General features: G+C 68.9%; 178 protein-coding genes and 1 tRNA gene (2 of these 179 running past the window's edge). 71 read left to right on the top strand and 108 right to left on the bottom strand.

Annotated elements, in window-relative coordinates:
* The 6 genes from E4T13_RS00760 to E4T13_RS00785 form a co-directional block, all read right to left on the bottom strand.
* Positions 1-188, bottom strand: partial view of a PaaI family thioesterase gene (locus tag E4T13_RS00760; protein ID WP_137176355.1) — the 5' portion only. It extends 229 nt beyond the left edge of the window; only the first 188 of its 417 coding nucleotides appear in the window; it begins with the start codon at positions 186-188; its stop codon lies beyond the left edge, outside the window.
* A complete protein-coding gene (locus E4T13_RS00765; protein ID WP_137176356.1) occupies positions 185-1135 on the bottom strand; it encodes a tripartite tricarboxylate transporter substrate binding protein in 951 nt (316 codons plus the stop codon). Before E4T13_RS00765 ends, E4T13_RS00760 begins: the two co-directional genes overlap by 4 nt.
* Before the next feature lie 23 nt (positions 1136-1158).
* A complete protein-coding gene (locus tag E4T13_RS00770) occupies positions 1159-1983 on the bottom strand; it encodes an amidohydrolase (protein WP_137176357.1) in 825 nt (274 codons plus the stop codon).
* A 12-nt stretch (positions 1984-1995) separates the two neighbouring features.
* Positions 1996-2847 (bottom strand): amidohydrolase, encoded by an 852-nt coding sequence (locus tag E4T13_RS00775; protein ID WP_137176358.1) that lies wholly within the window; start codon positions 2845-2847, stop codon positions 1996-1998.
* Between the two features lie 98 nt (positions 2848-2945).
* The gene (locus E4T13_RS00780; RefSeq protein WP_137176359.1) at positions 2946-3716 is read right to left on the bottom strand and encodes a helix-turn-helix domain-containing protein; all 771 of its coding nucleotides are present in this window, start codon (positions 3714-3716) and stop codon (positions 2946-2948) included.
* A gap of 20 nt (positions 3717-3736) precedes the next feature.
* The gene (locus tag E4T13_RS00785) at positions 3737-4741 is read right to left on the bottom strand and encodes an NAD(P)H-quinone oxidoreductase (RefSeq protein WP_137176360.1); all 1005 of its coding nucleotides are present in this window, start codon (positions 4739-4741) and stop codon (positions 3737-3739) included.
* 172 nt (positions 4742-4913) lie between these two features.
* On the opposite strand from E4T13_RS00785, the gene E4T13_RS00790 reads away from it, so the two are divergent.
* From E4T13_RS00790 to E4T13_RS00810, 5 genes are read left to right on the top strand one after another with little or no spacing between them, the layout of a single operon-like run.
* Positions 4914-5906 (top strand): tripartite tricarboxylate transporter substrate binding protein, encoded by a 993-nt coding sequence (locus E4T13_RS00790; RefSeq protein ID WP_170984726.1) that lies wholly within the window; start codon positions 4914-4916, stop codon positions 5904-5906.
* Positions 5903-6724: an amidohydrolase gene (locus E4T13_RS00795; RefSeq protein WP_137176362.1), complete on the top strand. Its 822-nt coding sequence runs from the start codon at positions 5903-5905 to the stop codon at positions 6722-6724. The genes E4T13_RS00790 and E4T13_RS00795 overlap by 4 nt, the downstream gene beginning before the upstream one ends.
* A 30-nt stretch (positions 6725-6754) precedes the next feature.
* Entirely contained in the window at positions 6755-7738 is a 984-nt protein-coding gene (locus tag E4T13_RS00800) for a tripartite tricarboxylate transporter substrate binding protein (RefSeq protein WP_137176363.1), read from the top strand.
* An 18-nt stretch (positions 7739-7756) separates the two neighbouring features.
* On the top strand, positions 7757-8716 hold the full coding sequence (locus E4T13_RS00805) for an NAD(P)-dependent oxidoreductase (RefSeq protein WP_137176364.1): 960 nt from the start codon (positions 7757-7759) through the stop codon (positions 8714-8716).
* A 17-nt stretch (positions 8717-8733) separates the two neighbouring features.
* On the top strand, positions 8734-9171 hold the full coding sequence (locus E4T13_RS00810; protein ID WP_137176365.1) for a nuclear transport factor 2 family protein: 438 nt from the start codon (positions 8734-8736) through the stop codon (positions 9169-9171).
* 3 nt (positions 9172-9174) lie between these two features.
* Here the strand turns inward: E4T13_RS00810 and E4T13_RS00815 are convergent, their stop codons facing one another.
* The 6 genes from E4T13_RS00815 to E4T13_RS30155 all read right to left on the bottom strand — a co-directional run bounded on the left by E4T13_RS00815 (position 9175) and on the right by E4T13_RS30155 (position 52269).
* Complete coding sequence (locus E4T13_RS00815) at positions 9175-9948, bottom strand: SDR family NAD(P)-dependent oxidoreductase (protein ID WP_137176366.1); 774 nt, start codon at positions 9946-9948, stop codon at positions 9175-9177.
* A gap of 110 nt (positions 9949-10058) precedes the next feature.
* Positions 10059-19298: an Ig-like domain-containing protein gene (locus E4T13_RS00820; RefSeq protein ID WP_137176367.1), complete on the bottom strand. Its 9240-nt coding sequence runs from the start codon at positions 19296-19298 to the stop codon at positions 10059-10061.
* Between the two features lie 6 nt (positions 19299-19304).
* Positions 19305-20633, bottom strand: a complete 1329-nt coding sequence (locus E4T13_RS00825) for an HlyD family type I secretion periplasmic adaptor subunit (protein WP_137176368.1) — start codon at positions 20631-20633, stop codon at positions 19305-19307.
* Positions 20630-22816, bottom strand: coding sequence for a peptidase domain-containing ABC transporter (locus E4T13_RS29595; protein ID WP_170984727.1), 2187 nt, complete (start codon positions 22814-22816; stop codon positions 20630-20632). Before E4T13_RS29595 ends, E4T13_RS00825 begins: the two co-directional genes overlap by 4 nt.
* Complete coding sequence (locus E4T13_RS00840; RefSeq protein WP_137176369.1) at positions 22813-24498, bottom strand: ATP-binding cassette domain-containing protein; 1686 nt, start codon at positions 24496-24498, stop codon at positions 22813-22815. Before E4T13_RS00840 ends, E4T13_RS29595 begins: the two co-directional genes overlap by 4 nt.
* A 186-nt stretch (positions 24499-24684) precedes the next feature.
* Positions 24685-52269 carry a tandem-95 repeat protein gene (locus tag E4T13_RS30155; RefSeq protein ID WP_206030050.1) on the bottom strand — a complete coding sequence of 9195 codons (27585 nt, stop codon included), beginning with the start codon at positions 52267-52269 and terminating at the stop codon, positions 24685-24687.
* A gap of 300 nt (positions 52270-52569) precedes the next feature.
* Here E4T13_RS30155 and E4T13_RS00950 point away from each other — a divergent pair, with 300 nt between their 5' ends.
* Entirely contained in the window at positions 52570-53148 is a 579-nt protein-coding gene (locus tag E4T13_RS00950; RefSeq protein WP_137176370.1) for a toxin-activating lysine-acyltransferase, read from the top strand.
* An 83-nt stretch (positions 53149-53231) separates the two neighbouring features.
* On the opposite strand, the gene E4T13_RS00955 is transcribed toward E4T13_RS00950, so the two are convergent.
* Entirely contained in the window at positions 53232-54863 is a 1632-nt protein-coding gene (locus E4T13_RS00955) for a tryptophan halogenase family protein (RefSeq protein WP_240790937.1), read from the bottom strand.
* Here E4T13_RS00955 and E4T13_RS00960 point away from each other — a divergent pair.
* Together E4T13_RS00960 and E4T13_RS30365 are read left to right on the top strand one after the other, a co-directional pair.
* Positions 54862-55569, top strand: a complete 708-nt coding sequence (locus tag E4T13_RS00960) for a DUF6445 family protein (RefSeq protein WP_137176371.1) — start codon at positions 54862-54864, stop codon at positions 55567-55569. The genes E4T13_RS00955 and E4T13_RS00960 overlap by 2 nt on opposite strands.
* Before the next feature lie 164 nt (positions 55570-55733).
* The gene (locus E4T13_RS30365; RefSeq protein ID WP_240791022.1) at positions 55734-56000 is read left to right on the top strand and encodes a hypothetical protein; all 267 of its coding nucleotides are present in this window, start codon (positions 55734-55736) and stop codon (positions 55998-56000) included.
* Here the strand turns inward: E4T13_RS30365 and E4T13_RS00970 are convergent.
* Genes E4T13_RS00970 through E4T13_RS00980 form a run of 3 tightly spaced genes read right to left on the bottom strand, consistent with a single transcriptional unit; the run spans position 55986 to position 60369 of the window.
* Entirely contained in the window at positions 55986-57689 is a 1704-nt protein-coding gene (locus E4T13_RS00970) for a hypothetical protein (protein ID WP_137176373.1), read from the bottom strand. The genes E4T13_RS30365 and E4T13_RS00970 overlap by 15 nt on opposite strands.
* On the bottom strand, positions 57686-59341 hold the full coding sequence (locus E4T13_RS00975; protein ID WP_137176374.1) for a hypothetical protein: 1656 nt from the start codon (positions 59339-59341) through the stop codon (positions 57686-57688). Before E4T13_RS00975 ends, E4T13_RS00970 begins: the two co-directional genes overlap by 4 nt.
* A gap of 32 nt (positions 59342-59373) precedes the next feature.
* On the bottom strand, positions 59374-60369 hold the full coding sequence (locus tag E4T13_RS00980) for a tripartite tricarboxylate transporter substrate binding protein (RefSeq protein WP_137176375.1): 996 nt from the start codon (positions 60367-60369) through the stop codon (positions 59374-59376).
* Positions 60370-60554: 185 nt separating this feature from the next.
* Between E4T13_RS00980 and E4T13_RS00985 the strand changes: the two genes are divergently transcribed.
* Positions 60555-61586 (top strand): LacI family DNA-binding transcriptional regulator, encoded by a 1032-nt coding sequence (locus E4T13_RS00985; RefSeq protein ID WP_170984728.1) that lies wholly within the window; start codon positions 60555-60557, stop codon positions 61584-61586.
* Positions 61576-63228: a hypothetical protein gene (locus E4T13_RS00990; RefSeq protein ID WP_137176377.1), complete on the top strand. Its 1653-nt coding sequence runs from the start codon at positions 61576-61578 to the stop codon at positions 63226-63228. Before E4T13_RS00985 ends, E4T13_RS00990 begins: the two co-directional genes overlap by 11 nt.
* 525 nt (positions 63229-63753) lie before the next feature.
* Here the strand turns inward: E4T13_RS00990 and E4T13_RS01000 are convergent.
* Both E4T13_RS01000 and E4T13_RS01005 read right to left on the bottom strand, forming a co-directional pair.
* A tRNA-Glu gene (locus E4T13_RS01000) sits at positions 63754-63829 on the bottom strand.
* Positions 63830-64037: 208 nt separating this feature from the next.
* Entirely contained in the window at positions 64038-64475 is a 438-nt protein-coding gene (locus E4T13_RS01005; protein ID WP_137176379.1) for a hypothetical protein, read from the bottom strand.
* A gap of 57 nt (positions 64476-64532) precedes the next feature.
* Between E4T13_RS01005 and E4T13_RS01010 the strand changes: the two genes are divergently transcribed.
* From E4T13_RS01010 to E4T13_RS01030, 5 genes are all read left to right on the top strand, one after another.
* Positions 64533-65936 carry a glycoside hydrolase family 71/99-like protein gene (locus tag E4T13_RS01010; protein WP_137176380.1) on the top strand — a complete coding sequence of 468 codons (1404 nt, stop codon included), beginning with the start codon at positions 64533-64535 and terminating at the stop codon, positions 65934-65936.
* Between the two features lie 95 nt (positions 65937-66031).
* Positions 66032-67012, top strand: coding sequence for a class I SAM-dependent methyltransferase (locus E4T13_RS01015; RefSeq protein WP_137176381.1), 981 nt, complete (start codon positions 66032-66034; stop codon positions 67010-67012).
* A 90-nt stretch (positions 67013-67102) separates the two neighbouring features.
* On the top strand, positions 67103-68251 hold the full coding sequence (locus E4T13_RS01020) for a hypothetical protein (protein WP_137176382.1): 1149 nt from the start codon (positions 67103-67105) through the stop codon (positions 68249-68251).
* Positions 68252-68300: 49 nt separating this feature from the next.
* Positions 68301-68756, top strand: a complete 456-nt coding sequence (locus E4T13_RS01025; protein WP_137176383.1) for a hypothetical protein — start codon at positions 68301-68303, stop codon at positions 68754-68756.
* Positions 68753-73372: a glycosyltransferase gene (locus E4T13_RS01030; RefSeq protein ID WP_137176384.1), complete on the top strand. Its 4620-nt coding sequence runs from the start codon at positions 68753-68755 to the stop codon at positions 73370-73372. Before E4T13_RS01025 ends, E4T13_RS01030 begins: the two co-directional genes overlap by 4 nt.
* Here E4T13_RS01030 and E4T13_RS01035 read toward each other — a convergent pair.
* The 6 genes from E4T13_RS01035 to E4T13_RS01060 are packed head-to-tail and all read right to left on the bottom strand — an operon-like array spanning position 73363 to position 78847.
* On the bottom strand, positions 73363-74082 hold the full coding sequence (locus E4T13_RS01035; RefSeq protein WP_137176385.1) for an ABC transporter ATP-binding protein: 720 nt from the start codon (positions 74080-74082) through the stop codon (positions 73363-73365). The two genes, E4T13_RS01030 and E4T13_RS01035, sit on opposite strands and share 10 nt — an antisense overlap.
* Entirely contained in the window at positions 74076-74846 is a 771-nt protein-coding gene (locus tag E4T13_RS01040; protein WP_137176386.1) for an ABC transporter ATP-binding protein, read from the bottom strand. The genes E4T13_RS01035 and E4T13_RS01040 overlap by 7 nt, the downstream gene beginning before the upstream one ends.
* Entirely contained in the window at positions 74843-75790 is a 948-nt protein-coding gene (locus tag E4T13_RS01045; RefSeq protein WP_137176387.1) for a branched-chain amino acid ABC transporter permease, read from the bottom strand. Before E4T13_RS01045 ends, E4T13_RS01040 begins: the two co-directional genes overlap by 4 nt.
* Entirely contained in the window at positions 75790-76713 is a 924-nt protein-coding gene (locus E4T13_RS01050) for a branched-chain amino acid ABC transporter permease (RefSeq protein WP_137176388.1), read from the bottom strand. Before E4T13_RS01050 ends, E4T13_RS01045 begins: the two co-directional genes overlap by 1 nt.
* A 53-nt stretch (positions 76714-76766) precedes the next feature.
* Positions 76767-77999 carry an ABC transporter substrate-binding protein gene (locus E4T13_RS01055; protein WP_137176389.1) on the bottom strand — a complete coding sequence of 411 codons (1233 nt, stop codon included), beginning with the start codon at positions 77997-77999 and terminating at the stop codon, positions 76767-76769.
* A gap of 44 nt (positions 78000-78043) precedes the next feature.
* Positions 78044-78847 carry an alpha/beta hydrolase gene (locus E4T13_RS01060; protein ID WP_137176390.1) on the bottom strand — a complete coding sequence of 268 codons (804 nt, stop codon included), beginning with the start codon at positions 78845-78847 and terminating at the stop codon, positions 78044-78046.
* 122 nt (positions 78848-78969) lie between these two features.
* On the opposite strand from E4T13_RS01060, the gene E4T13_RS01065 reads away from it, so the two are divergent.
* From E4T13_RS01065 to E4T13_RS01080, 4 genes are all read left to right on the top strand, one after another.
* Positions 78970-79536, top strand: a complete 567-nt coding sequence (locus E4T13_RS01065) for a nucleoside 2-deoxyribosyltransferase (RefSeq protein WP_137176391.1) — start codon at positions 78970-78972, stop codon at positions 79534-79536.
* A gap of 153 nt (positions 79537-79689) precedes the next feature.
* The gene (locus E4T13_RS01070; protein WP_240790938.1) at positions 79690-80319 is read left to right on the top strand and encodes a DUF1194 domain-containing protein; all 630 of its coding nucleotides are present in this window, start codon (positions 79690-79692) and stop codon (positions 80317-80319) included.
* 188 nt (positions 80320-80507) lie between these two features.
* A complete protein-coding gene (locus E4T13_RS01075) occupies positions 80508-81986 on the top strand; it encodes a circularly permuted type 2 ATP-grasp protein (RefSeq protein ID WP_137177646.1) in 1479 nt (492 codons plus the stop codon).
* Positions 81987-81991: 5 nt separating this feature from the next.
* Positions 81992-82933: an alpha-E domain-containing protein gene (locus E4T13_RS01080; RefSeq protein WP_137176392.1), complete on the top strand. Its 942-nt coding sequence runs from the start codon at positions 81992-81994 to the stop codon at positions 82931-82933.
* 29 nt (positions 82934-82962) lie between these two features.
* Here the strand turns inward: E4T13_RS01080 and E4T13_RS01085 are convergent, their stop codons facing one another.
* The 3 genes from E4T13_RS01085 to E4T13_RS01095 are packed head-to-tail and all read right to left on the bottom strand — an operon-like array spanning position 82963 to position 86535.
* Entirely contained in the window at positions 82963-84369 is a 1407-nt protein-coding gene (locus E4T13_RS01085; RefSeq protein ID WP_137176393.1) for an FAD-binding oxidoreductase, read from the bottom strand.
* The gene (locus E4T13_RS01090) at positions 84366-85724 is read right to left on the bottom strand and encodes an FAD-binding oxidoreductase (protein ID WP_137176394.1); all 1359 of its coding nucleotides are present in this window, start codon (positions 85722-85724) and stop codon (positions 84366-84368) included. Before E4T13_RS01090 ends, E4T13_RS01085 begins: the two co-directional genes overlap by 4 nt.
* A complete protein-coding gene (locus tag E4T13_RS01095) occupies positions 85717-86535 on the bottom strand; it encodes a creatininase family protein (RefSeq protein ID WP_137176395.1) in 819 nt (272 codons plus the stop codon). Before E4T13_RS01095 ends, E4T13_RS01090 begins: the two co-directional genes overlap by 8 nt.
* Before the next feature lie 251 nt (positions 86536-86786).
* Here E4T13_RS01095 and E4T13_RS01100 point away from each other — a divergent pair, with 251 nt between their 5' ends.
* On the top strand, positions 86787-87803 hold the full coding sequence (locus E4T13_RS01100) for an aromatic ring-hydroxylating dioxygenase subunit alpha (protein ID WP_137176396.1): 1017 nt from the start codon (positions 86787-86789) through the stop codon (positions 87801-87803).
* Between the two features lie 55 nt (positions 87804-87858).
* On the opposite strand, the gene E4T13_RS01105 is transcribed toward E4T13_RS01100, so the two are convergent.
* Together E4T13_RS01105 and E4T13_RS01110 are read right to left on the bottom strand one after the other, a co-directional pair.
* Entirely contained in the window at positions 87859-89292 is a 1434-nt protein-coding gene (locus tag E4T13_RS01105) for an NAD-dependent succinate-semialdehyde dehydrogenase (RefSeq protein ID WP_137176397.1), read from the bottom strand.
* Between the two features lie 65 nt (positions 89293-89357).
* Positions 89358-90401 (bottom strand): C-terminal binding protein, encoded by a 1044-nt coding sequence (locus tag E4T13_RS01110; protein ID WP_137176398.1) that lies wholly within the window; start codon positions 90399-90401, stop codon positions 89358-89360.
* Between the two features lie 76 nt (positions 90402-90477).
* Here E4T13_RS01110 and E4T13_RS01115 point away from each other — a divergent pair, with 76 nt between their 5' ends.
* Entirely contained in the window at positions 90478-91239 is a 762-nt protein-coding gene (locus tag E4T13_RS01115; protein WP_137176399.1) for an SDR family oxidoreductase, read from the top strand.
* Positions 91240-91281: 42 nt separating this feature from the next.
* On the opposite strand, the gene E4T13_RS01120 is transcribed toward E4T13_RS01115, so the two are convergent.
* The 6 genes from E4T13_RS01120 to E4T13_RS01145 all read right to left on the bottom strand — a co-directional run bounded on the left by E4T13_RS01120 (position 91282) and on the right by E4T13_RS01145 (position 97831).
* On the bottom strand, positions 91282-92184 hold the full coding sequence (locus E4T13_RS01120) for a carbohydrate ABC transporter permease (protein ID WP_137176400.1): 903 nt from the start codon (positions 92182-92184) through the stop codon (positions 91282-91284).
* A complete protein-coding gene (locus E4T13_RS01125) occupies positions 92184-93140 on the bottom strand; it encodes a carbohydrate ABC transporter permease (protein WP_137176401.1) in 957 nt (318 codons plus the stop codon). The genes E4T13_RS01120 and E4T13_RS01125 overlap by 1 nt, the downstream gene beginning before the upstream one ends.
* 58 nt (positions 93141-93198) lie before the next feature.
* Complete coding sequence (locus tag E4T13_RS01130; RefSeq protein ID WP_137176402.1) at positions 93199-94515, bottom strand: ABC transporter substrate-binding protein; 1317 nt, start codon at positions 94513-94515, stop codon at positions 93199-93201.
* 26 nt (positions 94516-94541) lie between these two features.
* On the bottom strand, positions 94542-95582 hold the full coding sequence (locus tag E4T13_RS01135; RefSeq protein WP_137176403.1) for an ABC transporter ATP-binding protein: 1041 nt from the start codon (positions 95580-95582) through the stop codon (positions 94542-94544).
* Between the two features lie 282 nt (positions 95583-95864).
* Positions 95865-96839: an alpha-ketoacid dehydrogenase subunit beta gene (locus tag E4T13_RS01140; protein WP_170984729.1), complete on the bottom strand. Its 975-nt coding sequence runs from the start codon at positions 96837-96839 to the stop codon at positions 95865-95867.
* Positions 96840-96841: 2 nt separating this feature from the next.
* Entirely contained in the window at positions 96842-97831 is a 990-nt protein-coding gene (locus E4T13_RS01145) for a thiamine pyrophosphate-dependent dehydrogenase E1 component subunit alpha (RefSeq protein ID WP_137176404.1), read from the bottom strand.
* Positions 97832-97926: 95 nt separating this feature from the next.
* Between E4T13_RS01145 and E4T13_RS01150 the strand changes: the two genes are divergently transcribed.
* From E4T13_RS01150 to E4T13_RS01180, 7 genes are all read left to right on the top strand, one after another.
* Positions 97927-98742: a hypothetical protein gene (locus E4T13_RS01150; RefSeq protein ID WP_137176405.1), complete on the top strand. Its 816-nt coding sequence runs from the start codon at positions 97927-97929 to the stop codon at positions 98740-98742.
* Positions 98743-98766: 24 nt separating this feature from the next.
* Positions 98767-100482, top strand: coding sequence for a thiamine pyrophosphate-binding protein (locus E4T13_RS01155; RefSeq protein WP_240790939.1), 1716 nt, complete (start codon positions 98767-98769; stop codon positions 100480-100482).
* Positions 100482-102050: an acyl-CoA synthetase gene (locus E4T13_RS01160; protein WP_137176407.1), complete on the top strand. Its 1569-nt coding sequence runs from the start codon at positions 100482-100484 to the stop codon at positions 102048-102050. Before E4T13_RS01155 ends, E4T13_RS01160 begins: the two co-directional genes overlap by 1 nt.
* 67 nt (positions 102051-102117) lie before the next feature.
* The gene (locus tag E4T13_RS01165) at positions 102118-103347 is read left to right on the top strand and encodes an amidohydrolase family protein (protein WP_137176408.1); all 1230 of its coding nucleotides are present in this window, start codon (positions 102118-102120) and stop codon (positions 103345-103347) included.
* On the top strand, positions 103316-104221 hold the full coding sequence (locus E4T13_RS01170; protein WP_137176409.1) for an FkbM family methyltransferase: 906 nt from the start codon (positions 103316-103318) through the stop codon (positions 104219-104221). The genes E4T13_RS01165 and E4T13_RS01170 overlap by 32 nt, the downstream gene beginning before the upstream one ends.
* A gap of 45 nt (positions 104222-104266) precedes the next feature.
* On the top strand, positions 104267-105169 hold the full coding sequence (locus E4T13_RS01175) for a polysaccharide deacetylase family protein (RefSeq protein ID WP_137176410.1): 903 nt from the start codon (positions 104267-104269) through the stop codon (positions 105167-105169).
* Complete coding sequence (locus tag E4T13_RS01180; protein WP_170984730.1) at positions 105166-106059, top strand: polysaccharide deacetylase family protein; 894 nt, start codon at positions 105166-105168, stop codon at positions 106057-106059. The genes E4T13_RS01175 and E4T13_RS01180 overlap by 4 nt, the downstream gene beginning before the upstream one ends.
* On the opposite strand, the gene E4T13_RS01185 is transcribed toward E4T13_RS01180, so the two are convergent.
* Positions 106047-106955 carry an oxaloacetate decarboxylase gene (locus E4T13_RS01185; protein ID WP_137176412.1) on the bottom strand — a complete coding sequence of 303 codons (909 nt, stop codon included), beginning with the start codon at positions 106953-106955 and terminating at the stop codon, positions 106047-106049. The genes E4T13_RS01180 and E4T13_RS01185 overlap by 13 nt on opposite strands.
* A gap of 176 nt (positions 106956-107131) precedes the next feature.
* Here E4T13_RS01185 and E4T13_RS01190 point away from each other — a divergent pair, with 176 nt between their 5' ends.
* The 9 genes from E4T13_RS01190 (at position 107132) to phoB (ending at position 115501) form a co-directional block, all read left to right on the top strand.
* Complete coding sequence (locus tag E4T13_RS01190) at positions 107132-109069, top strand: elongation factor G (protein WP_137176413.1); 1938 nt, start codon at positions 107132-107134, stop codon at positions 109067-109069.
* An 86-nt stretch (positions 109070-109155) separates the two neighbouring features.
* Positions 109156-109497, top strand: a complete 342-nt coding sequence (locus E4T13_RS01195; RefSeq protein WP_137176414.1) for an STAS domain-containing protein — start codon at positions 109156-109158, stop codon at positions 109495-109497.
* A gap of 12 nt (positions 109498-109509) precedes the next feature.
* Positions 109510-109914 (top strand): ATP-binding protein, encoded by a 405-nt coding sequence (locus E4T13_RS01200; RefSeq protein ID WP_170984731.1) that lies wholly within the window; start codon positions 109510-109512, stop codon positions 109912-109914.
* 225 nt (positions 109915-110139) lie between these two features.
* Complete coding sequence (gene pstS / locus E4T13_RS01205) at positions 110140-111201, top strand: phosphate ABC transporter substrate-binding protein PstS (RefSeq protein WP_240790940.1); 1062 nt, start codon at positions 110140-110142, stop codon at positions 111199-111201.
* Between the two features lie 80 nt (positions 111202-111281).
* Positions 111282-112265 (top strand): phosphate ABC transporter permease subunit PstC, encoded by a 984-nt coding sequence (pstC, locus tag E4T13_RS01210; protein WP_240790941.1) that lies wholly within the window; start codon positions 111282-111284, stop codon positions 112263-112265.
* Positions 112266-112269: 4 nt separating this feature from the next.
* Complete coding sequence (gene pstA / locus E4T13_RS01215) at positions 112270-113172, top strand: phosphate ABC transporter permease PstA (protein WP_137176417.1); 903 nt, start codon at positions 112270-112272, stop codon at positions 113170-113172.
* Between the two features lie 13 nt (positions 113173-113185).
* Positions 113186-114028, top strand: a complete 843-nt coding sequence (gene pstB / locus E4T13_RS01220; protein WP_408906387.1) for a phosphate ABC transporter ATP-binding protein PstB — start codon at positions 113186-113188, stop codon at positions 114026-114028.
* Positions 114029-114041: 13 nt separating this feature from the next.
* A complete protein-coding gene (phoU, locus tag E4T13_RS01225; protein WP_137176419.1) occupies positions 114042-114770 on the top strand; it encodes a phosphate signaling complex protein PhoU in 729 nt (242 codons plus the stop codon).
* A gap of 20 nt (positions 114771-114790) precedes the next feature.
* On the top strand, positions 114791-115501 hold the full coding sequence (gene phoB, locus E4T13_RS01230; protein ID WP_137176420.1) for a phosphate regulon transcriptional regulator PhoB: 711 nt from the start codon (positions 114791-114793) through the stop codon (positions 115499-115501).
* Between the two features lie 232 nt (positions 115502-115733).
* Here phoB and E4T13_RS01235 read toward each other — a convergent pair whose 3' ends face one another.
* Positions 115734-116135, bottom strand: a complete 402-nt coding sequence (locus E4T13_RS01235) for a hypothetical protein (protein WP_137176421.1) — start codon at positions 116133-116135, stop codon at positions 115734-115736.
* Between the two features lie 128 nt (positions 116136-116263).
* On the bottom strand, positions 116264-117151 hold the full coding sequence (locus E4T13_RS01240) for a hypothetical protein (protein WP_137176422.1): 888 nt from the start codon (positions 117149-117151) through the stop codon (positions 116264-116266).
* A gap of 267 nt (positions 117152-117418) precedes the next feature.
* On the opposite strand from E4T13_RS01240, the gene E4T13_RS01245 reads away from it, so the two are divergent.
* Both E4T13_RS01245 and recQ read left to right on the top strand, forming a co-directional pair.
* Positions 117419-117847, top strand: a complete 429-nt coding sequence (locus tag E4T13_RS01245) for an OmpA family protein (protein ID WP_137176423.1) — start codon at positions 117419-117421, stop codon at positions 117845-117847.
* Between the two features lie 62 nt (positions 117848-117909).
* Complete coding sequence (recQ, locus tag E4T13_RS01250; RefSeq protein ID WP_240790942.1) at positions 117910-119757, top strand: DNA helicase RecQ; 1848 nt, start codon at positions 117910-117912, stop codon at positions 119755-119757.
* Positions 119758-119850: 93 nt separating this feature from the next.
* On the opposite strand, the gene E4T13_RS01255 is transcribed toward recQ, so the two are convergent.
* The 15 genes from E4T13_RS01255 to E4T13_RS01325 form a co-directional block, all read right to left on the bottom strand.
* Positions 119851-121581 carry an ABC transporter ATP-binding protein/permease gene (locus tag E4T13_RS01255; protein ID WP_137176424.1) on the bottom strand — a complete coding sequence of 577 codons (1731 nt, stop codon included), beginning with the start codon at positions 121579-121581 and terminating at the stop codon, positions 119851-119853.
* 27 nt (positions 121582-121608) lie between these two features.
* Positions 121609-122052 carry a DUF1499 domain-containing protein gene (locus tag E4T13_RS01260; RefSeq protein WP_137176425.1) on the bottom strand — a complete coding sequence of 148 codons (444 nt, stop codon included), beginning with the start codon at positions 122050-122052 and terminating at the stop codon, positions 121609-121611.
* 2 nt (positions 122053-122054) lie between these two features.
* Positions 122055-122327: a DUF3253 domain-containing protein gene (locus E4T13_RS01265; protein WP_137176426.1), complete on the bottom strand. Its 273-nt coding sequence runs from the start codon at positions 122325-122327 to the stop codon at positions 122055-122057.
* Between the two features lie 22 nt (positions 122328-122349).
* Positions 122350-122922: a pyridoxamine 5'-phosphate oxidase family protein gene (locus E4T13_RS01270; RefSeq protein WP_137176427.1), complete on the bottom strand. Its 573-nt coding sequence runs from the start codon at positions 122920-122922 to the stop codon at positions 122350-122352.
* Positions 122919-123911 (bottom strand): NAD(P)/FAD-dependent oxidoreductase, encoded by a 993-nt coding sequence (locus tag E4T13_RS01275; protein ID WP_137176428.1) that lies wholly within the window; start codon positions 123909-123911, stop codon positions 122919-122921. The genes E4T13_RS01270 and E4T13_RS01275 overlap by 4 nt, the downstream gene beginning before the upstream one ends.
* 39 nt (positions 123912-123950) lie before the next feature.
* On the bottom strand, positions 123951-124538 hold the full coding sequence (locus tag E4T13_RS01280; RefSeq protein WP_137176429.1) for an amino acid synthesis family protein: 588 nt from the start codon (positions 124536-124538) through the stop codon (positions 123951-123953).
* Positions 124535-125395 (bottom strand): UPF0280 family protein, encoded by an 861-nt coding sequence (locus E4T13_RS01285; protein WP_137176430.1) that lies wholly within the window; start codon positions 125393-125395, stop codon positions 124535-124537. The genes E4T13_RS01280 and E4T13_RS01285 overlap by 4 nt, the downstream gene beginning before the upstream one ends.
* Entirely contained in the window at positions 125392-126732 is a 1341-nt protein-coding gene (locus E4T13_RS01290) for a 6-hydroxynicotinate reductase (protein WP_240791024.1), read from the bottom strand. The genes E4T13_RS01285 and E4T13_RS01290 overlap by 4 nt, the downstream gene beginning before the upstream one ends.
* Positions 126733-126880: 148 nt before the next feature.
* Positions 126881-128584, bottom strand: coding sequence for a hydantoinase B/oxoprolinase family protein (locus E4T13_RS01295; RefSeq protein ID WP_137176432.1), 1704 nt, complete (start codon positions 128582-128584; stop codon positions 126881-126883).
* The gene (locus tag E4T13_RS01300; protein WP_137176433.1) at positions 128581-130599 is read right to left on the bottom strand and encodes a hydantoinase/oxoprolinase family protein; all 2019 of its coding nucleotides are present in this window, start codon (positions 130597-130599) and stop codon (positions 128581-128583) included. Before E4T13_RS01300 ends, E4T13_RS01295 begins: the two co-directional genes overlap by 4 nt.
* Positions 130596-131309, bottom strand: a complete 714-nt coding sequence (locus E4T13_RS01305) for an ABC transporter ATP-binding protein (protein WP_137176434.1) — start codon at positions 131307-131309, stop codon at positions 130596-130598. Before E4T13_RS01305 ends, E4T13_RS01300 begins: the two co-directional genes overlap by 4 nt.
* Positions 131302-132084, bottom strand: a complete 783-nt coding sequence (locus E4T13_RS01310) for an ABC transporter ATP-binding protein (protein ID WP_137176435.1) — start codon at positions 132082-132084, stop codon at positions 131302-131304. The genes E4T13_RS01305 and E4T13_RS01310 overlap by 8 nt, the downstream gene beginning before the upstream one ends.
* On the bottom strand, positions 132081-133967 hold the full coding sequence (locus tag E4T13_RS01315; protein ID WP_137176436.1) for an ABC transporter permease: 1887 nt from the start codon (positions 133965-133967) through the stop codon (positions 132081-132083). The genes E4T13_RS01310 and E4T13_RS01315 overlap by 4 nt, the downstream gene beginning before the upstream one ends.
* On the bottom strand, positions 133967-135145 hold the full coding sequence (locus tag E4T13_RS01320) for an ABC transporter substrate-binding protein (protein ID WP_240790943.1): 1179 nt from the start codon (positions 135143-135145) through the stop codon (positions 133967-133969). The genes E4T13_RS01315 and E4T13_RS01320 overlap by 1 nt, the downstream gene beginning before the upstream one ends.
* A 125-nt stretch (positions 135146-135270) precedes the next feature.
* On the bottom strand, positions 135271-136704 hold the full coding sequence (locus E4T13_RS01325) for an NAD(P)-binding domain-containing protein (protein WP_206030052.1): 1434 nt from the start codon (positions 136702-136704) through the stop codon (positions 135271-135273).
* 221 nt (positions 136705-136925) lie between these two features.
* Here E4T13_RS01325 and E4T13_RS01330 point away from each other — a divergent pair, with 221 nt between their 5' ends.
* Genes E4T13_RS01330 through E4T13_RS01345 form a run of 4 tightly spaced genes read left to right on the top strand, consistent with a single transcriptional unit; the run spans position 136926 to position 140747 of the window.
* Positions 136926-137873 (top strand): fatty acid desaturase, encoded by a 948-nt coding sequence (locus E4T13_RS01330; protein ID WP_137176437.1) that lies wholly within the window; start codon positions 136926-136928, stop codon positions 137871-137873.
* A gap of 29 nt (positions 137874-137902) precedes the next feature.
* Positions 137903-138940, top strand: a complete 1038-nt coding sequence (locus tag E4T13_RS01335) for a TRAP transporter substrate-binding protein (RefSeq protein WP_137176438.1) — start codon at positions 137903-137905, stop codon at positions 138938-138940.
* Positions 138937-139434: a TRAP transporter small permease gene (locus E4T13_RS01340; protein ID WP_137176439.1), complete on the top strand. Its 498-nt coding sequence runs from the start codon at positions 138937-138939 to the stop codon at positions 139432-139434. Before E4T13_RS01335 ends, E4T13_RS01340 begins: the two co-directional genes overlap by 4 nt.
* Complete coding sequence (locus E4T13_RS01345; protein WP_137176440.1) at positions 139431-140747, top strand: TRAP transporter large permease; 1317 nt, start codon at positions 139431-139433, stop codon at positions 140745-140747. The genes E4T13_RS01340 and E4T13_RS01345 overlap by 4 nt, the downstream gene beginning before the upstream one ends.
* Positions 140748-140769: 22 nt before the next feature.
* On the opposite strand, the gene E4T13_RS01350 is transcribed toward E4T13_RS01345, so the two are convergent.
* Positions 140770-141741 (bottom strand): tripartite tricarboxylate transporter substrate binding protein, encoded by a 972-nt coding sequence (locus E4T13_RS01350; RefSeq protein ID WP_170984732.1) that lies wholly within the window; start codon positions 141739-141741, stop codon positions 140770-140772.
* A 120-nt stretch (positions 141742-141861) separates the two neighbouring features.
* Here E4T13_RS01350 and E4T13_RS01355 point away from each other — a divergent pair, with 120 nt between their 5' ends.
* The 4 genes from E4T13_RS01355 to E4T13_RS01370 all read left to right on the top strand — a co-directional run bounded on the left by E4T13_RS01355 (position 141862) and on the right by E4T13_RS01370 (position 145812).
* Positions 141862-142824, top strand: coding sequence for an aminotransferase class IV (locus E4T13_RS01355; protein ID WP_137176442.1), 963 nt, complete (start codon positions 141862-141864; stop codon positions 142822-142824).
* Positions 142825-142835: 11 nt separating this feature from the next.
* A complete protein-coding gene (locus E4T13_RS01360) occupies positions 142836-143861 on the top strand; it encodes an extracellular solute-binding protein (protein WP_137176443.1) in 1026 nt (341 codons plus the stop codon).
* Between the two features lie 113 nt (positions 143862-143974).
* On the top strand, positions 143975-145036 hold the full coding sequence (locus E4T13_RS01365; protein WP_170984733.1) for an ABC transporter permease: 1062 nt from the start codon (positions 143975-143977) through the stop codon (positions 145034-145036).
* 35 nt (positions 145037-145071) lie between these two features.
* Entirely contained in the window at positions 145072-145812 is a 741-nt protein-coding gene (locus tag E4T13_RS01370; protein ID WP_240790944.1) for an ABC transporter permease, read from the top strand.
* A gap of 18 nt (positions 145813-145830) precedes the next feature.
* On the opposite strand, the gene E4T13_RS01375 is transcribed toward E4T13_RS01370, so the two are convergent.
* From E4T13_RS01375 to E4T13_RS01395, 5 genes are all read right to left on the bottom strand, one after another.
* Positions 145831-146289, bottom strand: a complete 459-nt coding sequence (locus tag E4T13_RS01375) for a RidA family protein (RefSeq protein ID WP_137176446.1) — start codon at positions 146287-146289, stop codon at positions 145831-145833.
* Between the two features lie 52 nt (positions 146290-146341).
* On the bottom strand, positions 146342-147733 hold the full coding sequence (locus E4T13_RS01380) for an ABC transporter substrate-binding protein (protein WP_137176447.1): 1392 nt from the start codon (positions 147731-147733) through the stop codon (positions 146342-146344).
* Between the two features lies 1 nt (position 147734).
* Complete coding sequence (locus E4T13_RS01385) at positions 147735-148697, bottom strand: tripartite tricarboxylate transporter substrate binding protein (protein WP_170984734.1); 963 nt, start codon at positions 148695-148697, stop codon at positions 147735-147737.
* 77 nt (positions 148698-148774) lie between these two features.
* A complete protein-coding gene (locus E4T13_RS01390) occupies positions 148775-149875 on the bottom strand; it encodes a YihY/virulence factor BrkB family protein (protein WP_137176449.1) in 1101 nt (366 codons plus the stop codon).
* 58 nt (positions 149876-149933) lie between these two features.
* Entirely contained in the window at positions 149934-150371 is a 438-nt protein-coding gene (locus E4T13_RS01395) for an Lrp/AsnC family transcriptional regulator (RefSeq protein ID WP_137176450.1), read from the bottom strand.
* 130 nt (positions 150372-150501) lie between these two features.
* Here E4T13_RS01395 and E4T13_RS01400 point away from each other — a divergent pair, with 130 nt between their 5' ends.
* Positions 150502-151761, top strand: a complete 1260-nt coding sequence (locus E4T13_RS01400) for a D-amino acid dehydrogenase (RefSeq protein WP_137176451.1) — start codon at positions 150502-150504, stop codon at positions 151759-151761.
* A 136-nt stretch (positions 151762-151897) separates the two neighbouring features.
* Here the strand turns inward: E4T13_RS01400 and E4T13_RS01405 are convergent, their stop codons facing one another.
* The 3 genes from E4T13_RS01405 to E4T13_RS01415 form a co-directional block, all read right to left on the bottom strand.
* Complete coding sequence (locus tag E4T13_RS01405) at positions 151898-152875, bottom strand: VOC family protein (protein WP_137176452.1); 978 nt, start codon at positions 152873-152875, stop codon at positions 151898-151900.
* A gap of 287 nt (positions 152876-153162) precedes the next feature.
* Positions 153163-153783, bottom strand: coding sequence for a fumarate hydratase C-terminal domain-containing protein (locus E4T13_RS01410; RefSeq protein WP_137176453.1), 621 nt, complete (start codon positions 153781-153783; stop codon positions 153163-153165).
* Positions 153780-154649 carry a fumarate hydratase gene (locus tag E4T13_RS01415; RefSeq protein ID WP_137176454.1) on the bottom strand — a complete coding sequence of 290 codons (870 nt, stop codon included), beginning with the start codon at positions 154647-154649 and terminating at the stop codon, positions 153780-153782. Before E4T13_RS01415 ends, E4T13_RS01410 begins: the two co-directional genes overlap by 4 nt.
* Positions 154650-154887: 238 nt before the next feature.
* Here E4T13_RS01415 and E4T13_RS01420 point away from each other — a divergent pair, with 238 nt between their 5' ends.
* Both E4T13_RS01420 and E4T13_RS01425 read left to right on the top strand, forming a co-directional pair.
* Positions 154888-155841: a TAXI family TRAP transporter solute-binding subunit gene (locus tag E4T13_RS01420; protein WP_137176455.1), complete on the top strand. Its 954-nt coding sequence runs from the start codon at positions 154888-154890 to the stop codon at positions 155839-155841.
* 9 nt (positions 155842-155850) lie between these two features.
* Positions 155851-157764 carry a TRAP transporter fused permease subunit gene (locus tag E4T13_RS01425; RefSeq protein WP_170984735.1) on the top strand — a complete coding sequence of 638 codons (1914 nt, stop codon included), beginning with the start codon at positions 155851-155853 and terminating at the stop codon, positions 157762-157764.
* On the opposite strand, the gene E4T13_RS01430 is transcribed toward E4T13_RS01425, so the two are convergent.
* From E4T13_RS01430 to E4T13_RS01500, 15 genes are all read right to left on the bottom strand, one after another.
* Entirely contained in the window at positions 157744-158793 is a 1050-nt protein-coding gene (locus E4T13_RS01430; RefSeq protein WP_137176457.1) for a CaiB/BaiF CoA-transferase family protein, read from the bottom strand. The genes E4T13_RS01425 and E4T13_RS01430 overlap by 21 nt on opposite strands.
* Positions 158790-159701, bottom strand: coding sequence for a CoA ester lyase (locus tag E4T13_RS01435; protein ID WP_137176458.1), 912 nt, complete (start codon positions 159699-159701; stop codon positions 158790-158792). The genes E4T13_RS01430 and E4T13_RS01435 overlap by 4 nt, the downstream gene beginning before the upstream one ends.
* Complete coding sequence (locus E4T13_RS01440; protein ID WP_170984736.1) at positions 159698-160885, bottom strand: CaiB/BaiF CoA-transferase family protein; 1188 nt, start codon at positions 160883-160885, stop codon at positions 159698-159700. The genes E4T13_RS01435 and E4T13_RS01440 overlap by 4 nt, the downstream gene beginning before the upstream one ends.
* A 288-nt stretch (positions 160886-161173) precedes the next feature.
* The gene (locus tag E4T13_RS01445) at positions 161174-161791 is read right to left on the bottom strand and encodes an NIPSNAP family protein (protein WP_137176460.1); all 618 of its coding nucleotides are present in this window, start codon (positions 161789-161791) and stop codon (positions 161174-161176) included.
* A gap of 76 nt (positions 161792-161867) precedes the next feature.
* Positions 161868-163763 (bottom strand): hydantoinase B/oxoprolinase family protein, encoded by a 1896-nt coding sequence (locus E4T13_RS01450; RefSeq protein ID WP_137176461.1) that lies wholly within the window; start codon positions 163761-163763, stop codon positions 161868-161870.
* A 3-nt stretch (positions 163764-163766) separates the two neighbouring features.
* Entirely contained in the window at positions 163767-165809 is a 2043-nt protein-coding gene (locus E4T13_RS01455; RefSeq protein ID WP_137176462.1) for a hydantoinase/oxoprolinase family protein, read from the bottom strand.
* Between the two features lie 176 nt (positions 165810-165985).
* Positions 165986-167494, bottom strand: coding sequence for an ABC transporter substrate-binding protein (locus E4T13_RS01460; protein ID WP_137176463.1), 1509 nt, complete (start codon positions 167492-167494; stop codon positions 165986-165988).
* 13 nt (positions 167495-167507) lie between these two features.
* Positions 167508-168338: an alpha/beta fold hydrolase gene (locus E4T13_RS01465; protein WP_137176464.1), complete on the bottom strand. Its 831-nt coding sequence runs from the start codon at positions 168336-168338 to the stop codon at positions 167508-167510.
* Positions 168335-169312 (bottom strand): uroporphyrinogen decarboxylase family protein, encoded by a 978-nt coding sequence (locus E4T13_RS01470; RefSeq protein ID WP_137176465.1) that lies wholly within the window; start codon positions 169310-169312, stop codon positions 168335-168337. The genes E4T13_RS01465 and E4T13_RS01470 overlap by 4 nt, the downstream gene beginning before the upstream one ends.
* Entirely contained in the window at positions 169309-170220 is a 912-nt protein-coding gene (locus tag E4T13_RS01475) for an ABC transporter ATP-binding protein (RefSeq protein ID WP_137176466.1), read from the bottom strand. The genes E4T13_RS01470 and E4T13_RS01475 overlap by 4 nt, the downstream gene beginning before the upstream one ends.
* Complete coding sequence (locus E4T13_RS01480) at positions 170217-171209, bottom strand: ABC transporter ATP-binding protein (RefSeq protein ID WP_137176467.1); 993 nt, start codon at positions 171207-171209, stop codon at positions 170217-170219. The genes E4T13_RS01475 and E4T13_RS01480 overlap by 4 nt, the downstream gene beginning before the upstream one ends.
* Complete coding sequence (locus tag E4T13_RS01485; RefSeq protein WP_137176468.1) at positions 171209-172066, bottom strand: ABC transporter permease; 858 nt, start codon at positions 172064-172066, stop codon at positions 171209-171211. Before E4T13_RS01485 ends, E4T13_RS01480 begins: the two co-directional genes overlap by 1 nt.
* Positions 172063-172983: an ABC transporter permease gene (locus E4T13_RS01490; RefSeq protein WP_137176469.1), complete on the bottom strand. Its 921-nt coding sequence runs from the start codon at positions 172981-172983 to the stop codon at positions 172063-172065. The genes E4T13_RS01485 and E4T13_RS01490 overlap by 4 nt, the downstream gene beginning before the upstream one ends.
* Positions 172984-172987: 4 nt before the next feature.
* Positions 172988-174622 carry a hydantoinase B/oxoprolinase family protein gene (locus E4T13_RS01495; protein WP_137176470.1) on the bottom strand — a complete coding sequence of 545 codons (1635 nt, stop codon included), beginning with the start codon at positions 174620-174622 and terminating at the stop codon, positions 172988-172990.
* Positions 174619-176700, bottom strand: a complete 2082-nt coding sequence (locus E4T13_RS01500; protein WP_137176471.1) for a hydantoinase/oxoprolinase family protein — start codon at positions 176698-176700, stop codon at positions 174619-174621. Before E4T13_RS01500 ends, E4T13_RS01495 begins: the two co-directional genes overlap by 4 nt.
* Positions 176701-176827: 127 nt before the next feature.
* Here E4T13_RS01500 and E4T13_RS01505 point away from each other — a divergent pair, with 127 nt between their 5' ends.
* Positions 176828-177481, top strand: a complete 654-nt coding sequence (locus E4T13_RS01505; RefSeq protein ID WP_170984737.1) for a GntR family transcriptional regulator — start codon at positions 176828-176830, stop codon at positions 177479-177481.
* Here the strand turns inward: E4T13_RS01505 and E4T13_RS01510 are convergent, their stop codons facing one another.
* The 7 genes from E4T13_RS01510 to E4T13_RS01540 all read right to left on the bottom strand — a co-directional run bounded on the left by E4T13_RS01510 (position 177482) and on the right by E4T13_RS01540 (position 182798).
* Positions 177482-177928, bottom strand: a complete 447-nt coding sequence (locus E4T13_RS01510) for a DUF6691 family protein (protein WP_137176473.1) — start codon at positions 177926-177928, stop codon at positions 177482-177484.
* A gap of 4 nt (positions 177929-177932) precedes the next feature.
* Entirely contained in the window at positions 177933-178355 is a 423-nt protein-coding gene (locus tag E4T13_RS01515) for a YeeE/YedE family protein (RefSeq protein ID WP_137176474.1), read from the bottom strand.
* A gap of 135 nt (positions 178356-178490) precedes the next feature.
* Complete coding sequence (locus E4T13_RS01520) at positions 178491-178952, bottom strand: MaoC family dehydratase (RefSeq protein ID WP_137176475.1); 462 nt, start codon at positions 178950-178952, stop codon at positions 178491-178493.
* Positions 178949-179344, bottom strand: coding sequence for a Rid family hydrolase (locus tag E4T13_RS01525; RefSeq protein ID WP_137176476.1), 396 nt, complete (start codon positions 179342-179344; stop codon positions 178949-178951). The genes E4T13_RS01520 and E4T13_RS01525 overlap by 4 nt, the downstream gene beginning before the upstream one ends.
* A 9-nt stretch (positions 179345-179353) precedes the next feature.
* Entirely contained in the window at positions 179354-180697 is a 1344-nt protein-coding gene (locus E4T13_RS01530) for a phenylacetate--CoA ligase family protein (protein ID WP_137176477.1), read from the bottom strand.
* 9 nt (positions 180698-180706) lie between these two features.
* A complete protein-coding gene (locus tag E4T13_RS01535; RefSeq protein WP_170984738.1) occupies positions 180707-181669 on the bottom strand; it encodes a tripartite tricarboxylate transporter substrate binding protein in 963 nt (320 codons plus the stop codon).
* A gap of 22 nt (positions 181670-181691) precedes the next feature.
* Positions 181692-182798 carry a nitronate monooxygenase family protein gene (locus tag E4T13_RS01540; protein WP_137176479.1) on the bottom strand — a complete coding sequence of 369 codons (1107 nt, stop codon included), beginning with the start codon at positions 182796-182798 and terminating at the stop codon, positions 181692-181694.
* 113 nt (positions 182799-182911) lie between these two features.
* Here E4T13_RS01540 and E4T13_RS01545 point away from each other — a divergent pair, with 113 nt between their 5' ends.
* Positions 182912-183694: an SDR family oxidoreductase gene (locus E4T13_RS01545; RefSeq protein ID WP_137176480.1), complete on the top strand. Its 783-nt coding sequence runs from the start codon at positions 182912-182914 to the stop codon at positions 183692-183694.
* Between the two features lie 11 nt (positions 183695-183705).
* On the opposite strand, the gene E4T13_RS01550 is transcribed toward E4T13_RS01545, so the two are convergent.
* The 3 genes from E4T13_RS01550 to E4T13_RS01560 form a co-directional block, all read right to left on the bottom strand.
* Entirely contained in the window at positions 183706-183987 is a 282-nt protein-coding gene (locus E4T13_RS01550; protein WP_137176481.1) for an acyl carrier protein, read from the bottom strand.
* 188 nt (positions 183988-184175) lie between these two features.
* The gene (locus tag E4T13_RS01555) at positions 184176-185474 is read right to left on the bottom strand and encodes a RidA family protein (RefSeq protein WP_137176482.1); all 1299 of its coding nucleotides are present in this window, start codon (positions 185472-185474) and stop codon (positions 184176-184178) included.
* Complete coding sequence (locus E4T13_RS01560) at positions 185471-186163, bottom strand: FCD domain-containing protein (RefSeq protein ID WP_170984739.1); 693 nt, start codon at positions 186161-186163, stop codon at positions 185471-185473. The genes E4T13_RS01555 and E4T13_RS01560 overlap by 4 nt, the downstream gene beginning before the upstream one ends.
* A gap of 154 nt (positions 186164-186317) precedes the next feature.
* Between E4T13_RS01560 and E4T13_RS01565 the strand changes: the two genes are divergently transcribed.
* The 4 genes from E4T13_RS01565 to E4T13_RS01580 all read left to right on the top strand — a co-directional run bounded on the left by E4T13_RS01565 (position 186318) and on the right by E4T13_RS01580 (position 189613).
* Complete coding sequence (locus E4T13_RS01565; protein ID WP_137176484.1) at positions 186318-187148, top strand: ABC transporter ATP-binding protein; 831 nt, start codon at positions 186318-186320, stop codon at positions 187146-187148.
* Positions 187148-188038, top strand: coding sequence for an ABC transporter permease (locus E4T13_RS01570; RefSeq protein WP_170984740.1), 891 nt, complete (start codon positions 187148-187150; stop codon positions 188036-188038). Before E4T13_RS01565 ends, E4T13_RS01570 begins: the two co-directional genes overlap by 1 nt.
* A gap of 62 nt (positions 188039-188100) precedes the next feature.
* On the top strand, positions 188101-189129 hold the full coding sequence (locus E4T13_RS01575; RefSeq protein WP_170984741.1) for an ABC transporter substrate-binding protein: 1029 nt from the start codon (positions 188101-188103) through the stop codon (positions 189127-189129).
* 7 nt (positions 189130-189136) lie between these two features.
* A complete protein-coding gene (locus tag E4T13_RS01580; protein WP_137176487.1) occupies positions 189137-189613 on the top strand; it encodes a RidA family protein in 477 nt (158 codons plus the stop codon).
* 2 nt (positions 189614-189615) lie between these two features.
* Here the strand turns inward: E4T13_RS01580 and E4T13_RS01585 are convergent, their stop codons facing one another.
* Together E4T13_RS01585 and E4T13_RS01590 are read right to left on the bottom strand one after the other, a co-directional pair.
* Entirely contained in the window at positions 189616-190662 is a 1047-nt protein-coding gene (locus E4T13_RS01585) for a GntG family PLP-dependent aldolase (RefSeq protein WP_137176488.1), read from the bottom strand.
* A 12-nt stretch (positions 190663-190674) separates the two neighbouring features.
* On the bottom strand, positions 190675-191907 hold the full coding sequence (locus E4T13_RS01590) for an aminotransferase class V-fold PLP-dependent enzyme (protein WP_170984742.1): 1233 nt from the start codon (positions 191905-191907) through the stop codon (positions 190675-190677).
* A gap of 187 nt (positions 191908-192094) precedes the next feature.
* On the opposite strand from E4T13_RS01590, the gene E4T13_RS01595 reads away from it, so the two are divergent.
* The 6 genes from E4T13_RS01595 to E4T13_RS01620 are packed head-to-tail and all read left to right on the top strand — an operon-like array spanning position 192095 to position 198980.
* Positions 192095-193201 carry an ABC transporter substrate-binding protein gene (locus E4T13_RS01595; protein WP_170984743.1) on the top strand — a complete coding sequence of 369 codons (1107 nt, stop codon included), beginning with the start codon at positions 192095-192097 and terminating at the stop codon, positions 193199-193201.
* On the top strand, positions 193191-194087 hold the full coding sequence (locus tag E4T13_RS01600) for an ABC transporter permease (protein WP_137176491.1): 897 nt from the start codon (positions 193191-193193) through the stop codon (positions 194085-194087). The genes E4T13_RS01595 and E4T13_RS01600 overlap by 11 nt, the downstream gene beginning before the upstream one ends.
* Complete coding sequence (locus E4T13_RS01605) at positions 194084-194857, top strand: ABC transporter ATP-binding protein (protein ID WP_137176492.1); 774 nt, start codon at positions 194084-194086, stop codon at positions 194855-194857. Before E4T13_RS01600 ends, E4T13_RS01605 begins: the two co-directional genes overlap by 4 nt.
* A 20-nt stretch (positions 194858-194877) precedes the next feature.
* Positions 194878-196614 carry a hydantoinase B/oxoprolinase family protein gene (locus tag E4T13_RS01610; protein WP_137176493.1) on the top strand — a complete coding sequence of 579 codons (1737 nt, stop codon included), beginning with the start codon at positions 194878-194880 and terminating at the stop codon, positions 196612-196614.
* Positions 196611-198665 (top strand): hydantoinase/oxoprolinase family protein, encoded by a 2055-nt coding sequence (locus tag E4T13_RS01615; RefSeq protein ID WP_137176494.1) that lies wholly within the window; start codon positions 196611-196613, stop codon positions 198663-198665. Before E4T13_RS01610 ends, E4T13_RS01615 begins: the two co-directional genes overlap by 4 nt.
* 54 nt (positions 198666-198719) lie before the next feature.
* Positions 198720-198980: a hypothetical protein gene (locus E4T13_RS01620; protein WP_137176495.1), complete on the top strand. Its 261-nt coding sequence runs from the start codon at positions 198720-198722 to the stop codon at positions 198978-198980.
* A gap of 22 nt (positions 198981-199002) precedes the next feature.
* Here E4T13_RS01620 and E4T13_RS01625 read toward each other — a convergent pair whose 3' ends face one another.
* The 14 genes from E4T13_RS01625 to E4T13_RS01690 all read right to left on the bottom strand — a co-directional run bounded on the left by E4T13_RS01625 (position 199003) and on the right by E4T13_RS01690 (position 214124).
* Complete coding sequence (locus E4T13_RS01625) at positions 199003-200526, bottom strand: sulfatase (RefSeq protein ID WP_137176496.1); 1524 nt, start codon at positions 200524-200526, stop codon at positions 199003-199005.
* A gap of 125 nt (positions 200527-200651) precedes the next feature.
* On the bottom strand, positions 200652-201476 hold the full coding sequence (locus E4T13_RS01630) for a carbohydrate ABC transporter permease (protein ID WP_137176497.1): 825 nt from the start codon (positions 201474-201476) through the stop codon (positions 200652-200654).
* A complete protein-coding gene (locus E4T13_RS01635) occupies positions 201476-202291 on the bottom strand; it encodes a carbohydrate ABC transporter permease (protein ID WP_137176498.1) in 816 nt (271 codons plus the stop codon). The genes E4T13_RS01630 and E4T13_RS01635 overlap by 1 nt, the downstream gene beginning before the upstream one ends.
* Positions 202292-202395: 104 nt before the next feature.
* The gene (locus E4T13_RS01640) at positions 202396-203754 is read right to left on the bottom strand and encodes an extracellular solute-binding protein (protein ID WP_170984744.1); all 1359 of its coding nucleotides are present in this window, start codon (positions 203752-203754) and stop codon (positions 202396-202398) included.
* A gap of 67 nt (positions 203755-203821) precedes the next feature.
* Positions 203822-204748: a LysR family transcriptional regulator gene (locus E4T13_RS01645; RefSeq protein WP_137176500.1), complete on the bottom strand. Its 927-nt coding sequence runs from the start codon at positions 204746-204748 to the stop codon at positions 203822-203824.
* A 32-nt stretch (positions 204749-204780) separates the two neighbouring features.
* Positions 204781-206256 (bottom strand): mannitol dehydrogenase family protein, encoded by a 1476-nt coding sequence (locus E4T13_RS01650; protein ID WP_137176501.1) that lies wholly within the window; start codon positions 206254-206256, stop codon positions 204781-204783.
* The gene (uxuA, locus tag E4T13_RS01655) at positions 206243-207406 is read right to left on the bottom strand and encodes a mannonate dehydratase (protein ID WP_137176502.1); all 1164 of its coding nucleotides are present in this window, start codon (positions 207404-207406) and stop codon (positions 206243-206245) included. Before uxuA ends, E4T13_RS01650 begins: the two co-directional genes overlap by 14 nt.
* Before the next feature lie 11 nt (positions 207407-207417).
* Positions 207418-208458, bottom strand: coding sequence for an L-idonate 5-dehydrogenase (locus tag E4T13_RS01660; RefSeq protein ID WP_137176503.1), 1041 nt, complete (start codon positions 208456-208458; stop codon positions 207418-207420).
* A gap of 11 nt (positions 208459-208469) precedes the next feature.
* Positions 208470-209750, bottom strand: coding sequence for a TRAP transporter large permease (locus tag E4T13_RS01665; protein ID WP_137176504.1), 1281 nt, complete (start codon positions 209748-209750; stop codon positions 208470-208472).
* Between the two features lies 1 nt (position 209751).
* Positions 209752-210234, bottom strand: a complete 483-nt coding sequence (locus tag E4T13_RS01670; RefSeq protein ID WP_170984745.1) for a TRAP transporter small permease — start codon at positions 210232-210234, stop codon at positions 209752-209754.
* Between the two features lie 55 nt (positions 210235-210289).
* Positions 210290-211276, bottom strand: a complete 987-nt coding sequence (locus E4T13_RS01675) for a TRAP transporter substrate-binding protein (RefSeq protein WP_137176506.1) — start codon at positions 211274-211276, stop codon at positions 210290-210292.
* A complete protein-coding gene (locus tag E4T13_RS01680; RefSeq protein WP_137176507.1) occupies positions 211273-212013 on the bottom strand; it encodes a GntR family transcriptional regulator in 741 nt (246 codons plus the stop codon). The genes E4T13_RS01675 and E4T13_RS01680 overlap by 4 nt, the downstream gene beginning before the upstream one ends.
* Positions 212014-212148: 135 nt before the next feature.
* Positions 212149-213342, bottom strand: coding sequence for an MFS transporter (locus E4T13_RS01685; RefSeq protein ID WP_137176508.1), 1194 nt, complete (start codon positions 213340-213342; stop codon positions 212149-212151).
* Positions 213339-214124, bottom strand: a complete 786-nt coding sequence (locus E4T13_RS01690) for an IclR family transcriptional regulator (protein ID WP_240790945.1) — start codon at positions 214122-214124, stop codon at positions 213339-213341. The genes E4T13_RS01685 and E4T13_RS01690 overlap by 4 nt, the downstream gene beginning before the upstream one ends.
* Before the next feature lie 94 nt (positions 214125-214218).
* On the opposite strand from E4T13_RS01690, the gene E4T13_RS01695 reads away from it, so the two are divergent.
* The 4 genes from E4T13_RS01695 (at position 214219) to E4T13_RS01710 (ending at position 220242) form a co-directional block, all read left to right on the top strand.
* Positions 214219-215781 carry an acyl-CoA synthetase gene (locus E4T13_RS01695; protein ID WP_137176509.1) on the top strand — a complete coding sequence of 521 codons (1563 nt, stop codon included), beginning with the start codon at positions 214219-214221 and terminating at the stop codon, positions 215779-215781.
* A 20-nt stretch (positions 215782-215801) separates the two neighbouring features.
* Entirely contained in the window at positions 215802-216956 is a 1155-nt protein-coding gene (locus E4T13_RS01700) for a MaoC family dehydratase N-terminal domain-containing protein (protein ID WP_206030054.1), read from the top strand.
* 34 nt (positions 216957-216990) lie between these two features.
* Positions 216991-217944, top strand: coding sequence for a tripartite tricarboxylate transporter substrate binding protein (locus E4T13_RS01705; RefSeq protein ID WP_137176510.1), 954 nt, complete (start codon positions 216991-216993; stop codon positions 217942-217944).
* A 96-nt stretch (positions 217945-218040) separates the two neighbouring features.
* On the top strand, positions 218041-220242 hold the full coding sequence (locus E4T13_RS01710; RefSeq protein ID WP_137176511.1) for a DUF3141 domain-containing protein: 2202 nt from the start codon (positions 218041-218043) through the stop codon (positions 220240-220242).
* On the opposite strand, the gene E4T13_RS01715 is transcribed toward E4T13_RS01710, so the two are convergent.
* Genes E4T13_RS01715 through E4T13_RS01730 form a run of 4 tightly spaced genes read right to left on the bottom strand, consistent with a single transcriptional unit; the run spans position 220214 to position 223842 of the window.
* Positions 220214-221446, bottom strand: coding sequence for an HlyD family secretion protein (locus tag E4T13_RS01715; RefSeq protein ID WP_137176512.1), 1233 nt, complete (start codon positions 221444-221446; stop codon positions 220214-220216). The genes E4T13_RS01710 and E4T13_RS01715 overlap by 29 nt on opposite strands.
* Positions 221447-221449: 3 nt before the next feature.
* Positions 221450-221887 carry a hypothetical protein gene (locus tag E4T13_RS01720; protein WP_137176513.1) on the bottom strand — a complete coding sequence of 146 codons (438 nt, stop codon included), beginning with the start codon at positions 221885-221887 and terminating at the stop codon, positions 221450-221452.
* A gap of 26 nt (positions 221888-221913) precedes the next feature.
* Positions 221914-222855 carry a dihydrodipicolinate synthase family protein gene (locus E4T13_RS01725; protein ID WP_137176514.1) on the bottom strand — a complete coding sequence of 314 codons (942 nt, stop codon included), beginning with the start codon at positions 222853-222855 and terminating at the stop codon, positions 221914-221916.
* Between the two features lie 33 nt (positions 222856-222888).
* Positions 222889-223842, bottom strand: a complete 954-nt coding sequence (locus tag E4T13_RS01730) for a LysR family transcriptional regulator (protein WP_137176515.1) — start codon at positions 223840-223842, stop codon at positions 222889-222891.
* 89 nt (positions 223843-223931) lie between these two features.
* Here E4T13_RS01730 and E4T13_RS01735 point away from each other — a divergent pair, with 89 nt between their 5' ends.
* From E4T13_RS01735 to E4T13_RS01755, 5 genes are all read left to right on the top strand, one after another.
* Positions 223932-224816 (top strand): MaoC family dehydratase N-terminal domain-containing protein, encoded by an 885-nt coding sequence (locus tag E4T13_RS01735; RefSeq protein WP_137176516.1) that lies wholly within the window; start codon positions 223932-223934, stop codon positions 224814-224816.
* Entirely contained in the window at positions 224813-226006 is a 1194-nt protein-coding gene (locus tag E4T13_RS01740) for a CaiB/BaiF CoA-transferase family protein (RefSeq protein WP_137176517.1), read from the top strand. The genes E4T13_RS01735 and E4T13_RS01740 overlap by 4 nt, the downstream gene beginning before the upstream one ends.
* The gene (locus E4T13_RS01745) at positions 226003-226971 is read left to right on the top strand and encodes a tripartite tricarboxylate transporter substrate binding protein (RefSeq protein WP_137176518.1); all 969 of its coding nucleotides are present in this window, start codon (positions 226003-226005) and stop codon (positions 226969-226971) included. Before E4T13_RS01740 ends, E4T13_RS01745 begins: the two co-directional genes overlap by 4 nt.
* A gap of 2 nt (positions 226972-226973) precedes the next feature.
* Positions 226974-227831: a CoA ester lyase gene (locus tag E4T13_RS01750; protein ID WP_137176519.1), complete on the top strand. Its 858-nt coding sequence runs from the start codon at positions 226974-226976 to the stop codon at positions 227829-227831.
* A gap of 119 nt (positions 227832-227950) precedes the next feature.
* Complete coding sequence (locus E4T13_RS01755; RefSeq protein WP_137176520.1) at positions 227951-229084, top strand: OpgC family protein; 1134 nt, start codon at positions 227951-227953, stop codon at positions 229082-229084.
* Positions 229085-229090: 6 nt separating this feature from the next.
* Here E4T13_RS01755 and E4T13_RS01760 read toward each other — a convergent pair whose 3' ends face one another.
* A protein-coding gene (locus tag E4T13_RS01760) for an adenine deaminase C-terminal domain-containing protein (RefSeq protein ID WP_137176521.1) crosses the window boundary here: on the bottom strand, positions 229091-230686 show its 3' portion. Its footprint extends 168 nt past the window's final position; the window shows 1596 of its 1764 coding nt (coding positions 169-1764); its start codon lies beyond the right edge, outside the window; it ends in the stop codon at positions 229091-229093.

Below are 230686 nucleotides of genomic sequence, written 5' to 3' on the forward strand. Positions count from 1 at the left end.
ATGTCCGCCAGGAAGGAGAGCATGCCGCCGTGGCAGGTTCCGCCGGGATTGCAGTGCCGCGGCAGCACGCGGAAGCCGAGCGTGAAGCCGCCATCGAGCCGCCGATAGAGCGGCCCGTTCCGCGCCATGAATCCGTCGCCGTCGCGCGACGGCCAGGGTGCGAAGCCGGCAGGAACCTCTTCCGTCATCCCCGCAGGTTGAGCTCCCGCAGCATGCGCTCCGTCGCCGCGTCCTCCTCTGTCAGGAAGGCGGCGAAGCGGGCGCGGTCGAGCAGTTCGACCTCGTTGTAGTTGCGCTGCATCGCCTGGACGTATCCGGGGTCGGCGCCGCCTTCCAGTATCAGGCTGCTCCAGCGATCCAGGATGGCCGTGTCCGTACCGTTCGGAGCGACGAAGCCGAAGCGCGTGACCATCTCCAGGTCCACGCCGCTTTCGCGGAAGGTGGGCACTGCGGAAATCGCGGTCATGCGGCGCGCGCCGGTCTGTACCAGCGGCACGACGCCGCGATCCAGCAGCGGCATGATGAAGCTCGGCGCGCCCATCACCAGGTCGATGTCGCCGGCGAGCAGGGCGACCGACGCCGTCGCCACGCCGGAATAGGGCACGTGCAGCATCTTGATGCCCGCGACCTTGGACAACTGCTCCATGATCAGGTGCGGCGTGCCGCCGACGCCGGTGGAGCCGTAGCTCAACCCCTCCGGCTTGGCGCGCGCGGCGGCCAGGAAGCCCGTGAAGTCATTGAAGCTCGCGCCGCGCCGGGCTGCCAGGACGAAGGGGATCGAGACGAGGTTGGCAATCGGGGCGAAATCGGCGGCCGTATAGCCGAGGTTCTGCAAGCGTGGCGCCGCGGTCAGCGCGCCGGTGCCGGCGAAGAGCAGCGTGTAGCCGTCCGGCGGCGAGGTACGCACGCGGTTGGCGCCGACCGCGCCGCCGCCGCCCACGACGGTGTCCACGACGACGGATTGCCCGAGTGCCCGTGAGATCGGGCCCATCAGGGGGCGGATATAGGTGTCCGCGCCGCCCGGGGCATAGGGCACGATCACGCGGACCGCCCGGTTCGGATAGGCCTGCGCCCGCACCTCACCGGTACCGAGCAGAAGCCCCGCGCCCGCCAGGGCACCGCGTCGCGTGATCATGTCATTCCTCCCTCGCCGGCCAGTCACGCCGTCATGCGGAACAGGCGCGCCGGATTGGTCCACAGAATCTTCTCGCGATCCGCCGTATCGGGCACGACGCGATGCAGCGCCGCGAGCAGCGGGCCGAAATCGGTGCGCGCCTTGGCGCGCAGGAACGGCCAGTCGGACGCCCAGACGCAGCGGTCGATGCCGAAAGCCTCGATCAGCGCGCGCACATAGGGATCGGTGTCCTCATACGGGGAGCCGGTCGCGCTGAAGCGGAAGATGCCGGAGAGCTTGACATAGGCGTCGGCGCTGCGGCCGAGCTCAAGCAGCGCCTGGAAACCCGGCTGCTGCAGCCCGTCCTCGAGCACCGGTCGTCCGCAATGGTCGATCACGACCGGCAGCTTCGCGCCGCGTAGCGCCGGCAACGCCGCGATGATCGACGGGCCGTGATGGTAATGCACCTGCGCGAACCACCCGACCTCCCGGGCGCGGGCCAGCGCGCGCTCGCCGGCGGGGCCGAGCAGCGGGGGGCTCACCGCGTATTCCAGGTTGAAGCGGATGCCGACGATGCCGCCTTCCACCATGCGGCGGATCTCCGGCTCCGGCGTCGCGTCCGGCAGCAGCGCGACGCCTTTCAGCCGCCCCTTCGCCTCGGCAATCGCCTCCAGCATGTAGGTGTTGTTGGCGCCGTATCCGCCGAGGGGATTGATCAGCAGGCCATGCGTGAACCCGTGGCAGTCCAGCATGTGCAGGAATTGCGAGGCCGTGCCGAGCTCGTTCGCCTGGATGTCGAAGCCGCGGTCGCCGCCCCATCCCTGGCGGGTCAGGTCGAAGGCGTGGGCATGGGAGTCGACGGCGGGCATCCTGGGTCCTGTTCAGAAGCCGTAGAGCGCGGCGGGGTTGTCGACGAGAAGGCGCTGGCGATCCGCTTCATCCGGCGCGAAGGCCGGGATGAGGTTCAGCAACTCCATCTCGTCCACCGGGGTTGTCAGGTTGGGGTGCGGGAAGTCGGTGCCCCACAGCACGCGATGCGGTGCGGCGCGGAGCAGGGCACGGGCGAAGGGCAGGGCGGCGCTGAAGGGGGAGGTGGTCATCCGTTCCGCGCCGCTCAGCTTCACCCAGATACGCTCGTCCTTGAGCAGGTCGAGCAGGGTGCGGAAGGTGGGGCCCTCCACGCCGAGCGCGGGGTCCACGCGGCCCATGTGGTCGATGACCACGGGCATGTTCAGGCCACGGATGCTGGCCTCCATCTCCCGCACGCCGTCGCCCTGCAACTGCATCACCATGTGCCAGCCGAGCGGCCTGGCGCGGTCCGCGGCGCGATGGAACACCGCCATGTCCGGCCCGCCGCCGAGCGCCTTGATGAAGTTGAAGCGGATGCCACGGACCCCCGCCTCGTGCATCGCGGCGATCTCGGCCTCGGTCGTGTCATCGTCGATCATGGCGACGCCGCGGTAGTGGTCGGGCCGCCAGCGAAGCGCGTCGACCATCGCGCGGTTGTCGGTGCCGTGGCAGCTCGCCTGCACGATCACGGCTCGCCCGAGGCCGAGGCGGGCATGCAGCGCCGCCAGCACCTCCTTCGGCTTGTCCTCGGGCGTGTAGCGGCGGCTTGCGGCATAGGGGAAGCGGTCGGCGGGGCCGAAGACATGGCAATGCGCATCGCAGGCCGATGGCGGCACGGCGAAGCATGCCCGGCTTGGCGCCGCGTCCTGGACGGCTGCGGTCATGTCGTTTCCTCACCCCTTGCGCCAGCCTAGGTCCACGCGACGCCCAGCCTGAAGAGGGAAGTGACGGCATTCCGCGTGGCGGAATGGAGCCGTCCGGATCAGGCACGCGCGGCGGGATCGCCGGTGCGCAGCCGCTCCATGGAGGCGGTGATCTCGCGGCTGGCCTGCTTCAGCGACGGGACCAGTTCCTCGGTCAGTGCGCGGTGGCCGACGGCGGAGCGGAAGAAGCTCAGCCCGATGGTGCCGGCCACCGCCTCGTCGAGCATGATCGGCACGGCGACGGTGTTGGAGGAGCGTGGCTCCACCTTCGGGTCGCGCAGCGCGTAGCCCTGCCGCCGCACGGTGGCGACCATCGCGCGCACCACGCGTTCCAGGTTGGGCGGCCGGTCCTCCGGGTCGGCGGAGGCGGCGAGCATGCGCAGCAGGATCCGCCGCTCCTCCTCCGGACACCAGGCGAGATAGGCGCGGCCAAGGGCGCGCGTCACAAGGCTGTGGCGCACGCCGATGGTGCCGTGGAAGGGAGAGACGGCGCTGTCGGCCGCGGTGCTCACGCTGATCACGATGCGCCCGCCTTCCTGCACCGCGATCGCGGCGGGCCAGCGCAACCGGCGCGTGAGATCCGCGGCCCAGGGCCGCCCGGCCTCCGCCACCAAGGGGCCGCCATGGAAGCCGGAACTCAGCGCGAGCACGTCCGAGGTCACGTGGTAGCCGATGCCGCGCGTGCCCTTCGCCACCAGCCCCGCGGCGGAAAGCGTGCCGAGCAGGCGCATCACGGTTGGCTTGGGCAGCGCCGTCGCGCGGTGGAGCTGGTCCACGGTGGTGTTCTGCTGGCGGTTCAGCTCGCGCAGGAGGGCCAGCGCGCGCAGCACGGATTGGACGGGCAGCGCGCTCAGGGCACGGTCTCCGCCAGGTCGGACACGGTCAGCACCAGCTTGCCGATCTGCGCATTCGCGTCCAGCACGGATTGCGCTGCGGCCGCCTGCTCCAGGGGGAAGATGCCGCAGATATGCGTGCGTATGCGCCCCGCTTCCAACAGCGGCCAGGCCTGCTCCACCAATTCGCGCGCGATGCGGCCCTTGTAGCCGGGCGGCCGCGCGCGCAGGGTGGAGCCGGTCAGCGTCAGACCGCGGATGTAGATGTCGCGCGTGCTGATCGTGGCGGTCGGCGCGCGGTGGCTGGTGATCAGCACCAGGCGCCCGTCGCGCGCGAGCAGGCCGAGTTCGAGCGGCACGTAGTCGCCGCCCTGGCTGTCCAGGATCACGTCGACGCCGCGCTCACCGGCGAGGGCGTGGACCTGCTCTGGCCACTGGGCGTCGCGATAGTCCACCACATGCTGTGCGCCGTGATCGAGGCACACCGAGCGCTTCTCCGCGGAACTGCAGGTGGCGATCACTGTCGCATCGCGCAGGCCGCGCGCCATCTGGATTGCGGCGAGGCCGACGCCGGAGGTGCCGCCCTGCACCAGCAGCGTCTCCCCCGGCGCGATGCGGCCCAGCCAGAAGACGTTGTTCCAGGCGGTGAAGAAGGCCTCCGGCAGGGTCGCGGCCTGGGCGAAGCTGAAGCCGCGCGGGAGGGGCATGCATTGCTGCGCGGGCACCTTGCAGAACTCGGCATAGCCACCGCCGGCGACGAGGGCACAGACCGCGTCGCCCGCGCGCGGCCAGGTCACGTCCGCCGCACTGCGTTCCACGACACCGGCGATGTCGAGGCCAGGGATGTCGGTGACGCCGGGCGGCGGCGGATAGAGGCCCTTGCGTTGCTGCACGTCGGGCCGGTTCACGCCGGCGGCGGCGACCCGCACCAGGACCTCGCCCGGTCCGATGTCTGGTGTGGGGCGATCCGCAAGCGCCAGGACCTCTGGCCCACCCTTTCCCCTGATCTCGATCGCGCGCATCCGCTGCCCCCAATCCGCTGGCGCGGGCCGCGTAGCACGCCGGGCGTGCCCGGACCCGTCGCCTTGGACAGCATTCCGCCATGCGAAATCCGCCTCGGCAATGCTGGATGGCCCGGCACGGGCTGCTAGGCTGTCCTCAAGGATGCGCGATGCTGCGCCACGGAGGAAACCCATGCCGTCCGGCGACGCTCCGGCTGCTTTTCGACCTGCGCTGTCGCGCCGTGCCGTGTTCGCGGCGGGGATCATGCTGGCCGGGCGCGCATCGGCGCAGGAGGCTTGGCCGAGCCGCAACGTGCGGATCGTCGTGCCCTTCGCGCCCGGCGGCACGACCGACATCCCCGCGCGGATCATCGCGGACCACCTCGCCAAGCGGCTCGGCAAGCCCTTCGTGGTGGAGAACCGGTCGGGCGCGGGTGGCGCTCTCGGCATCCGCATGGTGGCGCAGGCGGCGGATGGGCATACGCTGCTGCACAGCACCTCGGCCGTGGCGGTGCTGCCGGCGCTGCAGCGCGATCCCGGCTTCGACCCGATGACGGACCTGGTGCCGATCACCATGACCGCGGCCTCGCCCATCCTGATGGTGGTGCGCGCCGATTCGCCCTTCCGCGACCTGCCGGGCCTGCTGGCACGGGCGCGCGCCGAACCGGGCAAGGTCAGCTTCTCCTCCTCCGGCATCGGCACCACGGTGCACCTGGCGGGCGAGTTGCTGCGTGCGCGGGCCGGCGTGGATCTGCTGCATGTGCCCTATCGCGGCTCTGCGCCCTCCGGAACGGCGGTGCTGGCGGGCGAGGTGGATTCCGGCTTTCTCAGCCCGATCGAGGTGCTGCCGCACATCCGCGCCGGCCGCATGCGCGCGCTGGCGAATTGCGCGCGCACGCGCACCCTGTTGCCGGACACGCCGACCATCACGGAAGTCGTGCCGAGCTATGATGGCGTGCAGCTCTGGTTCGGGCTGTTCGGCCCGAAGGATCTTTCGCCGGCGACGGTTGCGCTGCTGATGGCGGAACTGGCGCCGATGCGCAGCGGCTCCGTGCTTAGCGAGCGCATGGGCGAGGTTGGGGCGGACACGCTGCTGGATGGGCCGGAGGTGCTTGCGGCACGACTGCGGTCGGAAGTGCCGCTCTGGAAATCGGTGGCCCAACAGGCGGGGATACGCAGCGAATGAGCGGCATCGTGGCGGCCGGCGATGCGCCGCTCGTGGACACGCATTTCCACCTCTACACCCGCGACATGCCCATCGAGCCCTGGGCCTGGCACCACCCGCCGGAGGACGCCTCCGCGGAGCAGTTCATCGAGGTGATGGACCGGCACGGCGTCGGCTTCGGCGTGGTGGCAGCAGCGAGCCTGTACGGCCAATACAATGACTACGTCATCCGATCGCTGCGCCGCCATCCGCGGCTGCGCGGCACGGTCTTCCTGCGACCCGAGACCGACATGTACACGCTGGAGCGGATGAAGGCGGATGGCGTGGTCGGCATCCGCCTGTTCTTCCGACGCGTGCCGAACCCGCCCGACCTGTCCACCCCGGAATACCGCACGCTGCTGCGGCGGATGCGGGACCTGGACTGGCATGTCCATACGCTGGCGAGTGGCGGCATGCTGCCCGAGGTGATCCAGGCGATCGAAGGCGCCGGCGTCAAGCTGGTGATCGACCATTTCGGCATGCCCGATCCGGCGCTCGGCGTGAACTGCCCCGGCTTCAAGGCGCTGCTGGCCGCGGTGGAGCGGGGCCGCACCTGGGTGAAGATCTCGGCCGGCTATCGCATGCCGTCGCCGGAGGCGGCGCGCAGCTATGCGCAGGCGCTGCTGCGGGTCTCGGGCGGCGAGCGGTTGATGTGGGCGAGCGACTGGCCCTTCGCCGCATTCGAGGACAAGGTCACCTATGCCCGGACGATCGCCGACCTGCAGGACTGGGTGCCGGATCCTGCGCAACGACGCCTGATTGCGGGCGAGACGCCGATGCGCCTCTATTTCGGCGCGTGACGACAGGGTGACGGAACAGGGAGGAAAACCATGACCGATTTCTCGAGGCGCCGCATCGGCGCGCTGGCTTTTGGCGCGGGGCTTGCTGCCGCGACGCGCCCGGCGGCCGCGCAGGCCTGGCCGAGCCGCCCGGTGACCGTCGTCGTGCCGTGGCCGGCTGGCGGTTCGACCGATGTGCTGGGCCGCGCGGTTTCCGCCTGGTTCGGCGAGCGTCTCGGCCAGCCTTTCGTGGTGGACAACCGCTCCGGCGCGAACGGCAATATCGGCGCGGGCAGCGTCGCGCGCGCGGCGCCGGATGGGCAGACGCTGATGGTGACGACGAACGGGCCGATCACCAACAACACGCTGCTCTACAAGTCGATGCCCTTCGATCCCTTCAAGGACCTGTCGCCGATCGCGCTGCTGGCGGAGCTTCCCGTGGTGATCGCGGCGCGCAGCCAGATGCCCTATCGCACCGTGCAGGAGCTGGTCGCCTATGCGAAGGCCAATCCGGGCAAGGTGAATTGCGGCACGCCGCCGCTCGGCTCGGTGGCCTATCTTGCGGCGCAGTTGCTGCAGCATCGCGCGGGCATCCAGCTCAACCTGGTTCCCTATCGCGGCTCCGCGCCGCTGACGAACGACCTGCTCGCCGGCACGGTGGACATGGCGCTCGACCTCGTCACCACCTACCTGCCGCATATCCAGGCGGGCACGCTGCGCGCGCTCGGCGTCACCACGGCGGAACCGATCCCGCAACTGCCGCAGACGCAGACGGTGCAGGCGCAGGGCATCGCCGACTATCGGGCAACCGGCTGGATCGCGCTGCTCGGGCCGGCCGGGCTGCCGGAGCCGATCGTCGGCCGACTCAATGCGGAGAGCAACGCGTATCTGCAGGTCGAACAGAACCGTGCGCGGATGTCGGGGCTCGGTCTCACGCCACTCGGTGGGACGCCGGCGGATGTGTCGCGGCGCATGCAGGCCGAGGTGGCGCTGTGGCGGCCAATCATCCAGGCCGCCGGCATCTCATTCGACTGACGCCGCTGCCGAACCGCCATGTTGCATCGTCCAGGCGTCACCAATGGCGCGATCGGCAGCGTCCCCTATCTGCGGGAGCTGATCCTCTCCGCCTATCCGGATGCGAAATTCAACGAGAACATCCGGCATCGCATGACGGCCGAGGAGATCATCGCCTTCCTTGCCGACTGCGACTGCGCGATCATGGGCGGCGACGTGGTGAACGACCGCGTGCTGGCCGCGCTGCCGAACATCCGCACCATCGGCATCTTCGGTGTCGGGCTGAACACCGTGGACCTGGCGGCCTGCCAGCGGCACGGGGTGCGGCTCGGCTTCACGCCGGGCGTCAACCGCCTCGCCGTCGCCGAGCTCGCGCTGTGCTTCATGATCGCGGGGCTGCGGTGGGTGGCGCCACTGAGCCTCGCGATGCGCAGCGGCGAGCGGCCGCGCACGCGGGTGGGGCGCAGCCTCACCGGGCGCGTCGTCGGCCTGCATGGCTGCGGCCATATCGGCAAGGAAGTGGTGCGGCTGCTCAAGCCGTTCGGCTGCACCATCATCACCCACGACATCCGCAACTACCCCGATTTCTACGCTGCGCATGGCGTCACGCCGGTCTCGTTCGACACGCTGCTCGAGCGGTCGGAGGTGCTGTCGCTGCATATCCCGCGCAGCCGCGCGACGGAGAACCTTTACGATGCGGCGACGCTGGCGCGGCTGCGCCCAGACTGCGTTCTGGTGAACACCTGCCGCGGGGGCATCGTGAACGAGGACGCGCTGCTGGCCCGGCTGGAGAGCGGCGCGCTGGTCGCGGCCTGCCTCGATGTCTTCGCGCAGGAGCCGCCGACCAACGACAGGCTGCTGCGTCAGCCGAACCTGTTGTCCACCCCGCATGCCGGCGCCAGCACGAAGGAGGCGCGCATCGCCATGGTGCAGGCGGCGCTGCGCGGCCTGCGTGAGGGCCGGCTGGTGGATCCCGTCGACTACACCGACTACCTCTAGCCGCAAGGGCCAGGATCATGACCGCTGACGAGCTGCGCATCCGGCAGGAGCTGGAGGCGCTGAACATCGCCTTTTGGCGCGACGTGGACTCCAACTGGGGCCGCAGCGCGCACGAATTCTTCACCGAGGATGGCGTCTACACCACCAGCCACCGCCCGCGGCAGGGCAGGGAGGCCATCCGTGGCTTCTACAGCGAGCGCGAATCGCGCGGCCCGCGCGTGGCCCGGCACCTGATCCACAACTTCCATGTCACGGTGCATGACGCAAACCGTGCGACCTGCGAATGGACCATGTGCCTCTATGCCGAGGATGGCGAGCCGCCGCTGATGTCGGAGCCGCCGATCCTGATCGGCGCAGTGACCGACGAATGCGTGCGCGGCGCGGACGGGACATGGCGCTATGCCGCGCGCACGACCCGCCCGCTGTTCAAGGGCAGCCGCCCGACTTCCGGCTGAACCTCAGAGGTGCTTGCCGCCATCCACCAGCAGGATGCTGCCGGTGGTCAGGCGGAGATGCGTGACGGCGGCGACCACGGCCAGCGCCACGTCGTCCGGCTGGCAGACGGTGCGCAGCGGCGAACTCGCCGCCTGCCGCACCACGGCGTCCCGGCTGCGGCCGGGCACGAAGTCGGTGTCCACGCCCGCCGGCGAGACGCCCATGATGCGGATCTCCGGCCCCAGCACGCGGGCCAGGGACATCGCCATCGTGTCCAGTGCCGCCTTGGAGGCGGCATAGGCGATGCTGCTGCCGATGCCGTTCAGCGCGGCCAGCGAGGAGATGTTGATGATCACCGCGTCGCCGGTCCTCTTCAGCAGCGGCGCGAAGGCGCGGATGGTGGAGAAGGGGCCGCGCACGTTCGTGACCAGGATGCGGTCGAAGGTCTCGTCGTCCAGTGCCTCGAGATCGGCATGCGGCACGGCACGCGTGGTGCCGGCGGAATTCACCAGCACGTCGCAGCGGCCGAGCTTCGCTTCCACCGTGGCCGCGGCGGCGCGGATGGCGGCGCTGTCGGTCATCGGGATATGCAACGGCAGGTGGCCCTTGCCGGGCAACGCGGCCGCAAGCGCCTCGGCGCGGTCGCGGCCGCTGTTGTAGCCGATGGCGATCGTCGCGCCGCGTTCCGCCAGGCGACGCGCCGAGGCGGCGCCGATGCCGCTGCTGCCGCCGGTGATCACGGCGACGCGGCCGCCGAGATCGTACGGGCCGAGGTTGCCGTTCCTTGTCTCGCTCATCCCGTCTCTCCCCGTTTCTGGGCGCATGCTGACTGAGCGCCTTCATGGCGCCCATTCTCCGCGCGCTGCAAGACGGAACAAGGATCGACGCGTGGCTTTCGCGCCGGCTGTCACCAGGTGATGCGCTCGATCTGCGCGAGTTCCACCTGCCCGCCGTCGGCGAAATGGATGGTGCCGCTGGCCGGCTCGGCGAAGTCGAAGGCGCGGTCGCCCTGCGTCACCGAAACCCCCGCATCGAGCACGAGGGTCCACCCGCCTTCGCCGGGCGCACCGACGCCCTCCACATGCACCCGATCCAGCCAACTGCCGTCGCCGCCCTCGATGCGGTCATGCCCGCCCCCGGCGGAGACGATGAAGAGGTCCGCGCCGGCGCCACCGGCCATCGTCTCGTTCCCGACGCCACCATGGAAGCTGTCATGCCCCGCGGTGCCGGAGAGATGGGCATCCGTGTCGCCGCCATGGATGACCGAGGGGGCGATGTCGAGCGCGACGCTGCGCGTGCCGGCTGCGGCGCCATCCTCGTCGCGCAGCGTCACCGCGATGCCGCGGGTGCCGGCGGACAGGCCCGCGGGATTCTCGATGGCGAGCGATTCCAGCACGCGCTCATAAGTCCCGGCTGCCGCCGGGCCCGACAGGGTCACGGTGCCATCCGGCGCGCGGGTCATGGCGATCCCCGTGTCGCCGAGCAGGCTGCGGCCGTCCTCCTCGCGGATGTCGTAGCCCTCGAAGACGAGACCGTCGCCTTCCTCCGCGCCGGCAAGCGTGACGGTGGCGCTCCCCATGCGCGGGCTGTCCACATCCGTGATGGCCGCATCGGCGAGGATGACCGCGCGCTGCTGGCCGGTCGCCGCCTCCGTCGCTGCGGCAAGGGTGAGGACCGGCGCATCATTCTCGGGTGTGATGGTGACGGCGAAGCTGCGCGCGGCGCTGGCCGTGGAGGAGCCGTCATGCGCCGTCGCGTTCAGCGAGAGCGCCAGCGTGCCATGCCAGTCTGCCGGCGCCGCCAGGCGAAGACCATCCAGATCCGGCGGCTGCAGCCGCCACAGGCCAGCGCCGAGCGCCGTGCCGGCAGACAGCGCGAATCCCGCGGGCAGGCCGCTGATCGTGACGGCGGCGATGCTTTCGGAACCGTCCGTGTCGGCCAGCATCGCCGAGAGGTCCAGTGAAACGGCATGATCCTCGGCGCCGCTCGCGTCTGCGGCGGAGAGAAGCGGCACATCGGCGACCGCGTTGACGGTCACGGGCAGGATGGCGCTGCGGCTGGCCTCCTCGCCGGTGGCGTTCTCGCGCGCGACGGCCGTGATGGTGAGTTCGAAGCGGCCCGACCAGTCGGCGGGCGGTATCACGCCGACGATCGCCGCTTCGGCGGGTGTGAGTGTCCACTGCCCATCCTCGCCGCGCGTGCCGGCGGACAGCGCGAAGCCATCGGGCACACCCGCGACGACGAAGCGCGCCAGGCTTTCCGATCCGTCGGTGTCGGCGAGCGTGGCGGCGATTGGCAGGCGAATGGCGCTGTCCTCGGCGCCCGTGGCGGGGATGAGCGCGAGGTTCGGCGCGTCAGCGACCGGCGTCACGACCACGTCGAGCGGCACGGTCACCTGCGCCTGGTCGCCATTCGCCGCTTCCTGCGACACGGCGGTGACGGAGAGAGAAAGGCTGCCGGAAAAATTCGGTGGCGGCGTCAGCGTCACGGTCGCCGCCTGTTCCGCCGTCAGCGTCCACACGCCATCCGAGCCGCGCGTGCCGGCGGAGAGGGTGGCGCCCGTCGGCATGCCGGCGACGAGGAAGCGCGCGATGCTCTCCGATCCGTCTGCATCGGCGAGCGTCGCCGCGAGGTGGAGCGGGATCGCGGTGTCCTCCGCCCCCGCCACGGCGGCAAGCGAGAGCAGCGGTGCATCCGCTACCGGGTCCACGGTGACGGCAAGCTGGAATCGCGTAGCGACCGCATCGCCATCGGCTTCCGAGGCGGTGGCGGCAAAGTCGAGCCGCAAGGTGCCGGCGAAATGCGGTGGTGGCGTGAAGGCGAGGCCGGCAAGCGCGTCGCCGGGGATTGTCCAGCTGCCATCGGGATTGGCGTAACCAGCCGAGAATTGTGCGCCGGCCGGCACGCCGGTGGCGATCAGGGCCAGCGTCTCCGACCCGTCCCTATCGGTGAGGCGCGCCACGATGTCGAGGCTGATTGCCGTGTCCTCCTCGCCGGTGGCGGTCGCCGCCGCATCGACCAGCGGTGCATCCGCCGAGCCGAGGACCGAGACGCGGAAGGGCACGGAGGTGGTGGCCACCTGGCCCGTGCTGCGCTCCATCGCATGGGCATGCAGCGTCAGCGCCATGCTGCCGGACCAGTCGCCCGGTGGCGTGACGCTCAGCCCGGCAAGCTGCGCCGGCGTCAGCGTCCAGCTGCCGTCGCCGTTGTTGATGCCGGCGGAAAGCCGCGCGCCTTCCGGCAGCCCCGCGATCACCACGGACATCGCCTCCGACCCGTCGCGATCCACGAGCGCCGCCGCCAGGCCGAGTGCGATCGGCTGGTCCTCGGTGCCGGTCACGTCCGCGGCGCTGGCGGTGGGCGCGTCGGGCATCGGCGAGACGCTGACGCTGACGCTGCGCGAACTGGTGGCGGTGGCGCCGTTGGACTCCTCGCGAACCGTTGCGGTCACCGTCAGTCCGAAGGTCCCATGCGCGTTCTCTGGCGGGATCAGGCGCACCGCCGCGATTGCGCTGGGGTCCACCGTCCAGGTGCCGTCGCCATTCGCGGTGATGCCTGCCGCGGGCGCGATGCGCGCACCGGCAGACAGGCCGGAGAGGGTGACGGCGACGACGCCTTCGCTGCCATCTGCGTCGCGCCCGGCGATCGCGAGGTTGAGGGGAACGCTTGCATCCTCGGCGCTCGCGGGCGGCGCGGCGGAAATAGCCGGCCCGTCAGCGACGGCTTCGACGTGCAGCGAGGCGCTGTCCGTGGTGCTCGTCGTGCGACCCGTCCCGTCCATGGCGAAGGCGGTCACCTTCGGCGTGATCTCGCCGGCGAAGTCGCGCGGCGGAATGACCAGCAGCCTGTCGAGTTCCTCAGGCCGCAGCACCCAGACGTCGCGTTCGGGGTCGTGGAAGCCGGTGGAGAGCCGCGCGCCGGCAGGCAGGCCGGAGACGATGACCGACAGCGTCGTGCCCGGTTCCGCGGCGACCAGCACGATGCCAAGCGGCACCGTCGTGTCCTCAGATCCCTCCGCCGCGGCGACCTGCAGCTTCGGGGCGGCGGGCGGGACCGGATCGCCTCCGCCACCCGGCTCGTCCTTGCCGTCGCCGATGTCTTCGCCCTCGGCCGCCTTCACCGTCAGCTCGAGCTTGCTGACATGCGTGGTCGTGTGACCTTCGCGTTCGACCGCGACGGCTTGCACGCGCAGGGTCGCACTGCCTTCGTAGCCCGCCGGCGGGCGGATCTGCAGGCCGGGCAGATCGGCTTCCCGCAGCAGCCAGACGCCATCACCAGCCGCAACGCCGGCCGAGAGGAGGAAGCCAGCGGGGACGTCGCGCACCCAGAGATGCAGCGCCTCCGATCCATCCGTATCCGTCAGGGCGGCGCGGATCGGCAGGCCCGCCCAGCCGCTGGACGGATCGCTGCTTCCGTGCCCGGACATGCCGACGCTTTCGACCTTCAGTTCCGGCGTGTCCGCAATGCCCGATGGATCGACGGTGACGATCCCGCGCAGACTCGCGCTTGTTCCATCCTCGTCCTGCACGGTCACGCGCACCGTCAGCTGCGCCGCGAGGTCGCTGTCGCGCGGCATGGTCATCGTCGTGCCGGCCAGGCGGTCAACCGCAATGCGTGCGACGCCGTCGGTCGTGGCCACCACACTGCCATCTGCCAGGCGGAGCACGGCCCCCGCCGGGATGCCCTCCACCACCGCTTCGCCGACCATGCGCTCCGATCCGTCTCGGTCGCGCAGCGGGGCAGCGAGGTTCAATGGGATCGGCGTGTCTTCCGCTCCCCGCGCCGTCGCCGACCAGTTGGTGCTGTCGAGCAAGGCGGCGACGCGCACCGGAAAGCTGACGCTCGACACGGCCTGCGCGCCGCCATTGCCTTCCTGCGCCACCGCCGCGGCGGTGAGCGTGATCGTGCCGCTGAAGTCGGCGGGCGGTGTCAGCGTGACATCGGCGGCCTCGTCCGCCGTCAAGGACCAGCTTCCCGGCCCACGCCAGCGTCCGGCGGAGAGGATGGCGCCGTCGGGTACGCCGGATATGACGTAGTAGAGACGCTCCGATCCGTCCGCATCGCCCAGCCGGGCGGACAGGTCCAGCGGGATCGCGCTGTCCTCCGCGCCTTCGGCGCCAACGCGCAGCCAGATCGGCGTGTCCGCAACGGCATCCACACGCACCGGCAACTCGCGCGGCGCGCTCTCGGCGCGGCTGCCATTCGGCTCCTCTGCTATGGCCGTGATGCGGAGGGTGAAGTCGGCGTCGCTGTCCGGCGGCGGCGTGACGGTGAGGCTGGGCGCGGCGCCGGAATCCACGAGGACGCTGCCGTCCGGCTCGCGCGCCAGTACCGCCCCCCCGGCCCGCAGCACGGCGCCGTCGGGAACGTCCAGGATGCGGAACGCAGCGATGCGCTCCGAGCCGTCGCTGTCGGTGGCTGCGGCGGAGATGCGCAGCGCGATGTCACTGTCTTCGAGGCCGATGGCCGGGCCGGTGCGCAGCGTCGGCGTATCCGCGACGGCGTCCACCGTGACGACGAAGCTGCGCTCGACCGTGGCGCTTGTGCCATCCCTCGCCTCGGTCGTCGTGGCGCGCAAGGTGAGCGCGATGCTGCCCGAAAAGTCGCGCGGCGGCGTCATGGTCAGGCCATCGAGGGCATCCGCGTCGACGCTCCAGCTTCCATCCGCATTGCGCGCGCCGGCCGAGAGCGTCGCGCCGCCCGGCACGCCCAGGATCCGCAGGGCGAGGGCTTCCGATCCATCGGTGTCGATGAGCGCGGCCGAGAGATCGAGGGCGATGGCGGTATCCTCCGCCCCTGCGCTGTCGGCGGCGGCGGCAAGCGGTGCATCGGCCACCGCGCGCACGGTCACGCCGTAGCTGCCGGTGATCTCGCGCGTCACGACCAGGCCGTTGCCTGCATCGGACAGCGTGGCGCGCAGCGTGACGCTGAAATCGGCATCGCTGTCGGCTGGTGGCCTGATGCTGACCAGGCCGGCCTTCAGATCGGCGGTTGGCACCGCCCATTCGCCAGGTGCGGTCCGAGTCCCGCGGTTCAGCATGGCGCCGGCCGGCACGCCGGAGACATGCGTCGTTGCCGACCAGCTTTCCGAACCGTCCGCATCGGGCGTGCTGTAGCTCGGCTTGAGCTGGATCCAGCCATCCTCGTTGCCGGCCTTGCTGCCGGTGATCCGGCCGGCATCCGCCACCGGGTCCACCGTGACGGTGAAGGGCGCCGTGGTGCGTGCAGCCGGGGCGCCGTCGCGCGCTTCCGTCGCCACGGCGGTCAGGGAGAGATCCATCCGGCCTGAGAAGTTCGCCGGCGGCAACAGCGACACGGTGGAGAGCTGCGCGGCTGTCAGGCTCCAGGACCCGTCGGCGCCTCGTGTGCCAGCGGTGAGACGCGCTGTCGAAGGTACACCGACGACGATGAAGCTCAGCGTCTCGGACCCGTCCGTATCGGTCAGCGCACCGCCGAGCCCGGCGAGCCGGATTGGCGTGTCCTCCCTCCCGGCGGCGTCCGCCACCTGCACGGTGGGGGAATCGGCCACGGCGCGCACGACGATGGTCGCGCTCGCCTCGGTGACCTTGCTGTCGGCGCCGTCGTTCACGGCCAGGCTGATCCGCAGCGTGATGTCCGCATCCGAGTTGGCCGGCGGATGGATCGCGAGCTCTCCGGCTTCGAAAGCCGCGCGCGGCACCGTCCAGATGCCCGGCGCGGTCTCGCTGCCATGGCTGAGTGTGGCGCCGTCCGGCACACCGCCGATGGTGAGCGTGGGGCCGAGCGTCTCCGATCCGTCACGGTCGGTGGTCGCGAGCATGCCCCGGATCGCAATCCAGCCATCCTCCGCGCCGGTGCCGCCAGCGGTGATCGTCGCGGCATCGGCGACGGGCGCGACGTGAACCGTGAAATCGCGGTCCGCCGTGGCGGCATCGCCATTCGCCGCCTCGGTGCTGGTGGTGCGCAAGGTGAGTGCGATCTCGCCGGCGAAGTCGCGCGGCGGCGTGAGCGTCAGCCCTGCCAGATCGGCGGGGTCCAGGCTCCAGCTTCCGTCGGCATTGCGCAGGCCGGCCGACAGCGTCGCGCCATCGGGCACGCCGAGGATCCGCAGCGCCAGGCTCTCCGATCCGTCCGCATCGGTCAGCGCCGCGGCGAGATCCAGCGCGATCGCTGCGTCTTCCGCGCCGAAGGCATCGACCGCGCCGACGATAGGCGCATCGGCGACCGCGGCGACCTGCACCGTGAGGGCGATGGTGACGGTGCTTGCCGCGCCATCGCCTTCGGTGTCGCGCAGGACGGCCTCGATGGTGAGCGGGATCGGTGCATCGCTGTCGGCGGGCGGCGAGATGGCGATGGCGCCCGCGACCAGCGCGGCCCGGTCCACCCGCCACACGCCGTCCCCCAGATCCTCGCCGCGGTTCAGCTGCGCGCCCGTGGGGACACCACGGACCAGGGCGATGTCGTCCCATCGCTCGGATGCATCGGATGAAGCACCGAAATGCGCCAGGATCGGGATGGCGCTGTCCTCGGCGCCGGACGCGGTGGCGGAAAGGTCGGCACCGTCCATCACGGCTGCGACCTTGACCGTGAACCGGTGTTCGACGCTGGTCGTGTCGCCGTTCGCGGCTTCTCGGGTGGTGGCGCGCAGCGTCAGCGGGATATCGCCGGCGAAGTCGCGCGGCGGGGTGAACGACAGGCCCGCGAGATCCGCCGCCGGCACGCTCCAGCTGCCATCGGCATTGCGCGTCCCGGCGGAGAGCGTCGCGCCTTCGGGCAGGCCAAGGATCACGATCGCCAGGCTTTCCGATCCGTCCGCATCGGCCAGCCCGGCGGAGAGGGCGAGGGGGATCGCGCGATCCTCGTCCCCCGCGGCATCCTCCGCGGCGGCAAGCGGCGCGTCCGCAACGGCGGCGATGCGGATCTCGGCCCGGGCCGTCAGCTGCCGCGTGTCCACCCCGTCGGCAGAGGTGTCGCGCAGCGTCGCGGTAAGCGTCAGCGCGAAGCCCGTGTCGGAATCGGCGGGAGGACGCAGCGCGACATGGCCTGCGAGGAGTTCCGCGCGTGAGACCGACCACTGCCCCGGCGCGACTTCGACGCCCTGGTTGAGCGTGCCACCGCTGGGCAGGCCGGCGATCAGGACCGTGTCCGCGAGACCTTCCGAGCCGTCAGCATCCGCGGTGACGAAGGCCGCGGCAATCGGGATCCAGGAATCCTCCGCGCCGCTGCCGCCGGCCGTCAGCGCGGCATCCGCTTCGGCCCGCGGCGCGACTGTCACGGTGAAGGGGAGCTCCCGCAGGGCGGCATCGCCATTCGCGGCTTCCGTCGCGGTGGCACGAAGGGTCAGCGCCAGCGTGCCGGAAAAGTGCGGCGGCGGCGCCAGGGTGAGCCCCGGCAGGTCGTCGGCATCCAGGCGCCATCCCCCATCGCTGCCGCGCGTGCCGGCGGAGAGCGTCGCCCTCTCCGGCACGCCAAGCAGGACGAGCGACAGCCGCTCCGAGCCATCGGCGTCGGACAGCGCGGCGGCGAGGTCGAGCGGGATCACGCCATCCTCCGCTCCCGCGGTCTCGGCGACGCTCACCAGCGGTGCGTCGGCCACCGCGGTGACGGCGACGATCAGCGGTGCGGCCATGGTGGCTGCGGCGCCATCCGCTTCCAGGACCTGCGCCTCGATGCGGAGCGCGATGGCCGCATCGCTGTCCGGGGGCGGCGTCAGGGCAATTCGGCCCGCCTCGAAATCGCTGCGGGCCACGCGCCAGCTTCCCGCGCCGAGCGGCGTTCCGCCGTCCAGGCCCGCATCGGGCGGTACGCCGTGGATCAGCACCGTGTCGGCCCAACGCTCCGACGCGTCGGAGAGCGGGCCGAAGCCGACCGAGAGAGTGATCGGCCGGTCCTCCTCGCCCGCGGCGCTGCCGTGGATGGCGCCGCCATCCACCACGGCATCGACCCGCACCGTGAAGCGGCGCTCGATCACGGCGGCGTCGCCATTCGCCGCCTCTGTGCTCGTCGCGCGCAGCGTCAGCGCGATCATGCCGGCGAAGTCTGGCGGCGGCGTGAGCCTCAGGCCTGGCAGATCCGCGGGGGCGACGCTCCAGCTGCCATCCGCGTCGCGCATGCCGGCGGAGAGCGCCGCTCCCTCCGGCACGCCGAGGATCGCGAGTGTCAAACGCTCCGAGCCGTCCGTGTCGGTCAGCGCCGCGGAAAGGTCGAGCGGGATGGCCCGGTCCTCGGCGCCGGAGATATCCTCGGCCGTCGCCACAGGTGCGTCCGCGACTGCTGCAATGCGGATCTCCGCCAGGCCGGTCAGTTCGCGCGTGTCGCGCCCGCCCTCGTCCACATCCTCCGCGATGGCGCGCAGGGTCAGGCGGATCGTCGCGTCGCTGTCCGCGGGCGGCCGGATGGCGATGCGGCCGGCGAGCAGGTCGGCGGTCGCGACCTCCCAGATGCCGGGCGCAACCTCGCTGCCCCGGGACAGTTGCGCGCCGGGCGGGACACCCTCGATCCGCACCGTGTCGAGCAGACGTTCGGAGCCGTCGTCGTCGGGCGTGGCGAAGCCGGCCGCGATGGTGATCCATTCGTCTTCCGCGCCGCTGCCCGACCCTGTGACGGCCGCCTGGGCATGGACGCCGGGCGCGTCGGGCTGTGCCTTCGGCAACTCGGGTGCGCTGGAGCCGCCGACGGCGACCTCGCCGGCCGTCGCGACGGTCTCGGGTACCGGTTCGACGATGGGCAGCATCAGCGGCGCCGCCTGCGAGAGCGCCGCCGCGGAACCGAGGGCGGTCATGGCCGCGGGCAGCGGCAGCCCGGCGCTTTGCCCCTCATTGCCCGGAGCGGGGGCACTCGCGGGCCTGGGCGCTGGCGCAACCGGATCGGGCGTCGCCGCCACGGCCCCGATGGCCGGTGTCGCGGGGACGGTTGCAGCGTCCTGCTGCCCTGCGCGTGGACCCGTCGTCCTGGCCGCGCCATCCCCGGCGGGCGCCGTTGCCGCCGGCGTGGCGGCGGCATCGCTTGACAGGCCAACGCCGACCGCGGCGCTGCTTGCCCCGACCAGGATGGCCGGGGCGGGCGGCGCCTCGTTCTGCAGGCCGCGGACCGTGGCGCGCAACTGGCGCACGGCACCGTCGGAGAGCAGGCTGCCTTCCGTGGGCTGCTGCTGCGTTTCCGCACTCATGGCTGGTCAGCGCTCCCGGAAGGCGGTGGAAACGGCGGCGTAGAGCGGCTTCAGCAGATACTGCAGCACCGTCTTCCGTCCCGTGGTGATCTCGGCCGACACGATCATTCCCGGCACGAGCCGTGCGAGTTCAGGGTTGCGGCCGACATGGTCCTGCGACAGCGCGATGCGGGCGCGCCAATGCGGCTGCTTCTGCTCGTCGAGGAAGCTGCCCGCGGAGATGCGCTGCACGACGCCGTCCACCGTGCCGAAGCGCGAGAAGTCGAAGGCCTGCACCTTCACCGTCACCGGCTGCCCGGGCTCTATGAAGCCGATGTCGCGCGGCGTGATGCGCGCATCCACCACCAAGGTCGCGTCGGCGGGCAGGATCTCCGCGACAAGCGCGCCGGGCGCGAGCACGGTTCCGGGGCGCGTGACTGCCAGTCCGCGCACCACGCCTGCGCTCGGCGCGCGCAGCAGCACGCGCTCGGCCCGGTCCTCGAGACGGATGATGGCGGATTCTGTCTCTGCGATGTCCTGCGCGATCCGTGCCGCTTCCGTGCGTGCCTCGTCGAGCGCGGTGGAGCCGGCTTCCGCCAGGCGCGCTTCTGCCTCCGCTAGCCCGCGCGCGGCGGTTGCGGCCTGGCCGGTGACACGCTCCTGCTCGGCTTCGGCACCCAGCAGCAGGCGATTGGCTTCCAGCACGGCGATGCGGGTCGTGAGTCCATCGCGTGACAAGGCCTGGCGGGTCGCCAATTCGTCGCGGAACATCGCCACCTGCCGGTCCAGCGCCCCGGCCTGCGCCATCAGCATGGCGACCTCGCTGCGGCGCTGCGCCACCTGCTCGGCGAGTGTCACGCGCCGCGCCGCCTGTGCGGCGAGTCGTGCCTCCAGCGCGGCGCGCTGCGGACCGAGCAGCCCCTGCGTCGCGGCGCCTGCCGTTGGCAGCGCGGCGCCCGCCGCCAGCGCTTCCAGCCGCTCGGCCTGCAGCCGCAGCGCATCCAGGCGCACCTGCATCTGGCCGAGCTCCGCGCGCGGCGCCGCATCGTGCAGGCGCAGGACCGGTTGGCCCTGCGAAACCAGCTCGCCCTCGCGCACCAGTACCGCCGCGACGATCCCGCCTTCGAGGTGCTGCACGGGGGCTGCGGCGAGCGAGGTCTCCACCTGGCCAGGTGCGACCGCGATCTCCGGCAGTCGCGTCAGGGCCGCCCAGCCGAGGAAGGCGGCAACCAGCGCGGCGGCGCCCAGGATGGTGGCGCGCTCCACGCCCTTCAGCCGCACTTCCTCCAGCGCGAGCACATGGCGATCGGGCCGGGGCGTGCGGCTGGGCTCCGGCAGTGCGAGGATGCGGCTCATGTCGGGCGTCCCGCGGGCTTGAAGACAGGCAGGCGAAGCGGCGCGGCGGGCGAGGGGCCCGCACCGGGCACCGGCACTTCCTCGACGGTTGCGTCGGCAATGCGCAGCACGCGGTCAGCCAGGCGCATATGGCTCGGCCGGTGCGTCGCCATCAGGATCGTCGCGCGGCCGCGGCGCGCACCGACCACCGCGGCGAAGGCGGTCGCTGTCGCCTCGTCGAGGCCTGCCACCGGCTCGTCCAGCAGCAGAACCGGGGCGTCGCGCAGAAGCGCGCGCGCCAATGCAATGCGCACCAGCAGGCTGCGCGGCAGGCTGCCGGTCGCGTTGTCGCCTACGCGCGTCCGGAAGCCCCCCGGCAGCGCCTCGATCGCCGTCAGGACATGCGCTTCGGCGCAGGCGCGGCGCAGCGCGTCGTCGGTCGCCTCCGGTGCGGCGAGGCGCAGGTTCTGCGCGATGGTGCCGTAGAGGAGATGCGGCGATTGCGGCACATAGGCCACCGCGCGGCGCAGCACGGCCGGGTCATAGGCGCGGACGTCATGCCCGCCCACGCGCACCACGCCGCCCTGCGGACGATAGAGGCCCGCGACGAGCTTCAGCAGCGACGACTTGCCTGCGCCGTCCCCGCCGGTGACGGCAACGACCTCGCCATGACGGATCGCGAAGCTCGCCCCCGCCAGTACAGGTTCGGCCTGGGAGAGATAGCGCAGCGCGACTCGATGGAACACGACATCCCCGCTGGCCGGCCCCGCCATCAGGGCGCGCTGCGCCACCGGCCGCTCGGTCTCCAGCGCCATCATGCCATCCACCTGGCGGATCGAGGCGCGCGTCTGCTCCCAGCGGGAGAGCATCAGGAAGGCGCCCTGCATCGGCGCGAGCACGCGCCAGATCAGCATCATGCCCGCGATCAGCGCGCCTGGCGTCATTCCACCGGCGAGCACGGCGCCGACGCCCAGCACCATCGCACAGAGGCCGGAGAGCGTGACGATCGCCTGCGCCGTGGCCGTCACGCGCCCGTTCACCGCGGCTGCGCGGGCGGACGCGAGGGCTGCCGCGGCGGACGCGGCGGCATAGCCATCGGCCCAACGGTCCGTGGCGCCGGAAAGGCGCAGCGTGCGGTGCGCCTCCAGCAACTCGATTGCCAGCACCTCGCGCGCCTGGCCGGCCTGGGATGCGCCAATGATCGCGCGCCGCGCCGCCCCGCGGGTGACCAGGAACAGCGCCGCGAAGGCGAGCGCGGCGATCACCGGCACCAATGCGATCCAGCCCCCGAGGGCCAGCAGCAGCGCCAGCACGAACAGGCTGAAGGGGAGGTCCAGCACCGCGAGGGCGAAGGCGCCCGTCAGCATTTCCCGGATACCCGCGAAGTCGCGCAGGCGGGACACCTGCGCGGCGGTTCCCGCGCGTTCGACAAGCGCCGCCGGCAGTGCCATGAGCTGCGCGAAGACGCCCTCTGGCACCAGGCGGTCGAGGCGCTCGCCGATGCGCGCCAGCGCGCGCTGGCGCAAGGCGCGGAAGCCGAGCTCGCCCAGCACCGCCAGCAGCACCCCCGGCAGCAACATGGCCAGCGCGTCGGCCTGCCGCCCGGTCACCACCAGGTCAAAGACCAGCATGGTGAAGACCGGCACCGCCAGGCCGAGCAGAGTGACCAGCGCCGACAGGCCGAGAAGAAGCGGCACCGCCGGCGTGAAGCGACGGGCAACGATGCCGATCCAGCTCTCGCGTGCGCGCGGCGGCTCGTGCGGAACCGGGACGTAGAGCGTGCCTGACAGGCGACGCCCGCGCCAGGCACCGGTCAGGCCGGTGGCGCCGTCGAACAGCAGGAGCGTCCCCGCCTCGTCGCGATACAGCACCGAAGCCGCGTGGCCGCGCCGCAGCAGCAGTGCCGGAAGCAGCCGCACATCGAGCCGCCCGCGCTTCAGGCGCAGCGCCCGCGTGGGATGGCCGAGCCGCGCCAACGCGTTGCGGATATCCGTGAGATCGGGCTGCGGCTCGGCATGCGGCAGCGCCGCGAGAATGCCTTCCGGCCCGCCTTCCCAGTGCAGGAGCCCGAGCAGGGCAGCGAGACAGCGGGTGAGGTCCGTCTCCTCGATGCCCGGGGGGTGAGCGACGCGCAACCGGCCGGGCAGCGCGCCGGTGAGCGCGGGCGTGACGTCCGCGAGCGGCTGGTGGACGAAAGCGTTCACGCCACGGCCTCGAGCTGGCCGCCGGCAATACGCAGCACGCGATCCGCCCGCGTGAGGGCAGAGGGCCGGTGACTCACCAGCAGGATGGTGACCTCTCCGCGAAGCTGCGCCAGCACCTTGCCGAGCCGCGCATCGCCCTCCGCATCGAGCTGCGAGGTCACATCGTCCAGCAGCAGGATACGCGGCTTCAGCGCGAGGGCGCGCACCAGCCCGATGCGTTGCATGACGCCGCGTGGCAGCGGCATGCCGCCGGTGCCGACCGGTGTATGCCAGCCGCCGGGCAACGCCGCCGCCACGCTGTCCAGCCCGAGCGCGGCGCCGAAGCGCATCGCACGCTCCTCCAGGATGGGTTCGCCGAGAGTGAGGTTCTCGATCAGCGTCCCGGCAACCAGCGCCGGGTCGGGTGGGACCAGCGCGATCGTGCGCCGTGCGGCGAGATGGTCGTGGCGCGCGAGGTCCTGGCCATCCACCAGCACCGCGCCGGCCTCGGGCCTCGCCTCGCCGGCGATGAGGCGCAGCAGGGCCGAGCGGCCGCTTCCATTCGGCCCGGTGATTCCGAGGAACTCCCCGGGCAGGATTTCGGCCGAGAGGTCGTCGAACAGGTGTCCGCCGCCGATCAGCCGGCCGAACCGCACCGCGCGCAGGCTGATGCGGCCCTCTGGCACGCGCAGCGGCGGCAGGCCCGGACGCGCTTCCTGCGGCAGCAGCGCCAATTCCGCCATGCGGCGGCGGGCATCGGAGAGCGTCTGCCAGCGCACCCAAAGGGCAACGCCGCCGAGCAGCGGCTGCATCGAGCGCCCGGCGAGCATAACGCAGGCGCTGAGGCCGCCGACGGTCAGCGCGCCGTCCAGCACCATCAGGCAGCCCCAGGCAGCCGTGGCGATGGTGGCGAGATGCGCGAAGAGCAGGCCGCCTTCCTGCGCCGCGGCCATGGCGCCGGAGAGGTCCCGGCGCAGTGCCGCCGTGGTGTCCTGCAGCCTTTCGTATCGCCGCTCCAGCAGAGGCTCGGCGCCAAGCAGCTTGAGCGCATGCAGTCCCTGCAGGACGTCGAAGAGGAAGTTGAAGCGGCGCTCTTCCGCTGCCGCCAGGCGCTCCGCCCGCCTTCGCACGCGTCTTCCTGCGATCCAGCCCAGCAGGAGCACGCCGGCGAGCAGCCCCGCGGGCGCCGCGGCGAGCGGTCCGGCGATGGCGGCGATGGCGAGCAGGTAGAGGCCGGCGAAGGGCAGATCGAGGATGGCCTGCAGAGCCGGTCCGGACCAGGCTTCCCGCAGCGTGCCGATGGCCGCAAGACGTTCGGAGTACCAGCCATTGCCATGCGCCTCGAAGGCGGCGGCGGGGGTGCCTGCGATGCGGCGCATCGCCTCCGCCTGAGCGCGCGCCTCCGCCACGGCGGCGAGCCGGCCGAGGACTTCCGCGCGGACGATGCGCAGCGCGAGCTCCAGCAACACGGCGAGTGCGACCGCGCCGGCCAGCAGCGTCAGCGTGCCGGTGGCGGCCTGCGGCAGGATGCGATCATAGACCTGCAGCAGCGCGACAGGGAGCGCCAGCGCCAGCAGCGTGACGAGCAGGGTTGCGAGCAGCAGCGCGGGCAGGGTGCGCGCGCCATGCAGGCGCAGTGCTTCACGCAGCGGCGCAGCAAGCCAATGCCGGCCTGCGGCGCGCCGCTGCCGCGGTGGACCCATGCCCGATGGATCGAGTGCGGTAAGGGAAGGGGGCAAGGGCAGCACCCGATCAGCCAGCCCGGCCAGGGAGCGGCGGGTCGACCGGGAGCCTAGGGGCGGAAAGCTAAGTGGCCGTTAAGCCGGCGACGCGCGCAGCGCGACCGCCAAGCCCAGGCTGCGTCAAGAGCGAGCCCTTACCGCGCAGCGTCACGCGATGACGACGATCTCGCGGCCGGTCCATCCTGAGGCGCCGGTGAGGTCGGCGATGAGCTCCGCGGAAGCATCTCCGCTGCCATCCACATCCCACCAGAGCAGCTTCGCATCGGTCTCGAACACGAACTGCCCGATGCCGGGGTCCGACGTGGCGAGGCCGGTCACGTTCGCCACGTAGCGACCCACCTCGACCAGATCGATGCCTGCCGAAAGCCCCGCGCCGAAGCCCGCCGCGGAGATCTCGATCGTATCCTCCCATCCCCTGTAGCTGGCGATGGTGTCGCCACCCTCGGAGGCCAGCGCATAGCTGAAGACGTCGAAGCCCTGGCCGCCGATCATCCAATCGCCGCCCGCGCCCCCCATCAGAACATCGTTCCCTGCGCCACCGGCCAGGCTGTCGCTGCCGTCCTCACCCGCGAGACGGTTGTCAGCTGCGTTGCCGGCGAGCGTGTTGTCGAGCGCATTGCCGGTGCCGTCGATCGCAGCGGTGCCGGTCAGCCGCAGCCCCTCGACCTCGGCGCCAAGCACGTAGCTGATGCCGGCGCTGACGCTGTCCGTGCCCTCCGCGGGCTGCTCGAGCACCAGGTCGCCGACGTCGTCGACCAGATAGGCGTCGTCGCCCTCGCCGCCCGCCATGCTGTCTGCGCCGTGGCCGCCCACCAGCACGTCATGGCCCGCGTCACCGCGCAGCGTATCGTTCCCGACGCCGCCCGAGATCGTGTCGTTGCCGCCCTCCCCGGCGAGCAGGTTGCCGGCGGCGTTGCCTGCCAGAACGTTGGCGAGCGTGTTGCCGGTGGCGTCGATCGCGGCGCTGCCGAGCAGCGTGAGCCTCTCGACCTCGAGGCTCAGCACGTAACTGACGCTGGCCCGGACCGTATCGATGCCTTGCGCGGCGTCTTCGACCACGACATCGCCGACATCATCGACGATGTAGACGTCGTCGTCGGCACCGCCCAGCAGGCTGTCGGCGCCGGCGCCACCGACAATCCGATCGCCGCCGCCGCCTCCAAGCAGCGTGTCGCTGGCTGCGCCGCCGGTGATCGTATCGTTGCCCGCCTCGCCGGCGAGCAGGTTGGCGGCGATGTTGCCGGCCAGGACGTTGTCCAGCGCGTTGCCGGTGCCGTCGATCGCACCGGTGCCGATCAGCACCAGCCTCTCGACCTCGAAACCCAGCACGTAGCTGATGCTGGTGCCTGCGGCGTCGATGCCCTCAGCGGCCTTCTCGACGATGACGTCGCCGACATCATCGATGAAGTAGGTGTCGTTGCCAGCACCGCCCAGCAGGCTGTCGGCGCCCGTGCCGCCATCAAGGCGGTCATTGCCCTCGCCACCGAGGGCGAGGTCGTTGCCAGCGCCTCCGCGCAGCAGATCATCGCCAGCCCCGCCGAGGAGAGTGTCGCCGCCCTGGATGCCGCGCAGCTCATCGGCGCCGTCGCCGCCTTCGAGCACATCGTCGTCGCCGCGGCCGATCAGGAGGTCGGCGCCATCATTTCCAACCAGCGTATCCGGCCGCGCAGTTCCCGTCTGCGTGTCCTTCCCATCAAGGACAGCGACCGCGATCGTCATCGGCGTTTCGAGGGCACCGTCCGAAGCGGCAACAATCACCTCGTACTCGTTGTCGGCGCCCTGGTCGGCAGGGGCCTCGAAGTCCGGGCGGACGAGGAAGTCCAGCGCGCCCGTCGCCGCGTCAATGGTGAACAGGTCGGCGTCCTCGCCACCGACGATGCGATAGGCAAGCGGTGCAAGCTCCACGTCACTCGCCGTCACGACGACCACCGCCGTGGTGTTCTCCACGACATCGACCTGCGCGGTCGCGCCACCGGTGGGCGACAGGATCACCGGCGCGTCGTTGACGGGCTGGATCTCCAGCGTCGACGCGGCCAGCACCTCGACAATGCCGTCGCTGGCCGAGATCTCGAGCGGCAGCGAGCCGTTGAAGTCGGCCGGTGGGGTGCCCGCCAATGTCCTCGTCGCACGGTCGTAGCTCAGCCATTCCGGCAGGGGGGCTCCGCCGGGGGAACGGAACTCGACAAGGACAGCATCCCCGTCCGGATCGGACACGAATCCTGCCGGGAACGTGACCGAGAAGGGTACGTCCTCGCTTCCGGTCAGCACCTGCGGCACGGTGATGACAGGGCGATCGTTCAATGCCTCGACCGTCACGGTGACGCGGGCAACATCCGCTATGCCGCTCGAATCCTTCAGCTCGTAGTCGAACCACGCCTCGCCGCTGAAATGCCGCGCCGGTATCAGGATGATCTGGCCATCCCCCGACAACTCCACGGACACGTTCTGGCTGCCGAGAATGCGCGTGAGGGTCACCGCCTGGCGGTCGACATCGAAGTCGTTCTCGGTCAGCGCGGTGACGAAGGTGGTGAGGACCTCGTTCTCTCGGATGGTGAATGCGTCATCCACAGCGGTCGGACCGTCGCTGACCGGGAGGACATCGATGGTGACGGTCGTCGGGACGGCGAAGCCCGTCTCGTTGGTGAGCGCGTAGCGGAGCGTCAGGGTGCCGAAGAAGTCGGCGGGCGGCGCGACGCGGTAGAGGCCGTTCTCCAGCAGCGTAACGCCAGGTCCGGTGAGGCCGAGGAAACGGACATCCGATCCGACCGGGATGTCGTCGTTCGCCATCAGCGCCGCGGGATCGATGTCGATGAAGCCGTCCTCGAGCACCTCGAAGCCGGCATCGGAGACCGCGACCGGCACTTCGAACTCCGGGAAGACCAGCACCGAGACATAGCCGGTGCTGGTCGCGCCGAGGTCGTCGGTGACGCGGTAGTGGAAGCCGCCATCCCCGAAATAGCCCGGCCGTCCCAGGAACACGGCGGTGTCGCCGTCACGAGCGACCGTGCCGTTGTCGCCGTCGAACACCTCGACGATGCGGAAGCCGTCGCCCTCCACGTCGCGGTCGTTGAACAGCATGTCGGCGAAGTCGATGACGAGCGGCGTGTCCTGGTCGCCAAAGAACAGCCCGTCCGGGTTTGCGATCGGCGCGTCGTTCACCGCCGCGATGTCGAAGCGGATCGTGCCGCTCGTGCTCAGGCGGCCGTCGGTGATGACGTAGCGGAATTCGCGCGGCCCGTTGATGTTCTCATCCGGCACGAACTGATACCGGTTGTCGGGCAGCTCCAGGATCCGCGCGTCAGGGATGGACGACTGGATGGAGACAAACCGGATCGCGTCACCGTCCATGTCGCTGTCATTGGCGAGCAGATCCGCGATGGTGAACTCGAACGGCTCGTCCTCGACGGCCGCGAAGATGTCGGTGACCGCGTTTGGCTTGCGATTGGTGCTCCGGACGACGATATCAACAAGTCCCTGGCCCACGCCGTGGCGGTCGTCCGTAACCTCGTAGCGGAAGCCGGCCCGTCCGTCGAAGTCGGGCGTCGGAACGAATGTGATCTGCCCATCCTCGAAGGCAACCGACCCGTTGAAGGGCTGCAGCACGCCGAGGAAGCGGATGGGGTCGCCGTCGACATCGCTGTCATTGGCGATCAGTCGCGCGGGATCGATCACCAGGACGCCGTCCTCGAGCATTTCGAGGGTGTCGGTGACCGCAAGCGGTGGGTCGAGGAGCGAGAGCACCTCGAGCTCCAGTATGACCTGGACCGGTCCTTCGCGGTCGTCCGTGAGGGTGTAGAGGAGCGTCTCGGTTCCTGCGAACCCCGCCTCCGGCGTGTAGGTGACGCCGGCACCGTCATTGCCATCGAGCGACACGTGACGGACCGCCTCCCGCGCGGTCGTGCCGTCGCTGCTGATGAAATGGATGGCGAACACGTCCAGCATGTCGAGCGGGACGGTCGCGGTGATCGCGCCCGTCACCTCGTCCAGCACCATCCAGCCCGGCAGGGCGGAGCCGTCCGCCAGGGTCGCCCGCCAGGCGCCTCCCGGAACCGGATCGAGACCCTCGGGCGGGACAATGACCACGGCGGCCAGTTCGATGTCGAGGACGCCATGGCTCGGCGCGCTGATCGACAATACCCGCATCGGGTCGCCGTCATCGTCCCGATCGTTGTCGACGAGCGTTGCGATGCGGAACGACGTCGAGCCGTTCTCGAACAGCTCGACGCGATCGGCGGCGCCGAGTGGAAGCTCGCGCTGCGGCGCCACATTGAAGACGATGGTCGCCGGTTGCGCCGAGCCGCCGCCCTTCTCGTCGGCGGCGTGGTAGGTGAATGCGACGGCGCCGTTGAAATCCGCCGGCGTGGTCAGGTCGATGCGCTCAGGCAGGTCAGCCACCGCGAAGCCGTCGGCCTCATCGTCAACGGTGAAGGTCTGATCGACCACTGCTTCGGTGATGATCCACATCGCCGGCAGGCCATCGCCGGCAACAGCGATGCGGACCGGCACGGCGCCGACATAGCTGGAAGGCGGCATGCCGGCGAAGCTCAGACTGTCCGGGTCGAAGCTCAGCCAGCTGTCGAGCGGTGCCCCGCTTTCGCGCGTCGCTACCAGGCTGCTCGCCCCCGCAAGGTCGATGCCGAACAGTCCCTGCGTCTCAAGCTGCGCGTCCCCCGCGAGGATGGCGTTGATCGCCGGATCGAGTGGCTCACTGGGATCGAGGAGGAACTCGATGGTGAAGCCGCGCTGGGTTGCGCGGTAGACATGTTCCGGCAGGTCCGCCGGACGATCGGGCGTGAACGTGACCTGGATGCGGACCGGGTTCGCGTCCGGGTCGGGCTCGAAGCCGGTCAGGAAGAAGCTGCGGCTGGCGGCATCGAAGCCCAGCCATTCCGGAAGCGGACGCCCGCCGACCCGCGCCGCGGCGAAGCTGCCCTGCGAGATGTCGAACGTGGCAACCCCATCCTCGTCTTCGTCGAGCGTCCAGACATAGGGCTGCCGAAGGGTGAAGCCGCCGAGCACGGCGTCGGCGACCGAAAGCCCTGCCGCAAGCTCGGGCGCATTGTCCGGGCCGAAGGCGAAGCGGAAGGGATGCACCGCACCGTTGGAAGGATCATGCAGGAAGACCGCTACATCAACCGGCTGCGCTGCGTCGTCCGGCACCGCGCCGCTGAAGGTCAAGGTCTCGGCATCGAAGCTCAGCCAATCCGGCAACGCGCGGTTGTTCCCCGCCTTCGCCTCGACCGTGTAGTCGGGCGAGAGGAAACGGGTGGTCAGGACGCCGAGCAGTTCCGTGCCTGCGAAGAAGATCACGTCGCCGTCGACGTCAAGATCGTTGCCGAAGGCCTCGGCCGGAATGACGTATTGCGGCCCGTCCTCCAGGCCGCGAACCACGTCGTTCCGCAGCACGGGTCCGCTGTTGCTCGGCAGGACCGTGAGGTGGACGATGGCCGTGTCGGTTCCGCCGCGCCCGTCGCTCACCGTGTACTCGAAGCTGGCCGCGCCGTTGTAGTTCGGCTTCGCCGCAAACTCGATCATGCCATCCGCGTTGACACGGACCTTGCCGTTGACGGCGAAGCGATAGACATCCACGAAGCTCAGCAGATCGCCGTCAGGATCGATGTCGTTGACGATCAGGTCGGCGGGATCGATGACGATCGTCTCGTCCTGCAGCATGCGCAGGCCGTAATCGTCACGTGCATCCGGCGGCAGGTTCTGCGGCCGCACGCGTATGCCGAAGGCCAGGGTGGCCTCGGCGCCGCGGGCATCGATCACATCGAAGGCGATCGAGGCATCTCCCAACGCAAGCGGTGTGAAGGCGATCGTGCCCGTCGCCGCGTCGAAAACCTCCACGCCGTTGTCGGAGGCGTTGCCGTCCGCTGCGAGGTGCAGGCCGACGAACTCGAAGGCGTCCCCTTCCACGTCGTAGACCTTCGCCATCAACTGATCGATGGTGAAGGTCGTCGTCTCCTCGAGCTTGACCACCGCACGTCCGCTCGTGATGCGGGGCGCATCGTTGACCGGGGCGAAGTAGATCTCGACATCCGCCGTGCTGGTCGCGCCGGCGGCATCGGCGAGGGTGTAGCGGAAGCCGGCGAAGCCGAAATGGTCGGGCCGCGACAGAAGCTCGATGTACTGGCCGTCAAGCTTCCAGGTCGCGTCCGTCGCCTCGCCTTCGTACTCCCGGTCCTTGTAGGGGCGAAGCGGCTCGCCCGCCGCATTCGTTAGCGGCGCGGCGCTGATGATCCGAAGGCCTTCCTGCTCGCGGTCGCCATCCACGTCGTAGTCGTTCGCAAGCAGGTTCTCGAGGCGGATCCGGAGCGGCACATCCTCGAGCCCGTAGACGAGCGGATCGTCAACCGCGACGGGTGCGTCATTGACGGGTGCGAGGTTCACCTCGACCCGTGCCGTCGACTCGCGGCCGAGGGGATCGCGCACCGTGTAGCTGAAGAAGGCATCGCCGTAGTGGTCCTGGCTGCCCTGGAAGGCGATCCTTCCATCTTCGGCGATCCAGACGGTGCCGGATCGCGGCTGCTGGACAGAGACGAGAACGAGCTCGTCAGTACCGGCCTCGGCGTCGTTGCGGATCAACTCCGCCGGATCGATCAGCGCGACCTCGTCCTCGACCCCCAGGCGGAAGATGTCGTCGAGCGCGTTGAAGCGGCCGATCCGCAGCCGATCCTCGATGTCGGCCCTGCTCCACGATGTCCCATCGGCGAAGGCGATGAACTCGATGCCGGACTCTTCGCCCAGGAAGTGGTGAGCTACCGTGACGGTGTCGATGAGGAATCCGTCGTCGCGCTCGATCTCCACGAAGAGATCGTCGCCGTTCCGCAGCAGCGACACATCCTTGGCCGCGATCCCAGCGCCCAGCACCAGGCGGTCGATGTCGGCGGCATCGCCCGTCTCCGCGATCCGGTCTTCCGCGCTGTCGAAGCCGAAGCGGTAGTCGTCGGAACCGAAGCCGCCCTGCAGAAGGTCGGCGCCGAAGCCGCCCTCGAACGTCTCATCGGCGGCGGACCCGATCAGGGTGTCGTCGAACGCCGATCCGATGAGCATCTCGATCGACGTCAGCGTATCGCCCAATGCCTCGCCGGCGAGTCCGAGCCCGAGAGCCAGGTCGACCTTCACGGCTTCCTCGGCCCGCGCATAGTCGGCGGCGTCTGTTCCGCCGCGGCCGTCCAGGATATCGGCGCCGCGGCTGCCCCGCAGACGGTTGTCGCCGTCGTCGCCAAGCAGCGTGTCCGCGTGATAGCTCGCCTGAACGATATCAATGCCGCTCAGGGTGTCGCCTTCGGCATCGCCGCCCCCGGCCGTGCCGGCCGCGATGTCGATGGCGATACCCTCGTTCGAGAGCGTGTAGTCGGCGATGTCGATGCCGTCGTCGCCGATGAGAAGATCCGCACCGCGCCCGCCCGACAGCACGTCGTCGCCCGTGCCGCCGATCAGCGTGTCGTCGCCGCGCTCGCCGGAGAGGGAATTGCCGTTGCCGTCGCCCTCGAGGCGATCGTCGAAGGCACTGCCGACGAGGTTCTCGATGCCCGAAAGCGTATCGCCTTCGCCCCAGCCGCCAGCCGAAGTGCCCGCCGCAAGCGAAATCCGCACGCCGTCGTCCGACGCGAAGAAGCTTGCCGCATCGCTGCCATCGCCACCGTCCAGCAGGTCCGCGCCGGCGCCGCCATCAAGAAGGTCGTTGCCCGACCCGCCGGCGAGCGTGTCGCCGCCGCCGCGCCCTTCGAGCGCATCGTTTCCGTCGACGCCGGTGAGGCTGTTCGCGCCATCGTCGCCGCCGAGGGTGTCGTTGAATGACGTGCCCTCCAGGGCCTCGATGCCCGCATAGACATCGCCCTGGGCGAAGCCGCCTTGGCCGACGAGCGTCTGGAGATCCGCCCGCACCCCGACATTCGATCCTGCGAAGCGGACGACGTCGAAGCCGTCGCCGCCGCGGATATCGTCGCCGCCGTCGCCGCCATCGATCGTGTCGTCGCCGTCGCCAGCCTCGATGCGGTCGTCCCCTGTGCCCGTCTCGATCAGGTCATCGCCGTCCTTGGCCACAACCCAGTCATCGCGCCGGTAACCGCGGATCGTCTCGTCACGCTGGTTGCCCTCGATGTAGTCGACGAGCGGTGTTCCTGACAGCTCGTCGCCGTAGTAATCGGCGACCGTCGCGTAGGCGAAGCCGACATCCTCAAGGCCTTCCTCGTCGGCGATGCGGTACTCGATCGTGACCGGTCCTGTGAATCCGGGCAGGAAGCGTGCGACGAGGAACTCCTCCCCACGGAAGGCAACAAGCTCGAAGGAGCCGACCTCGACGCGGTTGCCCTGCGCAAGCGCGACCGGATCGAGGATGGCATCCACGCCGACAAAGGTGGGACGTGGCCGGTCGGGGTCGTCGAGATCTGCGTCGCGCACGCCGTCGCCATCGGTGTCCGCCTGCTCGATGTCGAAATCGTTGAAGACGAGGTCGGCGACGCGGATGACCAGCGGAACGTCGAAGGGGGTGACGAAGCCCGGATCATCAACAGCAGTCGGATCATCGTTCGACGGTACGATGACGAGATCGATGAAGCCCTCGGCGGTGCCGTCGGCGCCATCGGAGATTACATAGACGAAGCCCGAGCTGAAGGTCGCGTCGATGTTTGGGGAAAACAGGAAATCGCCGTTTGCGTCGAGCTCGATCTTGCCGTTGAGCGGTCCAGCGGCGGCGCCGCCGAATGTCAGGACGTCTCCAAGACCGTTGAGGCTGCGCCAGCCGACCACCCGGAGCTGGTCGCCATCGGCGTCGGTGTCGTTTCCGAGCAACGTCGCAAGGCGCAGCGTCACCGGGATGTCCTCGGGAACCAGGAACTGGTCGGCGACGGCGACCGGCGCCTCGTTCTCATTGCCTTCGAAGAAAAGCGTGACGAGGGCGCCGTCGACGAGCCCTTCCGGGTCGGTGATCGAGTAGCCGAACGTCGCCTCGCCGGAGAAGTCCGGGTCCGGCGTGAAGATGATCCGGTCGTCCGCGATGACGATGTCGCCGTGGACCGCACCGGTCGCGTTCTCGAACGTGACGGCAAAGCCCTCGATGTCGCTGTCGTTCTTCAGCAGCTCCGCGATCGGGATCTCGATCGGAACATCCTCGGTGCTACGAAGGAAGTAGAGGTCCTCGTCGCCATAGTGATCGTTCCGGGCGATCGGGCGGTCGTTCACCGCCTGATAGACGATGGTCGCTACGGCCGTGTCGCTGCCGCCCTGGCCGTCGTCGACGCGATACTGGAAGCTCGCCGCGCCGTTGAAGTTGGCGGTCGGCTCGAAAAGCACGGTCTGGTTGTCGAGCAGCCGCACGGCACCGCCCACGGCCAGCCGCGCCTCCGTCAGCAGCAGGTCGTCACCATCGATGTCGATGTCGTTCGCGACCAGCCTTGAGAGGCTGAGGACGATCGGGTTGTCCTCCAGTATTGGTTCGCCTGCCTCGGTCAGTTCGAAACGGTCATCATTCGCCACCGGTGCATCATTGACAGGGCGCACCACGACCGTCGCGGTGGCGAAGGCGGAGGTCGCGCCCGCCTCGTCGATGACGGCGTAGCTGAAGCTGCCCTCGCCGAAGAAGTCGTCTCGCGGCGTGACGACGATGTTCCCTGCCGCATCGAGCGATACGAGGATGTGGGACGACGACTGCACCTCATGCAGCGTCAGTCGGTCACCGTCGACGTCGTCGTCGTTCGCGATGAGAATCGCGGGGTTCACCGTGATCGCCACGTTCTCGTCCGTGACCAGGCCGCGGTCATTGCGCGCTATCGGCGCGTCGTTGACCGGCGTGACGGTGAGATGGACGATCGCCTCGGCCCGCCCGCCTTCCGGTGTGTTCGCGGCATAGCTGAACCGCGCGGGGCCGACATAATTCTCATCGGGCGTGAAGCCGATGTCCCCGTCGCTCGAAAGCGAGACGCTGCCGCCGACTGCCCCGAACACCTGGCCGACGATCATGCGATCGCCGTCGATGTCGTTCGAGAGAAGCCGTTCGACGCGGATGCTCGTGAAGTCATCCTCGGCGACAAGGAAACCGACGTCGTCGCGCGCCTCGGCAACCGGCCGGACATTGACGTAGACGGACGCCTCGGCAAAGGCGTTGCGGTCGTCGGTGATGCGATAGGTGAACGCGGTGGCGCCGGTGAAGCCTTCGTTCGGCGTGAAGACGATGTTGCCCGTCGTGTCCAGCATCGCGGAGCCGTTCGGGCTGCCATCGACCGCAACGATTCGCAGGCCATCGTCGTCGGCGTCGAAGTCGTTGCGCAGCACGTCGGATGCAAGCACCGTCAGCGCGCTGCCGGTGACCACCGAGTAGTAGCCGTCGTCCCGCGCAACCGCCGGGCTGTTGTCGAGCAGCCCAAGGATGGTCGTGCGCGTCCACGCGGTGCCGTCCGCAAACTGATAGATCTCGACCGAACGCGCGTCGTCGGCGAGCGCGTCAACGACCGTCAGGCTGTCCACCTCGTTTCCGGCGAAGCGGATGACAACAGTGTCACTGCCACGGAAGAGCCGGCTGACGGTCGCATCGGCGGCGTCGAGCCCGACAAATTCGACGATGTCCGCCTCATGCACGCTGATGCCGCTGTCCTCGATGCGGTCGTGACCGTCGCCGGCGGTGAAGACGAAGCGATCGGCGCCGGCGAAGCCGGATGCGAAGTCCTTGCCACCCGACAGGTCGAACAGGTCCGCACCATCGAACCCATAGACGTTGTCGTCGCCCGGTCCCTCGATGTCCTCGATCGCCCTGGCGCGCATCGCGGTGCGGTCCCAGGATGTGCCGTCGGCGAAGCGGATGAGCAGGCGGTCCTGCGCCGATCCGGGGCCGCCAAGCGCGCCGATGAGCAGTAGTCGGTCCCCATCCTCTTCGAAGGTTATGACGAGATCGAGGCTCTCCGGACCGCCGCGTAGCGCCGAAACGACGTTCGCAACGGTGTAGTCCGAAAGCTGGACGACGCTTTGGCCGTTGCCGCGCGCGTCTATCCGGTCATCACCGTCGCCGCGGGCGTAGCGGAAGAAATCGTTGCCGCTGCCACCGACGACCAGGTCGTCGCCCGGTCCGCCGGCCAGGGTTTCAGCGGCTGTGGAACCGAAGATCACGTCGTCGCCGTCGCTCACCTGCGAATCGACGAGGAGGGCAGCGATGTCGGTCGAGCTCAGGATCGTATCGCCGAGGACGATCTCCTCGATGCCGCGACCATGGACGTCCAGCGCGTCCGCAATGATGATCTGGTCGCGGCTGCCGGCGAAGCCGATCGCGACATCCGTGCCATCGCTGCCCAGGCGCGTGAACAGAAGGTCGGCCGCGCCATAGCCCGATATCACCAGCCGGTCGAAGAGCGAGGTCGCGCCGTCGCGAATGATGTCGCGGCCGTCACCGGCGGCGAAGCGATACTCGTCGGCGCCGCCGCCCCCGAACATGCGATCGTCATCAAGCCCGCCGGCCAATGTCTGCGAGGCGTCGTCGCCGAACAGGAAGTCGTCAAGCGCCGTGGGTACGCGCAGCAGGAGATCCGGAACACTCCACTCCGTACCGTCGGCGAAGCGCAGGATCTCGATTCGGCCGCTCGTGAGCGCGTCCTCGATCCGGATCCGATCGCCGTCGCTGCCGATGTGGAGGACGATTGCGCTGCCGTCACTGCTCTGCACGACGCGCACGTCGCCGGGCACGATCCCGGGAGCCAGCAGGAGCACATCGGCGCTGCCGCCGGCGTCGAGGATGCGGTCCTGGTCGTCGCCCGGCGCGAAGCGATAGATGTCGTCGCCCAGCCCGCCTTCCAGCAGGTCAACGCCGCCACCGCCGGCCAGGTCGTCGTCGCCGCCCTTCCCGATCAGGCGGTCGTCGCCGGCCAGGCCCGTGAGCGTCTCCCGCCCGTCGGTGCCGTGGATCACGTCGTCCGTGGCGGTAGCGGCCAGCGCCATCGCGACGAGTGTCGCCGCGGTCCATACCTCGCCGCCTACGAACCGCAGCTCGCGGATCGCCATCGCCGGGTCGGCGCTCCAGCCAAGGTCAATGCGGTCGCCAGTGCCCGACAGTCCGAGCACCACCGTCTCGCGCCCGCGCACCACTTCGAGATCGGCGGGGGCGATGCCGGAACCCAGGATGATGACGTTCGCGCCCTGCGTGTCGGCGATCACATCCTGGCCGTCGCCGCGGCGGAACAGGTAGGCATCATCGCCGCCGGCACCGCGCAGCAGGTCGTCTCCGGTTCCCCCGACGATCGTGTCCGCGCCGCTGCTCCCGGTCAGCTCGTCGTTGCCGCCCAGCCCGTCGATCGTGTCGCCGGCGAGGATGGCGAGCACATCGTCGCCGTTGCCGGCGGCCATCGCCCGTTCGAGGAGCGTGACGCGGTCCCAACTGGCGCCGTCAGCAAACAGGATCGTCTCGATGCCGTCGTCCGATGCGTCCGCGGCGCCGATCAGACGAATGCGGGTGGAACCGTCCGCGACCCGAAGCTCGAGATCGGCGCCAAGCTGGATGACGGCAATGTCCTGGGCGGTGATTCCGGCCTCGAACTCGATTCGATCGCTGCCGCCGGCGTCCGAGACCACGTCGTGGCCGTCATTCGCCCCGAAGACGTAGATGTCGTTCTGGCCGCCGCCGAGCAGGAGATCGTCGCCCGCACCGCCCGAGAGGATGTCCGCGCCGGCAAACTCGGCATCGGCGTCACCACCGGTGATCGTGTCGTTGCCCGGGCCGCCGGACAGGATGTCGTTGCCGGCGCCGCCGGTGATGCTGTCATGCCCGGCCTCGCCGGCGATGCGGTCATCGCCGAAGCCGCCGGAGAGAAGGTCGTCATCGCCGCCCCCCGCCAGCGTATCGCTTCCGCCGAAGCCGTTGATCGTGTCGTCGCCGCCGTTGCCGAAGATCAGGTCGTGAAGTGGCTCACCAAATATGGCGTTGCCATCCGCGCCGTCGCGGATGGGGGAGGTGTCGAGCTCGAGTTCGACACCGCCGAAATTGGCGGGGGTAAGGGCGCTCGCATCGACGCCGACAAGGCGCACTACAGCGCGCCCCATCCCGACCTCATCATACAGCACCACATCCGTGTCGGCGCCGGACTGACGCAGCTGCAGGCGGCCGCTGACGAACGGGTTCGGCGTGCTGGCGAAGAGGCGGATGATGTCACCCGCATCGCCGGGTACGAAATCGGTGATCACATCCATCGCGATCGCATCGGAGATCGCGAAGGTCGGCAGGTAGCGGTAGGTGTCGCGCCCCATGCCGCCCGTCATGGAGTCGGTGCTGCCGTCCGCTGCGATATCCCCGAAGACGTCGTCGCCGCCGCCCCCGATCAGGGTGTCGGTGCCGTTGCCACCCGTGATGAGGTCAGCAAGATCGCTGCCGAGGATGACGTTGTCGTCGGCGTCGCCGGCCAGGACCTGGCCGTCAATGCCGATGTCGGGCTGAACCAGCGCCTGGACTTCGGCGAGCGTCAGCTTGGTGCCGCTCGCGGCGATGACGAACTGCTCGACTTTGCCAGCCTCGCCCGCGGCGAGGGCGCCGGTCAGGATGATCCGGTCTGTGCTGCCGCTGAACCGGATGGTTAGGTCGGCCCCGTCGGGGCCCGTCCTGCTGAACCGCAGTGTTTCCGGACCAACACCCTCGATACGCAGCGTGTCGACCGCGGCGTCTCCAAGGTCGCTGATCGTATCGAGGCCGTCCCCTGCAACGAATGCATAGGTGTCGGCGCCCGCGCCGCCCACGAGCATGTCGTTGCCAGTGCCGCCGCGAAGGTCGTCCGCGCCAGTCCCGCCATCGAGGCTGTCGGCATCCGCGCCGCCATCGAGGCTGTCGCTGCCGCCAAGGGCGCTGAGCGTGTCATTCCCACCGAGGCCGACAAGCCGATCGCCGCTGTCCGTGCCCGTGTACGCATCGTCGCCGGGCGTGCCGGAGGTCGAGCGGCGCAGCAACTCCGCCGCGTCCCATACCGTGCCGTCCGCAAAGGTGACGGTCTCGATCGTGCCTCCGCCGGTGACCGCGTTGGCTATGGTCAGGCGATCCTCGCTGCCATCGAAGCGCAGTTCGAGGGCAGTGCCGATCTTGCGAACGGCGACGGCATCTGGGGAAAAGCCGGTGGCGAGTTCGATCGCATCGACGCCGGCGGTGTCCTGGATCAGATCCTGTCCGCCGCCCGGCGCAAAGCGATAGGCGTCGTTGCCGGCCTCCCCGGCGAGGGTGTCGTTGCCAGCGTCGCCGGAGAGCACGTCGTCGCCCGTGCCTCCGAGCAGCGAATCATTCCCGCTCTGCCCCAGGAGGGTGTCGCTGCCCGCGAAGCCGCTGAGCGCATCGTCGCCACGCGCGCCTTCGAGTTCTTCGCCGAGACCAGTGCCGAAGATGACGTCGGGTCCATCGCTGGGAAGCTGCGAAAGGGCAACGAGATCGGCAAAGCTCATCACGCTGCCGTCGGCGAGGTGCAGCTCCTCGATCACCGTGCCCGTGTCGGTGAGCGCACGCACCAGGCGGATGCGGTCCTCGGTGCCGGCGATACGGATGACAAGGTCGAGGTCGCTCGTCTGGCTCACCCCGACATCGCCTGCAGCAATGCCGGCGCCAAGCAGGATGGCATCGGTGCCGGCGAGGTCGGTGATCGCGTCCTGGCCGTCGCCAAGGGCAAAGCGATAGGTGTCATTGCCGGACGCATCGCTGATCTGATCGGCCCCGGCTCCTCCGGTGATGTCGTCGTCGCCTGCGCCGCCGACGATCGTGTCGGCGCCGGTGCCGCCGTCCACCGTGTCGTTGCCGCCCTGCGCGTCGACCGAATCGTCGCCGGCGCCGGCAAGGATGTCGTTCGACACGGCGCTGCCGATGAGCGTCTGGTCGGCCCCGACACCCGCTGCCGCCAGCGCGACAAGGTCTGCATGGGCGAGCACGGTGCCGTCGGCAAACCGGATCTCCTCGACCGCCGCGGCGGCACCCGACAGCACGCCGGCAAGGATGATGCGATCCTCGCCCGCGCCGATGCGCAGCACGAGGTCATTGCCTCGGGCGCTGACCGCCAGGTCTCCGACGAGGATGCCGGAAGCAAGTTCGACCGCGTCCGATCCGCCGCTGTCGGAGACCACGGCGCTGCCCTGGCCTGCGGCGAAGCGGAAGATGTCGTTGGCCAGGCCGCCAGCCAGGCTGTCGGCGCCGGTGCCGCCGTCGAGCGTGTCGTTCCCCTCGCCGCCCAGGAGACTGTCTGAGCCGGCACCACCCGTCAGGCTATCGCTTCCGGCCCGGCCATCGACAGTGTCATCGCCGCCCGCCGCATCGAGGATGTCCCCGGTGTCGCTGCCGTACAGCGTCTGCGCCGCATCGGTCCCGAGATTGGCGCGCGCAAGAAGATCGGCCGAGCTCCAGGATGTGCCGTCCTCGAACAGGATCTGTTCGATCACATTCGTGGCGTTGCTCAGCGCACCGAGCACTTCAACGCGGTCTTCGCCTGCGCCGATGCGCAGGATGACGTCGCTGCCGCCCCGCAGCGTGACGGTCACATCATCTGGCACGATGCCCGCGGCAAAGACGATCCGATCGTTCCCGCCGCGATCGGTGATCCGGTCGTCGCCGTCGCCCGGTGCGAAGCTGTAGGTGTCGTCGCCCTCCGCGTCGGTGATCGTGTCACGGCCGCTACCGCCGGCGTACAGGTCGGCTCCGGTCCCGCCATCGAGCGTGTCATGGCCCGCATCGCCGAACAGTTGGTCGGCGCCGTCGGCACCCTGGAGGCTGTCCGAGCCCGCGCCGCCGCTCAGGCTGTCGTTGCCGGAGCCACCTGACAGCGTGTCGTTTCCGGTGCCGCCAGGCAGGGAGTCGGGGCCCGCTCCGCCGCCGACCAGGTCACCATCATTCGCGGCCAGGGCAAGAAGCTCGGCATGGCTCAGCGTGCTGCCATCCGCGAAGCGCAGTGTCTCGATACGGTTGTTGGCGTTGGTGATCGTGCCGGCGATGCGGATCGTGTCCTCGCTGCCGACGAAGCTCACGATCAGGTCCGTGTCGGTCGCCCGCACCCGCAGGTCGTCGCGGCTGATCCCCTCGCCGAACTCCACCACATCCGCCGGCGATTCGTTCGACCAGCCATTGTCCGAGATGACGTCCTGCCCGAAGCCGGCAGAGAAGCGATACAGGTCGCTCCGGTCGCCGCCGCTCAGCGAGTCCGTGCCCGTCCCGCCCGTCAGCGTGTCCGCGCCGTCATTGCCGAGGATCGTGTCGCTGCCCGCGCCGCCTTCGAGGACGTTGGCGTCGTAGCTGCCGAACAGGCGCTGGTCGGCCGCGGTCGGCGCCCAGGCCATCGCCGCCAGCTCCGCATGGCTCAGCGTGCTGCCATCGGCGAAGCGCAGCGTCTCGATGCGGTTGTTGGCGTTGGTGATCGTGCCGGCGATGCGGATCGTGTCCTCGCTGCCGACGAAGCTCACGATCAGGTCCGTGTCGGTCGCCCGCACCCGCAGATCGTCGCGGCTGATCCCCTCGCCGAACTCCACCACATCCGCCGGCGATTCGTTCGACCAGCCATTGTCCGAGATGACGTCCTGCCCGAAGCCGGCAGAGAAGCGATACAGGTCGCTGCGGTCGCCGCCGCTCAGCGAGTCCGTGCCCGTCCCGCCCGTCAGCGTGTCCGCGCCGTCATTGCCGAGGATCGTGTCGCTGCCCGCGCCGCCTTCGAGGACGTTGGCGTCGTAGCTGCCGAACAGGCGTTGGTCGGCCGCGGTCGGCGCCCAGGCCATCGCCGCCAGCTCCGCATGGCTCAGCGTGCTGCCATCGGCGAAGCGCAGTGTCTCGATGCGGTTGTTGGCGTTGGTGATCGTGCCGGCGATGCGGATCGTGTCCTCGCTGCCGACGAAGCTCACGATCAGGTCCGTGTCGGTCGCCCGCACCCGCAGGTCGTCGCGGCTGACCCCCTCGCCGAACTCCACCACGTCCGCCGGCGATTCGTTCGACCAGCCATTGTCCGAGACGACGTCCTGCCCGAAGCCGGCAGAGAAGCGATACAGGTCGCTCCGGTCGCCGCCGCTCAGCGAGTCCGTGCCCGTTCCGCCCGTCAGCGTGTCCGCGCCGTCATTGCCGAGGATCGTGTCGCTGCCCCAGCCACCGACGAGGGCCTCGGCCGCGCCCGTGCCGGCGATGGTCTGCCCGATGGCCGCGGAGAAAGGTGCCCCGTTGAAGTTGCCGAGCGAAAGCGCGGAAAGGCTCACGCCCTGCAGCCGGATCAGCAGCCGGCCCGCATCGAAGTCGTAGACACCCTCGTCCATGAAGTAGACGTAGGTGTCGGCACCCTCCTGCTGCGCGACGACCTCTCCGGACAGGCCGCTGGCAAGGCGGATGTCGAGCCTGTCGCCGAGATCGCCGGTTTCGAAGCCGGTGATGGTGACAAGGCCCGCCGCATCGCTCGCGAGGGGCACGAAGAACTCGAAGATGTCGACGGCACCCGGCGTGCCGGTCAGCGTGCGGGGCTGGCTGTCGGAACCGACGCCGCTGCTGCCACCGCCCTCGCCGCCGCCCTCGTCGTCCAAGCCGCCGGCATGCTGGCGGGCGAACAGCGGGTCGGTGAAGGGATCGGTGTCCGGCACGCTCGGATGGAGCAGCCGCTGCGCCTCGTCCTCGGTGACGAGCAGGCCGGCCAGGTCACTCGCGGTCAGCGTCGCCCCATCGCTGAAGGCGACGCTCTCGATCGGCACGAAGGGGAAGGCGAACTGGTCACGCACCAGCACCTGGTCGTCGCTACCGACGAAGCGCAGCAGGAGATCGTTGCCGGCTCGCACGGCAACCATCGCCGCGGCCTCGAGGCCCGCGCCGAAGCGGATCGTATCGCTGGAGGACGCGAAGCTGCCGGCTTCGACGATCTCGTCGCGTCCGCCGCCCGCATTGAAGACGTAGATGGTGTTGCCGCGCCCACCGGCGAGGCGGTCATTGCCCGCATCGCCGTCGAGAACCGCATCGAGGGCAAGCTGGGTGCCGAAATCGATGCTGTCGTCCCCGACCCCACCGGTCCCCGCCCGCGCGAGTATCTCGGTGAGCGACCAGGTGGTGCCATTTGCGAAGAGGAACTCCTCGATCTGCCCGTCGCGCCCTGTCACGACGAACATGTCGCGGATGGTGATGCGGTCATCGCCGCCGCCGACGCCGATAACGAGGTCTCGCGGACCGGCGGAAATGATCCGGATGTCGGACGGCACGATCCCGGCGGCAAAACGTACCCGATCAACGACGCCGTCCGCGGCAAGCTCGACATCGGCGATCGTGTCCTGCCCATCGCCGAGCGCAAAGAAGTAGGTGTCGCCGCCGCTGTGGCCCTGGAGCAGGTCGTGCCCCCGCCCGCCGGTGAGGATGTCCGCACCGCGACCGGTCTCGAGCCAGTCATTCCCGTCGAGACCGAACACCTCGGTACCCGCGCCACCCCCTGCGACCGTCGCTGCCGCGGGCACGATCACGTGGTCATCGCCGCTGGTCGCCGGGATCGCGCGCGAAATCGCGGCGATGGAAAGCGTGCGCCCGTCCGCAAAGGCGAGCGTGCCGACGATCGCATCCGGATCGCCTGTCGGGTCCACAAGCGCCAGCCGGTCGTCGCCGCCGGCGATCGTCAGGATGAGGTTCCCCTCGGCATCGCGCTTGAAGGCAACGTCCTCCAGGACAATGCCGCTGCCGAAGCGGATCACGCCGAAGCCGTCGGCGGCGCCGCGCGTCTCGATGCGGTCCTGCCCGTCGCCGCGCGCGAAGGCGTAGACATCGTTGCCGACGCCGTCGATGACCCGATCGTTCCCCAAGCCTGGACGATAGCCCTCGTCTCCTCCCGTCCCGATCAGGACGTCATCCAGGTCCGAGCCGACCGCATTGACCAGGTCGAGCAGCGTGTCGCGTGTCCAGGTCGTGCCGTTGGAGAATTCGACGGCGTCGATCGCGGCGTTGCGGATGATGAGCGTGTCATCGCTGTCGATGAAGGTCACCAGCAGATCGTCGCGCCCCGCCGCGATCCGCTCGACACGGACCTCGTCGGGCCGGTAGCCGATCATCTGGAGGCGATCGAAGCCCTGCTCGTCCTCGATGACGTCCTGGCCGTCGCCGCGGGTGAAGCGGTAGAGGTCATTGCCGCGCGCGCCGCGCAGCTGGTCGTCGCCGCGGCCGCCCTCGAGCGTGTCGGCCCGGTCGCTGCCGCGCGCCACGTCGTCCCCGGCGCCGAGCTGCGCGTCGATCCACGCCTGGACGAGTTCGGCCACGCCCCACGACACGCCATCGCCGAACGCGATCGTCGGGACCGCCCCCGATCCGAGCGCGCCGGCGATCACCATCTGATCGCCGGTGACGAAGGTGACGACGAGATCATCGCTCGCGCCATCGGCGAGCCGGGTCTTGACGGTGTTGCTCGGCGTGTCCGGCGCGAGGATGGTGGCGGTGGTCGCGCCGGCGGCCATCTCGAACCGATCGATCCCGTCCCCGGTCCTGACGACGACCACGCCGCCCTGGGAGAGCGTGACAAGGTCGTGCTGGGCGCCGGGCACCAGGTTCAGTCCTGCGACAAAGTCGCCGGTGTCGAGGTTGTCCTGGCTTGCGTTCGAGCGGGCCGAGCGGATGATCTCGCGCACGGCTGCAATGGACAGGGTGGTGCCGTCGTCGAAGACGAACTCCTCGACCGCCCTCGCGCGATAGCCGCCGATCACGGCGATCCGCTCTCCGGTGCCGGCGAGTGTGGCGAGGAGGTCGCCACCGATCGCCTCGAAGGTGACGAGGTCCGAGGTGACACCCGGACCGAACACCAGGCGGTCGCTGCCGCTGGTATCGACGATGCTGTCGGTGCCGTCGCCATAGCCGAAGCGGTAGGTATCGTTGCCGCCGCCGCCGACAAGCGCGTCCGATCCGCCGCCGCCCCAGATCGTGTCGTTCCGCCCATCCAGCCCGAGGAGCTGCTCGTCCCCTCCGCTGCCGGTCAGCATCCGGTCGATGATCTCGTCGAGCGTCAGGACCGTCGCATCCGCGAAGCGGAAGGCCTCGACGCCGGTGCCGGCGAGACCGTCAACGATGGTGAGTACGTCCGAGCCATTGCCGAGATCGATGACGAGGTCGTCGCCGTCGCGCCCGATCCTCATCACGTCGCGCGTGACCGTGGCCCCGAACTGGACCATGTCGATCACGCCCGGTGCGTCTGGGCGCTCGATGATCCTGTCGAAGTCGTAGTCCGCGCCGAAGGCATAGATGTCCGCCAGGTTGCCGCCGATGAGCGTGTCGTCGCCCTGGCGCCCGTCGAGTGTGTTGGGCCTGTCGAGACCACCGGTGACGACGTTGTCGCCGCGGTTTCCGCCTTCGATCTGGAGTGCCTCCTCGACGTCCGAGATCAGCAGGAAGCCGCCATCGGCGAACTCGAAGCGCTCGACGCCGCTGTCCGTATCGAGGAACTGGTTGCGGATACGCAAGGTGTCGACGCGGTCGGCGACCGAGACGACGAGGTCGTTCCCGTCCCGCGTGAAGATGACGTTGGCCTGCGTGATGTCGTCGCCGAAGCGGACCACGTCGTCCTTGGGCACGACAATGCCGCGCCGGTCGCTCCAGGCGGCGCGGGCACGCACGTCGCTGATCGTGTCCTGGCCGTAGCCGACGTCGAACAGGTAGGTGTCGCCCCCATCCTTGCCGACGAGAAGGTCGTCGCCACCGCGGCTGTCGAGCGTCTCGGCGAAGTGCGACCCGATGATGGTCTCGCCGGCATTGGTGCCGACGAGGTCGATGTCCTCCGGATTGAAGTCGGTATAGGCCAGCGTCCGGTCGCCGAACTGGAACAGCTCGACCGCGTGCTGCTGCTGGCCCTCCCGCACATACTGGTTCTCGAGCACGATGCGGTCGCCCGTGCCGCGGATCGTCATGATGAGGTCGAGTGCGGTCCGGGAGAACTCGATGTCGCCCGAGAGCAGGTTCCGGAACTCGATCCGGTCGTCGCCTTCCGTGTCGAAGACGGTGTCCGTCCCGTAGCCGGCTGAGAAGACGTAGGTGTCGCCCGCGCTCATGCCTTCGAGACGGTCGTCGCCGGCGCCGCCGTCGATCCGGTCGGCGATCGTCTCGAAGCCGTAGATGGTGTCGTCGGCATCCGTCCTGGCGATGTCGACGTAGTGCTGCAGCAGCTTCAGGTGGTTCCAGACGGTGCCGTCCGCGTATTCGATCGTCTCGATCAGGTTCAAATAGCCAACGAGGAGGATCTCCTCGAGGAAGTCTGTCAGCACCAGCTGGTCGTCGGTCCCGGCGACCTGCAGGCGCAGGGTGTCGCTGCTGCCGTCGCGGAGGAACTCGATGTCGGTCCAGCGCAGGTCGTCCGTCAGCTTCAGGATGTCGAGCTTCGGACCGAACAGCGAGGAACTGAAGTCGCTGTCCAGCACGACATCCGATCCGTAGTCGCGCCCGTAGACATAGGTGTCGACGCCCTCGCGGCCTGTCAGGAAGTCGTCGCCGCGGCCGCCATCCAGGGTGTTGTCGTTGAGCATGCCGTAGATCGCGTCGTCGCCGTCCGTCCTGGCATTGGCGATCACGCGCTCCACGATCGTCGCGTAGTCGAGCGTCGAGCCCTTCTCGAAGATGATCTTCTCGATCAGGTTGGGCGCGATGAAGTCCAGCCCGTCATCGGCGCCGATCAGCTCGCTGAAGGCGCCGAGGTTCAGGCGCACACCGCCGAACTGCCCGACGAGCTCGAGGCTGTCGCCGGTCGGGTTGCCCTCCGCGTCGAGGATGGTGATGACGAGGTTCTCGCTGGCCCCGTCGCGTGTCAGCCGGACGGTGTCCTCTGTGATGTCCCCGCGGAACATCAGGAAGTCCATGCCGGCCTGGATCGGGCCGAAGGAGAAATTGCCGAGGTCGTCGATCACGTCCCGACCGTCGCCGGGCTGGTAGATGTAGGTGTCGCCGCCGGCGCCGCCGCTGAGATAGTCGTTCCCGCGCCCGCTGAAGAAGATGTCGCCCGAGCCCGAGCCGTAATGGGCGTCCGCCTCGTCCATGGCGGCGCGTTCGAAATCGACCACCGCGAAGGCCATGCGGTAGCGGTTCCAGACCACGCCGTCCGCGAAAACGATGTCGTCGACGCCGGTCTGCAGGCGCGTGCCGTTGTCCAGGATGGGGTTCAGCTCGCCGAGGAACTGGTTGACGATGCGGATGAAGTGCGCGCCGGAATCATAGAAGAGGATCAGGTCCTCGCCGTCGCGCACCGCCCTCACCTGATCCGAGTCGATCAGGGCGAAGCGGAGCTGATCCGTGTCGCCGAGATCGAGGTCGTAGATGTGGTCGTCGCCGCTGTCGGCGCCCACGTAGTAGATGTCCGCCTGGACGTCGCGATTGAATTCCTGCGCCCCGGGCTCATAGCTGCCGATGACCGTCTGGTCGCCTTCCGACAGCACGAAGAAGTTCGCGCCTTCGTGGCCCCGCACGACCGTGTCGGTCGGCTGGTGCTCGACGATCTTGCGCTCCTCGATGCCGAAGGCATTCGCGATGGCGGGCAGGTCGAGATCGACGGGAACGCTCTCGTAGGCCGCCAGCAGCATCTGGAACACGAAGGGCTGGTCCACGCCGAGCTTCGTGTCGAAGATGTAGTCGGGATCGCGCGGGCTGTAGTCGGGATATACCTGGGAGAGGATGAGCGCCCAGGCGGAGAAGTAATCCTGCACCGCGTCATCCTGGTTCGTCGGCGGTGCGCCCTCGAAGATCGCCTGGAACATCGGGGCGAGCTCGTGCTCCCCGGTCGGGCGATACTTGTCAGTCTCGACGTCATAGGCCAGCTCGCGGGCGAACTCGGAAAGCCCGCCCTGCAGCGCCATCCGCACCGCGAGGCGGCTGGCGGCGAGCAGGTATTGCGTCATCGAGAGTCCAACCATCTCGATCATCGGCTCGATGACCGAGCGGTACTCGTCCGCCGACTGGGAATAGCTCCCGCCCTCGACGACGCGGTAGTCGATGAGGCCGGTAGTACCGTCGAGCCTCGCGGTCAGCATCTCCGGTCGGAAGTCGAGGCCGGCCAGGCTGGTGGCAAAGTGGAACTGGCCCGGCGTCAGAAGCTCGACGCGATAGGCACTGTCGTCACTCGTGCCGACTTCGTCCAGCGTGTCGAAGTCGAGCGCATAGTTGCGCAGGTTGAATTCACGGGAATCACCGGTCTTGGACTGAAGCTCCAGGGCGCGATCCAGGTTGCGCGCCCAGACAAAGAAGCTGCCGTCCTGGTCGGTGACCTCGACCGAGTAATCAACCGTGATGCCGTCGGTGATGCGGACCGCGATGACATCAACGGGGAGATCGGCGTACGGATTGAATCCGATCTCCTCGGTGCGCCATTCCTGCCCGGCGGCGCGCGTTTGGGCGAGGATGTCGGCGACCGTCGGGGCAGGGATCGTGTTGCCGTCCGCGTCGAGGATGGCGCGACCGCTGGCCAGGCGCCAGCTGCCATCCGTATCCCGGATGCCGTAGTCGTCGATCACCGCGCGGCCATCGGCGACATGCATGAGATAGGGTGCCGGCTCGCGAAACTGCAACTCGCTGCCGCGGCTGGCCGGCGACCAGGCCTGCTCGAGCTGCCAGTGCTGTCCGCTGGCAGCGGCCTGCCCCAGCACCTGCTCGAGGGTCGGGCGGGCGATGGCGTTGCCCTCCGCGTCCCGGATCGGCGCACCGCTCGCGAGCGTCCAGAACCCGCCTGCCATGTCCTCGACGTAGATGCCGCGATCCGCCAGGGTCACCGTGCTGTCGTCCGCATGCGCGAGCAGCACCGGCATCAGTTCGCGCGTCGTCTCCAGCGTCTGGCCCCAGTAGGACAGGACCGGACCCGCCTGCTTGCGGAGTTGGAGGAAGTCAGGCTCGGTCATCGTCGCGGCCGTGTCGGCCAGGATCTCACCGAGCTCGATGTCGTTCGCGGCGGCCACGGCAAGGTTGGTGACGGAACCGATGCCCTTGGCGTCGATCTTCAGGTTGGCCTGCCATGGCGCCCGGCCCGCCTCGCCAGCGAAGCGGCTGTAGCTTTCGACCGTCTCGAAGATCGCCTCGTACATGCGGCGCGTGGCACCGCTGGCGAGTTCGATCTCGCTCGTGCCGATCAGCCGCGCGCCCTGGGGGGTGACGATGTCGAGCGCCTGGGCGTCCAGGCGGATCGACACGATGCCCAGGGAGTCGAGGGTCAGCAACTCGCCCGCATCCGTGATGCCGTCGCCGTTCCGGTCTCGCCAGACGAGCAGCTCCGACCAGATCGCATCGGCCGCCGAGATCCGCCCGTCGCCGTTGCCGCCGTTCTCGGCGGCATCATGCCGCGCGAGATGCTGGTAGCCGCCCTCGAACTGGTTGCCGAACATCTCGCCGATGTTGTCGATGCGATCGTTGGCGTTGAGATCGCGGACGAGGAAGCCGTCGTCGCGCGCGACCCAGCCCGTGAGTGTCGAGAACAGGTCGTTGTCGAAGTCGAAGAAGACCTGGCCGTCATCGACGGCACGCGTCTCCAGCCCGTCGCCATCGAGGTCGATGACCAGCGGGTCTGCGCCGGCGGCCCAATCCATGTTCTTGGCAAGGCGCACGGCCGCGCCACCCAGCCATGCGGCCGAATCGACAAGCGCGATCTTCTCGTAGACCTGCAGCACCATGCCGATCGCCGGCGTCAGCTTGATCAGCTCCGCGGCCGCGCCGAGGCCGCCCATGATCACCCCGAAGATGCTGGGGAAGTTGAACAGCATCCCGAAGCTGCCGGTGTCGTTGGCAAGGCTCCGCGTGAAGGTGCTGAGGCCGCTCAGCTCGTCGAAGAACAGCCCATCGCCCAGGCCGAAATTGCCGGCCTCGAAGTCGAAGTTGCGGATCACCTGCACGCCGGTCAGGGAGCTCCGGCCGTCGCCGAAATCCTGTTGGGTGGGCAGGGCCTGGCCGCCTGTCGCGAGACGGAACAGCAGGTCGGTCTGGTTTATGATCGCCATCTTGACCCGGCCGTTCTGGTCGGCCGTTTCGGTCACCAGGTAGACGATGTTGGGCAGCCAGGTGTCGAAGTAGGTCTTCAGCAGTCCGAAGGTGGAGCCCATGACCGCGACGGAGAAGAAGCTGAAGCCGCTCTGGATCGCGCCGGATATCGCGCCGGTGGGCCCGGCGAGCGCCCAGGCGACGGATGTGGCGCTTGCATCGCCGCCGGTCAGCGGCACCCCGTAGAAGGACAGGATGTCGTTCTTCTGCGGGTCGAGGATGGTCGTGCCGGGTGCGAACCAGAAATGGTCCGCGTTCTCGCTGGTGTCGGGAACGGCGGTGACGGTTCCGTTCTCGTCGACGAGCGTGCCGTTGACGAGGTCGCCGTAGAGTTGACCCCCCTCGCTGGCGTTGATGATCACGTCGCGGCCGAGACCGCCCGCGGTGACGACCGCCTGCCCGTCCGTGACGATGATGATGTCGTTGCCTTCGCCCGCGTCGAGGGTGAGGTCGCCATCGGGGACGTTGGTGACGTAGAAGACGTCGTCGCCCTTGTTGCCCTTGATCTCGCCGCTACCGGAATGGCTGCTTTCGTCGCTGCTGTCGAGGACGAAGCGGTCGTCCTTGTCGGTCAGCTCGACGTTGTCGACGCCCTTGAACCGGACCTTGTCGCTGGGGACAAGGAACTCTTCGGCCAGCAGGAGGCCGTTCACCGCCAGTGGCTGGCCGGCGTAGAGAAGGCTGGTGGCGCCATACAGGAAGCCGGAGCCCGGGATCGCGGTCTGGATGTAGCCATTGCGGTAGAAGACGCCCTGGTCCTCGAAGAAGAGCAGGTCGCGCGTGCCGAAGCGCAGCGTGTCGCCGTCGCCACCGGCGCCAGTCGGCCCGCCCAGATCGATGACGAGCGGTTCACGGAACAGGTCGAACTGGTTCTCCTTCCGGATGAGGACGTCGTCGGCGCCGTCGCCGAGCCGCAGCTCCTCCACGCCGAAGACGATGTCGTCGAGCGGATCGCCGCCGGAATTCACCCCCTGGACCTGCACCTGCACGGTGTTCTGGTCGATCAGGCCGAAGCCCTCGTCGGCGATGTCCGGGGAGATGATGATGGTCAGCACATTGCCGACCGCACTGCCCTGGTAGGTCAGCGTGTCGTTGCCGTCGCCACCGATCAGCAGGTTCCTACCGCCGCCGCCGGTGATGGTGTCGGCGCCGCTGCCGGCATTGATCACGTCGATGCCGTCGCCGGCATCGATGCTGTCCCCGCCGCCGGAGCCGAAGATCAGGTCGTTGCCCGTCGTGCCGAGGATCGTCTCGTCCAGCGCTCCACCGACGAACAGGTCAACGCGGGCGGCATTGCCGGTGCCGCCGGCTGGCCCGTAGCTGCGCTCGGGCAGCATGATCGACGTGACGTCGTCGCGCGTCCGCATGTGATAGCGGTCGAAGATGTCCGCGTTGTCGGCCTGCCAGCCGACCTTGGCGATGTCCTCGAGCGTGCGCAGCCCGGTCCAGCGCAGCAGCGTGTCGGTCCAGTCTTCATCGGTCTGGGCGAAGTAGGTGTCGCGGAACTTCTGGATGTTGAGGGGCTTGATGCCCGGGCCCAGCAGGTCTTCCCAGAGATGCGTCGACGCGTCGAGGGCGAGGATCTGCTCGTCGTCCGAGAGGTCTAGGATGCCGCGCCTGGCTTCGGCATTCCCCTCGATGTCCCTGATCGCAAGGGCGCCGGCGAACTGGACGAGAAGGTCGGCCAGCGTCTGCTTGACGTCCTTGAAGACCTGGATCCCGGCAAGCCCGATGCTCACCTCGAACTGGACGTATTTGCCGAAGAAGGTGGCCGGACTTCCGCCCACGACCGCGCCGAGTTGATCCGCGTCGCCGAACATGGACCAGATCGCCGTGTCGCCAAAGGGTCGCTCTCCGCTGTCGAGCGCCGAGTAGGCGATGGCGGACTGCAGGACAGTGGCGAAGGCGCCGGTCGGCCCGACCAGGCTCGCCGGAATCGTGAGCGTGTCGGCGATGGCTGCATCGAAATACGCGTTCCACAGCTGCTTGCCGATCGGCTGCCAATCGGTGCGGGCATTGTCCCGCGCCCAGATCAGGTCGACCAGCAGCGCCATCGAGTGCAGCGTCACCGGGCTGCGCAGGCCGCCGAAGGATGGGATGCTGCCGTCGAGCGAGAGCCGCAGTGCGCTCAGCACCTCGCCCTCGGTGGACAGCACGCTGATTCCGGCGTCGGAGGCGGGCCAGCGATCCTGGCCCTGGAAGTAGCGATCCAGCAGCGTCTGGTCGAACTGCGCCTGCACATAGAGGCTGAGAAGCGCTGCGCTGTACGGCATGTGGTCGAACAGCAGCCCGGCGCGGTTGTAGGTCTCGGCCACCAGGCCAGCGAGGCCGCCGCCGAGAGAGTGGCCAGTGGTGGAGATGCTTGCGGCGCGCAGGTCCGCGCCAGGCCCGGCCGCCGCGATGTACAGGTCGAGGGCAAGCGCGGCCTGTCCTGCGGTTCCGCCAGCGAAGACGCTCCAGCCATTGACGATGTCACGCCAGCCGGCTGACCCGAGGCCTTCCGGGTCGGACGAGAAATCGAAATTCGTGCCGCGGTAGGAGATCGCGATATCGGTGCCGATCGAGGTCGCGCCGGTGTCGTACGCGACGCCGTGGAAACCCTGGCTCTTCCACGTGTCGAAGATCGCGTCCGTCAGGCCGAGGTCGGTGTCCCGTGACAGGATCCGCGCGTCGCCGACATGGGTCCCGCTGAGCTTTACGACCTGTTCGTAGTCCCTGTTGTAAGTATCCAGGGCCAGAATGGCGAGATACAGGTCGCGACCGATGGCCATGTACGAACGCCTCCCTGTACCGGCACGCCAGCGCAACTGCCGGCAAGGCGGCCGCGCATCGATGCTCGGACGGTCGCGACCGACGGGTCGCTCACCGATACGCCCGCCGGCGAAAGCGGACGTTGCGTATCAAACCCCAGATCGCGACTGTAATTGTTCGTGACAGGACCGGTCAACGAAGCTCTGGAACAGTCGGCGAACGCACCGGCTTGACATCCGTGACCAGCCAGCGTCACCGTCCCCAGGCATCCGATCCTGTGGCGCGCAGAGGCCATCGACGGGCTTCATGACCGTACTGTCGCGTCTCGCCGCCACGCAGCCGTACGGGCAACGCCGATGAACGCGGGCACGAACGATTCCGCCGAGGGCTCCGCTGCCGCCGGCGCCGCGGCGACGCAGCAACTGGACCCCGAAGTGGCGCGCAAGATCGCCCAGGTTCGCTCGGCCGTGCGCGAGAACTTCGGCAAGGCGGTGATGGCGATGATGATGCTGCCGCGCTACCGCTCGCAGATGCTGGCTGACCTGCAGCACCTTGTGCTCGATCCGATGCTGCGCGACCGCCTGGCCATCGCCTACCCGCCGAAATCCGAGGCCGCGCCCGAGCCCGACATGGCCGGCTTCGCGATCTGGGCGAGCGTGTCCGAAGAGGTCGATGCGCGCATCCGCGAGCAGGTGAAAGCCGGCGCCTTTCCGGTGCGGCTGAAGGGCGAGGACTGGACCAGCGGCCCGATCAACTGGCTGCTGGACGTCGTCGCGACCGACAAGGCCACCACGGCGGCGGTGATCGCCAGCTTCCGTCAGGTGGCGAAGTCGGGTGAGTTGCGGCTCCATCCGCTGATCACGCGGCTGGTCGAACCCGAACTCCTGGAGAAGATGGGGGCGCGCAAGACCGAGCCGCCCGTCGAGCCCGGCTGAGCTTCATCGCAGCCGCGGAACGGCAGGCAGTGCGTCAGCGGATCGGCGCGCGCCGCAGCGCTTTCTTGCAGCCCTTGGCAGCCCTAGTTCGCGCCGCGCGTCTTCTGCGGATCGCGCGGCGCTGAGCCATCATCCCCGACCAGCCGCGCAAGGTAGGATGCGTGGTCCGAAAGGGCCGCGACCTGCTCGCTTGTCTCGCGCTCATTCATCGCGATGTAGCCGGCGAGGTCGGCGCCGGAGGCTGCATCGACCATCGGGTGATGGCCCGTAGGACGCAGCCCCTGGCCCCACATCACCTGCAGCCAGCTCGGCACGTCGAAGAGCTCCATGTTCTGCCGCACGATCCGGCCCGAGGTGCGGAACATCGCCAGCTTTTCCTGCAGGCTGTCGGGGATCGCCATGGCCCGGCAGTAGCGCCAGAACTCCGTGCCGTCCCGCTCCGTGACGTGATAGTGCAGGATCAGGAAGTCGCGGACGGCGGTGAATTCCCAGTCGAGCTGCCGGTTGAACTCCCGCACCAGGGTGGGGTCGCAGTGCCGATCCGGGAACAGCGACAGAAGGCGTGCGATCCCGGCCTGGATCAGGTGGATGCTCGTCGACTCGAGCGGCTCCAGAAAGCCACTGGCAAGCCCCAGCGCGATGCAGTTCTTCTTCCAGATCTCCCGCCGTTTTCCGGTGACGAAGCGCAAGGGGCGCGGATCGGCGAGCCGGTCGCCGGGGAGGTTTGCCAGCAGCACACGATGGGCCTCGTCGTCGCTGGTGAAGCTGCTGGAATAGACATGTCCATTGCCCGTGCGATGACGCAGCGGGATGTGCCACTGCCAGCCCGCCTCGCGCGCGGTCGAGCGGGTGAAGGGTTCGAGCTTGCCGTCGCCAGTGGAAGGCACGGCCAGGGCGCGGTCGCATGGCAGCCAGTGCGACCAGTCCTCGAACCCGGACGCCAGAGCCTGTTCGATGATCAGCCCGCGGAACCCCGAGCAGTCGATGAAGAGGTCGCCTTCGAGTTGCCCACCATCGGCCAGGTCCAGCCCGCAAACAAAGCCGCTCTCGCCGTCGAGACGGACATTGACGATCTTTCCTTCGCGGCGGATCACGCCGCGTACCTCGGCGTAGCTGCGTAGGAATGCGGCGTAGCGCGTCGCGTCGAAATGATAGGCCGAGGCAGGTAACCGCGCCGCGAACCTGCCGGCGGGCACGCCGAACCGGCGCTCCCGCGCCGCCATGGTGTTCGCGCTGAACCGGTCGAGGGGCAGCGTGCCGCCCTCCCGGCGGTAGCGCAGCCAGTAATGATGGAACGGCACCAGCCCGATGGCCCGGCCGAGCTCGCCGAAGCCGTGGAAATAGCGCAGGCCGTCGCGTCGCCAGCCGACGAACTCGATGCCGAGCTTGAATGTGCCCATGGTCTCGCGCAGGAATGCGCGCTCGTCGAGGCCGAGGCCGGCGTTGAACAGCCGGATCTGCGGGATCGTCGCCTCGCCGACACCGACGATGCCGATCTCCTCCGACTCGACGAGGCTGATCGAAAGGCGCGCGCCGAAATACTGGGACAGTGCCGCCGCCGCCATCCAGCCGGCCGAGCCGCCCCCGGCAATCACCACCCGCATCGCTTCACGCATCGCTGTCCGCTCGATTGACCAGAACCATGCCGCAGGGGCACGCGAGGCACGACATCGAGCTTGCGCCGTCGAACCGAACTCGACAACCTTGCCCGCCATGGCCTTCGCGATCGCGCCGTCCCTGACGATCGACGTTGTTCCCGTGGGAACCTCGCGCGAGCCGGTGCTGGTGATCGATGGCGTGGCGGAGGGCGCCCACGCGCTGCGCGGCGCCGCCTGCGCCGTACGGCCCTGGCAGGCGATGCCCCCAGGCAGCTTTCCGGGCCTCCGTGCGGGGCTGCCGGCGGCCTATGCACGGGCTCTGATCGCGCGCCTGCACGGCCCCATCGTGAACCGGCTGCTCGGCGGCGGCATAATGAAGGTCGCGCGCTTCGAGTGCAGCTTCTCGATGGTGACGCTCTCGCCCGCCGAACTCACGCCGCTGCAGCGTGTGCCGCATATCGATGTCGCGCGGCCGGACAGGGTGGCGATCATGCACTTCCTGTGCGAAGCGCCATTCGACGGCACGGCCTTCTATCGCCAGGCCGAGACCGGCCTCGAGCAGGTCGGCCCGGAGACGCGCGAGCGCTACATCGCCGCCCGCACGGCAGGCCTGGCGAGGCTGCGGCCCGAAGACGGGTATCCCGGCGCCGACGTCCCCGGTTATGTCCGCACCGCGACGATCCCGGCGCGGTTCAACCGCGTGCTCGTCTACCGCAGTTGCACCCTCCATAGCGGCGTGATCGAGGATCCGTCACTGCTGTCGTCCGATCCGGCGCGAGGCCGCCTCGTCGCAACCTTCTTCGTCGACTACGCTCCGGCTTGAGTGCGCGTGCGGAGCCGCAGCGGCCTTGCCAGGCGGTGGACGCGCTCCTCGGACCCCTCGTTGATCCAGAAGCGCTCGTCGAGGCCGCGGGTGAACTCCCGGGCGTCCTGCTTGGCGCGGTGGCGGCGGGCACGCAGCAGCTCGCCCGGGCGCTGGCCTCCGGCGTGCTGAAGGGCGACGAGCTCCGCTCCACCCTCGAGGCCATGCCGCTGCTGGCCGACGGACTGCCGCGCGAGCTCGGCGTCTCGATCGGCGAACTGTGCGAGTTCGGCTCCGAGAACATGGGAGGCGTTGTGAGCCCGCTGCGCGCTCAGTGCCGAGCCGCCCGGCAGGTCCTGCACCAAATCGGCATAGGTGACGATCGCGACCATGCCGCCTGCGCGCTTGCCAGGCACTACAGTCGCTGCATCCTGCCGCTACGCGACCGATGATGCCCCGCGGCGAGCGAGGAGGTCCGCGTACAGCGTGCGCAGCCGCTCCGCGCTAAGCGCGGTGACGACGGCAGGTCGGGGATTCTCCTTCTCCACCTTCGCAAAATCCGCGGCCAGCTCGAGCAAGGCGCCAAGTGCCTGTTTCAGCCGCGCCTCCGCCTCGCGCCGCGCTGCCGCCGACTGCGGTACGGAAAGGAAGCGCGAAAGCATCAGCGCGCGCGTGACCGCGGCGAAACCGCTCAGGTAGAGGCGGCAATGCCGCATATGCTCGCGCAGCGCCGCCAGCGCCTCCGGCCTCAGCCCCGTCGGAGGATCATCCAACGCGGCGGCCGACCGGCCGTGCGTGGCGAGCGCCGCATCGCGCTCGGCGAGCACGGCATCCAGCGCTTCCTGCGTCGGCGCAAGCGCGTCCGTCTTGCTCGGGTCCCAGTCGGCCAGGCTGTTCTTCTCCTCGGCTAGCCACCAGGCATGGTCGAAGCCGACCGGGAATGTGCTGCTGTCGTTCAGCACGCAGCCGCGCGCGTAGAGCGTGCCCGCCACCGCATCCCAACTGGCGCCGAGCAGCGCCTCCGCCCATACGCCGCAAGCGGCGCGGATGCCTGGCGTGTCGGCCTCGAGCATGCCCGCGCGCGCCATCCACTCCGCGTAGACGTCGTGCGCCGAGGTCCCGGGGTCGCGGCCCAGCGCGGCGCCGGCGTGGAGGTTGGCGAGGTTGGGCGTATGGAAGCAGCTATGGCTGTCCAGGCTTTCCCAGTCGGTGCGGAAGACCAGCCCCTCAACCCCGGCGGCGCGGGCGCGATCAAGCCGGCCGCGCCAATCCTCGATCAGGATGGCAGGCGCGATTCCCCAGCCGAAATACTGGCCCATGCAGTCGAATTCCAGCCATTGCCGGCGGTCACCGACGCGGCCGAGGCGAGGATTGTCGGGAAAGCTCGGGTAGTAGTCGTGCGGCGTGTTCTTCAGGCTGACGGCGATATCGGCCGGCATCGCCTCGAACGCCGCAGCCAGGTCCTCCTGCGCGCGCTTGCTGAAGACGAAGTCGCGGATCACGAGCGACTTGCCAGCGGCGCGGATCGGTCGGTGCATCGCGCCGATCAGCCGGCCATACCAGCCCCGCGGCGTCGACTCGGCGCAAAGCTTGCAGCGGCAGCGGTTGGCGGTGATGGACAGCCGGCTTTCGCCCGTGCCCGGCGCGGTGATCACGCCGGCGAGCCCAGGCAGCTCCTGGAACAGCTCCGTGTACTTCGCCTCGACGAAGTCGAACCAGAAGGGCTCGTTAGGGCAGAGCGTGCCGCCCTTGGTCAGCTCGGGACGCAATTCGAGGAAGATCTCGTGGAAGAAGAGTTCCTTGTTCTGGAACCAGACCTGCGTGCCCTGCCGTGCCGCGAGTTCGACGATGCGGCGGAGATACTCGCGGCGATGATAGGGGCCGCTGCGTCGCGTCGGCGTGTATTCGTACAGCGTGCGGAAGCTGTCCCGGTAGCGTTCGAAGATGTTCGCCGCCTGTGGCGCGGCGCCGAAGTAGCGGCCCGGCCAGATGATCCGGTCCACGATGTCGTTCCGGTGCAGGACGAGGGCGGTCATGCCCTGCTCTGCGATGAAGTCCAGCGAGCGCCGCACCCGGTCGAAGTCCCAGACGAAGCGGCTGTGCATCTCCAGCGCGCGGATCGCGAAGGCAGGCTCGCTCACGTGGCGGCGGCCTGCTGCGCCAGCCGCCGCGCGACGTCGTCGGCGAGCGAGCGAAGGCGCCTTTCGTCCAGCAGCCAGTAGACGACATGGAAGAAGGCGGTGCCGGCCAGGCGCTGCGCCACCTCGTCGCAGAAGGCCCGCATCGGCGGCAGCGTCGCGAGCGCCGCTTCCCTGTCCGCGGCGCTGCCTGTGGCCTCCGCCCGCCGCGTGAGGAAGACCGTCCGCGCGCAATGCTCGAAGCCCTCCACCCAGAGCCGGTAGAGATCGAGCATGGTGTCGAGTTCCGCCGCCATGGTCGATGGCAGGCCGAGCGTGCCGGCATCCAGCAGGGCGGGCAGGCGGCGCATCGCCTCCACCGCCTCGCGCTTCTCCGCGAGGATGATGGCGACGTTGCCCTCGGTCGGGTCGAGGAGGCGGGAGGCGCCGGGCTCCCACTCGTCGCGGCCGTGGATGTCCACCAGCATCGCGAAGGCCTTGTCCAGCGTATCGGGATACTGGTCGTCCTCGTGGAAAAGATGGCCGCGCACATAGGCGGCCTTCTCCATCACGGACCAGGAGGCCTGCATGAAGCGCCGGAGCCTTGGCGCGGCGTCGGGTGCTGTCGCCGGCACCGGCGGCGCGTTCTCGGATGCGCTGCGCAGCGGCGAGAGCATGCCGTGCGACGCCCAGGCGCCGTAGACCTCGCCGAGGTCGCGCTCGATCCGCTCAGACAGCATCGCACCGGCGATGACATTCAGCAGGTTGGGGCTGTTGAACGCGCCGGCATCGGTGATCACTTCCCAATCGGTGCGCAAGGAGATGCCTTCGACGCCCTTCGCAAGGCATTCGCGCATGCGGCGCTGCATATCCTCCACCACGCTGACGGGGAAGACGCCGAGGCCGAAGAACTGGCCCCAGGTGTCGAACTCCACCCATTGCGGATGCGCGCCGCAATGCCCGATGCGCGGGTTGGTGGGGAAGGTGGGGTAGTAGTCGTGCGGCGTGTTCTTCAGGCTGATGACGATGTCGGAGCAGACCCGGCCCGCGGCCTCGATCATGCGGCTCTGCTGGTCGGCGGTGTAGGAGAAGTCGCGCACAGCGAGGATGCGGCCCTTCTCCGCGATGGGCCTGTGCATGGCCCCGAGCAGCCGCGCATACCACTCGACCGGGTCGATCTCCGCGGCATGCGTCGCGATCGAGACCTTGCTCTCCCGCGTGCCCGGGCTGACGATGATGCCGGCAAGCCCGGGCACGGCCTCCAGCAGTTCCCGATACTTCGCTTCCAGGAAATCCCACCAGAAGGAGCTGGCGGGGTCGACCATGCCGTCCGGCCGGCGCAGCTCTGGCACCAGCTCCAGGAGCTGATCGACGAAGCTGATCTCCTTCACCTCGAGAAAGAAGTCTATCCCCCGGGCGGCGCAGGCGCGGGCGACCGTGTTGATGTAGTGCCGGTTCTGGTGGATCGAGTGCAGGCGCACGGGATTGCGCTTCCACATGAGCGCGTCGGGGAACCACTTCTCCGGGAAGACCAGGTGCTCGACGATGTCGTTCTGGTGGAAGATCAGCGCGTTCAGGTCGAACTTCGTCATCAGGTCGAGCGCGCGCTCCACCTGCGCCCATTGCCACATGCGATGGGAATGGAATTCGAGGCCGCGCAGGCGGAAATCGGACACGCTTGCTCGTTCCTGGGGTGCCGGCGCGGCGCTCAGCGCGTCTGTCTGCGCACGACGTCGATGATGCCGGTCTCGGTGATGGTCCGCAGCTGCCGAGCCTGGTCCTCCACCCATTTCCGCTGAAACGGGGCGGCGTCGAGATAGGCGGGTTGCAGGCCGTATTCGCGGACCGAGGCCTGCGCGGAAGGCGACTGCAGCAGCTCGCCGAACGCCGTGTCCAGCCGGCGGATCACCTCGTCCGGCATGCCGCGCGGCGCGCCGACGCCCTGCCAGAGCGTCACGACGATGTCATAGCCGTACTCGCGCGCGGTCGGGATGTCGCGTAGCGCCGGATCCTCCAGCCGCTTCTCAGCGAAGGCGCAGAGCACCCGGACCGAGCCGTCGCGGATATAGGTCCGCAGGTCCACGGGATTGTTGGAGATGGCCTTGATGTGCCCGCCGAGCAGGGCCGTGATCAGCGGGCCACCGCCAGGATAGTTCACCGCTTCCATCTGCAGGTTGGCGAGCAGCCGCAGCTTCTCCGGCCCGATATGGGACGTGTTGCCGTAGCCGGTGATGCCATACATCAGGTCGCCGGGATGCGCCCGCGCCCAGTCCACCAGCTCCGGCAGCGTACGCCAGGGTGCGTCGGACTTCACTGCGAGTACGAACGGAATCTCGCCAACCTGCGCGATCGCCTGCAGGTCGGTGGCGTAGTTGTGCCGCGCATGTCCGTAGAGCGGCTGGAACACCATGCCGCTGTTCGTCATGCCGATGGTGTAGCCGTCGGGCCGCGCCTGTACGAGTTCGTTAAGGCCGATCATGGCGCCGGCGCCCGGGCGGTTCTCCACAACGATGGACTGGCCGAGCTTCTGCCCTGCCTCGCGCGCAAGGAAGCGGCCGATGATGTCGGTGCTGCCGCCGGGTGCGAAAGGCACGATCAGGCGCATCGGCCGGCTCGGAAAGGCCTGGGCCGCCGCACCCCGGGTGAGGGCCTGCATGGCCGCCGCCGCAGTGGCGGCCTGGATGGCCTGGCGACGTGTTGTCATGGCGGACGTCCTCCTTGCCTCTTATGGCGTTGTGCAGCCAGCCTGCAGATTAATTGCAGACCGCTGATAACTTTGCGCAGGTTGCGCGGCGCAGAGTTGCACTGTCAAGCGCCCATGCACTGCGCGGATGCTTGCCGATGAGCCACGTATGTGCAAAGTCACGACTGCAAAATTTGCAGGACCCGATGCCCTCTGCTGGAGCCCGCGCCACCTCCGCCGTCGTTGCCCGTCGCGCGGGCGTCTCGGTCGCCGCCGTCTCGCGCGCCTTCACGCCGGGCGCTACAATCGCGCCGCAGACCCGCCAGCGCGTGCTCGCCGCCGCCAGCGATCTCGGCTACGTGCCGCGTACGCTGCTGCGCGTTGCGGTGGATGCGCCGCCCAGCATCGGCATCGTCATGGGCGACATGACCAACCCCTTCTTCGCGGAGGTGCTGGGTCGCCTGACGCTCGGGCTGCGCGCGCGCGGCTATGGCGTGCAGGTGCAATGCGCGCCGCGCGGCACCGATGTCGATGCGGTGATCCCCGACCTTTTCCGCGTGCCGCTCGCCGGCGTGCTGATGGGCTCCGCGACACTCTCGCCCGGGCTCAAGCGAGTATGCCGCGAGCGCAAGGTTCCGGTGGTGCTGCTGAACCGCGCGGTGCCGACGGCGGGCGTCAGCATGGTCGGTTGCGACAACCATGCCGGCGGGATGCGTGTGGCCGAACTGTTCCTGAGGACGCAGCGGCGGCGCATCGCCTTCATGGCCGGCCGGCCGGAGATTGCCTCCGGCATCGAGCGCGCCCGCGGCTTCCGGGATGCGCTCGCCGCAGCCGGCCGCACCCTCCATGCCACCGAGGCCGGCAGCTTCGAGTACGGCGCGGGCTACGAGGCTGCGCGCCGGCTGTTCGCGCCTCCCGAGCATCCGGATGCGGTGTTCTGCGCCAACGACATGATGGCGATCGCGCTGCTGGACCATCTTCGGCACGAGCGCGGCCTGCGCGTGCCGGAGGATGTCTCCGTTGTTGGCTTCGACGACATCGCCATGGCGTCCTGGCCGACATATCGCCTGACCACGATCCGGCAGCGGACGGATACGATGACCGAGGAGGCGATCGACCTCCTCGTTCGCCTTGGCACGGCGCCGGAGAGCGCTGGCATCAGCCGTCTCGTCTCCGGCGAGTTGATCCAGCGCGCGACTACTCTGCCCGAGGATGGAGGAACGCACCGTGGCGCCTGAGCGCAGCTCCGCCCTGCCTTTCCGCGGCCTGGAGCTGCACGGCCAGGGCATCTGGCGGCGCGACCGCGTCACCCGCGCCCTGGACTTCATGCAGGCGCACGGCCTCAACGCACTGGTGCTGCACGAGAGCGACCTGGTGCACCATGTCGTCTATCCCCGGCGCTACTTCGATCCGCATGCGCTGTGGCGCGACGTACCGAGCCGGCGCGGCGAGAATGCGATCTTCAACAACCGGGCCTATCTCCACTCCCTCCTCGCCATGGCCGGCGCGGCCGGCGTCGAGACCTGGGTGAATGTCAAGGAGATCGGCTTCTCCGACGAGGTGCTGGCGCTGTGGCCGGAGCTGTTCAAGGGCGGCGCAATCTGCCCGAGCGAGCCGTTCTGGTCGGACTACATCGCCGCCAAGACCGACGAGTTGCTCGGCGACTTTCCAGCCCTCGCCGGCATCATCGTCAGCTTCGGTTCGCAGGAAAGCCGAGCGTCGCGCGTGCAGCACCGCTGCCGCTGCGATCTCTGTGCCGCGCAGACGCTCGAGGATTGGTATGGTGGCATCATCGCGGCGATGCATGGGCCGGTGGCGCGGCGCGGCAAGCGGCTGGCGGTGCGGGACTTCGCCTACAAGCCGGAGGACCATGCGCCCCTGATCGCCGCCATGCGCAAGGCGCCGGGCGATGTCGTCTTCAGCATCAAGGCGATGCCGCATGATTTCTACATCACCTTCCCCGACAACCCCGCGCTGGGCGCGCTGCGGGAGCGAGAGCAATGGGTGGAGTATGACTGCCTGGGCCAGTTCTTCGGTTGGGGCATCATGCCCTGCCTGGTGCTCGACGATCTCGCAGCACGCCTGCCGCGCTGGCGTGCGAAAGGCGCGGGCGGGGCCATCCTGCGCATCGAGTGGGAGCGCATCAACGACCTCGATGCGCTGGACAACCTCGCGGCCCTCAACCTCATGGCGGGTGCGGCGCTGATCGGGGGCGATGCATCCTTGGAGGCGGAGGAACTCTGCCGCCGCTGGCTGCGCGCTGAGGGCCATGTTGAGAGCGGCGCGGCCTGGCTGGCGGACGTGCTGAGGGCGACACTGCCCGTGGTGCGCGGCACGGTCTACACGGATGGCTTCGTCACTGCCGACAACAGCATGCTGCCGCGCAGCGTCGCGCGCGCCTGGTGGGGCGCCGAGGTGCGCGATAGCCTCGCCTGCTGGGTGCCGGAGCGCGTGGAGGATCTCCGCCTCGACCGATCGCGTCTGGCGGAATTGCTGGCGGAGAAGGACAGGGCGCTGGCCGCGACGCGGCTCTTGGCGGCGCGCGTTGAGGAGGGGGCGCCCGGCCTTGATGTCCGGCTGCATGCGGCTATCCGTGCGGCCTTCCGCTATTTCGAGCCCTGGGTCGAAGGCCATTGTCTCGCTGCGCGGGTCTGTCTTCTCGCGCGGTTCGTTGCGCAGCAGGGCGAGGCGGCAGGGGCGGAGGGTCGCGCGGAATTGCGACAGGCGGTGCATGCGTTGGAAGCTTGCGCCGCGCGCCTTGCGCCGCTCTCCGACGATCCCACGGTTCCGCACCAGGTCGTCATGCTTCTGGACCATCGCCGCGCCCGCGACACCGCAGCCGAGGGAGCCGTCCTGGCGGGCGTTGCGTCGGGGGGATGACCGCGGCACCACGGACCCAGGTGAGTTCGTGCTCGCCCCGCAGCCGCGGGATCCACCGCCGCCCCAGCATTCGACCTCGATAGCGCCCGCGCCCGCCGGCACGATCCGTGGCTCCGGCCTTGTAAGCAATCTGCGACAGCGCGGCGAGCGTGCCGGCTTCGTGGAAGCGCACCGAAGGCCGGATGGCCGGCAAGGCGAGAGCGGCACCGGCTGCCTGGGCGAGCTTCGCCAGCGCCGGCTCCGGCGTGCGCCCCGGCGCCATCGACCCGACACAGGAGGTGGCCTCGCACCCCGGCCGTACCTCCGCGAACCTCGGCACGTCGGGTGCGAGCGGCAAGCGGCGGGGGTTGGTAAGCCGCCCAGTATAGCTCATCCAAGTCGCCAGGTTCGGAGAGAGGCTGGAGCGAGCCATGTCTGGGCTTCGTCCCGCTGGCGCATCCGCCAGCCCGCGCGCGAAGCCCGCGGAAAACCTGCGCCCCGCGACGCCGGCCCGCCTTACGGGAGAAGGTTCGTATCGGGAGAAGGTGGCGTCCCGTACGGGATTCGAACCCGTGTTACCAACGTGAAAGGCTGGTGTCCTAGGCCTCTAGACGAACGGGACCTCGGCATCCGTGACGCATCGCAGCTTGGCGGCCCGACATCCTCGGCTCATCAGCCCTTCGTCGGGGCTGAGGCGAGGAACGCGGCTGCGGCTGCGACGCTGGCGACAGCGGAAGCGGGGGGTGCATAGCTTCTGAAGGCGCGCCGCGCTAGCCCCCCGGCGCGGCGCGATGCGCGCCGGATGCGGCGCCTCGGCCAGGCACGGCGCGTCAGGCTTCCCGGCGGAAATACACCGCGAAGACGGCGGCGCCGAGCACCCGTCCGTCCTCGCTGCCGAACTGCTTCGGCGATGCCGAATCGGGCGTATCGATGGTGAGGACGTTGGAGCGGGCGCGCAGCAGGCTGACCGGAAAGTTCATGATGAGGATGCGGCGATGCGTGACGAAGAAGGACCCGGTGCGCACGCCGTTCAGATAGATGAAGACGTTCTGGCCCGGCAGGCCCGGCGGGCGCTTGAACACGTCGAGCTCGACCATCAGGTCTGCCATGCCGGTGCGGCTGCGGCCGGTCTCGTCGAAGTCGAAGGTGATCTCGCCCCAGCGGCCCATCTGCCAGATGAACCCGTCCTCTGGCGGGGCGAACCCCTCGATGATCACGCCCGCATCCGCCCAGGCCCGCACGTCGAGGACATCCTGGAAATTCTTCAAGGCCCAACGCTCCGCTGCAAAGGAAGTACGATCCCGGTGAGATGACAGGTTGTTTCCTTGCAACCCGCGGGTTCGTCAACCCGCCTTGCGCGCAAGGAATGCCTGTTGTGCAACTGTCATGCGCGCGCGGCGAACACGCGGCCAAGTGCGGTGCGCGAATCTGCGGCAAGGAGGGAGCCTGCGATGAAGGGTGCCATGCGTCGCCGTCTGCTGCTTTCCGCGGCCAGCGCTGCCTTTGCGATACCGGCGCTGCGGCGTGCTGCGGGATCGCCGCGCCATGCGACGCTGCAGCGGCGCCATGTCGTCGGCTACCAGGGCTGGTTCGTCTGCCCGGACGAGCAGAATCGCGACGACTGGTTCCACTGGTTCCATCGTATGCAGGACGGCCAGCTTCGGCCGACCTTCGACATGCTGCCCGACACCTCGGAGCTGGAGCAGGGCGAAGGCTGCCCGACGCCGTGGACCGATCGTGCCGGCCGGCCGGTGCGGCTGTTCACGGCCCAGGATGCGCGCACGGTGCGGCGGCACTTCCGCTGGATGCGGGAATACGAGATCGACGGCGCGGCCGTGCAACGCTTCGTCTCCATCCTGTCGCATGCGCGACGGCGGGCGCAGGCGGACCGCATGCTGGCCCATGCGCGTGCCGCGGCAGAGGCGGAGGGACGGGCGATGTTCCTCATGTACGATCTCAGCGGCACGGATGACCAAGGCCTTCGAGCGCTTGTCGAGGATTGGCGGCGACTGGTGGAGGAGGGGCAGTTGCGCAGCCCGGCCCAGCAGTTCCACGGCGGGCGGCCCGTTCTCGGCCTCTGGGGCCTTGGTTTCCGCGACCGGCCCTTGACCCCGGAGGCAGTTCTGGAGGCGCTTTCGGCCTTGCGTGGCGTCGCGGGCGCCGAGGGTCTGAGCGTGGTGGCCGGCGTTCCGGCATTCTGGCGAACCGGCACGCGCGACGCTGACCCGTCTTTGCGCTGGCGGGAGGTGTATGCGTCGGTGCAGGTGCTGAGCCCCTGGACGGTGGGGCGGTATGCCGACGCGGCGGGCGCCGACACCTATCTGCGCCAGGTCCTGCGCCCGGACATGGCTGCGGCAGGCGCCGCGGGGCAGGAGATGCTGCCGGTGATCTTCCCCGGCTTCTCTTGGTCGAACGTGATGAAGGCGCGTCAACGGGAGGCTCGGCTGAACCAGATCGCCCGCCGCTGTGGCGGCTTCTATTGGCGCCAGGCGGCGAATGCCGTGAATGCAGGCGCCGGCATGCTCTACACCGCGATGTTCGACGAAGTCGACGAGGGCACGGCAATCTTCAAGCTGGTGCCGGATCGAGCAGGCCAGCCGGCCGAACCGGCCTTCGTCCCGCTCGATGCAGATGGCTGTGCGCTTCCGGCAGACTGGTATCTGCAACTGGCGCGCGGGATAACGCGTGGACTCCGGGGCGGGAGATTGCCTGCTCAGCCGGATATCTGATCCGAGGCGTCGAGGGCTTAACCCGGCCCGGTTGACGTCGCGCCTGCAGACAGGCACGCGATTACCGAGGGTTGTGCGGGACCAGGAGGCCGCTGATGCTGACAGACGATGAGATACGTACGGCGTGGCGCCTTATCCTTGGCCGCGAACCAGAAAACGACCGGATCTATGAGTTGCATCGATCACACGAAAGTATCGAAGCGCTTCGACAGATCCTGTTGCAGTCGCCAGAGTTCCGGCAGAAGTTTGCAATGACAACTAAGGTCGTCGGTGCACTTCGTCTTGCACTAAATCCGATAAGCTCCAGCACGGCTGAGCCCGATGCGATGCGGCGAATGTTCGAGCGCATTCAGGCTGAGTGGACCAAGTTGGGTGAGGCCGAGCCTTACTGGTCGGTCTTGACCAATCCCCGGTTCAAGGCTGGAGCCTTCGAAGAAAACAAGGAGGATTTTTTCCGCACCGGCGAACGCAACCTCGATCTGGTTCGCGCGGCATTGGCCCGAAACCGCCTTGAGCTTGTTGAGAACGGCACCTGCACAGAACTAGGGTGCGGTGTGGGACGGGTATCGGTGCAGTTGGCGGGTCTGTTTGCCCATGTCCATGGTTACGACATATCGCCTGGGAATCTTGCCCTTGCGGAGTATCATGCCAAGGAATTTGGCATCAAAAATGCATCATTCCATCTCCTAAAAGATATCACTGGCTACAACGGAATTCAACCATTCGATTTTTTCTTTTCTGTTATTGTTCTTCAACATAATCCCCCGCCCGTGCAGCGCGTTGTGCTAGAAAAAATTGTTGAAAAAGCAAATCCAGGCGCCATTTTGTTCTTCCAAGTTCCGACTTACAGCGCGCGATACAGGTTCGATCCCGAGACGTATCTTGCTAGTGCGCCAGCCGAGATCGAGATGCACGTGTTGCCCCAGGCCGATGTTTTTGAAATACTTACGGCAGGTGGCTGTCGAGTTCTGGAAGTGATGGAAGATACAGCTACTGGGCAGCCCGATTGGATCTCCAACACGTTCCTGGCGCAGAAAGTTGGAGAGAACGGCACCGTTGGCAAGGTTCGTAACTGAGACGGCGGGCTTACGATGGGCGATGACATTCATATGCCTTGCCTGTCGAGAGCCGGCGGCCCTAGCGTCTTTGGGTGAACACTCGGGAAGATGATGCCGGTTAAGCTCGAAAAATTGCATCTCCATATCGGCCTGGAAAAAACCGGCACGTCGAGTGTTCAGCTGTTCTTTGCGAAGTCGCAACCCGGCCTTCTTCGCACTGGGCTGCTTTATCCCATGACCTTCCGGCCGCGGCCAGAGTTCGACAACCACGCTGGCCTCGCTGCTGCAGCGCAACTCGACGACAGCGATGCCGAGATGACCCGACTGTCGCCGCGGCAGGCCGGCGAGTCGAGAGCCATGATGCGCGATCGGCTTGCCGGCAGCTTTATGCAGGAACTCGCCGAGCATCGTGCTACCATTGCGGTGATCTCGAGCGAGCATCTCTCCTCGCGGCTGCGCTCCATCTCCGAGGTCCGCAATGTCGCGGACATGCTGGGTCGGATCGACGTCCGCGAACTGGCGGTTCACGTCATGCTTCGCAACCAAGTGGACATGGCTGCATCCTGGTACGCCACGACAATTAAGGGAGGCGAAACGCGCCATCTCGACCAGATCCAGTTGCCGGAGTTGCTGCCCTATCTGAGCTTTGCGGCTGTCATAGACCGGTGGCGCGTAGCGTTTGGCGCTTCTGCGATGCGCGTCTACAGCTTCGACGAACTGCGCGCCAAGGGCATAGACGCCGTCGAACAGATGCGACGTGTGACGGGAGTGCCCGACGAAATTCCCTATCCGCGGCGGCGTAGCGTCAATGCTTCTCTCAACCGTCAAACCGCAGAGATCGTTCGTCGCATGAACGTCCTGGGCCGCCATCGATTCCGCGTTGAGAGTTGGGATGATGTCGTCGAAACACTGAGCGTGCATGGCAGCGGCGAGCGGATCCGGCTTCCTCGGGCACTGCATCTGGGAATTGTCCGAGCCTTCGAGCGCGAGAACAGGGACGTTGAACAGCGCCATTTCGAAAACCGTCGTGTCCTTGCAAGCTCAAGCCCGAAGCCCGGCGACGAAAACGTCCGAGTCCAACTGACGGCACATGACCTCATTTCGCTGATCCGCGAACTCGCGGCGCGTCAGGGGCAGCCAGAGGGCCCGATTCCCCTGGGTGAGGAAGCGCTCCTCGGACGGATCGCCGAACTCGCGGAGGCGCTCGGCCGGGCCGTGCGGCTTGGCACGGCCGCTCCGGCCGGCGCGCGATCTTGACACGACGTTGTCTGGGTCGCGCTATCCGCCGATGGACCGATCGCGTCGCATGTTCACGTGGGACAACTTCCTGGACTTCCGGGACGGTCCAAGCCTCGACGTCGGCTTCAATGGCTTTTCGACGCCGGAGAACGGTTTCATCTGGCAGGTCGGCCGCTTCGGCGAGGTCATCTTCGATTTCGAGTCACCCTCGCGCTGTGGCACGCCCGAGGCCGAACTGATCGTCGAACTCGACGCGTATTGCGGCGCGCCGCGTGAGGCCGGGCAGAATGTACTCGTCTACTTGAACGGCTATCGTTTGGGATCGGTCCTGCTCACGCGAAGCCGCGTGCTGCTGCGGCGTTTCGATTGGCACCTCCTCCGACGCAAGGGGAACGTGCTGACGCTCGATGCGCCCGACGCGGCGCGCCCGACATCGCCAGGCACGCAGGACACGCGCGTGCTGGGCGCAAGGCTGCTTTCCCTGCAATTCCGCCCCGCACCGCCTGATCCTCGGGCGGGATGACCTTCGTCAACATCGTCACCTCGGACCGCGGCTGGATCCTCGAGACCCTTGCCGCGGAAACGGCCTCGCGCCTGCCCTATGTGGCGTTCGGGGACGGGCCGCGCCGGGATGCGGCGATCCAGTACTACATCACCTATTCCTGCCGCGGCCGCCGGCTCTCCCCGGTCGAACTCGCCTTCTTCACTCATCTGGAACCCGATGGCGCAGCACATGACGCCTTCTTCGCCGTCGCGCGGGATGTGGATCACTGCGTGTGCCAGTCGGCCCTCTATGCCGGCCTGCTGCGGGACGCGGGGGTGGAGCCGGTCTCCGTCATCGCGCCCGGCGTCGATCCGGCGCGCTTCGCGCCGAAGCTGCGCGTCGGCGTGATCGGGCGGACCTATCACACCGGGCGCAAGGGCGAGCATCTCGTCGAACAGCTCCGCGACATCCCGGAGATCGAGTGGGTCTTCACCGGGGGCGGCTGGCCGCAGCCCGGCCAGGCCGTGCCGGAGGAGGCGCTGCCGGCACTCTATGGCAGCCTCGACTACGTGCTGGTGCCGGCGCTCTACGAAGGCGGGCCGATGTGCGTGATCGAGGCGCTGGCCTGCGGCACGCCGGTGATCGCGCCCGCCATCGGCTGGGTGCCGGACTACCCGCATCTGGAATACCAGGCCGGCGACGCCGCCGATCTGCGCCGGGTGCTGCTGGATTGCCTGGCGCAGAAGCGCGCGCGCCGCGATGCGGTGCTGGGGCAGGGGTGGGATGAATGGGCGGCGGCGCATGACCGGCTGTTCCACGACCTGGCGCGGCGGCATGGCCTGGCGCTTGGCGTGCCGCCGGCGCGCCGCCTTCAGCCGCGCCGCGTCGGGCTGATCCTCCATGGGAATGAGCGGGAGGCCCGGGGCGGGCCGAGCGTGCGCGCGCCCCGCCTCGCCCGGGAACTGTCGGAGACCGGCATCCAGGCCGAACTCCGCCACCATCCGGCGCCCGAGGGGTTCTCGGGGCTGGACCTGGTGCATGTGTTCAACTCCTGGCCGCCCTGGTCGGCACCGGATGCGGTGCGGCGCGCGCATCGCTCGGGGGCGGCGGTCGTGTTCTCGCCCATCCTGCTGGACCACGGCCTCGGCGATGCGTGGGGCGGGGAGCTGCCGCGGCTCTTTGCCGAGGCCGAGCCGGGTGCGGAGACGGATGCGGCGCTCGTCGCCTTCCGGGCGCGGCTGGCGCGGCGGCGGGCCGGGGCGCAGGCGCCGACCGAGCCGGCGCCCGGCTTCCATGCCGCGCTGCGCGAGATGGCGGCGCTGAGCGATCGGCTGATCCTGCTCTCGGAACGGGAGAAGCTGCGGCTGGCGCGGATCGGGGCGCGCGTGGCGCATGGGCGCGTGGTGCGCAACCCCGTGGATGCGGCGCGCTTCGCAGGGGCGGACCCGGCGTTGTTCCGGGAAGCGACGGGGCTGACGGATTTCGTGCTCTGCGTCGCGCGGCTGGAGGCGCGGAAGAACCAGGCGATGCTGGTGCATGCCCTGCGCGGCACCGGGCTGCCGCTGGTGCTGCTCGGCCATGCGACCGATCCCGCCTATCGCGCCGCGCTGGAGCGGCATCTGCATGCCGATGTGCATCTCCTGCCCAGGCTGGAGCCGGATTCGCCGCTGCTGGCCTCCGCCTTTGCCGCCGCACGGGTCTTCGCCCTGCCGAGCTGGGCGGAAGGCGCGCCGCTCGCTGCGCTGGAGGCCGGCGCCGCCGGCGCGGCGCTGGTGCTGTCGGACGAATCCGGGGAGCGCGAGTATTTCGGCGCGCATGCCCGCTACGCGGACCCGGCCGATCCCGCTGCGCTGCGCGCAGCCGTGCTGGCAGCGTGGGAGGAGGGCGTGGAGGCGCGGGCGGCGCGCCAGGCGTTCGTGGCCGAGACCTATGGCTGGGATGCGCACCGCCGCGCGACCGAGGCGGTGTACGCGGAAGCGCTGGAGGCGGCGCTGGTGCGTGGCGCGGCGCCGCCGGCGTCGCGCCACGCGACGGCTCGGACGGCGCGGCGGAAGGCCCTGCCCATCGTCTTCGACGTCACGACCAGCGCGAACCATGCGGGGCGCTGGACGGGCATCGCGCGCGTGGAGGCGGCCCTGGCGTTGGCGCTGCAGGCCGGCGGCAACGCGGCGCTGCGTTTCGTCGCCTGGAACAACACCGCGCGCAGCTTCGTCGAGCTGCCCTTCGAGGCGGTGCGCGACGGCACGCTGGCCGAGGCTCTGGCGGCGCAGGACGAGGCACCGCTGCCGATCGCGCCACTGCCGGAAGGCGCGCCGTTGTTCGTCGCGGGCAGCGGCTGGATGCAGAATTCCCTGTATGTCGAGCGCCTGGTCTCCTTCGCGCGCGCGCAGCGGCTCCGGCTGACGCCGCTTATCCACGACGTGATTCCCGTGCGCTTCCCTTTCTGGTTCAACGAGGGCTACGCGCCGGTCTTCGAGCACAACCTGACGCTGCTGCTGGACGGTGCGGAGGCGCTGCTCGCGGTGTCGGAGGCGACGCGCCGGGAGGTCGAGGCCTTCGCCGCGCGCGTGCCCGGCCTGTTCCTGCCGCCGGTGGCGGTGCTGCGCGAAGGCGACGAGATCGGCCAGATCGGGCGTGCCGCGGACGGGACGGCATCGGCCGAGATCGCGGAGCGGCTGGGCGATCGGCCTTTCGTGCTTTGCGTCGGTGCGCTCCATGCGCGCAAGAACCATCGGCTGCTCTACGACGTCTGGCTGAAGCTCGTGGAGCAGATGGGGCCACGCTGCCCGCTGCTGGTGCTGGTTGGGGGCGTCGCCTGGAACGGGCAGGAGCTCGCGCGCGCGCTGCGCCAGGACGCAAGGCTGGAAGGCCGCGTGCTGATCCTGGAGGATGTGGACGACGCCGCGCTGGCCTGGCTCTACGACCGGTGCCTATTCACCGCGTATCCCTCGCTGCAGGAAGGCTGGGGGCTGCCGGTGACGGAAAGCCTGCGGCGCGGCAAGCCCTGTCTCGCCGCCGACATCCCCTCGATCCGCGAGATCGCGCCGGGGCTGGTGGAACTGCTCGACCCGCTTGACGTGGTCGCCTGGACCGCGCGCATCCGTTTCCTGGCGGGCAGCGCCGCGGCGCGCGACCTTGCGGCGTCGCGCATCGTGGATGGCTATGTCCCGCATGGGTGGGATCGCGCGGCGGCGCAGTTGCTGGACCACCTGGCGGCTGGCACGAAGGCGCGGCGGCCGGCGCGGCCCTATGCGCTCGGCACCGTGGTGCCCTTCGGCGACAGGATCACCGCCTCCCGCATCCGCTGGGCCGGCTGGTTCCCCTTCGAGCAATGGGGCTGCTGGGCGGCCGACACCACGGCGACGCTGCGCTTCGAACCGGGCGAGCCCGTGCGGGAGCCATTGCTGCTGCTGGCGGATCTTCGCGCCGTGCCCACGGCCGGCTCGGCCAGCTACGACCTCGATGTGGTCGTGAACGGACGGCCGGTGTCCGCCTGGCGTGTCTCAGGTGGCGGCTTCCAGCTCTTCCACGCCCTGGTTCCGGCCCCGGTTGCGGCGGCCGAGTCGCCGATCCGAGTGGACTTCGTCGCGCGCGCGCTGACCGCTGTGGCCGAGGTCTCGAACCCCGAGGATCCGCGCCGGCTCGGTATCGGGCTTGCCCAGGTGGCGTTGGCACCGCTCTCCGCCGTCGCCGATGCCGGGTGCTATTTCGAGATGGAACGCCCCGGCCAGAAGCGCCTCCGCCCGGGAGAGCAGCATGTCCTGCTGCGCCGTCCGGAAGGAAGGCCGGCGCTGGACGGTGCATGGCGCAGCGCAGGCGCGTGGGGTTTCTGTTCGACAGATTACCAGAAGCGGCTTGCACTGACGATTCTCGACCATCCCGCTGCGGACATGGTGCTCGACCTGCGCATCCGCCCCGTCGCGACGGCCGCCGCCCCGCTCGCGCTTGCGGTGCGGGTCAATGACGAACCCGTTGCACGATACGACCTCGCGGCGACCGATCCGGTGACCATTGCGGTGCCGCTGCCAGCGGCGCTGCGCGGGCGGGCGCAGCCGGTCGTTGTCGCGCTGGAAGCGGAAGAGCGGCGTTCGCCGAAGGAAGCGGGCCTCGGCGCCTCGGATGAACCGATCGACTTCGGCCTGCTCGCCTACGCTTTGCGTCTGCCCGGCGTCCAGCCGGAACGGCGGCGGCTGGATCTGCCGGTGGGCGGTGAGATCCGGTTGCGGACCGAAGACGTTGAAGAAGCCGTGACGGAGGCGCTGCTCGCCGCGCTCGGTGCGGATTGGCATGCGCCGGAACCCGTCGCGACATGGAGCAATGGCCGAGACGCGTGTGTGCCTCTCAGGCTGACGGATGCGGTTTCGGAGCCCGTCCTGCTCGAACTCGACATCGCCAATCTGCATCCGGCGGGCAACGCCGCGCAGGTGCGGCTCACGATCCTCGCCGGGGAACGCGTGCTGTCGGAGCATATGCTGCCCGCGCGGCGTGCGGCGCGACTGACGGTCGCGGTGCCGCCGGATGCGATCGGCGAGGATGGCAGCGTCGATCTGCGATTGCTGCTGGATGGCGCGACCTCGCCATGCCTGGCGGGAGAGGGCGCGGATGAGCGCCTTCTCGGGCTGCGCCTCGCGGCGATTTCGCGGGGTCAGACCTGAAGGTAGGTGTCGCGCACCTCCGGCGCGGCCTGCAGTGCTGCGCTGCTGCCGGTCCAGACGGTGCGGCCCTTTTCGATGACAGTATGGCGGTCGGCGAGGCGCAACACGGCGCCGAGATTCTTGTCGATCAGCAGGATTGCCTGGCCCTCGGCCTTCAGCTTCGCCATCACGGACCAGATCTCCGCGCGGATCAGGGGCGCAAGGCCCTCCGTTGCCTCATCCAGAATGAGCAGGCGCGGATTGGTCATCAGCGCGCGGCCGATCGCGAGCATCTGCTGCTCGCCGCCGGAAAGGCGGCTTCCGGAATTGACCCGCCGCTCCTTCAAACGCGGGAAGAAGTCGTAGACACGGTCCAGCGTCCAGCGTGGCGTTGCAGCGCCGCTGCGGTTCGCCGCGGTCGCGACCAGATTCTCCTCGACGGAAAGGGTCGCGAAGACCTGCCGTCCTTCCGGCACCAGGCCCAGGCCGCGGCGCGCGATTCGATGCGCCGGCTGGCCGGAGACGAGCTCGCCATCCACGCGCACCTCGCCGCCCCAGATCCGACCGCCGACGGAGGGCAGCAGACCCATCAGCGCGCGGATCGTCGTCGTCTTGCCCATGCCATTGCGGCCGAGCAGCGTGACGACCTCGCCCGGCCCGATCTCCAGGGAGATGTCGAACAACACCTGGCTGCCGCCATAGCCGGCCGAGAGGTTCGCGAGCCTCAGCACGGCATCGCCTCCGCGCCCTCGTCCTCGCCGAGATAGGCGGCCCGGACCTCGGGGTTCGCGCGGATCGCGTCTGGCGTGCCAGTAGCGATGACGCGGCCATAGACCAGCACCGAGATGCGGTCGGCGAGCGCGAACACAGCCTGCATGTCATGCTCGACGAGCACGATGGTGTAGCGGGACTTCAGGCCGCGGAGGATGCCGATCAGGCGTTCCGTCTCCTCGGGCCCCGCTCCAGCCAGGGGTTCGTCCAACAGCAGCAGGCGCGGCTCCGTGGCCAGCGCGATAGCGAGTTCGAGCTGGCGCTTCTCGCCATGGCTCATCGCACCGGCAGGTGTCTCTGCGCGCGCGGCCAGGCCGACCTGCTCGAGTGCCGACATCGCCGCCTCGTTCAGCGCGCGCTCGGTCGCGGCCGGGCGCAGGAAGCGGAAGGAGGAGCCGGAGCGCGCCTGCACCGCGAGCGCCGTGTTCTCGAGCGCCGAGAAGGCATTCACCACCGACGTGATCTGGAAGGACCGTGCCAGGCCCAGCCGCGCGCGACGCGGCATGGACAGCGCGGTGATGTCCTGCCCGCCGAACAGGATCCGGCCTGCATCCACCTTCAGTACGCCGCTGATCTCGTTGATGAGCGTGGTCTTGCCGGCGCCGTTTGGACCGATGACGGCGTGGATCTCGGCGGGCGCGATGTCGAGCGAGACATCGTCCGTCACCGCAAGTCCGCCGAAGCGCTTCTGGACGCCGTGCAGCGCGAGCAGCGGCGCGCTCATCGCCTGGCCACCCTGGCGAGCTGGGCGGGAATGCCGGACAGCCCGTTGGGCAGGAACAGCACCGCCAGGATCAACAGCACGCCGAACAGGATGCGCCAATGCTCCCACTGATGGCTCAGCCACTCCTCGAGCAGCACGAAGCCGAGCGCACCGATCAGAGCGCCGTGCAGCCCCGCGACGCCACCCAGGATCACCATGAACAGCAACTCGCCCGAACGCTGCCAGGAGATGTAGGCCGGGGCCACGAATTCCGTGGCGTTGGCGAAGAGGAAGCCCGCCGCGCCGCCCATGGCGCCGGCGATGACATAGGCGGTGAGGCGATAGGGAAAGGGGTCGAAGCCCAACGCCTGCGCGCGCAGCGGATTGCCTTTCGCTGCCCGCAGCACGCGCCCGAAGCGCGACGCCAGCAGCAGCCGGCCGAGCAGCCAAGTCAGTGCCAGCGCGCCGACGCAGATGAAGTGGAAGGCGAGGCGGTCGTCGAGCAGGCGCAAGCCGAGGACATCGGAGCGCGAATACAGCGTGTAGCCGTCGTCGCCACCGTAGCCAGCCAGCGAGCTTGCGGTGAAAAAGGCCATCTGGCCGAAGGCCAGCGTGATCATGATGAAATGGACACCAGAGGTGCGGATGGCGATGGCGCCGGTGGCCAGCGCGAAGGCTCCGGCCGCGGCGATCGCGGTGGGCAGTACGATGGCGGCATCGGTGACGCCCATGTCGTCCAGGATCACCACGGCATACGCGCCGAAGCCCATCATCGCCGCATGACCCATCGAGACCAGGCCCGCGCCGCCCACCAGCAGCGAGAGCGATACGGCAGCCATTGCCAGGATCATCGCCCGCGCCAGCAACGTCAGCATGTAGCCTTCGCCGAAGCCGAGGAAGGGCGCTGCGGCAAGCGCGGCGAGCAGCAGGATGGCGGGCGCCTCGGCGCGGACAGCGGGCAGCATCAGCCGGCGCGCACGGGGAACAGGCCCGCCGGGCGGAAGGCGAGGATTGCGGCCATGGCGATGTAGACCAGCATGGAGGCCAGCGCCGCGCCGACCTGCCGGGCCTCCGACGGCGAGAGGAACAGCCGCATGAGGTCCGGCATCAGCGAGCGCCCGAGCGTCTCCACCAGCCCGACCAGCAGCGCCGCGATGAAGGCGCCGCGGATTGAACCGATCCCGCCGATCACGATGACCACGAAGGCAAGGATCAGCAGGTTGTCACCCATGCCCGGCTCGACCGAGAGGATCGGGGCCGCCAGCACGCCGGCGAAGCCCGCGAGCATGGCGCCGAAGCCGAAAACGATCATGAAGAGCCTGTTGATGTCTACGCCGAGCGCCGCAACCATCGGCGCGTTGGTCGCGCCCGCGCGCACCAGCATTCCGACCTTGGTGCGCTCCACCAGCCACCAGAGCAGGCCTGCGGTGGCGAGCCCGCCGACGATGATGGCGATGCGGTAGGTGGGGTAGAGCAGCCCTTCCATGATCGGGATGCCGCCCGAGAGCAGTTCGGGCATGGGCACCTGCAGCGGCGCCGCGCCGAACAGCAGCTTCACGCCCTGGTTCACCACCAGGATCACGCCGAAGGTGGCGAGCACCTGCTGCAGGTGATCGCGGTCGTACAGGTGTCGGAAGACCAGGAATTCCAGCAGCAGGCCGAGCGCAAGCGCCAGCGGCAGGGCGAGCAGCAGCGCGAACCAGAAGCTGCCGGTCCCGGCCGCAATCCAGGCGGCCAGGTAGGCGCCGATCATGTACTGCACGCCGTGGGCGAGGTTGATGAAGTCCATCACGCCGAAGACCAGCGTGAGGCCCGCGGCGATCAGGAACAGCAGTATGCCGAGCTGCAGGCCGTTGAGGCCCTGGATCAGCAGCAAGTGGGTGCTCATGCGCCCCCCGGCGGCAGCGAAGGCCCCGGCGCGTGTCGCCGGGGCCACCAGCCTTACATCGCCGGCATGCGGCACTGCGCGGCGAAGGGGTCCACCGCGTTCTCGAAGACCTTGCGCACGTGCTGCGTTTCGAACTTGCCGTCCTGGCGGCGCACCACGCGAGCGAGCCAGAAATCCTGGATCGGGAACTGGTTCGCGCCGAAGCGGAAATTGCCGCGCACGCTGCGGAAATCGGCGGCCGCGATCGCGGTGCGGAGCGCCGCCTTGTCGGCGAGGTTGCCGCCCACCTTGCGGATGGCGCTGTCCAGCAGCATCGCGCCGTCATAGGCGTGGGCGGCGTAGCTGGCGGGGATGTAGTTGAACTGGGCTTCGAAGTCGCGGACGAAGCGGGCGTTCTGCTCGTTCGGCAGCGTCGGTGTCCAGGTCGTGCCGGTGTAGAGGCCGAGCGCTGCCTCGCCCTGCGCCGGCAGCACCGCCTCATCCACCGTGAAGGCGGAGAGCACGGGGAGGTCGAGGCCCGCCTGGCGATACTGCCGCACGAACTGCACGCCGAGGCCGCCGGGCATGAAGGTGAAGATGCCCTCCGGTCGCGCCGCCGCGATCTTCGCCAGTTCCGCCGAGAAATCGGTGGTGTTCAGCGGCACGTAGATTTCGTCCATCACCTCGCCCTGGAAGGTGGACTTGAACCCGGCGGCGGCGTCGCGGCCCGCCTGGTAGTTCGGCGTGATGATGATGACGCGGCGGATGACCTTGTTCTGGCCGCCCACCTCCACGCCCTGGTTCGCCGCCGCGCCCAGCACCGCATGGTTCTGGTCGTTCACATAGGAGGTGGCGAAGAAATAAGGGTTGCAGCCGCGGCCGGCGATGGGGGAGGGGCCGGCATTGGTGCCGATCAGGAAGGTCTTGGTCTCGGTGATCGGCCGGATCACGGCGGCGAGGATGTTGGAGAACACAACGCCCGCCATGATGTCGCAGCGGTCGCGTTCGATGGCGGCGCGGACCTTGGTGACCGCGGCATCCGGCCGCAACTCGTCGTCAATCACGACCACCTCGGCGGCGCGACCGCCGAGCTTGTTGTCGAGATGCTTGAGGCCGAGCAGGAAGCCGTCGCGCAGATGCGTGCCGAGTGCGGCCTGCGGGCCGGTGAGTACCGAGATCAGCCCGACCTTTACCGGCGCAGCCTGGGCCCGGGCCAGGCCGGGCAGGGCAAGGCCCACCGCCGCGAATGTCGAGGCGCCGAGCAGGGTGCGGCGATCGAGCCCGAGCTTGTTCAACTGACCGGTCATGTTGGACCTCCTCCGTCTCCAGGAAACGCTTTAAGCTTAAAACATCATCCCAGCGCAAGCAGCTTTGCACGGGCCACGAGGCCACTGGATGGATCCGCGAGCGGGGCGACGACCGTGAAATGGTCGGCGGCGGGCAGGGCTTCGAAGCTTCCGCCCCAGGCCGCGGCCATGTCCCGGCTCTGCCGCAGGAACTCCGCGCTCTCGGCGCCACCGACGACGCAGTGCAGCGGTCGTTCCGGCGAGGGCATCCAGCGCGGCGACAGTGCATGCGCCTCCGCCGGCGTGAGCTGCAGGGCGGGGCCGACGGAAGTTCGAAGCAACGGCTCCAGTTCGAACACGCCGGAGATCGGCAGCGCGGCATGCACCAGTCCCTCCGGCAGGGCAGGGTCGAAGGCAGGCCAGTCGGTCGCCAGCAACATTGCCGCGAGGTGGCCGCCAGCCGAGTGGCCGGCGGCAAGGATGCGATGCCCTGTGCGGTGCCACAGGAGACGGCAAGCCGCGCGCATCTGCGCGACGATGGCCTCCAATGGCACGGACGGGCAGAGATCGTAGGACGGCACCGCGACGGCAATCCCCTGGCCGTTGAGGCCGCGAGCGCAGTGGCTGGCAAAGCTGCGATCCAGCGCCTGCCAGTAGCCGCCATGGATGAAGAGCGCGAGCGGCGCCTCACCGGACGGTGCGGGGTGGAACAGGTCCAGCCTCTCCCTCAGGCCTCTGCCGTAGGCCAGGTCGAGCTCTGCATGCGGGCATGCCTGACGCCATGCGGCCGCGTCCCGCTGCCAGGCGGCGATGTGCGCCGGGTGCCCCGGCACACGCGCGCGGTTATTGTACTCTGCTTCCAGATCCATCCCGCGAATAGGGTACCGACGCCCCCCGGACCGCAACCCTCCCGCGTCCGACGGTATCAACCTGGGCGGGAAAGGCGATCCGGCGTTCCACACGCGCCCATGTTCCGGCACAAGCCCGGTTCATGAAGGTCTATCTTGCCGGTCCAGACGTGTTTCTCCCGGACCCGATCACCATGGCCGAACGCAAGCGCTCGCTCTGCGCGGCGCATGGGCTGACCGGCATCTTCCCCGTGGACGCGCATCCGCAGCACCCGGAGGAAGCGGAAGTGCCCCGTTGGCTGTGGATCTACCGCCGCAACGAGGCCCACATGCGCGACGCCGATGCGGTGATCGCCAACCTGACGCCGTTTCGCGGGCCATCGGCGGATGCCGGCACGGTCTACGAGCTCGGCTTCATGCGGGCGCTTGGCAAACTGGTGCTCGGCTACAGCAATGTCGCGGCGGATTTCGTGCCACGCAACCTGGGCTTTCTGGGCCGATCCGCGCGGCGTGATGCGGAGGGCCGCTGGCGCGACGGGATGGACATGGCCGTCGAGGATTTCGGCCTGGCCGACAATTTGATGATCGATGGCGGCATCAAGGAGGCCGGCGGCATCTTCGTGCGCCGCGACGTGCCGGAGTCCGCCCGCTGGACCGATCTTGCAGCGTTCGAGACCTGCGTCCGGACCCTGGCTGCGCTTTCCCGTTGACGGCCGGTGGCCGGCCCGCCGAGACAGGCAGGGCAAAGCATCGGAGCAGGCATGGCGGAGAAGGAAAGCCCGGCGCGACTGCGTCGGCGTACGATCCTTGCGGCAACGGCACTGGCTGCCGCACCTGCACCCATGGCGGCGCAGGATGGCGCCGTGGACCTTTTGCTGGTGCTGGCCGTGGACGCTTCCGGCTCCATCGATCCCGACGAGTTCACCCTTCAGCGGGAAGGGCTGGCGGAGGCGGTGTCCCACCCTGCCGTGCTGTCGGCCATCCGGTCTCGGCCGCGCGGCGCGATCGGCATCGCCATGGTCGAATGGGGGTCTCCGGGCGGCGCCGCCACGGTGGTGGAATGGCAGCGCGTGTCCGACCAAGCGTCGGCCGAATCGGCAGCGCAGGCAATGCGGGACGCGCCGCGATCCCGGCAATCCTTCAACGCGATCGGCGATGCGCTGATGCATGCCGGGGCGCTGCTGCAAGCGGCGCCGTGGCAGGCCGGGGAGCGCACGGTGGACGTCTCCGGCGATGGGCCGGACATACGCAGCCTGGTGCCCGCACCGGTGGCGCGCGACACGCTGGTGGCGCAGGGCGTAGTGGTGAACGGACTGGCCATCGAGGCCTCGTCCAGTTGGCGCGATGGCCGGCTATCCGCGCTGTACGAGCGTGACGTCATTGGCGGACCTGGCGCCTTCGTGGTGCGGGCCGAGGACCGGCGCGACTTCGCCCGCGCGATGCGCGCCAAGCTGATCCGCGAAGTGGCGGGGCGGAACAGCGGTTTCGGCTAGATGCTTGCCCAGGAATTGGGCAGGCAGGCCAGCCTAACGGCATCGTCGGACCGCGCTTGGCATCTGCGAAGCGTCTCGCCCCTTCCCACCGGCGCGGGTTTTTGCGAAACCCGAAGGAACGACGGGGAAGGTGCACGCCTGAGGTGAACCAGATCGGCACGAACGAACCCGCCCGCGCCTTCGACGAGATGCAGGACGCATCCGGCGTACGCGCTGCCTATGCCGGCATTGCCGGCTGGATCGCCAAGCATGGCGTGGCGGCGCTGGCGTCCAAGCGCACCGAGGCGGAGGCGTTGTTCCGCCGCGTCGGCATCACCTTTGCCGTCTACGGCGAGGGCGGCGACCCGGAGCGGCTGATCCCCTTCGACGTGATCCCGCGCATCCTGGCGCGCAGCGAATGGGACAGGCTTTCCCTCGGACTGACGCAGCGCGTGAAGGCGCTGAACGCCTTTATCGCCGACATCTACGCAGCGCAGGAGATCGTCAAGGCCGGCCGCGTGCCTGCGGCCCTGATCACCGAGAACGAGGCCTTTTGCCGCCCCATGATCGGCGTGGCGCCGCCGGCCGGCGTCTATTGCCACATCTCCGGGATCGACCTGGTGCGCACCGATGCCGACGAGTTCTACGTGCTGGAAGACAATTGCCGCACGCCTTCCGGCGTCTCCTACATGCTGGAGAACCGCGAGGCGATGCTGCGGCTGTTCCCGGCGCTCTGCTCCGATCACCGCCTGGCGCCCGTCGGCCACTACCCCGAGGAGCTGCTGGAGACGCTGAAGGAGGCCGCGCCGCCGAACTGCAAGGGGCCGCCCTGCGTCGCGGTGCTGACGCCCGGGCATTTCAACAGCGCCTATTACGAGCACTGCTTCCTGGCCGACGAGATGGGCGTCGAGGTGGTGGAGGGCGCCGACCTTTTCGTCGAGGACGACGTGGTCTACATGCGCACCACCGCCGGGCCGAAGCGGGTGGACGTGCTGTACCGGCGCGTGGATGACGAATATCTCGATCCCAAGGTGTTCAAGCCGGAGAGCATGCTCGGCGTGCCCGGCATCTTCGGCGCCTACAAGGCGGGCAATGTCACCCTGGCGAATGCGCCGGGTGCGGGCATCGCGGACGACAAGGCAATCTATCCCTTCGTGCCGGAGATGATCCGCTTCTACCTCGGCGAAGAGCCGAAGCTGCAGAACGTGCCGACCTTTCTCTGCGAGCGCGAGGAGGACCGGGCCTATGTGCTGGCCAACCTCTCGAAGCTGGTGGTGAAGCTGGCGCGCGGCTCGGGCGGCTACGGCATGCTGGTGGGGCCGCACAGCACGACGGAGCAGCAGGCGGAATTCGCCGCCCGCATCCGCGCGAAGCCGCAGGACTATATCGCCCAGCCGACGCTGGCGCTGTCCACCGTGCCGACGCTGGCGGAGAAGGGAATAGCGCCGCGGCATGTCGACCTGCGCCCCTATGTGCTGATGGGCAAGGAGGTGCGCATCGTACCGGGTGGCCTGACGCGTGTGGCGCTGCGGGAGGGATCGCTGGTGGTCAATTCGTCGCAGGGCGGCGGCACCAAGGACACCTGGGTCGTGGAGGATGGGCCAGCCTTCGGCGAGCAGTCGCAGTCGCAATCGCAATCGCAGTCGCAATCCCCGGGCCAGTCCCAGTCCCAACGCCAGGGCAGCTGACCCCGATGCTCTCCCGCACTGCTGACAGCCTCTTCTGGATGGGCCGCTACATCGAGCGGGCCGGCAACATCGCCCGCGGCATGCAGGTGGCGCTGCGCATGTCGGGCCTGGCCGGCAGCCTGGGCGGCGTCCATGACGAATGGCGGAACCTGCTGGTCGCCGCCGGCGCCGAGCCGGGCTTCAAAGCCGCAGGCAGGCCGCTGAAGCCGGAATCAGTGATCGGCTGGCTCGCGCTGGACAACGACAATCCGTCCTCGATCGCCAACTGTATCGAAGCGGCGCGCGGCAATGGGCGTGCGGTGCGAACCGCGCTTACCGTGGACATGTGGGAGGCCCTGAACGACACTTGGCGGGAGATGCGCGCCCGCTCCGGCTCCGCGGCCGACGCCGATGCGCTGCCGGGCTTCCTCGACTGGGTACGCGCGCGCACCCTGCATTTCAACGGTGCTGCTGCGGACACGATGCTGCGCGACGAGGGCTGGCTGTTCGTGCATCTCGGCGTGATGCTCGAGCGTGCCGACAACACCGCCCGCCTGCTGGACGCCAAGCATCGTGCCCTGAGCGGCCCGAATGCCGAAGGCGCCCTCGCATACGCGGAATGGCAGGCGCTGTTGCGCTCGGTCTCCGCGCTGCGCTCCTTCCAGTGGCTGTATCATACCCGGCTGCAGCCGAACCTGATCGTCGAACTCATGCTGTTCCGTCCGGAACTGCCGCGATCCTTGATCGCCTGCCATCGCCGCGTGCTGCACGCGCTGGAAGGCGTCGCGGACCGCACGGGGGGCCGCCGGGGCGATCCGCAGCGCATTGCGGCGGAGATCAACGACGCGCTGGCGAAGGGCCGGGTCGAGGACATCCTCTCGCGCGGGTTGCACGATTGGCTCACCGCGCAGATCGACCGCAACATCGAACTCGGCAACGCGATCCAGACGCTCTACCTGAACGGCTGAGGTCGGCCACCGCCAGCCAGGATCCGTCCCTATTCCAGCACCTCGGCCGGCGCGTCGTAATCCGTCTCATACAGGTGTATGCTCTGCGACGTGCCGGGCTTCCAGGCCGGATCATCCCAGGCGGCCATCTTGCCGGGGTTGAGCAGGCCCTTCGGGTCGGTCAGGCGCTTGAAGTCGAGCTGATCCTGGTCCACCCGCTTCATGCCGCCATCCTCGAGCGTGAAGGTGTGCGGGTTGAAGATCGGCGCGCCGGCTTCCTCGTGCAGGCGGATGATCTCTGCCAGGCGTTCCTCCGTAGTGAAGCGGACGATCTGCAGGCCGAACGCGCAGACCGTGCCGCCGAAGCGCACGAACTCCAGGTGCAGCAGCACCTCCTCGCCGAATGTCTTCTCCAGCTTCGCGATCAGCTCCAGGTGGTTCGGCGCGGGGAACAGCGTCTGAAGATAGGTGATGCCCTTGTCCGTCTTCAGCACCTGCAGCGTGGTGTGGTTCCATGAATGCTCGTAGAGCGGCACCTCGGCGGCCTCGCTCGGCTCGCGCAGGATCTCGGCACCGCCATGCGAGGCGATGAGCGAGGGCAGCAGGTCGAGGAAGGGTGGCGCCACCATCAGGCACGCCACCGAATGCCCCGGCGGCACCTTCCTGCCCCAGGTCTTGAAATGGAGCTGCGGCAGGGGCGCTGGAACGACGCAGGCGAGCTTCTTCGCCACGCCATCCATCCGCGTGAAGCTGTCTGCGAAGCGCGCGGCGCCCATCAGCGTGGGGAAGGCGACGACCACGTCCACCCAGTCCCATGCGGGCGCCACCGGCATCTCGAGCTCGGTGATGACGCCGTTGGTGCCGTAGGCGTGGTTGGCCTTGTTGATGTCGGGCCCGCGCAGTTCCAGCGCGCGCGGCTCGGCCTCCATGGTCAGCACCTTGAGCCCGAGGATGTTGCCCGGCTCCCGCAGGATGCCCCAGGTCGTGCTGCCGATGCCGGAGGAGCCGCCGGCGATGAAGCCGCCGAGCGTCGCGGTGCGCTTCGTGGAGGGGTGGAAACGCAGCTCCCCGCCGATCTCGCGTTTCAGATGGGCGTCGAGGTCCATCAGCTTGATGCCGGCCTCCGCGCGGACCACGCCGGGCTTCGTCCAGACGACGCGATTGAACCCGGTCATCTCGAGCACGATGCCGCCGCGCAGCGGCATCGCCTGGCCATAATTGCCCGTGCCCGCGCCGCGCACCGTCACCGGTACATCATGCGCATGGGCCGCGGCCAGCACGGCGCGAAGCTCTGCCTCGTCGCGCGGCGCGACCAGTGCCTCGCCCGTCACCTTGTTGAGCTGTCGCTTGAGCACGGGCGAATACCAGAAGAAGTCGCGCGACTTCTGCCGCACCAGCGCCGGATCAGTCGTCCAGGCGAGGCCGGGAAGCGCCTGCGTCACGGCGGCCACGGTCATGCGGTGGTCTCCAGCGGGGAAAAGTCGCGCATCTTGCCGGGATTCAGCAGGCCAAGCGGATCGGCCATCCGCTTGAAGCCGAGTTGGTCTCCCGGGACGCGGCGGTAGTTGCTGCCTTCCTCGATCGTGAGGACATGGGGGTTGGCGATGCCGATGCCCTCCGCCTCGAAGGCGGCGATGATCTCGTAGAGTCGTTCCTGCGTCGTCCACCGCAGCACGGGCAGCGCGGACATCGTGGTCCGGCCGCCGAAGCGCACGCATTCCGTGTGCATCCAGACCTCGTCGCGGAAGCGGATACGCACCGCCTCGCACGCTTTCAGCGTGTCCTCGAAGGGAAAGCGGCATTGCAGGTAGGTCACGCCGCGGTCCCTCTTCAGCACCTGCAGCGTCGTGTGGTTCCAGCAGTATTCGTAGAAGGGCGTTGCTTCGGCATCGCGTTCCGCCTGCACCGCATCCTGCTCGGCCACGATCCGCCCGCCATGGTCGGCGGCGAGCTCCTTCAGCGCGCCGAGCGCGGCCGGTGCGACCATGACCAGTGCCAGCGCGTTGCCGGCGGGGACCGCTTCGGCCAGGCCCTTGAAATACGGCGGCAACTGGCTGTCGAAGACGCCGCACATCTTCTTCGGGATGCCGTCTGAGAAAGCGAGTTCCAGTGCGAATCGGCTGGCCGGCACGAAGTCGTCGAAGGCGATCGCCACGTCACGCCAGGCTTGCGCCGGCGTCAGCGGCACCTTGATGCGCGTCATCACGCCGGTCGTGCCATACGTCCGGTTGACCGGGTTCGCCGCGACGCCCTCCAGGTCCAGGATGCGCGGCGGGTCCTGCATGGTGGCCACGCGCGCGCCGTAGAAATTGCCGCGCTCGCGCATCGTGCCATGTGCGATGCCGCCGACGCCCGCGCCGCCGCCGGCGACGAAGCCGCCGATCGTCGCGGTGCGCTTGGTGGAGGGCCAGAGCTTCAACTCCCACCCCTGCTCGCGACACCAGAGGTCGAGGTCGATCATCTTCGCCCCCGCCTCCACCTCCACCACGCCATCGACCAGCGCGATGGGTGACGCCATCGCCGTCATGTCGAGCAGCACGCCGCCTTCCAACGGCACGCACTGCCCGTAATTCCCGGTCGCGCCGCCGCGCACCGTCACGGGAACACGCCGGGCGCGGCAGGCGGTGAGGATGCGCAGTACCTCCGACTCGTTCTTCGGCCGCGCCAGCAGTTCCGCGGCCTTGCCGTCCAGCCGCTTCTTCAGAATCGGGCTGTACCAGTAGAAGTCACGGCTCTTCAACCGCAACAGCGCGCGGTCATCCGACAGGTCGATGCCCGACAGTTCGGCGGAGAGTGCCGCGATGTCAGGCATTCGGATCGGGCTCGTTGGCGAGCCACGCCTCCACGTCGAAGGTGGCAACCTCGGACCAAAGAGCAGCCATCTTCCCCGCCGCGAAGTCCAGGATCTCCTCGCCCTGCGCGGCGGTCGCAGCGGATGCGTCGCCGACGGCGCCAGCGGGGTTCAGATCCTGTGCCTGCCAGGCGAGGGGTGCGCCGGCCGCCGGCGACACGCGCGGGGCAATGTTGCTCGCGCCCTGCCAACGGCTGACGAAGTTGCGGGCATGCTCCATCCGCACGAGGTCAGGGCGGAGCGCCAGCAGGACAGAGGTCTCGTCGCGGCCGGCATGGATCCCATAGGTGCTCTCCACGGGATCTCGCTGCGATTCCGGCTTTCCCATGCGAGCCCACATGGCGTTTACCACGAAAATCCCATGCAGGATCCGCAGCTTGCGGGCGGCGATGTCGAGCACCGAGACATTTCCGCCGTGGCTGTTGACGATCACCAACCGCTTCACCCCGGCACGGGCGACGCTGGCGCCGATATCCGCGACGAGCGTGAGCAGCGTCTCCGGCGTGGTGGTGAGTGTGCCCGGGAATCGCAGATGCTCGACGGAATTGCCGACGCATTGCGTGGGCAGGACCAGCACGGGTACCTCGGCCGGCAGCACCGACAGCGTGCGGGCGACGACGCCCTGGTTGATGGTGGTGTCCACCGAGACCGGCAGATGCGGGCCGTGCTGCTCGATGCTCGCCACGGGCAGCACGGCGACCGTGTTGGCCGGAAGGTTGCGGAAGGCGGGCCAGGGCAGGTCCTGCCAGAAGCGGGTGGGAAGCGGAGCCATGCGCACCTCTTGGGTGTTGTCCCGTGCCGGGCGTGTCCTGTGGTGATATCCGAGCCTGCGGCGCCGGGCGAGGGTCCCGGCCTGGCCTGAACATTGCTGTTCCGACCATCACCGCCCGGCCGATAGGCAGGCTGCCATTCTGCGCGGCAGAGTCGCGTCGGCCGGCGCTCGTGACAGCATCTTTGCGCTGGTCTGTCGCTTGCTAGCCTGGAGCCGGACGAGGCTTGCCGATCTGGAGGGGGCAGGACGCAATGCTGCAGACCGCGACACCCATGCTGCGCCGTTTCTGGTATCCGGTGATCCCTCTGGCGCATCTCGCCGATGGCCCGAAGCCCTTCACGCTGCTGGGCCAGAACCTGGTCCTCTGGGTGGATGGCGAGGGCAAGCCGGTCGCCATGGATGATCGCTGTTGCCATCGCACCGCGAAGCTCTCCAAGGGCTTCTACAGCAACGGCTGGCTGGCCTGCGGTTATCACGGCTGGGAGTTCGGCCCGGACGGGCGCGTGATGCGCGTGCCGCAGCGGCCCGTGGACAAGCAGGGCGCAACCAACATGCGGGTGCCGTCGTATCGTGCTGCGGCGCGCTACGGCTACGTCTGGGTAGCGCTGGACAATCCGCTGTTCGACATTCCCGATTTCGAGGAGGAGGCCGAGGGCTTCCGTCGCATCGACGAGTTCTACGAGGTCTGGAACTGCGCCGGCCTGCGCGTGATGGAGAACAGCTTCGACAACGCGCACTTCGCCTTCGTCCATCGCGCGAGCTTCGGCGATCAGGGTCATCCCGAACCGGCGCGCTCGGACCTCGAGGAATTCGCGGACGGGTTCCTGTTCGTCACGGACGTCCCGGTTCGCAATCCGGAGATCCAGAAGCGGGTGCTGAACATGGAGAGCGACACCACGGTGCGCTACATGCGCGGTCGGTGGTACATGCCCTTCCTGCGCAAGCTGCGCATCCGCTACCCCAACGGGCTGAGCCATTCCATCATCACAGCCGCGACGCCGATCGACGACCGGTCCTGCCAGATCGTGCAGTTCGTCTACCGCAACGACACCGAGGCGGATGCGAAGGCCGAGGACATCATCGCCTTCGACCGCCTGGTGACGGAGGAAGACCGGGACATCCTGGAAAGCACCGACTGGGACGTGCCGCTCGACCAGGCCGGAGTGGAGATGAACATGCCGAGCGACCGCCCCGGCGTGATGATGCGCCGCATGCTGCTGAACCTGCTGCGCGAGCAGGAAACGGCGGGAAAGGCCGCCGCCGAGTAGGGGATCCTCGTCTCCCTCCCCCGCGATGTGGGGGAGGGAGACCGTGGGCCGGGCCTTACAATCCCGCCTGGCTGACGAACTTCGTGTTCAGATACGCCTCGATCGCCTCGGAGCCGCCCTCGGAGCCGTAGCCGGAATCCTTCACGCCGCCGAACGGCACTTCCGGGAGCGCCAAGCCGAGATGGTTGATCGTCATCATGCCCGTCTCGACCTTCGCCGCGACCGCATTCGCGGTCTTGGCGCTCCGCGTGAAGGCGTAGGCAGCAAGGCCGAAGGGCAGGCGGTTCGCCTCCTCCACAACCTCATCGAACTCCTTGAACGGCGCGATCATGGCCACGGGGCCGAAGGGCTCCTCGTTCATCATGCGCGCATCCTTGCCAACGCCGGTCATCACTGTGGGCTGATAGAAGTAGCCCTTGTTGCCGATCCGTTCGCCGCCCGTGTGCACCTCGGCGCCCTTCTGCCGGGCGTCGGCCACAAGGCCCTCGACCCAGGGGATGCGACGGTCATGTGCCAGCGGGCCCATCTGCGTTCCTTCCGCGACGCCGTCGCCGACCTTCAGTCCCTTGGCGAGGGCGACGAACTTCTCGACGAACGGTTCGTAGAGCTTCTCCTGCACCATGAACCGCGTGGGCGAGACGCAGACCTGGCCGGCATTGCGGAACTTCGCGCCGGCGAGGGTCTTCACGGCCAAGTCGAGGTCCGCGTCGTCGAAGACGATCGCCGGGGCATGGCCGCCCAGTTCCATCGTCACGCGCTTCATATGCGCGCCCGCGAGCGCCGCCAGATGCTTGCCGATGGGCGTCGAGCCGGTGAAGGTCACCTTTCGGATCACCGGATGCGGGATCAGATACTCGCTGATCTCGGACGGCACGCCATACACGAGGCCGACCACGCCGGCCGGAAGCCCGGCATCCACGAACGCCTTCACCAGCATGGCGGGCGAGGCCGGCGTCTCCTCCGGCGCCTTCACGATGATGGAGCAACCGGTCGCAACGGCCGCCGAAAGCTTCCGCACGACCTGGTTGATCGGGAAGTTCCAGGGCGTGAAGGCGGCGACCGGCCCGACCGGCTCCTTCACGACCAACTGATAGATGCCCTCGCCGCGCGCCGGAACGACCCGGCCGTAGGCACGACGGGCCTCCTCGGCGAACCAGTCGATGATGTCGGCCGCGGCCATCACCTCCATCTTCGCCTCGGGCAGCGGCTTGCCCTGCTCCAGCGTCATCAGCCTTGCAGTCTCGTCGGCGCGGGACCGCAGGATGTCGGCAGCCTTGCGCATCAACTTGGAGCGGTCGAAGGCCGAAACCTTCTTCCAGGCGGCGAAGCCCTTGGCGGCCGCGTCCAGCGCCTCGTCGAGGTCGTTCTTCGAGGCATGCGCGACCTGGCCGATCACCTCCTCGGTGGCGGGGTTGATGACGGGCAGGGTGCGGCCGGACCGGGCCGCGCGCCAGGTTCCGTCGATGAAGAGCTGCGTATCCGGGTACATTCGTGTCTCCTGACGGTTCGGGCGCGGACCCTCGCATGTCCGCGCCCGTCGGGGAACAAGCCGGCCTAGCTGTTCGGCCCCCGCTCCATGGCGAAGGGCTGCCACCGGCGCAGGCCGGATGCAGGCAGGACCGTTGGGTTCACACAGGACATGGGCCAGCGACCCGACAGGACCAAGGCCATCTCCTGCCCGGCCCGGCGCTTCCGCGCCTCGTCGAAGCGGGCGGAGGCCGAGGCGTTGTGCGGCGAAAGGATCACATGGGGCATCCCGATGAGCGGGCTGTCCTTGGGAAGTGGCTCCACCTCGAACACGTCGAGGCCCGCGCCGGCAATCTGGCCCGATTGCAGCGCCGCGACCAGGGCTGCCTCGTCCACGGTGGGCCCGCGGCCGGTGTTGATGAAGATGGCGGACTTCTTCATGCGGGCGAAATGCTTCGTCGTCAGCATCCGGCGTGTCTCCGCCGTGTCCGGTGCGTGCATGGAGACGAAGTCGGACTCGCTCAGCACCTGGTCGAGGCTGGCGGGCACCACGCCCAAGGCCGACATGGTAAGCTCATCCACGAACGGGTCATACGCCATCAGGCGCAGTCCGAAGGCCTTGGCGCGCATGGCGGTCAGCCGTGCGACGCGCCCGAAGGCGACGAAGCCGAGCGTGCTGCCCATCAAGCGGGGAACCTTCAGAAGCTGCGGCCGTCCCTCGCCCCAGCGGCCCTCGCGCACCATGCGGTCCTGCTCGATGCAGCGACGATGCGTGGCCAGCAGCAGCATCATCGCGTGGTCGGCGACTTCCTCGATGAAGGTGTCGGGGCAGTTCGTCACCGCGATGCCGCGCGCGGTGGCAGCGCCGACATCCACATAGTCTACACCGACGGTGGCGCAGGTGATGACCTTCGCCTTGGTCAGCGCGGCAATCATCCGCTCGTTGAACTTCATGCCCTTCGCGTAGACCGCGTCGGCGATCGGGGCGGCGGCGATGAAGGCGTCCTCGGTCGCCTCGCATTCCACGATCTCCGCGCCGAGACGTTCCAGGGCTTCCATCTCAAGGCCGTAGCCGCCGCCGGCGACGGTGAACGACGCCCCCGCTGGCGTCAGGATCCTCGGCTTGGCCATGTTTCCCCCTTCCTCTCGCTTGTCGCGCGCCGACGTTGCTCTAGGCTCGCGGCACCGACAAGGGGAGGGAGGGTGCATGGCACGCCTGCGCGGAAAGGTTGCCTGGGTGACCGGGGCGGGAAGCGGGATCGGCGAGGCAGCGGCCCTGATGCTGGCCGAGGAAGGCGCCGCGGTGGTCCTGACCGGGCGGCGGCAGGCGCCCCTGGATTCCGTGGCGGCACGCATCCGCGCTGCGGGCGGCTCTGCGGAGGTTCAACCGGCCGACCTGATGGATCCCAACGCGGTGAAGGCCATCGGTGCCTTCATCGCGGAGCGATTCGGCCGCCTCGACATCCTCGTGAACAATGCCGGGCTGAACATCACGCCGCGGCAATGGGCGGTGCTGAGCACCGAGGGCGTGGACGACCTCGTGCGCGGCAATCTCTCCAGCGCCATGTACTGCGTGACGGTGGCGCTGCCCTTCATGCGTGCCCAGAAGGACGGCGTGCTGATCCATACCGCGAGCATGGCGGGACGCACCGTCTCGAACCTCAGCGGACCCGGCTACACGGCGGCGAAACACGGGGTGGTGGCGATGAGCCACAGCATCAACATGGAGGAATGCGTCAACGGCATCCGCAGCTGCGTGGTTCTGCCCGGAGAGGTCGCGACGCCGATCCTCGACAAGCGCCCCAACCCCGTCAGCGCGGAGGACCGGGCGAAGATGGCGCAGAGTGAGGATGTCGGCGACCTGATCCGCTACATCGCCTGCCTGCCGCCGCGGGTGACGATCAACGAGGTGTGGATCACGCCGACACACAACCGCAGCTACGTGGCCGCGCTGCAACGGAAGCTCTGAGCCGGCGAGTTCGCGCCCGCCTGGCGTCAGGCGGGCGCGGCTCTACTCCTTCACCGCGCCGGTCAGCGACGACACGTAGTAGTCCACGAAGAAGGAATAGAAGATCGCGACGGGGAGCGAGCCAAGCAGGCTGCCGGCCATCAGCGCACCCCATTGGTAGACGTCACCGGTGACGAGTTCGGTCAGGATCGCGACCGGCACCGTCTTGTTCTCGCTGCTCTGGATGAAGGCGAGCGCATAGATGAACTCGTTCCAGGACAGGGTGAAGCTGAAGATGCCGGCCGAGATCAGCCCAGGGACGGCAAGCGGCAGCGTGATCTGCCGCAGGATCTGCAGGCGCGTCGCGCCGTCGATCAGCGCGCATTCTTCGAGCTCATACGGGATCGACTTGAAGTAGCCGATCAGCAGCCAGGTGCAGAATGGGATCAGGAACGTTGGATAGGTCAGGATCAGGGCGAAGGGCGTGTCGAAAAGGCCTAGCTGCACCACCATCGTGGCCAGCGGGATGAACAGGATGGACGGCGGCACGAGGTAGGCGAGATAGATCGCGAGCCCGACATACTGGCTGCCTTTGAAGCGCAGACGCTGGATCGCGTACGCTGCCAGCGTGGAGGCCAGCAGCGACAGGAAGGTCGCCGCGACCGCTACCATCATCGTCGTCCACAGCCAGTGCGGATACGAGGTGCGGAACAGGAGGTGGTAGATGTGCTCGATCGTCGGCGAACTGATCCAGAGCGGGTTGTGCTCGGCGAAGTTGTAGAGCTCGGCGTTCGGCTTGAAGGCCGTCACCGTCATCCAATAGAAGGGGAAAAGCAGGATGATGAGAAAGCAGGCAAGCGGCACGTAGAGCATCACGACGCGGCGCGTCTTGCTGTCCCACGCCATCTGCTCCGGCGCGGCGGAGGCAGTGTTGGTGGTGCCGGGGCTGGCGGTGACGTCGGACATCAGTCGTTACCCTCGCCCTGCTGCCACTTGCGACGTGCAAGGGCGAAGTAGCTGAACAACGTGGCGAAGACCAGGAACGGGATCATGGCCACGGCGATCGCCGCGCCTTCGCCGAGCTGCCCGCCGGGAATGCCGCGCTGGAAGGCGAGGGTCGCCATCAGATGCGTGGAATTCACCGGGCCGCCGCGCGTGATCGAATAGACCAGCTGGAAATCCGTGAAGGTGAAGATGATCGAGAAGGTCATGACGATCGCCAGGATCGGCATGAGCATCGGGAAGGTGATGTAGCGAAAGCGCTGCCAGGGGCTGGCGCCGTCCAGCAGCGCCGCCTCGTAGAGCGATGGCGAGATGGTCTGCAACCCGGCCAGCAGCGAGATCGCAACGAAGGGAATGCCGCGCCAGATGTTGGCGGCAATCAGCGACCAGCGCGCCGGCCAGGCGGTGTTGATGAAGTCCACCGGCGTCTCGCGCAGGCCCATCTCGATCAGTGCCCAGGATATGATCGAGAACTGTGGATCGTAGATCCACCAGAAGGCGATGGCGGAGAGCACGGTCGGCACGATCCAGGGCAGCAGGATGATGGCGCGCAGCAGGGACTTCATGGGCAGGTGCTGGTTCAGCAGGAGTGCCAGCCACAGCCCGAGCGCGAATTTGCCGATGGTCGCGACAGCCGTGTAGAATACGCTGTAGAACACAGCACCCCAGAAGATCGGGTCCTCGAAGAGGAACTCGAAGTTCTCGATGCCGACCCAGACGCCGCGGCGCCCGATCGTCTGGTCCGTGAAGGCCAGATATACGCCGAGACCGAGCGGATAAGTCAGGAAGGTCATCAGCAGCCCGACCGCGGGCAGCAGGCAGATGACGATCAGCACCGCCTTATTGTCAAAGAACCGGGTGAGCGCGCCGGGTTCCTGGCGTGCCTTGGTCCAGACCGGTGCGGCGGTGGCTGATGACATGGGGAGTCCCCGGAAGGCGGCGGCGCCCCGCTTCGAAGCGGAGCGCCGCCGGTTCAGTTCAGCGGCGGCGGAAGTAGCGCGCGGCGCGCCGCTCCGCCTCGGCAGCGGCCGCCTGCGGCGTGGCCTGGCCAGACGCGACGGAGGCGCACATCTGGACCATGACGTAATCCGCCGTTGCGGCCACCGAACCCTCCGTGATCGGGCCCTTGTAGCCGTTCCAGAACGGATTGTTCATGGTGTCACGGAACACGCTGATCTTCGGGTCGCTGGTCCATACCGCGCTGGCTGCATAGGCATTCAGCGGCTGTGACCAATAGCCGATATTGGCGCGCAGCCACGGGTCGTATTGCTCCACCTCCAGCAGGTATTGCAGCAGCGCCTTCGCCGCGTTCGGGAAGCGGCTGTGGCGGAACACCATGGCGTTCAGCGTCAGGCCCGCATTCGGCACCGCATTGAGCGTGCCCTTCGGCATCGGTGTCATCTGCGTGTCTTCGGCGATCGGTGCGGTCGCCGCATCGTTCTTCAGCGAGAAGTAGAGTGAGACGCCGTTCTGCGTCAGGAAGCACTCCTGCGCGGAGTAGGCGCGATTGTTGCTGATATCGCCCCAGGCCAGCGTGCCGGGCACGAATGTGGGATACAGTTCACGCAGATAGTTCAGCGCGTTGATGGTCTGCGGGCTGTTGATCGAGACGTTGCCCTGCTCGTCCGTCAGGGAGCCGCCGAAGGACCAGACCAGCCAGTTGGCGAAGGCGTTGCCGTCGCCGACCGCGTTGCCCAGCGCGAAGCCCGCTGGCTTGTTGATGCGCTTCAGCGCCTGGCAGAGCCGCAGGAAGCCCGCATGGTCATCCGGCACCTTGTCGAAACCGGCCTCGCGCAGTGCCGAGGTGCGCCAGATCGCGGGGCCGCCGGACGCGCCGAAGGGCAGCGATATCCACCGATTCTGCCGCTTGCCGTAGGCCTGCGCCAGCGGCCGCCAACCGCCGTATTTCGTGCCGATGTAGTCCGCGACATCGGTCATGTCGTGGATCTTGTCCGCGAACAGGTGCGGGCCGGCGTCGAAGCCGACGATGATGTCGGGGCCGGCGCCGGTGTTCGCCGTAACCGCCGTCTGCTGCGTGATGTCTTCCCAGCCGACGAAGTCCACCCGCACCTCGATCCCGTGCTGCTGGGCGAAGCGGGCACAGTTGGCGCGCCACACATCCTCGTCAGGCTGGACAAAGCGCACCGGGCGCAGCATGCGCAGCGAGGCGCCGCGCTCGATGGGCAGGTTCGGCGGTGTCGCCGGCTGCGTCTGGATCTGCGCGGCAGCCTGCCCCGCGACGAGGGCAGAACCGCCCAGCGCCATCGCCGTTCGGCGGGTGATCAGATGGGCCATGTCTCGGTGTTCCTCCTTGCTCTTCCTCAAAGTCGGCGTCCGTCCTGGCCGAACAGGTGAACCAGGCTCAACTCCGGCTTGACCCGGATGGTCTCGCCCGGGCGGCCCGTGATGCGCTCGCGGAAGGCGCCCACCAGCGGCGTCTCCCCGATCCGCATTGCCACCTGGGTCTCGGAGCCTGTCGGCTCCACGACGACCAGCCGCGCCTCGATCCCATCCTCAGCCAGCAGAAGGTGCTCGGGCCGGATGCCATAGATCGTCGCACGATCCGACGCGCCCGGGGGCAGCGGCAGCAGCGCGCCGCCCTCGGCGCGAAAGCCGCCATCGGCCACCTGCCCGGGCAGCAGGTTCATCGCGGGGCTGCCGATGAAGCCGGCGACGAAGGTGTTCGCCGGTCGATCGTAGAGCGCCAAGGGCGCGCCCGCCTGCTCTATGCGGCCCGCGTTCATCACCACGATCTGATCGGCCATCGTCATGGCTTCGATCTGGTCATGCGTGACATAGATGGTCGTGGTCGCGAGGCGCTGCTGCAATTCGCGGATTTCGGACCGCATCTGCACGCGCAGCTTCGCATCCAGGTTGGAGAGCGGCTCGTCGAACAGGAAGACCTGGGGATGGCGCACGATCGCGCGGCCCATCGCAACGCGTTGCCGCTGCCCGCCCGACAATTGCCGCGGAAAGCGGTCCAGCAGCGCCTCAAGACCGAGGATCTTCGCCGCCCGCTGGACCTCCTGCTCCATCACGTCCGCCGGCGCCTTCGCCAACTTCATGGAAAAGGCCATGTTCTGACGTACGGTCATGTGCGGATACAGAGCGTAGTTCTGGAACACCATCGCGATGTCCCGGTCCTTTGGCGGGACCTTGTTGACGACGCGCCCCCCGATGGCAATTTCGCCGCCGGAAATATTCTCCAGTCCCGCAATCATGCGGAGCAGGGTCGACTTGCCGCAGCCGGAGGGGCCGACAAGGACCACGAACTCACCATCGGCGATTTCGACATCCACCCCGTGCAGGATGGGCGTGCTTCCGAAGTTCTTTCGCGCGTCCCGCACCGAGACTGTCGCCATACGTTGCCTCCCCGGCGGCCGTAATCGGGGCGCCTTGTGCCGAGGCTAACCACCGATTCACGTGCCGCGCAACCTGACCCGGCGCGATCGGGTGGCCTGCATGTCGAGCTGGCAGGCGCGCAGCGAGTGCGTCCCTTGCTTTCAGGAGCGCAAGAGGGCGTGCTGCACGCCAAGCTCGGCTTGCCGCGCTGCTCGCCGTGCTCGATGCAGCGTCGATATGCCCGCGGCCGTGTCTCCGAAAGCTGGAATTCCACCTCTAGAGGGGCAGGCGGAGCGCCTCGATCAGGCCCGCATTAGCGCCTCAACGGCGGTGATGACCTTTGTCGCGTCCGGCTTCAACGCATCCTCGAGAGGTGGCGAGAAGGGCACCGGCACGCGGGGCTGACCCACCCGCGCCACCCCACGCAGCGCCCCCGGCCCAAGCCTCTCGGTCACGCGGGCCACGATCTCGGCGCCAAAGCCGCCAGTGGTCACCGCTTCATGCACCACCAGCAGTCTGCGCGTGCTTGCGGCAGAGGCGGCCACCGTGGCTTCGTCCCAGGGCCAGAGGGTGCGCAGGTCCAGCGCATCGGCAGCGATGCCGCGGGCGGCGAGCGTCGCCACCGCATCCTCCACGACCGGCACGCCTGCAGACCAGGTGACGATCGTCACGTCGTCGCCTTCATGCATGCGGCGCGCTTCGCCGAAGGGGATCGGTGCGATGGTGTCGGCGATCTCGCCCTTGCGCGGGAACAGGTTCTTCGGATCGAAGAACAGGACAGGGTCGTCGCTGCGGATCGCATGGACAAGCAGGCCCGCGGCGTCGCCCGGCGTTGCTGGAACGGCCACCACGACGCCAGGGATGTGAGTGAACCAGCTCTCCAGCATCTGGGAGTGCTGCGCTGCCGAGTTCCGCCAGATCCCGTGCGGCATGCGCACCACCACAGCGGGCTTGGCCTGGCCGCCGAACATGTATCGGATCTTGGCGATCTGGTTCACGAGCTCGTCCATCGCGCACATGACGAAGTCGAAGATGCGCATCTCGATGATCGGGCGCGTGCCAACCAGCGCGGCGCCAAGCCCCGCCCCCATGATGGTGCTTTCCGAGATCGGGGTGGAAACGACCCGTTGGGCCCCGAACTCGTCCAGAAAGCCGCCATACTGGCCGAACAGGCCGCCACGCGCGACGTCCTCGCCTAGCACCCAGACGCGCGGGTCGCGCCGCATCTCCTGCAGCGCGGCGAGGCGAACGGCCTCGATAAGCGTCACCTCGGCCATGGTCAGGCTACCCCCTGCAACGCGCCGTCGTCCTGCACATCGTCCCAGGCCGTTGCCAGGTCCGGCCAGGGCGCCGCAAGCGCCGCGGCGCGCGCTGCCGACATCTCCGCGCGCGCATCGCCCTCGATCGTGTCGAGCGCCTTCATGCTGGCGCCTTCCGCCAGCAGCCGTGCGCGCAGCCGCAGGATCGGCTCCTGCATCCGCGCTGTCTCCACCTCCCCGGCTTCGCGCCAATGTGCGGGGTCCGTGCTGGTGTGGCCTGTCAGCCGGTAGGTCGAGGCGTGCAGCAGCCGCGGGCCGCTGCCGCCGCGCACCTCGGCGATCAACCGCGCGGCCGTCTCGTCCACCAGCACCGCATCGTTGCCATCCACCGAAGCCGCGGGGACGCCCAGCGCTTCCGCGCGGCCGAGGACGCCAGCGCCGGCGGTGACGCTTTCGGCGCGCGTGAAGGCGGCGACGCCGTTATCCTCGCAGACGAACAGCACGGGCAGTTCGTAGAGCGCCGCCCAATTCAGGCCTTCCAGGAAGGGACCGCGGTTGATCGCGCCGTCGCCGAAGAAGCAGCACACGATGGCCGAGGAGCCCAGCAAGCGCAGGCCCTGCGCCGCGCCGACCGCGATCGGGATCCCGCCGGCCACCACGCCGTTCGCCCCCAGCATACCCACGGAGAAATCGGCGATGTGCATGGAGCCGCCCTTGCCGCCGCAATGTCCGCCAGCGCGGCCGAACAGTTCCTCCATCATGCCCTGCAGCCCGGCGCCCTTCGCCAGGGCGTGGCCGTGGCCGCGATGGTTCGAGGTGATGCGGTCGTCGGCGCGCAGATTAATGCAGACGCCCGCCGCAACGCCCTCCTGGCCAATGGAGACGTGCAGCGGCCCCGGGATTTCCCCGGCCCGGTGCGCAGCGAGCGCGGTCTCCTCGAAGGCGCGGATGCGGCACATCGTGGCGTAGAGCGCGAGCAGCCTTGCTCGGTTGTCACCACCGGAACCCATAGGCAACGCTTCCCCCCAATGCCTCCCGCCAGGACGGGGGCTTGCGGAGCATGCGACAGCGGGCGAAGGAATCAAGACCTGGGGGAGGAGGCGGCATGCCGGAGCAGTCACAGCTCGTGCTGGACAGCGTGACGCACCTCCCGGCGTCGGCGCTGGGCCGGGCCGCGCTCTGCGCAAGCCATGGCGGGGTCTATGCGGCCTGGTATGCCGCCAGATGCGGCATTTCCGCCGTCATCCTGCACGATGCCGGCATAGGGCGGGACCGTGCCGGGCTGGGCGGCCTGGCGTGGTTGGCCGAGCGCGGGATGCCAGGCGCCTGCGTCGGCCACCACACGGCCCGCATCGGGGACGGCGCGGACATGCTGGCGCGGGGACGGCTTTCGGCCGTCAACGATCCGGCGATGCGACTGGGGCTTGAGCCGGGCATGGCCGCTGCCGAGGCGCTCTCCGTCCTCATGGATGCGGATTTGCCGCGAGCGCCGACAGTCGAGGCGATGGACGAGGCGCGGCGCGAGATCGCGGGCGCCGGCCGCGGTGCCGTTCGGGTCTTCGCACTCGATTCGAATGGCTTGGTCGGCCCAGGCGATGCCGGCCACGTCGTCATCACCGGCTCGCATGGCGGCCTGCTGGGCGGAAGGCCGGAGACAGCGGTGAAGGCGGCGGTTCGCGTTGCGCTCTACAACGATGCCGGAATCGGCGCTGGCGAAGCCGGAATCTCGCGCCTGCCCGTACTGCAGGACCGTGGCATTGCAGGCGCATGCGTCTCCTGCTTCTCGGCGCGCATCGGCGACGGGATGAGCACCTGGCAGGATGGATTCATCTCCGCCCTCAACCCGCTTGCCGCATCGCGCGGCGGGCAGATTGGCCAACCCACGCGCGACTTCGTCGCTGCCATGCTGGAGCACGTGTAAATGACTTCGAATGCTACGCGGCGAATGACCGGCGGCCACGCTTTGGCTGAGATGCTGAAGCTGCACGAAGCCGGCCCCATGTTCGGCATGGGCGGCTTTCAGCTTCTGCCCTTCTACGAGGCATGCCGCGCTCTTGGTGTGCAGCATATGCTTATCAATGACGAGCGCTGCGGCGCCTTCGCCGCAGATGCCTATGCGCGCGTGACCAACAAGCCGGGCCTGGTGGATGGCACACTTGGACCGGGCGCGACCAACCTGGCCACGGGCCTGGCCGAGGCGTTCAACGCAGGCATGCCGATGGTGGCTATCGTCGGCGACGCAAATCGACAGCATGCCTGGAAGAACATGACCCAGGAGGCGCGGCAGTTCGACGTGCTGCGGCCATTGGTGAAGGAAGCCATCCGAGTCGAGGTGATCTCGCGCATTCCCGAACATCTTCGGCGTGCATTCGCGGTGGCGACCTCAGGCCGGCCGGGACCGGTGCTGGTCGCGGTGCCGGAAGACGTGGCGCATGGAGAGCATGATTTCGATGCCTCCGATCTCTGGGTGGACCCCGGCACGCTGCGGGCGCAGGCGCGGCGGATGCGGCCTGATGCGCAGGATCTTGGCCATGCGGTTGCGCTTCTGGCGAAGGCGGAGCGCCCGATGGTGCTGGCCGGCGGTGGTGTCCATATCAGCGATGCGCAGGAGGCGCTGACCCGCTTCGCCGAGGCGCAGGGCATACCCGTGGCGCATACCATGTCCGGCAAAGGCGCGATCGCCTGCACCCACGCGCTCTCGGCCGGTGTCTTCGGCCGGTATTCGCGAATCGCCAACGACCTGATCGCACAGTCCGACTGCCTGCTGGTCTTGGGCTGCAAGCTGGGAGAGATCGCGACCAAGCGCTTCACGTTGATGCCTGCTGGCGTGCCGCTGATCCATATCGACATACTTCCGGAGGAGATCGGGCGAACGACACGAACGGATATCGCTCTGGCCGGTGATGCGCGTGCGACGCTAGAAGACCTGGCGGCTGCGCTGGAGGACGGTGGCAAGCGCGCCGCGTCCCGGGCGGGCTGGTGCGCGGAGGTGCCGCGTCGCATGGCGGAATGGCGCGCTAGCGCGAAGGAGCGGCTCGAGAGCATCGAGTCGCCCATCAACGTCGGCCGTCTCCTCGGCGAGCTCAACAAGGTGATGCCGGAGGATGCCGTGCTCGTTGCCGATGGCGGCTTTGCGGCGCATTGGGGGGCATTGTTCTATGATACCAAGCGGCCAGGGCGCGGCTTCGTGGCCGATCGCGGCTTCGCTTCCATCGGCTACGGCGTTCCCGGCGGCATCGGCGCGCAGCTTGGCGTCGGGAAGGGCCGCCGGGTGGTCTCGCTCACCGGCGATGGAGGCTTCAACATGTCCATGGGCGAGCTGGAGACCGCCCGCCGCTCTGGCGCCGCCTTCGTCTGCTGCATCTTCAACAACGCGGCCAGCGGCTACGTGAAGGCGCTGCAGCATGCGGTATTCGGACCGGGCAACTACCAGTCCTCCGACCTGATCGAGATGGACTACGCCGCCGTAACCCGCGCCATGGGCTGCCACGGGATCCGCGTCACAGATCCCGAGAAGCTGGCCGGTGCGCTGCGCGAAGGGCTGGAGAACACCGACACACCCACCGTGCTCGACATCGTTGTCACGCGCGATCCCGCCCGCATGCTGCCGGCAGCCGACAACCGCACGCTCTCGGTGCAGAAGGGCGACAGGCCCGTGTGATGCCGGGGCACGCAACCGCTGCCAATCTCGGCCGCCTACTGACGCAGACGGCGCGCCGGCTGCCGCAGGCACCAGCCCTTGTCTGGCGAGAACGGAGTTGGAGCTACGCGGAGCTGGATTCGCGGGTGGACCGCTTGGCAGCGGCATTGCGCGGCCTCGGCGTTGCGAAAGGTGATCGCGTCCTGGTCCATGCCAGGAACTCCAACCGCATGTTCGAGACGATGTGGGCCTGCTGGAAGGCGGGCGCGGTTTGGGTGCCGACCAACTTCCGCCTCACCCCCGCGGAGGTAGCCTATCTCGGCAGTTCATCCCGAGCGGTGGCAATGCTGCGTGACGAGGGTTTTCGCGGGCACGCGGAAGCGGTGCGCGCGGCATCGCCGCATTTGCGGCACGTGGTCGCGCTCGGCGATGACCGCGAAGAAGACGAACTCGCCTATGAGACGCTGCTGGTGGCCAACGCCCCGACGCTGCCGGATCGCGAGGAGCCGGTCGGCTACGACGAACCGGCCTGGTTCTTCTACACTTCCGGCACGACCGGGCGCCCCAAGGCTGCCGTGCTGACGCATGGTCAGCTTGCCTTCGTCGTGACGAATCACCTGGCGGATCTGATGCCCGGCACGTCGGAGCGCGATGCGTCACTCGTCGTCGCACCCCTTTCGCACGGTGCAGGCATCCACCAGCTTTCCCAGGTCGCGCGTGGCGCGGTGACCATCCTCACCTCCGCCGAGAAGCTGGACCCAGGGGAGGTTTGGGCGCTGATCGAACGGCACAGAGTGACGAACATGTTCACGGTGCCGACCATCCTGACGACGCTGGTGCGGCACCCTGCCGTGGACACCCACGAGCATTCCTCGCTGCGCCACGTCATCTACGCTGGTGCGCCGATGTACGAGGCCGACCAGGCGGAGGCCCTGGCGAAGCTTGGGCCATGCCTCGTGCAGTATTTCGGCCTTGGCGAGGTCACCGGGAACATCACCGTCCTCCGCCCCGACATGCACACGCCGGAGAACGCCGGCTCCTGCGGCGTGCCGCGCACCGGGATGGAGGTTGCGATCCTTGCTGAGGACGGCACCCGCCTGCGCCCAGGGGAGGTCGGCGAGATCTGCGTGCGCGGTCCCGCAGTCTTCGCTGGCTACTTCGAGAATGAGGAGGCCAATCGCAAGGCGTTCGCGGGTGGCTGGTTCCATACCGGCGACCTGGGCAGAATGGATGCGCGCGGCTTCCTTTGGATCACCGGGCGCGCCTCCGACATGTACATCTCCGGCGGCACGAACGTCTATCCGCGCGAGGCAGAGGAGGCGATCCTGACGCATCCCGCCGTTGCCGAGGTCGCCGTGGTGGGCATGCCGCACCCGAAATGGGGTGAAGCCGGCATCGCCTGCGTCGTTCCGCGGCACGGCGCTGTGCTGGACGAAGCGTCCGTGCTCGCCCACCTGCGCGATCGGATTGCCCGCTACAAGCAGCCGCTGCGTGTCGTGATCTGGGATGCGTTGCCGAAATCGGGCTACGGCAAGGTGCCGAAGAACCTGGTCAAGGCACGTCTGGCCGAGGACGGCGTCGCGTTCTAGGGTCGCGTCCGTTCGTCCCCCGTCCTTTGATCATTCGCGGGACGGGATCATGCGCCGGAGCACGCCCATGACCACTACGCTTTTCGAGAACGCCAGCATTCTCGACGGTACCGCCGACCATGCTGTGCCCGGCCATGTGCTGGTCGAGGATGGCCTGATCAAGGAGGTGTCCGACAAGCCCATCGTGGCGGCATCGGCGCGCAGGATGGACCTGGCGGGGCGTACCCTGATGCCTGGCCTCATCGACGCCCATGTGCACGTCATCGCTTCCGAGGTGAACCTGGCGCGCCACGCGCTGCTGCCGGATGCGCTGGTCGCCTTTCGCGCGGCGAGGATCATGCACGGCATGCTCATGCGCGGCTTCACGACGGTGCGCGACCTCGGCGGCGCCACGCAGGGGCTTCGCGCCGCACGCGACGAAGGCCATTTCGAAGCGCCGCGCATGGTGCTCTGCGGCAAGGCGATCTCGGCCACCGGCGGGCATAGCGACGGGCGGGGCCGCTGGGACAACCGCGACAGTTATTGGTTGGAACAACGCCTCGGCGCGCTGGGCCGTTTGGCAGACGGCGTTGACGCGGTGCGTCGCGCCTGTCGCGAGGAGATCAAGGGCGGCGCCGACTACATCAAGATCATGGCGAATGGCGGCGTTGCTTCGCCCACCGACCCGATCGCCTTCCTTGGCTACAGCAAGGACGAGATCCGCGCCGCCGTCGAGGAAGCGCTCATGGCGCAGACCTACGTCGCGGCGCATCTCTACACCGACGAAGCCATCGGGCGCGCCGTGGAATGCGGCGTGCGCAGCCTGGAACATTGCAACCTCATCGAGGAAGCCACTGCGCGAAAGGCCGCCGAGGCCGGCGCCATCGCCTGTCCGACTCTCGTGACCTACCAGGCGTTGAAGGACGAGGGCGCTTCGCTCGGCCTGCCGCCCGAGAGCGTGGCGAAGATCGACACGGTCCGGCTGGCGGGCCTCGAAAGCCTGGAGAAGATGAGGCGAGCCGGCCTGACCATGGCCTTCGGTACCGACCTCCTCGGGGAGATGCACCGCCACCAGTCGGAGGAGTTCGTGATCCGCGGCCGCGTTCTTCCGGCCATCGAGGTGATCCGCAGCACGACGATGCACGCAGCGAAGCTGCTGCGCATGGAAGGCAGCATTGGCGTTGTCGCGCCCGGCGCCTTCGGCGACCTGATCGTGGTGGAAGGCGATCCGCTGAAGGATCTTTCCCTCCTCACCGGCCAGGGTCGGCATATCAGCGCGATTATGCTTGCGGGGCGCTTCGTCAAGGAGGCAGGTTAGCGCGAAGGGGAGGAGGCAGGGCAGGGTGCTCGCGGGAATACATCGCTGGGACGATGCGTCGTCGCTGCCTGACAAGGCTGCTCTCAATCTTGCGGACGAGCGCACTGCGGATTGGCTCACGCAGATGCGGGATGCGGGAAAGCCCTATCACGGATGGCTCGCGGTCTGGCGTCATTTCGCTGCATGGGACGGCACCTTCCTCGATGTCGGCGCCAATCTCGGCCAGAGCATCGTCAGCTTTGCGATGTTCAATTCCCGCATGCGGATCTGGAGCTTCGAGCCGAATCCACTCTGCGCGGAAGCGCTCGTTCACGCGGCGAGCCTTGTTCCCAACGAGGTCACGGTCTTCCTCTGCGGTCTTGCCGAGTGCGATGCGGCGATGACGCTGCATGTGCCGGTCGTGCGGGGGGCTGGCGGGGTAGGTCCCAGCAGCAATGCCTCGCTCCGCCGCAGCGAGCTCGACAAGCGCCATGTGGTGGACCGGCTGCTCGCCGGGCGCAGCACGCGCGACGATCTGAGCTTCGTCGAGATTCCTGCCGTCATACGCCGCCCGGAGAGCCTGCCGGAGCCGGACGCGCTGCGCCTTGCAAAGATCGATGTGGAAGGCTTCGAGCGCCGCGTGCTCGAGGGGCTCACCCCGCTGCTGCGGCGCCATCGCCCGGTGATGACCGTGGAACGGAACAACTGGCCGGAAATTGCCGAGTGGATGGACCGGGAGGGGTATGCGGCCTTCGACTACGATCCCGGGTCGGCAACGCTGCGCGAGGTGCCGCACGGCAAGGCGGGAGGAGATTCAGTGGACCCCATGCTGCTTCCGCGCGACTGCATGGATCGCATTCTCACCGAGGCCGATGGCCTGCGCCTGGCAATCTGAGCTTTCTGCGCCTGGCACGCTTGCGACGACAAGGACCTTGGGCTGGTGATCGATCCGGAGGACCGGCTGCTGCACGCGCCACTGCCGCTTCGCCCGAAGCTGACCTGGCCGGGCGGCGCAAGGCTGGCGGTCTGGGTCTGTCCGAACATCGAGCACTACGAGTTTCGTCCCGCCGCGATCCGGCAGCGCGATCCCTGGCCGCGCACGCAGCATCCCGATATCCTGTCCTACTCGCTTAAGGATTACGGCAATCGGGCGGGCGTTTGGCGCGTGATGGACGTGCTGGATGCCCACGGTATCCGCGGCAGCGTATCCTTCAGCATGGCTGTGGGCGAGATGTTCCCTGAGGTGCTGGACGCCATGTTGGCGCGCGACTGGGATGTTTTCAGCCACGGCCTCTACAACACGCGCTATCACTGGGGCCTTGATGAGGCGCAGGAGCGGGCAGAGATCGCCGCAAGCGTCGACGCGTGGCGCCGGATGACCGGCCGGCAGTTGCGCGGCTGGTTCTCGCCTGCCGGATCCAACACGCTTCGCACGCCCGATCTCGTGGCGGAAGCCGGCATCTCTTACATCTGCGACTTCTACCACGACGACCAGCCGACGCCGGTGCGGGTGCGCAGCGGCCGACTGGTGTCGTTGCCGTATCAGATGGATATCAATGATGCGGTGATGATTGCCGCGGGTGCCGCGGAGGGTGAGGAGTTCGCCCGTGCAGCCTGCGACATGTTCGACACGCTCCATGCGGAAGGGGAGGCTCAGCCGCGAGCGATGTGCCTCGCCCTGCATCCCTATCTGATCGGACGCCCGCATCGCATCCGGTATCTCGATGCCGTCCTGGGCTATCTCCGGCGACAGCATGATGTGTGGTTCGCGACCGGTGCCGAGATGGCAGACTGGTATCTCGCGCAGCACCACGACGCGGCCGTGGCGGCGGCCCTGCGGTGACGTTCCCGCGCGGTCCCGATCACCAGCTCCACCCGTATGCGTGGCCGGGCGCGCGGCCGTGCTTTCTCTGGCCTGGCGGGAAGCGCGTCGCCGCCTATGTGCTGCTCCATGTCGAGCATACCGAGATCGTGCCATCGCCGGATGCTCATAGGGACCCGCGATTCCGCGGCGCCTTCTTCACCGGCTTCCCGGACTGGCACGGCTGGTCCTATCGCGACTACGGCAATCGCATCGGCGCTTGGCGCATCCTGGATCTCCTGGATGCGCTGCAACTGCCTGCGAGCGTCGCGGTCAACCTGCTGGCTGCGGTTCGCCATCCGGAACTCGTCGCAGCCTGCGCGGATCGTGGCTTCGAGCCCGTGGCGCACGGGCTGTCCGCGAGCCGGATGGTCACCGCGCGCATGAGCGAGGAGGAGGAGCGCACGCACATCGTCGAGGTTCGCGATGGCCTTGCCGGCATCTGGCCTGGTGCGATGGGTTGGCTTGGCCAGGATCACGGCGCGACCGAGCGGACCAACGATGTGCTGGCGGAAGCCGGCTTCGCGTATTCGCTCGACTGGGCAAACGACGACGAGCCGTACCTGCATGCATCGGGACTCGTCGCGATGCCACCGCCGGCGGATTGGGACGACGTCCAGACGCTCTGGCTGCGCCGCGTACCGGTCACCCGATGGCCTGCGCTTGTCAAGGATGCGCTGGATCGCCTGCTCGGCGAGCCGCGCGGCGGACGCGTACTCGGCATCGGCGTGCATCCGTGGATGCTCGGCGCGCCGCACAGAATCCGTTACCTGCGCGAGAGCCTGCAGGATCTGGCCGCACGCGCGGACTTGCATATCGCTACGGTGGGCGCATTGGCGGCGCATGCCCGCGCCGCCCTTCACTCCGCATAGCGCTTCTCCATGCTGTAATACGCGTTGAAACCAACGGCGTCATAGAGTTCATCGAAGGCAAGCAAGCGATCGGACCCGGGATGGGTGCCGCCCGCGATGAGTGCCAAGGCGTCCCTCTGGGCCCGGATCGTCGCGTTCAGCAGCGTGACGCCGAGCAGCAGGATGCGGTAGCCGATTGCCTGTGCTTGCTGCGCGGTGAGGAACGGCCGGCCGGGTGCCTCGACCTGGGCCAGCATGGTGGGGACGCCGCGCACAACACGATGCAGCGCCTCCATCTCCGTCGTACTGGCCGGCGACTCGAAATAGACGATATCAGCGCCAAGGTCGGCGAAGGCCTCTGCGCGCCACAGGGCCTCCGCAAGGCTCACCGCGGCGCGGCTGTCTGTCCGCCCGATCACCAGCAGGTCGCTGCCGGCCTTGCGGATCGCGTCGCGAGCGTCCAGCGCTGCGCGCAGGCGGGTCACCGCTTCGGTGCGCGAAGCCACCTGCAGCCCCTGGGCGTAGCCGCACCGCTTCGGAAAGACTTGATCCTCGATCATGACGCAGGCGACGCCGACCTGATGATAGCCCATCACGGTCCTGCGTACGTTGATTGGGCTGCCGAAGCCCGTATCCGCATCACCGATCACCGGCAAGGCGGTTGCGGCGCAGACATCGCGCGCGGCGTTCAGCATCTCGGCGTAGGAGAGCAGCCCAGCATCCGGCAGGCCCAGCCGTGCCGCGCTGACAGCATAGCCGGACAGGAAGACGGCCGGCAGGCCGGCCTGTGCGATCAGGCGTGCCCCGAGCGCATCGTGGCAGCCGGGGATCAAGGCGATGTCGGGCTGAGCGAGTACCGCGCGCAGCCGCGCAGCAGGGCCGCGCAGGGGACCCGCGGGCTCGTTCTCCAGGATCATGGCTATGTCCTCCACGGGCACGCTGCCATTGTGGTGGGCCGGCGACCACCCGCCACGCTTTTTCCTCGCCCTTCGCCACGCCTGCGGTATCGTTTCCCGACGGGTCCCTGGCCCGACCGGGGATGCCGCCCAAGCACGAAGGCCGCCGCCGAGCCGGCCACGGAGGAAGGCGCACGATGTCCGATACCCCGACGCATGGTCCCCGCTGCGCAGCGCTGATCGGTCCTTATGGCAGCGGCAAGTCGGCCCTGTTCGACGCGTTGCTTGCAGCGGCTGGGCACCCGGTCCGCCGCAGCGGCAACGGCCGCGCGCATGTCCCGGGCACCGAGATGCGGATCGCCCAGACCAACTACCTCGGAGATCCCTGGACGCTCCTGGACTGTCCTGGTTCGATCGAGCTGGGATACGTTCCGTCCTGTGCGCTGGCGATCGCCGATATCGCGGTGATCGTCGTCGAGCCAGATCCCGCTCGCGCCGCGATGGCGGGGCCTAGCCTGCGCCTGGTCGAAGAAGCCGGCATTCCGGCGCTCGTCTTCATCAACAAGCTCGATGCCCTGTCAGGTGCCGTCAGGGACAGCGTGGCCGCGCTGCAGGAGCACGCCCGCCGTCGGCTGTTGCTTCGTCAGGTGCCCTGGCGGGAGGGCGATCAGATCGTCGGCTATGTGGACCTGATCAGCGAGCGTGCCTGGCGCTGGCGGGAGGGTGCGGCGTCGGAACTCGCGCCCTTTCCCGAAGCGATGCGGGGCCGGGAGGCCGAAGCGCGCGCTGCGCTCTCCGAAGCACTCGCCGACGCGGACGACGCGCTGCTGGAAGCGATCGTGGAGGACAGGACGCCCGACGCTGCCTCGCTCTATCGCCCCCTGCATGCCGAGGAGGCTGCCGGACATGCCGACGCGGTCCTGCTCGGCGCCGCCGAGCACGCAGCTGGCGTGCGGCGACTCTGGAAGGCGCTTCGGCACGATACGCCAGAGGTAGCCGAGACGGCCGCGCGGATCGGGATCGAGCCGGGCGGGGAGCCAATGGCACAAGTGTTTCGCACCGTGCAGGCGGGGCATGCCGGCCGTCTGTCCCATGTCCGCTTATGGCGTGGGGCCGTGAAGGACGGCGGCATGTTGGGAGGCCAGAGGATCGGCGGTATCTGGCGCTTTCCTGGCGGGGAAGCTGCCAAGGCGGCGGAAGGCGTCGCCGGCGATGTTGTCGCGTTGGGCCGCCTTGAAGCCGCCGCGACGGGCGACACCCTGGGGGCGGACAGGCTTCCCTTCCCAGCGCCTCCGGTGCCGACCTATGCCCTCGCGATCGAGCCTGAAGACCGGAAGGACGAGGTCAAGCTGGCAGCCGCCCTGGCCAGGCTCCAGGAGGAGGACCCCGCCCTGACGGTTGAACAGGTCGCGGAGACTGGCGAGACGGTCCTGCACGGTCAGGGCGAGCAACACCTGCGAGCGGCGCTCGACAAGCTGTCGGCCAGTATCAGGCTGGACACGCATCGTCCGCGCGTCCCGTTCCGGGAGACGATCCGGCGTCAGGTGCGCCAGCATGCGCGCCTCAAGCGGCAGACCGGCGGCCATGGCCAATTCGCGGACGTCACACTGGAAGTGGCACCGCGGCCGCGCGGGGCGGGCTTCAGCTTTGTGGACAAGATCGTGGGCGGCGCGATCCCGCGAAAATTCATTCCGGCCTGCGGAGAGGCGGCCGAGGAGACCGCCCGCAAGGGGCCCTTGGGCAATCCCGTCGTCGATATCGAGGTCACCCTGGTGGATGGCGGGTTCCACAGCGTCGACAGTTCCGACATGGCCTTTGCGACGGCGACGCGCATGGCCATGCAGGAAGCCTTGGCAAAAGCCGATCCGATCGTCCTCGAACCTGTCGAGCACGTGGCCGTGCTGGTACCTTCCGGATTCACGCCGGCGGCGCAGCGCCTTCTGACCGGGCGGCGAGGTCAGATACTCGGCTATGCGGAAGCTGCGGACCGTCCGGGTTGGGACGAGGTCGAGGCGATGGTCCCTGCAGCTGAACTGCACGACCTCATTCTCGAGTTGCGAGGACAAACGCTCGGCCTTGGTACGTTCCGTCACCGCTTCGACCACTTGGCTGAGAGCCGCAGCCGGCAGGGTTGATGCGCCATCGAGGTGCAAGGTAAACGTCACAAAAGCGTCTCGACCTAGTGTGTAGGTCGCTGCTTGGCTGAGGCGGAGGATGGCCGGTGCGTTTCGAACTCGTTGAGCTTGGACCGACGGTCAACAAGGTCGTACTCGTCGGCCGGCTTGATTCCGTGACGGTCGGCAGTGTCGAGACTCCGCTGACGGCTGCCGTCGCGGCCAGCGGCCGCAGCGCGGTGCTGGACATGACGGGGCTGGAGTTTCTCTCCTCGCTGGGCATCCGCCTGCTGCTTTCAGCGGCCCGCGTGGTGACGCGGCGGGGCGGGCAGGTGGTGCTGTTCGGCGTGCAGCCGATGGTGCGGGAGGTTCTGACCGCCATGGCCCTTGATGAGGTCCTCCCCGTCGTCGGCACCGAGTCGGAGGCTCTCGCCCGCGTCGGCGCCTGACGCAGCGTGTTCGTGATCGAACTGCCGCTCGACCCGGAAGGCCTGGGCGCAGCGCAGGCAAAGGTTGCCGAGTATCTTGCGCAGCAAGGCGCATCCGACAGGTTGCGCTACAAGGTGCGCCTGGTGCTGGACGAGATGGCGGCCAATCTGAAGCTTCACGGCGTCTTCGCGGCAGGGCCGCAGCCGGCGCGCGCGGCGCTGCGAATCGAGGATAGCAGCGTGCATCTTCGACTGGAGGATACGGCAGCCCCCTTCGACCCGCGTTCGACTGCCGCGACGGTGCTGCCGCCCTCGCTGGACGACGACAAGGTCGGTGGCCTTGGCTTGCCATTGGTGCGGCGCATGGCGGAGATCCGTGCCTATTCAAGGCTTGAGACGGGCTGGAACCGCACCGACTTCGTCCTCAATGACGCCTGATCGCGGACCGCCCAGTTGGACCGTATGCGATCGAAGCATGCGCGCGCGGCGCGTCTGCTTGCGCCCGCGCTGCGTCCGATGTGGATGACAGCCGAGGTTGTCGAGGCACACGTCATCGAAGCTTCATCAATCTGCAATCGGCGGGTCGTGCAGGAAGCCTAGAAGGCCCTCGGCTCAAGGGGGCCGTGAACCGGCTGCCCCGACCACAGATCGGAGAATTATCCAGTGAACAGGCGGACCCTTCTGCTCGGCACCGGCTCGGTGCTGATGCTGCCCGCGCTCATGTCCAATCGCGCGCTGGCGCAACAGGCCACCATTACCGGCGCCGGCGCTACCTTCCCGCGGCCCGTCTACGAGCGGTGGAGTCAGGCCGCGCGCGAGGCGATCGGTGTGACGCTGAACTACCAGTCGATCGGCTCGGGTGGCGGCATCAATCAGATCACCAACCGCACAGTGGATTTCGGGGCGTCCGACGCGCCGCTGACCACCGAGCAACTCGCCGAGCGGAAGCTTCTGCAGTTTCCTTCCCTGATGGGCTCCGTTGTGCTTTCGGCAAATTTGCCCGGCGTGGCTGACAACGCGCTGAAGCTGACGCCGGAGATCGTGGTGGACATCTTCCTCGGCAAGCTGCGCCGCTGGAACGACCCGAAGATCACCGAGCTGAACCGGGACATACGCATTCCCAATCTGCCGATCGGACCGACCTATCGCGCTGACGGGTCCGGCACCACGTGGGTCTTCACGACCTATCTCGCTCGCGTCTCGAGCGAGTGGAAGGATGGGCCGGGTGCGGGCACGAGCGTACGCTGGCCGGCCGGCAACGGTGCGCGGGGCAACGAAGGCGTTTCAAACATCGTCCGCAACACGCCGGGCGCGATCGGATACATCGAGAACGCGTACGCCGTGGTGAACCGCATGCCGACCACGCAACTGCGCAACAAGGCAGGGAACTTCGTGCAGCCGACCCCGGAGAGCTTCAACGCCACGGCCGCGGCGGCCGACTGGACTGCGCAGAATTTCGCGGCAGACACGATCGACCTCGCCGGTGAGAAAGCCTGGCCGATGACGGCAGCGACCTTCATCCTGCTGCCGACCAACCCGCCCGCCGACAAGGTTGAGGCGAGCCGCAACACGATGCGCTTCTTCGACTGGGCGTATCGGGAGGGCGGAGACATCGCCAAGCGCCTCGAATACATCCCGCTCCCCGCTTCGGCGCACGACCTCGTCCGCGCAGCGTGGCGGGCGAACATCAAGGCACCCGACGGAAGCACTGTCTGGAGCGCCTAATACCACCCTGACGCCAAGCCGGGCCCAGCGGGTCTTGGCTTGGCGGCGGTGGCATGAATGCCCGAAGGAGAAAACGGCGCGTGAGCGACTTCGTGAGCAGGATAGGCACCGCACCATATGTCGGGCCGAGGCGGACTGCCGGGTCTGTCGGTGACGCGATCTTCGAATGGCTCTGCAGAGGAGCCGGCTTAATTGTCCTGCTGACCCTCGGCGGTATCATCCTGACACTATTCATCGCGGGTCTCCCTGCCTTCCAGCACTTCGGCCTGGGCTTCATTTTCTCGACGAACTGGGACCCTGTGGAAGGTCGCGAAGAGTTCGGTGCGTTCATTTCGATCTTCGGCACCGTCGTCAGTTCCATCCTAGCAATCCTTTTCGCAGTGCCGGTCGCCTTCGGGATTGCCTATTTCCTTACGGAGCTGGCGCCGATGTGGCTGCGGCGTCCGGTGGGGACCGCGGTCGAATTGCTAGCGGCGATACCCTCAATCATCTACGGGATGTGGGGGCTCTTCGTCCTGGTTCCGTTCGTTCAGATGAACATCCAGCTGACGTTTGGCGAGACACTTGGTGCAATTCCATTCATCGGCTTCATCTTCGAAAGCAATTCTTTCGCGGGAACCTCCCTGTTCTCCGCTGCCTTGGTTCTTGCCATCATGATACTACCTTTCATCGCAGCAACCATGCGCGATGTTTTTGAGCAGGTGCCGCCGGTCTACAAGGAAAGCGCATACGGGCTTGGCGCGACCCGGTGGGAGGTGGTTAGCGGCGTTGTCATTCCCTACACGCGAAAGTCGGTCGTAGGCGGCATCATGCTCGGTCTCGGGCGCGCACTCGGCGAGACGATGGCAGTGACCTTCGTGATCGGCAACGCGAACCGAATGCCGCAAAGCATCTTCGATCCCTCCACAACGATCGCGTCCGTCATCGCAATGGAGTTTCCTGAGAGCCTGGCGGGAAGCCTTCAGCAGTCGGCCTTGTTTGCCATCGGGTTCCTGCTCTTCTTCATCTCCTTCGTCGTCCTTGCGACCAGTCGCTGGCTCCTGCGATCCAGGCTGAAGGGCTGAGATCATGAGTGCCACCGATGCTGCTCGCCTGTCGTTCCGCGACCCCGTCGCTGCCCGCGCCTTGGGCCGCCGGCGTTCGGCGATGGATCGCTTCATCACCATCTTCTGCCTAGCGGCGACAGCCGTCGGGCTCTTCTTCCTCGCTTCGATACTCACCACGCTGTTCTGGCGTGGATTCGCGGCGTTGGACTGGACGGTACTCACGACGGAGTTCCGGCCGACAACCTATGGTGATGACACGCTCCCGAAGGGGGGACTGCTCCATGCGATCGTTGGCAGTCTTATCCAGGTCTCGCTCGCTACGCTGGTCGGTACTCCCATCGGACTGCTGGTCGGTACCTACCTGGCAGAGTATGCGCGCGACTCGGCTCTTGGTAACGCTGTCCGCTTCGTGTCGGATATTCTTCTTTCGGCGCCCTCGATCCTGATAGGCCTCTTCATCTACCAGCTTGTCGTCCTGCCGATTGGCGGCTTCTCCGGTCTCGCAGGGGTGCTCGCTTTGGCAATCATTGTCATACCTGTGGTTGTACGAACGACCGAGGACATGCTCCAGCTAATTCCGGCGACGTTGCGTGAAGCCGTGATTGGGCTTGGCGCTCCGAAGTGGAAAATGATCCTCCTGGTCTGCTACAAGGCGGCAATCTCCGGGATCGTCACTGGTGTTCTTCTTGCAGTGGCGCGCATTGCCGGCGAGACGGCTCCGCTCCTGCTCACCTCGTTCGGCAACAACGTCGTGTCGTTCGATTTGATGCGGGCGATGGCGAGTCTGCCGATCTCGATCTATCAGCAGGCGAACTCCGGCTTCCCTGATCTGATAGCCATTGCCTGGGCTGGCGCCCTACTCGTGACGCTTGGCGTCCTCGCCATCAACATTATCGCGCGCGTCCTGTTGCGGAAGAAGTCGTGAGCCCCAAGAGGATATCCCCATGAGCTCCACCACCGACGAACAGCAGGCGGCAGGCGCCTCATTCGGGGGCGTACAGGCCCGTTCGGATGCACCGATCAACACCGTATCCCGGATCTCCGTGCGGAACCTGGATTTCTTCTACGGCACGAGCAAGGCGCTGAAGGCCATCAACCTCGAGGTGCCAGACCGGCAGGTCACGGGCATGATCGGCCCTTCGGGGTGCGGCAAGTCGACCCTCCTGCGCGTGCTTAACCGCATGTACAGCCTTTATTCGGGCCAGCGTGCCGAGGGCGAGGTTCTCATGGACGGCCGGAACATGATCGGTCCCGATGTCGACCTGAACGAACTCCGCGCCAAGATCGGCATGGTCTTCCAAAAGCCGACGCCCTTCCCGATGACGATCCATGAGAACATCGCCTTCGGCGTGCGCCTGCATGAGAGGCTCTCGAAGTCGCAGATGGATGAACGGGTGGAGTGGGCGCTCTCCCGTGCCGCGATCTGGGGCGAGGTGAAGGATCGGCTGCACACATCTGCCCTGGGCCTGTCGGGCGGCCAGCAGCAGCGCCTCTGCATCGCGCGCACGATCGCGGTGCGTCCGGAAGTGATCCTGTTCGATGAGCCGACCTCTGCCCTTGATCCGATCAGCACCTTGAAGATCGAGGAATTGATCGACGAACTGAAGCGCGACTTCACCATCTGCATCGTGACGCACAACATGCAGCAGGCTGCCCGGTGCGCCGACCAGGTCGCGTTCTTTTATCTCGGCGAACTGGTGGAGGTGGCGCCCGCGGCGCAGATGTTCACCGCGCCGCGCGAGAAGCGAACGCAGGAATACATCACCGGCAGGTTTGGCTGAGGAGCACGCTGCGATGCCGATGGAACAGCCGGATCACATTGTCCGCTCTTATGATGAGCAACTGCGCAGGCTGCGTGACATGGTCGCGCGCATGGGCGGTCTGGCGGAGCGCCAGGTGCATGATTCCACCCAGGCGCTGGTGCGCCGCGATGCCGCCCTCGCTGCGGAGGTGGTCGCCCGCGACGCCGCGCTCGACCAGATGGAGCGGGAGATCGAGGCCTTCTCCGTTCGGCTTCTCGCTCTTCGCCAGCCGATGGCGTCCGACCTTCGGTTCATCGTTGCCGCCATGAAGGTGAGCCATGATCTGGAACGGATCGGCGACTATGCGCGCAACGGCGCGAAGCGCGGGGTGGTGCTGGCGCAGCAGCCGCCGCTCGGCAGCCTCAACGGCGTCCAGCGCATGTCGCTCATGGTGCAGGAGAACCTGAAGCTTGCGATCGACGCCCTCGTCAATGACGACGCGGAGGCTGCAAGCCGCGTCTGGGCAGCCGACGAACCGATCGACACCGTCTACAACGGTATATTCCGCGAGATGGTGACGCACATGATGGAGGATCCCCGCAACATCACCGCGGCGATCCACATGATGTTCATCGCGAAGAACCTCGAACGCATCGGTGATCACGCGACGAACATCGCGGAGACCGTGCACTACGCGGTGCGCGGCGACAGCCTGCCGGATGAGCGACCGAAGGCGGACGTCTCGGCCTACGCCGTCGTCCGACCGCCTGAGCAGGCCTGACGCAGCGCGGAATCCAAGCCATGCCGGAAAGCTCAGGCAATCTTGCCAAGCCCACAATTCTCGTCGTCGAGGATGAGGCGCCACTGCTCACGCTGCTGCGCTACAACCTGGAGAAGCAGGGGTTCCGGGTGGAGGAGGCGGCAGATGGTCAGGAAGCGCTGCTGCGGGTCGCCGAGGCGAAGCCTGACCTGATCCTGCTCGATTGGATGTTGCCGGCACTGTCAGGCCTCGAGGTGTGCCGCCAGATCCGGCGGCGCCCGGCGACGCGGGATCTTCCCATCATCATGGTCACGGCCCGCACCGAGGACCAGGATGCTGTGCGGGCGCTGGACACCGGCGCGGATGACTACATCGCCAAGCCCTTCGCGATGGAGGCATTGCTCGCGCGCATCCGTGCGCTGCTGCGGCGGTCGGGCGCGGTGCCGGTCAAGGGCCGGCTGGTTTGGCAGGACGTCGTGATGGACCAGGACGCGCATCGGGTGACGCGGGGTGGCCGCGCGCTTCATCTCGGCCCGACCGAATATCGTCTGCTCGAGTTCTTCCTTCAACATCCTGGCAGGGTCTTCTCGCGCGAGCAGTTGCTCGATGCGGTCTGGGGGCGGGATATCCATGTAGAGCCGCGCACGGTGGACGTGCATATCCGCCGCCTTCGCAAGGCAGTGAATGGCGACGGCGAGGGGGACGTGATCCGGACGGTCCGCTCGGCCGGCTACGCCCTGGATGTCGAGTGATTCGCCACCGGTCGTCGCACCCGTGCGTGAAGGCCCGCCATGAGCGCGATCCCGACGACGAGCAAGCCGATCGCGGCCGGCTCTGTTACGGCGACGAGGCCGGAACAGCCTCCGGCAACGCGCTCGGTCGTCGGAAAGCCGCCGCTCAGATTGCCATGCGCGATGCAGGTCACGCGCGTGTCGTTGGAGGCAAGATCGGAAAAGCCGATCTCGTAGTCATAGGCGACAGGGTTCAGGGCCCTGGATTGAGCGGCCCGAACACGCCTGCGGCCAGGGAGAACTTAGAGACCAACGCGACGTAGTTGCCGAGCGCGATCGCGGTGTTCAGCGTCGCGGCGCTTCCCGCAGCCGGCGCATCCGCCGAAAACAGCAGATCGGCGGCATCGAGCGTTCCGTCGTCCTGATAGATCCTGAGGCTCGGCCTCCCGATCTTCACCGGACTTGTCAGTTCGCTGATGGTGATCTCGATCGGGCCGGATGCCTGCACCTCGAAATAGAAGCGATCTGCGGTCGTGAGGATGCCGTTCGTCTCGATGGCGCCTGCTTCCACGATGACAGCCCGGGCTGGCTGTGCCGATACGGCAAGCAGGCCGGTAGCCAGCAGCGCGGCCGCCAGACATGCGCGCGATGCCATCCTTCCCTCCCTTGGCGACGTGCGGCGCCGGGACAGGTCCTGCGGCCGCGTGCGGATCATACCGTCGCGACGCCGCCCGCGAGACCGATCGTTCTTGTCCGGACTTCACAGCCGCGTCAGCGGCACCATCAGGTTTCCGGCTCCTCGATCCGGTAGAGCGGCACGAGCGCGAGGCGGCGCAAGGCGTTGCGCGCCAGTGCCTCGATTTCGCGCCGGTCCGTCGTGTCCGGGTCGACGGTCATCCAAGCGGTTGCGAGCCGTCGCCAGAACACGGAGAGATCCACAAGTCTTTCGCGGTAGCGCTCCTGCTCCCGGATGAGCCGTGTCGGAGCCTCGAGCGGCAATGGCTTGCGCATTGCGGCCACGGCTTGGGCGAGAATCGTTTCCGCGGTGCGACGCGGACGACCGATCTGTGGCAGCAGGGCGTCCAGCGCGCGGGTCAGCAGGTCGCCGGCCCAGCGGCGATCGGCGCCGAGCGATTCCCGTGTCCGGCGCAGCATCTTTTCCATCGAGGCATAGTCGGGCTGCGTGGCCGCGGCGGCCAGCACGCGGGCATGCGCATTGGCGAGTTTCTGGAGACGGCGGGCGAGGGGGGCCATCGTGCCCATGGCGAAGCCCCCCTGCGTGATGCAGTGGGCTACGGCAGATTCGAACATCGTCGGGCCGGGTGGAATCCTGCGCATGGCCTCGGCCAGGGCCTGCCCCTCTTCGCCCGCCGTCGCGGCAAGCCGGTCGACCAATGCGCTGGTCGCGGCGTAGAGGTGGTGCTCCTCCGGCAGTTCCGGATCCTCGTCCAGCAATGCGCCGGGTAGCGTGTCGCCAGGCTGGATGCGCTCCACGCAGCGCAGCGCCGCCGGTACGAGCCGGAGAAGGCGGAAGTCGCGGGTGCCCGGTGCGATATCGAAGATCCGGTGCGCACTCTCGATGTCGACGACCATGCGAAGATGAGCGAAGGCGCGGATCACGCCGATGCCGCCCCCGGCGTCGCGTTCGAAAGCCAGGCCGGGCTCGTTCATCCAGTTCGCCTCGAACTCGAAGCGCGTTGGGGGCCACGCCTCACCATCCGCTACGCCTGGGATGCGCACCGGGTCGAATCGGTGTGGGTCTGGCAGCCGCTCGGCCGTCGCCGGTGGCATGAAGGCGCTGGGATCGGGAGCGGCAGCCGTGTTCGACACGGTCTCACTGTGGCGGGACAAGGGTTAACGCTCCGTCGCCGAGACCCGGATTGACGGGCGCCTCCCGGCCGGGCGAGGTAGCGGCTCACGACTTCCGGAGCCAAGCCTATGCGCCGCCGCGCTGCCCTTGCCGCGATCGCCGCTGTCCCGCCCGCCCTCCTGGCTGCCTGCGCCCCGACCAGCCCGCCGGACGGCAACCTGGCGCAGCAACCGGTCCGGGTGGTGTTCTTCCAGGAGGACAGCGTGGATGTGACGCCCACGGCGATGGACGTCATCCAGGATGCGGCCCAGGTGGCCAAGCGGTTTCCGAATGCGCCGGTACGGGTCCTGGGCTTCATCGCGCCGGACCCGGTCAATGCGCCGACTGTCGTGCAGGCCCTACGGCTCTCCCGCGTGCGCGCCGACCGGGTGGCGGCGGAGCTTGTCCAGCTCGGCGTCTCACGCGATCGCGTCCAGATCCGCGGCCGTGGCACGGCGGATGTGGCGGACGCCGCAGTCGAGGCCCGGCGGGTCGAGATCCATATCGGCCCCAACTGAGGCACGTCTTGGCCCGGCGTGGAATGCGGATGCGCTTGCCAGGCTGACGCGAGGCCGTGGGCATGGCATCGGGTGACATGCCTTATGACGGCCGATTCGACGGCGACCCCTTCAGTGTTCTGGCGCGTGTCTTCGGGCATGCAGGCTTTCGCGGCCGCCAGGAAGAGGTCGTTCGCCACGTGGCGGATGGCGGTTCGGGCCTCGTGCTCATGCCGACCGGGGGTGGCAAGTCGCTCTGCTACCAAGTGCCGGCGTTGTGCAGGCCCGGCGTGGGAATCGTCGTCTCCCCCCTGATCGCGCTGATGGAGGATCAGGTCGCCGCACTGCGCCAGCAGGGGGTCGCTGCGGCGGCTCTGCATTCCGACCTGCCGGAAGGCGAGGCCCGAAAGGTGCTGGCGGAACTGCACGCAGGCGACCTGAAGCTCCTCTACGTTTCGCCAGAACGCCTGACGCTCGAAGGCACGCTCGCGCGGCTGGATACCCTGCCCATCGCGCTGTTTGCCGTGGACGAAGCGCACTGCGTCTCCCAGTGGGGGCACCATTTCCGGCCGGAATACCGCGGGCTGGGCGTTCTCGCCGCCCGTTTTCCGCGCACCCCGCGGCTTGCTCTGACGGCAACGGCGGACCCGCGTACCGTCGAGGATATCCGGGCCCAGCTCGGGCTTTCCGACGCTCCGGTTTTCCGCGGCGGCTTCGACCGACCGAATATCCGCATCGAGGCGCGGCCGCGCGAGCAGGAGCGTGCGCAGCTGCGAGCCCTCCTCCGCGAGCATGCGGGGGCGTCGGGCGCCGGCATCATCTACTGCGGCAGCCGGGCGCGCACCGAGCAGACCGCTGAGTGGCTGCGGGGTGAGGGACAGGATGCCCTGGCCTTCCATGCCGGCATGGAGGCAGCGGACAAGCGCGAGGCCCATCGTCGCTTTGCGCGCGGTGACGCCGTCATCATGTGCGCGACGATTGCCTTCGGCATGGGCATCGACCGGCCCGATGTCCGCTGGGTGCTGCACCTCGACCTGCCGCGCAGCCCCGAGAGTTGGTACCAGGAAATCGGTCGCGCCGGGCGTGATGGTCTACCCGCCCATGCGCTGCTGCTCTACGGCGCCGGCGATATCGCCCTCGCGCGGCATCGGGTCGAGGAAAGCTCCGCGGCGCCGGAGCAGAAGCGCATCGAGCGGCAGCGATTGGAAGCTATGGTCGCGATCGCCGAATCCGCGACATGCCGGCGCGCTTTGCTGTTGCGCTGCTTCGGCGAGGAGCCGCCCCAGGACTCGGCTGGCTCTGTCGTGCCATGTGGCAATTGCGATGTATGCCTGTCGCCGCCCAGACTGTTCGATGGCACCGTGGCTGCGCAGAAGCTGCTGTCTGCTGTATTGCGCACCGGACGCCGCTTCGGCGTGGGACATGTCGTTGACGTGCTGCGCGGCCGGCTGACGGAGAAGGTGGCGCAGTTCGCGCATGACCGGCTGCCGACTTTCGGTGTCGGCAAGGACCTGTCGGATGCGGCATGGCGCGGCGTCGCTCGACAGCTGGTCGCCCACGGCGCGCTCGACGTCGCAGTGGAAAATCACGGCGAACTCGTGCCGACGGAGGCTGCCCGCCCGATCCTGCGGGGCGAGGAGAAGCTCATGCTGCGCGCCGACGTCGCGCGCCAGGCCGCGCCTTCGCGCGGCGGCCGCGTCGGTGGCGCGCCTGCCTCCGGCGATCCACTCTTCGAGAAGCTCAGGGAGTGGCGCCGCGCCGAGGCACAAGCGCAGTCCGTGCCCGCCTATGTCATTTTTCAGGATCGTACGCTTGCCGAAATCGCGACGGCGAGGCCGCGCAGTCTCGACCAGCTTGGTGCGATACCTGGCGTTGGTCGCACCAAGCTCGAACGCTACGGCACCGCCGTCCTGAAGGTGTTGCAGGACTGACCAGCCGCTGCCTTCACTGGCCCATGAGATTCAACCAGTGGTAGAAAAACTTGTAGCGAAAGCAATCCCGCCAAAGGGTTGCCACTCGCGCCGCTACGCTGAAACGGGAGAAAGCCTGCCCTCCGCGACGTTCAGTTGGCGATCATGGAAGCGCGCGACGGCCGGCCGATGCGCAATGGACAGCACGGCCGTCTCGGGCATCCGTTCGCGCACGAGCCTGTAGAGCGCCTCCTCTCCTGCGGGGTCGAGGCTCGCCGTCGCTTCGTCCAGGAAGAGGAAACCCGGCTGGACCAGGAGTGCGCGCGCAAAGGCCAGGCGTTGCTGCTCCCCGCCCGACAGCCGGCGATCCCAGCTGTCTTCCTCATCGAGCCGGTCGACGAGCCGCGACAGTCCGACGGCTGTCAGGGCGTCGCGGATCGCCGCCTCGGGTACGTCTTGCGCGTCGAGGGGATAGCAGACGGCGCGCCGCAACGTCCCGAGGGGGAAATACGGCCGCTGCGGGAGGAACAGCGCCCGTGCGCCTTCGGGCACCGTGACCACGCCGCGTCCGAAGGGCCAGATGCCCGCGATGGCGCGGAACAGGGTGGACTTGCCGCTGCCCGAAGCGCCGGTGATCAGCACCGCTTCCGCGCGGTTCAGCCTGAGCGAAGCATCCTGCAACAGGATGCGGCCATCCGGCAGCGCCAGCGTCACGCCATTCACCACGACTGCACCGTCCGCCCCCGACTGCGTCTCGACGCCCGTATCGGTCCGCCGCGCCGTCGCGATGGCCCGATCGAATGTGGTCAGCCGTTCGACAGTCGCGCGCCACTCGGTGAGGCGCGCATAATTGTCGACGAACCAGGAGAGCGAGCCCTGCACTTGGCCGAAGGCGCTCGAGGTTTGGATCAGCCCGCCGAGAGGTATGCGGCCGGCGAAATAGGCCGGTGCGGCGACGACGATCGGGAAGATCGAGGCAACCTGCGTGAAGCCGGCCGTGAAGAAGGTCAGGCGCTTCGTGGCGACCATGATGGCCCACCAGTTCTCCATCAAGGCGCGGAAGCGCGCTGTCAGGCCGCGCTGCTCATCGGCCTCGCCGCCATAGAGGGCGACGCCTTCCACGTTGTCGCGCACGCGCATGAGCCCGTACCGGAAGTCCGCCTCGACGCGCTGCTGGAGAAAGTTCAGGTCAATGAGTCGCCGGCCGATCAGATGCGCCAGCCATGTGCCCAGCACCGAATAGAGGATCGCGACCCAGACCATGTAGCCGGGGATGGAGATCCCCAGGACCTCCAGGGGGCCGCTCAGCGACCAGAGCACGAAGATGAACGAAAAGAGGGTGACGACGCTGTTCATCAGCCCGAGCCCCAGCGTCAGCGTGTCGTCCACGAACAGGCGGATATCGTCGGCGATGCGCTGATCCGGGTTGTCGGTGACCGGATCGGTCAGCGCGATGCGATAATAGGCGCGGTCCGCCAGCCAATCGGCGAGGTAGCGTTCCGTCAGCCAGCGGCGCCAGCGGATCTGCAGCGCCTGGCGCAGATACAGTTGATAGACGGCGATCAGGATGTAGGCGGCCGCGACGAGACAGAAGCCGGGAAACCAAGTGCCGTCCGCTTCACCTCCCAGCAGCAGGAGTGACCAGAAGGTCGCACCGTCCTTCTGCTCCAGCGCATTGTAGAAGGCGCGCTGCCAGTAGGTCAGCACGACGGTCATCCCGACAAGCGAAAGGTTGAGCACGATGACCGCCGCGAGCAGCGCCACGCCTCGCCCGCGCTCCGAGCTCGACCAATAGGGCCGTGTCAGGGCCCAGGCATCGCTCAGGAAGTGGCCGACGCGTCGCATGTGTCTTGTCCTGCGGAAGGGGCGCCGTCAGCGGGCGTTCTGCAGCGCGCGCGTGAAGGCGCCGCGCCAGTCGGCGATTCGGCGCGCATTCACACCGAAGTCGGAGTAGCCGAGCAGGCTGCGCGAATAGAGGAACAGCCCCGTTCCGCCGGGCATCGCGCGAACCTCGCCATTGATGAGATCGGGAAAATTCGCGATGCGGGAGCGCGCGACCCACTGGGCCTGATACCGGTCCGGCCATTCGGCCATGCGCCAGACTCGCTCCATTCCATCGCCAAGATTTCGCAAGGCGCGCCAGGCGGCATCCAGCGACACAGGGAGCAAGGGTGCCGCCTCGTGGCGCTCCGCCGTAGCGCCAGGCGGGCAGGCGAGTGCAGCGTTCGGCGAGGAGGGCAGTCGGAGCGAGTCGAAGTCGATCGGTGCGGGCGGCGGAAGTCCCGCGGTGCCGCGGCCAAGCAGCAGATCGAACATCGTCAGTCCTCCTTCGCGGATGGATGGATGCGCAGGCGAATGACGCCGCGTATCTCTGCGCCAGGATCCACGGGCTTACCCTTGCGTAGCACATCGATCTTGCCGGCTTGCGCGAGCCGGATCGCGGCGGAGCGGACCGCGCCAAGCAAACTGCGCCATCCGGCTTCATCCGTTGCAAGGGCTCGCGCAACCTCGCTCGGACAGACGGACTTGTCGCCGCCGCGCGTCAGTGTCTGACGCAGGATCTCTGCCTCGATTTGGTCGCGTGCGATCATCTTGGCCTGTTGCGGTGGATCGTCATGGGACGAGCCATGTGCATTGCAGCGCAGCGTCATCCCGCCAGGTGAACAGGGCGCGTCGGTGGCCGCCTGCCGAGAGGTGGAGCCATTCGAGCCGGTCGAACCGGATGCAGAGTACCCGAAAATGGGCTCGCCCCATCTCGGGATCGGTAGGCGCTTGGGGTGGCTCGGGCACCGGTGAGCCCGGGGTGCGCTCTGTCGCGTAGCACTTCCGGGACGCCGGCCGGCTTGCACGCCATGCGCCCTCCACGATCCCGTCGTTCGAATGCACCGTGCACCGGCCGGTCAGCCGCAACTGCAGGGCCGCGACCGCATCGTAGAGATGCACCGCGCAGCGCGGCTCCCGCAGAAGCGACGCGACCTTGCGGGATCGGGCGTCGGTGTGGAGGAGCACCACGCGCTGCGTCCCGTCGAAGCCCCGCAGCACGACCGTGCGTATCTCGGGCGCCCCGTCGAGCCCGGTCGTCGCCAGTGTCGGTGTATGGAAGGCGCAACGCCGGTCCTTCACGCCTGCCGCGAGACGCCGGAAGGCCTCGTCGAGGCACGCCGGCAGTGTCGCCGCATGCGTCATCCGCCGCCAGGCCCAGCGCTGCCGGCAAGCACGGCGGCCATGGCGGCGCCGCTGTCCACGGCCGCCTCCGCCCTGGCGGCGATGCACCAGTCGCCCGCTGCGCCAAGTTTCAGCGCGGGGTCCCACAGGCAGGGAGCGCCGAGCGGCGTCTCCACCAGCGCATATCGCCAGCGATGCGCCGCAACATGCAGCGGCTGCGGCAGGCCGCCGCCGGCGAGGGCCGCGAAGGCGGCGAACAGCGCCGAGGCGACTTCCGGCGCCTCGTCCTCAAGGTGCTCGCGGGACCATTCGGGCCCGGCCTGCACCACCCAGCATTCGCGGTCCGCATCCCGCCCCGGCTTCGAACTGTCGCGCGCCGCCCAGGTGATGACGCCGCCTGGCATGCGCATCGAGTCCGGCAGAGGCAACCGTTCCTCGAAGGCTGTCATCAGTGTCCAGCAGGGCGCCATCCGGACCTCCGCCACCACGGCGCTGAGATGCGGTGCCGGCCCGGCCAGGAGCGCTGCCGCCTGTGGCGCAGGCACGGCCAGGATGACCGCCTCGAACGGTCCTTCCTCGGTCGGTGCCTGTTCGGGCCGGAGGACGCGTTGCCGCGCCCTGACCGGGACGTGACGAAGGCGCCAGGCACCAGGCTCGCCGACGATCTCGACGACTTCGTGCGAAACGAGGAGGTCGAGACCCTGCGCCAAGGCGCGCGGGATCGAGGACATGCGCGGGAATCCGACCTGGCGGGTCTCATCGGGCCAGGGTTGGGCGTGGGTTGCCTGCAACGTGGCACGGAACAGCGTGCCGTGCGCCGTGAGGAACTGGGCGCCATGGTCGAAATCGAGGTTCTGCCCATCCATCTCGACCCGGCGCGTCGCCATGCGCCCGCCGGCAGCCCGACCCTTGTCGATCAGCCGGACGGCAATGCCGTGCGCGGCAAGCGTCTTCGCACAAGCAAGACCGGCAAGGCCGGCCCCGACGATCGCAACCGAACCGATGGGCATGGCGCGTATATGGCGCCTGGCGAGGCCGACGGGAAGCGCCTAGCGCTGTCCGTCCCAGGCGGAGATCTCGTCCTGCCGCAGTCCGCCGACCCGGGCGTGCGGGCGTGGCCCGGTGGTCATGGCCAGCGCGAAGAGGATCTCGTCCGGTCGCGGCGCGTCCGGAACGACGCAGGTGATGCCGTCGAAATGGCTGCGGACATAGGCGGCGTTGCGGTGGTGGATGGGGATGTCGAGCACGCCGCCCATCGGTCCGACCTTGGTCATGGAAGGCACTATGGCGAGCGCCTTGCCGAGCAGCCCGCGCATCGCATAACCGCCGGCGACGTGCCAGAGCGCCCCATGTTCCAGTTCGCCCGCGGATCCCACCAGCCCGCCCTTGCCATAGGCCTCGACCGCATCCGGGTTGCCGCCCAGCCCGGCGAGCAGCCTTTCGGCGACCATGAGGCCGATCGGCTTCATCGCCTCCATCATCCACATCAACTCAGGCTCGTAGCGCCCGGCGAACGGATTGCGCAGGATCACGGCGCACCAACCCTTCAGGATCGGCCTGGCCAGGACCGGGCCGCCATCGTGGCGCGTTTCCTCAACGTGGATGGCTGTCTTGCGGATGATGAGCTCCTGAGTCATGCGGCCCTGACCTGAAGAATTGGCCTGCCGGTCAGGCGGAACTGTCCGGCCAGGCGGAGTGCGGCGGCGCGGATCAGCCCATTGCCGACAAAGGATGCGGCGCAGATGAGCCCCGCGGTGAGGGCATGGGCTATCTCGTCAGCCGCGAGTTGGCCGACCTCCGTCGTGACGAGGCGGTCACCGAGGTCGCTGTCAGGATCGAGCGAGCAGGCCGGCGCACGGCTTACGGCGGGACTGTCCAGCGTGACGGCATTGGCGATCAGCGTGGCGGCGGCGTCTGCTGTCGCGGCATCGCGCGCGAGCACGGTGACCGCATCGGCGATGCCGAGCGACATCGATCGCCCATGGCGGCCGGAGGTGGCGATACCGCCTATGCCATCGGCGTGGCCGACCGTCAGTGTCGCGTCGAAGGTCGGGATTGTGCCGGACGGATCGTGGCCGACCATGCCCAAGGTCAGCACCTCTTCCGGGCTGACGAACAGAGCGACATCGCCGCCATCGTTGACGAAGGCTTTCGTCATCGCTGGCGCCGCGATCCGCATCGCCGCCAGCAACTCATCCGCAACCGCGCCCGCCACCGCAGCCATCGGGGTCAGCCAGGCGCCGCTGCGTGCGAACGGGATGCAAGCCGCGTGCATTCGCCGAGCGACCGGCCCATGCAGCAGGCCGCGGTCGTCGATGGCGCGGCGCAGGTCCGGCAGTTCGGCGACCAGTTCCTGCAGGATCGTGGCGAAGCGTGCACTCGCGGCGCGCTCCGCGGCTTGCACTTCCTGTGCGCTGCCCCAGGCGCGCAACACCACGTCGATCGGGCCGTGCTGCAGATGCAGGCGCTCTCCCGCCAGACGTTGCGCGATCATGGCTTCGCGAAGGGCCAGGGGTTGCCGGCGATCCAGCCCTCGACGCGGAGCTGGCCCCCGAGGCCCATCAGCAGCTGCTCGACCGGGACGATCTCGCTGATGTGGCCGCCGAGTTGCGCGTAGAGCGCGCGAGACAGCGTGAATTCGATCGGTGCGACGAGCGCGGGCGTGGGCACGTAGCCGAAGGCATTGCCGGGAAAGCGCAGCACATCGGCCATGATGGTGATGCCGCCGCCAGGCCAGAGGTAGCACGGCGCGCCGCCCATGGTGACCCGCACGCCGCCAGCGGCGACCGCGCGTGTCAGCAGCACCGGATTCTCCGTCACGCCGGCGCGCAGCGAGCCGCCGGCACCAGCCATGAAGATCACGGAGCAGAGCGACGGCTCGCAGTTTTCCCCGATGCGGTCCACCACGCGGCGGACTGCCTCGGGCATCGGCGCTGGAACCGGCCTCAGGCGCTCGTCCAGCACGCACCACAGGGCATGATCGCCGGTGGTGGAGGTCATCAGCAGCCTCAAACCGGGCCAGGCGATCTTCGGGTCGATGCTGTCGATGATCTCGAGCGGATCGGTGATGTCGGTCCCGCCCCAGCCGAGGCCAGGGCTGGCAACCTGGAAGTAGCGACCCGGCGTCGACCTGCGTCCGCGCACGCGAATGCCTGCCGGCGGCATGCCCAGCACCTTGCCCGCCTGGTGCTCCGACAGCACCCCCGTGATGTGATCGTCGACCACGATCACCTCATCGGCCTGTCCGAGCCACTGCTGCGCGAAGATGCCGACCGTGGCGCTTCCGCAGCCGACGCGCATGCGATGTTCCGGCGTGCCGTCCACGATCGGTGCATGACCCGCCTGGACCACCACCTCGTGCCCGCCATCGATGGTCAGCGTCACCGGCTGCGCCGCGCAGAGCGCGAGCAGCGTCTCGCAGGTGACGCTGCCTTCGCGCTTGGAGCCGCCTGTCAGGTGGCGCACGCCGCCGAGACTGAGCATCTGGCTGCCGTATTCCGCGGTGGTGACGTGTCCTATCTGCTCGCCCTTGGCACGCACTGGCGCAGACTCGGGACCGAGGTGGCGGTCGGTGTCGATCTTCACCTTGACGCCGCAGTAGCTGAAGATCCCCTCCGTCACGACCGTGACCGTGTCCACGCCGTCATGCTGGCTGCCAACGATGAAGGGCGCCGGCTTGTAGTCGGGATAGGTGGTGCCGGCCCCGACCCCCGTGACGAAGGCTCGAGCCGGATCGAGCAGAGTGCCGTCCCACGCGTCGTTTGCGAATGCGACGAGCGGTGCGCCGGTTTCGACAGCATGCGCCAGCGTCAAGGCCGGGTCCGTGCGCACCAAGTGACCATTCTCATTCGCGTAGCGGCTGCACGCACCCGCGCGGCCTGGGCGGATGCGGCACAGCACCGGGCAGGCATCGCATCGGATTATGCCATCGGCCCCTTCGGCCTGCCCGAACTTCTCCGATCGTGCGGCGGCGCTGACCCTATCGGACATCCGTTGCCTCCGGCCCGGTGTAGGCTCCGAAGAGGCCCGCCGCCTGGGCGGCCGTATAGTAGCCGCGGGCGACGTCGCGGGCGACGAGGTCGCGTTCGCGGGTTAGCGGGTCGCCATAGCCGCCGCCACCAGGGGTCATCACCTCCACACGGTCGCCTGCCTGGAGTCGCAGGCCCTGGTCCTTCGAAAGATGCTCCGGCGTCGTGCTGATGCCGCCGCGATGAAGCTTCACGACATTGGGCGCGCCGGCCCCGCCGCCCAGAACGCCAGGCGGTCCGAAGCGGCCATGATCCATGACGAAACTCGCGCGCGCCTCGCCACGGAGCAACTCGACCTCGTAATGCACGCCGAAGCCACCCCGCCGCCTGCCAGCGCCGCCCGACCCTTCATGGATGGCGAAGCGACGGAACAGCACGGGGTAATACTGCTCCATCACCTCGACCGGTGCAGTCTTGCTGATCCCGATGGTGGAGCAGCCGTTCGTCAGGCCGTCCTCTGCCGCGTTGCCGCCGTAGCCGCCGCCGGTGATCTGGTACATCACGTAACCTGCGTTGCGCGCGGGATCGAAGCCGCCCAGGGCGAAATTGCCGGATGTGCCGGCGGGCGCAGCCCAGAGTTCCTCGGGAATGGCCTGGGCCAGGGCAAGGAAGACTGCTTCCGCAACGCGCTGACTGACCTCGGCCGCGCAGCCCGACACGGGGCGCGGATACCGTGCGTCGAGGAATGTGCCCTCAGGCCGCTTTACGAGCAGCGGTTCGAAGGTGCCCGCATTGATCGGGACATGCGGGAAGACATGCTTCACGCCCAGATAGATCGCGCTGCAGGTCGTCGCCCAGACTGAGTTCATGGGGCCCTGGCAAGGCGGAGAACTTCCGGACAGGTCGAAGGTGAGCATGTCATCGCTCTTCGTAAGCGCAAGGCCGATGCGCAGCGGCTCGTTCACCACCCCGTCGGAATCCACGAAGGTCTCGGCCCGATAGGTGCCGTCAGGTATGCGCCGGATCTCCGCGCGCATGCGGTCGGCTGCCCGGGCGCGAATGGCCGCGATCGACTCGCGCAGCGTGGCGGCGCCGTAGCGAGCGAGCAACTCCGTCAGCCGGGACTCGCCGACCATCAGTGCCGCCGCCTGGGCATTGATGTCGCCGATGCGCTGCTCGGCGACGCGGATGTTCGACTGGATGATGGCGAGGATCTCTCGGTCCAGTTCGCCGCGCTTGAACAACTTCACAGGCGGCAGGCGCAGCCCCTCCTGCTCGACCTCGGTGGCGTGCGCGCTGAAGCCGCCGGGCACCATGCCGCCGATATCGGGCCAGTGGCCGGTGTTCTGCAGCCAGCAGAACAACGCACCGTCGACGAAGAACGGACGCGCGAAGCGCACATCCATCAGATGCGTGCCGCCGAGATAGGGATCGTTCACGATGTAGATGTCGCCCGGCTCGGGCGGCGCGACGGCGCCTTCCCTGATCAGGCGCGCAAGATGGGCCGCGGAGTGCGCCATCGTGCCTACGAACACCGGCAGGCCGAGTTCGCCCTGCGCGATGAGGTCTCCGTCCGGTCCGTAGATGCCATCCGAACGGTCATCCGCCTCCGCGATCACCGGCGAGAATGCGGCGCGCGAGAAGGCGATGTCCATCTCGTTGCAGACCTGCTGCAAGCCGGCCTGGATGACGGCCAGGGTGAGCGCGTCGATCATGGCGACACCCTGATGCGAAGGTTGCCGATGGTATCCACGGCGGCGATCGAGCCGGGTTCCAGCACCGTCGTGGCATCCGCCTGCTGGATGATGGCGGGTCCTTCGATGCGGTCTCCAGGCGCGAGCCGCTCCCGCTGCCAGACAGCCGCTTCGTGCCAGATGCCGCCGGCGTAGAACGCGCGTGTGCCGACACGCGCCTCGCCGCGTTCGCCGCCCAGCAGCGAGGAGAGCGAGAAGCCTCGGCGCCTGCCGATCACGCTGGTGTTGAGGTTGACAAGCACGGCGCGGATCTCGGGCAGGCGGACCTGGAAGCGCCCGAAGTAGGCCGTTTCGAAGGCGGCCTGGACCTCGGCGCGGGTCATTGTGGGATGTGGCAGAGCGACCCGGATCAGATGCGTCTGGCCACGGAACTGCATGTCGGCGGAATGCAGCACGACCGCTTCCTCCACCTCGCCTCGCTCGGCCAGAACGGTGGCGAGGCCGCGATGTCGCTGCATGCCGAGCGTGGTCGCGATCTCCTCCTCCGGAATATCGTCCAGCGCGCGGTTCAATGTGTTGACCAGGTCCTGACGGAGATCGGCCACCAGGCAGCCCAGCGCATTCGTCAATCCCGGCCGGGCCGGGATCAGGACCTCGGGAATACCGATCTCCCGGGCCAGTGCCACCGCGTGCAGCGGACCGGCGCCACCGAAGGCGAAGAGAGCGAAGGCGCGCGGGTCGTGCCCCTTCGACAGCGACACCATGCGGATGGCGCCAGTCATGTGGATATTGGCTAATCGTATCGAAGCCTCGGCGGCCTCTTCGACGCTCATGCCGAGCGGCGCGCCGATGTCGCGTTCGAAGGCAGCGCGCACCAGTTCGAGCTTCACGGCTTCCCGCACCGCGAGCAGACGCTCCGGATCGAGGCGGCCCAGCACCAGGTTCGCGTCGGTGACGGTCGGCCGCGTGCCGCCGCGGCCGTAGCAGATCGGGCCGGGATTGCTGCCCGCGCTTTCCGGACCGACGCGCAGCATGCCCGCGCGATCGAGCCCCGCGATGGATCCGCCACCTGCGCCGACCGTGCGCACATCGACCATCGGAAGGTGGATCGGCAGGCCATAGGCGATGGACAACTCGGCCGAGACTTCCGGTACGCCGCCGGCGATCAGGGCCACATCGGTCGACGTGCCACCCATGTCGTAAGTGATGGCGTTGCGTAGCCCGCTTTGCGCGAGCGTCGCAGCCGCCGCCATGACGCCGGAAGCCGGGCCGGACATGACCGTCTTGGCGGCTTCGCGCGCCACGAGCCGCGCCGGCACCGTTCCGCCGTTGCCGTTCATCACCAGCAGGTCGTGGCGATGACCGCGCGCGGCAAGCTGATCCTGGAGGCGGCGAAGGTAGCGGTCCAGCACGGGCTGGACGGCGGCATTCACGCTGGCCGTGGTTCCCCGTTCGTACTCCCTGAACTCGGACAGGAGTTCGTGGCCAAGCGTGATGTAGTCATTTGGCCAGAGCGCGCGGACGATCTCGCCGGCTCGGCGCTCATGTGCAGGGTTGGCATAGGAATGCAAGAAATGGACGACGATGGCCTCGCAGCCTGCCTCGACCAGGGCGCGCGCCTCCCGCTCCACGGACTGCTCATCGAGCGGCGTCAGGACGTTGCCGCGGGCATCCATGCGCTCGGCGACCTCGCGCCGAAGCTCACGCGGGACGAGTGGCTCGAAGCTGCCGGTCAGGCCGTAGGGATGCGGGCGCGTGCGCCGGCCGAGTTCCAGCACATCGCGGAAGCCCATCGTCGTGATGAGTCCGACCCGTGCAAGCTTGCGCTCCAGCACGGCGTTCGTGGTCGCCGTGGTACCGTGGATGATCAAGTCGAGCGATGCGGGGTCGGCGCCCGCAGCCTCGATCGCGGCGATGACGCCGTCCGCCTGGTTCGGTGTGGTCGGAACCTTGGCAAGCCGCACGCGACCGTCCGGATCCTGCAGCAGCAGGTCGGTAAATGTGCCCCCGACATCTATGCCGGCGACCGCCCTCATACGGTCAGATATGCCTCGCGGACGGCGTCGTCCGCTTCGAGGCTTTCCATCGTTCCTTCATAGCGTATCTCGCCACGCTCGATCACATAGGCGCGGTCCGCAACGGCCGCAGCGAAATCCAGATTCTGCTCCGACAGTAGCACGGCGATGCCTTCTGCCTTCATCCTGGATACTGCCTCTGCCATCTGCTCCACGATCACGGGAGCGAGCCCTTCGGAAGGTTCGTCCAGGAGTACGGCCTCCGGGTTGCCCATGAGGGTGCGCGCGATGGTCAGCATCTGCTGCTCGCCGCCTGACATGGCGGAGGCGCGCCGGCCACGCATCTCCGAAAGGTTCGGGAAGACGGCGAAAAGCCGTTCCGGCGTCCAGGGCTCACGGCCGGAGCGGGCGGGCTTGCGGCCGACCTCCAGATTTTCGAAGACGGTGAGATCAGTGAAGATCCGGCGGTCTTCCGGCACATAGCCGAGACCGAGGCGGGCAATACGGAACGGCGCCATGCCCGTGACGTCCGAGCCATCGAAGCGTACACGGCCGCCGCGCGGTGCCAGCAAACCCATGATGGCCTTCATGGTCGTGGACTTGCCCGCGCCATTTCGGCCCATGAGCGCTGCGACCTCGCCACGGTGCAGCGTGAGGGTGACGCCGAACAGCACCTCCGCCGGGCCATAGCCTGCCTTGAGCCCATCGACCTGCAGCACAGGCTCAGCCATGCGCGGCCTTCCGCGCCCGCAGCGCGGCCTTGTGGCCGGTGGTGCCGAGATAGACGCGCTTCACCTGCTCGTCGGTGCGTACCTCCTCCGGCGATCCCCGCGCAATGATCTCGCCCCGGACAAGGACGATGATGCGATCGGCATGGGCGAAGACGGCGTCCATGTCGTGCTCGGTGAAGAGGACGCCGATGTCCTGCTCCCGTGCGATGTTGGCGGTCAGTTGCATCAGTGCCGCACGCTCGCGCGGCGCCATGCCGGCGGTGGGCTCGTCCATCAGCAGCAGTCGCGGGGACGCGGCGAGCGCGATGGCGAGTTCCACCCGCTTTACGTCGCCGTACGCCAACTCTCCGATAGGGCGATCGGCGTCGACCTCCATGCCCACGCGGGCGAGTAGCCCAAGTGCCTCCTGTCGGTGCAGGCTGGCGGCGCGCGCAAGCAGGTCGCGCGTCTGACCGTGGCGTGCGATCAACGCCATCTGGACGTTCTCGACCACGGAGAAGGAGAGGAAGGTCTGGGCGACCTGGAAGGTGCGGCCGACGCCAAGGCGGCAGACCACGCGCGGTGGAAGACCGGTTATCTCCTCATCGTTCAGGACAACGCGGCCAGTATCGGGGGTTAGCTGCCCCCCCACCATGTTGAAGGTCGTGGACTTGCCGGCACCGTTCGGGCCGATGATCGCCAGCATCTCCCCTGCGTGAAGCGAGAACGCGACGTCGCGTGCGGCCACCACGCCGCCGAAGCGCTTGTTCAGGCCTTCGACGCGTAGCAGCGTCATGCCGCGGTGACGGCAGCCAGCCGCCGTTGGCCTGCACGGCTGCGCAGCATCGCGAAGGCGCCACCGAGGCCGCGTGGGAACAGCAGCACGAGGGCGATGATGGAAGCGCCTAGAAAGAACCGCCAATGATCGGTCAGCGGCATGAACAGGTCCTTGATGCTGTGGAACGCAGCGGCGCCAAGCACCGGCCCCATCACCGTTTGTATGCCGCCGAGCAGGATCATGGCCAGGAAATCGACCGACATCGGAATGCTGAGCAGCGTCGGGTCGATCGAACCTTTCGAGAAAGCATAGAGGCCGCCCGACAGACCGGCAGCACTGCCTGCCAGCGAGAAGCCGAGCCAGCGATGCTTCCGCACGTTGACGCCAACCGCGTCCGCCCGTGCCTCGGAATCGCGGCATGCCCGTAGGGTTGCACCGAAGGGCGCATAGATGACGTGGCGCAGCGCCAGGATGCCCGCGACCGAAAGCACTGCCACAAGGTAGTAGTAGGCCTGTCGCGATGCCGCCCATGCCGAGGGCCACACTCCGACCACGCCGTTGTCGCCCCCAGTCACCTCAACCCACTGGAAGCACACCGCGTAGGCGATCTGCGCGAAGGCGAGCGTCAACATCGCCAGATAGATGCCGGAAAGGCGGACGACGAAGAAGCCGAAGAGCGCGGCGAACAGGCCACCCGCCATCGGAGCGGCAAGCAGCGCCGGCTCCATCGGCAGCCCGATGCGCGTCACCAGCAGTCCGGCGGCGTAGGCGCCCAGACCGAAATAGGCGGCATGGCCAAAGCTGACGATGCCGCCATTACCGACGAGGAAATTCAAGGAAAAGGCGGCCAGTGCAAACACCAGCACCTCTGTCGCGACCTTCAGCATGTAGGCGTCCGCGAATACCGGGAGTGCGATCAAGGCAGCGAGTGCCGCCGCGCCGAGGGCCATTTCGAGCCGACCGAAATGGCGGGGATGCAGGATGCCCTCGGGCAGCGCGGCGCGGCCGGCGGCGGGCTCCGGCCGGCCGAGAAGGCCCCAGGGCTTCACCACAAGCACGGCGGCCATCAGGAGGAAGACCAGCACAAGCGTGATCTTGGGAAAGATCAGGACTCCGAACGCCTGCAGTTGCCCGATCAGAACCGCGGCCAGAAAGGCGCCGGTAATGCTGCCCATGCCGCCGACCACCGTCACCACGAAAACCTCCGTGATGATCGAAAGGTCCATGTGCGCTGATGCCGAGACGCGCGGGATCTGCAGCGCACCGCCGAGCCCCGCGAGGAAGGCGCCCAGGAACAACGTGCCGGTGAACAGCAGCGCCTGATTCACGCCGAGCGCACCAACCATCTCGCGGTCGCGCGTCGCCGCGCGAATCAGCACGCCGAACCGCGTGCGGTGCATGAGCAGCCAGAGCAGCCCCAGCACGACAGGACCGACCACGATCAGGAACAGTTCATAGGCGGGGAAGCGTTGGTCGAAGATGTAGACGCCATGCCGCAGGCCGGGTGCGCGCGGACCAGGAATGTCGACCGGGCCCCAGATCCACAGCACCGCATCCTGCACGATGAGCACGACACCAAAGGTAGCAAGGAGCTGGAACAGCTCCGGCACCCTGTAGATGCGGCGCAGCAGGAGAATCTCCATGGCCACGCCGAGCAGTCCCACCACGGCTGCGCTGGCAAGCACGCCCAGGAAGAACAGCCAGGGCGAGCGGTCGAACTCTAGCAGCCAGGGCACGATCGTCACCGCAACATAGGCGCCGAGCATGTAGAAGCTGCCATGCGCGAAATTGACGATGCGCGTGACGCCGAACACCAGCGTCAAGCCGGATGCGATGACGAACAGCGAGGAGGCGCTGGCCAGGCCCGATAGGGACTGGACCAGCAGGAAGCTCGGTTCCACTAGGCGCCGGGTCGCACGGCCCGCACTTCCGCCTCGGGGAACATGTAGTTCGCACCATCGGCGTATCGCCAGTTCCGCATCGTGCCGGTGCGACCGCGCAGCACTGTTTCGCCCACCCAGGCGCCGAGCGTGCCCTGGTGATCCAGTGCACGCATCGTCACGCTGCCCGAGACGGTGTCGGTGGTGAGTCCCGCCAAGGTGTCCACCAGCTTCTCGGTCTCGAGCGTGCCTGCCTTGTTCAGGAGATTCGCCACGATCTGCACGGTGACATAGCCGAGCAGGCTGCCGAGCCGCGGCGTGTCATTGACGCGCGCGCGATACGCCTCGACGAAAGCCTTGTGCGCCGGCCACTCCACCTGCTCCCAAGGATAGCCCGTGACGATCCACCCATCCGGGCATTCATCACCGAGCGGGATCATGTATTCCGGCTCACCCGTGAGCAGCGAAAGAACAAGCCGGCGCTCGAACAGCCCGCGCGTGTTGCCCTCGCGCACGAACGCCGTCAGGTCGGGACCGAACAGGACGTTGAAGATCGCATCGGGCCGTGCCTGCGCCAGGGCGCCGACGGTCGCGCCGGCATCGACGCGACCGAGCGCCGGATACTGCTCCGCCACGATTTCCGCGCCGGGGATGGCGCTGCCTATCAGCTTCTTGAAGTTGGCTGCGGCAGACTGGCCGTACTCGTAATTGGGGGCGACGATCGCCCAGCGCTTCTGCGTCTTTCCGCGCGCGGCCTCAACCAGCATGCGCGTCTGCATGTAGGTCGAAGGACGGATCCGGAAGGTGTAGCGGTTGCCCTGTGCCATGGTGATCGCATCGGTCAGCGGTTCGGTCGCGAGGAAGAGCTTCTTCCGCTGGTTCGCGAGGTCGGCCACAGCAAGGCCGACATTGGAGAGGAAGGTGCCGGCGATGAAGGCGCAGCCTTCACGGGTCAGAAGCTCTTCCGCCACGCGGACGGCGTCCCCGGGCGTCGAGCCGTCATCGCGGAACACGAACTCAAGCGGCCGGCCACCCATGACGCCGCCAGCCCGGTTGATCGTATCGGCGGCAAGCTGCATGCCGTGCCGGTAGGGAACGGAGAATGCGGCCATCCGGCTGTAGGAGTTCAACTCGCCCACCTTCACCGGCGCGCCCTGGGCGCGTGCCGGTGCTAGCCCGGCGAGCGCGGCCGCGGCCATGCTCGAGCCTGCTATGGCGTTGCGACGCGAAATGCATATGCCGGCCATGCCCGGTCCCCCTTGCTTGCCTCGGTCCTGCCTATCCTCACCGCAGGGACGACTGCGGTCCAGTGGCTGCAGCCCTGTCACTGTGCGGCCAGCCGCCCGGGATCGATCCGCGCAATCGGCTCATCATAGGCCTGGTAGGACTGCCATAGCCGCGGCAGGTCCGCTTCGAAAAGCCCGCGCACGAGCCCGCGCGCCAGGCGCGGCACAGCATAGACCATCGCATTGATCGAGGCGCCGGCCGGCCCGAAGGAGAGCGTGCTGGCGATGCCGAACAGGTGGATGTCCGCGATCCAGGGCGCGCCACCCGGCACGCGCTCCATGAAGGCATAGTCAGCCGCGAGGTAGGGAAACTCCCCAAGCCGCTCATCGGCTTCCTCGGGTGGCGGCGTGTAGCGATCGGACCAGCGGGCAATGTTTCCTGCGAAGGCGGATAGCGTCGGGACGCTTCCGAAATCCATTCGGATGCCCGTTCCGCAGATAAGGTAATCAGCAAGGAACGGGCCCTCAGACGTGCGAATGGCTACGCGTCCGTCATGAGTCTCCTGCGCCCCTTGCCAGGGACGGCCGACATGCATGCGAAAATTGCCGAACCGCGCGGCGCGATCCCATGTGTCCTGCGGGAAGGCCTCCCGCATGCCGAGCACGTCGGCCATGAAGCGCCACCTCCAGGCATCGGGAACCGCGTGCAGCGCTTCGAGGAAGCCGGCGAAGGTCAGCCAGCGATAAGGCTGGACAAGCTGCGGTTCGGCGCGTCGACAGAAGAGGTGGACCTCCGCCGCGCCATGTTCCAAGGCTGTCGCGGCGTTGTCGAAGGCGGATGCACCGGCCCCGAGCACGGCGACAACCTTGCCGCGCAGCGCCCGGAAGTCGATGTCCTCCGCGCTATGGGCGCGCAGGGCCGGCGGAAGCGCCGCGACGAAGTCCGGCATCCACCATCGACCGGCATCCTCCTGACCCGTCGCGAGCACCACCTTCCGGGCGAGCAGCGGACCTTCGCTGGTTTCCACACGCAGGCAGGGGAGGCCGTCATCCGTGCGCGTCGGCGCGATCCGTCCAGCCTCGACGCCATTCCGGACCGGCACGCGGGTAACGCGGCGGAACCACAGAAGGTAGTCGTTCCACAGCTCCTTCGGGATCAGGGTCATCGCGTCCCAGCCGGCCGCCCCGAACTGCGCCTCGTGCCAGGCCTGATAGGTGAGGGATGGTATGCCGAGGTCTGGGCCGCTCTGATCCTTCCAGCTTCGGAGCTTCGGCATGCGGGCATAGGTGAGCCAGGGGCCTTCGCGCCCGCGTGCAGCGCGATCGACGACCAGGATGTTGCGGACCTTCTCGCGCAGTAACGCGAAGGCCGTGACGACGCCGCACTGTCCGCCCCCGACGATCAGCACGTCCAGCACCGGCTGCCCGCCGCTGGTCTTGGCTTCCAGCCAATCCATGCGCGGATGCGCGATCAGCGCCAAGTCCCGCACAACGTCGGCCTCGAGTTCGGCGAGGTTGGTAGCGGCCGGCAAGGCGTAACTCCCCGTTGATGCCCGTGAAGCTTACGACGTCTGGGTGCCGTGGCGCCATCGCGCGAAGCCGCGCCGCCACGGCTTCGGGGGCGGGCAATGCCGCTTCCCGCATCAATTCCGATGCAGGATGCCCTTGCCGTCGGCGGTGCGCCGCATGAACAGGCCTCAGAAAGGGAGCGGGCTGCTTGCCAGCGAGGCGGTTTTCTTGCGACGTTCGCGGCATGTCGGTCGCCCCCACGATGAGCGAGCTTCCGCGCGCCGCGGCGCTGTCGCCTTCGCCCGTCTGGTGGCGGCGGTCGGAGCTTCCGACCTGGGGCGTTGCGTTCGCGATCTACGCTGCGTGGTTCCTGCTGGTCTGGTTTCATGCCGCTATCCCCTGGCCAGTGCTGGCGCTGCTGGGGGGCTATGTGCTGGCATGGCATTTCTCGCTGCAGCACGAAGCGATCCATGGCTGGCGAAGCATCCCGCGGTGGCTCCGCACCGCCGTCGTGTGGCCACCGATTGGCGGCTGGTGGCCCTTCGAGCTCTACAAGCGCAGCCACACGACGCATCACCGCAACACCGTGCTGACCTATCCCGGCGAGGATACGGAGACGCAGTATCATCGGCAGGCGGATTGGTCGCACTACAGCCCCGCCTGGCGCGCCGTGCTGCTGGCCAATCAGACGCTGCTTGGCCGGCTGCTGATCGGACCCTTCCTGCGGCTGCGAAAGCTGGTGCTGGTGGAGTATGGCAAGCTGGCACGGCGGGACTACTCGGACGTGCCGGCGTGGCTCCGCTTCTTCCTTGGTCTGGCCGTAATCCTATGGTTCGTGCGCGACGTCGCGGGCATGCCGATCTGGCAGTACTATCTGTTCATGGTGCTGCCTGGCATCTCGATCGGCCTGTTGCGCGCCTTCATTGAGCACCGCTGGGGCCCGACGCCCGGCGAGCGCACGGCCAGCGTGGAGAGCAACTGGATCTTCGGCCTGTTGTTCCTGTGGAACAACCTGCACATCGTGCACCACCTCTATCCCCAGATGCCCTGGTTCGAGATCCCCGGCTTCTGGCAGCGCAACCGCCCAGCGCTGCTGGCTCATAACGGCCACTTCGTCTTCCGCGGCTACTTCGAAATCGCGCGACGCTGGCTGTTCAAGCCGGTATTTGTGCCTGCGCATCCCGCGCGCTGACCGACACCTGGGAGAAGGGGGACACAAGCATGCACCGAAGGCACCTGTTCAGGACGACCCTGGGCCTTACGCTGGCCGCGCCGCTGGTAGCGCGAGCACAGCAGGTCTTCACCATCCGCTGCCATTCCTTCTCCTCGCCCACGGCGCTTGACCACACGCTGCACCTGGATCGCTGGGCAGAGCGCGTCGGCCAGCAGTCGCAGGGGCGAATTAAGGTCGAGATGTATCCGGCCATGCAGCTTGGCGGCCAGCCGCGCGACCTGCCGCAGCAGCTCGAGGACGGTGTTGTGGACATGATCTGGACCGTACCGGGCTTCACCCCCGGTCGGTTCATGGGCACAGAGGGTATCGAGATGCCCTTCATGAACACCGGGAAGTCCGCGACCATGTCGCCGGCGGCCTACGAGTATGCCGCGAAGAACCTGGCGAGTACCGAATACCGCGGCATCAAGATCATCGCGATCCATGCCACGGACCGCGCGCTGGTCCACACCAGCCGCAAGCCGATCCGCGTGCAGGAGGATTTCCGTGGCTTGCGGCTGCGCGTCGCCGGCCGCTTCATCGGCGAAGCGGTCACCGCTCTCGGCGCCACGCCCGTCGGCATCCCACTCGGTGGTGTCTACGAGGCAACGGCCCGCAACCAGGTGGATGGCTTCCTGATCAATTGGGCGATCACCCACCCGTTCCGGCTGTACGAGGTTGCGAAGTATCACACCGAGCCGGCTGGCACCGGCCTGTTCCAGGGCCTTCTGCTGACGCTGATGAGCATGCAGAGCTACAATCGCCTGCCCACGGAGTTGCGGGCGGTGATCGACGCCAATTCCGGCGCCGAACTCTCCCGGCAACTCGGCGAGATCTGGGACACGCAGACGCAGCAGGCGATTGATGCAACCCGCGCGGCCGGCGGCGAGATCATCGAGATCGGGCCGGAGGAGAAGGCGCGCTGGCGCAATGCCGTGGCGCCTGCCTATGAGGCTTGGATCGCGGAGATGAACCGTCGTGGGCGTAACGGCCGTGCCCTGTTCGACGAGATGATGGCGATCACGGCGCGCTACGGGCGGGCGTGACCTTACAGCGGCTACGCGGCGCCCTGACGGGCGCCGCGACGATCGCGGCCCTGGCGGCCGGATTGCTCCTTCTGGCTGCCGTGGCCGTCACGACTGCTTCCGTCCTGCGCGGAGCGATCCTTAACCGTCCGATCCTAGGAGATTCGGAGATCGTCGAGATGGCCTTGGGCGTCGCCATTGCGCTCTGCCTGCCGCTTTGCGAGATGAAGGGCGCGCATGTGATGGTGGATTTCTTCACCCAGCGCCTCGGACCACGCGCGATCGCGGGACTCGATGCGCTGATGCGGGCGATCGCCGCTGCGGTCGTCGCCGTGCTGGCCTGGCGGCTCATGGTCGGTGGCTACAACATGTGGGATCGCGAGCGGGAGACGATGTTCCTGCTGATTCCCTTCTGGTGGGGCTATGCCGCCGCCGCGGTCGCCATGACGCTTTGGACCCTCTGCGCCGCGTTCGTTGCTGTCGAGAGCGCCGCGAAGGCCCGCCGCGCGGCATGAGCAACTTCGACATCGGGCTGGCGATGTTTGCAGCCGCGCTGCTGCTCATTGCGCTTCGCATGCCCGTCGGCATTGCCATGCTGCTGGTCGGCGGGTTCGGCTATGCCGCGATCGGCGGATGGGACCGGGTGTTCGCCACGCTCAACACACTGACCTTCAGTCGCTTCTCCTCCTACACCCTGTCGGTCATCCCGCTGTTCCTGCTGATGGGCGATTTCGCGACCAAGGGCGGCATGAACCGTGCGCTGTTCCGCTGCGCGCGGGCGTGGATGGGGCATTGGCGCGGCGGGCTTGCGGTGGCGACGATCGGTGGTTGCGCGGCCTTCGGCGCGATATGCGGATCGTCCCTGGCAACGGCCGCGACCATGAGCCAGGTCGCATATCCGGAGATGCGTCGTCACGGATACTCGCCGGCGCTTGCGACCGGCACCCTCGCTGCTGGCGGAACGCTGGGCATCCTAATTCCACCGAGCGTCATCCTCGTCATCTACGCGATCTACACCGAGCAGAGCATCGGGGCGATGTTCGTCGCCGCCGTCATCCCGGGCCTGCTCGCCACTGCAGGCTACATGCTGGTGGTCAACCTGCATGCGCGTATCGCCCCGCACCAGGCCCCGGCCGCGGAACGCCTGCCCCTCGGGGAGAAGCTTCGCGCAACTGCCGAGGTGTGGCCGGTCGCCCTTGTCTTCGTGGTTGTGGTGACCGGGATCTATGGCGGCTGGTTCAGCGCTACCGAAGGCGCGGCGATCGGAGCGGCGGCGACGTGCCTGCTCGCGGTCTTCCTGGGTGGGATGCGCTGGCAAGGACTGAGGGAGAGCCTGCTCTCCACCGCCGTCACCTCGGGCCTGATCTTCCTGGTGCTGCTCGGGGCCGAATTGTTCAGCGCTGCCCTGGCGCTGTCGCGCCTGCCCGCGGAGCTTTCCGCCATGGTTGCAGGCCTGCCGGTTCCCCCCTTCGCGATCCTTCTGGTCGTTCTGCTGATCTACTTCGTCCTGGGCTGCTTCATGGAGAGCCTGGCGATGGTGCTGCTGACACTGCCGATCTTTGTCCCGCTGATGCTCGGCCTCGACTTCGGGATGGACAAGACGCAGGTGCTTGTCTGGTTCGGCATCCTGGTGCTGATGAGCGTCGAGGTCGGCATGATAAGCCCGCCCTTCGGGCTGAACCTCTTCGTCATCAACGCGATGGCGAAGGAAGTACCGATGGGCGAGACCTATCGCGGAGTGCTCGGCTTCGTTGCGTCCGACCTCTGCCGCATCCTGTTGCTGGCCTTGGTTCCGGCGATCAGCCTCTGGCTGCCAGGCCTCTGGTAGCGCCGGCCAGCCGCCGAAAGGCTCAGTTCGTCTGGATCTTCGCCTCGCGTACCACCTCTCGCCAGCGGGCGAGGTCGCTTGCGATCAGGCGCGCGAGATCCGCGCGGCTCGACGCATCCACGGTGAAGCCGACGCGACCCAACCGATCCTGCACCTCCGGTGCGCGCAACGCGGTGACCATGACCTCGTTGAGCTTGTCGAGGATGTTGGCCGGCGTCGCCTTCGGGGCAACAACGGCCGTCCAGCTTCCGCTCACGATCTGGGGAAGACCCTGTTCGGTCATGGTCGGCACGTCCGGAAGCGTGCTCATCCGCCGCGGGCCGGCCACGGCGATACCGCGCAGCGCACCAGCCTGCACCTGCGGCCCAACCGTGGCGGCGTTGAGCATGGCGATCGGCGCCTGATTCTGGATGACCGCTTGCATTGCCGCCGGCCCGCCCTGATAGGGCACGGCCGTGGCTTCGGTGCTGGTGCGCAGCCTGAACAGCTCCATGCCAAGCTGCTCGGAGGACCCGACGCCGCTGGAAGCGTAGTTCACGCCACCCGGCTGCGCCTTCATCCAGGCGACGACTTCCGGCACCGTGCGCGCGGGAACGGCAGGGTTGACCACGAGCATGTTGGGCACGCTCATCACCAGCGTGATCGGGGCGAAGTCGCGCTCCGTCTCGTAGCCGGCGCTGCGCATGACAACCTCGTTGATCGTCAGCGTGCCGCTTGCCGCGACGAGCAGCGTGTGCCCGTCTGGTGCGGCCTGGGCGACGAAGCGGGAGCCGATGGCGCCGGTGGCGCCCGGGCGGTTGTCGACCACCACGGGCTGCCCAAGCGCGGGCTGCATGCCGTTCTGCAGCAGCCGCGCTGCGAGGTCGGTGGGCCCGCCTGGCGGGAAGGGGACCACCATGGTGACCGGACGGCTTGGAGCCCAGTTCTGTGCGCGGGCGATGGCGGGCAACAGCAGCGGGGCGCTCAGCAGTGCAAGCATATGGCGACGGCGCATTGTGCTCTCTCCCTGTCGGCCTTTCTCCTGCCCATAAAAGCACATGCACCGCGGGCGGGAACCCCGTGGATTTGGGAGCGAGGTCTTGACCCAGTGCCGTGGTGGCGCGAGGCGTAGCAAATGTCCGAAACGATGAACGTCCCGACCCATTTGTCTGCGGCCCATGCGGATTTCTCGAAGGCGCTGGCCTGGGTCGATGGCGAGGTGGTGCCGCTGGACCAGGCCCGCGTGCCCGTACGCGATCTCGGTCTGATGTATGCCGACATGACCTATGATGTCGTACACACTTGGCGCGGCGGCTTCTTCAGGCTGGAGGACCATCTCGACCGCTTCCTCGCGTCCTGCGCCGGGCTCAGGCTGGATCCCGCCCTTTCGCGCGAGGGTCTTCGTCGGCGGTTGGCGGATCTTGTTCGGCGCAGCAGCCTGCAGGACACCCTTGTCTACTTCGCCTGCACTCGCGGCACCGCGGTCCCTGGTACGCGCGATCCCGCAAAGCACGTCGCACACCGGTTCTTCGCCACCGTCACGCCGCTGATCCTGAGGGGCCAACCCGACGAGATGCGGCGCGGATTGCATGCGATGATCGCCCGAGGCATCCCGCGCATCGCGGCCGACTCGGTCAATCCAGCCTGGAAGAACACGCATTGGGGCGATTTCCACCGCGCGAGCTTTGCCGCGAAGGAGGCTGGTGCGGAGATGGCGCTGCTGCTCGCCCCGGATGGAGCCCTGGCCGAAGCGCCCGGCTTCAACCTCGTGGCGCTGGTAGACGGCGAACTCGTCTCGCCCGACGCCAATGTGCTGCCGGGCATCTCCTGCAGGACCATGTTCGAGATCGCAGACGATCTCGGCTTTCCGGCGCGTTTCCGCCGATTGATGCCGGAGGAGCTAGCGCGAGCGGAGGAGGCCTTCCTGACCGCGACCTCCTGCGGGTTGTTCCCGCTGACACGGCTCGACGGCGCGCCGATCGGGGCCGGCGTGCCCGGGCCCGTCACGACCCGCTTGCTCAATACGTATTACGACAGGAAGAATGCGGGTTGGCACATCACTGCCGCGGCGAGCATCCCGCCGCCGGATCCGGGCTGAGGGGGCGTAGTATGAAGCGACTTCTGCTTGTCGTGCTTGCGCTGCTGGGCTTCGCGGCGCCAGCGCTCGCGCAACGCGAGTTGACCATCGTCGCAGGGGGTGGGCGCCTGCAGGAGCATATGCGCGCCACCTTGTTCCGCGGCTTCACGCAGCAGACCGGCATTCCGCTCCGTGATGCTTCCTATGACTATAATGTCGGCCCTATCCGGGCGATGGTGCAGGCCAACAACGTCACCTGGGACGTCGTCATGGTCGAGGCTCCCGACCTGATTCGCGGCTGTGAAGACGGCATCTTCGAACGCATCGACTGGTCCGTCGTCGGCCGCGACAAGTTCCTGCCGGACGGAGCCACGACATGCGGCGCCGGTGCCATAGGCTGGGGCGTGGCGGTGTTCCGGGACTTGAACCGCAACCCGACCGGCCCCTCCAACTGGCGCGAGTTCTGGGATGTGCAGCGCTTCCCTGGCCGCCGAGCGTTGCGCCGCGGCGCGCGCATGACCATGGAAATGGCCTTGATGGGGGATGGCGTGGTAGCGAGTGAAGTCTATCGCGTCCTCGCCACGCCCGAAGGCCAGCGCCGCGCGTTCGCCGCGCTCGACCGCATCCGCCCGCATCTGCAGTTCTGGACCGGCGGTCAGCAGCCGCTTGAACTGGTGAATGCAGGAGAGGTGGCCTTCGCCGCTGGCTACACCGGGCGCGTCGCCACGGCCATCACGAATGGCGCGAAGCTCGACCTGAACTGGGATACGCTGCTCTTCGCGTATGACTACTGGGCTGTGGTGCGCGGTACGCCGCATCGCGCCGAAGCGATGCGACTCGTGGACTTCATCACCAGCACCGGGCCGCTGCGTGCCCTTGCCGAGTTGTGGCCCATCAATCCCGTCACCGCTGCCGTGGCGAACGACGCCACGATCCGTGAGCGCTACCCGCTGATGCTGAGCCGCCACCAGGATCGCGGGCTGCACATCGACACGGAATTCTGGCTGGACCAGGGCCCGGATCTGGAGCAGCGCTTCGCCGCCTGGCTGAACCGCTGAACCGCCGCAAGCTGCTCTCGGCGGCGCTGCTCGCGCCGCTGCTGCTGCTGCTCTGCTTCGCTTTTTTCCTGCCGGTCGGGAACACGCTTCTGACCGCCGTCACCGATCGCGAGGTGGCGGAGACCTTGCCGCGCACGCGGGCGGCGCTGACGGCATGGGACGAGCGAGGCCTGCCGCCAGAAGCAGCTTTCGCGGCCCTCGCCGAGGAGTCGGGCGCGGCCCTGCAGGACCGCCGGATCGGAGCATTGGCGCAGCGGCTGAACTTCGAGCAGAGTGGTCTGCGTGCGCTCCTGTTGCGCACAGCGAGGGCACAGGATCGCCTCGCAGCACCCTATGCCGAGAGCCTCCCGGCACTGGATGCATGCTGGGGCGATCCCGAGACCTGGCGGCTGTTGCGGCGCGCCGGTGGCCCGACCACATCGCTGTACCTCTTGCGAGCGCTTGATCTCACGCGAACGGCCGAAGGCGAGGTCCGGCGCGTCCCGCCCGATCAGGCTCTGTTCAGGACGTTGTTCCTGCGCACCCTCTGGGTCAGCCTGCTGGTCACCGCGGCCTGCGTGCTGCTTGGATGGCCGGTGGCAGCGTGCATCGCGGCTCTTCGTCCTCCCTGGTCCTCCATCACCCTGCTGCTGGTGCTGGTGCCGTTCTGGTCTTCCGTCCTCGTGCGCAGTACCGCCTGGTTTGCGCTGCTGCAGCGGGAAGGGCCGGTGAATGACCTGCTGCTCTTTCTCGGCGCGATCGAATCGCCGCTGCAACTCATCGGCACGCGCTTTGCGGTGCTGCTGTCGACCGTCCACATCCTGCTTCCGGTGGCTATCCTGCCGATGGTCGGCGTGATGGCGCGGCTGGACAGGCGCCATCTTCATGCAGCGGCCTCCCTTGGCGCGGGGCCGTGGCTGCGCTTCCGGCGTGTCTGGTTGCCGCTGTCCCTACCGGGCGTCCTGGCTGGCGCCGCGATGACATTCCTGTTGGCCGTCGGCTTCTACATCACGCCGGCGCTGCTGGGTGGCGAGCGCGACCAGCTCGTCGCGTGGTTCATCGCGCAGTATCTGACCCGAGAGGTGAACTGGGGTATGGCTGCCGCGCTCTCCGCCTATCTCCTGGCGATGGCAGGCGCGGTCGCCGCGCTCCTGCGCGCGCTGACCGGCAACACGCCGGCGGGAACGCGCGCCTGATGCCGGGCATGCGGCCATCTCCGCTGCTCCTTCTGATGACCGCGCTTGTGCTCGCGTTCCTGTCATTGCCGATGCTGGCCGCGCTCTGGCTGTCCTTTTCGCCGACGGAGGTGCTGCACTTTCCGCCGCGCGGCTTCTCGCTTCGCTGGTATGCCGACTTCTTCGAAAGCGAGCGCTGGTTGCTGGCCACTCGGAACAGCCTGTTGGTCGGCGGTGCCACGATGGTCGTGGCGACCCTGCTCGGTACCGCGGCCGCCATCGGCCTTCACCTCGGGGAGTTCCGCGGCCGGGCCGTCCTCCTCGGCCTGCTCACGCTGCCGATGGTGACACCCTTCATCGTCACCGCGGCTTCAATGTTTTTCGCCTTCTCGCTCATCGGACTGGCAGGAACGCTTCCCGGGCTGGTGCTCGGTCACACCGTGGTCGCGGTGCCTTTCGTGCTGGTCTCGGTCCTGGCCAGTCTCTCCACCTTCGACGGCGCCATGCTGAGGGCGGCGGCTTCCCTGGGGGCTGCGCCCTGGCTTGCGTTCCGGCGAGTCCTTTTGCCGCGGATCTGGCCTGGCGTCGCGGCAGGTGCAGTGTTCGCCTTTGCCACCTCGCTCGACGAGTTCGTCATCACGCTGTTCCTGGCTGGGCCTGGCCAGTTCACGCTGCCGCGCCAGATGTACGCGAATGTCCGCGAATACATGACTCCGACGATCCTGTCCGCGGCGAGCCTGCTGTTCCTGCTTTCCGTGCTTCTCCTTCTGGTGACGGAGGCGCTGCGCCGGCGTTGAACCGGCGCAGCGGCAGCCTCAGCGCAGCAGCACCACCGCTTCGATCTCCACCGCGATGCCGCGCGGCAGACTTCCCATGCCGACGGCTGACCGCGCAGGGCGGCCCGCTTCGCCGAACACCTCCACGAACAGGTCGGTGCAGCCGTTGATCACTTCCGGCTGCTCGCCGAAATCAGGTGTGCCACGCACCATGCCGAGCACCTTTAGGATCGTATCCACCCTGTCCAGGGATCCGAGCGCAGCCCGCATGTTGGCCAGCAGGTTCAGTCCGCAAAGCCGGGCCGCCTCGTAGCCGACCTTCACATCCAGGTCGGCACCGAGCACGCCGGCAATGTGGCGGCCATCGGCGTAGCGTGGTCCCACGCCGGACAGGAACAGCAGGTTGCCACCGATACGCCACGGCACGTAGTTGGCCATGGGCAGCGGTGGGCTCGGCAATTCGATCTGCAACGCGGCCAGGCGCTCCTCGGCGGACATGGCGATCTCCCTTACTGCGGAGCAGCCAGTCTGCCGGCGATCCGGCGCTGCGTCAGCCCTCCACGCGCAGGATGCCGGTACCTTCCAGGACGAAGCGCCCGGCGCCGCGGCGGGCTGCAAAGACCTCGATCGGGTGGAACAGGTAGAGCCAGGGCGGATTGGCATGCAATCGGCGCAACACGGCACCGTAGCCTGCCTCACGGTCTTCGTCCGCCACGGCATGGTTGGCCGCCGCGATCAGGCGATCCGCTTCGTGATCCTCATAACCCTGCCACCAGACTGCTCGGTTCACAGACGATACCTTGTCGTCAAGCACACGGAAGGTGCTGTGCGGCGAACTGTCGAAGATGGCGATATCGCCGATCTGTTTGCGGCCAACCTCGCGCGCATATTCGGGCCGGTCCGGCTGTTCCTCGATGCGGGTAGGCAGGCCGAGACGCTCAAGGTCTGCCGCGACTGCCTGCGTGATCTCCTTTGCCTTGTCCGGCATCTCGAGCGGCGTGCGCAACCGGATCGGGCCGGTGACCTGCGCGAGATCGAACAGCCGCTTTGCCTCGTCGGGGTCGTAGGGAATGGGGCGCAGTGCCGCAGCCCGAGCGCCCAGGTGCAGCGGGCTGACCACCGTGCTGGAGGGCACGCCGAGCCCGTGGAAGAGCCTGTCCAAGATGGCCTGGCGGTCCACGGTGTGATTGATTGCTCGGCGGGCCGCCGGATGCGCGAAGGCCCCGGAATCGCAATTGAGATAATGCATGACGGAGAGCGTGTTCAGAGACCGCCCCCACTCGAAGCGATCGCTGAAATCCGGACCGTCGCGAAGTCGCTCCATTTGCATTGCTACGTCCAACTGTCCGGCGCGGAGGGCAGCCATGCGCACTTCCGGCTCGGGTATTGCCCGCAGCGTGATGCGATCCGGGCCCGGCGTCGCCCCGACCCGCTCTAGGTCGGCAGACAGATCAGGATCATACGCGGTGACACGGTAAGGCCCAGTGCCGAGCACCGGCGCGCCCGACGCGTCCTCGCGACAGACGAAAAATTCCGAGAAGATGTCGAGAATATCGGCGAAGGGTTCCGGATTCTCCACCATGAGCCTGTTGCGCGTCGGCGCGGTCAGGGTCGCACGCGCAAGATAGCGGCTGTAGCTCCACTTCATCCCGAACATGTCCACGGAGCCGAGGATGCCCTGGATCATCGCCAGGATGTCCTGCGCTTCGCAGAGCTTGCCATCGTGGAACCGTGCGCCTTCGCGGATGTCGAACAGCCAGCGGCGTCCGCCCTGGTCCACCTGCCATCGGGACAGGAGTGCTGGTGCGACGCGCCCACCCTCGGTCCAGCGCACCAATGGCTCGAACACCAGTGTCTTGAGAGTGAGGACACTGGTGTCGTCCGTGACGCGGGTCGCGGGCAGGAAGCGGCACTTCTCCGCCGCGATCGTCAGGTGCCGCATGTCAGGCAGGCTGGAACCTGGAAAGAATAGGGGCCCATTTACGCTCCTCTGCCTGCATGAAGGCGAGATGCTGAGCGGGGCTGGACGGTATGTTGTCCACGCTGAACTTCTGCTCGAACTCGGCGCGGTTGGCTGCGCTCGCAAAGACCTTGTCGAAGCCTTCGCGGATGCGGGCGACGGCTTCGGCCGGAATGCCCTTCGGCGCGAACAGCCCCATCCAGGACAGGACGCTGAAGCCGGGGACCCCGGCTTCCGACACCGTTGGAAGCTCCGGCAGCGTCTTGGCTCGTGTGTCGCCGGTAACGGCCAGTCCGCGCCAGTGCCCGACGCGGATCGGCTCCACCGATGTGACGAGCGTGTTGAACATGACCTGGACGTTGCCGTTCGTCAGGTCAGCCCGCGCGAGCGCATCGCCGCGATAGGGCACATGGACCATCTGCGTGCCAGTCATGCTCATGAAGAGTTCGCCGGAAAGATGGATCGACCCGCCGGCGCCTGCCGAGGCGAAGTTCAGCTTCCCCGGGTTGGCCCTCGCATAGGCAATGAACTCGGGCACACTCCTGGCCGGTACTGAGGGATGCACCACCAGCACATTGGGGGATGAGAACATGAGGCCGAGGGTGTCGAAGTCACGTTCCCAGCGGAAGGGCGTATCCCGAATGAGATAGCGGGTGTTGATGATGTTCGGCCCGGTCGCCAGAAGCGTATACCCGTCGGCAGGGCTCCGCGCCGCCGCATCGACACCGATGTTGCCGCCCGCACCGGCGCGGTTATCGACGATGACCCGCTGTGGCATTTCCCGCGACAGAGCGTCCGCGAAGGCCCGCGCCTGATTGTCGGTGCCACCGCCGGGTGGGAAGGGCACGATGATCCGGATCGGCTTGTCGGGAAAGCTGCCTTGGGCGAGGCTCGGCAACGGCAAGGCCAGGCCGCCGAGGGTGAGGGCGCCGCGGCGCGTGAGCATGGATCGCATCATTGTCTCCCAGCAATCCCTGCATTGTCATGCAGGGTGCCGGACGTGCGCAACCTTCCGATAGCGGCCTAATTGGGCGCCACCCTGTCAGCCATCCGGGCACCCCTTGCGCCGAGCGCTCTCTCCGGGCCGGTCGTAGTGTCACGGGCGGTCTGGTGTTCCATCTCGGCATTCAGCTCCGCGCCGACAAGAACGACTGTCGCCGATATCCAGATCCAGGTCATGAAGCCGATAACGGCGCCGAGCGAACCGTAGGTTTCATTGTAGCTTCCGAAGTTCTCCACGTACCACGAGAAGCCGAGAGACACGGCGAGCCACACGATGGCGGCGAAGGCGCTGCCCCAGGTTACCCAGCGCCAGCGCGCCTTCTCGCGGCTCGGGCCAAGGCGATAGAGCGCTGCAAGGACGACGCCCACGAGAAGCATCAACAGGGGCCAGCGGGCCACCCGAAGCAGCCACTCGGCCGTCTCGCCCAGCCCTATGAAGGACAGCGCGACCGGCAGGACGATCACCGCGAGCATCGCGGCGATGGCAAAGAGCAGGCCGCTCAGCGTGAAGGCGAGTGTGGTCAGCGTGAGGCGGATGAAGCTTCGCTTCTCCTCCTCCTCATAGACGACGTTCAGAGCGTCAAAGAGCGCCTTCGTTGCCTGGTTTGCGCTCCAGAGCGATATCAGCAGCCCTATTGCCGCACTGAAGCCGAGCGTGCTGTTCGGCCGGGATGTGACGCGCTTAATCTGTTCTTCGATGATCTGCATCCCGCCGCCGGGCACCACGCCGCCAAGGGTCTGCAGATGCTGCGAGACCGTTGCCGGGTCGGCGACCAGACCATAGAGCGACACCAGCGCGGCGATGGCGGGAAATAGCGCGAGCAGGGTGTAGAAAGTCACGCCCGCTGCCTCGGTGAGCAGTCGGTCCTCGCTGGCCTGTTGCGCGGTCCGCTTCAGGATCATCCACCAGCCACGAGTGGGGAATCGGTGTGGATGCGCCACGTCGCGCCCGGCGCCGTCAGACGGGACCGCCACCGTTTCCTCGGCGGCGCCGAACGCGTGGATGCGAGCCGGTCGCCGCTTCGCCGAGCCGGTCAGGGCGAACCAACCCAGTATGGCGGCGGCGGCCACGGTCCAGGGTGAGGGGCGTCGAGGGCGTTCGGGCATGGCGATCTCCCGCATGACGTGCTTCGGGGAGCGCAACGCGGCGCAGCGAAAATGGTGCCGCGCCAGGCCTGGGTCAGCCACGGATCACCGTGCGTATGGCGAAGCTGGACTGGATCCTTGCAACGCCAGGCATGCGGGACAGTGCCTCCTTGTGGAGCCGCTCGTAGTCGGCCGCATCGCGCACCTCGACGCGCAGGAGGTAGTCGGACATGCCGGTCATGAGGTGGCATTCCCGCACCTCCGGGCAACGTCGAACGGCGTCCTCGAAGCGCCGAAGATGTTCGTCGGTCTGGCGGTCGAGGGTGATCTGCACGATCACCGTGACTGAGTCGCGGGCGGGAGCCTCCTCGACCAGCACCGTGTAGCCGCGGATGGTGCCGTTGCGCTCCAGCAGTCGGAGGCGACGCAGGCACGCAGACGGCGAGAGGCCTACCGCGGTCGCCAGGGCCGCATTGGGAATTCGGCCGTTGCTTCGCAATTCGCGGATGATCGCGCGATCGATCTCGTCCATGTGCAGAGTCTGCCTATTTCCACAATTTTCTGCGTAAATCTGGGCGATTCGGCGATTGTCTGCAACGATTCCACCGAAAGTCCACGAACCCACCAATTATGATGATGCCCCGTCACGAGCGGAGGGTCCCATGCGTGTGCTGGTTCTGGGTTCAGGTGTGGTTGGGGTTGCGAGCGCCTGGTATCTGGCGCGCGACGGCCATGAGGTGACGGTCCTGGACCGGCAGGCCGCCGCGGGCATGGAGACCAGTTTCGCCAATGCAGGTCAGGTCTCGCCCGGCTATTCGGCGCCGTGGGCAGGACCCGGCATACCGGTGAAGGCACTCAGATGGCTGATGATGCGGCATCGCCCGCTGGTCATGTGGCCGAGGCTTGACGGCGGACTTTATCGCTGGCTCGGCCAGATGCTCGCGAATTGCACCGATGCCGCTTACGGAGTGAATAAGGCGCGCATGGTGCGTCTCGCCGAGTATTCTCGTGATTGCCTCCGGGAACTCCGCGCCGAGACGGGTATCCAATACGATGAGCGCACGAAAGGCACCCTGCAACTGTTCCGTACCCAGAAGCAGCTTGATGCAGTGGGTGCCGACATCGAGGTGCTGAAGGCATTCGGCGTTCGGCATGCGTTGTTGGACGCTGCTGGCAGCATGGCGGCGGAGCCGGCGCTCGCGCTTGTGCGCGGCAAATTCGTCGGCGGCCTGCAATTGCCCGGCGATGAGACGGGAGACGCCTTCCTGTTCACTCAGCGGCTCGCGGCGCTCGCAGCGGCGGCGGGCGTCGTGTTCCGTCACGGTGTCATGGTGAGCGGCCTTGAGACCGAGGCCGGCGCCGTGACCGGTGTGCGAACGGATCAGGGGTTCTTCACCGCGGACCGCTACGTCGTCGCCATGGGGAGCTATACGCCGGCTCTGCTGCGTCCCCTGAACCTGCATGTGCCCGTCTATCCGGTTAAGGGCTACTCGCTGACGCTGCCGGTCGAAGATGCGGCCGCGGCGCCGGTCTCGACCGTGATGGACGAAACCTACAAGGTCGCGATCACCCGTCTGGGCGAGCGCATTCGCGTCGGCGGCACGGCGGAACTCGCCGGGTTCTCCTTGCGGCTGCGGAAGCCGAGAAGAGAGACGCTGGAGCACTCTGTGACTGATCTGTTCCCGCGTGGCGGGAACGTCGCCAAGGCAAGCTTCTGGACCGGGCTGCGACCGATGACGCCGGACGGCACGCCGGTGGTCGGGCCGACGCGCTACCACAACCTCTACTTGAACACAGGCCATGGAACGCTTGGCTGGACGATGGCCTGTGGCTCGGGTCGTCTGCTGTCGGATCTCGTCACCGGGCGGCGGCCCGATATTGCCTCGGATGACCTCTCCCTGCACCGTTATGCCGTGGCCTGACGGCATCCGCATTCGGGCTGGAGCCGGCAGGAAAATGGAGGATCGCGCCGAGCGCACGACTCGCGCCACCGGCCCCGGATGTGGTGGGCTTGGCGGTAGCCGAAGCCTGCAGCCGCCCCTGCTGCGCTTCAGCGCTTCAGCGCTTCCGCAGCTCGGCGTCTGCCCAGGTGCAGCCGGTGGTGACGGGATCGGGTGCGCGCAGCCCGCGCGCGGCAGCGTCCATACGCATCGCCCGCAGCCTTTCGCGCGCTCCGCCTTCTGGCATGTGCATGCGCTCGTGACCCCAATAGCTCGGGCCATCAAAGGTTTCGTGCGGCTGCCAGGCGGCAGGATCGATGACGCGACCACCCCAGCCGTACTCCACGAAGAAACCGGACGGTGTGTTCACGTAGAACGACGTCATCCAGTCATTCGTGTGCCGACCTAGCGAATAGGCGACGCGCCCGTGTTGCTGCATCGCGATGTCATAGCCCTGGCCGACATCGTCGAGGCAGCCGAGCTCTATCATGAAGTGGTGGATGCCTGCCTTGCCTGAGCCGACCATGGCGAAGGAATGGTGCCGGCCATTCACGTGAAAGAAAAACAGGTCGTAGGGCGTCCGACCGTAGTCGCTGAGGCCGAAGCCGAGCGTATCGCGATAGAAGGGCAGCAGAGCCTGCGCATCCGTCACATGGAGCACGGCATGACCCATGCCGAGCGGCCCGGTGCGGAAGCCGGAGATCGGACGGCCCGGGACGAAATCCGTGTCCGCGACCTCCTGCCCGTGGAACACCTCGAGCCGGTTGCCGCCGGGGTCGTGGAAGACGATGAGGTCGGCCACGTGGCGTTGGCTGGCCAGCGTGGAGTCGCCGCGCATGACGCGCACGCCCGCGTCCTCCAGCTTCGCAGCAAGCGCATCGAGCGCGGCGCCGTCCGCCACTTCCCATCCGAGGAAGGCGAGGCCGTCCTCTGCCTCTTTGGTCACGATCACGCGCTGTGCGCGGTCGTCCATCCGGAAGATGCGGGTCCCCCCGCCTGCATCCACGCGCTGAAGGCCGAGCAGGTCCGTGCCGAAGCTGTCCCATTCGGCGGGTTGCGCGGCGTGGATACCGATATAGCCGAGCGCCTGGATCATGGTTCCACCCCAATCAGACTGCGCATCTCGTCCATGTCGCTGATCTGAACTCCATGACGTCGCCAAGCTGACGCCCAAGTGTCGAATTGTCTTTCGTGGCGACGTCGCACGGCCTCCCGGTGACGTTCGCAGCGCCGGGCAGGGGCTGCAGCACTGTGGACCTGTCAGCGATCAGCGGCGGCGCTGGCGAGATGACTGAGACGGTGATCCTGTGCTGCAGCAACCCGCGTTTGGCGCGCGCTCGCACCTTCCGTGTCGCGCAAGTCGGGACAAGCAGGCACACCTGGTCAAACCTGCCTTTGCCGCTCCATCTCCTGCAGGATGGCCGGCAACCTCCCGTTGGCAGCGGCGTGCAGGCTGGCGAAGACGCTGTCGCCATGCGCGTCGATCCCGACCGTCACGGGGCCGAGCCCCTCGACGGAGAGGCGCACGAGGCGGTAATGCGCAACGAGATCGTCGCAGGCGACTTCGCGGACAGCGCGGATCGCCGCGGAGTGCAGTGGCGCGCCGCCGCCCAGCACGGAGAGATAGACGCAACCGACTTCCTGCATCGCGGCAACGCAGGCCGCGTCAAGGCCACCCTTGCCGCCGACGGCGGTGAGTCCGTAGTGCCGAATAAGCCGCGGCATCAGCGCGTTGAAGCGGGTGGAGGTGGTGGGGTTCATGTAAAGCACTTCCAACCCGCCATCCCCGGTGTCCTGGCTGTAGGAGCCGAGATGCAGCAGAGCGCCGCCCGAAATCTGCATGGGCGGCGGCGTGCCGTTCTCCGCGGCCTCGAGCAGGCGCTGATGCGTGGGCAGGCCGGCGCTGATGACAATCTCGCCATCCACCAGAACGACATCGCCGGCTCGCAGCGTTCGCGCCTCGTCCGCCGACATTGGCAGCCTTATTCTGCGAAGCCCGCTCATTCGAAGCGCTCCACCGTTCCGTCGTTGTGGATACGGGCGCGGGTGCGGCGGTTGATCCAGCAATTGAAGCACACTGCCACCGGTGTATAGCCGTGCCCCGAGGCGTAATCCGCATGTACTGCCAGCGCGGTGGTGTCGCCGCCCGTGCCCATCGGGCCGAAGCCCGTGGCATTCACAGCGCGCAGGAGACGCTCCTCCATGGCGGCCAGAACCGGCTCCGCATTCGTGCTGCCGACCGGGCGCATCGTCGCCTTGCTCGCGATCCTGGCGGCCACGTCGAAGCTGCCGCCGATGCCGATGCCGATGATGACGGGGGGGCAGTGCTGCGATCCCGCCTGCATCACCACCTTCATCACGTATTCCTCGATCTGCTGCAGTGTCGGGAAGGAGAAGGTCTCGAGCGCTGCCCAGCGGCCGGAACCGAGCGCCTTTGGCTGGCAGAGGATCTCGACCCACTCCGCGCCGCCGGCAACGTCCCAGGTGACAAGCGGCATGTCCTTGCCCTTGTAGCCGCGCTCGTTCGTCAGCGGGTTCGTCACATGCTTGAGGAGCGGGGGACGGATGCGTGCGACGAGCTCGTCGAAGCCGTCGCGGATCGCCGCCTTGATGTCGCCGTCCAGCCGCGCCGCAGTGCCGATGGTCACGTTGTAGACGGGGACGCCGGCATCAGAGCAGACGAAGCGCTCCTCGGTCTCTGCGCGATGCGCACTGCCCAGCATCATCTTGAGAATTTCGCGCGCGCCGGGCTGGGTCTCGCGCTCGAGCGCGGCGCGCAGGCCGGACTTGGTGTCGTCCGGCACCTTGCGCAGCGACCAGTCGTAAAGCTGGGCGGAGAGGTCCTTCACCGCTCCGTAGGTGATCGCCATGCCGCGCTTCCTTGCACTGCTGCGATACTAAAGCAGGGGGGCGTGCGGTGGAAGCTCTTCGGCCATAAAGCTGGCCTAACGACACAAATGGGCCTCGAAAGGGGACTTCGGTCCCCGCGGACGCTTGCAGCGGTCCCCTGCCCACCGCGCCAGATGTCCGGGGCGCGGTTGCCACGCGGCGTCGCGGCTCCCTATCATCGGCGCCAGTACGAAGGTTGCAATTGGGGGGAGGAAGCACATGAAGACGTTCATGCGCCTTGTGTCATTCGCGTTGGCTTTCGCAGCGGTGGTGGTGAATCCGGCTGCGGCCCAGCCAACGCAGCTCTCGATGGGCGGGTCCACCACGACGACTCCCTTCTTCGCCTACTATTCGGCGGTGGCGCGCAGCATCTCTCAGTCCGATCCGGGGCTGAACGTCACGGTGGTCTCGACCGGCGGCTTCGGTACGAATATCCGCCAGATGATCGGCGGCCAGATGAATTTCGGCGGCGTCTCGCCTGACCTGCTGGAGGATGCCGAGAACGCGGCGACGCCCTTCCGCGACTTCCGCGTACTGTGGTGGGCGGTGCCGGCCGTGCAGTTCATCGTGGTGCGGGCCGACAGCCCGGTGCGCAGCCTTTCGGACCTCAATGGCCGCTGCTTCCATGCGGGCATGCGCGGCTCGTCCTCCGAGAAGAACATGCTGCGCATCATCCGCGCGCTGGGCTACACGCCGCAGCACTACCCCGCGGATGCGGCGGATGCGATCAACGCGATCCGTACCGGCCGCTGCCTGGGCCAGGCGCGCACCGGCGGCAGCCGCAATGTGGACGCCAACACGGCGGAACTCGCGCTGACCGTGCCGCTGCGCCCGATCGGCTATACCGAGGCCGAGATCGCCAAGGTGCAGCAGGCGATCCCCTGGATGAGCTTCCGCGAGGTGCCGGCCGGCGTGCTTGGCGCCGGGGCCTTCCGCACGCATGAGCTGATGGTGGGCTTCGCCGCGACCACGCGTATGAACGACGACATCGCCTATCGCGTGGTGCGCGGCATGCATTCCGGCATCGCCGCGCAGCGCGAGGCCTTCGCGCCGCTGCGCGACACCGACGTGCTGGCCAACACCATGTCCGTGCGTGGCGTGAAGCTGCATCCCGGCGCGATCCGCTTCTACCGCGAGATCGGCGTGCAGGTGCCCGCCGAACTGGTACCCTGATCCATGGCCGTGTCCGCCGCACCCGCCGGTGAGGCGAGCGCGGCCCTTCCCGAGGTGGCGCCGCTGGGGCGCACCGGCGGCTGGCGCCGGCCGCTGCTGCTGGCGCTGACCGCCGGGCTTGTCGCCTTCCTCTGCGTCACCGCGGTGTTCGGGCAATTGCCGAACATGCAGCAGCGCAACATCGCGGTGACGCTGGTGCTGCTGATCGGGCTGATCAGCTTTCCCGCTCATGCCGGCGAGCGCGACCGCGTGCCCTGGTACGACTGGGCGATGGCGCTGGTGCTGATCGTCGCCGCGGTCAACCTGCACCTGAAGTTCTGGGACATCATGATGGACCCGATGGCGGCCATCGCGACGCGCGACCTGGTGCTGGGGCTGGTCGTGGCCGCGATCACCGTCGAGGTCTCGCGCCGCGCCGTCGGGTCCTCCTTCGCGGTGCTGGTGCTGCTGGCGGTGCTCTATACGCTCTATGGCAACCTCATCCCCGGGCGCTTCGCGCATACCGGGCTGACCTGGCAGTTCCTGGCGGAGAACGTCTATTTCAGCACTTCCGGCCTGTGGGGGCCGCTGACGGATTCCTTCGTCAGCCTGATCTCGCTATTCGTCATCTTCGGCGCGCTGATGATGAATACCGGCGTCGGCTCTGCGATGATGGACGCGGCGAAGCTGGCCGCGGGGCGCTACACCGGGGGGGCAGCGAAGATCGCGGTGCTGTCCTCGGCGATGGTCGGCACCATCACCGGCTCCTCTGTCACCAATGTCGCCATGACCGGGCAGTTCACCATCCCGCTGATGAAGCGGCTTGGCTACAAGCCTTCCGTTGCTGGCGCGATCGAGGCAACCGCTTCCTCCGGCGGGCAGATCACCCCGCCACTGATGGGCGCGGGGCTGTTCCTGATGGCGGACTTCCTCAATGTCGGCGTCACCGACATCATGCTGGCGGCGTTGATCCCGGCGTTCCTGTTCTATGTCGGCGTGCTTGCCAGCGTGCATTTCGACAGCGCGAAGGACGGGGTAGGCGGCGTGCCGGCCGACGAGATGCCCGACCCCGCAAGGCTGCGCGATCCGCGCGTGGTGATCCCGCTGCTGCTGCCCTTCGTTGTGCTGATCGGCATGATCGCGCAGGGCTGGCCGGTGTCCTGGGCGGTGCTGGCGGCCTCGGCCGCCATCGCTCTGTCGCACCTGCTGACGGCCCGCAGCCTGGACGATCTGGCGAACAACACGCGCGAGCTGGTGAACGCGCTGATCGAGACGGGGCCGGGGCTGGTGACGCTGGGCGCGCTGATCGCCGCGGCGTCCGTGCTGGTGGGACTGATCGATCTGACCGGCGTCGGCGTGAAGTTCACCGAGGTGATCCTGGGCCTGTCCGACGGCAGCCTAATCGTCACGCTGCTGCTCTCGGCCGCGGTGATGCTGCTGCTGGGCATGGGGATGCCGACTACGGCGGCCTATGTGCTGTCCACCGCAGTGATCGTGGTTGCCTTGCAGCGCGTCGGGCTTTCGCCGCTGCAGGCGCATCTCTTTGCCTTCTACGTGGCAACGCTGTCCGCCCTGACGCCGCCGGTCTGCGCGGCGGTCTTCGTCGCGGCGGGCATCGCCGGCGCGCCCTGGCCCGAGACCGCCTATCACACGGTGCGGCTGGCCATCATCAAGTACCTGCTGCCCTTCCTGTTCGCGCTGCACCCGGCGCTGCTGATGGAGGGCAGTGCCGCCATGGTGCTGGTGACGCTGATTGTGGCGGTGATCGGCACGGTGCTGATGAGCGCGTCGCTGTCCGGCTATCTCGTCGCGCCAATGTCGCCGCTGGCGCGGATGGCGCTGTTCGTCGCCGCCGCGCTGATCCTGGCGCCGGAGCCGATCAGCAGCGTGGTCGGGCTGGCGCTGGGCGGCGCCCTGGTCTGGCTACTCCGCCGCCGTGCCTGAGGGCAGGAAGTCGCGCAGGCCGTCGCGCGCGTAGCCATGCGGCACGGCGCCGGGCACCGCGATTTCGCCGGCCAGCACATCAGCCGTGCGCACCACGTCGCCGCGGGCGGCGAAATAGGGATCCTGCTGAAGGCTCATGCCGTCCTGCACGGGCACCGCCTCAATGCCGGCGGCGCGCAGCGCCGCCAGCGCGTCGGGGCGCGTGCGATCGGCGGCGAGGGCTTCGAGGTCCGGCGTGCTGCCGCCCTCCAGGATCGCGGCGATCCAGCCGCCATCGGCGCAGCGCGCCGTGACGATTCGGCGGTCGCCAGCGATGCCGAAGCCCCAGGGATCGTTGCTGCCTTGCCGACGCGGCGCCGCGCCGAGCAGCCGGGTGAGCGCCGCCTGGCATTCCGCCATGCGCAGCAGCGGCTCATACAGCGCGACATCGACATGCGCACCGCGGCCGGTGCCGAGCACGTCGCGCGCATGCAGCGCCACGGCTACGCCGTAGACGGCGGCGAGCCCGGCGCAGGCATCGGCCAGGCTGAAGCCGACATGCAGCGGAATGCGCGCGGGATCGCCCGTCAGCGCGACGGCGCCGGAGAACGCCTCGGCGATCTTCCCGAAGCCCGGCCGCGGCGCATAGGGACCGGTCTGGCCGAAGCCGGAGATGCTGGCCATCACCAGCCGCGGGTTGCGCGCCGACAGCGCCTTCCAGCCGAAGCCGAGCCGGTCCATCACGCCGGGCCGGTTGTTCTCCAGCAGCACGTCGGCGGTATCCACCAGCGCCAGGAACGCCGCGCGCCCGTCTTCCGCCTTCAGGTCCAGCGTGACGAGCCGCTTGTTGCGTGAGGCGACATGCCACCACAGCGCCACGCCATTGGCGCGCGCGCCCATGTGGCGCAGCGCGTCGCCGCCATCGGGTCGTTCGACCTTCACCACCTCCGCGCCGAATTCGGCGAGTAGGCTTGCGGCATAGGGCGCGGCGATGACGCTGCCGAGCTCCACGACCTTCACGCCGCGCAGCGGAAGGGAGGGGGCGGTCATGCCGGCAGCACGCCGAAGCGGCGCGCGGCGCGCACCAGATCCTCCGCATGCGGGATCATCGCGTAGTCCACCATCTGCCCGCGATAGGAAACGGCGCCGACGCCCTTCGCCTCGGCGTCCCGCATCGCGTCGATCATGCCGGCGAAATGCTCCGCCTCCTCGCGCGTGGGCGTGAAGACCTCATGCGCGATCGCGACATGGGACGGGTGGATCAGCACCGCGCCGGTGTAGCCGTACTGCAAGGCGCGCTGCGCGAGGGTGCGGACATGCGCGTGGTCGTCCAGCGCCGTGCCGATCAGGCTGCCCATCGGGTGCATCGCGCCGGCCGCGCGGCTCTCCAGCACGATCTTGCACGCGAGAAAGACCTGCTCCGTGCCCTCGCGCGTCGGGCGGAACCCTGCCGCGCGGGCGACATCGCCGATGATCGGCCCGCCGACCACCCCGATCAGGCCGCGCACGCGGGGGCTTGCCGCGGCCAGGGCACGCGCGTCGCACATGCCCACCGCGGTCTCCGGCAGCGGCATGATCGCGACGGAGCGGAAGGGCAGCCCGGCGCGGCCTTCGGCGAAGCCGAGCGCGGCGTCGAGATCCTGCACCTCCTGCGCGGTCGCCGCCTTGGGCAGCATCACTCCGGCATAGCCTTCCGCCGCCACGGCGATCGCATCCTCCAGCCCCCCCTGGTCGAGCGCGTTGATGCGCACGAAGGCGGGGATGCCGTGGCCGCGCAGGAAGCCCATCGCTTCCCGCGCGTGGTCGCGCGCGGCGATCTTGTGCTGCGGCGGAACCGCATCCTCCAGGTCGAGCACGACGCTGTCCGGCGCGAAGCGCGGCACCTTCGCCACGAAGTCCGGCCGGTGCGCCGGCACGAACAGCATCGAGCGCAGCGGCCAGATGGAAGCCTCGTTCATGCCCAGATCACTCCCTTGTCGCGCAGTGCCGCGATCGCGTCGGCGTCGAAGCCGAGCGAGCCCAGCACCAAGTCGCTGTCCGCCCCCGGCGCCGGGCCCGCATGGCGCACCGCGCCGCCGAGGCCGCGCGGCATCACGCCGGGCATCGGCAGGCTGCCGCCCTCCGGCAGCGCCACCTCCACGAAGCCTTCGCGCGCGGCGACATGCGGATCGGCCATCAGCGCGCCGGCATCGAGGATCGGCCCCACGACCACGTCGTTCGCCTGCACAAGCGCCAGCGCCTCCGCCATGTCGTGGCGGGACATCCATTCGGCGATGCGGGCCTCGATCTCGTCCATATGCGCGCGCCGGTCGGCCTGGGTTCGGAAGCGCGGATCGGCCGCCAGCGCCTCGCCGCCGATCATGCGCAGCATGCGCTCCGCCACCGCGTTGGTCGCGGCCGAGACGGTCAGCAGCCCGCCGTCGCGCGTGCGGAAGACGTTGCCGATATTGGCGTTCATCGGGAAGCGGTTGCCGCAGCGCAGCTCCGCGCGGCCCTGCGACGAGGCGACGGGAAGCTGCCATTCGATCATGCGCATCAGCCCCTCATGCAGTGCGGAGTTGAGCGGCGCCGGTGCGCGGCCTTCCAGCAAAGCGGCGCGTTGCTCGAATAGCCCAGCGGCGGCGGCGAGCATGCCGGTGGCGTATTCCGCGAGTGGGATCTCGGGCTGCACGGGGGGGCCGTCCGCCTCGCCAGTCAGCGCCATGGTGCCGCTGGCGGCGGCGGCGAACTCGGGGGCAGTGCTCCAGGGCCAGAGATCGGGCCGGTCTGCGCCGGTCGGGAACAGGTGGATATCCTGCGGCGCCTGCAACACACGCGAGGCCGCAGCCCGCCAGGGCGTTGCCGCGTCGTCACGCACCAGCATCCTGGCGCTGGCGACGAGCCGTTCCAGCACTGGCCCGGCGGCTTGGTGGGCGGCGTCAATCGCGAGCGAGAGCTTGTTGCGCGCGGCGATCGGCCACCACACGCACCGTACCGTCTCCGACCCCAGCCGGCGCAGCGCCGCGCCGCCTGGAGGCTCGCAAAGGATCACCCGCGCACCGAAGTCGGCCAGCAGCGCGGTCGCGAAGGCCGGGCCGGGCGTGCCCGACACGTCCAGCACCGTCAGGCCGCTAAGCGGCGCCGCTGCCTCTTCCGAATTCATGCTGCTTCCCCGGCGTTCCGCAGCACATGGAACCATGGCGCGCGGTATTGCGCCAAGTCGTTGCATCGCGGTGTGCCGGAAGCCGCCATGTTGTTGCCGCCTGCCATTCTCTGGCGGTCGGCATCGCGAATGCCCATTCCATCGCCTTCGTGCCGCGCGAGGATCTGTATGGCGGCGTCGTGGACTGCTCGGCCGCAAAGCTGAGGCCGAAGGCCACCCACGGCATCGCGATCTCGCGCCGCCCCTACGCCGACCTTCCCCCGCCAAGCGGGGGAGGGCGAACGGCGCTCAGGTCAGCGGGGAGCCCGGCAGCGGCAGACAGATCCAGCTTCGCATGTCCTCTGCGAAAAGGTTCTGCTGGCCGCCCTTCGGCGGCCACTTGCCTCCCTTCACGGCCTCTGCTCGGATCGCGGCGCGGTCATTGGTGCTGGCATACGGCCAGAGATGGGTGAAGCGCGTCGGGCCGTCCACGGTGTACATCGCAACCAGTAGCTTGGAATGCGGCAGGCGGTCAGGAAGCTGGGTGCGCCAGGCCTCGATCAGCGGCGTCAGGCCGTGTGGGCGGACGGCATAGCTACGCAACTCGTAGACTGGGCCGAAGGCGCCTGTCTCCACCGGCGGCAGCCAGGACAGCGGGGCATAGGTGTCGAGCGTCATCGCGGTGAGCCACGAGCCGCCGTTGAAGGGGCTGCTGCTCATCAGCGCGCGCTGCCGCTCGGCGTGCACCTCCTCGGGGGACCCGAAGCCGCGGAGCACGACCAGCGTGTTCAGCGCGCCGATGTCGGTGTTCCACATGCCGAGCAGGCGGCCTTTGGCCTCGCCGTCGCGGCACCACTCGGGAATCGCCTGCGCCGCCGCGCCAGCGCCGCCGATGGCGGTCGAAAGGGTGGCGAGTTCATAGATCATGCGGTCCTCCTGCCCCTATGGGCGCGATGCCCGCGCATGATCTTCCGGTTCGGGCGGGAAGGGAATGCGGGGTCGGTCACTCCGCCGCGGCGGATTCCGCGCGCGCACGGGTGAGCAGCGCGCGGCGGAGACCCGCCGGTGCGGCAAGCACCCGGTTTGCCAGCGCGACGCTGCGCTCCACGGGCCAGGTCGCCTCATATTCCTCGCGCGCCGGGCCGTGCTTCACCGCATAGCCCGTGGCCTGCGGCAAGTTGGCGCGCAGCACGGCAGTGGCTGCTTCGTCCACCGCGCGATCACGGATGACGACGCCGTAGATCGCGCGCGCTGCATCCTCATCTAGAAGATCGTCCAGCACGTCCCGCAGCACCCGAGCGGGATCGCGCAGCGCCGGCGGCCCAAAGCCGCCGCCGGAGGAGGAGACCATACGCAGCAGGTCGCCCTGCCTCAGCGTCAGCACCTTTATTCGCCCGATGTTCTGAGCTTCGCCTTGCGGGTTGAGCGTGGTGACGGTGTTGGTGCCGGAATGGCCACCGAACACCCCCCAGGGCTGGAAGCGGAAGCGGTCCAGGCCGCGCACGGTGATGTGAGCCTCCGGCGCGCGGCATTCCAACTCGATCGCGACGGAGGCGCCGCCGCGGAAGCGGCCATGGCCGAACCGGTTCGGCACCAGTTCGTGCCGACGCACCACCAGCGGCGTCTCGGTCTCGACATGCTCGATGGGCGTGCTCTTGAGGAAGCCGATCATCGTGTCCGTCGCGTCCACGCCATCCGCGCGTACGCGCCCGCCGGAGCCGCCGCAGAAGGGCTCCACCACGGCCACGCGCGTTCGGCCGGTCTCGGGCTCCGCCCAGCCGCTCGCGATGATGCCGGCTTGGCCGGCGCCGCAAGCGGCGATGCCGCCGGGGATGGCCTGGTTCAGGCAGCCGATCAGGGTGTCGTAGGTGCGCATCACCGCGACGAAGCGGTTGCCCATGGCAGCGGGGAACTCCGCATTCATCACCGTACCCGGCGGCGCATAGCCCGTGATCGGGCGCATGATGCCGCCATTGACGGGAATGCCCGGCTCCATGGTCTGGATGTAGTTGGTCAGCGCCATCGCGAGGAAAGGATGCGTGCGGCTGCCGGTGGTGAAGTTGAAGGCGGCGTGCACCTGCGGCGAGGAGCCGGAATAGTCCACCTGCGCCTCGTCGCCAGCGATGGTCAGCTTGCAGTGGATGTGCACGGCCGCGCCGGAATCGTCGCCCTCGATGTAGTCCGTGAAGCTGTAGGTGCCGTCCTGCAGCGCCGCGATGACGCGGCGGGCGCGCATCTCCGTATAGGCCATCACGTCATCCACGCCGCGGAAGAAGGCGGGCTTGCCGATACGCGCGCAGAGCTCGTTGATGCGGCGGTCGAGCAGGTGCATCGCGGCCATCATTGCTTCAAGGTCGCCCCAGACGGCGTCACCGATGCGGGAGTTGTCCTTGAGGATGTTGACCACGTCCTGGTTCAGCGCGCCGGCACGCATCAGCTTGGTCGGGCGCAGCCGCAGTCCCTCCTGGAAACACTCGTAGAGATCGGGGGAGATGGAGCCGGGGACCGCGCCGCCGATGTCCGAGGCATGCACGAAGGACCAGGCCCAGCAGGTCAGCTCGCCCTCCACGAAGATCGGGCGCGCCAGATGGATGTCCATCATGTGCGTGACGACGCCGCCGGTGCTGAAGGGATCGTTGGAGATCAACACGTCGCCCGGCCGCAGATCCTCGACGGGGAAGTGGCTGATCAGCCCGACGATGGACTGCCCGCTGCCGGAGGTGACGCCGGTCATCATGGGGAAGGCGAAGAACTCACCGGAAAGCCTTGCCAGCGCGACCTGGAAGTCCTGAGTCTGCTTGACGAAGGTGGTGTGCGCCGTGCGGTAGGCGACGGTCGATGCTTCCTCCGCGATCGCGGTGAAGCGGTTCTTCATGATCTCGGTCTGGACGGGGTCCATCGTTCAGCTCCTCGCCAGCTCGAGATCGCCCCGCAGCCCGTGCAGCACCGAGTAGCCTGGCGGCACCAGGATGGTGGCAAGGTCCTGCTGAACCACCGCGGGACCGTTCGCCGACCAGCCGCGCGGCAGTGTTGCCCAGTCGTAGACCGGCACATCTTCCACCCAGGCCCGTCCGAAGCGAAGGCGCCGGCGTTCGAGCGGCGTCGCTTCCGTGCTGCCTGAAGGCGGCAGTGGTTCGCCGGATGGCTTAGCCTGTCGGCCCATGGTACGGACGCGCAGCGTATCGATGGCGACTGGCGCCCGGCGGTTCGCATGACCGAACAGGCGCTCATGCTCCGCATGGAAGGCCCCGTTCACCGCGTTCCCATCCGCCGTCAGGGCTTCTGTCAGCTCGATCTGGATGGTGAAGGATTGCGCAGCGTAGCGCATCTCCGCCAGGCGCGCCTGCTCCGTCGCGAGCACCTGGCCTGGATGCGCCTGGCGATCCAACCAGGCGAGGCCCTCGGCCTCGAGTGCGCGATATATCTCACCCAGGCGTGCGGCATCCAGGGCCTCGCCCTGCACGGTGCGGACGGCATCATGAACAAGGTCGGACACAAGACCGCCCAGGGCGCAGAAGACGGACGGCAAGCGCGGCACCACCATTCGCCGGATGCCGACCTCGTCGGCCAGGATGGGGCCGTGCACGCCGCCGGCGCCCCCGAAGATCATCAACGTCAGGTCGCTGGCGCCGACCCCCATGCGCGCAAGGAACGGCGTGATCTTCGCGAGCATGTTGGAGGTGGCGACGTCGATCGCGCTTTCGGCCAAGGCCACGACGTCCAGGCCAAGCTTCTCTCCGATCGGCGCGAAGGCATTGGCCGCGAGTTCAGGCTTCAGCTTCAGCTTGCCGCCGAGCAGGCCCGCCGGCGAAAGGTAGCCCGCAAGCAGATAGGCGTCGGTCAGCGTCGGCTCCGTCCCGCCCGCGCCATAGCACGCGGGACCGGGCTTCGATCCCGCGCTGCGCGGCCCGACCTTCAGGATGCCGCCATCGAGCCAGACGACGGAACCGCCGCCGGCGCCCATCGCCTCCACGCCCGTCACCGGCATCAGCAGCGGGAAGTCGCCGACCTCCGCCTGTCCGGTGATCAGGGGGCGGCCTTGGTCGATCAGCGAGACGTCAGTGGACGTGCCGCCCATGTCGAGCGTCAGGATCGGATCCAGGCCGAGATACTTGCCGAGGGTCTGCGCCGCGGTGACGCCCGCGGCGGGGCCGGACAGCAGCGTGTGTATGGGCAGGCGCTGCGCTTCGTCCGCGGACATGATGCCGCCATTGGACTTCGTGATGTAGAGTCGTGCCATCGGAAAGCGATCGCGCAGGAAGCCTGCGATCGCGCCGATATAGTCCTGCATCAGCGGCTTCACGTAGACATTGAGCAGTGTGAGTACCGCGCGCTCATATTCCGACTGCTGGGGCCAGACCTCATGCGAGGCCATGACTTCGAGGCCGTCGAAGCCGGCACGAATGAGTTCCACGGCGCGGCGCTCATGCGCGGGATTGCGATGGGCATGCAGGAAGCAGATCGCGAGGGCCTTTGCGCCGCGATCGACGGCCGTGCGAGCGGCGGCGAGCAGCCCAGCCTCGTCCAGCGGGGTGTCCACCGTGCCACTCGCCAGCATGCGTTCACGCACGGCGAAGACGCGCTCGCGCGGGACCAGGGGCACGACACGCCGGTTGAACAGATCCACGGGCTTGTCGAGGCGCAGCCGTGCGATGCCGAGGATGTCGCGGAACCCTCCGGTGGTGATCAGGGCAATAGGAGGCTGCGACCGCTCGATCACCGCGTTGGTGCTCACCGTCGTACCATGCACAACGAGCATCGGCGCATCGGCGTCGACCCCGGCCTCCGCGACGATCTCGGCGATGCCTTGCGTGACGGCCTGGGACAGGTCGGGCCGGGAGGTCGGCGCCTTGCGACTGCCGATCAGCACATAGCCGTCACCTTCATCTTTCCAGATGGCGAAGTCGGTGAAGGTGCCGCCGATGTCCACGCCGATCCTGAGCATGGGCGCTCCGCTGATGTTCGTTGTCAGCGAAGGCGGCGCACGCCAATTCTGTCAAGACCGCCGTGAAGAGGGGCGTACCGCACCGCGCGCCCGAAGAACAAGGCGACTTCGGGGAAGATCGACGCGGCCGACGTCCTGGACGTGGCAGGATGCCGGCCGGCATGGCGAAGCGCCGCCTAGCGCGGCGTGAGATCCCAGGCGCGCATCCAGTCGTCGCCGCGCGCCTGCCATTGCACGCGTGGAGAGATGGCGTAGGTCACCGGTTGGACGAACAAGAACAGGACCGCGGCCTGGTCGCACATGCGCTGCGTTGCCTGATTGAACAGCTCCTGCCGCCGAGCGGGATCGTTGGTCTGCCGCGCTTGCCGGAGATAGCCGCTGAATACATCGTCGTCCCAATAGGCATAGGGATTGCCGGCCTCGAGCAGCGTCAGCAGGCCGTCCGCGTCCAGGGTCGGCCAAGCGTGCGACAGGTAGGCCGTGTTGCCGAGGTCCTGGGCGCGGATGTACTTGTTCATGAAAGCGCCAAATTCCATCTCGACGATCCGTACGCGCACGCCGATGTCTTCGATCTGCGCCGCCACGGCCTGCGCGATGTCCTGCGCCAGCAGATAGGGTCCGACCGGCACCTCCAGGTTGATGCTGACCTGCCCCGGTCGGATGCCGGCCTGCGCGAGCAACTGGCGCGCGCGGGCGGGATCAAAGGCCGGAACCTGCAGGTTCGGGTTGAAGCCGAAATATGCGGGCGTCAGGAGCTGGCAGGGCGAGATGCTTCCCATGCCGTTCCAGATCGCGTCGCGGATCGCTGCACGGTCCACCGCCAGATTCAGCGCTTGGCGCAGCGGAAGGTTGTCGCGCAGCGGCGGGATCAGGTTGTTGAACTTCAGGAAGACGGTGCGCGTGGAATCGACTGCCGCAGCGCTGGCCCGGTTGGAGGCGTTGATGCGCTGCATCTCCGAGGGCGGCACGCCTGTGATGAGGTCCACCTCGCCCGCCATCACCGCCGCGATGCGGGCCCCGGCTTCGGGGATCACGCGGAAGGTCACGGTGTCGAACTGCCTTGCCTCGCCGAACCAGCCCTGGCGTGCGCGCATCACCACGCGGTCGCCCGGCACGAACTGCTGCAGCTCATAGGGACCTGCGCCGACTGCGGTATTGGCAGGATTGTTCTGCGACGCCCAGCGCGGCGGTAGCAGGAAGAAGGCGGAGAGCTGCGCCGGTAGTGCGGGGAAGGGCGCGCTGGTGCGGATCTCGAGCTCGGTGGGGGAGATCGCCACGACTTCCTTCACCAGCGAGAACCAGGAGGCAATGCGCGACCGCGTGGCAGGGTTGCGCACGCGTTCGAAGTTCCACTTGACCGCCTCGGCGTCCAGCGCCTCGCCATTCGAGAAGGTGGCGCCGCTGCGCAGCGTGAAGCGCCAGGTGTTGTCGTCCACCGCGCGCCACGCGGTGGCGAGCTGCGGCTGGAGCTGCATGTCCGGCCCGCGGATCAGCAGCGCCGCATGCAGGTGGCTGATCACCGAAAGGTCGGACTGGATCGTCGCGGTCTGGTGCGGATCGAGCGTGTTGATATTGGTGCCGATGGCGATGGTCAGCGATCGCGACTGCGCCATCGCCGTGCCGGCGAGCCCCGCCGCGCAGAGCAGCGCGAGCGCGCTGCGGCGGCCTGTCTGCAGAATGCCCATGGCCTTGTCTCCCTCATGCCCCATGCGTTGAAAGGAATGCGCGGACGCGGGCGAGTACGGCGTCCCGCGCCTCGAAATGCACGGAATGGTTGGCATTCTCCACCATGAACAGCTCGGCGCGCGGCACTGTCTCCGCGATCAGCCGGGACTGCGAGGGCGGGCAGATCCAGTCCGCCGCGCCACACACCACCAGCGTCGGCACCGCGATCTCCGGCAGGCGGGCGCGCAGGTCGTAGAGCTTGTCGGAGAACAGCGCGTTGTGCGTCTCCGCGTGGAAATGCATCCGGCGCGTGCGCTCCAGCGAGGCGTCGGGGTCGAAGGTCTCGTAGTACAGCGGCTGCAGCGCGGCCCAGATCAGGCGCAGCTCCGTGTCATCGACGATGTCCTCGGAGAACATCTTCTCGACCATGCGGACGGAGGCGCTGCTGGCCTTGTGCAGCCGCGCCTTGATGTTCGCCACTGCCTCCGCCTCGTGATGGTGGGAGGGAGCTGTGCCGCGCAGGATGAGGTGGGATGCGCTGCCGGGATGGCGCAGCGCATGGGTCAGGGCGATCATCCCGCCGAAGGAGCCGCCGAGCACCACGCAGGGCGCGCCGACCAGCGTGGCGCGCAGCTCCTCCAGGTCATCGGCCAGGCGGGCGAAGGTGAAGGGCGGCGTCAGCGAGGATTGCCCGCAGCCGCGCTGGTCATAGGCGATCAGCCGGTACTCGTCGGCCAACGGACGATAGGCTTCCAGCTCGCTGCTGTGGTCGCCGATGCCGCGGCCGCCATGCACGAGGATGATCGTGCCGCGCTTCGGCGTGCCGGTCTCGACGACGAGAAGCTCCGCGCCCGCGATCTTCATGAATCCTCTCCCCGGATGCGGGCGGCGATTGCCTTCAGGATGTCGAGATCGACGGGATGGCGGATGACGCAGCCCGGCGAGAGCAGCACGCCGCGTCCGCGATCGGTCGACAGCGCGGCATCGAGATCGGCCTGCACCGCGGCCATGTCGCGGCGCGTGATCGGCGTGCGGCGCAGCCCACCCAGCACGGGCTTCGTGCCGCCGGCGGCGCGATAGCCGGCGATGCCCGGCTCCGTCTCGCCGACATGCCAGTTCAGGACATGCACGGGATAGGTGGTGAGCAGGTCGAACAGGATATCGTCGCCATGCATGTGCACCACGTTGAACCAGCCCTCGCGCGCACCTTGCAGCGCGGCCAGGTCGTGGTCCATGCCCAATTCACTCCAGGCCGGCGCGCCGAGCGTGGCCGTTGCGTCCTGCACGGCGAAGAAGGCGCCGGCGCAGCCGAGCGCGATGGCGCGCGCGGCGAAGTCGGCGGTGGTGGCGGCGATCTCGTCCAGCGCGGCGCGCACCAGCGCGCGATGGCTTCGCGCATGCGCGGCGAAGGCGCCGCCGGAGAGCTTCTTGGCGATGGTCACGGGGGAGAAGACGGTGGCAAGCACCGGCACGTCGCCGCCCAGCGCGTCCACGAGCAGGGACAGGTGCTTCAACTCGCGTCCCAGCGTGCCCGCGGTGGGATCGAGCCGGCGGATGGCGCGCCAATCTTCCGGCGTGAGGATCGGGCTTTCCACCACCTGCGCCGCGCCGCCCTGCGCGATCTCGGAATAGTCCGCGCGCACGCCCCAGTCCTCGACGCAGTAGAGGCCGTTGGGCATGGACTTCACGAAGTCCTGGCGCGTGGCGCGCGCGAAGGCGATGGTCTCGCGCGCGATGGCGTCCGGGTCGAGGTCGGTTTCCGGATAGTGCGTCCAGAAGGCGTAGGGCGGGCGGGGCGTGGCCTCGCCAGCGATCGCGGCGCGCACCAGGTCGCTCATCGCGAGGCTCCTTCCAGGACGAGATGGCCGCCGCCGATGTCGCGCAGCGCGGCACCGGGCGGGAAGTCGAAGGCGCCTGCATCGAAGGGCAGGCGCCGCCGCCCGCGTTCCCTGAGCGGATCGGGGATGGGCACTGCTGAAAGCAGCGCCTGCGTGTAGGGGTGTCGCGCATCCTGGAACACGGCGGCGGTCGGGCCGGTCTCCACGATGCGACCCTTCAGCATGACGGCAACGCGCGTGCAGAGATAGCGCACCATGGACAGGTCGTGCGCGATGAACAGCAGGGCGAGGCCCATGCTCTCCTGCAGGTCCTGGAACAGGTTCACGATCTGCGCCTGGATCGAGACGTCGAGCGCGGTGATCGGCTCATCCGCGACCAGGAATTGCGGCCGCAGCGCGATGGCACGGGCGATGCCGATGCGCTGGCGCTGGCCGCCGCTGAATTCGTGCGGGAAGCGTTGCATGAAGGCGGGGTCGAGGCCGACGGTGCGGAACAGCCCGGCCACCGCCTCGCGCCGCTCTGCCGCACTGCCGGCGATGCCATGCACCACCAGCGGCTCCGCAACGAAATCGCCGACGCGCATGCGCGGGTTGAGCGCGGCGTAGGGATCCTGGAAGACGATCTGCATGCGCCGGCGGAACGGCTTTCGGCGCGCGGAGGACAGCGCCGTCAGGTCGGTGCCGTCGAAGACGACGCGGCCGTCATCCGGTTCCTCCAGCCCCATCACCAGGCGGCCCGTGGTGGACTTGCCGCTGCCGCTCTCGCCGACCAGGCCCAGCGTCTCGCCCGGCATGACGTCGAAGGAGACGCCGTTAACGGCGCGGGTGACCAGGCCGCCGCCGAACAGCCCGGCGCGCCCGCGATAGGTGCGGCGCAGATCCTCGACGCGGAGCAGCGGTTCGGTCATGGCGCCGCCTGCAATGCGGCGGGCAGGTCGTACCAGGCGGCAACGACGTGCCCGGGTACGGAGCCCGGCACCTGCCGCAGCGGCGGCGCTTCCTTGAAACAGCGCTCGGTCGCAAAGGGATTGCGCGGCGCGAAGGGATCGCCGGGCGGCAGGTTGAACATGTCCGGCGGCTGGCCGGGGATCTGGCGCAGCCGGCCGCCGGGCGGGTGCGCGCCATGCGGCAGGGATTGCAGCAGGCCCCAGGTATAGGCGCTGCGCGGGCTGGCGAAGACCGCTTCGACCGGACCGCGTTCCATGATGCGGCCGGCATACATCACCTGGATGGTGTCGGCGATGCCGGCGACCACGCCCATGTCATGCGTGATCCAGATCATCGTCATGCCCAGTCGCTCGCGCAGCCCGGCCATCAGGTCGAGGATCTGGCCCTGCACCGTGACATCCAGTGCGGTCGTCGGCTCGTCCGCGATCAGCAGCGCCGGCTCGCAGGAGATCGCGATGGCGATCATCACGCGCTGGCGCATGCCGCCCGAGAATTCGTGCGGGAATTGCGGCAGGCGACGGCGCGCGTCGCGGATTCCGACGAGGTCCAGCAGCTCTGCCGCGCGGTCCAGCGCTTGGCGCATGGACAGGCCCTTGTGGCGGATCAGCGGCTCCGCGATCTGCCGGCCGATCGTCAGCACCGGGTTCAGCGCCGTCATCGGGTCCTGGAACACCACGCCGATGCGCCCGCCGCGCAGGTCGCGCAGGCGCGATTCCGGCAGGGCGAGCAGGTCCTCGCCCTCGAACAGCGCCCGGCCGCCCAGCACCTTGCCGGGTGGCTGCGGCAACAGGCCGAGCAGCGCGAGCGCGTGCACGGACTTGCCGCTGCCGCTTTCCCCCACGATGCCCAGCGTCTCGCCGCGTTCCACCGAATAGGACAGGTCGTGGATGACGCGCGCGAAGCGGCCTTCGCGGGAGAAGCCGACGGCGAGGTCGCTGATCTCCAGCATCACCGCACCTTCAGCCGCGGATCGAGATGATCGCGCAGCCAGTCGCCCAGCAGGTTCACCGCCAGCACGGTCAGCATCAGCGCGATGCCGGGGAAGGTGATGATCCACCAGGCGGAGGCGATGTAGGTCCGCCCCTCCGCCAGCATCCGTCCCCAGCTGGGGAAGGGCGGCTGCACGCCGAGGCCAAGGAAGGACAGCCCCGCTTCCAGCACGATCACCCGCGCCAGTTCCAGCGTGGCTACTACCACCGCCGGCGTCAGCACGTTCGGCAGGATGTGGCGCAGGATGATGCGCGGGGCAGAGGCGCCGATGGCGCGGGCGGATTGCACGAATTCGCGTTCCCGCACCGCCAGCACCTGGCCGCGCACGATCCGCGCATAGCGCACCCAGGACACCAGGGCGAGCACGATGACAAGGTTCTGCAGGCTGGGGCCCAGCGCGGCGATCACCATCAACGCCAGCAGCATCAGCGGCACGGCGAGCTGGATGTCGGCCAGGCGCATCAGCAGCCGATCGAGGAATCCACCGAAATAGCCGGCGACGAGGCCGAGCAGCGTGCCGACGATGCCGCCCAGGATCACCGCCGCACCCGCCACCGCCAAGGTCACGCGGCTGCCGAAGACGATGCGCGAGAGGATGTCCCGGCCGAGCTGGTCGGTGCCGAGGGGATGCGGGCCAACGCCGAACAGCGAGATCGTCGGGGCCGCCATCCGCGCACGCAGGTTTGTGCGCGTGGGGTCGGGCAGGTCCAGCAACGGTCCGAAGGCGGCGAAGAGCAGCAGCAACGTGATCAGCAGGATGCCGATCAGCCCCAGCCAGCCGGACCCGCGCGTCAGGGCGCCGAGGAAAGTCCTCATCCGCGCCGCCTGATGCGGGGATCGAGGATGCCGTAGAGCAGGTCCACCAGCAGGTTGATGATGACGAAGGTGGTGGCGATCACCATCACGCCGGCCTGCACGACGGGAAAATCCTTCGCCTCCATCGCCTGCACGATCAGCCGCCCGACGCCGGGCCAGGAGAACACCGTCTCCGTCACCACGGAACCGCCGAGCAGCTCGCCGGCGAGGATGCCGGTCATCGTCACCACGGGGATCAGGGAGTTCCGCGCGACATGCCACAGGAAGACTGTGCGCGGCATCAGCCCCTTGGCGCGCGCCGTGCGGACATGGTCATCGCGCAGCACGTCCAGCATGCCGCTGCGCAACAGCCGCGCGATCGATGCGGTGGTGAAGGTGCCGAGCGTCAGCGCCGGCAGGATCAGGCTGGCTGGCCCGTCATAGCCGCCGGTCGGCAGCAGGCCGAGCTCCACGGCGAACAGCAGGATCAGCAGCAGGCCGAGCCAGAACACCGGCGTGGCCTGGCCCAGCAGCGCCAGCACCATCACGACGCCCTCGACCACCGTGCCGCGGTAGAGCGCCGCGAGCGAGCCGGCGAGGGCGCCGAGAACGATGCCGATACCGAGAGCCGAGAAGGCCAGCGCCATCGTCGCGGGCATCCGTTCCAACACCACATCCAGCGCGGGGCGCATGAACTGGAACGACTCGCCGAAATCGCCCTGCACGGCGCCGCCGAGAAAATCCAGGTATTGCCGCCAGAGCGGCAGGTCGAGGCCGAGGCCCGCGCGCAGCTCCGCGATCTGGTCCTGCGTCGCGCCGATCGGCAGCAGCAGTACGGCCGGGTCGCCGAGCAGGCGGGAGACGACGAAGACGATCGTCACCACGCCAAGGATGGCCACCAGCCCATCGAACACGCGCCCGAGGAGATAGCGCGCCACCGCGCTATTCCTCCAACCCGTAGATCTTGCGCGCCGCGCGGGGGGAGATGCGCTCCTCCCGCAGGTCGCGGCGCACGAGGTCACGGTCGCGCAGGCGCGGATCGCCGTAGCCGCCGCCGCCCGAGGTCACCGCCGCCGCCCATTGCCCGGCGCCGATCACGCCGTTGCGCTGGCGCAGGGCGGGCATGCCCTCCGCCAACTCGATATGGGCGAGGCCGCCAGGCAGGCCGCCATCCAGGCCCCAGGCGGGCACGATGTTGTTGGGGCCGCCGAGATTGACGGTCGCGTCGTGATCCACCGCGGCGACCTTGCGGCGGATCGCCATGCCGCCGCGGAAGCGCCCCGGGCCGCCGGAATCCTGCACCAGCTCATAGGCCTCGACCATCAGCGGATACTCGCTCTCCAGCGCCTCCACCGGGATGTTGGCGGAATTGGTGAGGTGCATGTGCACGCCGTCCAGCCCGTCCTTGGCCGCACGCGCGCCCATGCCGCCGCCCATGCTCTCATTGTAGGCGTAGAAGCGGCCGGTGCGCGGATGCATCCCGCTGGTGGTCATCACGGTGATGCCGGTGCTGGCGGCGATGACGCGATCCGGGATCGCCTGCGCGAGCGCCGAGAGCATCATGTCCGCCAGGCGCTGCGCCACCTCGTGCCGGCTGTAGACGGCGGCGGGCGGCAGGGCGTTCACCACCGTGCCCGGCGGCGCGACGATGCGCACGGCGCGGTGGAAGCCGGAATTGGCGGGCGTGTCGGCGTCGATCAGCGTCTTGACCACGTAGTAGACGATGGCCTGCAGCGCCGTGAGCACCATGTTCATGCCGGTGCGGTTCTGTGGCGGGCAGCCCGTGAAGTCGAAGGTGATCGCCTCGCCCTGGACCTCCACGGCGACGGCGAGTTCCAGCAGTTCGGGCCACAGGCTGGTATCGAAGGCGTGGCGGAACACGTAGCGGCCATCGGGGATCGCGGCGATGCCGGCGCGCGCCTTGCGCTCGCTGTAGTCCAGCAGCATCGCGCCGGCCTGGCGCATTACGGCGCTGCCGTAGCGCGCATGCAGCGCCTCCACCCGTTGCACGCCGAGCCGGTTCGCCGCCATCTGCGCCCGGAAGTCGTTCACGCGCTCATGCGGCACCTGGCAGTTGAGCAGCACCAGGTCCATCACGTCCTGCTGCAAGTGCCCGGCGCGATACAGGCGGATCGGCGGGATGCGCAGGCCTTCCTGGAAGATGTGTGCATGGCCGCGATCCACGAAATCCGTGTGATGCGCCAGGTTCGCGACCCAGGCGACGATGCCGCCGCCGATGAAGACCGGCTCCAGGAAGACGATGTCGTTCAGATGCGTGCCGCCGCCGGTATGCGCGTCGTTGCCGATGAAGACATCGCCGGGCGCGATACCCGCAGGATCCACGCGCTTCAGCGTCTCGGTCGTGATGCCCAGCAGCGATCCCAGGTGGAAGGGGATCTGCTCGGCCTGCGCGATCACGCGGCCCTCGGGGTCGAAGATCGCGGCGGAGCAGTCGCGGCGTTCCTTGATGTTGGCGGAATACGCAGCACGGATGATCGCCTTGCCCATCTGCTCCACGATGGTGGACAGCGCGCTGCCGATCACCTCCACGGTGATGGGGTCGAGCCGGGCGGTCATGCCGCATCCTCCTCGACCAGCAGGTTGAGCCAGGGATCCACCAGCGCGCTCTGCCCCGGCAGGATCAGCGTGGTGCTGTCCATCTGCTCGACGATGGCGGGGCCGGGGATGCGATGGCCGGGGCCGAGGCCGGCGCGGTCATACAGCGCGCAGGCGACGGCGCCGCCGGCTTCCGGCAGCCAGGCTTCGCGCGTGCCGATGTGGGCATCGGCGACGGGCGTCGTGGCCGGCGGATGGACGGGCAGGGCGGCCTTCGGCACGCAGCCTGTCGCTTCCAGGCGCAGGGCGACGATGCGGATCGGCTCCTCCGGCGCGATGTAGCCATAAACCTGGCGATGCGCCTCCTCGAAGCCTTGGCGCAGGGAGGCCAGGGCCACGTCGTCCAGCGCGCCGTCGGGGCAGGCGATGGTCAACTCGTGCGCCTGGCCCTCGTAGCGCATGTCGGCGCGGCGCGCGGTGGCGCGGTCGGCCGGCGCGATGTGCTCCCCTTCGAACCAGGACTCGGCCTGGGCTTGCAGCGCGGCGAAGCCGTCGCCCAGGCCCGGGAGGCTGGCGGGCGCGAGCGGCACCATCCGGCCCGCGGCGAAATCGGTGCGCAGATCGGTCAGCAGCAGCCCCATGGCGCAAAGGATGCCGGGGCTGCGTGGCACCAGCACGCGCCGGATCTCCAGCTCCCGCGCCAGGCGCGCGGCATGCACGGGGCCGGCGCCGCCGAAGGCCATCAGCACGTAGTCGCGCGGATCATGCCCGCGCTCGACCGATATCACGCGGATCGCCTTGGCCATGTTGGCGGTGACGACGCTGAGGATGCCCTGCGCCGTCCGCATCGTGTCGAGGCCCAGCCTGTCCGCAAGGCGCGCGATGGCGCGCTCCGCCGCCGCACGGTCGATCGACATGCGGCCGCCGAGCAGATGCGTCGGATTCTGGATGCCGAGCACGACATTGGCGTCCGTGACGGTCGGCTCCTCGTTGCCAAGGCCGTAGCAGACCGGGCCGGGATCGGCGCCCGCGCTGGCCGGGCCGACCTTCAGGTGGCCGCCGGCATCCACCCGCGCGATGGAGCCGCCGCCGGCGCCGACCGTGTGGATATCGAGCATCGACACCTTCAGCGCATGGCCATGCACTTCGGCCTCCGTCGCCATCACCGCTCGCCCGCCATTGATCAGGCTGACATCGGTGGAGGTGCCGCCCATGTCGAAGGTGATGATGTCCGGAAGGCCCGCGACGGTGCCGAGTGCGATCGCGCCCATCACGCCCGCGGCGGGGCCGGAGAGCACGGTGCGCACCGGCAGCCGCGCCGCCGCCTCGGAGGAGATCACGCCGCCATTGCTCTGGGTGAGATGCGGCGCGTGCGTGATGCCGGCCGCGCGCAGGCGCGGCGCGAGTCGGCCGAGATAGAAGCGCATAACCGGCCCGAGCGCCGCATTCAGCGTGGTAGTCGAGAAGCGCTCGTATTCGCGGTACTCCGGCGCGACCTCATGCGAGGCGCAGAGGAAGGCGTCCGGCAGTTCCTCCCGCAGGATCGCCAGCGCCTGCTGCTCATGCGCCGGTGCAAGATGGGCGAAGAGGAAGCAGATCGCGACGGCGTCCACCCCGGCTTCCCGCAGGCGCCGCGCCGCGGTGCGCAACGCATCCGCGTCGAGCGGTGCGGCGACGCTGCCGTCGAAGCGGATGCGTTCCGGCACTTCAAGCCGCAGGTCGCGGCTGGCTGGCGGGCGTGGCTTCTCCACCTGCAGGTCATACAGCGCGGGGCGCGTCTGGCGGCGGATCTCGATCACGTCGCGGAAGCCGGCGGTGGTGATCATGCCGGCGCGGGCGAGGCGGCCCTGGATCAGCGCGTTGGTCGCGACGGTGGTGCCGTGCCCGACATAGGCCACGTCGGCGCCGGCATGCCCGTTGCCCGAGAGCCCCTGCACGATGCCGGCGACGATCGCCTCGGAGGGGTCATGCGCGGTGCTGGACAGCTTCCAGACGGAAAGTGCGCCCGTTGCGGGGTCGTAGAGGCAGACATCGGTGAAGGTGCCGCCGGTATCCACGCCGATGCGCAGCGCGGCCGGCGCGCGGGCCGGTTCAGCCATGCCGGGCGGGAGACAGGGGCGTGGGCACCAGGTCGGCTCCTGTATTGGCGCCAATTTATGTGCCATAGGGCGCTTGATCCGGTCAAGCGGGCGGGCGCATGTCGTTCCCGACGGAAAAAGCGAAGCCATGGACGCGCCGATGACACGACCGGGGCTGGGCCGCGAACGCGCCCGGACCCTGGCCCGGACGATGGAGCGGGATATCGGCCTCGGCCATCTCGCGCCCGGCGAATGGCTGAAGCAGGTCGACCTCGAGGCGCGCTACGGCGCCACCCGCATGGAGGTCCGCCAGGCGCTGGACCGGCTGGTGGAGAAGGGGCTGGTCAAGCACCTCGCACGGCGCGGCTATCGCGTGGAGGATTTCGACCCGGAACGCCAGGCGCAGATCATGGAGGTCCGCGCCATCCTGGAAGCCGCGGCGGCAGACCAGGTGATCGGCCTGCTGGACGAGGCGACGCTCGCCGCGATGGAGGTGCAGGCGGAGCGCTTCCGCGCCAACGTGCTGGACGGGACGGTGGAGGAGCAGGAGGAAGCGAACCTGGAATTCCACCGCCTGATGCTTGCGCCCTGCCCGAACCGCGAGCTGGTGGCGCTGCTGTTCGACCTGCGCGGCCGCGTGCCCGTGGCGGTCACGCGTCGGCGCAACACCGTGGGGCTATTGCAGCGCGCGGCGGAGCATCACTTCGAGATCATCCGCCTGGTCCGCGCGCGCGACGCAACGGGGCTCGCGCGGCTGATGCGCGTGCATAACCTCACGCCGAAGGCGCCCGACGTCGGCTGATCAGCCGCGCGAGGCGGCCGGCGGGGCATTCCCCGGGCGAGCAAGGGTGACGTGGAACGCGTACATACCCATCAGCATCGCCGCCACGAAGAGCGCCACCTTCCAGCCGCCGAAGCAGAGCGAGGCCAGCGCCGGGCCCGGGCAGAAGCCAGCCAGCCCCCAGCCGACGCCGAACAGCACTGCGCCTCCAATCAGCTTGGCATCGATCACGGTGCGTGTCGGCGGAGAGAACCGTGGTGCGCAGAGAGGGGCCGCGCGCCGGGCGCCCAGCCGAAAGCCGAGCGCCGCGACGGGAATGGCACCGCCCATCACGAATGCGAGGCTTGGGTCCCAGGCACCGGAGACATCGAGGAAGGCCAGGACCTTCGCCGGATTGACCATGCCGGAAAGGAGCAGACCCAGCCCGAACAGCGCGCCCGCGGCCAGAGCGAAAAGGGAGCGCGCCATCCGCTCAGCCGCCCATCCCATGCCGCATGACGAAGACCGTCACGCCCGCCGTTGCCATGAAGACCAGTGTGGCCGCGATGGAACGCGAGGAGAGACGGGCGATGCCGCAGACCCCGTGGCCGCTGGTGCAGCCCGAACCCAGCCGCGTGCCAAAGCCGACGAGCAGCCCAGCCGCGACGAGCAGCAGCGGGCCGGCGGCGATCTCGATCTGCGGCATGCCGAAGAGGAGCGCGACGAGCAGCGGCGCGCCCATCAGCCCCGCCAGGAACGCCAGCGCCCAGCCGGCTTCGTCACGCGGTGCGCCGGCCAGCGAGCCGACGATGCCGCTGATTCCGGCGATGCGACCCAGAGCCAGCCAGAGGAGCGCTGCGGCGCCGCCGATCAATGCACCGCCGACCGTCGAGGCAACGGGGGTAAAGCTTGTCATGGAGAAGCGTCCCTTCGGGTCAGCGGCGAGGTGCGGCGTGCACGCCATCGGCGGCACAGTGCATCGTCCTTGAGGCGCGTCAGGGAAGCATGCGTTCCAACAGGGGCCAAGCCTTCGGGCCGGCTGCGATCCTCGTCACGCGCCCGGCGCGCCATGCCCTGGGCGCCGCGCCACCAGCGTCGCCTTGTCCACCGAGAACACCTCCACCCCGTCCTGGTTGGTGACGTGATCGCGGAACACGACGATGCCGCGCGTCGCGTCCTTCGATTCCCGGCGCGACACCACCTCCACCTCCGTGCGGATCGTGTCGCCCGGCCGCACCGGCGCCAGGAACCTGCCATTTTCGATCGAGAGCTGGCCGAGCATCGTGTCGCGATACAGGCTCTCGGTCATGGCCGTGGAGATCGCCATGATCATGCCGCTCGGCACGATGCGCCCGCCGAAGCGCGTCTTGCGCGCCGCATGCTCGTCGATGAACAGCGGCACATGGTAGCCGACGAAGGCGCAGAAGAAGGAGAGGTCGCCTTCCGTGATGGTGCGGCCATAGGTCGGGAAGCGCCGGCCGGGCTCGAAGTCTTCCCAGTAGTGTCCGGTCATTTGCCCTCCGGCACCACGGCGATGCCGTGGATCTCGATCAGCGCATGTGGCCGCAGCAGGCCGGAGACCAGCACGCCGGTGGAGGTCGGCATGCGTTCCCTGAAGAACTCCCGGCGCACGGCGGCGGTACCGCGGTAGTTCTCCGTCGTCGTGAAGTGGTCCACGGTCTGCACGATGTCGTCATAGGTGCAGCCGGCCTCCGTCAGCAGCGGGCCCCATTTGCGGAAGATCTGGCGCGTCTGCTCCACGATGTCGCCGGGCGCGGTGATGGTGCCGTCATCGTCGGTGCCGGTCGTGCCGGAGATGAACAGCAGGTTCCCCACGCGCCGCGCCGGCCAGTAGGTGTAGCGGGGATGCCAGTCCTTCCCGCCCGTGATCTTCTGATCGATCATGCGTCGTCCTCAATGCGTCCTGCGGTCCACGAAGCGCACAGCCTTGGCCTGCTGCCCGTCATAGATCGCGTGGCGATCCTCCACCGTCACGCGCGGGCGCACGCCGATGGTCGCCTGCGTCGCCGCCGCGACGTCCTGCGCAACCTCGTCTTGGGGCATGCCGCCGCGTGGCGCCACGCGGACGAACAACTCGTCCATCGAGAAGGGATCGGCGGGGTCGGTGCGGTCCACCACCACCTGGAACTCCTCCACTGCCGGCATGGCCTGCAGCCGTTGCAGCAGCGCTGTCGGGTTGATCAGCATGCCCTTCACCTTCAGCAGGTCCTTCGTGCGCACCACAGGCCCGACCAGCCGCTCGCCGCCGCGGCCGCAATGCGGGCAGGGATCGCGCGCGATGGAAACGATGTCGCCGACGAGGTAGCGCATCAGCACCGTGCCGCGCCGATCCAGATGCGTGATCGCCAGGTGCCCGCGCTCGCCCTCCGGCATCGGTCGGCCGGTCTCGGGGTCCACCACCTCGTGATACAGAAGTTCGGGCGTGGGGTTGTGCCAGTCCGCTTCCTCCCGGCATTGCGCGAGGCCGCCGGATTCGGTGGAGCCGTAGCGGTCGAAGATGATGGTGCCGGCGCAGCCAAGCTCCCGCATCAGCCGCCGCATGTCGTCCCGCAAGCCGGGCGTGCTGGCCTCTCCGGTCACCGCCGCCATGCGTACGGAGCGGAAATCCGCGCCGAGTTCCTGAGCGCGGATCAGCACGCGCCGGACGAAGCTGGTCACGCCCAGCAGCACCGTGGCGCGGTGTCGCTCCACCAGGCGGACCGCTTCCTCCATGGGCTTCTGGATGCCGAAGGGCGCCACCGGCGCGCCGCCGAGCGAGGCCGCCACGCTCGCGCCGCAGGAATAGGCGAGGGTTGCGGAGCGGATGAAGGCGCCCATCGAGGCCGCGGTCAGCGGAAACAGGTTGGCGATCACGTCGCGATCGCCGATGCCCGCGATCTCCGCCACGCGGCGGTTCAGCAGCAGGTAGCCGTGATAGTCCCAGGTGGTGTTGTAGATCGGCGTGGGATCGCCGGAACTGCCGGTGGTGTGCACCACTTCCCAGATCGCGCGTTCCGGCACGGGCAGGTCGGGGCAGTCCAGCCGGAACTGTTGCGGCGTCTCCATCATCGCCCGCTTCGGCGTCAGCGGCAGGCGCCAGATATCCGCGATGCCCTGCACCGCGTCGAGGTCCACATCCTTCCAGGCCTCGCGATACCAGGGATGGCCGCGACGGCACAGCGCGATCATGTGCCGCAGCTTCGCATCCTGGATGCGGCGCAGTTGCTCATGCGGCAGGCGCAGGGAATCGGGAATCACGGGCTGGTGCTACTCCGCGCGGATGTTGTTCTCGCGCACGACACGGCCCCATTTCTCCGTCTCGGAGGCGATGTAGGCGGCGAATTCCTGCGGCGTCATCGGGCGCACGTCGAACATCTGATCGGTGAGCCGCTTCTTCATCGCGGGATCGTTCAGCGTGTCCACGATGGCGCGGTTGAGCAGCGCGACGATCTCCGGCGGCGTCGTTCCGGCCACCAGCGCGCCCATCCAGGTGGCGACCTCGTAGCCCGGGAAGCCGAGCTCGGCCACGGTCGGCACCTCCGGCAGCAGCGGGGAGCGCTGCAGGCTGGTGATGGCGATGGCGCGCAGCTGGCCCGCGCGCACGCGCGGCAGCGCGGCCGGCGCGTTGTCGAACATCACGTCCAGCCGCCCGGCCATCAGGTCCACCTGCGCCGGCGCGCCGCCGCTGTAGTTCACCGTCGTCAGCCGCCCGCCGCCCATCGTCGCCAGGAGCCCCGCGGCGAGCTGGCCGGAGGAGCCGACGCCGACCGCGCCGTTGTTCAGCTCGCCCGGCCGCTCGCGCGCCATGGCGACCAGGTCCTGGAAGGTCTTGGCGGGATGGTTCGGCGGCACCACCACGAGCGCCGGCACCGAGACCATCAGGCTGACCGGTGCCAGGTCCTTCTGCGGATCGAAGGGCATGCGGACCAGGTGGCGCATCACCGTGATCGGGCCGAAGACGCCGAGCACGATGGTGGTGCCGTCGCCGGCGGAATTCGCGACGATCGCGGTGCCCGGCAGGCCGTTCGCGCCGGGGCGGTTCTCCACCACGATGGTGCGCCCGAGCCGCTCGGCGACCGAGGGCGCAACGGCGCGTGCGACGATGTCGCCGGTGCCGCCGGCGGCATAGGGCACGATCCAGCGGATCGGGCGGTCCGGCAGCGTCTGCGCGCGGACCGCGGGCGCGGCGAGCGTCGCGGCAAGCAGGATCGGAAGGTCTCGCCTCAGCATGTCGTGGTCTCCCTGGTCGTTGTCAGCGGATGCAGGCGTGCAGGTGTTCGATCTGCGCCTCGGCGCCATGCACGAGGTCGTGCAGGATGGCGGCGGCCGGGCGCACTTCCCGCAGCATTCCGGCGATCTGGCCGGCCGGATTGCTGATCAGGTCCAGCCGCCCGACGCTGCGCGCGGCATGCAGGAAGTCCTCGAACAGCACCTTCTGGTGCGGCATGCCCAGCGGCTCCAGCCCGGCGGCGGCCCATTCGGCATGGATCACGTTGCGGAAGGTGCGCGCGGACTTGCCGGTGTAGATGCGCGTCGCGGCGAAATCCTCGGACCGGCCCTGCACGAGCTGCGCGCGGTGGTCCGCATGGATCTGCACTTCCTCGGCGAAGAGAAAGGCGGTGCCGACCCAGGCGCCTTGCGCGCCGAGCGCCAGCGCCGCCGCGACGCCGCGGCCATCCGCGATGCCGCCGGCACCAAGCACCGGCTTGCCGCGCGCGGCGTCCACCACCTGCGGCAGCAGCGGGAAGGTGGAGACGCTGCCGACATGCCCGCCGGCCTCCGCGCCCTGTGCGATGACGAGGTCCACATCCGCCTCGATCTGGCGGCGCAGATTGCCGAGGCTGCCGACCAGCCCGCCCACCTTGATCCCGGCTTCCCTGGCGCGCGGCACCAGCGCGGCGGGATCGCCGAGCGCGATGACGAGCAGTGCCACGCGCTCCTCCAGCACCACATTCGCCTGCGCATCGGTCAGCGCCGGCGTCCAGGTGAGCTCGAGGTCGATCGGGTTGCGCGGCACGCCATGGCGCTCGTAAAGCGCCTCGACAAAGGCGAAGTGGCGGGGGTGGTTGCGCCGGATGTCCTCGCGGATATCGGCGCGCGTGCCGTCCTGGGTGGACAGCGCAGCGGGGATGATCAGGTCCACGCCGAAGGGATGCGAGGTGAGCTCGCGCACGCGGCGGATGGCCGCGCGCAATTCCTTGGGCGTGAGGCCCGATCCGCCCAGGCAACCCATGCCGCCGGCGTTGCTGACGGCGGCGACGAGCTCCGGCGAGGTGACCAGGCCGCGCCAGATCCCCATGCCCGCCTGCACGACCGGATGGCGTATCGACAGCAGATCGCACAGCGGCGTGCGCGGCATGTGAGTCTCCCGAAGCCGGACAAGCCTAGGGTCGTGGTTGCCGATACGACAAGGGCCTATCTGTCGTATTGAACCGCGGGTAACTTCGCGTTTGCGTACGGGGCGGGACGGCGATGGATCTCGGGTTGCAGGACAAGGTGGCGCTGGTCACCGGCGCGAGCCGCGGCATCGGGCGCGCCATCGCGCAGCGCCTGGCCGCGGAGGGCGCGAAGCTGGCGCTGGTGGCGCGCAGCGCGGCGTCGCTCGAAGCGGTGGCGGCGTCGCTGCCCGTGGGTGCCTTCTGCCACGCCGCGGATCTCGGCACGCTGGAAGGCGTCGAAGGCGCGGTCGCCGCGGCCGCCGCGCAGCTGGGCCGCATCGACATCCTCGTGAACAATGCCGGCGCGATCCCCGCGGGCGACTTCCTGACCATGCCGGACCGGCTGTGGAGCGAGTCCTACGCGTTGAAGCTGCACGGATACATCCGCGCTGCGCGCGCGGTGTTCCCGCTGATGCAGAAGCAGGGCGGGGGGCGCATCGTCAACGTGATCGGCGCGACCGCGCGCAACCCGCTGCCGACCTACATGGCCGGCGGCGTCGCCAATGCCGGGCTGGTGAACTTCACCAAAGGGCTCGCCGATCTCGGCGCGCCGCACGGCATCCTCGTCACCGCCGTGTCACCCGCCGCCACGGCGACGGAGCGGATCGAGGAGCAGTTCGCCCAGATTGCCGCCGCGACGGGGCAGAGCGTGGAGGCGGTGCGAGCGGAGCGCATGAACCGCCAACCGCTCGGCCGAATGGCGACTCCGGAGGATATCGCGGACGCGGTCGTGTTTCTCGCCTCCGCGCGCGCCGGCTTCATCTCGGGAATCTGCCTGACGGTGGACGGCAATTCGACGCGCGGCGTCTGGTTGTAGGCGGCCTGGCCTCAGGAATCGAGGCGGCGCGGCGTGTGCTGCTTCGCCGCAACCAGGCGCAACAGGTCCGCCACGCTCTCGCAGGCGGCCGTCTCGTCCTCGCTGATGGGGATGCCAAGCCGGCCATCGAGCGTGCTGACCACCTCGTCCCGATCGAGGTCGTCGCAGGCCAGCGCCTCGGCGAGGTCGAGATGCAGATGCGCCTCCCACGGCTTCACGCCAAGCACATCCGCCAGCACCGCGCTGAGGCGGGGCAGGTGGAGCAGGCTCGGAATGGCGGAGGGCTGCTGCATCGATACCTTTGAAAGGACGGAAGCGCCCCTTAGCAGACTCGCCCCGGCGAGTGCCAGCCCGAGTTACATTTTTTCTCTTTGTTCCCGTTGACGGCAGGAAAGGTCCTAATCTCCGACAAAGGTTTGAATCGTAATCGTGATGAGCAGATCAGGGCCGCCGGCCTGGCTCCACGGGGGTAGTGGGCCGCTCAACGCGCATGCACCCAGAGGTCGAGCAGGACGCGCGCGCCCGGGGCGGGCAGCCAAGGCACCTCGATGGCGGAGAGCGGCAGGGGCCGGCCCTCCAGCGCGTCATGCGCAGTCTCGATGCAGGCCGGCAGGTCCGCGAGGTCCGACAGGAACATCTGCATGCGCACGACATTGGCGATGCTGGTGCCGGTGGCGCGGCAGATCGCCTCCGCATCCTCCAGGATTGCGGCCAGCTCGGCCTTGACCGGCATGGCGAAGAAGGGCTGCCGCGGATCGACGCGTGCTGCCGGAACCAGCGTGCCACCGCGCATCGCCATCATGCCGGAGAGCAGCAGCAGGTCGCCCGCGCGCACTGCCGGCGGGTAGCCCCTGAACAGCGGGGCGACGCCGCCGGCGACGACCTCCTTGCGCGTCGTGCCATCGGTTGCCAGGGCGATGGTGTTAATCTCGATGCGGCTGTCCGGCATGATGAAGCCGGGCGTCGAGGTCGCGACGATGGTGGTCGCGGGCGGCGTGCGGAAATGCGCCTGCCAGGCCTGGTTGAAGGCCGGTACGTCATCGCGGTCGCGCAGATAGACCTGCGCCTTCACCACGCTGTCCAGGCTGGCGCCCGCCGCCTCCAGCGAGGGCGCGAGCTTGCGGCGGACGATGAAGTCGGTCTCGAGCTGGATCGGCGTGCCCTTCCACAAGCCCTGCGGCCGGCGTGCCTCGGGATCGAGCGGCCCTTCGCCATGCACGCGCGCCTCCGCGGTCTGGCCGGGGATGAAGCGGAAATCGCCATAGGCCAGACCGGGGCTGTAGCCGGAGGTGTGATGGATGTCGTAGCTCGGGCGGAAGGCCAGGTGCTCGGCGCGCCGCCCGTCGCGCGGCACGGCGGCCATGACCTGCACTTCCAGCTCCTGGCCCGTGCGCGCGAAGCGCTGGTGCAGGTTGGAGGTGGAAGGCGGGATGCGCCCGGCGAAGGTCTCGCGCCGCACCGCGTGATAGGGGTCCACCGCCTCCGGGCGCGTGTAGTACTGGTCGATGCGCACCACGTCGGGGAAGCCGCAGCCGCCGGCCGCAAGGATCTCCGCGGCATTGGCGAAGAGGCGCCGCGATTCCCGCATCGCCTTCGGCTCGCCGTCCAGCGGGTGGTCGGCCTGGACCACCTCCGGCGCGAGGCCGTTGGCGTAGTCGGTGCCGGCCAGGCCGGTGGCGAAGACCCAGTCGCCGGCGCGCATGCCGCGGGCGAAGCGAGCACGGGTGCCGGGGAAGGGCACCGGCAGCAGCGGCTCGGGGCGCGCGGAATCCTGGCTCATGCGGCATCGGCCTCCTGCGTTTTTTCCAGTGCGCGGCGCGTGACCTCGCCGGTCAGGCGGTAGTGCTCCGCCAAGTGGCGGCAGGCTGCGTCGGCGTCGCGCGCCAGCGCCGCCTGCATGATCGCGCGGTGCTCGCCGACATGGTCGCGCCCGGCCTGGCGGTAGATCGAGAACAGGCGGTAGCGCCGCCAGCGCGCGAGCAGCATCGCGTGCAGCCGCAGCAGCATGGGCGAGGGGGCGGCCGCGATCAGCGCGCGGTGGAACGCCTCGTGCCGTTCCTCCCACTCCTCCGCGGTGCCGTCCGCGGCGGACGCAAGGCGGGTGCTGGCGCGGTCCAGGCGATGGAATGCGGCGACGAGATCGGCCTCCCAGGCATCGTCGCCATGCGCGATCGCCTCGCGCAGCGCAGCCTCGTCGATCACGATCCGCACGCGCGTGAGGTCCAACATTTCCGCGATGGAAACACCGGCCACAGCCGCACCGCGATGGTCGGTGGCGACGACCAGTTCCTCGGCCTGCAGACGCGACAGCGCTTCCCGCAGCGGCGCGACGCCGATGGCGTAGCGCGCGCGGAGGTCGTGCAGGCGCAGCCGCTCGCCCGGCGCGAGCACGCCCGAGAGGATGTCGCGTCGCAGGCGGCTGTAGGCGGCATTGGCCAAGGTGCCGCTGCCTTCAGTACGCGCTTCCATCGGACCCACCGACCGGTTGCTGGCGTCGTTTCCCGCGCCGGAGGCGGGCGCGATTTTGGTTTGCATCGTTTTCGAAAATGCGCCACGCTTTCGTCGTGATCAAGCGCTTTCGACATCACGGGGCCGATCCGAAGATCCTCGCGGCGAGGGTCGCATGAGCGCCACGGCCTTCTCCGCCACGCTCGACGCGCCCCGCGGCGCGGGCGGCATCGCGCTGTCGGTGCGCGGGGTGTCGCATGTGTTCCGCAGCAAGGGCCGGCGCGTGCTGGCCCTGCAGGAAACCGACCTCGAGGTGCGGGAGCAGGAATTCCTGACCATCGTCGGGCCCTCCGGCTGCGGGAAATCCACGCTGATGAACCTGATCGTCGGCCTGTTTCCACCGACCTCCGGCCAGATCCTGCTGCGCGGCACGCCGATCAGCGGCATCAACCGCTCGATCGGCTATGTGACGCAGGCGGACAACCTCTATCCCTGGCGCACGCTGCGGCAGAATGTGGAGTTCCCGCTGGAGATCCGCGGCGTGCCCGCGCGGCAGCGGCGCGAACGGGCGGAGGCGCTGATCCAGCGTGTCGGCCTCGGCGGCTTCGGCGACGCCTGGCCCTATGAGCTTTCCGGCGGCATGCGCCAGCGCGCCAACATCATCCGCACGCTCGCCTACGATCCCGACGTCATCCTGATGGACGAGCCCTTCGGCCCGCTGGATGCGCAGACGCGGCTGATCCTGCAGAACCAGCTGCTGGAGCTGTGGCAGTCCGAGCGGAAGACGGTGATCTTCATCACCCACGACCTTGGCGAGGCGGTGGCGCTGGCCGACCGCGTGGTGGTGATGTCCGCGCGGCCTGGCCGCATCAAGGCGGTGGAGGAGATCCCGATTCCGCGCCCGCGCAACCTGTTCGAGATCCACGCCGACGACCGCTTCCGCGACGCCTACAAGGTGCTCTGGGCGAGCCTGGAGGAGGAAGTGCGCAAGGGGAGCGAGGTATAGTGGCGCAGGCGGGCGCAGGCACGGCAGTCGTGGCACCCGGCGGCGCGGCCATTCCGCCCGGTGCTTCGGCGACCGAGGACGGCGTGCGCGAATGGGAAGCGGCGCAGCGGCGGCATCGCAACCGCATCGCGCTGTCGCGCCTGGCGCTGGCGGTGGTGCTGATCGGGCTGTGGGAGTTCGGCACCGGGCGCTGGTGGGACGCGTTCTGGTTCTCCAGCCCATCGCGCATTGCCGCGCATCTGTGGGAATGGTCGCAGGACGACCTGTTCTTCCAGCTTTCGGTGACGCTGCGCGAGACCTTCGTCGGCTACTTCGCGGGCACCTTGGCGGGCGTGGCGCTGGGCGCTGTGCTGGCGCGGCTGGATTTCCTCTGTCGCGTGCTGGATCCCTTCATCCTGGCGCTGAACGGCATCCCGCGCATCGCGCTGGCGCCGCTGTTCATCATCTGGTTCGGCATCGGCGAGCTGTCGAAGATGGTGCTGGCGAGCATGCTGGCCTTCTTCCTCTGCTTCTACGCCACGCTTTCCGGGCTGCGCTCGGTGGACGCCGCGCATGTGAACGTGGCGCGCATCATGGGAGCGACCGAGCGGCAGATCTTCACCAAGGTCACTCTGCCCGCGGCCTTCCCCTGGATCCTGACCGCGATGAAGGTCAGCGTGCCATTCGCGCTGATCGGCGCCATCGTCGGCGAATTCATGGCCGCGACCGCGGGGCTCGGCTACAAGATCCAGCTCTACACCGCGCAGTTCGACACCACCGGCGCCGTTTCCGGCATCTTCGTGCTGATGCTTGTGGTGATCGCCTTCAACTTCGTGCTCGACCGCATCGAGCGGCACCTGCTGCGCTGGCGCCCGCCGCGCCAGCAGGGCGCCGGCGGCGAGATGACCTGAGGATTCTGCACGACGGATGCATGCGCCGGCGCATGCCGGCACGGAAGGAAGGAGACGGGGCGATGACGCAGGCGATCGGGATGACCGGGCGGCGCGGCGTGCTGGCCGGCGCGGCGACGCTGCTGGCGGCGCCAGGGCTGGCGCGGGCGCAGGCGATGACGAAGGTGCGCATCACCCAGCCCGCCGACAGCCTCTCCTACATGCCGATCTACGTCGCCCGGGCGCGGGACATGTTCAAGGCGGCCGGGATCGACCTGGAAGTGGTGATCACGCGCGGCGACGGGCCGGACGTGCAGGCGCTGATGGCGCGGGAAGTGCAGTTCTGCGCGACCCCGCCGCACCATCTCTACACGCTCTATCTGCAAGGGCGCCACTTGCTGGGCGTCTGCGGCATCCTCGGCCGTTGCGGCATCAACCTTGTGATCGGCAAGCAGGCTGCCGCGGAGCGCAACATCACCGAGGATTCGCCGATCGAGGCCAAGCTCGCCGCGCTGAAGGGCTTGACCATCGGCGCCTCGGCGCCAGGCTCGCTGACCTTCAACATCGCCCAGTACTACATCCTGCGCGCCGGGCTCGATCCGCAGCGCGACGCGCGCGTCGTCGCCTCCGGCACCGGCCCCGCGGCCATCGCGGCAATGCGCAACAACGTCGTCAACGCCTATTCCTTCTCCTCGCCGCTGACCGACCAGCTGGTGCAGACCGGCGTGGCGAACTGGCTGATCAACAACACGCTCGGCCAGGATCCGGTGCTGAAGGAGTTCCTGCACGCCGTGATCTATGTGCGCCCGGACTACGCGCAGGAGAATGCCGACCTGGTGCGGCGCATGGTGCGCGTGATCGTGGAGGCCGAGGCCTGGATCCGCGGCAATTCCGTCGAGACGGTCGCCACCACCATCCGTCCCTTCTTCCGCAGCCTGGATGAGGCGGTGTTCGTCAGCGCCCTGACCAATGTGCGCGAAGCGGTGGTGCCCGACGGCAGGATGTCGCCGACGGGATCGGACGCCTATCAGGAGGTGCTGATCCGCACCGGCCATTTGCGCCAGAAGGTGCCCTTCGACGCGGTGTTCAACACCAGCTTCCTGCCGGGCTGAGCAGCCGATGGACGCGACCGAGAAGCGGCTGGCGGACCTTGGCTATACCTTGCCGGAGCCGTTCCGCTTCCCGAAGCCCAATCGCACGGGATGCGTGCGCGTGGGCAACCTGCTGCTGATCTCCGGCCATGGGCGCAACCTGCCGGCGCTGCCCGGCGTGCGCGCCTCCGGCCGGGTCGGCGCGGACATGACGATCGAGGAGGGCTACGCCACGGCGCGCGCGACGGCGCTTTCCATCCTTTCCAGCGTGAAGATGGAGATCGGCAGCCTCGACCGCGTGAAGCGCGTGGCGCGGCTGTTCGGGATGGTGAAGGTGGCCGCCGGCTTCGACCACATGCCGGAGGTGATCGACGGCGCGTCCGACCTGATGTTCGAGCTCTTCGGGCCGGAACGCGGGCGCCACGCGCGCACCGCCGTGGGCATGTACGAACTGCCGCACGGCATCGCCGTGGAGATCAATGGCGAGATGGAGATCGAGGCATAGCCTCAGCCCTGCCACGCCTCCCGCACCACGCCGATCAGCGCGGCGATGTCGGCATCGTCCAGGTCGGCATGGGTGACGAGGCGCATGCGGGTGGCGCCGGTGGCGCGGCAGGTGAGCCCGCGCGCCGCGAACAGCCGCACCCACGCCTCGGCGTCGCGACCGCTGGCGGCGAAATCGACCATGACGAGGTTGGTCTCCACGCGGCCGGGATCGCAGAGCGAGGGATGGATCGCGGCGAGGCCGGCGGCCAGCGCGCGCGCGCGCCGGTGATCCTCGGCGAGGCGGTCCACCTCGCTCTCCAGCGCGACGAGGCCGGCTGCGGCCAGTATCCCCGCCTGGCGCATCCCGCCACCAAGCATGCGCCGCAGCAGCCGCGCCCGCGCGATCAGCGGCGCCGGCCCGCACAGCACCGCGCCCACCGGCGCCCGCAGCCCTTTGGACAGGCAGAAGGTGACGGTGTCGGCGTGGCGGGCGATGGCTTCTGCGGGCGCGCCGAGCGCGACCGCGGCGTTGAACAGGCGCGCGCCGTCGATGTGCAGCGCCATGCCGAAGCGCCGAGCCACGTCGCGCGCCGCGGCGAGATACGCCAGCGGCAGCACGGCGCCGCCCGCGGCGTTGTGCGTGGTCTCCAGGCAGAGCAGGGACGGGCGCAGCCGCGCGGTACCGTAGCCCTTGCCTTCGCAGGCGGCCTCGATGGCGGCGATCGGGATCGCGCCGTGCTCGCCGGGCAGGGGACGCCAGAACACGCCCGCCACGGCGGCGATGCCGCCCATCTCGGAGCGCACGATGTGGCTACTGGCTTCCAGCAGCACTTCCTCGGACCGGCCGGTGTGGACAAGCAGCGCGAGCAGGTTGCCCATCGTGCCGCTCGGCAGGAACAGCCCGGCTTCCTTGCCGAGCCGCGCGGCCGCGACGCGCTGCAATTCGTTGACGGTCGGGTCGTCGGCATAGCCGTCGTCGCCGACCTCCGCCGCGGCCATCGCCGCGCGCATCGCCGGCGTGGGGCGCGTGGTGGTGTCGCTGCGGAAATCGGCGCTGCGGTTCCTCATCGCGCGGCCGCCTCAGCCGCGCCAGCCGTCGCGCCAGGCCTTGATATGCGCCAGCGCCTCCTGCGTGACCTCCGGCAGCATGTGCACATGGGTGGACAGGCGCAGGATGCCGCGGCGCACCGAATGCGCGACGCCTTTCGCCTGCAGATGCGTGGACAGCGCCTGCACCCAGGTGACGTCGGTGCGGTCATGGCCGGCGCCCAGCGCCTCGCCGACGGAGACGATGTGCGCGCGCCGCGCCGGCGGCAGCGGCAGCACCGAAAGACCCATCGCCTCGATCCCCGCGCGCAGCGTCGCGGCGGCCTCGGTGGCGCGGCGCTCGACCTCGCCCGGGCCGATGGCGTTCAGCAGGTCGAGCGAGGCCTCCAGCGCGGCGAGGCCGACATAGTTGTGGTTGCCGCATTCGAAGCGCCCGGCGCCGGGGCGGAGATGCCAGCCGCCTTCCGGGCCCGCCGCCTCGTGCCCCGCCGGCACCTCCACCGAGAAGCGCGCGAGGAAGGGCGGCTCCATCCGGTCCGCCCATTCGCGCCGCACATAGAGCAGCCCGATGCCGTAGAGGCCGAGCAGGCCCTTCTGCGCGGCCGTCGCCCAGCCGTCGACGCCAAGCGCGGCGAGCGGCTCGTCCATCACGCCGGAGGATTGCGCGGCATCGGCCAGCAGGAAGGCGCCGGCCCTGCGGCAGGCGGGCGCAAGCCGCGCGAGATCGGTGCGGCGGCCGGAAGCGAAATCCAGCGCCGTGACGGCAACGAGGCGCGTGCGATCGTCGATGGCGGCGATGATGCGGTCCTCGAGGTCGGCGGGATCGCCCGGGCCGATCTGCACCACCTCGGCGCCGGCCTGCCGCGCATGCCAGAGCCAGGGGAAGACGTTGTTCGGATGCTCGTAGCTCGGCGCGACGACCATGCGGTCGCCTTTGCCGAGGCGGAGAGCGGCGCCGACAAGGTTCAGGCCTTCCGAGGTGTTCTTGACGAAGGCGACATCCTCCGGCGCCACGCGCAGCAGTTGCGCGGCCTTGGCGCGGGTGCGGTCGGCCAGCGCCAGCCAGTCATCCTTGCGGACGCTGCCTTCCGCGCGCTGCAGAAGCAGCGCCTCCGCCGCGCGGCGCGCCGCCAGCGGCAGCGGCCCACGTGCCGAGACATCCAGATAGGGGTTGCGCAGATCGGGGAAGGAAGCGCGGATCAGGCGGTCCGCCGCCGCCCGGTCGAGGCCCTGCGGCAGCGCGCCGCCCGCTGCATCCGGTGCCATGCTCGTCCCTTTCCCCTTTGCCCAGGAGACATTGCGCCGCTTCGGCGGGCTGCTGTCCAGAGGGCGGTTCGGCGCTCGCATTGCGATACACGAAGGCGCTTTGCGCTGCGCGACGCTTTGCGCTTTGCTGCATCTGCGAGGCATCCGGAAACCGGTGCGGACGCAGCAGGAGCGAGGGAGACGAGAGATGAGCCGTGACGCACATGCAGCGATCCGCGAGGACATGACCGCCCTCTACCGCGAGGCGGCCGAGCGTGCCGATGCCTTCGACCCCGCCGCCGACTGGGAGGCACGCGGCGGCGCCGGCGCGAAGCGGCGCAGCTTCCTGGCGCTGGCGCTCGCCTCCGGCGTGGCGAGCCTGGGCGGGGCGGCGCGCGCGCAGACGCGCACGTCCTTCAAGATGGATGAGATCAACGCCGTCCACTATCTCGCCACGCATTTCGTGGCCGACAACCTGCCGGCCGATTCCGGGGTGGAGTACCGGCTGCTGCGCGTCGGCGCCGTCGGCCATGCCCGCGTCGCCGCCTTCACGCGCGGCGACCTCGATGCCTTCGCCACCGGCTGGAACTACCTGGCCACGATCGAGCTGCGCGACCTGAAGGGCCAGGCCGTGTGCGGCGTGGGCGGCGGCGGCACGCGGCTGCTCGCACGGCGCGGCAGCAACATCCGGACCCTGGCCGACCTGCGGGGCAAGCGCATCGGCGTGAACCAGCTCAACAGCCAGGACATCATGCTGATCTACGCCCTGCGCGGCATCGGCATGGATGCGATGAAGGACGTCACGCGCGTGCCGATCGCCAACCCGGCCGGGATCATTGCGGCGATGGCGCGCGGCGACATCGACGCCACCTCCACCTTCGAGCCATCGGCCTCCGTCATCCTGGCGCAGCAGGGGGCCACGATGATCAGCAATCTCGCCACGGAGAGCTTCGGGGCCTCGCATGGCGGCCTCTATATCCGCGACGGCTTCGTCACCCAGTATCCGCGCGAGACCGAGGCGATCGTGCGCGCCACGGTGAAGTCCATCGACTTCCTCAACGCCAACAAGGAAGCCTATATCGAGAAGACCATGCAGATCACCGGCCAGACGCGGGAGATCGCGACGCTGGCGGTGGAGAACGTCTCGCCGTCCTGGCTGATGCCGATGAACACCATCAAGGCGATCTGCAAGGCGGTGTACGAGCTGGGGCTGGAGGATCGCGATGTCTCCCCGGTGATCGCGCAGCGCGTGAACTACAGCTTCCTCGAGAAGGTCACGGGCAAGACGAAGGCGGAGCTCGGCTATGCCGCCTGACGGCGCGGCAACTGCGGACGTGGCGGGCGCGCGGGCGCCCGCCGTCCAACCCGCCGCGGCGCGCCCGGGGCTGTTCAGGCGGGTGCTCGGTGCGCTCGACCCGCTGGCCTTCGTGCTGCCGCTCGGAATCCTCGTCGCCTGGACGGGAATGTACGTGTTCGAGGTGATGCCGCGCATCCTGCTGCCGAGCCCCTGGGAGGTGCTGGGAACGATCGGCGAATGGATCAACCCGGACTGGGCGCGCGGCAGGCCGACCTACTTCACCGGCACCTGGGCGGTGGATGCGATGGGCTCGGCCTATCGCGCACTGCTCGGCTTCGTCATCGGCGCGATGGCGGCCATAGCACTCGGCGTCTGGGTCGGCTGGAGCCGCACGGCGGAGCGCTTCTTCGACCCGACCGTGCAGCTGCTGCGGCCGATGCCGCGCACGGCGCTGCTGCCCTTCGCCATCATCTTCTTCGGCCTGACCGACGCCTCGGCGCTGTTCCTGGTGATCTATGGCGTGTTCCTGCAGGTCTATGTGCAGGTGGTCACCGGCGTGAAGCTGGTGGGGCGCGACTGGAAGCGCGCAGCGGCGATGCTCGGCGCCTCGCCGCGGCAGATCCTGTGGCGCGTCGTGCTGCCGGGGGCGATGCCCTATATCTTTGGCGGCCTGCGGCTCGGCATCGCCTATGCCTGGACGCTGATGATCCTGGCGGAGATGTTCGCGGTCTCCGGCGGCTTCGGCTATGTGCTGTGGCGCGGCTACGAGTTCATGCGCATGGACATCGTGCTGGGCGGCATGCTGATGCTGGGCATCTTCGGCTTCCTGTCCGACCGGGTGATCGTGCTGATCGCGCGGCGCAAGCTGGCCTGGGCGCAGGACATCGCGGGGAACCGGCTGTGAGCGCCTTCGTCGAGGGCCGCGGCCTGGTGAAGCGCTATGTCGGCTCCTCCGGCCAGCCGACCATCGCGCTGAATGGCGTGGACGTGGATATCCCGGAGGGCAAGATCACGCTGCTGATCGGCCCGTCCGGCTGCGGCAAGACCACGCTGCTGAACATGATCGCGGGCTTCGAGAAGCAAAGCGCGGGGACCTTGCTGGTGAAGGGGGAGCCGGTGCGCGGCCCCGATCCGCGACGCGGCGTGATCTTCCAGGACCCGAACCTGTTCCCCTGGCTCAGCGTCTGGGAGAACGTGATGTTCGGCCCCGAGGTGCGCGGCGAGACCCGCAGCGTCGCGGAGGCGCGGGCGGCCGAGCTGCTGCGCATGGTGCGGCTGTGGGACTTCCGCAACCACCGGCCCTACCAGCTCTCGGGCGGCATGCGGCACCGCGCGGCGATCATCCGCACCCTGGCCAACGACCCCGAATTGCTGCTGGCCGACGAGCCCTTCACCGGGCTCGACGAGCACACACGCCGGCGCCTGCAGGGGGATTTCCTCTCGCTGGTGCAGCGCAGCGGCAAGACCGTCGTCTTCGTCACCCACAACATCGAGGAGGCGCTGTTCCTGGCGGACCGCCTGGTGGTGATGAGCCCGAGCCCCGGCCGCATCAAGGAAGTGATCCCGATGGAGATGCCGCGCCCGCGCGACATCCTGAGCGACGAGTTCAACCACTGGCGCGCGCGGCTCTACAACCTCATCACGCCCGACGTGGTCGAGGAGGAGACGGTCTGAGCGCAGCGCGGAGACAGGACATGGCAAGCGGCATCGCCGCCGACCGCATGGCGGTCGAGATCGTCGCGCACCGGCTGCAGGCCGCCGCCGAGGAGATGATGGCGACGCTGGTGCGCACCGCCTATTCGCCCAACATCAAGGAACGGCGCGACTGCTCCGTCGGCATCTTCGACGCGAAGGGGCAGTTGCTGGCGCTGACCGCCATCGCGCCGCTGCACCTTTCCTCGCTGCTGGGGCTGGTGGCGCATGTCACGCGCCGCTTCCCACTGGACACGCTGAAGCCCGGCGACGGCATCCTGGCCAACGATCCCTACCACGGCGGTGGATCGCATCTGCCGGACCTGACCGTCGCGACGCCGGTCTTCGCGGACGGCGAGGTTGTCGCGTTCGTCTGCAACATTGCCCATCATTCCGATGTCGGCGGCCGCGTGCCGGGCAGCGAGAGCGCCGATTGCACCTCGATCTTCCAGGAAGGGCTGCGCCTGCCGCCGGTGCGGCTGGTGGAGGGCGGGGAGGTGAGGCAGGACATCGTCGAGATCGTGCTGCTGAACAGCCGCACGCCGGGTGAGCGGGAGGGCGACCTCAAGGCGCAGATCGCCACGAATGCCACGGGCGTCCGGCGCATGCAGGAACTGCTCGCCCGCTTCGGGCGGGAGGCGACGCTCGCCGCCTTCGACGCGATCCTGGCGCATGGCGAGGCCCGCGCCCGCGCCGCCATCGCCGCGCTGCCGCGCGGGTCCTGGACCAACGAGGAGATCATCGACAATGACGGCATCGCCGCGGCGGAACTGCGCACGCGCGTGACCGTCACGGCGGCGGGCGATACGCTGCGCTTCGACTTCTCCGGCACCGATCCGCAGATGCGCGGCGCGCGCAACATGGTGATGGGCGCGACGCTCGCCTGCGTCTACTACGCCGTGAAGGCGTTGGTGGACCCGGATCTGCCGCCCAATGCCGGCACCTTCCGCCCCATCGAGGTGATCGCGCCGCCGGGCAGCCTGCTGAACGCGACGCCCCCGGCAGCGGTGGGCGACCGGTCCTCGCTGGGCAACGTGGTGGGCGACCTGATCTTCGGCGCCTTCGCGCAGGCGGTGCCGGAGCGCATCATGGCCGGCTGCGGGCCGCTTTCCGCGATGACCTTCTCGGGCGTCGATCCGCGCAGCGGGCGCTACTTCGTCGACTACGAGACCTATGCCGGCGCGGCGGGCGCGCAGCACGACCAGGACGGCAGGGATGCCGTGCGCGTGCACATTTCCGGCGCCGCCAACCTGCCGGTGGAAGCGGCCGAGCATGAATTCCCGCTGGCCGTGCTGCGCTATGAGCTCATCGAGGATTCCGGCGGCGCCGGCACCTTCCGCGGCGGCCTCGGCACGCGGCGTGACGTGCTGCTGTTCGCGGAGGAGGGGCGGCTGGTGGGCCGCGCCCTGCGGCAGGTAGTGGCGCCGCGCGGGCATGGCGGCGGGCATGACGGCACGCGCGGGCGCTTCGTGCTGCGGCCCGGCGACGACACGGCGGAGGCGCTCCCGGCGAGCTTCTCGGACTGGCCGATCGCACCGGGCGAGGTGGTGCGCATCGAGACCTCCTCCGGCGCCGGATTCGGCGATGCGCGCCGGCGCGATCCCGCGCTGGTGCTGGCCGATGTGCTGGACGGCAAGGTCGGTGCAGCGGCGGCGCGCGAACTCTACGGCGTGGTCCTGCGCGACGGCGCCGTGGACGAAGCGGCGACGGAAGCCTTGCGTGCCGGAGTGCGAGCATGAGCGACCGCTACGCGCTCGGCGTGGATGTCGGCGGCACCTTCACCGACCTTGTGCTGATCCGCTTGTCGAATGGCGCGATGACCACGCACAAGGTGCCGTCCACGCCCGACGATCCCTCGCGCGCCATGGGCGAAGGCATCGCCGAGCTGCTGCGGCTGGCGGGCGCGGCGGCCGGCGATGTCGGCTGGTTCGGCCATGGCACGACGGTCGCGACTAATGCGATGATCCAGGGCCGCACCGCGCGCACCGGCCTCGTCACCACCGAGGGCTTCCGCGACACGCTGGAGATCCGCCGGCAGCGCCAGCCGCACAACTACAACATCCGCATCCCGAAGCCACGCCCGCCCGTGCCGCGCCGCCTGCGCTTCGAGATCGCCGAGCGGCTGTTCCTGATGGGCCGCGATCCCGTCGCGCCGCGCCGCGAAAGCCTCGATCCCGTGATCGCGGCGCTGCGCGCGGCGGAGGTGGAATCGATCGCGATCTGCTTTCTGCACGCCTATCTGGATCCTGCGCATGAGCGCCAGGTCGCGGCTTGGCTGGAAGCGGCGCTGCCGGGCGTGTTCATCTGCCCGTCGCACGAGATCCTCGCGGAGTTCCGGGAGTACGAACGGCTCTCGACCACCGTGCTGAATGCCGGGCTCGGCCCTGTGATGAGCCGCTACCTGGATCGCCTGCAGGCGCGCTGCGAGGGGCTCGGCCTCGGCTGCGCGCCACACATCCTGCAATCCAATGGCGGCGTCGCCTCGCCGCGCGAAGCCGGCGCGAAGCCGGTGCGCACGCTCGCTTCCGGGCCGGCCGCGGGCGTGACTGGCGCGATCCATGCCTGCGTCGCTGCGGGATTCCCGGACATCATCACCTTCGATGTCGGCGGCACCTCGCTGGATGTCTGCCTGGTGGAGAACGGCCAGCCCGCCATCGCGCGCGAGAAGGAATTCGGCGGCTGGCCCGTGCGCTTCCCGATGCTGGACGTGCATTCGGTGGGCGCCGGCGGCGGTTCGATCGCCTGGGTGGATGCGGGCGGCTTCCTGCAGGTCGGCCCGCAGAGCGCCGGCGCGCATCCCGGCCCTGCCTGCTACGACCGCGGCGGCACGCGGCCCACGGTGACGGATGCGAATGTTGTTCTCGGGCGCCTGCATCCAGAACGCCTGCTCGGCGGCCGCATGCCGATCCGGCGCGACCTGGCCGAGAAGGCGATCGCCGAGCATGTGGCGCAGCCGCTCGGCATGACGGTGGAGGAGGCCGCCGCGGCGATCCTGACCATCCTCAACGAGACCATGCTGCGCGCGGTGCGGCTGATCTCGGTGGAGCAGGGGCATGATCCCAGGCGCTTCGCGCTGGCCTCCTTCGGCGGCGGCGGGCCGCTGCTGTCGCAGGCGCTGGCGGCGGAGCTCGGCATGCGCACCGTGATCGTGCCGCCGGGGCCAGGGCTGCTCTGCGCGCTCGGCCTGTTGGTGGCGGATGTGCGCAGCGATTTCAGCCGCACCTGCCTGCTGCCGCTCGGCGCGGAGGCGATGCCCGCGCTGCTGGAGGCCTTCGCCGCGCTGGATGCGGAGGCCGATCGCTGGCAGGCGGCGGAGGCCGCGGCGGGCACGCCGGCGCGCCGGCAGCGCGCGCTCGACATGCGCTACCAGGGGCAGAGCCATGAGCTGACCGTGCCCGTGCCCGACCTGCCGCCGGCGCAGCTGCCCGCCGCGCTGGCGGAGGCTTTCGCGCAGGAACATGCCCGCGTCTACGGCTACGCGACCGGCGCTGCCGTGCAGGCCGTGACGGCGCGGCTGAGTCTCAGCGTTGCCGTTGCGCGGCCGCCGGCCGCTTCGGGCGACGCCGCGGGCGGCGAGGCGCGCATCGGCAGTCGCCGCGCCTGGTTCGCCGAGGCCGGCGGGTGGACCGACTGCCCGGTGTACGACCGCGCGAGGCTTGCGCCGGGCGCGAGGCTGTCCGGCCCCGCCATCCTCGAGCAGATGGACACCACGACGATCCTGCATCCCGGCCAGGCGCTGCGCTGCGACGCCGGCGGCAACCTTCTCATCGCGGTCGCGGAGCCGGGCTGAGCGGCACGCGATTTCTCTTCCCCGGCGCGGCATCGGCGCCGTATCGTTGCCGGCATGAACAAGCGCCGCACGATCCTTGCAGGACTGCTCCTCGCGCCCGCCGCGCCGCTGGCCGCGCGCGCCTTCCGCGCGGAGGCCGTGACGCCGGCAGACGCCTGCGGCCCGGATGGCTGCGGGGAGGATCGGCTTCATAGCGTGTCCGGAGGCGGCTCGCTGGAGCCGGAGCAACGCGCGCCGGCACCGGACCGTGCCGTGTGGCGCTGCCCCTTCTGCGGCCGCTTCTCAGCGCTGCCGGAAGCTGCCGCACCGCGCTGACGCCGCGGCGCGGCAGCTTCGCTCACGTCGCCGGCGGCGACAGGCCGATGCGCGCGAAGGCCTCGGAGGGTGCGTGGTTGGCCACCATCAGCCTCGCCATCAGCAAAGCCAGCCGCGCTTCCTGCGCCGGATCCTGCAACGGGTGTTCCTGGCCGGGATCGGCGACGAGGTCATAAAGGCGCGTCTCGTCCTCGATCATGTTCCCCGGGCCGTATTTGGACTGGAAGGGCGAGCGCTCCAGCACCGGTACCTGCATCACCTTGGCGCCCTTCGTGAAGGGCAGCGGTCCCGCGAGTTGCGCGCCGGCCAGCTCCTCCACGGTGAAGGGCATGGAGATGTGCGTGGGCATGACGGTGTACTGGTAGATCTCCTGCGTCTTCAGGTCGGGCGGATAGCGGTGATAGGTGTAGCGGCCATCCGTGACGTTCACCGCGCCGCCGAAATAGCCGAACAGCGCTGCCTCCCGCCGCTGCGTGCCGTCCCGTGACGCGCGGAGGGGGATGCCTTCCATGGATGGCGTCGGCGCCACGCCGAACAGATCGAGGAAGGTCGCGGCCATGTCCATCGCCTGGGTCAGCGCATCGCAGCTTTCGCCTGGCTGCGCGGGCTTGCGCGGGTCGTGCATCAGCAGCGGGATGTTCGCGACCTCCTGGTAGAGGTTCATGCGGTTCTTCGCCCAGAAGTCGTGCTCGCCCAGCAGGAAGCCGTGATCGGTGGTGACGACCAGCGCGGTGTCCTTCCACAGATCCTTGGCGTCGAACAGGTCGAGCAGCTGGCCGAGCAGGTGGTCGCACAGCGCGACGACGGCGTAGTAGTTGGCGCGCAGCTCCTCGCATTCCTCCGGCAGTTCGTCGACGCGGCCGTAGCGCGGCCAGTCCAGCACGGGACCCTGGTAGTTCGTGGGGAAGCCCTCGCGGAAGCGCGTGGGCGCGTGGAAGGGCTCGTGCGGATCGAAGGTCTCGATCTGCAACACCCAGTTGTCGGCTTCGGCATTGCGGTCGAGGAATTCCAGCCCCGCCGCCATGCACTGGACCGAGGGAAACTCCTTCTCCTCCTTGATGAACTCGCGGTTGATGATGTTCTGCGCCTTGTAGACGCGCCGATCCCGGGTGAACTGCATCGGGTGGTATTTCTCGCGCAGCCTTTCCCAATGCGGCTGCACCATCGCCTTCCACGGGTCGCCTTCCTGTCCCCGGATGAATTCGTGGCTGTCGTAGCGCGTGTGATAGGTCGCGCCGCCATCCTCCCAGTAGTGGAAGTGGTCGGTGACCAGGTGGCTGTAGGTGCCGGCCTGCTTCGCCAGGATCTCGGGGAAGGCGTCGTCGAAGGGCTCCAGCGGTCCCCAGGAGCGGTGCAGGAAGGACAGGCGCCCGGTCAGCAGGTCGCGTCGCGCGGGCATGCAGGGCAGGCTGCCGACATAGTGCTTGTCGAACCGCACCGCGCGCTTCGCCAGACGGTCGAAATTCGGCGTCGGCACGCGCGTGCCGCCATAGCAGCCGAGGATGTGGCGGTTGAGCGAGTCGAACAGGACGAAGACCGCTTTCATCTCATCTGCCCTCAGACGCCGGGCGCGGCCTCCGGCCGCTTGGCTTCGCCGCACGGGCGGCGGGCCGCATTCGCGGCCTCAGCCCGCTGCGCGGGCTGCCAACAACACCTACCATGACGTATCCCTCATTTGACCGCACCGAGCGTGAGGCCCTTCACGATCCAGCGCTGCGCGACCAGCAGCAGGAGAAGGGCGGGAACGGCCGAGAGGCTGGCGGCCGCGGCCATCTGGACGTAGCGGATCTCGAAATCCTGGGCGAACTTCGCGATCGCCACCGGCACCGTCGCGGTCTGCCGCATCGAAAGGTTCAGCGCCGCCGCGAATTCGTTCCACGAGAAGACGAAGCACAGCACGCCGGCGGCGGCGAGGCCTGGCGCGACCAGCGGCAGCACCACGCGCCACAGCAGCGTGGGCGTGGAGGCGCCGTCCAGCCGCGCGGCCTCCACCAGTTCCTGCGGCACGTCGCGGACGAAGACGCCCATCATCCACAGCGCCATCGGCAGGTTCAGCGTGGCATGCGCGAGGATCAGCCCCATCAGCGTGTTGTCCAGCCCGACCGCGCGCGCCATCACGAACCAGCCGCCGGCCAGCGCCACGGGCGGGATCATCTGCAGCACCAATGCCCAGAGCAGCAGCGCATGCACCCACCAGCGTGGCCAGCGCATGCGGTGCAGCGACCACGCGCCGAAGGTGGCGGCGGCAAGCGCGATCGCGGTGCTCGCCAGGCCGATCAGGGTTGAGTTCCGCACGTTCAGCAGGAAGTCGGAGGTCTTGGAGAACAGCACCTCCTCGAAGGCGGAGAGCGTCGGCGTGAACCAGACTTCGCCCATCAGCAGCGAGATCTGCGTGCGGAAGCCGGCCGCGACCACCCAGGCGAAGGGCGCCGCGATCAGCAGCCCGCCGAGTAGCAGCGCAAGCTGCAGACCGGATTCGTGGCGCCAGCGCCGCATCACGCCTGCACCCGGCGGCGTGCCGCCGCGGCGGCGGCGAGCATCAGGAATATGAGAAAAATCACCGCCACCGCCATCGCGGCGCCGTAGCCGGCGCGATCCTCGGTGAAGAAGCGCTGGTAGATGGTGAAGGAGACGACCTCGGTCGCCGTGCCGGGCCCGCCGCCGGTCAGCAGGTAGACCTCATCGAACACCTTGAAGGCCAGCACCAGGCGGAAGACGAAGGTGACCGCGATGGTCGGCCACATCAGCGGCAGCGTGATGCGCGTCAGCTCCTGCCAGGCGCTGGCGCCATCCACCGTCGCGGCCTCGTAGACGTCGCGCGGCAGGGATTCCAGGCCGGCGAGGAAGAGCAGGAAGCAGAACGGCGTCCAGTGCCAGACATCCACCATGATGACGGCGAACAGCGCGGTGGAGGGTTCGCCCAGCCAGTCCACCGGCGTCAGCCCGGCGAGTTCGAACAGCTGCGCCAGCGCGCCGAATTCCGGGTTCAGCAGCAGCTTCCACATCGCGCCGATGACGATGCCGGGGATCAGCACCGGCAGCACGAAGACCGCGCGCCAGAACACGCGCCCGCGCGTCGCCTTGCTGCACAGCAGCGCCAGCGCGAAGCCGAGGATCATCTGCCCGGTGACGGCGCCCAGCGCGAAAACCACGGTGTTGAGGATCGCCGCGCCGAACAGCGGGTCGCGCGTCAGCGCCGCGTAATGCGTGGTGCCGACGAAGGACCAGGTGGACTGTCCCTCCGCCCAGCGTACGTCGAAGAAACCGAGCGCGACGAGGTTCAGCACCGGCAACAGGCCGAGGCCGCCCATCAGCAGCAGCGCCGGCGAGAGAGTCGCCCAGCGCCACCAGCTGTCGGCGTCGCGCGGCGCCCGCCGCGCCGTAGCGTGCGCCGGCGCGCGGGCGACCGCCAGGCTCAGCGCAACGGCTCCAGCTTGCCGGTGCGGTAGCCGTTCTTCGCCATGATCTCCGCGATCTGCGAGGACATGTCGTTCAGCGCGGCGACCGAGGTGATCTCCCCGGCGATGGCGCGGTTGAGGCCGAGCTCCAGCACCGCGATCACTTCGGACGCCTCGGGGAACTGGTAGATGTTCACCGCGTGCGGCAGCGCCTCGGCCAGCGGCTTCATCCAGCGGAAGCGGCGTTCCTCGGCGATCGGGTCGCGATACGCGGCGGCGTTGATCGGAATGCCGCCGAGCTTCGCGGTGGCGATCTGCGCCGCCGGCGTCTGGAACCAGGCGAGGAAGGCTGCTGCGGCGCGCTGCCGGTCATCCGGCACGTTGCGGCTGACGCCGGCAAGCCAGTGGCCCAGGCCCGGGGCCGTCGGCCTGCCCTCGATGGAAGGCGGCGGCGCCCACTCGATCTTGTCCACGACGGCGCTGCGCTGCGGATCGTCCATCTGCGACCAGGCGGCGACCACGGTGATCATGTGCGCGCCGCGACCGGTGACGATGGCCTGGATCACCTCCGCCTGGTCGAGCGCAGCGGTGCGCGGATGTCCGGCCTCCTTGGCCAGCCGGATGTAGTAGTCGAGCGCGGTGCGGCCTTCCGGCGCGTTCAGCGTGACGGTGTAGTCGTTCTCCGCCTGGTTGCGGAAGATGCTGCCGCCATGGCCGTACAGGTAGGGATAGAAGTCGTACGCCACGGTGTGCGGCCCGCGCGCGCCACGCTGCACGATGCCGTACATCCGCGGTGGACGGTGCAGCTTGCGCGCGTTGGATTCGAGCTGCGCGAAAGTGCGCGGCGCGCCCTGGATGCCGTTCTCCCGATAGAGGTCGCCGCGGTAGTAGGTGAGGGGGATCAGTGGCGAGATGGGGATGGACATCAGCTTCCCCTGCGGCGTCATCGTCTTCTTCTCGGCATCGAAGAAGATGGTGTCGCCGAGCGTGTAGACCTCCCGCTCCAGCCTGAAGCCCGGGTCGATGTCGGTGATCGGGCGGACGAAGCCGCCGAAATACATCTCCGCGAACCAGCCGGAATTCATGATCAGCAGGTCCGTCGTGCCTTGCCGCGCGCGCACGGAATTGCGCTGCTTCTCCAGCGAACCCGCGAAGGGATTCACGTCGAGGTCCACCTTGGCGCCGGTCTCGCGCTCATAGAGCTGGACGGTGCGCTGGAAGCTGTCGAGCCAGGGCGACTGATTGATGACGATGGTGATCGGCGCCATGCGGCCCTGCGCGCCCGCGCGCCTGGGCAGCGCACCCGAAGCGAGTGCCCCGGCGCCCAGCCCCAGCGCCGTGCGGCGCCCCATCTCCCCGTGCCGGTTCGCAGCCATCGTCCGTCCCTCCCGCAGGGCTTCGCCTGCTGGATGCACTCTGGCCCTGGCCTGCCATATCCGCAACCTAACTTTCGGCGTCAGCGCCATAACCATCGGGTATGGCAACGCCGCAGGCGGCGGCGAGCCGCGTCAGCAACTGCCGCGTCAGCGGCGGCAGCCAGCTTCCGCGCCGCACCATGATGCCGGTGCGCCGTGTCGCGGCCAGGCTCGGCACGCGCAGCGTCGTCAGCCCTGCGGCGTCCGGTGCATCCAGCGCGCTGCGCACCTGGAAGCAGAGCGCGTCAGACCCCGCGATCACCCGCAGCAGCATGTCCGTCGATTCCGTCTCCAGCGCCGGATCCGGTGGAGCCAGCCCGCGTGCCGCGAACAGCGCACCGAGGCGGGCGCGCGCGCGGGAGGGGCTCGGCGGCAGGACCCAGGGGAAGCCGAGCAGCGTTTCGGCCTGCACCACGCTCCGCACCAGCGGGTGACCACGGCGGCAGCCGACGACGAAGTCGTCCTCCGCAAGTTGCAGCAGCGCGAGGTCGGACGCTTCCTCCACGGCGGGCAGTTCCGCGAGCACGGCGTCCAGCGCACCCGAACGAAGGGCGCGCAGCAGCGCGTCGTCATAGCCGGCCTGCAGGCGGATGCGCGCGGTCGGGTCGGCGGCGATGGTCGCGGCGATCGCGTCCGGCAGCTTCTCGCGCAGCCAGGTCGGGCCGGCGCCGATCGCCGCCTCGGCCGGCGGTCCGCCGCGCAGCGCCGCGATCTCCCGCAACGCATCGGACAGCAGAACCGTGACCGGTGCGGCGCGGCGCAGCAGTGCGACGCCGTAGGCCGTGGGCACCACGCCCCGCGCGCGGCGTTCCAGCAGCGGCACGCCGAGTTCCTGTTCGAGGATGCGAATGCTCTTGGTCAGCGCGGGCTGCGACAGGCCCAGCCGCAGCGCCGCCGCGCTGATGCTGCCGGCCTCCACCGCCTGGCGGAGATGATCGAGGCGCTTGATGTCCATGCGACGAGCCTACGCCGCTTCGCGCCAAGCCTTCAGCCCGGGCGTGCGGCGCCGTCCACCGCGGCGCGCGCCCCGCTGTCCATGAGGCGCCGCAGCGCCTGGGTCACGGCGGCCGCAAAGCCGGCATCGCGTGGCAGGTCCTCGCCGAAGATGGCGGGAAAGCGCAGCGCGGCGGCCACGCGCCGTGCCGGGTCCGGCCCCGCGGCATCAAGCGCGCTGCGCAGCGGCGCGGCGAGCGGATCGCGCACCTCGATCGGGCGTCCTGCCTCGTCCACCCCGCCGACGAAGCGGATCCAGGCGGCGATGGCGAGCGCGATGTGCGGGATCGGCCGGCCCTGCGCCAGTCGCTCCCGCGCCGTGCCGAGCAGGCGCTGCGGCAGCTTCTGCGAGCCATCCATCGCGATCTGCCAGGTGCGGTGGCGCAGCGCGCGGTTGCGGAAGCGCGCGAGCAGGCTGGCGGCGTAGCCCTGCAGCACGACGCCGGGCGGCGCCGGCACGCAGGGCGCGATCTCGGCCCAGAGATCGCCAAGGTAACGCGCGAAGACCGGATCGTTGGCCGCTTCCGCCACCGTCTCATGCCCGGCGAGGTAGCCGAGATAGGCGAGCGCGGAATGCGCGCCGTTCAGCATGCGCAGCTTCATGTGTTCGAAGGGTGCGACATCCGCGGCGAAGGTGGCGCCGCCCAGCGTCCAGTCGGGCCGTCCGGTGGGGAAGCGGTCCTCGATTACCCATTGGGCGAAGCGTTCGCCCACCACCGGCCAGGCATCCTCGAGGCCGAGCATCGCGGCGATGCGAACGCGGTCCTCCTCGGTGGTGGCGGGCACGATGCGGTCCACCATTGTGCAGGGAAACGCGACCTCGCCGGCGATCCAGGCGCCGAGGTCGCGGTTGCGCAACTCCGCCAGGCGGATCGCCACGCGGCGCACGGTGGCGCCGTTGGCGGGCAGGTTGTCGCAGCACAGCACGGTGAAGGACGGCGTGCCGGCTGTGCGGCGTCGATGCAGCGCCTCCACCAGGAAGCCAGGCGCGGAGCGCGGCGCGCCCTGTGCAGAAAGATCGTGGCGGATGTCCGGATGCGCCTCGTCCAGCGTGCCGGTCGCGGGGTCGTGGCAGTAGCCCTTCTCCGTCACCGTCAGGCTGACGATGCGCGTGCGCGGATCGCACATCGCGTCGAGCAGCGCGCCAGGATTCTCGGGCGCCACATGCAGGCCGCGCAGCGCGCCGATCACCTGCAGGCTTTCGCTGTCATCCTCGCGCGTCGCCACGGTGTAGAGCCCGTCCTGCGGCGCCAGCGCGTCGCGCGTGTCGGGGCTGCGCAGGCTGGCGGCGACGATGCCCCAGTCCCGCGCGCCGGCATTCAGCACGGCTTCCGTCATCACGGCCTGGTGCGCGCGGTGGAAGGCGCCGAGGCCGAGATGCACGATGCCCGGCGTGACCGCGGCGCGGTCGTAGCGCGGTCGAGCGATGCCGGCGGGCAGGCGGTGCAGCGTCGCGTCAGACAGGCGCATGGTGCCGCAGGCCCGCGATCACGCCGCGCAGCTCCGCCAGGCCGCGCAACCGGCCGATCAGCGTGTAGCCCGGATGCGTCTTCCGACCGGCATCCGACAGCAGCACATGGCCATGGTCGGGGCGATACGGGATCTCCGTGCCGCGCCGCTTCTCCTCGGCCAGGAAGGCGGCGATCACCGCGGGCATGTCCACGTCGCCGGCGAGATGGTCGGCCTCATGGAAGGACCCGTCGGGCTCCTTCGTCACGTTGCGCAGGTGCAGGAACGCCACGCGCGGCGCGAATTCCCGCGCCAGGGCAGGCAGGTTGTTGGCCACGCCGGCGCCGAGCGAGCCGGTGCAGAAGGTGATGCCGTTGGCGGGGCTGTCCACCATCGCGATGAGGTCGGCCAGGTCCTGCCGGTTGGAGATGATGCGCGGCAGGCCAAGGATCGGGCGCGGCGGGTCGTCGGGGTGCATGCACATCGCAATGCCTGCTTCCTCGGCGGTCGGCACAACCTCGCGCAGGAAGCGGGCGAGATGCGCCTTCAGCGCGGCCGCGTCGATGCCGGCGTAGCTGTCGAGCATGCGGCGCAGGCCGGGGATGTCGTAGCGATCATAGGCGCCGGGCAGCCCGGCCATGATGGAGGTGAGCAGCGTGTCCCTGTCGGCCTGCGTTGCGCCGGCGAACCAGGCGCGCGCGGCCGCGAGCACGTCCGGCCGATGGTCCGCCTCGGCGCCGGGCCGCTCCAGCATCAGCACGTCGAAGGCGGCCTGTCGCATGGCATCGAAGCGCAGTGCCAGCGCGCCGGTCGCCATGCGGTAGGCTAGGTCGGTGCGCGTCCAGTCCAGCACCGGCATGAAGTTGTAGCAGACGGTGGGGATGCCGGCCTTGCCCAGGTTGCGCAGCGACTCCCGGTAGTTTGCGAAGATTCGCTGCAGGTCGCCGGTGCCGCGTTTCACATCCTCATGCACTGGCAGGCTTTCCACCACGGACCATCGCAGCCCGGCCTGCTCGATCATCGCCTTGCGGGCCAGGATCGCCTCCAGTGGCCAGACCTCGCCATAGGGGATCTCGTGCAGCGCGGTGACGATGCCGGTCGCGCCCGTCTGGCGGATCTCCGGCAGGGTGATGTCGTCCAGCGGGCCGAACCAGCGCCAGGTCTCTTGCATGTCCCGCGTCCTCAGAAGGAGAGCTGCACCTTCATCGCCGCGCGCCGGTCCGCGGCGAGCGCGAAGGCGGCCTCGGCCTCGGCCAGGGGCCGGGTGGCGGTGATCAGCGGGCGTACATCGATCTCGCGCCGTGCGATCAGCCCGGCGGCGATCTCGAATTCCGGATGGAAGCGGAAGCTGCCGACCAGGCGCAGCTCCTTCGCGACGACGACGTTCATAGGCACATCGAAGCTGCCGCCGACGCCGACCTGCACGATGGTGCCGCGCGGGCGCACGCAGGCGATGGCCTGCGCCAGGGCACGGGGATTGCCGCTGCATTCGAAGGCGAGGTCGAAGCGGCCCTTGTCTCGCTCCTCGGCCGCCAGCGCATCCCTGTTCGCGGCGACATTCACCGCCGCGGCGGCGCCGAGCCGGCGGGCGAAGGCCAGCGGCTCGTCCACCACCTCCGTCACCGTGGCCTCGCCCGCGCCGGCATGTTTCGCGGCGAGCAGCACCACGCCGCCGATCGGGCCGAAGCCGGTGATCAGCATGCGCTTGCCCGTGATATCGCCGGCCTGCGCCACGGCGTGCAGCGCGACCGCAAGCGGCTCGCTCATCGCGGCCTCGCCGATGGAGACGATGTCGCCGACCTTCACGCATTGCCGCGCGGCGCAGACCAGCCGGCGGCGGAAGCCGCCCTGGATGTGCGGCATGCGCATGGCGCTGCCGTAGAAGCGCATGTCGAGGCAGTGCTGCGGCTCGCCCCGCGCGCAGTACTCGCAGGTGCCGCAGGGGTTCGAGGGGTTCACGGCAACGCGGTCGCCCGGCTTCAGGCCGGTGACGCCGCTGCCGAGTTCCGCGACGGTGCCCGCCACCTCGTGCCCCAAGATGATCGGCTGGCGGACGCGGATGGTGCCGAAGCCGCCATCGAGGAAGTAGTGCAGGTCGGACCCGCAGATGCCGCCCGCGCCGATCTCCACCAGCACCTCGCCCGGGCCGGGCGCGCCAAGCTCCACGGTCTCCACGCGCAGGTCGCGCTGGGCGTGCAGCACGGCGGCTTCGGTCGTCGTCATGAGGCGTCTCCTCAATTGTAGAACAGGCGCGGCAGCCAGAGCGACAGGCCCGGGATCGCCGTCACCAGCGCCAGTACCACGAAGTTGGACAGCAGGAAGGGCCAGATCGCCACCGTGATCTCCCAGATCGAGATGCGGCCGATGCTCGCGCAGATGAAGAGGCACACGCCGATGGGGGGCGTGGCAAGCCCGATCATCAGGTTCAGCACGGCGAAGGTGGCGAAGTGGATCGGATCGATGCCGGCCTGCTGCGCCACCGCCAGCAGCGGCGGGAACAGGATGATCAGCGCGGCGATGGTTTCCATGAACATCCCCACCACCAGCAGCAGGATGTTCATCATCAGCATGATCGCCCATGTCTCCGTGGAGATGGACGTCATCAGCGCCACCAGCGCCTGTGGCACGCGCTCCGACGCCAGGATCCAGCCGAAGACATTGGCGAAGCCGACCAGCACCATGATCGCGGCGCCGGAGATCGCGCTGTCCGCGATCAGCTTCGGCAGGTCCCGCCAGCCAAGCTCGCGATACACGAACAGGCCGATCACGGTGGCGTAGAGCACGGCGATCACGGCGGCCTCGGTTGGCGTGAAGTAGCCGCCGACGATGCCGAACAGCACCAGCGCCATCATGCCCATCGCCCAGATGGCCTGCGTGCCCGAGGCCCAGACCTCGCGCCAGCCGCGCCAGGGCTCGCGCGGGTGGTTGTGCCGCACCGCGAGGATGTAGGCCGGCACCATCATGCCGAGGCCGAGCAGCAGGCCGGGTATGGCGCCCGCCAGGAACATCTGGCCGACGGAGATGCCGGTCAGCGAGCCCACGATGATCATCGGGACCGAGGGCGGGATGATGGGCCCGACCACGGCGGAGGCCGCGGTCACCGCCGCTGCATAGGGTACGGTGTAGCCGACGCGCTTCATGCCGGGGATCAGCACGGCGCCCTGGCTGGCGGCGTCCGCCGCGGCCGTGCCGGAGATGCCGGCGAAGATCATGGAGCCGACGATGTTCGCCTGCGCGAGCCCGCCGCGCAGATGCCCGACCAGGCTGTTGGAGAAGCGCAGGATGCGGTCGGTGATGCCGCCGCCATTCATCAGGTTGCCCGCCAGCACGAAGGCCGGGATCGACAGCAGCACGAAGCTGTCCATGCCCGCGAACATCTTCTGCGGGATCACCTCCAGCGGCAGGTCGGCGGCGAGAAGGTAGGCCATCGAGGACAGGCCGAGGACCACCGCCACCGGCATGCCGGCCAGCAGCCCCGCGAGGAAGACGACGCCGAGGAGCAGCAGCGGGTCCATCTCAGCGCACCTCCGGCGCCAGGCCGGCGAGCACGCGCAGCAATCGCTCCGCCGCGGCGAGCACCAGCGCGAGCGGCGCGACCAGCACGGCCATGTGGACCCAGAACATGTTCCATTGCAGTGCCGGCGAGGTCTGCAGCGACCCGATGTCCACGAAGGCCCAGGCCGGCTGCACCAGCAGCAGCCCGAAGCCGATCATCACCAGGCAGGAGAGGATCTCCGCCACGCGCCGCCCGCGCGGCGGCAGCATCATGGTCAGCAGGTCCACCCCCACCAGCTCGCCCGAGCGCAAGGCCAGGCCGATGCCGAAGGCCGCGGCGAAGAGCAGGCAGAAGCGCGACAGCTCCTCGGTCCAGACCGGCGGGTTGGGCAGGCCGAGGCGCGAGACGACCTGCACCAGCACGGCGGCCAGCAGCAGCGCGAAGGTCAGGCCGACCACCAGGCGCAGCAGCGCATGCGCCCGGCCGAGCAGGGTGAGGATCATCGTCTGGCTCCGGTCTCCCCCGCGCATCGGCGCGGGGGAGGGCAGGGAAGGGCGGTCAGGCCGGCAGCGCCATCATCTGCTCGAGCAGCGGCTTCGCCTCGGTCCGCACGCCGGCGATCGCGGCCGGTCGTGCCTTCGCCGCGAAGGCGGCGCGGTCGCTGTCCACGAAGGTCATGCCGCGGCGCTTGAGCTCGGCTTCCAGGCGCTGCTCGTCCTCGACGAACAGGCTGCGCTCGAAGGCCTGGGCGCGGCGCGATGCCTCGGCCAGCACCTCCCGGTCGGCGGGGGAGAGCTGCTGCCAGCGGCGCTCGCTGATCGCCACGTAGATCCAGCTCCAGACATGCTGGGTCAGGTTCACGAACCGCTGCACCTCGTTGAAGTTCGCGCTGAGGATCAGCGCCAGCGGGTTCTCCTGCCCGTCGATGGTGCCGTTCTGCAGCGAGGTGAAGACCTCGCCGAAGGCCATCGGCGTCGGCCGCGCGCCGAGCGCCTGCCAGACGGCGACGAACAGCGGCACGTTCGGCACGCGCAGCCGCAGCCCGTTCAGCTCGTCCGGCGTGCGGATGGCGCGGTTGGACGTCAGGTTGCGCGGGCCGCGCGCGAAGTAGGCGAGCGGGCGCACGCGGGCGCGGCTGACGATCTCGGCGCCGATCTGCTGGCCGATCGGGCCGCCGGCCACCGCATCGACCTGGCGCAGCGAGGTGATGGCGAAGGGCACGGCGAGCAGCGCGGCCAATGGCGCCCAGTTCTGCAGGCTCTCGCCGGTGATGGTCATGTCGGCGGTGCCGAGCTGCATGCCGTTGATCAGGTCCATCTCGCGCCCGAGCGTGTCGTTCGGGAAGACCTGGATCTCGATGCGGCCGTTCGACAGCGCCTTGGCTTCCTCGGCGAGCTTGAGGCTGGCGCGGTGCCAGACATTCTGCTCGTTCGCGAGGTGACCGAGCTTCAGCGTCACGCGGGCCTGGCCCCAGGCGGTGCCGATGGTGGGTGTGGCCAGCGCGGCGGCGCCGGCCAGCATCAGGGTGCGGCGGGTGGTGGTCATGGCGCGTCCTCCTTGCGCGGGGTGGTGCGGCCGGCGGAGGCCGGCTCGAAGTAATCGGGATGCGCCGCGGCGATGCGCGGCAGGCTGGACAAGATCTCGCGCAGATGCGCGCGCAGCGCCGCCTCCGCGCGGTCGGGCGCGCCGGCGGCGATGCCGGCGGCGATGGCGCGGTGCTGGCGGATCAGCTCGGGCAGGGGCGTCGCGCCTTCGAAGGACAGGAAGCGCACGCGGTCCATCTGCGCCTTGATCGCTTCCAGCGCGGTCCAGGCGAAGCTCCGGCCGATGCCCTCGGCCATGGCGCGGTGGAAGGCCTCATCGAGCCGCAGGAACTCCGGGGCGTCGCCGGCCGCCGCGGCCTGCTCCTGGCCGGCGATGAGCGCGGCGAGGCGGGTCTTCAGGCCGGCGGGGCGCGTCGCGGCCGCTTCGCGCACCACGGCGACCTCGACCGCCTCACGCACGAAGCGCGCGTCGTAGACCGCGTCCATGGAGATGCGCTGCACCACCGTGCCGCGCTGCGGGCGGATGGAGAGCAGGCCGCTTTCCTGCAGCTTGATGAAGGCCTCGCGCACGGGCTGGCGGCTGACGCCGAAGCGGCGGGCGATCTCGGCTTCGGAGAGAAGGGTGCCCGGCGGCATCTCGCCCTGCACGATCGAGTCGCGCAGCAGGCGGAGCAGCTGGGGCGCCAGGGCACCGGCGGTGTCGGCGAGGGCGGGCGCACGCGACGCGACGGCTGACATGCCCCTCCCTCCCTTGCGCGCTGGCCGTTATCGGCCGACTAGTATGGTAGTAGGCCGAAGAAAGGACGGGCGCAAGCGCAATCCGCGCCGACCGCACGGGCGGGCGGACAGGATCGCGTCAGCGGTGCTGCGGTGTCACGACGCGGCCGGCGGTCCCGACAAGAGCCGATGGGTCCAGAGCGCGATGGCGGCCCCCAGCAAGGGCAGGGCGGCGACCAACGCGAAGGCCGCGGTGTAGCCGCCCAGCAGCAGGGCCAGCGCGCCGAACGCCATCGGGCCGACCACCACGCCGACATAGGTGAGGCCCATCACCCCGCCGGCCGCCGCCCCCGCCGCGCCGTGCGGCGCGAGGCGCGCGACCTCGGCCATGGCGATGCCGGTCCAGCCATTCGCGCAGGTGCCGAACAGGCAGAGCAGTAGCAGCACCGCCGCATCCGGCCAGCCCAGCGCGAAGGGCATGGCGAGTGCCGCCGCTCCGGTGCCGAGCCCGATCACCGCCAGCATCGGCAGCCCCGCGCGCAAACGGTCCGCCAGCACCGCCCAGGCGATGCGCGAGACCGCGCCGCTGGCCTGCACCGCCGCTGCCGCGGCGCCGGCGGCAACCGGGCTCCAGCCGAACTCGCCCACCAGCATGGTCACTGCGAAGGCGCCGAGCGAAAGCTGCGTGGCGGAAAACAGCGCGCCCATCACCGCGATCGCGACCAGGCCGCGCCCGGCGCGCAGCACCGAAAGCGTGCCGAGTGCGGCCTTGCCGCCCGGCCCGGCGCCGCGCCCGGCATCCCAGGCGGCGCGGAACGGCATGAGCGCGGCGACCGCGAGCAGCAGGAGCAGGGCGACGATCAGCGCGCCGTTGCGCCAGCCCAGCGCCAGTGCCAGCGCGGGCATCAGCAGCCCCGCCAACGTGCCGCCCAGCGGTACGCCCATCTGCTTCACGGCGAAGACCAGGTTGCGGCGCGGCGCGGGTGTCAGCCGCGTCAGCACCTGCGTCGCCGCGGGCGTGGTCAGGCCGTAGCCGATGCCGAGCAGCACCGCGCCGAGCGCGGCGCCCGGCAGCCCGCCAAGACCCAGCGCGACGCTGCCGGCAGCGCAGAGCAGCAGCGCAAGCTGTGTGCAGCGCGCTGGCCCCTGCCGCCGCAGCAGGCCGCCCGAGACGATGGAGGTGATGGCGGCCGCGGCGTAGATCACCGCCACCTGCGTGCCCACCAGCTCCGGCCCGACGCCGAGGTCGCGCGCCGCGATCGGCGCCAGCACCGGCAGGAGATACACGGCGAGCGTCGCCAGCACCTGTGCCCCGGTGGTCGCGACCAGCGCGGCGCCGAGGCCGTTCATGCCTGCGCCAGGCGGCGTGAGAGCATCGCCGCCTCGTCGCGCAATTCCTCGCCGAGGCGCGCGAGGCCGATGCGGCGCAACTGCTCGCTGACGCCGACGATGACCAGCGCGTGGGAGACGCGGCCGCGCGGCATGACCGGCGCGGCGATGACGGTGACGCCGGCGATGTAGCGGCCCTCGTCCACCGCATAGCCGGCTTTGCGCGTCGCCTCGATGTCGGCGCGCCATTCCGCGAGCGTTGGCGGGTTCTCCCAGCGCAGCATGGCGAAGCGGCGCTCGATCACCGGCCAGGCATGGCCGCCGAAGGCCGCGATGCAGCGGCCGGTCGCGCTGATGAAGGCGGGGTAGCGGCTGCCGATCTCCACCTGCAGCCGCAGCGCCTGACCGGGGCGGGAGATCGCCACGACCACCATGTGGTCCAGGCTCGCCGCCTCCACGCCGATCGTCGTCGTGCCGAGCTTTGACGAGAGCGCGTCGAGCACGGGCTGTGCCTGGTTGGCGAAGGCGTCGTACCGCAGCCGGCCGCGCGCCAGCGCCACCACGCCGCTGCCGAGCGTGTAGCGCTTGGTGGCGGGATCGACGGCGACGAGTTCCTCGGCGACGAGGGCGCGCAGGATATGCAGGCAGGTGCTGGGCACGATGCGCAGCGCCCGGGCGATGGGCTGCACGCCCATCGGCGCCTCGCTCCGCGACAGCAGGCGGAGGATCGCAGCGGCCCGGGCCACGGCCGGGACGGCGCGAAGCACCATGCCGGGGTCCGCGCTCGGATCGGGTGGCTGCATGTTGTACATATACAACAGGAGAGTTCATTTGACAACACGTGCGCTCCGCGCTTCTGTCCCGGCGCGGCTTGCCCGCAGGGAGTGGAAACGTCGGATGGCACGGCTGACCGACAGCACCGACTACGCCTTTGCGCAGGCGGAGTTCGCGCCGGAGAAGCTGTGGGAGTTCTTCGACGGCACCCGCGACGCGCTGAACATCGCGCATGAATGCATCGACCGGCACGCGACGGATGCGGTACGGCTCGCGGTCCGCGTGGCGCATGCCGATGGAAGCGACGAGGCGATCACCTTCCGCGCGATCGCCGATGCGTCCAGCCGCGTCGCCCATTGGCTGGCGCGGCGCGGCGTGCAGCCGGGCGACCGCGTGGCGGTGATGCTCGATCCGTCCCTGCCATTCTACGCCGCCATGTTCGGCGCGATGAAGCGTGGCGCCATCGCCGTGCCGCTCTTCACCTTGTTCGGGCCGGAGGGCATCCGGCTGCGCGTGGCGGACTGCACGCCGCGCGTGCTGCTGACCACGGCCGAAAAGGCCGAAGCTGCGGGTGGCATCGCCGGGGTCGAGGTGGTGGTCGCGGAAGACGCCTGGATGGCCGAACTCGCGGCGCTGCCAACCGACTATGCGGTGGCGACGCGCGCCGACGACCTCGCGCTGTTCCAATACACCTCCGGCACCACGCGCGCCTTGCCGAGCGCGGTGAAACACACGCATCGCGCCGTGGTCGTGCTGATGCTGGCCGCGCTGTACGGCACGGGCATCCGGCCCGGCGACGAATTCTTCTGCCCCTCCTCCCCGGCCTGGGGGCACGGCCTGGCGCATGGCACGCTGGCGCCGCTCGCGCTCGGCGTCACCACCGGCACCTATGCCGGCAGGTTCGATCCGGTGCGATTGATGCAGGCCTTGCAGGATTACGGCATCACCAACCTGTCCGCCGCCGCCACGCATTACCGCATGATGCGCACCAGCGGCCGCGCCGGCGATTTCCGCTTCGCGATCGAGAAGTTGTCCTTCACCGGGGAGCCGATCGATGCGGAGACGCTGCGCTTCATCGACGCGACCTTCGGCGTGCCCGCCTGCAGCATGTACGGCACGACCGAGGTCGGCGTGGTGCTGGTGAACTATCCCGGTGCGCGCGATTTCCGGGTGAAGCCGGGTTCCCTCGGCAAGCCCGTGCCGGGATTGCGCATGGAGGTGCAGCGCCCCGACGGCACGCCCTGCGCGCCAGGCGAGATCGGTGAGCTCAAGCTGTTCCGCCGCGGCGCCTGGGTGCCGACCAAGGACCTCGGCAAGGTGGACGAGGATGGCTATTTCCACCATGCCGGCCGCGCCGACGACGTGATCATCTCGGCGGGCTGGACAATGAGCGCCGTCGAGATCGAGGACGTGCTGCTGCAGCACGCCGATGTGAAGGAATCCGCCGTCATCGGCGTGCCGGATGCGCTGCGCGGCCAGGTGGTGAAGGCCTTCGTGGTCGCCGCGCGCGCCGGCGACGACACCTTCGCGAAGGAACTGCAGGACTTCACCCGCGCGCGGCTCAGCCAGCACGAATACCCCCGCCAGATCGCCTTCGTGACCGAGCTGCCGAAGACGCCGGCGGGCAAGATCAACCGCAAGGCACTGCGCGAGGCCGAGGCCGCGCGCGCCGCCGACGCCGCCTGAGAACCGGAAGGAAAACGCCCTTGTCCGCTGCCCTGGACGAACCGAAGACCCGCCTGTTTCCCAAGATCACCGAAGCCGCGCTCGACGAACTGCGCGCGCGCATCGGCGTGAAGATCGAGAACACCGTCGAACCCTGGTGCCACGAGGCCACGCGCGACAACATCCGCCACTACGCGCACGGGATAGGCGACGACAACCCGCTGTGGTGCGACCCGGCCTATGCCGAGAAATCCGTGCTCGGCGGCATCGTCGCGCTGCCGAGCTTCCTGTTCACCACCAGTCGCATCATCTCCGGCTATGTCGGTGGCATCCCCGGCGTGCATGCGATGTGGGCAGGCGCGGACTGGACGTGGCACCGCTGGGTCCGCCGCAACGAGGCGATCACCACCGAGGCGTCGCTGAAGGACCTGGTGGAGCACAAGACGACATTCGCCGGCCGCTCCATCCAGCAGATCTACCATGTCCGCTTCTTCGGCGAGGGCGGCGACCTGGTGGCGGAAGCCGACAGCTGGTGCTTCCGCACCGACCGCGACGCGGCGCGCGAGACCGGCACGAAATATGCCGCGCTGAAGCAGAAGGAGCCGCGCCGCCATACCGAGGCGGAGCTGCAGAGGATCTGGGACCTCTACGCTGCCGAGAAGCCCCGCGGCGGGACGCCGCGCTACTTCGAGGACGTCCAGCTCGGTGAGGCGCTCCCCACCATGCCGAAGGGGCCGATGACGGTCACCGGCTTCATCGCCTATGCGCAGGGTTGGGGCGGTCTCTACATCCGCGCCAACCGGCTCGCCTGGAAGCAGGTGCAGGCGCATCCCGGCCTCGGCATCCGCAACCGCTTCAACATCCCCGACTGCCCCGAGCGCGTGCACTGGGAGCCGGAGATGGCGCTGATGGTCGGCGCGCCCGGCGCCTATGATTACGGGCCGGAGCGCTGTTCCTGGCTGACGCACCACCTGACGGACTGGATGGGCGACCACGGCTTCCTGGTGCGCGCCACCAGCAAGCTGCGCCGTCACAACCCGGAAGGCGACCTGCTGTTCATCGACGGCAAGGTGACGGGCAAGCGCGTGGAGGGCGGCCGTCACCTCGTCGACGTCACGCAGGAGGCGCGCAACCAGGATGGCGAGCTGTCGGTGGTCGGCAGCGGCGTGATTGCACTGCCTTCCCGGAACGGCTGAGATTGCGCGGAAACAAGCAAGGAGGAAACATCCGATGCAACGCAGAACGATGCTGGCGCTGCCCATGGCGGCGCTCGCCGCTCCGGCCTTCGCGCAAAGCTGGCCGACGCGGCCTGTCCGGCTGGTGGTGCCCTATCCTGCCGGCCAGGGCACCGACATCTTCGGCCGCCGCTTCGCCGAGTTCTACCAGCGCCGCTTCAACCAGCCCTTCGTGGTGGAGAACCGCGCCGGCGCTGGCGGCAACATCGGCTCCGCCGTCGTCGCCCGGGCCGAGCCGGACGGCTACACGCTGCTCTGGGGCACCAACGCGACCCATGCGGCGAACGAGTTCATGTTCAACGCGCTGGGCTTCGATCCCGTGGGCGACTTCGCGCCGATCGCTGCGATCCTGAGCCTTGGCATGGTGCTCTACACCGCGCAGGATTCGCCGGTGAAGTCGCTGGCGGAGTTGCTCGCCGCGGCGCGTGCGCGGCCGGGGCAGGTGACCATCGGCGTGCCGAGCACCACCGCGCGCGTGGCCGCCGAGATGCTGCGCGTCGCCGCCGGCGTGCAGGTGCAGCAGGTGCCTTACAACGGCAGCGCACAGGCGCTGACCGGTGCGCTGCGCAACGACGTGCTGGGCGTGGTGGACACCATCGCAAGCTCGCTCGGCTCGATCCGCGGCGACAAGATCCGTCCGCTCGGCGTGTCCCTCGGCAAGCGCTCGGAATCGCTGCCGGAGGTGCCGAACTTCCGGGAGCAGGGCGTGGATGTGGAGGTCACCGCCTGGAACGCCTTCTTCGCGCCGAAGGGTACGCCGGAGGCGATCATCCGCGCGCTGAACGAAGCCTCGAATGCCGCCCTCGCCGACACGACGCTGCGCGCCAGCCTTGTCAATGGCGGCGCCGAGCCCCTGGGCGGGACCCCGGCCGATCTGGCGGCGCTGATGCGCAACGATCGCGCCAAGTGGAAGCCGGTGATCGAGAGCCTGGGGCTTCGCGCCCAATAGCGGCCGCTACTCTATCGGGCGCTGTGCGCCCGGGCCGGAATCCGGGTAGACTTCACATGTGCAGCACATGTCGAAGCGCCCGGAGGACAGGTGATCATGGCGGCCCTGCCAGACCCGACCAGCTACGCCGAATACCTCCTCGACGCAGCGCAGCGCACCATCCTCTACTGGGACACGCTGCGTGAGCGCGGCAACAACTTCCTCAAGCATGCAATGGCGGGCAAGCCGCCTCTGCTGAAGTTCGAGCACGAATTGCTGCTCGACGCCCGCAGCTTCGAACATCCCTGCAACTACGCCCTGCTGCGCATCCTGCCTCAGCCCGGCGACATGCCGACCGACGCGACCCTCCGCCCTTTCGTCGTGGTGGATCCTCGTGCCGGCCACGGGCCGGGAATCGGGGGCTTCAAGGAGGACAGCGAGGTCGGCATCGCGCTGCGCGTGGGTCATCCCGTCTACTTCGTCACCTTCTTCCCCGATCCGGTGCCGGGGCAGAGGCTTGTCGACATCATGCGCGCGGAGGCGCGCTTCCTCGAACTCATCCGTGCGCGGCACCCCGATGCGCCCGGCGGTCCTTGTGTCATCGGGAACTGCCAGGCGGGCTGGGCGATCATGGGCCTCGCCGCTCTGCGGCCTGAGCTTCCCGGGCCGATCCTCGTCGCCGGCTCGCCGCTGTCCTATTGGGCGGGCGCGCCGGGGCTGAACCCGATGCGCTACACGGGCGGGCTGCTCGGCGGAAGCTGGATGACGCATCTGATGAGCGACCTCGGCGCTGGCCGGTTCGACGGCGCGAACCTCGTGCTGAACTTCGAGCAGATGAATCCGGGCAACACCTGGTGGAGCAAATACTACAACCTGTTCGACAAGGCCGACACGGAGCCGCCGCGCTTCCTGGAATTCGAACGCTGGTGGGGCGGCTACTTCCTGATGAACCGCGAGGAGATCACGGCGATCGTCGATGAGCTGTTCGTCGGCAACAAGCTGGCGCGCGGCGAGATCGGCTCGGCGGACGGCAAGGTGCGCGTGGATCTGCGCAACATCCAGTCGCCGATCTGCGTGCTGTGCTCCTGGGGCGACGACATCACGCCGCCGCAGCAGGCGCTGAACTGGGTGCTGGATCTCTACGCTTCGGACGACGATCTGATCGCGCAGGGGCAGACCATCGTCTACTGCGTGCATCCGAATGTCGGCCATCTCGGCATCTTCGTGTCGGGCTCCGTGGCGCGGAAGGAGCATGCCGGCTTCGTCGAGCTGCTCGAGTTGATCGAGAACCTGCCACCAGGCCTGTTCGAGATGAAGATCGAGGACAAGCTGCCGGGGGCTCGCGCGGAGGCGCTGGTGCCGGATCGCTACCTCACGCGGTTCGAGAAACGCAGCCTGGCGGATCTCGAAGCGCTGTCCGGCGACCGCGCAGGAGAGCGGCCTTTCGAGGTCGTGCGACGCGTCTCGGAGATCAACACGGGCCTCTACACCGAGTTTGTCTCTCCGGTCGTGCGTGCGGCGGCGACGGAGGTTGCGGCGGAGACCGCGCGGCTGATGCACCCCCTGCGCCTGCAGCGCTGGGCCCTTTCGGACCTCAATCCAATGATGTGGCCGGTCGGCGCGATGGCGCAGATGGTGAAGGCGCATCGTCTTCCCGCCGGGCCGGACAACCCGTTCCGCATCGCCGAGCGGCAGGCGGGCAAGGCGGTGGAGGACGCCTTGCAGAACGGGGCCAAGGCGCGGGACGCCGCCGCCGAACACTTGTTCAACGCGATCTACGAAGGCTCCGCCTTGCGTGCCGCGGTCGGCCTGCGCGATGCGCCGGCGCCGCAGCCGCTCGGCGCCGACCCCGTGCGGCGCGAGCTTGCGCGGCGCGAAGCGGAGGACCTGCTGGGCCGCGCCGCCGAGGTCGGCCCGCGAGAAGGGCTGGTGCGGCTGCTGCTTGCTCTGTTCGGCACGAGCGGCGGCATTGACGAACGTGCCTACCGTGCGCTGCGTGCGATGCGTGCCGAACTGCCGGAGCAATACCGGGCCTCGCCATCGCAGATGCGCGCGATAATCCGGCAGGAGGCACTGCTTCTCCATACCGATCGTGGTGCGGCGCTGCGGGCGTTGCGCGACATCTTCGCCGACCCGAAGGACCGCGCGGTCGCGGAAGCGGCGTTGCAGCGCGCGGCGGCCGCCGTGGGTGCGCGGATCGACATGACGCCGACCGGGCCCGTGGCGGTCCTGCTGAGGCCGGAGGCGGAGCCACCCGCCCCGGCGTCGAGGCGCAAGCGCGCTGCCGCGCTCAGTGGCCGCCCAGCACGAGGGTCGTGAAAGGCAGCAGCACTGTCTGGATCCGCAGCAGGATGGCGTGCACGAGGCCCACCGCATCCACCGCATGCAGCGCGATGCGGCGCATCGTGGGCAGGTTCGGGTCCGCCAGCGCGTCGTGGTTCGAGGTGTAGGCATTGGCCACGCAGGAACTGCCGGGCAGCACGCCGTCCAGCCCGCCTTCGTAGAGCGGCTCCAGCACGGCCAGCACGGTGCCGGGCTGGCGGAACTGCTGCAGGTCGATCAACTGGTCGGTGCTGCGCACCTGCCCCGTGGCGATGAAGCCCTGGACGTTGGTCACCACCATCGGCACCACCACCCAGGGCTGCGATGCGCAGCTTGCCTCCGCCAGCATGCCTGGGCGGATCACACGTGCCTCGATCTGGCCGAAGCCGGCGGCGAGCACGGGGCGCAGCACGCCGCGGTCCTCCGGCACCAGCACGCCGGCCGGGCGCAGCATCGGGTTCACCAGGTCGCCGGGCTGCAGCAGGAACTGCTCCACGCGGCCCGCCACACCGGCGCGCACCACCGTTTTCTCAAGCTGCGCCTGCGCCTGGTCCAGCGCCGACTCCGCGCTGGCGCGCTGCGCCGGCAACTGCTCGTTGATCCGCGCTTCCACCGCCTGCTTCGCGGCGTCCGCCGCGGCGACGCCGGCCTGGCGCACGCGCACCAGCACTTCCAACTGCTCGGCCTCACGCCGGGCGACCACATTGCTTCGCGCAAGCTCTGCCTTGGTCTCGTATTCGTCGATTGCCTGCTGAAGCTGCCATTGCGCTTCCAGCATGCGCGCCTCGGCCTGGGCCAGGTCGGCGCGCGCCGCCACTGCCGCGGCATCCACCTCCGCCACCGCGCGCCGGGCGGTCTCAACCGCGGTGCGCTGTGCGGAATCCTCCAGCCGGAACAACTGCTCGCCGGCCTCCACCTCGTCGCTGCCGCGCACATAGACCTCGGCCACCCGGCCGATCGTCTCCGGCAAGATCGGCACGCTGCGATAGACCGCGCTGACATAGGTGGTGGAGGGGTGGAAGTAGAACACCGCGGTGATCAGCCCGATGGTCAGCAGCAGGCAGGTGACGATGCCCCAGCGCAGTTCGAACCAGACGGAGTAGAAGGTGATCTCGTGCCCCAGTCGCTTGCCCTGCGCGAAGCGGCGGAACAGGTAGTCCGGCAGGATCGTAACCATCGAGCAGATGAGCAACTCGAGCATCGGTCAGCCCTCCTGCGGCGGCGGCAGGGGGGCGTGCGGCGCGGGCTGTGGCGCTTCGATGCGCAGCTTCCCTTCCGTGGTGTCGCCGGCACCGGGCGGGAAGCCCGCAATCTTCTCGGCGGAGCCAGCGATGCGGCGCATCGGCCCGGTGACGTCGGGGATGTCGATCAGCGCCAGCAGCAGGCCGGCGACCCAGAAGATGTGCATGTGCGTGAACAGCGCAATAAGGCCGAGCACCGCCACGATCTCGAACTGCAGTTTCTGGCCCTTGTGGGCGATGCGCTCCGGCAGGGTGTGCAGGCGCAGGAACAGCAGCCCCACCGCGACCACCACCGCCAGCAGGAACAGCCCGGTGGCCGCCAGCACGGGATCGGCGCCGTCCGGCCCAGCCAGGAAGAACGGCAGGTGGTGCGGCGCTTGCGGATGGGGCGCTGTGTTCACGGAACGCTCCTCTCGGCGGCTGCGGCTCAGCCTGCCGGCTTCAGCCGCGCACGCGGATCGTGGCGGCCGACGCGGGCGAGCAGATACTCCACCTCCTCACGCGCCTTCGCGGTGATGGCGGCACCCGGCCGGCGCTGCGCGTCCGAGGTCAGGATGCCACGGCGCATCATCACGTATTTCCGCACGCCCAGCCCGACGCCGGGCTGCAGTTCGTAGCGGATCAAGGGAAGGTGCGCATCGAACAGGTCATGCGCGCGGTCACGCTCCCTCGCCTGCGCCAGCCGCACCAGCTCCACCAGCATGTCGGGGAAGGCATAGCCGGTCATCGCGCCGTCGGCGCCGCGCTCCATCTCGAAATCCAGGAAGATGCCGCCATTGCCGCAGAGGATGCTGATCGGGCGCATCGTACCCTCGGCCTGGAACTTGCGCAGCGCGCTGATCTTCTCGAGCCCCGGCCAATCCTCATGCTTGAGCATCACGCAGGAGGGCAGCTCGGTCACGATGCGGCGGATGATGCCGGGCGTCATCTGCACCTGGAACAGTTGCGGGTAATCCTGCAGCACCCAGGGTATGTCGCTGCCGATTGCCTCGACCGCCTGGTGGAAATAGCCGATGATCGCCTCGTCGTGGCGCAGGTGGCTCGGTGGCGCGATCATCACGCCGGCCGCGCCCGCCTCCATCACGCCGCGCGCAAGCGACCGCATCGCCGCGAAGCCGGGCGCCGTGACACCCACGATGATGCCCGCCTTGCCGGCGCGGCGGATGATTCGCCGGCTGATCTCCAGCGATTCCGCACCGTCGAGCTTCGGCGCCTCGCCCATCACGCCGAGGATGGTCATTCCGTCGCAGCCAGACTGCAGGAAGAAGTCGGTCATGCGGTCCGTGCTGTCGTCATCCACGCGGCCATCCGGGTGGAAGGGCGTGGGGGCGATGACGTAGACGCCCTTTGCGGTGTGATCGAGGGGCATGGACCGGTGCTTCCCGTGCTGCTTCGCGCGCGATCATCGGGTCCGCGCGGCGGAGCGTAAAGCCCGCCGTGGCGACGCCTCGGCCGGGCCGCCTGGACGCAGCCGCGCCGCGATTTCCGACATCAGGTGACGCGCGGCGGGGGAAAGGTGGCGCTCGCGCGGGCTCAGCAGGCCCACGCGACGCGTCAGCGCCGGGCGCACCAGGCGCACCGCGGCAAGCACCTGCGGCAGCGGCTCCGGCAGGGCGGAAGCGGGCAGGGCGGCCAGGCCGACGCCGGCGGCCACCATGGCGACCGCGGTCGCGAGGTGGCGCACCTCCACGCGCCAGGCAGCATGCACCCGCGCGGCATCCAGCGCGCCATCCACCAGGCGCCGGTTCTCGCTGAGCGCATGGGTGGACACCACCGGCTCTTCCTTCAGCTCCGCCCAGGCGACGGAGTCGCGCTGCGCAAGGTGATGCGCGGCCGGCATCACCAGGAAGAAGGGCTCCTCGAACAGCAGCGTGGGCGTGACGTTCCAGCGCTCGGCGCCGATCGCGGCCAGCGCGAAATCCACCCGGTTCGCATCCAGCATGGCGCGGATCTCGGTGGCGGAGCTTTCGTGCACCACCACCTCCGATCCCGGCCAGCGCCGCTGATGCGCGACGAGCAGCGGGCCGAGATGGCGCACGGCGAGCGTCGGCAGGCAGCCGATCTCCACGCGCTGGCCGCGATCGGGGTCCACCGCGCGACGCATCGCCTCCCGCAGGCGGCCGATGGCGTCCTGCGCTTCCGGCAGCAGGGCGGTGCCGGCGGCGGTCAGGCGGATGGGCTGGGTGCGGCGGTCCAGCAGTTCGGTACCGGTCACCGCCTCCAGCCGCTGCAGGCGGCGCGTCAGGGCCGGCTGGCTCAGGCCCAGCCGGCTCGCGGCGCGGCGGAAGGAGCCGAGCTCGGCAACGGCGATGAAGGCCTCGAGGCCGGGCAGGTCCAAATACATGGCGGCCGGCATGATGCACGGTACGCATCGCGCGGTCACTTGATTGCATTTGACGTGCCCGGAGCGACGGGAGGACAGTGCAGCCACACGGAGGAAGCGCAATGCCCGATACCCAGCTCGACACCAGCGCCATGGCCGGCTGGATCGGCCGGCAGGAAGTGCTGGAGGACGAGGTGGCGCTGCCCATCGTGCGGCGCACGGCGGCGCTGCTCGATCTCGACCCGATGGCCTACCGTCGTGGCGATGCGCTGCCGGAGGGCTGGCACGCCGTGTTCTTCGCCCCCGTCGCGCGGCAGTCGCAGCTCGGCCCCGATGGCCACCCGCGCAAGGGCGACTTCTTGCCGCCGGTGCCGCTGCCGCGCCGCATGTTCGCCGGCCGCCGCATGCGCTACCTGGCGCCGATCCGCATCGGCGCGGAGATCCGCCGCATCTCCACCATCGCCGCGATCACGCCGAAGGTCGGGCGCACCGGGCAGATGGTCTTCGTGCGCGTGGACCATGTGGTGGAGATGGACGGACAGCCGGTGCTGACCGAGCTGCACGACATCGTCTATCGCGAGGAAGCCAGGCCCGGCGCCGGCGCGCCGCCCAAGGCCGAGGCGCCGCCTGAGCTGCCGGAGCCGCATGAGCGGCAGGTCTACGCGCCGCAGACCACCACGCTGTTCCGCTATTCCGCGCTCACCTACAACGCGCACCGCATCCATTACGACGCGCCCTACACGAAGAACGAGGAAGGCTATCCCGACCTTGTCGTGAATGGCGGACTGCACGCGCTGTTCCTGCACGAGATGGCGCGGCGCAACCTGCCGGACGGGCGCATCGGCCGCTTCTCCGTGCGCAACGTGAATCCATTCTTCGTCAACCGCCAGGGCGAGCTGCGCTGCCGGAAGGAGGAGGATGGCCGCCTTTCGCTGTGGGCGATGAACGAGACGGGGCGCGTGACGGCGCAGGCTGAGGCGGCGAGCGAGCCGGGAGAGCTGGCGTGAGCGGGAAGGGTCCGCTCGCCGGCATCCGCGTGCTGGATGCCACCGGCGTCATCGTCGGGCCGACCTCCACCCTGCTGCTGGCCGAGCAGGGCGCCGACGTGATCAAGGTAGAGCCGCCGGAAGGCGACCTGATGCGCAAGCTCGGCGGCAAGGCGCCGGCGGACAGGCCGGGCATGTCGCCGAAATTCACCCATTTCAACCGCAACAAGCGCTCCATCGCGCTGGACCTGAAGTCGCCGCAGGGCAGGGAGGTGATGCTGCGCCTCGCCGCCACTAGCGACGTCTTCGTCAGCAACATGCGCCCGCGCGCGCTGAAGTCGCTCGGCCTGACGTGGGAGGCGCTTTCGGCGATCAACCCGAAGCTGGTCCATTGCACCATCGCCGGCTTCGCCACCGGCGGCCCCTATGACGGCGCGCCGGCCTACGACACCATCATCCAGGGTCTTTCGGGCGTCGCCGCCGCCAACGAGGCGATGCTGGGCGAGCCGCGCTTCGCGCCCTTCGTGCTGACCGACCACATCGTCGGCATCATCGCGGCCCAGGCGATCTGCGCCGCGCTGGTCGCGCGCGAGCGAAGCGGACAGGGCCAGGCGGTCGAGGTGCCGATGTTCGAGAACGCGGCTGCCTTCGTGCTGTCGGAGCATCTCGGCCAGCGCACCTTCGACCCGGAGGGCACGATGGGCGATCCGCGGATCATGACGCCCGACGCGCGGCCGATGAAGACGAAGGACGGCTACATCTGCGTCTCCGCCAACACCGACGCCCAGGCGCGCGGCTTCTTCGATGCGATCGGCCGGCCGGAGCTGAAGGACGATCCGCGCTTCAAGGACGTTTCCGCGCGGCTTGTCCATGTGAGGGAGTATTTCGGCCTGCGCGCGCAGGCGCTGCAGGAACGCACCACCGCCGAATGGGTGGAGCTGCTGCGCCGCTACGACGTGCCGGCCATGCCGTACCACACGCTGTCCAGCCTGCTGGATGATCCGCAACTGCGCGGATCGGGCACGCTGACGAAGGAAGAAGGGGAGGATTGGATGCTGGGACTGCGACACGCCAACCGCTATTCGGGCTCCGGCCTGCCGCCTTCGCGCCTCGCGCCGCGCTTCGGCGAGCATGGCGAGGAGATCCTGGCCGAGCTCGGCTACGACGCGGCCGATCGGGCACGCATTCTTGGGAAGGAGACGGCCGCATGAACCGGCGCACGCTTCTCGCCGCCGGCGCGGCGACGCTCACCCCCTTCGCGCTGCGCGCGCAGGAATCCTGGCCGAACCGGCCGATCCGCCTGATCGTGCCCTTCCCGCCGGGCGCGGCGAACGACACGCTCGGCCGCGCCATGGCCGATCAGCTCGCGCCGAAGCTCGGCCAGCCGGTTGTCGTGGAGAACCGCGCCGGCGCCGGCGGTGCCATCGGGTCGGAGCAGGTCGCGCGCGCGCCGGCCGATGGCTACACGCTGCTGCTCGGGCATATCGGCACGCTTGCGGTGAACGTCGCGATGTATCCGCGGCTCCCCTACAACCCCGTGCGGGATTTCGCGCCGGTGGCGATGATCGCCACCACGCCGAATGTGTTGGTTGTCAACCCGCAGCTTCCCTTCCGGGACATGCAGTCCTTCGTGGCCTATGCGAAGGCGAACCCTGGCAAGCTGCGCTACGGCACCGCAGGCAACGGCAGCGCGGGGCATACGGTGATGCTGGCCTTCCTGCATGCGACCGGGCTGAACCTTGAACACGTGCCCTATCGCGGCCTGGCCCCGGCGCTGAACGACCTGGTCGCCGGCCATGTGGACGTGACCTGGGGCGGCGCGCCGACCGTGATGCCGCTGGTGCGGGAGAACCGGCTGCGCGCCCTCGGCCTATCCAGCCCGCAGCGGGTGGCGAGCCTGCCGGGCATCCCGACAGCGGCAGAGACGGTCGCGCCCGGCTTCGACGCCGTGCCCTGGTACGGCATCGCCGCGCCCGCCGGCACGCCGGCGCCGATCATCGCCAGGCTGAACGCCGAGATCAACGCCAGCCTGAACTCGCCTGCCGTTGCGGAGCGGCTGCGCCAGGATGGCGCGGAGCCCGCGCCGACGACGCCGGAGGCCTTCGGCCGGCTGATCCAGTCCGAGGTCACGCGCTGGGGCGAGCTGATCCGCGCCGCCGGCGTGACGGCGAACTGAGCATGACCGGCGCCCGAGCCGCCACCTGGCGGTCCATGCTCTACGTCCCCGCCAACGTGCCGCGCTTCGTCGCCAAGGCGCCGGGGTCGGGCGCCGATGCGATCATCCTCGACCTCGAGGACAGCGTGCCGGTGGCGCAGAAGGACGCGGCGCGGGAGGGCCTGGCCGCGGCGGTCGAGACCTGCCGCGCTGGCCCCGCCGCCGTGCTGGTCCGCATCAACCGGCCGTTGCAACTGGCGGTGCGCGACATCGAGGCGGCGGTCGCCTGCGGCGCGGACGGCATCCTCATGACCAAGGCCATGGATGGCGGCCATGTCCGCCTGGTCGCGGAGCTGCTGGACGAGCTGGAAGGGGCTGCGCCCCGTGCCGTGCTGCTGCCGCTGGTCGAGACGGCGACGGCGGTGGCGCAGATGGAGGCCATCGCCGCGGCATCCCCGCGCGTCGGCGGGATGCTCTGCGGCGCGGAGGATCTGGCGGCGGAGATCGGCTGCACCTCGGACGACGAGGTCATGGCCATGATCAAGCGGCGGATGGTGGTCGCTGCGGCGGCGGCCGGCGTCACCGCCTTCGGTACGCTCGGGTCGATCGCCGATTTCCGGGATCACGAGAAGCTGCGGGACGTGATCGCCCGGTCCCGCCGCGCCGGCTTCGGCGGCTCCACCTGCATCCATCCCGGCGTGATCCCTCTGCTGAACGAGGGTTTTGCGCCGACGGAGAAGGAGCTGGACCTGGCGCGCCGCCAGATCGCCGCCGCCGAGGCGGCCGCGCGCGAAGGCCGCGGCAGCTTCGAGGTGGATGGCCGCATGGTGGACGAGCCGATCCTCCGCCGCGCCCGTCGCATCCTGGCCGCCGCGCGATAGGCTCCCGGGGCCAGGCCTTGCGCCCGGCCGGGACCGTCGCATTTCCCTCGGGCGGGGTGGCGTAACCTCTGTCGGCCCGCCGGCGAAGCCTGCCCAGCTTCCCAGGGAAAAGCCGCCCCATGGCGCGACCCGCCTCCGTCACGCTGGCCCGTCCGCCGCGCGATGTCCGCATGGACATCCTGCGTGGCTGGATGCAGGTCTCGATCTTCATCAGCCACACCTATGGCAGCATCTTCTTCTGGGGCATCCACGCGGCCTGGGGTGTTTCTGACAGCTCCGAGCAGTTCGTGCTGCTGTCCGGCCTGGCGCTCGGCTCGGTCTTCACCCTGAAGCGGGCGCGGGACGGGTTCCAGGCGGCGACGAGCGACCTGGCGGGGCGGGTGGGGCGGCTCTACGTTACGCATCTCGTTGTCTTCGCACTGTTCGCGGCGATGATGATCTTCGCGGAGCGCGCGGTGCCCGTGCCGGGGCTGGTGGAGGAGGCCGGCTGGAAATGGCTGGTGACGCAGCCCTGGCAGGCCGTGCCGGGGGCGCTGGCGCTGCTCTACCAGCCGACCTTCATGGACATCCTGCCGATCTTCGTCTTCTGCATGATCGGCCTGGCGCCCTTCCTGTGGCTGCTGGAGCGGGTGGGCGACCGGGCGCTGCTGGTGCCGCTCGGCCTATACGCCGTCACACAGATCTTCGGCCTGCGCCCGATGGGGTTGGGCGGCACGGAGATCACCTTCGATCCCTTCGCCTGGCAGGTGCTGTTCATGATCGGCGCCTGGGTCGGCCGCCGTACGCTGCTGGGTGAGCCGCCCCTGCCGCGGCATCCCCTGTTGTTCGTCGCGGCCGGGCTGGTGCTGGCGGCGGGGCTGTGGATCAAGCTCGGTCATCACGGGGTGGTGCCGCTGTCCTCCGACTTCGTGGAGGCGCTGGCGGAAAAGGGGCCGCTTGCCCCGCTGCGGCTGGCGCATGCGCTGGCGCTGGCCTGGCTGGTCTCGGTGCTGGTACCGCGCGACGTCGGCTGGATGCATGGCGCGGTGCCGCGGCTGATGGCGGTGATCGGGCGCCACAGCCTGCAGGTCTTCTGCCTCGGCCTGTTCCTGAGCTGGTGGATCGCCACGGCCTTCCGCGAGCTGCCGGTGCAGGCCTGGTGGATCGACCTGCTGGCGGTGCCCGCCGGCGTGGTCGTGCTGGGCGCCTTCGCGATGTGGCGCGAATCCCAGCGCCCCGCCGCGCGGCGCGTGCCTGCGCGCTCGCCGGGCTGAGGCGGGCTACGCCACCACCTCGGCCGGATCGAATACCTCGCCGGTGCTGCCGTCGGCGATACCGAGGTCGGTCGGGTGCGGCCCGGGGTTGCAGGCCAGCGCGATGCCGGTCAGGCCGCGGAAGATGCGGAAGGGAAGCTGCCACTCCACCACCCGGTCCGCTGCCGCGCGCAGCGCTGCGAAATTCGCCGCCGTCTCCTCGGGCGGCGTCTCGGCCAGCAGACCCGCGATGGGCAGCGGCAGCAGCGCCGTGACCCGCCCGCCTTCCGCCACCGCCATGCCGCCGCCGCAGGCGATCAGCGCATTCGCCGCCGCCTGCATGTCGGCCGCCTCGCGTCCCAGCACCAGCAGGTTGTGGCTGTCATGCGCTATGGTGGTGGCGATGGCGCCGCGCGGCGCGCCCCAGCCGTCGGCCAGGGTGGTGCGCGGCACCGCCGGTACGCGACCGTGGCGGTGGATCATGGTGATCAGCGCATGGTCCCCTGGCACCACCGCGACGCCGTTGCGGACCGCGACCTCCGCCTCGCCCCAGCTCACGAAGCGCGCGCCGACCACCTTGCGCAGCCGCGCGCGGCCATCCGTGATGCCAACGGGCCGAAGCTGGAACGCCTCGAGCGGCTGCGGGTCCAGGCGCATCGTGTCGCGCGGCCCGGCCGTGCGCGGCGGCGCCACAAGCATCTTGCCGTCGCGCGCGACCAGCCGGCCAGCCGTGAACACGCGCTCCACCGCCACCGTGGTCAGCTCCGAGAGAACAACGATATCCGCCTGCCGCCCTGGCGCGATCAGGCCGAGGTCGTCGCGTTTCAGCCGCATCGCCGCGTGCAGCGTCGCCAGCCGGATCGCGGCGATCGGGTTCACGCCGCGCGCGATGACACGGGCGATGGTGTCGCGCAGCCCGCCCTTCTCCAGCAGCTCGTCGGGGAAGATGTCGTCGGTGCAGAGTACCAGGTTCGGCGGCAGCATCGGCAGCGCGGCGAGCGCGGTCAGCGCATGCGGCAGCACGTAGTCGTGGCTGCCGCGCAGCTCCACCGTCATGCCTGCGCGCAGCTTCTGCACGAAGTCCTCGGCGTCGGTGACCTCGTGGTCCGAGGTGACGCCGGCTGTCGCATAGGCCTGCAGGTCGGCGTCCCGCATGCCGCGCGCATGGCCGTTGACGTTCTTGCCGGACGCCAGCCCCGCGCCGACGATGCCGCGCATATGCGCCGTGCCGCGCAGCACGCCCGGCATGTCCATGACTTCCGCGACGCCCGAGACCTCCGGCCAGGAGAGCATCTCCGCCATCTCCGCGGCGCCGAACTCCGCCCCCGCCCTCTCCAGCCCGGGCGCGGAGGGCACGCAGGAGGGCGCGGCGATAAGCGTGCGCAGCGGCAGGTTGCGGCTTGCCTCGATCGCCCAGCGGACGCCGGCAAGGCCCAGCACATTGGCCAGTTCATGCGGGTCCCAGACACAGGTGGTGGTGCCGGCCGGCACGACGGTGGCGGAGTAGTCCGCCGGCGCCATCAGGCTGCTTTCGTAATGCAGGTGGCCGTCGATGAAGCCAGGCGCGAGGTATTTTCCGCCCACATCCTCCAGCGCCGCCGCGTCCTCCCGCGTGCCGGGCGG

It is taken from the genome of Roseomonas sp. AR75 (genome assembly GCF_005222815.1).
Lineage (GTDB): Bacteria > Pseudomonadota > Alphaproteobacteria > Acetobacterales > Acetobacteraceae > Falsiroseomonas.

What these genes read in the sequence shown, in the direction of transcription:
- E4T13_RS01430 (WP_137176457.1), bottom strand. Translation starts at nt 158,793, where the DNA reads ATGACCGCCCCCTCCCTTCCGCTGCGCGGCGTGAAGGTCGTGGAGCTC.
- E4T13_RS01025 (WP_137176383.1), top strand. Translation starts at nt 68,301, where the DNA reads ATGTTCACGTGGGACAACTTCCTGGACTTCCGGGACGGTCCAAGCCTC.
- E4T13_RS01445 (WP_137176460.1), bottom strand. Translation starts at nt 161,791, where the DNA reads ATGATCTATGAACTCGCCACCCTTTCGACCGCCATCGGCGGCGCTGGC.
- E4T13_RS01755 (WP_137176520.1), top strand. Translation starts at nt 227,951, where the DNA reads ATGGCGCGACCCGCCTCCGTCACGCTGGCCCGTCCGCCGCGCGATGTC.
- E4T13_RS01060 (WP_137176390.1), bottom strand. Translation starts at nt 78,847, where the DNA reads ATGGATCTGGAAGCAGAGTACAATAACCGCGCGCGTGTGCCGGGGCAC.
- E4T13_RS01295 (WP_137176432.1), bottom strand. Translation starts at nt 128,584, where the DNA reads ATGATCGACGCGCTCACCCTGGCCGTCATCCAGGCCGGCTTGCAGCAG.
- E4T13_RS01145 (WP_137176404.1), bottom strand. Translation starts at nt 97,831, where the DNA reads ATGGGTTCCGGTGGTGACAACCGAGCAAGGCTGCTCGCGCTCTACGCC.
- E4T13_RS01030 (WP_137176384.1), top strand. Translation starts at nt 68,753, where the DNA reads ATGACCTTCGTCAACATCGTCACCTCGGACCGCGGCTGGATCCTCGAG.
- E4T13_RS01330 (WP_137176437.1), top strand. Translation starts at nt 136,926, where the DNA reads ATGTCGGTCGCCCCCACGATGAGCGAGCTTCCGCGCGCCGCGGCGCTG.
- E4T13_RS01410 (WP_137176453.1), bottom strand. Translation starts at nt 153,783, where the DNA reads ATGAGCGGGCTTCGCAGAATAAGGCTGCCAATGTCGGCGGACGAGGCG.
- E4T13_RS01395 (WP_137176450.1), bottom strand. Translation starts at nt 150,371, where the DNA reads ATGGACGAGATCGATCGCGCGATCATCCGCGAATTGCGAAGCAACGGC.
- E4T13_RS01670 (WP_170984745.1), bottom strand. Translation starts at nt 210,234, where the DNA reads ATGATCCTCACCCTGCTCGGCCGGGCGCATGCGCTGCTGCGCCTGGTG.
- E4T13_RS01385 (WP_170984734.1), bottom strand. Translation starts at nt 148,697, where the DNA reads ATGCTCACGCGCCGCGGCGCCCTCACCCTCGGCGGCCTGGCCTTGCCG.
- E4T13_RS01350 (WP_170984732.1), bottom strand. Translation starts at nt 141,741, where the DNA reads ATGCGCCGTCGCCATATGCTTGCACTGCTGAGCGCCCCGCTGCTGTTG.
- E4T13_RS01545 (WP_137176480.1), top strand. Translation starts at nt 182,912, where the DNA reads ATGGATCTCGGGTTGCAGGACAAGGTGGCGCTGGTCACCGGCGCGAGC.
- E4T13_RS01140 (WP_170984729.1), bottom strand. Translation starts at nt 96,839, where the DNA reads ATGGCCGAGGTGACGCTTATCGAGGCCGTTCGCCTCGCCGCGCTGCAG.
- E4T13_RS00810 (WP_137176365.1), top strand. Translation starts at nt 8,734, where the DNA reads ATGACCGCTGACGAGCTGCGCATCCGGCAGGAGCTGGAGGCGCTGAAC.
- E4T13_RS00825 (WP_137176368.1), bottom strand. Translation starts at nt 20,633, where the DNA reads ATGAGCCGCATCCTCGCACTGCCGGAGCCCAGCCGCACGCCCCGGCCC.
- E4T13_RS01375 (WP_137176446.1), bottom strand. Translation starts at nt 146,289, where the DNA reads ATGTCCGCCGAGGAGCGCCTGGCCGCGTTGCAGATCGAATTGCCGAGC.
- E4T13_RS01695 (WP_137176509.1), top strand. Translation starts at nt 214,219, where the DNA reads ATGGCACGGCTGACCGACAGCACCGACTACGCCTTTGCGCAGGCGGAG.
- E4T13_RS01405 (WP_137176452.1), bottom strand. Translation starts at nt 152,875, where the DNA reads ATGATCCAGGCGCTCGGCTATATCGGTATCCACGCCGCGCAACCCGCC.
- E4T13_RS01595 (WP_170984743.1), top strand. Translation starts at nt 192,095, where the DNA reads ATGAGCCGTGACGCACATGCAGCGATCCGCGAGGACATGACCGCCCTC.
- E4T13_RS01685 (WP_137176508.1), bottom strand. Translation starts at nt 213,342, where the DNA reads ATGAACGGCCTCGGCGCCGCGCTGGTCGCGACCACCGGGGCACAGGTG.
- E4T13_RS01105 (WP_137176397.1), bottom strand. Translation starts at nt 89,292, where the DNA reads ATGTACCCGGATACGCAGCTCTTCATCGACGGAACCTGGCGCGCGGCC.
- E4T13_RS01185 (WP_137176412.1), bottom strand. Translation starts at nt 106,955, where the DNA reads ATGATCCTGGAGAACGAGCCCGCGGGTCCCCTGCGCGGCCCTGCTGCG.
- E4T13_RS01275 (WP_137176428.1), bottom strand. Translation starts at nt 123,911, where the DNA reads ATGCCCATCGGTTCGGTTGCGATCGTCGGGGCCGGCCTTGCCGGTCTT.
- E4T13_RS01555 (WP_137176482.1), bottom strand. Translation starts at nt 185,474, where the DNA reads ATGAGCCAGGATTCCGCGCGCCCCGAGCCGCTGCTGCCGGTGCCCTTC.
- E4T13_RS01160 (WP_137176407.1), top strand. Translation starts at nt 100,482, where the DNA reads ATGCCGGGGCACGCAACCGCTGCCAATCTCGGCCGCCTACTGACGCAG.
- E4T13_RS01045 (WP_137176387.1), bottom strand. Translation starts at nt 75,790, where the DNA reads ATGCTGCCCGCTGTCCGCGCCGAGGCGCCCGCCATCCTGCTGCTCGCC.
- recQ (WP_240790942.1), top strand. Translation starts at nt 117,910, where the DNA reads ATGGCATCGGGTGACATGCCTTATGACGGCCGATTCGACGGCGACCCC.
- E4T13_RS01320 (WP_240790943.1), bottom strand. Translation starts at nt 135,145, where the DNA reads ATGGCCGCGGCCGCGCTCGCCGGGCTAGCACCGGCACGCGCCCAGGGC.
- E4T13_RS01240 (WP_137176422.1), bottom strand. Translation starts at nt 117,151, where the DNA reads ATGAACGAGCCCGGCCTGGCTTTCGAACGCGACGCCGGGGGCGGCATC.
- E4T13_RS01620 (WP_137176495.1), top strand. Translation starts at nt 198,720, where the DNA reads ATGAACAAGCGCCGCACGATCCTTGCAGGACTGCTCCTCGCGCCCGCC.
- E4T13_RS01130 (WP_137176402.1), bottom strand. Translation starts at nt 94,515, where the DNA reads ATGGCCCATCTGATCACCCGCCGAACGGCGATGGCGCTGGGCGGTTCT.
- E4T13_RS01120 (WP_137176400.1), bottom strand. Translation starts at nt 92,184, where the DNA reads ATGTCCGACGTCACCGCCAGCCCCGGCACCACCAACACTGCCTCCGCC.
- phoB (WP_137176420.1), top strand. Translation starts at nt 114,791, where the DNA reads ATGCCGGAAAGCTCAGGCAATCTTGCCAAGCCCACAATTCTCGTCGTC.
- E4T13_RS00775 (WP_137176358.1), bottom strand. Translation starts at nt 2,847, where the DNA reads ATGACCGCAGCCGTCCAGGACGCGGCGCCAAGCCGGGCATGCTTCGCC.
- E4T13_RS01420 (WP_137176455.1), top strand. Translation starts at nt 154,888, where the DNA reads ATGAAGACGTTCATGCGCCTTGTGTCATTCGCGTTGGCTTTCGCAGCG.
- E4T13_RS01270 (WP_137176427.1), bottom strand. Translation starts at nt 122,922, where the DNA reads ATGACGCATGCGGCGACACTGCCGGCGTGCCTCGACGAGGCCTTCCGG.
- E4T13_RS01750 (WP_137176519.1), top strand. Translation starts at nt 226,974, where the DNA reads ATGACCGGCGCCCGAGCCGCCACCTGGCGGTCCATGCTCTACGTCCCC.
- E4T13_RS01135 (WP_137176403.1), bottom strand. Translation starts at nt 95,582, where the DNA reads ATGGCGACAGTCTCGGTGCGGGACGCGCGAAAGAACTTCGGAAGCACG.
- E4T13_RS01505 (WP_170984737.1), top strand. Translation starts at nt 176,828, where the DNA reads ATGGACGCGCCGATGACACGACCGGGGCTGGGCCGCGAACGCGCCCGG.
- E4T13_RS00950 (WP_137176370.1), top strand. Translation starts at nt 52,570, where the DNA reads ATGAACGCGGGCACGAACGATTCCGCCGAGGGCTCCGCTGCCGCCGGC.
- E4T13_RS00805 (WP_137176364.1), top strand. Translation starts at nt 7,757, where the DNA reads ATGTTGCATCGTCCAGGCGTCACCAATGGCGCGATCGGCAGCGTCCCC.
- E4T13_RS01165 (WP_137176408.1), top strand. Translation starts at nt 102,118, where the DNA reads ATGACCACTACGCTTTTCGAGAACGCCAGCATTCTCGACGGTACCGCC.
- E4T13_RS01465 (WP_137176464.1), bottom strand. Translation starts at nt 168,338, where the DNA reads ATGAAGATCGCGGGCGCGGAGCTTCTCGTCGTCGAGACCGGCACGCCG.
- E4T13_RS01660 (WP_137176503.1), bottom strand. Translation starts at nt 208,458, where the DNA reads ATGACGACGACCGAAGCCGCCGTGCTGCACGCCCAGCGCGACCTGCGC.
- E4T13_RS01635 (WP_137176498.1), bottom strand. Translation starts at nt 202,291, where the DNA reads ATGGGCGGCCTCGGCCTGTTGCCGGTGCTGAACCTCGTCGCGCTCGGT.
- E4T13_RS01495 (WP_137176470.1), bottom strand. Translation starts at nt 174,622, where the DNA reads ATGACCGCCCGGCTCGACCCCATCACCGTGGAGGTGATCGGCAGCGCG.
- E4T13_RS01725 (WP_137176514.1), bottom strand. Translation starts at nt 222,855, where the DNA reads ATGCCCCTCGATCACACCGCAAAGGGCGTCTACGTCATCGCCCCCACG.
- E4T13_RS01560 (WP_170984739.1), bottom strand. Translation starts at nt 186,163, where the DNA reads ATGGAAGCGCGTACTGAAGGCAGCGGCACCTTGGCCAATGCCGCCTAC.
- E4T13_RS00960 (WP_137176371.1), top strand. Translation starts at nt 54,862, where the DNA reads ATGGCCTTCGCGATCGCGCCGTCCCTGACGATCGACGTTGTTCCCGTG.
- E4T13_RS01400 (WP_137176451.1), top strand. Translation starts at nt 150,502, where the DNA reads ATGCGTGTGCTGGTTCTGGGTTCAGGTGTGGTTGGGGTTGCGAGCGCC.
- E4T13_RS00820 (WP_137176367.1), bottom strand. Translation starts at nt 19,298, where the DNA reads ATGAGTGCGGAAACGCAGCAGCAGCCCACGGAAGGCAGCCTGCTCTCC.
- E4T13_RS01080 (WP_137176392.1), top strand. Translation starts at nt 81,992, where the DNA reads ATGCTCTCCCGCACTGCTGACAGCCTCTTCTGGATGGGCCGCTACATC.
- E4T13_RS01015 (WP_137176381.1), top strand. Translation starts at nt 66,032, where the DNA reads ATGCTGACAGACGATGAGATACGTACGGCGTGGCGCCTTATCCTTGGC.
- E4T13_RS01085 (WP_137176393.1), bottom strand. Translation starts at nt 84,369, where the DNA reads ATGACCGTGGCCGCCGTGACGCAGGCGCTTCCCGGCCTCGCCTGGACG.
- E4T13_RS01090 (WP_137176394.1), bottom strand. Translation starts at nt 85,724, where the DNA reads ATGCCTGACATCGCGGCACTCTCCGCCGAACTGTCGGGCATCGACCTG.
- E4T13_RS00955 (WP_240790937.1), bottom strand. Translation starts at nt 54,863, where the DNA reads ATGGCGGGCAAGGTTGTCGAGTTCGGTTCGACGGCGCAAGCTCGATGT.
- E4T13_RS01280 (WP_137176429.1), bottom strand. Translation starts at nt 124,538, where the DNA reads ATGACTCAGGAGCTCATCATCCGCAAGACAGCCATCCACGTTGAGGAA.
- E4T13_RS01435 (WP_137176458.1), bottom strand. Translation starts at nt 159,701, where the DNA reads ATGAACGAGGCTTCCATCTGGCCGCTGCGCTCGATGCTGTTCGTGCCG.
- E4T13_RS01020 (WP_137176382.1), top strand. Translation starts at nt 67,103, where the DNA reads ATGATGCCGGTTAAGCTCGAAAAATTGCATCTCCATATCGGCCTGGAA.
- E4T13_RS01125 (WP_137176401.1), bottom strand. Translation starts at nt 93,140, where the DNA reads ATGTCATCAGCCACCGCCGCACCGGTCTGGACCAAGGCACGCCAGGAA.
- pstA (WP_137176417.1), top strand. Translation starts at nt 112,270, where the DNA reads ATGAGTGCCACCGATGCTGCTCGCCTGTCGTTCCGCGACCCCGTCGCT.
- E4T13_RS01390 (WP_137176449.1), bottom strand. Translation starts at nt 149,875, where the DNA reads ATGCGGGAGATCGCCATGCCCGAACGCCCTCGACGCCCCTCACCCTGG.
- E4T13_RS01600 (WP_137176491.1), top strand. Translation starts at nt 193,191, where the DNA reads ATGCCGCCTGACGGCGCGGCAACTGCGGACGTGGCGGGCGCGCGGGCG.
- E4T13_RS00985 (WP_170984728.1), top strand. Translation starts at nt 60,555, where the DNA reads ATGCCCTCTGCTGGAGCCCGCGCCACCTCCGCCGTCGTTGCCCGTCGC.
- E4T13_RS01245 (WP_137176423.1), top strand. Translation starts at nt 117,419, where the DNA reads ATGCGCCGCCGCGCTGCCCTTGCCGCGATCGCCGCTGTCCCGCCCGCC.
- E4T13_RS01155 (WP_240790939.1), top strand. Translation starts at nt 98,767, where the DNA reads ATGACCGGCGGCCACGCTTTGGCTGAGATGCTGAAGCTGCACGAAGCC.
- E4T13_RS01535 (WP_170984738.1), bottom strand. Translation starts at nt 181,669, where the DNA reads ATGCTGAGGCGAGACCTTCCGATCCTGCTTGCCGCGACGCTCGCCGCG.
- E4T13_RS01285 (WP_137176430.1), bottom strand. Translation starts at nt 125,395, where the DNA reads ATGATCGCGCAACGTCTGGCGGGAGAGCGCCTGCATCTGCAGCACGGC.
- E4T13_RS01115 (WP_137176399.1), top strand. Translation starts at nt 90,478, where the DNA reads ATGGCACGCCTGCGCGGAAAGGTTGCCTGGGTGACCGGGGCGGGAAGC.
- E4T13_RS01510 (WP_137176473.1), bottom strand. Translation starts at nt 177,928, where the DNA reads ATGGCGCGCTCCCTTTTCGCTCTGGCCGCGGGCGCGCTGTTCGGGCTG.
- E4T13_RS01705 (WP_137176510.1), top strand. Translation starts at nt 216,991, where the DNA reads ATGCAACGCAGAACGATGCTGGCGCTGCCCATGGCGGCGCTCGCCGCT.
- E4T13_RS01565 (WP_137176484.1), top strand. Translation starts at nt 186,318, where the DNA reads ATGAGCGCCACGGCCTTCTCCGCCACGCTCGACGCGCCCCGCGGCGCG.
- E4T13_RS01480 (WP_137176467.1), bottom strand. Translation starts at nt 171,209, where the DNA reads ATGCTGGAGATCAGCGACCTCGCCGTCGGCTTCTCCCGCGAAGGCCGC.
- E4T13_RS01665 (WP_137176504.1), bottom strand. Translation starts at nt 209,750, where the DNA reads ATGGACCCGCTGCTGCTCCTCGGCGTCGTCTTCCTCGCGGGGCTGCTG.
- E4T13_RS01735 (WP_137176516.1), top strand. Translation starts at nt 223,932, where the DNA reads ATGCCCGATACCCAGCTCGACACCAGCGCCATGGCCGGCTGGATCGGC.
- E4T13_RS01455 (WP_137176462.1), bottom strand. Translation starts at nt 165,809, where the DNA reads ATGCTCAGGATCGGCGTGGACATCGGCGGCACCTTCACCGACTTCGCC.
- E4T13_RS00770 (WP_137176357.1), bottom strand. Translation starts at nt 1,983, where the DNA reads ATGCCCGCCGTCGACTCCCATGCCCACGCCTTCGACCTGACCCGCCAG.
- E4T13_RS01675 (WP_137176506.1), bottom strand. Translation starts at nt 211,276, where the DNA reads ATGACCACCACCCGCCGCACCCTGATGCTGGCCGGCGCCGCCGCGCTG.
- E4T13_RS00980 (WP_137176375.1), bottom strand. Translation starts at nt 60,369, where the DNA reads ATGACAACACGTCGCCAGGCCATCCAGGCCGCCACTGCGGCGGCGGCC.
- E4T13_RS01235 (WP_137176421.1), bottom strand. Translation starts at nt 116,135, where the DNA reads ATGGCATCGCGCGCATGTCTGGCGGCCGCGCTGCTGGCTACCGGCCTG.
- E4T13_RS01460 (WP_137176463.1), bottom strand. Translation starts at nt 167,494, where the DNA reads ATGGGCATTCTGCAGACAGGCCGCCGCAGCGCGCTCGCGCTGCTCTGC.
- E4T13_RS01040 (WP_137176386.1), bottom strand. Translation starts at nt 74,846, where the DNA reads ATGAGCGCGCCGCTGCTCGCGCTGCACGGCGTCCAGAAGCGCTTCGGC.
- E4T13_RS01370 (WP_240790944.1), top strand. Translation starts at nt 145,072, where the DNA reads ATGACCGCGCTTGTGCTCGCGTTCCTGTCATTGCCGATGCTGGCCGCG.
- E4T13_RS01190 (WP_137176413.1), top strand. Translation starts at nt 107,132, where the DNA reads ATGTCCGATACCCCGACGCATGGTCCCCGCTGCGCAGCGCTGATCGGT.
- E4T13_RS01100 (WP_137176396.1), top strand. Translation starts at nt 86,787, where the DNA reads ATGCTGCAGACCGCGACACCCATGCTGCGCCGTTTCTGGTATCCGGTG.
- uxuA (WP_137176502.1), bottom strand. Translation starts at nt 207,406, where the DNA reads ATGCAAGAGACCTGGCGCTGGTTCGGCCCGCTGGACGACATCACCCTG.
- E4T13_RS01630 (WP_137176497.1), bottom strand. Translation starts at nt 201,476, where the DNA reads ATGCGGCGCTGGCGCCACGAATCCGGTCTGCAGCTTGCGCTGCTACTC.
- E4T13_RS00785 (WP_137176360.1), bottom strand. Translation starts at nt 4,741, where the DNA reads ATGCGCGCGATCGAGATCAGGGGAAAGGGTGGGCCAGAGGTCCTGGCG.
- E4T13_RS00795 (WP_137176362.1), top strand. Translation starts at nt 5,903, where the DNA reads ATGAGCGGCATCGTGGCGGCCGGCGATGCGCCGCTCGTGGACACGCAT.
- E4T13_RS01610 (WP_137176493.1), top strand. Translation starts at nt 194,878, where the DNA reads ATGGCAAGCGGCATCGCCGCCGACCGCATGGCGGTCGAGATCGTCGCG.
- E4T13_RS01500 (WP_137176471.1), bottom strand. Translation starts at nt 176,700, where the DNA reads ATGGCTGAACCGGCCCGCGCGCCGGCCGCGCTGCGCATCGGCGTGGAT.
- E4T13_RS01585 (WP_137176488.1), bottom strand. Translation starts at nt 190,662, where the DNA reads ATGAGGAACCGCAGCGCCGATTTCCGCAGCGACACCACCACGCGCCCC.
- E4T13_RS01730 (WP_137176515.1), bottom strand. Translation starts at nt 223,842, where the DNA reads ATGCCGGCCGCCATGTATTTGGACCTGCCCGGCCTCGAGGCCTTCATC.
- E4T13_RS01525 (WP_137176476.1), bottom strand. Translation starts at nt 179,344, where the DNA reads ATGATCGATCAGAAGATCACGGGCGGGAAGGACTGGCATCCCCGCTAC.
- E4T13_RS01625 (WP_137176496.1), bottom strand. Translation starts at nt 200,526, where the DNA reads ATGAAAGCGGTCTTCGTCCTGTTCGACTCGCTCAACCGCCACATCCTC.
- phoU (WP_137176419.1), top strand. Translation starts at nt 114,042, where the DNA reads ATGCCGATGGAACAGCCGGATCACATTGTCCGCTCTTATGATGAGCAA.
- E4T13_RS01640 (WP_170984744.1), bottom strand. Translation starts at nt 203,754, where the DNA reads ATGGCTGCGAACCGGCACGGGGAGATGGGGCGCCGCACGGCGCTGGGG.
- E4T13_RS00840 (WP_137176369.1), bottom strand. Translation starts at nt 24,498, where the DNA reads ATGGGTCCACCGCGGCAGCGGCGCGCCGCAGGCCGGCATTGGCTTGCT.
- E4T13_RS01515 (WP_137176474.1), bottom strand. Translation starts at nt 178,355, where the DNA reads ATGACAAGCTTTACCCCCGTTGCCTCGACGGTCGGCGGTGCATTGATC.
- E4T13_RS01590 (WP_170984742.1), bottom strand. Translation starts at nt 191,907, where the DNA reads ATGGCACCGGATGCAGCGGGCGGCGCGCTGCCGCAGGGCCTCGACCGG.
- E4T13_RS01575 (WP_170984741.1), top strand. Translation starts at nt 188,101, where the DNA reads ATGACGCAGGCGATCGGGATGACCGGGCGGCGCGGCGTGCTGGCCGGC.
- E4T13_RS01150 (WP_137176405.1), top strand. Translation starts at nt 97,927, where the DNA reads ATGCCGGAGCAGTCACAGCTCGTGCTGGACAGCGTGACGCACCTCCCG.
- E4T13_RS01615 (WP_137176494.1), top strand. Translation starts at nt 196,611, where the DNA reads ATGAGCGACCGCTACGCGCTCGGCGTGGATGTCGGCGGCACCTTCACC.
- E4T13_RS01335 (WP_137176438.1), top strand. Translation starts at nt 137,903, where the DNA reads ATGCACCGAAGGCACCTGTTCAGGACGACCCTGGGCCTTACGCTGGCC.
- E4T13_RS01715 (WP_137176512.1), bottom strand. Translation starts at nt 221,446, where the DNA reads ATGCTCGAGTTGCTCATCTGCTCGATGGTTACGATCCTGCCGGACTAC.
- E4T13_RS01745 (WP_137176518.1), top strand. Translation starts at nt 226,003, where the DNA reads ATGAACCGGCGCACGCTTCTCGCCGCCGGCGCGGCGACGCTCACCCCC.
- E4T13_RS01110 (WP_137176398.1), bottom strand. Translation starts at nt 90,401, where the DNA reads ATGGCCAAGCCGAGGATCCTGACGCCAGCGGGGGCGTCGTTCACCGTC.
- E4T13_RS01485 (WP_137176468.1), bottom strand. Translation starts at nt 172,066, where the DNA reads ATGAGGACTTTCCTCGGCGCCCTGACGCGCGGGTCCGGCTGGCTGGGG.
- E4T13_RS01645 (WP_137176500.1), bottom strand. Translation starts at nt 204,748, where the DNA reads ATGGACATCAAGCGCCTCGATCATCTCCGCCAGGCGGTGGAGGCCGGC.
- E4T13_RS01415 (WP_137176454.1), bottom strand. Translation starts at nt 154,649, where the DNA reads ATGGCGATCACCTACGGAGCGGTGAAGGACCTCTCCGCCCAGCTTTAC.
- E4T13_RS01095 (WP_137176395.1), bottom strand. Translation starts at nt 86,535, where the DNA reads ATGGCTCCGCTTCCCACCCGCTTCTGGCAGGACCTGCCCTGGCCCGCC.
- E4T13_RS01710 (WP_137176511.1), top strand. Translation starts at nt 218,041, where the DNA reads ATGGCGGCCCTGCCAGACCCGACCAGCTACGCCGAATACCTCCTCGAC.
- E4T13_RS01055 (WP_137176389.1), bottom strand. Translation starts at nt 77,999, where the DNA reads ATGACCGGTCAGTTGAACAAGCTCGGGCTCGATCGCCGCACCCTGCTC.
- E4T13_RS01650 (WP_137176501.1), bottom strand. Translation starts at nt 206,256, where the DNA reads ATGCGCCTGTCTGACGCGACGCTGCACCGCCTGCCCGCCGGCATCGCT.
- E4T13_RS01475 (WP_137176466.1), bottom strand. Translation starts at nt 170,220, where the DNA reads ATGACCGAACCGCTGCTCCGCGTCGAGGATCTGCGCCGCACCTATCGC.
- E4T13_RS00765 (WP_137176356.1), bottom strand. Translation starts at nt 1,135, where the DNA reads ATGATCACGCGACGCGGTGCCCTGGCGGGCGCGGGGCTTCTGCTCGGT.
- E4T13_RS01260 (WP_137176425.1), bottom strand. Translation starts at nt 122,052, where the DNA reads ATGTTCGATCTGCTGCTTGGCCGCGGCACCGCGGGACTTCCGCCGCCC.
- E4T13_RS00790 (WP_170984726.1), top strand. Translation starts at nt 4,914, where the DNA reads ATGCCGTCCGGCGACGCTCCGGCTGCTTTTCGACCTGCGCTGTCGCGC.
- E4T13_RS01380 (WP_137176447.1), bottom strand. Translation starts at nt 147,733, where the DNA reads ATGCGGCACCTGACGATCGCGGCGGAGAAGTGCCGCTTCCTGCCCGCG.
- E4T13_RS01265 (WP_137176426.1), bottom strand. Translation starts at nt 122,327, where the DNA reads ATGATCGCACGCGACCAAATCGAGGCAGAGATCCTGCGTCAGACACTG.
- E4T13_RS00800 (WP_137176363.1), top strand. Translation starts at nt 6,755, where the DNA reads ATGACCGATTTCTCGAGGCGCCGCATCGGCGCGCTGGCTTTTGGCGCG.
- E4T13_RS01470 (WP_137176465.1), bottom strand. Translation starts at nt 169,312, where the DNA reads ATGAGCGACCTGGTGCGCGCCGCGATCGCTGGCGAGGCCACGCCCCGC.
- E4T13_RS01540 (WP_137176479.1), bottom strand. Translation starts at nt 182,798, where the DNA reads ATGCCGCGCACGCCGCTGTGCGATCTGCTGTCGATACGCCATCCGGTC.
- E4T13_RS00815 (WP_137176366.1), bottom strand. Translation starts at nt 9,948, where the DNA reads ATGAGCGAGACAAGGAACGGCAACCTCGGCCCGTACGATCTCGGCGGC.
- E4T13_RS01300 (WP_137176433.1), bottom strand. Translation starts at nt 130,599, where the DNA reads ATGAGGGCGGTCGCCGGCATAGATGTCGGGGGCACATTTACCGACCTG.
- E4T13_RS01360 (WP_137176443.1), top strand. Translation starts at nt 142,836, where the DNA reads ATGAAGCGACTTCTGCTTGTCGTGCTTGCGCTGCTGGGCTTCGCGGCG.
- E4T13_RS01065 (WP_137176391.1), top strand. Translation starts at nt 78,970, where the DNA reads ATGAAGGTCTATCTTGCCGGTCCAGACGTGTTTCTCCCGGACCCGATC.
- E4T13_RS01255 (WP_137176424.1), bottom strand. Translation starts at nt 121,581, where the DNA reads ATGCGACGCGTCGGCCACTTCCTGAGCGATGCCTGGGCCCTGACACGG.
- E4T13_RS01345 (WP_137176440.1), top strand. Translation starts at nt 139,431, where the DNA reads ATGAGCAACTTCGACATCGGGCTGGCGATGTTTGCAGCCGCGCTGCTG.
- E4T13_RS01680 (WP_137176507.1), bottom strand. Translation starts at nt 212,013, where the DNA reads ATGTCAGCCGTCGCGTCGCGTGCGCCCGCCCTCGCCGACACCGCCGGT.
- E4T13_RS01310 (WP_137176435.1), bottom strand. Translation starts at nt 132,084, where the DNA reads ATGACGCTGCTACGCGTCGAAGGCCTGAACAAGCGCTTCGGCGGCGTG.
- E4T13_RS01580 (WP_137176487.1), top strand. Translation starts at nt 189,137, where the DNA reads ATGGACGCGACCGAGAAGCGGCTGGCGGACCTTGGCTATACCTTGCCG.
- E4T13_RS01050 (WP_137176388.1), bottom strand. Translation starts at nt 76,713, where the DNA reads ATGAGCACCCACTTGCTGCTGATCCAGGGCCTCAACGGCCTGCAGCTC.
- E4T13_RS01550 (WP_137176481.1), bottom strand. Translation starts at nt 183,987, where the DNA reads ATGCAGCAGCCCTCCGCCATTCCGAGCCTGCTCCACCTGCCCCGCCTC.
- E4T13_RS01440 (WP_170984736.1), bottom strand. Translation starts at nt 160,885, where the DNA reads ATGAATTCGGAAGAGGCAGCGGCGCCGCTTAGCGGCCTGACGGTGCTG.
- E4T13_RS01520 (WP_137176475.1), bottom strand. Translation starts at nt 178,952, where the DNA reads ATGACCGGACACTACTGGGAAGACTTCGAGCCCGGCCGGCGCTTCCCG.
- E4T13_RS01305 (WP_137176434.1), bottom strand. Translation starts at nt 131,309, where the DNA reads ATGGCTGAGCCTGTGCTGCAGGTCGATGGGCTCAAGGCAGGCTATGGC.
- E4T13_RS01075 (WP_137177646.1), top strand. Translation starts at nt 80,508, where the DNA reads ATGCAGGACGCATCCGGCGTACGCGCTGCCTATGCCGGCATTGCCGGC.
- E4T13_RS01355 (WP_137176442.1), top strand. Translation starts at nt 141,862, where the DNA reads ATGTCCGAAACGATGAACGTCCCGACCCATTTGTCTGCGGCCCATGCG.
- E4T13_RS01690 (WP_240790945.1), bottom strand. Translation starts at nt 214,124, where the DNA reads ATGCAGCCACCCGATCCGAGCGCGGACCCCGGCATGGTGCTTCGCGCC.
- E4T13_RS01450 (WP_137176461.1), bottom strand. Translation starts at nt 163,763, where the DNA reads ATGGACCCCGTCCAGACCGAGATCATGAAGAACCGCTTCACCGCGATC.